This window comes from Aliiroseovarius marinus (assembly GCF_050881025.1).
GTDB lineage: Bacteria > Pseudomonadota > Alphaproteobacteria > Rhodobacterales > Rhodobacteraceae > Aliiroseovarius > Aliiroseovarius marinus_A.
In genome coordinates this window covers 257448-485505 of record NZ_JBNNXQ010000003.1, presented here as the reverse complement: position 1 = coordinate 485505, position 228058 = coordinate 257448, and the positions used below count along the sequence as shown (strand labels likewise).

Genomic DNA, 228058 nt, shown 5'->3' with positions numbered 1-228058 from the left:
TCACGCACGCGGCGTCATCGAAGCGCCCTGCCCTTCAGTTCGCGTGCGCAGGATTACCGGCGCAGGCGATACATTTATGGCGGCCCATATTGCGGCCGAACGCGAAGATCAGTCGCCAGAGGCGGCCCTCACCACCGCCCAGGCCATCGCTGCGCGCTATGTTTCCGGAGAAGATACATGACCTTGCCCCTTCATTTTTCGCCCGAGGTGCAGGCGGCACGCGCGGCCGGAACACCGGTTGTCGCGCTTGAAAGCACGATCATCACCCACGGCATGCCGTGGCCGCAGAATGTCGAAACCGCGCGCGAGGTGGAAGCCGAGATCCGCGACAACGGTGCGGTGCCTGCCACGATTGCAGTGCTGGAGGGGCGATTGCATATCGGGCTGACCGGGGAAGAGCTGGACGCCTTGGGGCAAGCCAAAAACGTGTCAAAACTGTCTCGTGCGGATTTTGCAGCCTGTTTGGCCATGGGGGGCACCGGGGCGACCACGGTGGCGGCCACGATGATCGCGGCCGAACTTGCGGGGATCCGCGTGTTTGCAACGGGCGGCATTGGCGGGGTGCACCGGGGGGCAGAGGAAAGCTTTGATGTTTCTGCCGATCTACATGAGCTGTCGAAGACCGCTGTGACCGTCGTGGCGGCTGGGGCGAAAGCCATATTGGATATTCCAAAGACGCTGGAAGTTCTGGAAACTCTGGGGGTTCCTGTCATTGCTTATGGGCAAGACGATTTTCCAGCTTTCTGGTCGCGACAGTCAGACCAGAAAGCCCCGTTGCGTATGGATGATCCAAAACAGATCGCACGCGCGATGGACATGCGCAGGTCCATGGGGTTGGAAGGTGGTCAGCTGGTTGCCAACCCGATCCCGGTCGAGGCTGAAATCCCCAGACATGTGATCATGCCGGTTGTTGAAGATGCGTTGGTGGCGGCAAAAGACAAAGCTATTTCGGCCAAGGCGGTCACACCGTTCCTGTTGGATCGTATTTTCCACGCCACCGAAGGGGCGTCCCTGACAGCCAATATTGCTTTGGTGAAAAACAATGCGCGCCTTGCGGCGCGCATCGCTCGTGAATTATCTGCCTGAGGATGGAGTGGCCCCGGCAGGGCATTTAAGCCGTGATCACGCGCCCATGGCAATCTGGGCGTCCAGCTCGGCGGGTTCCGGATCCCGAAGGACATAGCCCCTGCCCCACACGGTCTCGATGTAGTTTTCACCATCGGTCGCCGTGGTCAGTTTCTTGCGAAGTTTGCAGATGAAGACATCGATGATCTTCAGTTCCGGCTCATCCATGCCGCCATATAGGTGGTTCAGGAACATCTCTTTGGTCAGGGTTGTGCCCTTGCGCAGCGACAGAAGTTCCAGCATCTGGTATTCTTTGCCCGTCAGGTGAACCGTGCGGCCATCCACATCGACGGTTTTCGCGTCAAGGTTGACTGAGATGCGGCCCGTTTTGATGACGGATTGCGAATGCCCCTTCGAGCGGCGGATGATCGCATGAATACGCGCAATCAGTTCTTCGCGGTGGAAAGGTTTGGTCATGTAGTCATCAGCACCGAACCCAAAGCCCTTGATCTTGTTTTCGGTGTCATCAGCACCGGACAGGATCAGGATCGGCGTGTCGATCCGTGCCATGCGCAACTGGCGCAACACCTCATGCCCATTCATATCGGGCAGGTTCAGGTCCAGAAGGATCAGGTCATAGTCATAGAGCTTGGCCAGATCGATGCCTTCTTCGCCAAGGTCAGTGGCATAGACGTTCAGGTTCGCATGGGTCAGCATCAGTTCAATGCTGCGGGATGTGGTCGGGTCGTCTTCCACCAGGAGGATACGCATAGTCGGGTTCTCCGCTCTTCAATTTCATCGTTGCAAGCAGCATTACGTGAAATGGTTAATCACCGGTTACCCTCAGAGAACTTTTAGCGAAAACACGTTAAGGTTGTCTATACCTTTGTAGAGTTGTGGCTTTTAAAGCGGCCTCGCCATGCTCTTTTACGGCCCGCATCCACTCTTCCAGCTCATCTTCCGACAGCGCATACATCTCGCGCGCTTCTTTTTCCGTGACCAAACCGGACCGCACCGCCTTTACAACAGCGGCCTTGCGACTCGCGACCCAGCGGCGCGTATCTTTCGGTGGCAAATCTGCGCGCGTCATAATCGACCCGTCCGGCAGCGTGACGGCGCGTGGCCCCTCGACTTTTTTCAGGTACATTCTCTGCCCTCTTTCAAAATGATGCGCCAAGATTGATCGGTCGAGCTTAAAGGAAGGTGAAGCCGCCCCTTGTTGTTCATTCGAATTTTCCTATATTCCGTAACTCTTTTGTAGGATTCTGCCCGATGACCACCGTCCCCACAGATGCGCCTGTCCTAAACTCGCTGGGCTTTGCCAAATCGCCCGCGGAGACCCGCGTGGTCGTCGCCATGTCCGGCGGCGTCGACAGCTCTGTCGTGGCGGCGAAACTGGCAGACGAGGGCTATGACGTGATTGGGGTCACGCTGCAGCTCTATGATCATGGGGCTGCTTTGGCCAAGAAAGGCGCCTGCTGCGCGGGGATCGACATTCACGACGCACGCCGGGTGGCTGAAGACATGGGCTTTCCGCATTATGTGCTGGACTATGAAAACATCTTTCAGGATGCGGTCATTGAAGAGTTTGCCGACAGCTATCTGGGCGGCGCCACACCCGTGCCCTGCATTCGCTGCAACGAACGTGTGAAGTTCAAAGACCTGCTGGCCACGGCGCGTGACCTGGGTGCAGATTGCATGGCGACGGGGCACTATATTCAACGCGCGATGGGGGAGCATGGTGCCGAGTTGCACCGGGCGGCGGACCCTGTGCGGGACCAGAGCTATTTTCTGTTTTCCACAACGCCTGAGCAGCTGGACTATCTGCGCTTCCCGCTTGGTCACTTGAAGACAAAGGCGGAAACTCGTGAACTTGCAAGGAAATATGGGCTTGAGGTGGCGGATAAGCCAGACAGTCAAGACATCTGTTTCGTGCCCGATGGCAACTATGCCGGCGTGATTGAAAAACTGCGCCCCGGCGCCGCGGAGCCCGGCGATATCGTGCATGCGGATGGCCGGGTGCTGGGGCAGCACGAGGGCGTGATACACTACACGATCGGCCAGCGGCGTGGGCTTGGTATCGGCGGATTGTCCGAGCCGCTTTACGTGGTCAAGCTGGATGTGGATGCCAAACAGGTTGTGGTCGGCCCGAAAGAGCTTCTGGCCACGCGCACGGTGCCCATTCGCGAGATCAACTGGCTGGGAGACGCCCCGTTCACCTCGCGCAAGGAATGGCATATGGGCGTGAAAATCCGCTCTACCCGCCCGCCGCGCGAGGCGATCATTCGCCCGATTTCAGAAACCGAGGCGGAAGTTGAATTGCTGACCGCCGAGGAAGGCGTCAGCCCGGGTCAGGCCTGCGTCTTTTACGACTTGAATGGCCCGCGCATTTTCGGCGGTGGCTGGATTTGGCGCGGCTAAAGCGTTTCCTGTTTTTGTGTGGATCACAGCTATCACTGAAAACGCGCATGATCCTGAAACGCATTGGTCGCTATTGCGTTGACCCGGCTGGGAAAATGCTCATGCTTGCGCCAGACCTAGACCCACACCCTTGGCGGAGTGCCCATGCGCGTTTTCTCATTTCCTGCCCTTCTGTTGGCCTTTTCTGCGTTCGCGGCCCCCTTCGCCACGGCGCAGACGCATGAGGACAAGCTGGCGATTGCCCGCATGCATCTGTCGCAAAGCTTTCATCACCTCGCCATCGAGGCTGACAGCATCACCACTGCAGAGCTGATTGTTGATGACCTGATTGCCAAAGGGCATGATATCACCGACGAACAACGCAACCAGATTGTCGATTTGTTTCGCATGGTGATGGCCGAAGAGACCCGCAAGATGCTCTTGTCCTTTGACCAGATTCTGGCCGACTATTTCACCTATGATGAACTGGTTGCCCTGCGGAACTATGAAATCAGCCCCACCGGTGATCGCGCCCGTCAACGTCTGTCCATCGTGATGTCTCAGGCCAGTGCGCAGGTTCTGTCGTCCGCCACGCGCAATTTTCCAGACCTGGAACCGCAATTGGCGGAAATTCTGGGGGCAGAAGCTGCGCGGAAACTTGCTCCCGAGCTGTCTGGAGACGCGCCTGAACAAGAACCGGCCGACTAGGCCAACAGCGGCCATCGTCGCGATACAGAGGTAATTCTCACCCCTTCCGGCCCCAAAGGGTCACTTACTTCAAAGGATATTCTGAATGTTTGCTTCTTTTACCCGTTCCGCTGGCGCCGCCTTTGCCCTTACTGCGCTTTTGATGTCATCCCCCGCCTTGGCTGACAGCGAGGCGGAGCGTCAGGCGGCGGCAAAAACCTATATCGAGGCCACGCTTGAGGATCTTGATATGGCAAGCGTCGTTGAAAACATGTGGAAACCCGTGGTCGACCAGTTCCGCGCGCAGGGCACCGAGGTGACCGAGGCCAAGATCGAGGCTTTGCGCACGCTATATGCCGATCGCTTCACGGAACCGATGTACGAGGTGATGCGTGCTCAGGCGAGCGTTATGGCAGACGTCTATACGCTCGATGAAATCAACGCGCTGGCGGCGTTTTACCAAACCGAACACGGCAAAGCGGCCATCACCAAGATGCCCAAGCTGATGGAACGCCAGATGCCGCAAATCCTCTCCATGGTGCAGCGCGAGATGCCCGAAGTTTTGCCGGAAGTGATGAAAATCATGCAAGGCGAATAGCCAGCGCGGGTGCGCCTTTTGAAGGTGCTTGGGTGACACGTCCAAACGGCCTCAGTTCTGGGGCCGTTTTTTGTTTCGCCTTGTTGCTTTGCCGCTAAAATCAGTCAAAACGCATGGGTTTCAGCGCTGGCTACGCGCGCTCACCACATTCATGACCGCTTGGGCCGCCCGCAGGCCCGGCGCATCGCCGCCCTGCCCCAGCCGCTCCATGGTCAGGCGCATGGCGTCTTTCTGGGCGTCGGGGTTTGCAAGCGTATCCAGCACCGCAGGCGCGATCCGGTCCGGCGTGCAGTCTTCGCCCAGAAATTCCGGAACAACACGGCTTTCAGAAACCAGATTGACCAAGGTGACCGTGTCGATCTTCAACAGGCGTTTGATCAGCCTGCGGCTGATCCAATTCATGTCATAGGCAATCACCATCGGTGTGCCAGAAGCCGCCAGCTCCAATGACACGGTGCCCGAGGCCGCCAGCGCGACATCCGCCGCGCCAAAGGCAGCGCGTTTGGCCGCTATATCTGTGGCGGGGATCAGGATGGGCTTGATGGGCCAGTTGGTCACCTGCGCCTGCACCAGATCCTGCACCCCTTGCGCCACGGGCACCACCACTTGCAGACCCTTGTGGGTTTGCGCCACGCGGCCAATCGTGTCACCGAAGCGTTCTGCCAATCGTGTCACTTCACCCCGGCGCGATCCGGGCAGCGCAAGCAAAAGCGGGGCGTCATGAAGGTCATGCGTGTCGCGAAAGGCTTTGACCTCATTGTCGCTGGCCAGTTCTTCGGCCACCACCGGGTGCCCAACGAAGTCACAGCCCATGCCGGCTGCTTCCATATAGGGCGGCTCGAAGGGCAAAAGCGCCAGCACATGATCCACCCATTCGGCCATCTTGCTTGCGCGTTTGGGGCGCCAGGCCCAGACCGAGGGTGCCACATAATGCACCACAGGAATGTCATGGCCAAAGGTTTGGCCTTCGACCTCGTCTTCCTTCACGATACGCGCCACACGCAGGCAGAAATCCGGGCTGTCGATGGTGATCAGAACATCCGGGTCCGCGAGGGTCACAGCTTTGGCAGTTTCGCGAATGCGACGTTTCAGGTGGAAATATTTGGGCGCGACCTCGGCGATGCCCATGATGGACAGTTCCGACATGGGAAAAAGAGATGTCAGCCCCTCGGCCTGCATCGCGGTGCCGCCAACGCCCTGAAACTCAACCTGCGGTGCAAGCGATTTCAGACCGGCCATCAAGGCGGCGCCCAGACGGTCCCCCGAAGGTTCGCCTGCGATCACGAAGACCTTCATGCCCGGTCCCCCCGCACGTCCAGAAACAGGTCATGCGTGGCCAGAAGCGCCTCGACCTTGTCGCGCTCAAGCACAATGACACCTTCCTGCAGAACGATGCCGCCCAACCCCGCATCGGCCACCGCACGCACCGTGTCCGGGCCAATGGTGGGAATATCCATGCGCCCATCCTGTCCCCGCTTGGGGCGTTTTACGAAAACCCCGCGCGCGCCCTGTTTCAGATGCTCGGGCGTGTCGCCCACAAACTTCAACAGCGCATCCGTGCCCTGAATGCTTTCAATGCCAAGACATTGCCCGCCGGCGAATACCACGGCCTGCGCCACATCTTCACCCGCCAAAACCTCTAGCAGAGACCAGCCGCGATCTGCGTCTGCGCGATCCTGCGCGCTGGTCGCGCGACCGGCGTGACTGGCCTCGATGGCCAGTGCGGCGGTCACCTCTGTGGCGCCCACCACGGTAAAGCCCTGCTCTTCGAACACCTCGGCCACCAGCCGCAAGAGCGCGTCATCCCCCTTGCCCAGAACGGCTTTCACACGGGGAAACAAGCCCATGGTCACCCGGTCCATACGCAAAGGGTTCAGTTTTGGACGGTCGACTTTGCCCGCAAAGACAACGCGTGAGACGCCTTCGCTGCGCATCGCCTTGAAAAGAGCGCCCAGCTTCTCATAGCTGGCCTCAACCGGGGTCACACCCGCGGGCGCGGCCACCTCGACGCCTTTGATGGTCACAAACAGCGCATCCGGATTGGCCGCCGCAATTTCCTGCGGCAAGCTGCCCGTTCCGGCGATGATGGCAAGGCGACCTGTCATGGCAGTCCCTTATTTCGGCGTCAGAAAGCCGCGATCGCTGTCGCCGGTGATGAACCGCACCATTTCGCGCACATATGCGCTGTCCGTGTCATCTGTCAGGCGCGCGGCGCGTTCCTGGAATGATCCTTCCCCCTGTTTCAGCATCAAGAAGGCAGCTCTCAGCGCGGTGATATCCGCCCGGTCCACGCCGCGCCGCTTCAGGCCCACAAGGTTCAGCCCGTCCAGCTCTCCGCGCGGGCCTTGCACCAGCGCATGGGGCAGAACATCCGCCGTGACCATGGACAAAGCGCCGATAATGGCGCCGCGCCCGATGCGCACCCATTGGTGCAGACCCGACAGGCCGCCGACGATCACGTCATCCTCGATCACCACGTGACCAGCGACGGCCACGTTGTTCACCAAGATCACATTGTTGCCGATCTGCGCGTCATGGGCCACGTGACAGCCCGCCATGAAGAGCCCGTCATCGCCCACGCGCGTGACAAAGCCCCCGCCCGCCGTGCCGGTGTTCATCGTGACATGTTCACGAATGCGGTTGCGCTTGCCGATCACCAGCTTGGTGTCTTCGCCCGCAAATTTCAGATCCTGTGGGATCTCGCCGATGACCGAGAAGGGAAAGATCACGGTCTCATCCCCGATCTCGGTATCCCCCGTGACGACCACATGGGATTTCAGTTCGACGCCCGCGCCCAGCTTGACCGCGGCGCCAATGGTGCAAAACGGGCCAACCACGCAGCCCGGTCCGATCACCGCGCCGTCTTCAACGATGGCGCTGGCGTGAACCTGTGCAGAGGGGTCAATGCCCATCGCTTAGCCCTTTCCGCCCGTGACGTCGATCATCGCCATGAAGGTCGCCTGACAGGCCACCTCGTCGCCGACCTTGGCCACGCCGTCAAATTTCCAGACTTTGGCCCCGCCGCGCACGGTGGTCACATCCAGCGTCAGCACATCACCCGGCACCACCTTGCGGCGGAATTTGGCGCTGTCGATGCCCATGAAATAGACCACGGCCCCTGATCCCACCAGATCCAGAGACAAAGACACCATCACCGCCGATGTCTGTGCCATGGCCTCGATGATCGTCACGCCGGGCATGATGGGCAGGCCGGGGAAATGGCCCTGAAAATGCGGCTCGTTCATGGTGACCATCTTGATGCCGCGGGCAAATTCGCCTTTGCGGATATCCTCGACCCGATCGACCAGCAAAAACGGATAGCGATGCGGGATGCATTCCTGAATAAGCTGGATATCTGCGGTGCTGGGCACATCTGCCATGTCTGTCATCCTTCTGTTTCTCAACCGGTTCTGATGCCGGTGTCGACTGTCTTGGGCGCCCCTTAGACGCCGCTTTCTATCTGAGTAAAGCCTTTCGGCGCCAACGTGAAGAACTAAAGCGTTTCCAGTTGTTGCCCGATCACAGCAATAGCCGGAAACGCATTGGTTTGCCGCTGTCGTGACGGCGCTTTGCATCTCGGGATGTCGAAATAGGAAAATCAGGCACGTTGACGCAGTTCCATCCGGCGCGAATGAGGTCGCGATCAGTTTTCAGGCGCGCTCGGTTCAGATGGGGCCGGCAGATCATCGGGGTCGATTTCCAGCGCATCAGGCGTGGTGTCCCCCTGTTCTGGCGGTGCAGACGGATCGAGCTGCGTTCCATCCCCAAGCGCCTCGTCAATGCGCGCCACCGCGCGTGCGGTGATGTCGACATTCTGCGTGGTCAGCAAAATGGCGCGCCGATCAAGGATGACAACGGCCCCGATCTCGCGCAGAAGCTGGCCCAGAATTGGGCCGATGCGGTCGAAAAAAGCGGCCTGTTCGCTTTCCAGAATGCGCACGAATTCCTGTTCCCGCGTTGCGCCTTCGGCCCGAAGCGCGCGAACTCTTTCGTCAAATTCGGTGGCAAGAGCGCGAAAAGCCTGTGGGGTCATAGTTTCGCGCTGCTTGGTCAGGTCGCGTTCTTCCTGTAGCAGCTGAGCCTCGACACGGCGGGTTTCTTCGGCCAGCCGTTTGCGCTCTGCTTCAACCGACGCCACAACGCGCCGCCCGTAGGCGGTGCCAGAGAAAAGCTGCTGCCGGTCGATGGTCACGATCTGACTGACGGCCCGCCCAAGGTCCTGCGCTGCCGCCTGCCCGGTCCCCAGCCATAGGGACACGGGCAAAGCCAGACCAAAACAGCTTACCGCCACCAGAGTGGCCTGCACGGTTTTGACTGCAGACCGTGATAGGGTCATCGGCCGATCAGAACTCAGCCGAGATCGTAAGCTCGAAATTGTTCTCTTCGTCATAATCTTCCTTGGCCAGAACCTTCGAATAGTTAAACCGAAGTGGCCCCACAGGTGTTTTCCAGAAGATCGACGCCCCGATCGAAGAGCGCAGATGCGCGCTGTCATCAATCACGCCGCCCAGCGTGTCATCCAGCCCCCACAACGAACCCGCATCGGCAAAAACTCCGCCGGTGATGCCGTATTCCTCGGGCAGACCCAGCGGGAATTGTGCCTCGAGCCGAGCCACGGCGAAGTAGTTACCGCCAACCGTATCTTGGTTGCCCGCGGTCAAATCACGCGGGCCGATCCCATTGGTCGAGAAGCCGCGAAGCTTGGCCGGGCCAAGGCGGAAACGGTCGGTCACACGTGATGTGCCGCCGTTGAGTGCCGCCAGCACACCGCCTTCGACCGTGGCTGACAGGGTGACCTGATCATTCCAGACCTTGGTTTGCGCCTGTGCCGTCGCCGTTGCGCGCACATATTGATAATCCGCGCCAATGCCACCAATGTCGCCGTTGAATGTCAGCAACACGCCGCGGTCCAGATCCAACCCGGTGCGCCGCGTATCATAGCTCAGCGTAAAGCCAACGCCGCCACCGATCTGACGCCCGCGCTTGGCTTCATTTTTCAGCAGTTGCGAGCTTTTGGCGTCCACATTGCTTATCTCGGCGCCATCGGCAAAGACGCGCAGACCCAGACGGGTATATTCATTGATCGGGAACGCAATTGACGGGCGCAGAGCGATGGATCTGCTGTCATAATTTGCCGAGGAATGCGTCGCTTCCTGATAATAGGCTTCGAAGCCGAATTCCAGATCGCGATCCAGGAAGTTGGGTTCAGCGAACTTGAGCGAGAAACTGGTATCGTCATTGCCGTTTTGGAAGCTGGCGCTGAAGTACTGACCACGTCCCAGGAAGTTGCGTTCGGTGAAGGCCAGGTTCAGACCGAACCCTTTTTCAAGGCTGTAGATACCGCCAAGGCTGAGCGATCCAGTGGGGGCTTCCTCCACATCCACGTCAATCACCACACGATCGGCCGCAGAGCCTTCGCGGGCTTCAACCTGCGCGTCAGAGAAGAACCCCAGCGCGCGCACGCGTTCCGACGCTTCGCGGATTTCACGCGGGTTGAAGGGGTCACCTTCAACCACGCGGAACTGGTTGCGCACCACGCGGTCCAGCGTTGTCGCGTTGCCTTCAATGTCAATGCGTTCGACGATGATGCGCGGCCCGCGCACCAGAACCAGATCGATATCCAGCCGGCGGTTGCGGTCATCACGGGTGATGCGCGGTTCAACCCGCAGGAAATCCAGCCCCTTGCGGATCGCCAGACGTTCCAAACGGGCAATCGCGTTTTGCACCAGCGCCGGGTTGTAAACAACGCCAGAACGCAGCTTGTGTACCGCGTCAAACTCGCGCGCGTCTACCCCTTCGATTTCAGATGTTGTTGTGATCTGACCAAAGCTGAACTGCTGACCTTCCTGCACCTTGAAGGTGATGAAGAACGCGTCACGCTCGCGCGAAAACTCGCTGGTGACCCCGGTTGTTTTGAAATCGACATAGCCGCGGGTGCGATAGAAGTCCTGCAGCACCTGCTTATCAAACTCGATCCGGTCAGGCGTATAGGTGTCGGCCTGAATGATGGCGCGCAAAAGCCCGGCCTGCTTGGTGCCCAGCACCCGGCGCAGACGTGCATCGGAAAACTTGCGGTTGCCGACAAAAGACAGGCGCTCAACTTCGGTGTTTTTGCCTTCGGCAACTTCAAACACCAGATCGACACGGTTGTTCGAGCGGCGAATGATCTTGGGCGTGACACGTGCGGCAAGGCGGCCCTGCTGCTGATACATCTCGGTGATGGTCTGCACGTCCAATTCAGCATTGGTGGGGCTGAACACGTGACGCGGCTGAGATTTCAAAAGCGGCGTGAAGACCTCGTCTTTGATCTTTCGGTTGCCTTCAACCGAAACCACGTTGATCGTCGGATATTCACGCACTTTCACCACCAGCACGTTGCCGCGCGGCAGAAGTTTCACATCTTCGAACAAACCAGACCCGACAAGGCGCTGATAGCCGTCGTTCAGCGCTGCGGCGCTGATGGTTTCGCCACGGGCGATTCCCAGATAGGAGAGGATCGTCGCAGCTTCGATGCGCTGCGTGCCTTCAATCTCGACCTTGTTAAATGCGTAGGCCTGTGCGCTCGCCATCTGAGGCGTTGCAGTGTAAATACTTGTCGTGGCAAGGAAAATTGCCAAACCCGAACTGGTCGCCAGTGCTTTTGCCTGACGCCCGAACCCGGTGAAACGGTTGCTGCTCAACCCCTCGAACAATGCCATTTTTCATTCTTTCTTCAGACATCCCAGTGACCTTGTGATTAAGGGGTCAAACAGGTCTTGTCAAAGCGCGATCCTACTTGTCGATGGGCTTTGCGAAAAAGCGCTTTGGACACAGGGGGCTAAACTGATCGGAACGGGATGACCCAAAGGCTTTGAAACAGCGCACCCGCTGGCCTGCTTTTGCCCAGCGGGTGTGCTGTATTATCTGTCTGAAATGCATTTGCCCCGCGCCTGAACGGTCACGCGTGGGGGCATGCTTTAGGCTTAATGGGCGACCGTGCTGAGGGCCACGCTTGCGCCAAGGGCAGCGGCGATGGCGCCGGCAAAAAAGAAACGGTCCCAGTTCAGGTCCAGAAGAAGGGACAATCCGCGGGTATTTTTGGCGATGGTATCCATGTGATCTACGACCCGGTAAGGGCCGCCTCCTGCAACGTTCCCCAGTTTTATGACAAGGGAATGCGGCAGCAGCATTTCGGAAATGTGGCAAGATTGGGGCAATTTCCCCACCTGACCGCGTGGCAGGCCGCCCTGCCCCGCCCGTTATGGGCAAAACAGGTCGTTCGTCACACCAAAGATCATCAGCGACAGGACCAGCACAAGGCCCGCATAAAGCAGCACATTCATCGCCTTGTCCGACGGCGGCTTGCCGGTGACCGCCTCATAGGCGTGAAACACCAGATGCCCGCCGTCCAGCACAGGGATCGGGAAAAGGTTCAGCAATCCGATGGCGGTGGACAGCATGGCGATGAAGCCGATGAAGCTCATCGCGCCTTGCGACGCCGCCTGCCCTGACACTTGCGCGATGCCGATGGGGCCAGACAGGTTGCAGCTGGAAATCGCGCCGGTGATCATATGTTTCAGGCCCGACAGGCTGGCTTGGATGATATAGACCACCCTGTCGGCCCCGGCGACGGTCGCATCCCAAAGACCGGGCGTGCGGGTGGCCGGTTCAAAAACCATGCCCGAGGTGATGCCAATGAGCCAGCGCGTTTCAAACCCGCCCTCTGCGGTCGGAATGTCCTGCCGTTTCGGCGATAGCGTGACCTCGACCGGAGCCCCATCACGCAGAATGCCAAGGGTCATGGGTGCGCCATCACCGGCCGCCACAATCTCGCGCAAAGCGCCGAAGGTTGCGATGGGTGCCCCATCGACGGTCGCAATGAAATCATCAACCTGCAGACCCGCCGCCATGGCCGCCGACTGCGGGCTGACCGAGCCGACCAGAGCGGGGTATGGGTGAGTGCCCGTGACGGTGATCTCGGCCCCTTTGCGGTTCACGCGGTAATCCACAAGTGCGGTGTCCGGCAGCTTGTCGAACACGGTGCTGAACTCTGCCAAAGGGGGTGTTTCAATGCCCGCGATGGCCAGAATCTCATCCCCGGATTGCAATCCGTTTTCCATGCCCGGCACGTCCAGAACCCGCGCCGCGGTCAGCGGATCACGCGCCACGCCATTTGCCATCATCAGGCCCGCGAAAATGATCGTGGACAGGATGAAGTTGAAGACAGGCCCTGCCGCAACGGTCGAAGCGCGCGCCCACAAAGGGGCGCCATGCATGGTGTGGCGACGCTCTTCTGCCGTTAGCTCGGCCATGACCTCTTCATCCGCCCCGCCAGAGGCCGCATTCGCATCCCCGCGAAATTTCACATATCCGCCAATGGGAAAGGCCGCGACCTGCCATTGTGTGCCGTGTTTGTCCGTGCGCGCCCAAAGCACCGGCCCCATACCGATCGAAAACACATCCGCTTTGATCCCGGACCAGCGCCCGACGATATAGTGGCCATATTCATGCACCGCCACGATCACCGTCAGTGCTGCGATGAACGCCAGAATGGTGAAGGCGAAATTGCCGAATTGCGGCAAATAGCTAAGAAGGTCCATGAACACCGTGTCCTTGTTTCGTCTCGCCGCGTGGCGGTGGTTTTACTGGCGCGCCAGGATCAGTTTCCTGGCGCTATCCCGTCCCATTTGGTCCGCGGCCTGCACGTTATCAAGGGTCATTGCGGCATGAGTAAGGCTGACATCCCCGTCAAGCTGGGTCAGCGTGTCTTCGACGATGCCCGCCATATCCATGAAACCCAACTGCCCCGCGATGAACCCGTCCAATGCCACCTCTTTGGCAGCGTTGAAAATCGCCCCGGTCAGCCCGCCCGCCGCCATCACCTCGCGCGCAAGGCGCAGGGCAGGATAGCGTGTCTCGTCAGGCGCGCGAAATTCCAGCGTGGCGACACGGGCCAGATCCAGCCGGTCGACAGGCAGATTGCGCCGGTCGGGCCAGTTGAGCGCATAGCCAATGGCATGGCGCATATCCGGCGCACCCAGATGCGCCATCAGGGCGCCGTCGTTGAACCCGACCAAGGCATGCACCAGGGATTGAGGATGCACGAGCACCTCGATCTTTTCTGGTTCAACCTCGAAAAACTCTTTAGTTTCGATGACTTCCAGCGCCTTGTTAAACATGGATGCGCTGTCGATGGTGATCCGCTGCCCCATGTCCCAATTGGGATGCGCCGAGGCCTGTGCCAGTGTCGCGCCCGCCAGTTTTTCCAACGGCCAGTCGCGAAACGCGCCGCCCGAGGCGGTGATGATGATGCGTTCAACCGCCTCCATATCTTCGCCCACCAAGCCCTGAAACACGGCGGAATGTTCGCTGTCCACCGGCAGAATGCGCGCGTGATGCGCATGGGCCGTGGCCATGATCAAAGGGCCTGCGGTGACAAGGCTTTCCTTATTGGCCAGCGCCAGCGTCGCGCGGGCCTCAAGGGCGCGCAGGCCAGGGAGCAGCCCGGCAGCCCCCACAATGGCGGACATGACCCAATCGGCGGGCCGCGTGGCGGCTTCCTCGATGGCAGATGTGCCAGCTGCGGCTTCGACGCCGCTGCCCGACAAGGCGTCGCGCAGCGCGGGTAATTTGCTTTCATGGGCGGTGACGGCCACATCAGCCTTCAGGCGGATCGCATCATGGGCCAGTTGGTCGATATTCTGCCCGCCGGTCAGCGCCAAAACGTCATAGGCGTCCGGGTCGCGCGCGATCAGATCAATCGTGGATTGCCCGATGGAGCCGGTCGCCCCGAAAATCGAGACGCGCCGTGGAGATGCTGAAGAAGATCTGCTCATCCCTGCCCCTTACCCGGCAAGGACAAGCGTGCCGATGGCGCTGATCAGCACAACTGCTGCCGAGGCGCCAATCATCGCATCAAATCGGTCCAACACGCCGCCATGTCCCGGAATAAGGTTCGAGCTGTCCTTCACCCCAACCTTCCGTTTGATCGCACTTTGCGCGATGTCGCCCATCTGGCCCGCAAAGGCGACCAGGGGGGCGAAAATGGCCATGAACGGGGTGAAATAGCCCATCCACACACCGATGAGCCCCAGCACGCCCGCGCCGATCCAGCCCGCAATCGTTCCCGACCATGTTTTCTTGGGGCTGATGCGGGGCCAGAATTTCGGGCCTCCCAGCATGCGACCCGCGAAATAGCCTGCGACATCGGACATGACGATGATCAGCACAAACCAGATCAACAGCGCCCCCGGCCCGATGGCGACAAATCCCAATCCCGCTAGCATGATCACGCTGCTATAGGTGAAAAAGAGCAGCCGACGGTCTTCGATCAGCAACATGCCAAGCACGGGCGCCAGAAACAATGCCGCGATTTTTGGCGTGAAAATCACCCCCGGTGCGGTGCTGATACCCAGACCCGAAATCATGATTCCCACCAAGGCAGCCGCCCCAAGGAATACCGGCACATGTGCCACATCCGGGCGCAGAAGCCGGGCAAATTCCCACATGCAAAGCCCGATCACCAGCGCAACGAAGGCCATATAGGTCAACCCGCCGATCCAGATCGCGCCTGCGGCAATGGCGGCCATGACAAAAGCGGACAAGACGCGCGGCGCGAGGTCAGCCCATTTGGAAGAAGATCGAGATGCGTTCATGCGCGCCTTATGGCATTGTGGCGCGTGACCCTCAAGCGGTTGCGCAAACGGGGTGTTCTTATTCCGCAGCTGTGTCCACCGCGCCAAAGCGCCGGTCACGTCCGCCGAAGCGTGCCAGTACCTCGGCGAAAATCGCGGGCGTAAAGTCGGGCCAAAGCGTGTCTATGAACTCATATTCGGCATAGGCCGACTGCCACAGCAGGAAGTTTGAGATGCGCGCCTCGCCAGACGTGCGGATCACAAGGTCCGGGTCGGGCAGGAATCGCGTGTCCAGATAGCCTGTCAGGGTCTGTTCATTCACGCTTTCCGGGTCAAGCTTGCCTGTGGCCACATCCCGCGCCATGCGCTTGGTGGCGCGCGCAACCTCGTCGCGCCCGCCATAGTTCAGGGCAATGGTCAGGTTCACCCCGTCGTTGTCCTTGGTGTAGTTCTCAAGCTCGTCCATCAGGCCGACAAGCTTCGCGTCCAGCGCCATGCGGTCGCCAATAAAGCGCACCTGCACGTTGCGGTCATGCAGCGCCTGCATTTCCTTGCGGATATAGCGGCGAAACAGGCTCATCAGCCCGGCAACCTCGGTCTGGGTGCGTTTCCAGTTCTCGGTCGAGAAGGCGAAGATGGTGATATATTTCACATCAAGGTCACGGCAGCTGTCGACCACTTCGTGCACCCGCTTGGCGCCCGCATGGTGGCCAAACAGGCGCGGTTTGCCCCGCTGCTGTGCCCAACGTCCATTGCCATCCATGATGATGGCGACATGCTGCGGCCCACCGGTGTCGCCGGGGGTCTTGTCCGCTTTGCTTTTACGCGCCATCACCATCTTAATCACCTGATTGTCACGCGGGTCCGGTTAGACCTGCATGATCTCTTCCTGCTTTGTTTCCAAAGCTTTATCGACAACTGAAACGTATTTGTCGGTCAGTTCCTGCACCTCGTCGGACCACATTTTCGCGTCGTCCTCGGACATGTTGTCCTTGCCCTTTTTAATCTGCTGCATACCGTCCTGGCGCACGTTGCGCACGGCCACGCGGGCGTGTTCGGCATATTGCGCGGCCACGCGGGTCAATTCGCGGCGGCGTTCCTCGTTCAACTCGGGGATCGGCAGCATGATGATGGTGCCATTGAGCTGCGGGTTGATGCCCAACCCGCTTTCGCGGATGGCTTTCTCGGCTGCGCCCACCATGCTTTTGTCCCAGATGTTCACCGTGACCATGCGCGGTTCGGGCACGTTCACCGTACCAATCTGATTGAGCGGCGTGCGCTGGCCATAGGCCTCGACCGTGATCGGGTCCAGCATCGAGGCCGAGGCCCGTCCAGTGCGCAGCGATGCAAATTCGGATTTCAGCGCGCCCAAGGCGCCTTCCATGCGGCGTTCCAGATCGTCCAGATCCAGTTCAAACTCTTCGTCAGCCATCCCTTGGCATTCCTTCTTTTCAAGCTCTTGTTTCCGAGCACGTTTCGCCCGGTATAACGCCACCTGCCACTGGTTGTATAGGTCAGGTTCCCCTTAGGGCAGTGCGGCGCTCAGGTCTGGGCGGAAATCCGCCCCGCCATAAAGGCGCGATCACGGGTCGCTGTGAGGCTACCCACCAACCCGCGTATAGGTGCCCTGCCCGTCCAGAATACCCCGGAAACCGCCCGGTTCATCCAGCGAAAAGACAATGATCGGCAGGTTGTTGTCCCGCGCAAGCGCAATCGCCGAGGCATCCATCACGCCCAGCCGTTTGGCCAGCACGTCATCATAAGACACATTGTCATAGCGTGTCGCGTCGTCAAATTTCACCGGGTCCTTGTCATAGACGCCATCAACCTTGGTGCCCTTGAAGATCGCCTCGCAGGCCATTTCATTGGCCCGCAGCGTGGCGGCTGTATCGGTGGTGAAATAAGGGTTGCCGGTGCCTGCTGCAAAGATGCAAACGCGTTTCTTTTCCAAGTGACGCACGGCGCGGCGGCGGATGTAAGGCTCGCAGACCTGATCCATCGGAATGGCCGAGATGACGCGGGTGAACACCCCCAGCCCTTCCAGCGCCGATTGCATCGCCAGCGCGTTCATCACGGTCGCCAACATGCCCATGTAATCGGCCGTTGTGCGTTCCATCCCCTGCGCCGAGCCCTGAAGACCGCGGAAGATGTTGCCGCCGCCGATCACCATGCAAATCTCGACGCCCATATCATGCACGGATTTCACTTCGCGCGCGATGCGCTCGACCGTGGGCGGGTTCAGGCCAAAGCCTTGATCGCCCATCAGCGCTTCGCCGGAAATTTTCAGCATGACACGTTTATAGGTCGGCTGCGGGGTCTCACCCTCTGCCGTCGTCTGGGCCTGATCACTCATCGGTTGCCACTCTCATGTTGTCGTGATTGTCTTGGCGCGCAATGTGACCGATTGGAGCGCGACATTCAATGCGCGATGCGGTGAATGCGCGCAAAAAAGAGGCAGGCACGGGTTTGACGAACGGTGAAACACTTCTGAAAGCAGCCGCGGCGACGGTTGGTGCGGATCAGCCGGTGCTGATTGCGGGGGCCACGGCCTCGGGGAAATCGGCGCTCGCTTTGGCCATTGCCGAGGCTTCGGGCGGGGTGATCGTGAATGCCGACGCGCTGCAGGTCTTTGCCAACTGGCGTGTGTTGACCGCGCGCCCCTCGGCCGAGGATGAGGCCCGCGCGCCCCATGCGCTTTATGGCCATATTCCCGGTGATCAGGATTATTCCGTTGGCCATTGGCTGCGCGACGTGGCCCCTTTGCTGGCGGGCGATCAACGCGTGATCATCGTAGGCGGGACCGGGTTGAACCTGACCGCCCTGACCGAAGGGCTGGCCGAGATTCCCCTGACACCGCCCGCCATTCGCGCCGATGGCGAGGCCCGGCTGGCCGAAGGTGGCCTGCCCGCGCTTTTGGCCGATCTTGATCCCGACACGCTGGCCCGGATCGACACGCAAAACCCGGCCCGCGTTGCCCGCGCATGGGAGGTTCAGCACACCACCGGGCGCGGTCTGGCCAGCTGGCAGGACGATACGCCGCCCCCGCTTCTACCCCTTTACAAAGCGCGCGCCTTTCATCTGGACGCGGACCGCGACTGGCTGCGCGCCCGGATCGAGCGGCGCTTTGACATCATGCTGGATCAAGGCGCGCTTGACGAAGCCCGCGAAAACCTGCCCCGTTGGTCTCCGAAAGACCCCAGCGCCAAAGCCATCGGCGCGCCTGAATTGATCGCGCATCTGAAAGGTGAAATCTCGTTGGACGAGGCCCGCACCCGCGCCATCATCGCCAGCCAGCAATATGCCAAACGCCAGCGCACCTGGTTTCGCAAACGCATGCGTGACTGGGAAGTGATTCCCCTGCCCTAGGCCCGGTTTCAGCGAATTTACGCGCGGCCAATCGCGTGATCTGGCACCAATCCGCGCAGTTACCCCCAATTGTTGACCAAACTCTGTGGACGGGTCTGTGGATAACTTAATTATCACTAAAAACCTTGCGACAAAGGCCCCAACCTGCGCTACGCCTAGGGCATTGGGGAAAACCACAGACAGATAGCCAATCGACAGAATGACCACTGATCCACGCTTTGCTTCGCCCTTCCGTGTTCTGCCGCTTGCCCGGCTGGGCAATGGTGGCCGTTGGCGCACCGAGGCGATGCGGTCTTATGGGGCGCCTGTGTTGATCTGGTTCACCCGTGGACAAGGCCGGATCACGGTGAACGGTGTCACGGCCGGATATGGCCCGCATAATTGCATCTTCCTGCCCGCAGGCACCATGCACGGCTTTGAAATGAACACCCAGACGGCGGGCACAATCGTGGTGTTCCCGCAGGGCTGCGAGGGCGAGCTGTCCTTGCCCGAAGACCCTCTGCATCTGCGCCTGCGAGAGGCGGATCAGCATATCGAGCTGAACAATCTGGTCGACGATCTTCAGCGTGAAATGGAGAAAAACACCGGACGCGCCCAGCGGGCCATGATGTGTCACGCAGGCTTGTTGTCCGTCTGGCTGGACCGCCAGTTGGACCGTTCGGAAACCAACGCGGTGACATCAAGCGCCCCGGCCCGTTTGGTCAACGCCTATACTGCCCTGGTGGAACAGGAATTTCACTCCGCCAAAACCGTCCGCGACTATGCTGCGCATCTGGGTGTCACCCCCACGCATCTGAGTCGCGTATGCAACCGAACCTGCGGGCGCCCGGCCTCGGCTATTTTGCAAGACCGCGTGCATTACGAGGCGCGCCGGCTGCTGACGGAGACCCATCTTCCGATCAAGGATATTGCCCGGTCGCTTGGGTTCAGTTCAGCCGCCTATTTTACCCGGGCTTTCTTGAAGCAAACCGGCAAAACCCCCTCCTCTTTCCGCAAATCATCTTAAGTCGCTTCTGGCCGCAAATCGGCCTCGCGTGATCGTAGCTCAACACGCGCCCCTCAATTTCGTTGCATTTGCAACGACTATAGGGTAAGACGCCGGGAAAGAGGAGAAACCGCATGAAAATTGAACAGATTCACCACGTCGCCTATCGCTGCAAAGACGCCAAAGAAACGGTTGAGTGGTATGGCAAGATGCTCAACATGGATTTCATCCTGGCCATCGCGGAAAATCACGTGCCGTCGACCCATGAGCCTGATCCCTATATGCATGTCTTTCTGGATGCCGGAAACAGCAACGTTCTGGCCTTCTTCGAACTGCCGACCAAGCCGGAAATGGGCCGTGACCCCAACACGCCGATCTGGGTGCAGCATATTGCATTCAAAGTGAAAGATCGTGCGGAACTGATTGAATTCAAAGAACATCTGGAAGAAAACGGTGTCGAGGTTCTGGGCGTCACGGACCATTCGATCTTCCACTCGATCTATTTCTTCGACCCCAATGGCCACCGTGTTGAACTGGCCTGCCCCGACCCCGAGGAAGAGGCGATGCTGAAACGCATGGACGAAGTGAAATGGGACATGCTGAACGAATGGTCCGAAACCAAACGCGCGCCCAAACATGCCGAATGGCTGCATAAGAAAGAGCTGAAAGACGTCGAGTGACGCGTCGGCAAAACTGATCTATGACTGGGCGTATCTGTGAAAGGATGCGCCCATTGTCATATGACCCCTCCCGTTTCGCCCCCCTGCCCGACCCGCCTTATTATGCGGTGATCTTTGCCAATCAACTGGCAGATCCCGCGCCGGGCTACGAAGCCATGGCCGACAAGATTTTCGAACTTGCCCAGACACAGCCCGGCTATCTGGGCGCGGAAAGCACGCGCGATGCTGGCGGATTGGGGATCACGGTCAGCTATTGGGCGGACGAGGCCTCGATCCGCGCGTGGAAGGCCAAGGCTGACCATCTGGGCGCGCAGAAGCTGGGGCAGCAGCGCTGGTATCAGCACTACACGCTGCGCGTGGCCCGCGTGGAGCGGTCCTATGATGGACCCGAAGGGCGCAGCCTGTAACACAGCTGCCCGCGCGGCGCGCGGGCCATCCCCAACCGACGGCGATCCGCAGGATCAACAAAGGGCGGGAGTGGGTTGTTTTAGCAGAACAAAATTCGAAGTTTGGTCGCCTAGCTTCCCAAAATGGCCCGCACATATCCGCGGGTTTCCTTGTAAGGCGGCACACCATTATATTTCGCGACGGCTTCCGGCCCGGCATTATAGGCCGCAAGCGCCAGACGCCAGGACCGGAACCGGTCATATTGCGTACGCAGGTAACGCGCCCCGCCTTCCAGGTTTTGGGTCGGATTCCAAGGGTCCACACCCAACGCGCGTGCGGTGAACGGCATCAGCTGCGCCAGACCAATCGCACCGGCATGGCTTTTTGCACGCGGATTCCAGCCGCTTTCTTGCTGCACAAGGCGCAAAAACAGATCTTCGGGAATGCCGTGGCGCCGCGCCATTTGTTTGGCGATAGGCAGGTATTGCCCTTTATAGCGGCCGCGGAAGGATGGGATGCTGGCTTCGGGCACCACGCCTTTATTGGGGGTCAGGCGCACCGAATTTGCGTATTGCGAGGCCGCACGCGTGTCCAGAACCCGTGTCTGAGCCGCGAAACTGGCCCGGCCGCCTGAGCTTGAAAAAAGCGTATCGGCCATTGCCATTTGGGCCATCGGTGCAAAGCTCACCCCGCCGGCCACAAGCCCGACCATAGCACCGCGAATGGCGGTAAAATTCCTGCGTGACATAACTGCCCCCAAAAGTGTTGACCGCAATATAGGTGCAAAACATGATTTCGAAAAGAGGCTGTGTGATCCGCACCCCCTGCCCGCGCGGGTTTGCGCATATAGGCGGTCGGAACGGAACAGAAACCCCGTTTCTCTCGCCCCCAGATGGTGTAACGATACGGCCCAACCACAGAATCGAAAGGACGCAGGATGGCGGGTTCGCTTAACAAGGTCATGCTTATCGGGAATCTGGGGCGTGACCCCGAAGTGCGCACGTTCCAGAACGGTGGGAAAGTGTGCAACCTGCGCATTGCCACCTCGGAAAATTGGAAAGACCGCAACACGGGCGAGCGGCGCGAGCGCACGGAATGGCATTCGGTTGCCATCTTCTCGGAAGGTCTTGTGCGCGTGTGTGAGCAATATCTGCGCAAAGGCTCGAAAGTCTATGTCGAAGGCCAGTTGCAGACCCGCAAATGGCAAGACCAGTCAGGCAATGACCGCTATTCGACCGAAGTTGTCCTGCAGGGCTTTGGCGGCACATTGACCATGTTGGACGGTCGCGACGGTGGCGGCGGCGGTGGTGGCCAGGGCGGTGGCTATGGCGGCGGCGGTGGTTACGGGGGTGATCAGGGCGGCTATGGCGGCGGCGATCCCGGCCCCGGCGGTCAAAGCGGCCCCGGTGGTCAGCAAGGTGGCCCGGCTGGCGGTGGTTTCGACGACGAAATCCCGTTCTGATCCGAAACGCCCACGATATTGATATCTCTTACCGCGTTTCGGATTTCCCCTGCCTCAGGCTAAAACCGAAACGCTTTGATATCTGGACATAAAAGCGCCTGCCGGATGGTTGGGCGCTTTTTCTTTGGGGGCTGTGGTTTGGCGCAGGAGTGGATGCGAGGCTTTGCCTCGCGCTCCGAGGTATTTTTGACAAGAAAATAAAGCGTGTCCGGTTATTGCTGTGATCGGGCGATACCTGCAAATGCTTCGAGGCCGTCAGGACAGCGCGTCGCTTAACACGTCGCGCACGGTGGACATATCCACGTCATCGGCCACAAAGGCCTCTCCAATGGCGCGGGCAAGGATAAAGCGCAGCTTGCCCTGCACCACCTTTTTATCCTGCCCCATCAATGCCATAAGCCCATCAGCATCCGGCAGATCGCCGGGGATGTCTGAAATGTCTTTCATCATGCCCATGGCCGCCAGATGCGCACGCAGACGCGAGGGGCATTCCTGGCTCATCAACCCCAGCCGGGCCGATGTTTCAAACGCCAGTGCGCAGCCGATGGCCACGCCTTCGCCATGCAGCAGACGATCAGAATAGCCGGTTGCGGCCTCGAGCGCGTGCCCGAAGGTGTGACCCAGGTTCAAAAGCGCGCGGTCGCCCTGTTCGGTTTCATCGCGCACCACGATATCGGCCTTCATCTGCACAGAATGGCGCACCGCCTCTTGTCTGAGCGCCATGTCACCCGCGGCCAAGGCCGGGCCGTTTTCTTCCAGCCAGTCAAAGAAGCGCGCGTCACCCAGCCCGCCGTATTTCACGACCTCGCCATAGCCCGCCAGAAAGTCGCGCGCAGTCAGCGTGCCCAACACGTCGATATCGGCCAGCACAAGCGTGGGCTGGTGAAAGGCGCCAATCAGATTCTTGCCCTGCGGTGCATTGATCCCGGTTTTGCCCCCGACCGAGCTGTCCACCTGCGCCAGAAGTGATGTGGGCAGCTGGATGAAACGCACACCGCGACGCAGAATGGACGCGGCAAACCCCACAAGGTCCCCGATCACGCCGCCGCCAAAGGCCAGCACAACGTCGTTGCGTTCAACCTTCTGGTCCAGAAGCCATTCGACGGTTTGCATCAGAAAGGGCCAGCTTTTGGTGCTTTCCCCGGGGGGCAGGATCAGCGCCTCAGCCTCGATCCCCTCAGCCGCCAGCCCGGCTTTCAGTGTTTCCAGATGCAGCCCGGCCACGGTTTCCTCGGTCACAATCCAGACCTTCAGGCGGGTCAGAAACGGCATGACCTCTGCCCCGGCGCGTGTCAGCAACCCCTGCCCGATCCGCACATCATAGGCCCGCGTGCCCAGTGGCACATGAACGGTCGTCACTTCTGTCATGTCACACCTCTTCCAGCACATCGGGGCGCGTCAAAAGCGCAGTCACAACGGCCTCACACATGTCTTCGATCGAATAATCCGGGTCTGCGTCAACAGACAGGTCCGCCTTGGCATAGGTTGGGACCCGTGCATCATAAATCTCGCGCAAGGTGGCCTTGGGGTCCGGCGTGCGCAAAAGCGGGCGGGTGTCTTTGTGCCTGACGCGGTTCCACAAAAGCTCAAGATCCGCCTTCAGCCACACGGACACGCCGCGTTCAGAAATCATCACCCTGTTGCGGTCGGACATGAACGCCCCGCCCCCGGTGGAGAGCACCGCACGTTGCGTGTCCAGAAGCCGGCCGATCACCTCGGTTTCGCGGTCACGAAAGAAGGCCTCTCCGTCGCGTTCGAAAATCTCGGCGATGGACATGTTGGCAGCGCGCACAATCTCTTCATCGCTGTCCATGAACGCCACGCCCAGGCGGGCAGCCAGCGCCTGCCCGACGGCGGATTTCCCCGCGCCCATCATGCCCACCATGACGATGGATTTTTTCACATTGAAGGCCAAAGCGGCGTCCACTTGCTCAAATTCGGATTTCTTTCCTGAATGGCGTGATCTTGCGGAAAATGCCATATATAAAATGAGGCAAAACCACAGAGAACCGCATTGAGGCAGAAAAATGGGTGAACCGACATGCTGATCAGGCTGATCAAGCTTTTGTTTTTTCTGGGGCTGCTGGCTGGGATCGGCCTGACGGGCTATGCTTATCTAGGGGATATGTCCCCGCGCGTGGCCCCGCAAAGCACGACCGTGACGTTGAATGGTGGGTAGGCCTGCCCGCTTTCCCCCAAGGCGCGCCCCTGCGCTGGTGGTTTTGGTTTGCGCGATGGTTGCCTCGTTTGTCCCGGCGGCAACGGCGCAAAATGCCGAGGCACCTGCAGGCGCACCGATTTCAGCCATCGACTGGCTGTCTGACAGCGTTGCCCTGCCCCCGCCCGCGACCACCAATGCGATCCTGCCGCCTGATCCTAACGAGGCCGCAACCAGCACCGGCGCGTCCGTTGCCGAGGTGACGATGTCGCTGCTTGAGGCCCCCCAGCTTGATTCGCTGGGATTGCTTCCCAGCGCCGCCACCGGCCTGCCGCCTGCCCTTTGGGGCGCATCGCGCCCGGATGATCTGGCCCGGCGCATCGCCGCATTGGATCACGATCTGTTGCCCGCCATGCAGGAGCTGTTGCAAACGCTTCTATTGGCAGAGCTGAACCCGCCCAAGGGCGCGCGGGCGGGCGATGACCGCCTGTTTCTGGCCCGTGTCGACCGCCTGCTGGCCACCGGGGCGCTGGATCAGGCCGAGGCCCTGCTTGAGCGCGCCGGAAATGCCAATGCCCGCGTGTTTCAGCGCCGCTTTGATACGGCGCTGTTGTTGGGGCATGAGGATCGCCAATGTGCCACCTTGCGCAACAGCCCTGATCTGAGCCCAACCTTCACCGCGCGCGTGTTCTGCTTGGCGCGTGTGGGGGACTGGGATGCGGCGGTGCTGACCTTGGAAACGGGCCGCGCGCTTGGCTATATCTCACCCAGCGAGGACGCATTGCTCGCCCGGTTTCTGGACCCTGATCTGTTCGAAGGCGCGCCCCCGTTGCCGCAACCTGACCACCCCACCCCCCTGACCTTTCGCATGCATGAAGCGATTGGCGAGCATATTTCGACGGGCGCATTGCCGCTGGCCTTCGCGCAGGCGGATTTGCGTTCCAATATCGGCTGGAAAGCCCGCGCCGAAGCGGGGGAACGGCTGGCGCGTGTGGGGGCTGTCACGCCCAACCAGCTGCTTGGCCTGTATTCCGAACGCAAACCGGCCGCCTCGGGGGGCATCTGGGACCGCATGGTGGCCCTGCGCGCGGTCGAAGGCGCCTTGGCCGGATATGACGTGAACGCGCTGGCGCAGGCGGTGATGGAGCTATGGCCGCATCTTGAGGAAACCGGGCTGGAAGTGCCCGCGGCAGAGCTTTTTGGTCCGGCTCTTGCCGCCCGACCATTGCCCGGCGAAGCCCGTCTGATGGCTTTGAAACTGGGCCTTCTGTCCAGCAAATCCGAAGAGGTTGCGCAGGGCTGGGCTGAGCGTGAAACCGATCCGGAGGAGGCGTTTTTGCTGGGCGTGGCGCGGGGAGACCTTGAGGCGTTCGCCCCTTATGATGCGCGCGCCAAGGTGGTGAAAGACGGGTTTCAGGCCAGCGCCCTGCCCGTGCGTTTTCGCGCTCTTGTCGATGACGGACGTCAGGGCGAGGCAATTTTGCGGGCCATTCAGCTTTTCACCGAAGCGGCCCAGGGTGATATGCACAAGATGACCGACGCGCTTGCTTTTTTCCGGCAGGTTGGCTTGGAACGCATTGCCCGCCGGGCGGCGCTGGAGTTTCTGATTTTGGAACGGCGCGGATGAGCGGGGATCGCACAACTCAGGGCGCGGCGGATCATGCGCGCTGGATCTCCGGGTTTCTCGAAGCGCAGGCGGCTGAACTGGACGCCTCTGAAAACACGCGGCTGGCCTATGGTCGCGACCTAATGGCGTTTTCCGAATATCTGCGCGCGCGTGGGTTCGAAGCTGTCACCCGTGAAGATATCGAGGGATTTTTGGTCGACTGTGACACGCAAGGTCTGGCGCAATCGACCCGCGCCCGGCGGTTGTCGGCGATCAAGCAGCTCTACCGTTTTGCCTATGAAGAAGGCTGGCGGGCGGACAATCCAGCCTTGAAAATCAAGGGGCCGGGCCGGGTGAAATCCCTGCCCAAGACGCTCAGCGAGGCGGAAGTTGACGCGCTGTTGAGCGCATCGCGCAGTCTGGGGCGCACAGATCACGACCGGCTGCGCAACACCTGCCTGATGGAACTGCTTTACGCGACCGGCATGCGGGTCAGCGAGCTGGTCACCCTGCCCGTGGCCGCCACACGGGGTGACCCACGCGTTCTGTTGGTGCGCGGCAAAGGCGGCAAGGAACGTATGGTGCCACTGTCCCCACCGGCGCGCGATGCGCTTTGTGCTTGGTTGTCGGCGCGTGACGCCGGTGAAGAGGCCGCCCGGCTGGACCATGGCGCCAAGCCTTCACCGTTCCTGTTTCCGTCAACCGGCAAGGCAGGCCACCTGACCCGGCACAGGTTTTATGGGCTGATCAAGGAAATCGCCGTGGCCGCTGGTGTGTCGCCCGCGAAAGTCACCCCACACCGGTTGCGCCACGCCTTTGCCACCCATCTTTTGGCAAATGGCGCGGATTTGCGCGCGATCCAGACCCTGCTGGGACATGCCGATCTGGCCACGACCGAGATATATACACATGTTCTGGAAGAACGGCTGCGCGATCTGGTCCTGACCCATCATCCCTTGTCTGACACGCAAAGTCGCCCTGACGAATAAACGCTATACATTTGCAGACGCACGGGCTATGCCCGCCCGATCCTGCCCCGATCTGACCGATGGGCACGGGCAGTGTGCCCGTTCCCCGCGCCTTACCTGAAAGACCGCCCGTGAAACAGCTTATCTCCGACGCGCTTGCCGAGCGCGGCTATGACACCCTGACCCCCGTACAGACTGCCGTTTCTGACCCAGAGCTGACCGGGCGTGACATGCTGGTGTCTGCCCAGACCGGATCGGGCAAAACCGTGGGCTTTGGCCTGGCGATTGCGCCGGTGCTTCTGGGCGAAGAAGACGCGTTTCCCGCCGCCGCCGCACCGCTTGGGCTGGTCATCGCCCCGACTCGCGAGCTTGCGCTTCAGGTGAAACGCGAACTGGCGTGGCTCTTTGGCAAAGCCGGCGTGGTCATGGCCTCTTGCGTGGGTGGCATGGATATGCGCGACGAACGCCGCGCGCTGGCCCGTGGCGCGCATATCGTCGTGGCGACCCCCGGCCGTCTGCGCGACCACATCATGCGCGGGTCGATCGACCTGACGGCGCTGCGCTCGGTGGTGCTGGATGAAGCCGACGAGATGCTGGACCTTGGCTTTCGCGAAGACCTTGAGTTCATTTTGGACGAAACCCCTGAAGACCGCCAGACGCTTTTGTTCTCTGCCACTGTGCCGAAGATGATCGCCACGCTGGCCGGGCGCTATCAATCCGACGCCCACCGCGTCACCACCGTGGCCGAGAAAAGCCAACACGCTGACATTGAATACCACGCCCACCCGGTGGCCGCCCGCGACGTGGAAAACGCCATCATCAACGTGTTGCGCTTTCACGAAGCGCCCAATGCAATCATCTTTTGCAACACGCGGGCCATGGTCACCCGCCTGACCACGCGCCTGTCCAATCGCGGTTTTGCGGTTGTGGCGCTGTCTGGCGAACTGACGCAATCGGAACGCTCAAACGCGCTGCAGGCGATGCGCGATGGGCGCGCGCGCATCTGTGTGGCCACCGATGTGGCCGCGCGTGGCATTGACCTGCCGAAACTGGATCTGGTGATCCATGCGGACCTGCCCACCGGCTCGGAAACACTTCTGCACCGGTCTGGCCGCACGGGCCGCGCCGGGCGCAAGGGAACCTCTGCACTGATCGTGCCGCCCGCGGCCCGCAAAAAGGCCGAACGTCTTCTTCGCTGGGCCAAGCTGACCGCACGCTGGACCCCTGCCCCGCAAGCCGCAGACGTGCGCGCGGCCGATCACGCCCGCATTCTGTCGGACGAGGTCTGGACGCAGGAAGCGACCGAGGACGAGGTGCAAATGGCCGCCGAACTGGCGCAAGCCTTTGACGCCAACCAGCTGGCGCAGGCTTATCTGAAGCTCTATCACCGCGCCCATGCCGCCCCTGAGGAACTGTCAGCGGTGGATGCCAAAGAACCGAAAAAGCGCGAAGATTTTGGCCCCAGCACGTGGTTTACGCTGGCCAAAGGGCGCAATGACAATGCCGATCCGCGCCATCTGCTGCCGATGATCTGTGGCGCTGGCGGGCTGACCAAGACCGATATCGGCGCGATCCGCATTTTTGACGACAAGACCTATATCGAGATCAAAGAGGCCCAGACCGATGCCTTCCTGAAGACCATCGGCCCCGAAATGGCCATCGAGGGCTTTGCCCTGACCCGGCTGGACAAAGCCCCCGACCTGCCCCGCCAACAGCGCCCGGATCGCAAGGGTGGCGGGTTCAAACGTGGGCCGAAACGGGATTTCGATGGGCCAAAGCCGCATCGCAAAGGGCCGCGCCCGGATCGTGACACGCGTGGGGAACGCCCCCGCGGTGACAATGACGATCGCCCGCGCAAAACCTATAAGCCGAAGAAATCTCATGATCCCGAGGTGGTGAAACCTCTGGGGGCTTCTGCGGGCAAAAAGCCGAAATCTGCCAGCGCAGAGGGCGATGCCCCGCGCAAACCGCGCCACAAGCCCGCAGCAGGCGCGCCCACCGGCGCAAAGGGCAAACCCGCAACAGCTGGCAAAAAAGGACCACCCCCACCCAAGGGCAAGGCGAACAGCAAGAAAAACAAGGCGCGTGCTGCCGCGGCCAAGGCAGAGGCCAAAGCCGCCGCCAAGGCCCGTCGCAAGGGCAAAACTGCAGTCAAAGGCGGCGATGCAGCGCCCAAGCGCAGCTGACCCGGTGATTACACAGACGGGCCGTAAAGTTCTGCGGCCCGTTTTTCAAAAGCGGCCACGATCCGGTGCATGGCTTCGTTGAACACAAGCCCGATGACCTTTTGCAAAACCGCGCTTTTGAATTCGAAATCCACGAAGAACTCGACCTCGCACCCCTCCGCGTGATCTGCAAAAATCCAGTGTGATTTCAGGTATTTGAACGGGCCGTCCAGATATTCCGTATCAATACGGCGCAGCTCTTCATCCAACATCACCCGGCTGGTGAACCGCTCGCGGAACACCTTGAAGCTGATCACCAGATCGGCCTCCATCAGTTTGCGCCCATCAGGTTGATCCACCACCCGGCGCACCCGCGCGGCTGAATTCCACGGCAGAAACTCCGGGTAACGGCCCACATCCGCCACCAGCGCATACATCTGGTCCGCACTATGCGGCAGCACACGTTTTTCGCCATGGGTCGGCATTTGTGGTGTTTTCCCTTCTTTATTCGTTGCGTATGTCTTAGGAATACGAGCGGAAATCAAGGGGGAAGCCATGGCCCAGCGACCATATGTCATTGACACGATGATCTCGGCGAAACAGATCGCGGCGCGGGTCGAGGAATTGTCACGCGAAATCCACGACGAGTTTGACGGCACGGACAAGCTGATCGTGGTTGGGCTGTTGCGCGGCTCTTTCGTGTTTATTGCAGATGTGGTGCGCGAATTGGACCTGCCGGTCGAGGTCGATTTCCTCGAGGCGTCATCCTACGGAAACTCCACCGAAAGTAGCCGGGAAGTGCGTATTCTCAAGGACTTACGTGGCGAAATTTCCGGGCGGGACGTCTTGGTGGTGGAAGATATCGTCGACACCGGGTTCACACTGAAACATGTGGTTGGGCTGCTCAAAGCCAAGGGACCGCGCAAGCTCAGAACCATTGCGCTTTTGGATAAACCTTCGCGCCGCGAGGTGGATGTGAAAGCCGATTGGACCGGTTTTGAAATTCCCGATGAATTTGTCGTCGGCTATGGCATCGACTATGCGCAACGAAATCGCAACCTGCCCTATATTGGCAAGGTGCGTTTCCTATCTGATGGGCGCGAGGCGTAAGCCATGAACCTGCGCTGGCTCATGCGCATGTCCAAATGGGCGCGCAATCCGCCGTCCGAGAAGCAGGTGAAACTGTTTTTACTGGTGGTCGCGATCTGCTTTTCGCTTTTTGCCTACGAGTATTTCATCGGCGCACCCGAGTGGATGAAGCTCGAGCGCGTCAATAGGCGGTTCTGGTAATCCGAATAAAGCGTTTCGAGATTGACTTGAGACACAAGTTGATTTCGAAACGCCCACAACGTGGGTAGGTTCCGCGCGTTTCGTCTCATTTCTGCGCCTCGACAATAGGTCGAAACTCTTTAATGATCAGCTTCTTGCGAGCTTTTCTTCACGTGCTGCACGCAGCCGCTCAAAGTCATCGCCCGCGTGGTAAGAGGAGCGCGTCAGCGGTGTCGAGGACACCATGTGGAAGCCCTTGCCATAGGCGGCGGTCTCGTAATCCTTGAACTCATCGGGGTGCACAAACCGTTCGACCGCATGGTGTTTGGGCGTGGGCTGCAGATATTGCCCGATGGTCAGGAAGTCGATGTCCGCGGCGCGCATGTCATCCATGACCTGCAAAACGCCCTGCCGATCTTCGCCAAGCCCCACCATGATGCCCGATTTGGTGAACATCGAGGGGTCCATTTCCTTCACCCGCTGCAACAGGCGCAGCGAATGGAAATAGCGCGCGCCGGGGCGCACTTGCGGGTAAAGGCCGGGCACGGTTTCCAGATTGTGGTTGAACACGTCAGGGCGTGCTTCCACAACAATTTCAAGCACTTCTGGTTTGCATTTCAGGAAGTCCGGGGTCAGGATTTCAATGGTTGTCTTGGGCGACTGGTGGCGAATGGCGCGAATGGTCTGGGCGAAGTGATCCGCCCCGCCATCTTCCAGATCATCACGGTCCACCGAAGTGATCACCACGTGATTGAGCCCCAGTTTCTTCACCGCATTGGCCACCCGGCCCGGTTCAAACGCATCCAGCGTGTCGGGCTTGCCGGTGGCGACATTGCAAAAGGTGCAGCCGCGGGTACAGATCTCGCCCATGATCATCATGGTGGCGTGGCCCTGGCTCCAGCATTCGCCCGCGTTGGGACAGGCCGCTTCTTCGCAAACCGTCGCCAGATTGTTTTCCCGCATGATCTTGTGGGTTTCGGCATAAGCCTTGCCACCGGGCGCTTTCACCCTGATCCAGCTGGGTTTCTTGGGCTGTGCATTGTCTGGCCGATGCGCCTTTTCAGGGTGGCGGCTTTCGGGCAATTTCAGATCACGCATGGCTGTCCTCCGGGGCCAAAAGATGGGCTATATATATAGGCCTCGCGCCGCCAAGTCACCTTGAAAGCCACAAGCCCGCCATGTGTTTACAGCATAGCTACAGGCATTTTGACGCGTGCAGTGGAATCCCCGTTGAGTGGAATTTGGAAACGTTCTAATTCTCATCCCGACGCGCGCAGCCGATTCCCAGCCACGCGCCAAACTTAACAAGGATTTTTGACATGCAAGCAGGCGTAAACGTCCCCAACATCACCTTCCACACCCGCGTTCGTGATGAGAGCATCGGTGGCGACAACCCGTTCCGTTGGCAGGACATGACCTCGGACGATTACTTCAAAGGCAAGCGCGTTGTGCTCTTCTCGCTGCCCGGCGCGTTTACCCCGACCTGTTCGACCTACCAACTGCCCGGCTATGAGAACGGCGCTGCTGACTTTGCGGCCGAAGGCATCGACGAGATTTACTGCATGTCGGTCAACGACAGCTTCGTCATGAACGCCTGGGCCCGCAACCAGGAGCTGGAAAACGTGAAAGTCATCCCCGATGGCGCTGGCGAATTTACCCGCCTGATGGGCATGCTGGTCGACAAATCCAACATCGGCTTCGGCCCGCGTTCGTGGCGCTATGCTGCCGTGATCAATGACGGTGTTGTCGAAGCCTGGTTCGAAGAGCCCGGCCGCGAAGACAACCACGGCGAAGACCCTTACGGCGAAAGCGCGCCCGAGACTGTTCTGGCATGGCTGAAAGAAGCCAAGGAAGCTGTTGCGTAAGCGACTCACAACGTGACCAATGAAGGGCCGCTGATTTCAGCGGCTCTTTTCATTTTTGATTATGACTTAACCAAGGATGTATTGTCTGCTATGCGGACTTTATTGTTATGCAGAAAAACGTATGTCCTTGAGCTACATCTGTTAAATCTGAGTGGTTACCTTGACGAATGAAGACAGCAGAATATCCAAAAGGGTCACTGTTCTGATCGTGCTATGGCCCGCAGTCCTTTGGACGATCGGGTTTCTAGTTGCTCAATTGGCAAGACTTAAGGGGTGTACAATTTGGGCTAGAGGCCCTGAAAAGTGCGTTGTTTTCGGAGCGGACATTGGTGAGTTCATTTACCCTTTGTGGTCGCTCGGATTTTTTCTTCCATTTGTCGTCTTGTGGGTCCCATTTGGGTTGATAATTTTGGGAGTGGTCAGGTTCCTCAAAAGAAACTCTTTTTGAGGAATAAGTATTGTGTGGTCTGCAACATACTAGTTCGCATCTATCTGCCGACCGCCTTCAACCCCTTCAAAAACCGCGCCGCATTCGCCTGATAGCCAAGCGCCGAGGCCTCAAGCCCCTTGATCGCCGCTGCGTCCAGCTCGCGCACCACTTTGCCCGGTGCGCCCAGAACCATCGACCCGTCGGGGATCACCTTGCCTTCGGTCACCAGCGCCCCTGCCCCGATCAGGCAGTTTTTGCCAATGACAGCGCCGTTCATCACGGTGGCATTCATGCCAATGAGGCTGCCATCGCCTATGGTGCAGCCATGCAGCAGCACTTTGTGACCCACGGTCACATTCGTGCCGATGGTCAGGGGAAAGCCCATATCGGTGTGGAAGACGCAGTTTTCCTGCACATTCGAGCCTGCGCCCACATGGATCAACTCGTTATCGCCGCGCAAAGTCGAGCCGAACCAAACCGAGGCCTTGGCATCAATCTGCACTTTGCCAATGAGGTTGGCGTCCGACGCTACAAAAGCGTCGCCTGCAATCTCGGGCGCAATCCCGTCCAACTCGTAGATCATGTGCTTCCCTCTTCAAATTCGGTTTGTAGCTTGCGCACATGATCCAGCAGACGCGGCTGCTGGTTGCGGCGCTGGCGTGTGGCCTCGACAATGGTGATGAGCCGTTGCGCTGTGGCCTCCAGATCATCATTCACCAGCACGTAATCATAGCTGCCCCAATGGCTGATCTCGTCCCAGCTTTTCTGCATGCGTTTCTGGATCACATCGTCACTGTCCTGACCCCGGCCAATCAGCCGCGCGCGCAGCTCTTTGATCGAAGGCGGCAGGATGAAGATCGACAGGGAATGCGACGCCATGGAGGAATTGCGGATCTGCACCTCGCCCTGCCAGTCCACGTCAAAGAGCACATCTTTGCCCCCTTCGATGGCCTGTCGCACAGGCTCGGCGGGTGAACCATAGAAGTTGCCAAAGACATGGGCATGTTCCAGCATCTCGCCCTTGATCACCATATCCTTGAACTTCGGCTCATCGACGAAATGGTAATGCTGCCCGTCCACTTCGCCTTCGCGGGGGGCGCGCGTGGTGGCCGAGACCGAGAAGCTCAATGTCGGGTCCCATTCCATGAGCCGCTTGGCCAGCGTGGATTTCCCCGCGCCAGAGGGCGAGGACAGGATGATCAGAAGGCCGCGCCGTTCGTTTAACTGCTCGCTCATGTCGTTACTCCACGTTCTGCACTTGCTCGCGCATCTGATCGATCACATGTTTCAGGTCAAGCCCAATGGCCGTCAGCGCGTTGAATTGCGCCTTGGAACACAATGTGTTGGCCTCGCGGTTGAATTCCTGCATCAGGAAATCAAACTTGCGCCCGATGGCGCCTTCCGCGGCCAGCAGACTGCGCGCCGCCGCAATATGCGCGGCCAGCCGGTCCAGCTCTTCGCGCACATCCGTTTTCACCGCGATCACCGCAAGCTCCTGTGCCACGCGGTCAGGGTCGGCGCCATCCGTGTTGTCCATTACGCGGGCCAACGCCTCGCGCAGGGCCGTGGCTTGGGCCGTGTCACGATCGGACAGAAGCGCCTCGGCCTCGGCGACCAGCCGTTCGACCTCGTCCACCTGCCCTGACAACACGCGTCCCATGGCCGCCCCTTCCTCAGCCCGGGCGTCGCAGAAGGCGCTGACCAGTTCGGGCAATTGGGCGATCAGGGCGCGGGCGAGCGGGGCGTGATCGACCTCGGCTGCGCTGTCCACATCAATGACACCGCGCATCTGCGCAATGTCAGCAGGCGAGATCGGGGCCACCGGCAGGCCCTGCGCCTTGGCCTCGGCGGCAACAGAGGACAGTTGCGCCAGGGCACGCGCCAGCGCATCGGGGTTCAGGCTGGGCATGCCCGTTACATCGGCGCGGGTCAGTTTCAGCGAAAGCGACACGTTCCCGCGGGCGACCTTTGCCTTCAGGGCTTTGCGCGTGGCATCTTCCAGCCCCTCGATCCAGTCGGGCAGTCTGAGCCGCAGATCCAACCCGCGCGCATTGACCGCACGCAGGTCCCAGGTCCAGCTGAACCCTTCCAGCGCGCCAGTGGCGCTGGCATATCCTGTCATCGAGTTGGGCATGTGAAGTTAACCATTTGCTACGTTTTTCCACCAAATTCGATACGAACATGGCATATTAAGACATCAGTAAGGATTATCCGTCTATTCGTTAACAAACGGTCACCAGCTGGACAAGGCCAGCGTCGATCAGGAGATACGGACAGGCGGACGCGGCGGTTTTTACAGGCCGCGAAACGGAGCAAGGAACGCGCCATGAAAATCGAGTATCTCAAAAGCGGCAAGGTCGTGGACCTGTCATCGGCCCGTCGAGATCGCAAGTTCAAAGCCATCGCGCAGATCGAAACCTATTGGGATGCGCTGCGCAATGGGCGTTTGATGCCTGCACGCAGCGAAGTTGACCCGCGCGGTTTTGCCGACAGCCTGGCTTATGCCTTTGTTCTGGAACGTATTGCGCCGGGACTGGCACGCATTCGACTGGCAGGTCAGCACCTGAACGAGATTTTGGGAATGGAAGTGCGCGGCATGCCCATTTCAGCCTTTTTCCTGCCCGAGGCGCGGGCGGAAATTCATGAAGCGCTGGAAAACGTGTTTGAAAGCCCCGCGCGTGTCAATCTGACCCTGCGCACCAAGCCGGGCATGTTTGTGGCTGCCAGCGAGGCGCAGATCGTGCTGTTGCCGTTGCGAGACGAGACCGGCGCGGTAACCCGTGTTCTGGGGGCGTTGCAGGTCGAAGGCAAGCTGGGCCGTGCGCCCACCCGGTTTGAAGTGCGCGGCATGGAGGCCTCGCCTTTGCTGAGTGACACGAGCTTTCCGCAGCGCCTGTCCGATCAACTTGACGCAAATGTTCCCGATGCGGAACCGGCCGACGCGCCGAACACTGCGCGCCCGACACGCAGCTGGGAATTCAAACGCCCCTTGCACGAGGTATTTGATGTAGAGCGCGTGGATCTGAGCCCTGATGCCTCGGATGGCCCGACAGAGGGGCGCAAAACAGGCACAGATGGCTCTGCCAGCGCCGCGGACAAACGCGGGGCGCATATTCCGGGCTTTGCCGAACATGCTGAAGGGTTTGAAAAACGCCCCAAAGCCCCGACAAAACCGGGTCAGCATCTGACGCTGATCAAGAACGACTAGACATCAACCCGTTCTTGCCAGTCTGACAGGGATGATCCAAGCGGGCATGATGATACGCAGGGACGGAACGCAAAACACCCGGTCGCGAAGACCGGGTGTTTTCAGTTCTCATCGCCCGCACAGGTGGCATTAAGACATTTTCATCAGCTGGCTTTGGCGGCCAGTTGCCCCATGCGCAGATCGGACAGTTCTTCAGCGACCAAGAAGGCCAGTTCCAGCGACTGGCTGGCGTTCAGGCGCGGGTCGCAGGCGGTGTGGTACCGGTCTGACAGGTCTTCGTCGGTCACCGCGCGCACGCCACCGGTGCATTCGGTCACGTCCGATCCGGTCATTTCAAAATGAACCCCACCCGGCACCGAGCCTTCGGCTTTGTGCACGGCAAAGAACTCCTGAACCTCTTTCAGAACACTGTCAAAGGGCCGGGTTTTATAGCCCGAAGCCGATTTGATCGTGTTGCCATGCATCGGGTCACAGGACCAGACAACATTGGCGCCCTCTTCCTGAACGGTTTTGATCAGGCGCGGCAGGTGTTCGGTCACGTTTCCGGCACCGAACCGCGCGATCAGCGTCAGACGGCCTGCCTCGTTTTCCGGGTTCAGCTTTTCCAGAAGGATTTTCAGGTCTTCAGCGGTGGTGGTCGGGCCACATTTCAGCCCGATCGGGTTGATCACCCCACGCAGGAATTCCACATGGGCGCCATCGGGCTGGCGGGTGCGGTCGCCAATCCACAGCATATGCCCCGAACCAGCCACAGTTTTGCCGGTGGTCGCGTCCAGACGGGTCAGCGCCTCTTCATACTCGAGCAGCAGGCTTTCATGCGAGGTGTAGAAATCCACCGTCTGCAAGCTGTGCATGCGATCCGCGGTCACGCCTGCTGATTTCATGAAATCAAGGCTGTCCTGAATGCGTTCGGACATGGCGCGGTATTTCTCGGCCTCGCCGGATGCGGTGAAGTCGAGCGTCCACTGATGCACCTGATGCACATCGGCCAGACCACCCGTCGAGAAAGCGCGCAACAGGTTCAGCGTCGCTGCCGATTGCGTATAGGCCTGCAGCATTTTCTGCGGGTCCGGGATGCGGGCGTCCGAGGTGAAGTCCAGCTCGTTGATAATATCGCCGCGGTAGCTGGGCAGTTCCACACCATCCACCGTTTCCGTGGGCGCCGAGCGCGGCTTGGCAAATTGACCGGCCATGCGACCCACTTTGACCACCGGCACTTTGGCGCCAAAGGTCAGAACCATCGCCATCTGCAGCATCACTTTGAACGTGTCGCGAATGCCATCGGCCGAGAAATCCGCGAAGCTCTCGGCGCAATCTCCGCCCTGCAACAGGAAGGCTTCGCCGCGTGATGCACGTCCCAGCTCTTCGCGCAGACGCATGGCTTCGCCTGCAAAAACCAACGGTGGATATTTGGCAAGCTGTGCCTCAACATCGGCCAATGCGGCCGCGTTGGTATAGTCTGGCATCTGAACCCTTGGCTTGCTGCGCCAGGTCGACTTGTCCCAATCCGTCATGTCTTTGCTCCGTAAATCATCTTGTAAACCCGATCACCGGGCCGATCACCGTTCTACCTTGTCCCTGCGCTGCGTGCAAATAAGAGTTATGAGACAAGGGTGTGACGGGATATAGTGATGATGTGACGCTTTTGAAACCTGGGGTGCAACATGGTGCAAAATGCGTCTTGATGACGTGGCGCAAACCTGATGAAGTCCCCGCTACGCCAAGCCAAACCCACTGCAAAGAAGGTGAGTCGCATGAACAAACAGCCCCCCGCAACTGGACAGGCGCCGCGCCGGTTCGTCTTTGTGCTGGTGGAAGGGTTCACGCTGCTGAGTTTTGCAGGCGCGGTTGATGCATTGCGCATCGCCAACCGGGCCGCCGGGCGCGATATCTATGAATGGGTGATCATGACCGAAGGCGGCGCGGAAATCGCCTCTTCTGCAGGCCCGAGCTTTTATGCGGGCAGTGATCTGGAAGAGCTGAAACGCGACGATACCGTATTGGTCTGTTCGGGCGTGGACGTGCAAAAACACTGCTCTCCGAAGCTTTTGAACTGGATCCGGCGCGAAGCCCGGCGTGGCGTGCGTATTGCCGGGCTGTGCACGGCGGCCCATGTGCTGGCCAAGGCCGGGCTTTTGAACGACAAACGCGCCACCATTCACTGGGAAAACCATGACAGTTTCGCCGAAGAGTTTGACGAGGTTGAGCTGACCAAACGGGTCTTTGTCATCGACGGCAACGTGATGACCACGGCGGGCGGCACGGCCTCGATTGATCTTCTGTTGAAACTGATCGCCGAAGATCAGGGTGAAGATCTGGCCAATAACGTGGCCGATCAGCAGATTTATACCACCATTCGCACCGATCGCGACACACAGCGCCTGTCTGTGCCCACCCGGATCGGCGTGCGCCATCCAAAGCTGTCCGAGGTGATCCGAAAGATGGAGGCCAATATCGAAGAGCCGATCTCTCCATCCGTTCTGGCCGCAGAAGTCAGCATGTCCACCCGCCAGCTGGAACGCCTGTTTCGCCGCTATCTGAACCGCTCACCGAAACGCTATTATATGGAGCTGCGCCTGCAAAAGGCGCGCAACCTGTTGATGCAGACCGATATGAGCGTGATCAACGTGGCCCTGTCTTGCGGGTTCTCCAGCCCCTCGCATTTCTCGAAATGCTACCGGTCACATTACGACACGACCCCCTATCGTGAACGGGGTAGTCATGGTGCCAAACCGGTCTGAGGACAGATGGGATGATCACAACAGACCGTCTTTTGCTGCGCGCGCCCCGGCCTGATGATCTGCTGGCGCTGCACGCGGTGTTTTCGGACCCGCGCGCCATGGTTTACTGGAGCCACGCCGCCCATGACACCCCTGCCCGCACGCAAGACACCCTTGATGGGATGATCCGATCTTATCAAGAGACCGGTCTGGAATACGTGATCGAACATGACGGCGCGGTGATCGGCAAGGCCGGGCTGTGGCGCTTGGGGGAAATCGGCTATATCCTGCATCCCGATCACTGGGGCAAAGGTCTGGCCAGCGAGGCCCTGGCGGCAATCCTGCCTGCCGCGTGGGCGCGCCATGAAGAGCTTGCAGAAATCACCGCCGAGATTGATCCGGAAAACACGGCATCCGCGCGCCTCTTGACGCGTTTTGGCTTTCGGCTGACGCATTCGGCCCGGTCCACAATTCAGATCAATGGGAAATGGTGCGACAGCGCCTATTTCGCGTTGAAGCGTCCCGCGGCCCACAGCCCGTAACCCCGGTGTTTTTTGGGCAAATCCGCCGGTTCGGTCTTTTCTTTTCCGGATCGCTTGCCTAGGCTCACCGCCAGAATTTCCAATTGGGAGAGGAAAATGAAAAAACTACTTATGGCAACCGCTGCAACCGCTCTGGTCGGTGGCGCGGCACACGCCGATGGCCACGCCATCAAGCTTGGCACGATCCTTGGCTATACCGGCCCGATCGAAAGCCTGACCCCGCATATGGCGGGCGGCGCCGAGCTGGCAATGGAAGAAGTTTCGGCCTCGGGTCTGCTTCTGGGTGGCAAGACCGTCGAAAGCGTGCGCGCAGATTCGACCTGTGTGGACAGCGCCGCCGCCACGGCTGCTGCTGAAAAGCTGATCACCTCGGATGGCGTCAAAGGCCTGATGGGCCCGGATTGTTCCGGCGTGACCGGCGCGGTTCTGGCCAATGTGGCCCTGCCCAACGGCATCGTGATGATCTCGCCCTCGGCGACCTCGCCGGGCCTGTCGGATGCAGAAGACAACGGCTTGTTCTTCCGCACCGCCCCTTCGGATGCGCGCCAGTCTGACGTGATGGCGTCGATCCTGAAAGAAAACGGTGTTGGCTCGGTCGCTGTGACCTATACCAACAACGACTACGGCAAGGGCATGGCGGACGCGTTCAAAGCCGCCTTTGAAGCGGCCGGTGGTGAAGTGACCATCGTGACCGCGCATGAAGACGGCAAAGCCGACTACACCGCAGAAGTTGGCGCGCTGGCATCGGCTGGTGGCGACGTGCTGGTTGTGGCCGGTTACATCGACCAGGGCGGCGCAGGCATTGTGCGCGGTGCCATCGACACCGGCGCTTTTGACACGTTCCACTTCCCCGATGGCATGATCGGGTCGAACCTCGAAGCCAACTTCGGCAGCGATATCGACGGCTCAACCGGCCAGGTGCCGGGCACCGATAGCCCCGGTGCAGCCACCTTCGCTGAAATGGTCGGTGACAAGTTCGACGTGACCTCGCCCTATACCGGTGAAAGCTACGACGCGGCTGCGCTGATCATGCTGGCCATGCAGGCTGCCGGATCGGCAGAACCGGGTGACTATGCTTCGAAAGTGGAAATGGTTGCCAACGCACCGGGCGAAAAAATCTATCCGGGCGAACTGGCCAAAGGCCTTCAGATCCTGGCCGATGGCGGCGATATCGACTATGTCGGCGCCACCGCGGTTGAGCTGGTAAATGGCGGCGAAGCAGCCGGTTCTTACCGCGAGATCAAGATCGAAGGCGGCAAGATGCAGACGGTTCAGTACCGCTGATCTTTCGCAGTCAAAGCTAGAGGCAGCCCGGATTTTTCCGGGCTGTTTCAATATGATACGCAGCTAACTTAAAGTTGCGAGAGGGGAAGAACATGATCGTCATTGAAGACGTTCACAAGCATTTTGGCGGCTTTCACGCCGTCGATGGCGCCAGCCTGACCATTCAGGATCGCTCGATCACGGGGCTGATTGGCCCCAACGGCGCGGGCAAGACCACGCTGTTTAACGTGATCGCAGGCGTGCTGAAACCGACCTCGGGTCGGGTGACCATGGCGGGCGAGGATATCACCGGTCTGCCGCCGCATGAACTGTTTCACAAAGGTCTGCTGCGCACGTTTCAGATCGCTCATGAATTTGGCTCGATGACCTGCCGCGAAAACCTGATGATGGTGCCCGGCGCGCAATCAGGCGAGCAGCTTTGGAACACCTGGTTTGGCCGCAAACGGATCGCGGATGAAGAACGCGCGCTTCGGGCCAAGGCCGACGAGGTGCTTGAATTTCTGACCATTTCCCACATTTCTGATCTGCGCGCGGGCGAGATTTCCGGCGGTCAGAAAAAGCTGTTGGAGCTGGGCCGCACCATGATGGTCGACGCGCGCATCGTCTTTCTGGACGAGGTCGGCGCAGGCGTGAACCGCACGCTTCTTTACACCATCGCTGATGCCATCAAACGCCTGAACGAAGAGCGCGGTTACACGTTCGTCGTTATCGAGCACGACATGGATTTCATCGAAAAAATCTGTGACCCGGTCATCTGTATGGCCGAGGGCAAGGTTCTGGCCGAGGGCACATTGGCTGAAATCAAGGCCAACGAGCAGGTGATCGAAGCCTATCTGGGCACGGGCCTGAAAAACAAAAAGGAAGAGGCGTGATGCGCCTGCCCCTCCCCTTGTTTCCGGCCCTGTTTCTGGCCGCGCTCACCGGATTGTCGGCGCCTGCAATGGCAGCGGCCGAGAGCTGTACCAAGGACATTGACGGCATCCGCCTGTGCGCGCCCTTCAAAATCGGCACAGGCCTTCAAATGGGACAGATGACAAAGATTGTCCTGCGGGACGGCGCCAAGGATCAGCGTAACGTGTTGACCTATGTGGACAACACCTCGGACTTTGATCACCTTGCCACCCCATCTGACAAACTGACCGCCCTTCACACGGTACAGAAACGGGTCTGGACCAACACGTTCAAGAACCACCGTCTGGATGATCAGGGCCAACAGCCCATTCCCGGCGGTCACGCGATTGTCACGCAGCTGACCTCGAAGACCTGGCTGGGCAAGCAAAAAGGCGCGACCTGGACCTTTGGCACGGCGATCCTGTGCGACCGGGCGGTGCTGTTCGAGCTGTCTCAAAAGGACGGTGAAACTGACGCGGACCTGTGGGCGCTGGCCGGCGATCTGATCTCGTATCTACGCCACACAAACTATGACACAGAAAATGGATGCCAATGACATGAGCGAACCATTCCTCATCGGCGACAGGATGACCGGCGGCTACGGTAAAGGGCCAAACATTCTGCATGACTGCACCATCGCCGTCGACAAGGGCGAGATTGCCGTGATCGTCGGCCCCAATGGCGCGGGCAAATCCACCGGCATGAAGGCCGTGTTCGGCATGTTGAACCTGCGCGAAGGCGCGGTGCGGCTGGGGGGCGAGGATATCACCAAACTGTCCCCACAGGCGCGCGTGCGCAAGGGCATGGGCTTTGTGCCGCAGACCCACAACATCTTCACCTCGATGTCGGTGGAAGAGAACCTGGAAATGGGTGGGTTCATTCGCACCGACGACATTCAGGAGACGATCGAACAAGTCTACGAGCTGTTCCCGATCCTCGCCGAAAAGCGCCATCAGGCGGCGGGCGAATTGTCGGGCGGGCAGCGTCAGCAGGTGGCCGTGGGCCGCGCGCTGATGACCAAGCCGACCGTCTTGATGCTGGACGAACCGACCGCAGGCGTCAGCCCCATCGTGATGGACGAGCTGTTTGACCGGATCATCGAGGTGGCCCGCACCGGCATTTCAATCCTGATGGTGGAACAGAACGCCCGCCAAGCGCTTGAAATTGCGGATAAAGGCTATGTTCTGGTGCAGGGCGCCAATGCCCATACCGGAACCGGCAAGGATCTTCTGGCCGACCCCGAGGTCCGCCAGTCGTTCCTGGGGGGATAAGATGCGCACCCTCCTGCCCTTTCTCATCATCTCAGCTTTGCCTGCCGCGGCGCAGGATTGCAGCTTTGACACCGAATGTTTCGAAGCCGAAGCCTGTCAGCCCACCAGTTTTGCACTGTCGGTGGATCTGGCGGGTGAGAAACTCGTGACGGATTTCGGGGATCTGCAAATCGTTGCGGCCAAGACCACGCCGCCGCTGACCACACTCTTCGCGACCGGCGACGGCGCGGAATATCTTCTGTCCAGATCGGGCGACACCGCCCGGTTCACCGCACATGCCAATGAAGGCCCGGCGGTGATTTCCTATCTGGGCACCTGCAAGGGAGAGTTCTGATGGACTTTCTGAACGCCATCGTGGCGCTTTCAAACTTCGTTCTGATCCCCGCCATGGCTTATGGCAGCCAGCTGGCACTGGGGGCGCTGGGGGTCACGCTGATCTATGGCATCCTCAGGTTCTCGAACTTCGCCCATGGCGACAGCATGGCCTTTGGTGCCATGGCGACGATCCTGTTCACATGGTGGTTCCAGTCCATGGGCCTGTCCATCGCACCGCTGCCCACGGCGCTGATCGCCCTGCCCTTCGGGATCGCGGCGACGGCGCTTTTGCTGTTGATCACCGACCGCACGGTCTATCGCTTTTATCGCCGCGTGAAGGCCAAACCGATTGTCTTCGTGATGGCCTCGATGGGGGTGATGTTCATCATGAACGGCGTTGTGCGTTTCATCATCGGACCGGGCGAGCAGCGTTTCTCTGACGGCGCGCGGTTCATCATCAAAGCCCGTGATTTCAAAGAGATGACAGGCCTGCGCGAGGGTCTGGCCTTCAAGACCAGCCAAGGCATCACCATCATCACCGCGGTGATCGTGGTGGCTGCGCTTTTCTGGTTCCTCAATCGCACACGCACGGGCAAATCCATGCGCGCCTTTTCCGACAACGAGGATCTGGCGCTTCTGTCGGGCATCAACCCCGAGCGTGTGGTGATGATCACTTGGATCATCGTGGCGGCCCTGATCACCATCGCGGGCACGCTTTACGGGCTTGATAAAAGCTTCAAGCCTTTCACCTATTTCCAACTGCTCTTGCCGATCTTTGCCTCGGCCATCGTGGGCGGTCTGGGCAACCCGCTGGGTGCCATCGCGGGTGGTTTCGTCATCGCCTTTTCCGAGGTCACCGTGACCTATGCCTGGAAGAAAGTGGCCACCTATCTGCTGCCCGAAAGCCTGGAGCCCTCCAGCCTCGTGCAGCTGATGTCCACCGACTATAAATTCGCCGTCAGCTTCGTGATCCTGATCGTGGTGCTGCTGTTCAAACCCACCGGTCTATTCAAGGGGCAATCGGTATGAGCCGCTCCATGCGCACACCGCTTCTTTTCGGGGTCGTTGCGGCCCTGTTCATCCTGCAAGGGTCAACCGATTGGTGGATTTTTGCAGGTAGTTGGAACGCCTCGCTGACCATTCTGAACATGGCCCTTGTGTCGGCGATCATGGCCCTTGGGGTGAACCTGCAATGGGGGTACGCCGGGCTTTTCAACGTCGGGATCATGGGTTTTGTGGCCCTTGGCGGGTTGGCAACCGTGCTGATTTCGATGCCCGGCACGCCGGGGACCTGGACGGCTGGCGGGAACAACATCATTGCTGGGCTTCTCTTGGGCGCGGCGACCGTTGTGCTGGCTGTTTTGATGCATAAGCAGATGAACCCGGGCCGCAAACGCACGCTTGCGATGCTGGGCACCTTGGTCTTGGGCTTCGTCGTCTACCGCATGGTGTTTGACGCAGGCGTGGCCGGTGTCGAGGCTGTAAACCCCGCGCAAACCGGGTATCTGGGCGGGCTTAATCCCGGCGGACCTGAGAACTACAAGGCGCATGGCTACATGACCGTTCTGGCCTGGCCCGTTGGCGGATTGTTGGCGGCGGGTGCGGCGTGGGTCGTAGGCAAAACCGCTCTGGGCCTGCGGTCAGATTATCTGGCCATCGCCACGCTGGGCATTTCCGAGATCGTCATCGCGATCATCAAAAACGAAGACTGGATGGCCCGCGGCGTGAAAAACGTGATCGGCCTGCCGCGCCCGGTCCCTTACGAGATCGACCTGCAGCAAAGCGCCGAGTTTGCAGCCCGCGCCGAAAGCATGGGTGTCAGCGTCACAACCGCCTCGACCATTGCGGTGAAGCTCAGCTATTCGCTGCTCTTCACCGCTGTGTTGCTTGTCTTGATTGTGCTGGCGCAGCTGTCGTTGAAGTCTCCATGGGGGCGTATGATGCGCGCCATTCGCGACAACGAGGTTGCCGCGCAGGCCATGGGCAAGGACGTGACCAAGCGGCACCTGCAGATTTTTGTGCTTGGCTCTGCCCTGTGTGGCTTGGCCGGTGCGATGATGACCACGCTGGACGGACAGTTTACGCCCGGCACTTATAATCCGCTGCGGTTTACCTTCCTCATTTGGGTGATGGTGATTGTCGGCGGGTCGGGCAACAACCTCGGGTCGGTTCTTGGCGCCTTCGTCATTTGGTTCTTCTGGATTCAGGTGGAACCGATTGGCAATTGGCTGATGTCGGTGGTGACCGCCGGAATGGAGGACGGGTCGGATTTGAAAACCCACCTGATCAACTCCGCCGCACATATGCGCCTCTTCTCGATGGGGATTATCCTTTTGCTGGTGCTCAGGTTCAGCCCGCGCGGGTTGATCCCGGAACGCTGATAAATGGCCCCGGCCATGCCCCATATTCTGCTGTTGGCCGCCGGTCGGTCATCGCGGATGGGCAAGGCCGGGGACAAGCTTTTGCAATCCCTGCCGTCAGGTGATGTGTTGATCGAGGATCGGCTTCAGACCTGTGTAAAGACCGGGCTGCCCGTCTGGATCACTCTGCCGCGTGAAGCACTGGAAAAACGCGCGTTCTCAGATCACTACAAGGTCAGTATTGTCACCACACCGCGCCAAAGTGGGATGGCTGACAGCATTGCCCGCGGCGTCGCGGCGCTGCCGGATACCTGTGACGCTGTGGTCATTGTTCCTGCGGATATGCCCGGCATTACGGACATGGATATTCGCAATATGCTGGCCGCCTACCCCGGCGATCACATCCTGCGCGCCTGTGACGAGACCGGTCGCATGGGACATCCTGTTGTGTTTCCGCGCCGCCTGTTTGAAGAGCTTGGCAAGCTTTCAGGGGATGATGGCGCGCGAGGTCTTTTGGCAGATGAAAAGGTGCAAAGCTACCCCCTGCCAGGTGACCACGCGACGCTGGATTTGGACACGCCAGATGACTGGCGCCTTTGGCGCAAGCGGTTCAGCTGAAAAGGGCCAGGGCCTCGCGTTGATCAATGATCGGACGCTCCTGCACGTAAGAGGCCATGCCCTGAACGCTGGCAAGCCGCGGCAAGACCTGTGCAATCTCGGCCGCCATGTCGGGAGCGCCCAGACGCAAACGCGGCACATCTGGCTGAAGGCTTTCCACCCAATCGCCATTGCAGGAAATCAACTCGTGAAAATCAAACAGCAAATGAACATAGGTCGGAACGGCCTCGGGTTCGCGAATGTAGTGGCCAATTTCGGCCAGCGTTCCGGCGGCGCAAAGCACCTCTTCAACGCCGAAGTAAAGCAGGGCTTTGGGATGGCGCAGCAATACAAGATGCTGTTCTGACATCAATGTTCCAATCGGGCTGCGCACCGGCATGGCGTCTTGTTTGGCGCGGCGTGTCAGGCCAACCCAGCGCAAACACTGGAACCCATGATCGCGGGTTTTCACCATATCCCCGGCCCGCAAGTCGCGCGCATTGACCGGCCCGCGCATGGTTTCGACCAAAGAATTTGCCGCCAGTCCGGATTGGATTACGGCCACATCTTCGCGCCGCATGGATTGGACATCTGCAATAATGTCCAGATCGGGGGTTGGGGGGGCGTAGACCGGCCCCATACTTTCAAAATTTAACTCACGGAAACTCAACGCTCATAACCTCATTACCCGCCGCACTTTGGCGACTTACCGGATCAGGTTAGAAAATCATGATGCGTAAACTGTGAACAAACTGGGGAAATTTAAGGCTTTGTCCTTTCGCAATACGGGAAAATATCGGCGAATTGCCTCAAATTTGCCGCGATTGCACGCGCAAAACGCGAAAACCCGCCCCTTGCAACCAAGGGGCGGGTCTTAAAGCGTTTCGGAGCGAACGGGTTACTTTTTAAGCATTTCCGCTTCGTGCTTTTTCAGCGTGCGGCGGGCCGAGCCGTAGCCCTCCATGCCCGATGCGGTCTCAAGCTCGGGGAAGAGTTCAAAGATCTCTTCGCGGCTTTCCTGACCCACGCCTTTCAGCGCGTAGTCACCCGGCTGGAAGCTTTCGGTCCAAGCGCCATCCGACAGAACGACCTCGTGGTGGTCGAACATGAAGTGCAGATAGGTTGTGCCCATCGCATCCACCTGGTGAATGCCGTCTTTGCCAACCAGATGCTTGGCTGCGACCAGAACTTCACGCTCTTCGAAGAACAGCTGCGCCTTGTCCGAGGCCACCAGCACGCGGTGGTTCGGGGACAAGAGCATATCGCGTTCCGGCAGACCATTGCCCAGCGAGCCCGCCTGGATCAGCACCGGTTTCAGGTGCTGGTCACGCTCGAGCTCCTGCCAGGTCATCGGCTTGGCGCCAACCCAGCGGATTTCCTGCATGCCGTTGTCGCGGGTGATCACACGATCGCCGACGCGCAGGTCTTCGACACGTTTCTCACCACGCGGGGTGGCAATCAGGGTGCCCGGCGTGAAGCAGGGGATGACGTTCTCGATATTGAAGAACTCCATCGTGCCGGTCGACGCGCCATTCTCGTCGAAGAACTCGACAGTGCCGTTTTCGGGGTTGGAACCCGAATAGGTCACCTGCAGCGAGCCATTGGTCGGCGCAGAACCGGTCAGGTCCAGCGTATCGTAGTCGTTGCCGCCTTCGTTGCCGTCCACGACGTCGCCTGCACCTACATTGACGAAGGTGTCGCGATCATCGCCACCGGACATGGTGTCCGCGCCGTCTCCACCGTCGATCAGGTCATCGCCCTGACCGCCAAGGATCGTATCGTTGCCGGTGCCGCCGAAGATGGTGTCTTCGTCGATGCCGCCGTCGATATAATCGTCGCCCGCGTCGCCATGCAGGATGTCGTCGTCATCTTCACCATAGATGATGTCGTTGCCGTCACCACCGTGGATGGTGTCGATGCCATTCTCTGGATGCGTATCAAACGCGTCGATGACATCGGGGTACACACCGTTGGAGCCACCATAGATCGTGTCGTGACCTGCACCACCGTCAACCGTATCCGAGCCGTGGCCCGCGACAATGAAGTCGTCGCCGTCACCACCGTCGATGGTGTCATCATCAATACCCGCATCAATGGTATCGTTGCCAGTGCCACCCAGAATGGTGTCTGCATCATCGCCGGTTTGGATGATGTCATCACCCGCGCCACCGTCAACAAAGTCGATGCCATCCGTGGTGTTCTGGTCGCTTGCAAACGGGTAGCTGGCATTCGGCAAGGCCGGATTGTCATCGTAATCCGAGATCGTGTCGAAACCTACGATGATTGTATCGTTTCCGTCACCGCCGTAGACAGTGTCTGCGCCTTGAACGTCCTCGATATAATCGTCGCCTGCACCACCATAGACAGTATCGTCGTCGATACCGGCATAGATGGTGTCGTTGCCCTCGCCACCTTCGATATAGTCCGCATCGTCGCCGGTGATGATTGTATCATTGCCGGTGCCGCCGATCACGGTATCGATATCGTCGGTTGGGTTGGCGTCAACCGGGATCACTTCCGAGTACGGCGAGTAGTCGAGGTCGGCCAGATCGTTCGGATCACTCAGAGCCAGCAACTCAGCGATGGTGTCGGGGCTGTCGCCACCGGCCACGTCAATCACGTCGTCGCCTGCACCGCCATCAACGGTGTCCGAGCCAGAGGCATCGACAATCTCGTCATTGCCGTCTTCACCATAGATGGTGTCGTCGCCCGCGCCGCCGTCGATCTCGTCATCGCCTTCACCGGCATAGACGGTGTCGTCGCCGTCAAAGGCCAGGATGATGTCATCGTTGGGGCCTTCGCCCGGCAGGATTTCATCATTGTTGTCGACCATGTCGCCATGGGGGTCACCGGTATAGTTGACGTCGATCAGATCGTCGCCAGTCGTGCCCTGAACGATGCCGTCCAGCGGGTTTTCACCAACGGTAACAGTGACTTCACCCACATCGGTGCCACCATTGCCATCCGACACCGTATAGGTGATCGTGGCCGGCCCTTCGAAATCTTCGTTGGGCGTGAAGGTGATGGTGCCATCGGGGTTGATGTCCACGGTGCCATCGGGCGAAGTGGCCGAGATCACTTCAAGAGGATCGTCTTCCTCGTCTGTGTCATTGGCCAGAACGTCGATGGTGACCGGCGTTTCAAACGGCGTGTCTGCCACGTCGTCATTCGCCACCGGGCCGTCATTCACCGCGCCGACCGAGACGACGGCCTGGCCGTCATCCGAACCGCCGTTGCCGTCAACCACGGTGTAGTCGATGGTCACCGGACCGTTGTAGTTCGGTGCGGGCGTGAAGGTCACGGTGCCGTCGCCATTGTCCACAACCGTGCCAAGCGCCGGGTCGACCGAGACCGAACCGATCGACAGGTCGTCGCCGTCCACATCGGTGTCATTGCCCAGAAGGTCGATGACAACCGGGGTGTCCTCGTCGGTGGTTTCGATGTCATCCACAGCCACCGGATCGTCGTTGACCGGGTTCACGGTCACAGCCACCTCGGCGGTGTCGGTGCCACCTTCGGTGTCCTCGATCGAGTAGGTGATGGTCACATCGCCGTTGAAGTTCTCGGCCGGTGTGAAGACCAGCTGGTTGCCAACAATTTCCACGGTGCCCTGATCGGCCGGAACCGAGGCGCCGGTGATGGTCAGTGCCTGACCTTCCGGGTCCACATCATTGGCCAGAACGTCGATGGTCACCGGGGTGTCCTCGTCGGTTTCGGCCACATCATCGACCGCGTTGGGATCATCCACGACCGAGCTGACCGATACGGTCGCCTCGGCGCTGTCCGAGCCACCCTGCCCGTCTTCGACGGTATAGCTGATGGTCGCAGTGCCGTTGAAGTTCGGTGCAGGTGTGAAGGTCACAGTGCCGTCGCCATTGTCCACGACGCTGCCCTGATCGGCCGGAACCGAAACCGACGCGATGGTCAGCGTATCGCCGTCCACATCGGTGTCATTGCCCAGAAGGTCGATGGTTACCGGGGTGTCCTCTTCCGTGCCAGCCACATCGTCATTGGCGACCGGGTCGTCATTGACCGGGGTCACGTTCACGGTGACGGTTGCGGTGTCAGTGCCACCATTGCCGTCGGTGATCGAGTAGCTGATGGTCGCCGGGCCATTGAAGTTCTCGGCCGGCGTGAAGACCAGCTCGTTGCCCACGATTTCAACCGTGCCAACATCAGACGGCACAGAGGCGCCGGTGATGGTCAGCGCATCGCCATCCGGGTCAGTATCATTGGCCAGCGCGTCGATGGTGATCGGCGTGTCTTCGTCGGTGGTGACCTCGTCATTCACCGCATCAGGACCGTCATTCACCGGGTTCACCGTGACAGTGACCTCACCCGTGTCGGTGCCGCCATTGCCGTCATCAACCGTGTAGGTGATCGTGTCGGTGCCGTTGAAATCGGGATCGGGTTCATAGGTGATCGTGCCATCGGGGTTGATGGTCACGGTGCCATTGTCAGCCGTCGCACCGGTCACGGTCAGCGGGTCGCCATCCACATCGGTGTCGTTGTCGAGAACCGGAATATCGACCGAACCGTCTTCGTCCACTTCAGCAGTGTCGTCACCGGCAACCGGACCGTCATTCACCGGGTTCACCGTGACAGTGACTTCACCCGTGTCGGTGCCGCCATTGCCGTCATCAACCGTGTAGGTGATCGTGTCGGTGCCGTTGAAATCGGGATCGGGCTCATAGGTGATCGTGCCATCGGGGTTGATGGTCACGGTGCCATTGTCAGCCGTCGCACCGGTTACGGTCAGCGGGTCGCCATCCGGGTCGGTGTCGTTGCTCAGCACATCGATATCAACGCTGCCATCCTCGTCCACTTCAGCGGTATCGTCGCCAGCAGTCGGGCCGGAGTTCGGCGGCAGGATGACATTCTCGATGTTCACGAAATCCATCGTGCCGGTCGGGTCACCATTGTTGTCCAGGAAGGTCACGGTGCCGTTTTCCGGGTTGCCCGCGTCATAGTCTACGCGCAGCGGGCCCGAGCCAGACAGGTCCAGCGTGTCATAGTCGTCGCCGCCTTCGCCGCCATCGACGAAGTCACCGGCATTGGCTCCAAGGAAGGTATCGCGGTCATCGCCACCGGACATGGTGTCCAGACCGGCGCCACCGGTGATGGTATCGTCACCGCCTTCGCCATAGATCTCGTCATCACCTTCACCACCAAGGATGGTGTCATTGCCACCCTCGCTGCCGCCAGTGCCAGTATCGGTGATATCGAAATCGCCGATATTGCTGGACGGGAAGTTGAAGCCCGAGTTGGTTGCGCCCGAGGTCAGGGTGAAGGTCAGGCTGTCCTGGCCTTCAAACGTGATCGCAAAGCGGTCATCGGGATCATAGGGGTTGGTGTCGGTGGGATCGGTACCTGTCGCGGTGACGGTGTTGCCGTCATTGTCCACGACCATATTGGTGCCGCTTGTGGTGCCGTATCCGGTGATCTCGTTCAGATCAACCTCGACACTTTCGCCCATGTCACGGCCATCGACATCCCCAAAGATGAGCGAAGAATTGATGCTGACAGGTTGACCGGTCGACGGGTCAAAGAATTCAAGTTCAAAGGTGGCGCTGTCGCCATCCGAACCTGCATTGTTGTCGCCGTTCAGGATGATCGGATAATCCGCGTTGCCGGTGAAATCGACAGCCAGATTCGAGTCGCTCTTATCTGTCAGCACCAGACGTGCCGACACCAAAGTGCCATCTGCCAGAACCGCAACATTATTGTAAACAACGCTGTTCGAGGTTTCAGAACCCGGTTCGATATTGTTGAAGTTCAGCGTGACTTGCGACGCATCTTCACCAGTGCCCGTGCTGTTTCCATTGTCACCATAGATGACATCATCGCCGGCGCCGCCTTCGATATAGTCATCACCAGCAACGGCCGAGCTTCCCTGAACCGGCGCATCATAGTAGACATCGGTCACATTGATGCCGCTGTCATTGCTGCCGTTTTGGGCGTGAATGATTTCGATCTTCGCAACGGGACCCGGTACGTCGACCAGCATCGAATATTCTGCGCTGGTGTCTGAATCGTAGCCACCCTGACTGTCTGCGGTGTCAGCGCCAGCCACACCATCGGTGTCCAGCATGGTCAGTTTCGAGCCGCCCGACAGGTTCACGGTCATGGCATTGCCATCGGCATCATAGGCCTTGATGGTCACCAGCCCGTCGCCGTCAATGTCGTTCACCCGGAACGAGACATTCTTAACTTCGTCAGAGAAATCAAGCGCATAGGTCGCTTCACCATTGGAGTAGTCAGCAATAGACGTAAGCGAAGACCGCCCATCGACCGAAGCGCCATCATCAACGATATCCGACACGTTTTGCGAGTTGGTGGCAAATTCAGTGTCGATATCGCTGGTCGCGGCGGCGATCGAGAAGGCAACGTTTACATTGCCGGTGTCTTGCGAGAAGTTCGAAGCGTTGTTGCCACTGCCGTAGCCGGGCGCCTTGTCCCATTCAAAGCTCTCACGCTCATAGCTGGTGCCCGGGCCGTCACCGTAGATCAGGTCATCGCCAGCCTCGCCATAGAGACTGTCATCGCCGCCCTGGCCGTAAACGTCATCATTTCCCTCGCCAGCATAAACGGTGTCATTTCCGTCGCCGGCCAGAATAATGTCGTCATTCGGCGCTTCACCGGGCAGGATCGCATCGCCCGCGTCGACGCAATCGCCATCCGGGTCGCCGGTATAGTTCACGTCGATGAGATCATCACCTGAGGTGCCCTCGACGATGCCGTCAAGCTGCGGGTCGGGCGCCACAAGGGAGGTCCCGGTCACGCTTTGATTGGTGTACCAGCCAGAGTAGGTCGATCCGGTGATCCCGGCAATCTCGATGTTGGAGATCTGCAGGTTGTCCAGCGTGCCGTTGTTAAACAGATCCGACACAAACAGGTCGCCATTCTGCATCTGCATCATGACCGCTTCGACCTCGATCACCGATCCGTCAGCAAGCGTCACGTTCAGCTTGGCCTGCATCGACCCATCGGTCTTCTGGCTTACTTCGCCGCCACCCAGATTATAATGGATGTGATCCCCATAGGGATTGCACTCATCATCTTCCATGACGCCGTCGTGATCGCTGTCATCGCTTTTCACCGTGACGAGCTGCATTTCATCATGGGCGCGCGACACACCCACAAGGTTGCCAGCGTGTTCGGACGTGTAGTCGCCTTCGTAACTGTCGGTCGAGGCGAAGTTGCCGAGATAGATCAGCGTCGGATAAGTTACAGCAGTCATATCAGTTAATCCCCTTGCTCAGGTCCGCTTCTGCTGCGCCTTTTTCGGCGTCATCGCTCATGCGGTCAGTCTTGTACGCGCCAGCTTCAATCCGCTGGAACTTGTTATGCTCATATGTATTTGGACGAAGAGGCAGGACATGAAGCGGGCTTGCACCCATCCCACTGCCTTCCAGCTTTGTTTCAAACGAAACCATCATGTCGTTGTCCTTCTCTCCAAACGCTACCTGCCTTCACCAGAAGCAGGGCGACGTCAGGCCGGGCGACCCGCACTCGCACACACTTTGCCTATCCAGGAGAGAATGGGTCCAAAGAGGACCAGCGGATTGGATGACGAACGCACAGGTTCATCACCGGAAATCCGGTTGCCGCTACCACACCAGCAGTCACGGCACACACTCTCCACCACGGCAAATCGTGGCTTATCGTGCGGCCGCCCCCATGGCCTTTTCAGACATCGCCCCCCAGTTGGGCAGGATTGAATATAGAGCAAAAACAGGGCGATCCAAAGAGACAAACTGACCTAAGAGGCAGGATGAAACGGGCAGCTGACTCTTTTGAGCCTTTGTTAACCTAAGTTACCCCTTGGTAAATTGTTTCTCGGTTTGAGCGAATGTTTTCATCCAAAAACATACCCAAAAGGCGCGGTTTTGGTGATTTGCACTGGATTTGCGCGAAATTCGTGGAAATCCCCAAGTTGCCCTTTCAGCGCGCATTCCCGTCAGACGGGAAGAAAACCCATTCAGTGTTTCCACCGCATGAACAATGAACATTTGCAATTTGGGGAAAAATTGAGGCAATTTCCCCGAAAACACCGTGACATTTTTTTTGAATTCCCCCCACAAATTGGCGCTTCAGGGCCGAAATGTGGCAAAAAATTGATCAGAAAAACACATTCCGGAAGGCATATGAACCGAATCAACTCCTGTCTTCCCTGCCGCGATCAGGCGCGATTTAACCAGGTTTTCGGAAACATTTTTGGCCCGTCTGAAACTGCAAAAACGGCTGAAATCTGGGCCGTTGATCGGCGCAAATCGCGCCGATATTCCGCCCTTTTCAGCGCTGGATACGATCCAGTGACGCCAATATCTCGGCTGCAAGAACCTGCTTCGGTTCACAGCCCACAGACAGGCGCACGAAGCCGTCAGCGACCTCATCCCCCCATCTTTTGCGCCGTTCAGCAGAGCTGTGTACGCCCCCAAATGAGGTCGCAGGGCGCAACAGCGGGCAGCCCTCAATAAACCTCTCTGCGGTTTCTTTATCCGCCAGTGTCAGCCCAATCAGGAACCCCATATGAGACATCTGCTGACGGGCCAGATCATATGATGGGTCTTTGGGCAGGCCGGGATAGCGCAGGGACATCACGGCAGGATGTGCCGCAAGGCGCGGAGCCAGCCAGCCAGCGCTGTCACACATGCGCGTAAACCGAAGCTCCAGTGTTTCCAGCCCGCGATGCAAAGCCCAGGCCGCATGCGGGGACACGATGGCGCCTGACATTTTCCGCCAGTCGCGCATGCGTGCCAGCAGTTTTTCATCGCGCGTGGCCACATGGCCCATCAGAAGGTCAGAATGGCCTCCGGGGGCTTTGGTGTCCGAAGCCACCACGATATCCGCCCCCAGATCCAGCGGGCGCTGACCGAAGGGGGTCATGGTCGTGTTGTCCACAATCGTCACGCCGCCGCCCGCGCGCACCGATTTGCTGATCCTAGCGATATCACACAGGTCCAACCCGGGGTTTGACGGGCTTTCCAGCAACACGACATCGAAACTGTGCAAGTCAGCTTCGGCCATTTCGGTGGTTGGGCGTTCGGTGATCTCGACCCCCAATCCGGCCAGAAACTCCGCCCCCAAGGCCCGCGTGACATAGTAGCCATCTGACGGGATCAAAAGCCGGTCGCCGGTTTTCAGCGTGGCAAACAGCGCGGCAGAGATTGCCGCCATGCCAGAGGGAAAAGCCACGCATTCCGCGTCTTCCAACAGCGCCAGCGCATGCTCCAAAGCTTCCCATGTCGGGTTGTCCACGCGGCCATATCCCGGCGCGCCATCCGGGTCGCCCGGCAAGTGAAACATCGAGGATGTGGTGATCGGCAGGGCCATAGGATCGCCCTTGGCCAACCCCTGCCCGCGCAGGTGCAAAAGCCCGGCGGCCCGCTGGTGCATTTCATCTGGTGTGTTCTGGTCGCTCATCTGATCCTCGCAAGCGTCATGTTGACCCGAGTATGATCAACCGGCACCCGCGATACAATTGAGTTTTAAGGTGCAAAGGAGGTCGGAGGGTGGTCCGCATTCGGAAACTGTAATTCAGATATCCAGCGAAACTGCGGTGGTGCCCAAGGTGAGACTCGAACTCACACGATGTTGCCATCGGGGGATTTTGAATCCCCTGCGTCTACCATTCCGCCACTTGGGCACTGGGTTGGAATTACCCAAGGCGCGGGGCAAGGTCAACGGGCATTCCGCCCCTGCCCCACGCATATTTTCATCTCGTCAGAAAAGCACGCCCACAAGCCAGAGCGTGATGCCCGGAAAGGCCACCAAAACCACCACGCGAATGAGGTCAGACAGCACAAAGGGGGCGACGCCGCGATAGGTGGCGCTCATCGGGATGTCACGGGCCATCGAGTTGATGATGAAGAGGTTCATGCCCACAGGTGGTGTGATCAGCCCGACCTCGACCACGATCAGGGCCAGAATGCCGAACCAGATGCCGGCTTCTTCCGGGGTCAGGCCGAAATCCAGCACTTCGACGATCGGATAGAAAATCGGGATGGTCAGAAGGATCATCGACAGGCTGTCCATGACGCAGCCGAAGATCAGGTAGGCCACAAGCATCATCGCAAGCACCATCAGCGGCGCATAACCCTGGCTGGACACCCACTCGGCCAGCAATTGCGGGGCCTGGGTGAAGGCAAGGAACGAGTTGAAGATGCTTGCACCCAGCACGATGAAGAAGATCATGGCGGTGGATTGCGCCGTCGCCAGCACGCTTTGCAGAAAGCCTTTCCAGGTCAGCCCGCCGGTCATCACCCCGTAAAGCCCGGTGGCCACTGCGCCGACAGCGGCGCCTTCGGTCGGGGTGAACAGCGCCTGAACGCCCACTTTGGACCAGTTCCAGTCGCCCGCGATGCCCCCCATGACAAGGCCGAAGATGACCACAACGGGCCAGATCGACAGGAGCGTTTTGAAGCGCTGCAGATAGGGCACGCGATCGGCAGTGGTGGCGCTGTCGGGATTGATGCGCACCATCACGGCCACGGTCAGCATATAGCCAAGGGCTGCAAGAATGCCGGGCACGAGGGCCGCGATGAACATCTTCACGATGTTCTGTTCGGTCAGGATCGCATAGATCACCAGAATAACGGACGGCGGGATCAGAATGCCCAGCGTGCCGCCAGCAGCCAGAACGCCCGTGGACAGCGCATCGGAATAGCCACGTTTGCGCATTTCCGGCAGGGCCACCTGCCCCATGGTCGACGCGGTTGCCAGCGACGAGCCACAGACCGCACCGAAGCCCGCACAGGCGCCGACGGCCGCCATCGCAACCCCGCCTTTGCGGTGCCCCAGCCAATCCGAGGCCGCGTTAAAGAGCGCCCCGGACATGCCGGATTTCGTCGCGAACTGCCCCATCAGAAGAAACAGCGGCACAATGGACAGCGAATAGCTGGAGAACGTGTCATAAGAGAGTGTCTTGAGCTGGCTCAGCGTGACCGCGGGCCGGCCCATCATATACCAGATGCCGAAAAAGCCGGTCAGGCCCATGGCCAGACCAATCGGCAGGCGCAGGAAGATCGCCAGAAGCATCAGCACAAAGGCGACAATTGCAAGTTCGATGCCGGTCATACGTGTTGCTCCTTGCCGTCAAGCACCCAGTTGAAGGACCGCCACATGGTATAGGTGGCGACCAGAAGGAAGAATGCTGCGCCGATCAGGCACAGGCCGAAGGGGATCCACAGGGGCACTTCAAGCTCGTAGGTGCTTTCGGCAAAGAAGGGTTTCGACCCCAGCCCCAGCGCGCCACGCAGCGCGTCCGAGCCGAAGGGAAATTTCTCGCCAAAGCCCAGGTAAAGCCGCCACAGGATAATGAAGGCCGCGCCGGTCAGGAACATGTCACCGATGAAGCCAAGCAGTGCCTGGATACGATCCGGCAGACGCGTGATGAAGATGTCCACGGTCACATGGCCCCGTTTCAGCTGACACCAGGGCATGAAGGCAAAGACGGCCACCGCACAGCCCATCTCGACGATCTCGAAGTCGCCTTTGACGGGGCTCAGACCATAGCCCGACAGGGCCCGCCCGATGATCGACACGACGGTGGTCATGGCGATGCCCACCAACACGGCGCCACCAGAATAAGCCATCCAGCGGCTTAGGAATTCCATGATACGCCCGACCCGAAGCTCGGCATTTTTAGCAATGGCCACGGTGTCCCCCTTTCCCTTTTCATCCCAGCGCGCCTTTATGGGGCGCGAAAGAAAACTCCGGGCAACCACAGGGGCCACCCGGAGCGTTCAGTTTCACCAGATCACTGGGCAGCGTGCTTGGCAACAAGCTCTTTTGCGTAGGCAACCATGCCTTCGCCGTCCAGACCTTTCGAGGTCATGTCAGCGGCCCAGGCTTCCACCTGTTTGTCACCAATGGCTTTGATCTCGGCCACCAGAGCCGGGTCCAGCTCGTGGATCTTGTTGTCGCTACCTGCCACAATCTCGCGGCCGATCACGTCACCCTTGTCGAACGAGGCACCCGCCCAGGCCGAAGCTTCCAGACCCGAGTTCGCGTCAATCACGGCTTTCAGGTCGTCAGGCAGGCCCGCATAGGTGTCCTTGTTCATCGCCCAGATGAAGAAGGTGTTGTAAAGCGAGCGGTCACCGGGGATTTCGGTGTGGCTGTCGGCCAGTTCATGCACTTTCAGCGGCGGTACGATTTCCCACGGGATCACGCCCCCTTCAACAACACCTTTCGACAGGCTTTCGGGGAAGGTCGGCAGCGGCATGCCCACGGGCGTGGCGCCAAGCGTTTCAAACAGCGCGTTGGCCTGACGGGACGGGCCGCGCAGTTTCAGACCTTCGAAATCGGCCAGAGCCATGACTGGCTCGCCTTTTTTGTGGATGACACCGGGGCCATGCACGTGGGTGGCCAGAAGTTTGACGTCGCCCATACGCTCCATCAGGTATTTTTCCGAGAACTCCCACGCCGCTTTCGACGACGCCGCGGCGTTGCGGGCGGTCATGAAGGGCAGTTCAAAAGCTTCGGCTTCCGGGAAACGGCCCGGCGTATAAGCGGGCAGCGCCCAGCCGCAATCGATCACGCCATCGCGGATCTGGTCATAAAGCGCCTGCGGTTTGCCGCCCAGCTGCATCGCCGGGTAAAGTTCAACCTTGATGCGGCCGCCTGAATCTTTTTCAATTTTTTCAGCCCAGGGCGCCATGAAATAAAGCGGCGTCGAGCCTTTCGGTGGCAGGAAGTGCTGACAACGCAGGGTCACTTCCTGTGCAAAGCTGGCGGTGGCGCTGAGACCCAGTGCGAAGGCTCCGGCCAAAGTGGCTTTCATGGTGAAATTCATATCGTTTCCTCCCAAAACGCGTGTATTCCGTGCATTGCCCCGGATATCGGGGTGCTTTGTCAATAAGAGCAGGGTCCGGTGACTCGTGCAAGTTTTTTCGACCGCACGGTCAGCTTTGTTGATCCTGTCGCTGAAATTTTTGTAGCCAGAAGTCGTTGCAAGCGCAACAACATTTCAAGACCCACCTATTTTCAGTCACTTAACACGTGTACCTTCAGGTTTTTGGGAACAATTGCCCGGCAAAACGGTTCATATTGTGAACCGAAAGGAATCACAGGCGATCGGCGGAGAATGTATCGCAAGCACGCATGTCACCGGTTTCAAACCCCCGCTCGAACCAACGCGCGCGTTGTTCGGAGGTGCCATGGGTGAAGGTATGCGGCATGGGCACGCGGCCCGCACTCTTTTGCAACGTGTCATCCCCGATCTTGCGCGCGGCATTCATCGCCTCGGCGATGTCACCGCGTTCCAATGTGCCAAAACGGGCCTGCACCTCGCGGGCCCAGATGCCCGCATAGCAGTCGGCTTGCAGTTCGACACGCACCGAAATGGCGTTGCTTTCGCCTTGGCTGACCTGTTGGCGGATGCGGTTGGCCTGACCGAGGATGCCCAGCACATTTTGCACATGATGCGCGATCTCATGCGCGACCACATAGGCAGCAGCGAAATCCCCTTTCGCCCCCAACTGGCGTGACAAAGTGGTGAAGAAGGCCGTGTCCAGATAGGCTTTTTGATCCGCGGGGCAGTAAAATGGCCCGGTCGCCCCCGATGCGCCACCGCAAGGGCTTTGCGTCACGCCCTTATACAGCACCAAAACGGCGGGCTTGTAATCCTTGCCCACCTGCGTGCGAAACAGATCGGCCCAGACCTCTTCCGTATCGGCCAGTGTGACGGACACAAACTCGCCAGCCTGCCGGTCGGCCTCGGTGATTTCGGTGCTGCCGCCAGACGTTACGCCACCGCCCTGCAACAAGGGGGTCACGTCGACGCCCATGAAATAGCCGATGGCCAGAATGGCCAAAAGCCCCAGGCCACCCACCTGCGCCTTGCCACCCCCGGCCCTGCGCCGGTCTTCGATATTGCGGCTGCCGCGCCGTCCTTGCCATTTCATGTGCTTTCTCCCACCAAATACGCCCACAGTCACAAGCAGTTTACCGGCACGCCCGGCGCAATCAAGCGACAGTCTCTTGACGTCGCGGCCCACGCATGGTTCGTCAGGAACAAGAACAAAGACAGTGGATTTCAACCCAATGATCAGGCGACTTTACGATTGGACGATGAGTTTGGCGGACACGCGCCATGCGCTTTGGGCGCTGGCTGTGGTGGCCTTTCTGGAAAGCTCGGTCTTTCCGATCCCGCCCGATGTGTTGATGATCCCGATGATCATTGCCCGCCCAAGCCGCGCCTTCGTGATCGCGGGTGTGGCGCTGGCGGCGTCAGTCGTTGGGGGGATGTTTGGCTATTTCATCGGCTGGGGGATGTTTGAAAGCGTCGGGCGCCCGGTGTTGGAGTTTTACGGCAAAGACGCCTATTTCGACGATTTCTCCACGCGCTACAACGAATGGGGCGCATGGGCGGTGCTGATCGCGGGCGTGACCCCCTTCCCTTACAAGGTGATCACCATCCTGTCAGGCGCCACCGGGCTGAACTTTACCGTCTTCATGATCGCCAGCGTGATCGCGCGGGGCTTGCGCTTTTTCATCGTGGCGGGGCTTTTGTGGAAGTTTGGCGCGCCGATCCGCGACTTCATCGAGCGCCGCCTGGGCCTGATGTTCACCCTGTTTTGCGTGCTGCTTCTGGGCGGCTTTTATCTGGTGAAATTCCTATGAGCTTTCTTGATCGTTTCACAGCCAAAGGGCTGATTGTCCTTGCCGCGGCCACATCCGCCGCCATCCTTGGCGGGGCGTTCATCTTTCAGGCGCTGGGCTATGCGCCTTGCAAAATGTGCCTTTGGCAGCGTTGGCCCCATGCGATTGCCGTGGTGCTGGGCGGTGCTGCGCTGGCCACACAACGGCGCCTGCTCAGCTGGTTGGGCGCGCTGAACATGACCGTTTCTGCCGGGCTTGGCATCTTTCATTCCGGTGTCGAGCGCAAATGGTGGGATGGACCGGCCTCGTGTTCAGGCGGCGGCGTGGGCGATCTGTCGGTCGAGGACCTGCTGGCACAGATCAATCAAGCCCCCTTGGTGCGCTGCGACGAGATTCCATGGCGCATGTCGGACATGATCCCGCTGGAGTTTCTGGACCTGACCATGGCCAATTTCAACGCGATCATCTCGCTTGGGCTGATTGTCCTGTGGGTATGTGCAGCGCGTAAAACAGGCTGAACACAGGCTGAGCCACCGCTCCACCGCTTCCTATCCCTCCCGCGGTCAATAGCACGGGGGGCGTCGCGTTGTTGTCCGTTATGCAGAGGGCGCGGTCATGTAATGAACGTCACATCTGCTCCGGTCAGGCCGGCCCCTCCAGCCACGCGGATGGCGAGCTCTCCATTTATCAGCACATTTGCCCCCTGCCCATCAGCCCAGTCTTCGAATATAAAGACCATTTCCGGCGCGAATTCTCCACTGATATACTGAATCTCCAGATGATCTTCGGCAGGGTCAAAGTCCTGTATGGTGCTGATTTCATGCGCTTGACCATCAAGCGGTTCAGCAATGTAGTAAAACGTGTCCGATCCGTTGCCACCGATGGCGTCCGCGCCTTCTTCAAACACCACCTCATCATCACCGGCACCACCATCGGCCAAAGCATTCGTGCCCACGGCGCGCACCACGTCATTGCCCGCGCCCTTGATGCTGTCAGAAACGGCGCGCCGGTATCTTCAATTTTGGACGTATCCGCGCGTTCAAACACGCGCACGATGTCATTGCCATTTCCACCATGGGCCGCGCCTTACCCATATTCCAGTTTCACGAAATCATCGCCTTCACCTCCGTCGATGGAACCCGTACCGCCAATAAGGATCAAACGATCATTGCCGTCGTCGCCTTGAAATACATTTCCGGCGCCCCCAAAGAGAAAAAATAAAATCATCTCCGGCTCCACCAGTGACAAGATCGCCGCCCGTACCGGTTGCAATGAGGTCCAAGCTGCTACCGCCCTGTCAGGTCCGGTCAAAGTACCAAATTAGTCGTCTAAAATATCTCAAAACTTGTCGGATCAATATCCACCGGCGCAATGCCTTCCAGCCGCACGCACAGAACGCCATCCAGCCGCACAATGGTGCCATTGCCCTCTGGCCAGTCTTCCAGCGTGAACCCGGCCGAGGGATCAAGCCCATCAGCCGCGGTAATTTCAATACGCAGTGTATCCTCGGCCGGGTTGAAATCGGTGATCGTTGCCCCGCCCGCGCGCGTTGTCGAGTTTTCATCCTCGACAATGAACTGGTCACTGCCCTCACCGCCGGTCAAGCGGTCATTGCCATACCCATACAATGTGTCGTCGCCGTCGCCGCCATCCAGAACACTGCCAAGCGTTGGATCATCGCTTCCCTCATCCAGCACTGTATACCCATGAGTATCCACATCGATATTTTCGGTTGTACGGCCCAGAATATCGTTCCCGGCACCGCCTTCCATGATATTGGAACCTGTACCGCCATTCAGAATGTCATTGCCGACACCTCCACGCAGCAGATCATCACCGGACCCGCCATAGAGCGTGTCATTTCCTTCATTGCCGTCCACTTGGTCGTCGCCCTCGCCGCCGCTGACGATGTCATCCCCTGCCGCGCCAACGACAATGTCGTTCATCCCACCGCCTGACATTCTGTCATTTCCAGCCCCACCATTCAGGATGTCCTGACCATCGCCACCGTGTAAAAGGTCACCCCCGTCACCGCCGTCAAGTTCGTCCTGGCCGGCCCCGGCATGCAGCCAGTCACCACCGTCTCCGCCCGACAGGATATTGTTGCCGTACCTGTCACTAATACGGTCATGGCCGTCACCTCCCCGCAGCAGATCATCACCGGACCCGCCATAGAGCAGGTCATTTCCTGCGTTGCCGTCAATTTGGTTGTTGCCTGCACGGCCATCTAGAAAGTCATTACCATCTCCGCCCGACAGGGTATCATTGCCGGTGCCACCCCAAATCCGGTCATTGTCAGCACCGCCCTGAAGAAAGTCATCGCCATCGCCGCCGCCGATGTCATCCTGACCATTCCCACCAAAGATACGGTCCTGACCGGCGTCACCGTTAAGCTGATCTGCACCATCTGCCCCGAAAATCTCATCTGCACCGTCGGACCCCCAAATCCGGTCATCCCCAGACCCGCCGTCAATTTCGTCATCTCCCAGACCGCCATGCAGCTTGTCGAGCCCGGCGCCACCGGCGAGCACATCATTTCCGGCACCGCCATGGATGAAATCATTGCCTTCGGCGCCATAAATCAGATCATCATCACGGCTGCCTTCCAGACGGTCATCATCCGCCCCACCGCGCATGATATTTTCAAGCGGCGTACCTTTTTGTGATGGTGTATTTTGAGTTGGCGTATTCTGTGCGTCGGATGAATTCCCGGCGTCTTTGCCGTCATCATCGTCGTCGCCACCCAATTCCACGACCGCACCGATGCCAAGCAACGAAAAAAACAAAAGAATCAGTTCCACAATGAACCCCCACACCCCTTAGAAAATCGATGTTAAATTAGCTCAAATCTGAACTTTTGAATAGGTGGGTTTTCGTCGCATCGCCGGGGGAATTCGGACTTTGCGCGACAAGGCGACACTGCCCGAAAATCATGTTGATTGCTCACAGATCCCGACGTCCAAACCGCTCGAAGGCTCCCGAAATGGCCGTTCCTCGCGACCTTAACAGGCCGCGCGCCGCCTATCAGCGGTCCCGCAGCAACTGACGCAGGATACCGTGAAACATCTGCACATCCAGGCGGCTCAGCCCCAGCCGTGACCACATGTTGCGCTGGGTCATCTTCATGGTTTCAGCCTTGGTTTCGGGGAAGAAATACCCGGCCTCGTCCAGCCGAGCCTCGTAGTGTTCAGCCAGTTTCTCCACCTCGATGGCGCTGGCACGGTCGCTGCCGGCCCATTCCATCAGCTCGGGCGTCACCTCAAAGCTGGCACGGCGGTATTCATAGGCGGTCAAAAGCACACATTGCGCCAGATTGAGCGAGGCAAATTCCGGGTTCACCGGCACCGAAATCAGCGCGTTGGCCCGTGCGACCTCGTCATTTTCAAGCCCCGTGCGTTCCGGGCCAAACAGCACCGCAACCTTCTTGCCCGCCAGACGCATGGCGCGGGCCTCGGCCATGGCTTGTTCGGGGCTTAGGATCGGCTTGGCCAGGTCCCGCGAGCGGGCCGTGGTCGCATAGATGTAGTCGCAATCGCCGATCCCATCGGCCAGCGTGTCAAAGACACCCGCCCCATCCAGCACCCGTCCGGCACCCGACGCCAGCGCCACAGCAGACGGGTTGGGCCAGCCGTCACGCGGGGCAATGACTCGCATCCGCTCCAGCCCGAAATTCAGCATCGCACGCGCCGCCGCTCCGATGTTTTCGCCCATCTGCGGGCGCACCAGCACGATCTCGGGTTGCGGTCCCATTTCGGGCGTCTCGGGCGTGGACATGACGTATCTTCCTTTTGGCTGGCCGCGTGATACGCTTCCACGCAGGACAGAGCAAGTCAGTGAGGGCAAGATGGCCATTGATCAGGGAATTTACGAAGTGCTCAAGGACGATATCGGCGCGCTTGAAGGGCTTTCGGAAAAGAAGATGTTTGGCGGGATCGCCTTCATGCTCAGGGGCAATATGCTGTGCGGCGTGCATAAAGATGGGGCGATGTATCGGGTGGGCAAGGACAATGAAGAGGCCGCCCTTGCCCTGCCCGGCGCGCGCAAGATGACCTTTACCGGGCGGCCCATGGGAGGCTTCATTGATGCCACGGACGACGCGATGGCCGATGATGCCACCCGCGCCGAGCTTTTGCGTCTGTCGGTTGATTTCGTGGGCGCCCTGCCTGCCAAATAGCCCAAATTGTGAAAGCCCCGCCGGGCAAGCCCTTGCATTGGCGCAAAACACGGCTATGAAACGCGCAAGCAAGTCACAGGAAGGATTGCGCCATGTCCGCCGAGATCGAGTTTCCCCAGCTGTATCTGGTGACCCCGCCCGAGATTGAATTGATGGGCTTTCCCGAACTGCTTGCGCAGGTGCTGGACACTTATGACACGGCCTGCCTTCGCCTGACGCTGTCTACCAGTGACGAAGACCGGATCATGCGCGCCGCTGACGCCTGTCGCGAAGTGGCGCATGCGCGCGACGTGCCGATCGTGATTTCGGAACATGCGCTGCTTGTGGAACGTCTTGGACTGGATGGCGTGCATCTGGGCGACGGCGCGCGGCGCGTGCGCGCCACCCGTGACGATCTGGGCGGTGATGCGATTGTCGGCTCTTACTGCGCTGCCTCGCGCCATGACGGCATGACCGCGGGCGAAGTGGGGGCTGACTACGTCAGTTTTGGTCCGGCCGGGGCCACGGCGCTGGGCGATGGCAGCCGCGCAGAGCCTGAGCTTTTTTCATGGTGGAGCCAGATGATCGAAGTGCCGATTGTGGCCGAAGGTGCCTTGGATGAAGACACCATTCGCGCCCTGACCCCGGTCACGGATTTCTTCGCCATCGGGGAAGAGATTTGGCGCAGCGATGATCCGGTCGCGACGCTGGGCCGTTTGCTGTCGGCCATGCGCGGTTAACCCGCCGGGCCATCCCGTTCAACATTCAGCTCTGCCAGGCCCGCGCGCACGGCGGCCTCGCAATGGGCCGCAAGCGCTTTTCTGTTGGCAAAATCCGAGACTTTGACCGGCTTATGATAGACCAGCTCCACCCGTCCCTGACGTGGCGCGGCCAAGGTTTGCAGCAGATGCGGCGCAAACTCCATATCGCCCCACCAGCCATAAAATCGCGGATCCGTGCCGCTTGGGGCGACATAGCGCAAGGTGACCGGCTGCACCCACATGAAATCCCGCAATTCCGGCGTGAAGAACGCGGCGAAAAGCGTTGATTTAAAAGGCAATACCCGGCGACTGTCCGAGGACGTCCCTTCGGGAAAGAACAACAGTTTGTGCCCGGCAGACAGGCGGCTGCGAAACAGCTCGATCTGCTGGGTGGCCTCGCGCCGATCCCGGTTGATGAAGACCGTGCCCGTGGCCCGCGCCAGCCAGCCGATGCCCGGCCAGCGGGCCACTTCGGCTTTTGAAACGAAATACACCCGTTTGCGGGCGTTCAGCGAAAAAATGTCCAGCCAGCCCGCGTGATTGGCCACCACCGCGCCCTTCTCCCGCATCGGGCGGCCGGTGGTGGAAAAAGGAATGCCCATGATCACAAAGGCCGTGCGACAGACAAACTGCGTGATATGCGGCGTGAGCGGGCGTTTGACGCCAAAGATGGGACGTTCGACCAGCCGAACCAACAACAACAGCAAAAGCCCCCCAAACACCAACAGGCCAAGCGGCACCCCGCGCGCGACAATGCGCAAATAATCGGCCCCACCGGGGGTAAAGCTGTGCGGTTCTGCCTGGGCCTGCCAACTATCCGTCATATCCGCCGTCCTGAACTGTAGATGGATTTATGGGTCTTGCTGATCTGCGTGACATCCATGATCAGGCAGATATCGGTGGTGTTGAATGCGTGATCCACAAATGCGCCCTCGCCCACAAAGCCGCCAAGGCGCAGATAGGCCTTGATCAGGGACGGCACCGCGCGCATTGCGGCAGGCCGGTTGATCTGGTCCTCGGGCACAAGGTTCATTGGCTGAAAGGCCGCGTCTCGGGCGCGCACGCGCAACTCAGGCGGAGCCAGATGGCGATGATGAAGCAGCGACAGGGCCTCGCGGATGGGCGCAACTTCCGTTCCGTGAAACGAGGCGACACCGAACAGAATTTCGATCCCATGCGCTTCGACATAGTCTGACAAGCCGCCCCACAGATGCATCATCGCCATACCGCCGCGATAGTCTTTGTGTAGGCAAGACCGCCCGAGTTCCAACAGGTTGCGCCCCGACGCCTCAAGTGGTGACAGGTCATATTCCGCGGCGGAATAGAAGCTGTCCGGCCCATCAGGCTGACCCACGCGATCCCCGCGCAAAAGACGATAAACGCCGACACAGGGACGGCCATCCCGAGCGGCATCAAACAGCAAAAGGTGATCGTAAAACGGGTCATAGGCATCCCGTTCCAGCCCCGCCGCGTGATCCACCAGCGCCCCGTCGCTGCCCAATTCGCGCACGAACACATCATAGCGCAGCTTCTGAGCGGCAATCAGGTCAGCGTCGTCCCGTGCCAGGCGCATTTCAAATTGGGGCTGCGTCATCTTGAACCGGCTTGGTTAACCATTTGTTAAACGTCTCTGGCTTCTATGACTGAAACGCGACAATTGCAACGCAACCCGCCTAGCGGTAGGGTTGTTTTGCAGCAATTACATCCCGTCAAGGTTGCGGGCCATCAAAGACAGGCAAAAGATCCACATGCTCAATCAGGATGACACGTTTCCCGGCATGTTCGAAATTCACGGTAATCTTGCCGCCAATATTGGACTGCACCTGACCCAGCCCCCAATCGGGCTTGTCGGGGTGGCGCACCAGCATGCCCGGCTCAAGAACGGCTCCCAATCCCATATCACTTTCCCCTTTTAAGGCCTAATCCATGACTGAACACGACCGCGATCTGACCGCCCTGATCGGCTCCCGTATCTGCCACGACCTTATCAGCCCTTTGGGCGCCATCGGCAATGGGGTAGAGCTTTTGCAAATGGCGGGCATGACGGACAGTCCGGAAATGGCGTTGATTTCGGAAAGCGTGACCAATGCCAACCTGCGTATCCGCTATTTTCGCATCTCTTTTGGGTCTGCCGCCGGTGATCAGCGGGTCAGTGAAAACGAGATTCGCAGCGTCTTGGCCCCCGGCGTTGACGGCCGCAAGATCGAGGTCGACTGGCAGCCCACGGGCGACCAGCCGCGCGGCGGTGTCAAACTGGCCTTTCTTGCGCTTCAATGCTTTGAGACCGCAATGCCTTGGGGCGGACATATCCGCGTGTCCTGCGACGATGGACATTGGCAGGTTTTGGGGGAAGCGGACAAGCTGAAGATAGATCATGACCTATGGTCGTTGATTTCCACCCCCGATGGGTCCACAGATGTGCCGCCGGCGCAGGTGCATTTTGCGCTGATGGCACCGGAACTTGCCCGTCAGGGGCGCATCGCCGGGGTGACATTGGCAGATCACTCAATCAACGTTGAATTCTGAGCCAATATGCTAACTAAAAAAAGCCGCCCAATCAGGCGGCTTTTTCGTCGGTCATATCAGGCTCCAGGCCGATGGCATGCTCAGGCGCGGATCGTGCCGTCGCCTTCGACAATATATTTGAACGAGGTCAGCTGAACCGCGCCCACTGGCCCGCGTGCATGCATCTTGCCGGTGGCAATTCCGATTTCCGCCCCCATGCCAAACTCGCCACCATCGGCAAATTGGGTCGAGGCATTGCGCATCAGGATCGCACTGTCGATTTCCGTGAAGAAACGGTCTGCGGTGGCGTCATCTTCGGTCATGATGGCATCGGTATGAGACGAGGAATGGCTGTTGATATGCGCGATCGCGCCCGCAACCCCATCCACCACACGCGCCGCGATGATGCTGTCCAGATACTCTTTGCCCCAGTCCTCATCCGTCGCCGCAACCGAGCCCTTCAGACCCTCGCCCGCGCGCACTTCGACCCCAGCGCTCATCAGCGCATCAAGGACGCTCTGACCCAGTTCCAGCGCGGCGCGGTCAATCAACAGGCATTCCGCGGCCCCGCAGATGCCCGTGCGCCGCGTCTTTGCGTTCAGCACCACATCGAGCGTTTTCTGCGCATCAGCCGCCTTGTCGATATAGATGTGCACGATGCCCTCCAGATGGGCAAAAACCGGCACGCGGGCCTCGCGTTGCACAAGCCCGACCAGCCCTTTGCCGCCCCGCGGCACGATCACATCCACATGTTCGGTCATGGTCAAAAGCTCTTTCACAGCCGCGCGGTCGCGCGTCGGGATCAGCTGGATGGCGTCTTCAGGCAGGCCTGCGGCGCGCAGCCCCTCGACCAGGCAATCCCGGATCAGCGAGGCGGAGTGAAAGCTTTCAGACCCGCCGCGCAGAATGACGGCATTGCCCGATTTCAAGCAAAGCGCGCCGGCATCCGCCGTCACGTTGGGGCGGCTTTCATAAATCACACCGATCACGCCCAAAGGCGTGCGCACCCGTTTGATATGAAGGCCCGAGGGACGATCCCATTCCTCCATCACGGCACCCACCGGATCATCCTGCGCGGCCACGGCCCGCAGCCCGTCGCACATGCCCTTGATGCGGTCCTCGTCCAGCATCAAACGGTCCATCATCGCATCTGACAGACCTTTTTCGCGCCCAAACACCATGTCTTTTTCATTGGCGGCAATGATCTCGGCGCGCCGCGCCCAACAGGCATCGGCAGCCGCCATCAGCGCTTTTTCTTTGGCTTGGGCTGGGGCAAAAGCGAGCTTTCGGGCGGCCGCACGGGCGCGCGTTCCAATGTCGGTCATCATCGATTTGATGTCGTCGCTCATCTTTCTTTTCCCTTTAAGTTTGCCGTATTGCCAATTGTTATTAAAGAGACATGTCGTCTCTATGCACCAAGGCTGATCGTCCTGGATAGCCCAGGATCGCATCAATCTGATCGGACCTTTTACCCTTGATCGCACGGGCCTCGGCAGCGGTATAGCGCGTAAGGCCCGCCCCCAGATGCGTGTCATCAGGCCCATAAATATCAACCGGGTCCCCGCGCAGAAACGCGCCTTCGACCCCTGTCACGCCGGCTGGCAACAGCGATTTGCCGGACATCAGCGCGCGCGCGGCGCCCGCGTCCAAAACCAGCCGACCTTGTGGTTTCATCGAAGCGATCCAGATCTTGCGGGCAGCTTTCGGGTCTGTGCGCGCGGTGAACACGGTCGCAGGCGCACCCTCTTCCAGCGCCACCAGCGGGTTCATACGCGACCCTTCGGTGATGGTCATGGCACAGCCCGCCCCAACGGCGGTTTTCGCAGCCATCACCTTGGTTTTCATGCCGCCCTTCGACAGGCCGGTGCCCGCGTCCCCTGCCATGGCCTCGATTTCCGGTGTGATGTTGTCCACCACGTCATAGCGGGTGGCGCTGGGGTCATCTTTCGGATTGGCCGAATAGAAACCATCCACATCCGACAAGAGCACAAGGTGATCCGCGCCAATGGTCACCGCGACCTGCGCGGCCAGCCGATCGTTGTCGCCAAAGCGAATTTCATCGGTGGCGACGGTGTCATTTTCATTCACGATGGGCACAACGCCCATGGACAAAAGCGTCTCGAGCGTCGCGCGCGAGTTTAGGTAGCGGCGGCGGTCAGCGCTGTCTTCCAGAGTGACCAGAACCTGCGCGGTGACCGCACCAAGCGGCCCCAGCGCCTCTTCATAGGCGCGTGCCAGCCGGATTTGCCCCACGGCGGCGGCGGCCTGTGATTGTTCCAGCGGCAAGGTGCCTTGCGGCAAGCCCAGAACCCCGCGCCCCAGCGCGATGGAGCCCGAGGACACCAATACAACATCCGCCCCGCGCGCCTTCAATCGCGCCACATCCGCGCAAAGTGACGCAAGCCAGTTGGCTTTCAGAGCGCCCGTACCGGCATCGACCAGAAGCGCCGAACCGATTTTGACAACAATGCGTTTTGCTGACTTCAGGGCTGCCACTTTTCTTCGTCCTCGACGGGCTTTTGACGGACGCGATCATCCGAGATTTCCTTGCGCAAGCTGCGCAGCACATCCGTGGTGCCCTGTTTGGCCACCCCAGACATCAGCATCACAGGACCGGCGACGGCCTCAAGTGCTGCCTGTTTTTCAGCCCGTTCCTCGTCATCCAGCGCATCAACCTTGTTCAGAACCGTCACGCGCGGCTTGCCGCCAAGGATGTCGCCGTAGTTTTCGATCTCGGTGATGATGGTCTGGTAATCCGCGACCACATCCTCTGCCGTGCCATCCACCAGATGCAGCAACACGGCGCAGCGTTCCACGTGACCCAGGAACAGATCGCCCAGCCCACGCCCCTCGGAGGCGCCTTCGATCAGGCCCGGAATGTCGGCCACGACAAATTCGGCCCCATCCACGCCCACAACGCCCAGATTGGGGTGCAGCGTGGTGAACGGGTAATCCGCAATCTTGGGCCGCGCGTTCGAGGTCGCCGCCAGAAAGGTCGATTTCCCTGCATTGGGCAGGCCCAAAAGCCCCACATCCGCGATCAGTTTCAAACGCAGCCAGATGGTGCGCTCAATGCCCGGCTGACCGGGATTGGCCCGGCGCGGGGCGCGGTTGGTGGACGAGGTGAAATGCAGGTTGCCAAAGCCACCATTGCCGCCCTTGGCGATCACGAAGCGCTGCCCGACCTCGGTCATATCGGCCAGAACGGTCTCTTCGTCCTCATCAAGCACCTCGGTGCCCACGGGCACGCGCAGGACAATGTCATCGCCATCCGCGCCGGTGCGTTGCTGCCCCATGCCGGGGCGGCCGTTTCCGGCAAAGAAATGCTGCTGATAGCGGAAATCAATCAGCGTGTTCAGCCCGTCGACCACCTCGACAATGACCGATCCACCGCGGCCACCATCGCCGCCATCGGGACCGCCATATTCAATGTATTTCTCGCGCCGAAATGACACGCAACCGCCGCCGCCAGAGCCTGAACGGATATAGACCTTTGCGAGATCGAGGAATTTCATGTCACGCGCCTTTCTGCTTTGTCACAGGCGATAGAGGGAATTTGGGCAAGTCTCAAGAGGAGAGCCATGGCCCGCAGGGCTTTTGATCAGCCCTGTGGTCGCAAAAGCCGGAAATTGCGCAACGGCGCCGTCGCGTCGCGCGCCACGCTATGGCCGGTTGTGGCGGCCAGCTCTTCAAAGCCCAGCTTTTCCAACACGCGCGCCGACGCGGGGTTGTCGGCAAATACATCTGCACGGATCAAGGGCCAGTCGTAGCGCGCCCAACAATGATCGATCAGCGCGCACCCCATTTCAGTGGCATACCCCTGCCCCCAATGTTTGGCGGCGAACATATACCCCAGTTGCGGCGCCTCATCCGGCTTCGCCGCCAACCCCATCGAGCCAATCACAACACCCGCCTTGCAGACCACCCCAACCATGCCCAGCTCAGGGTCAAACGGCACACAGCGCGTGCGTGTCAGGTCGGGATCAGCCGGATGCGGCCATGTGGCGGTGTTGCGCACCACGTCGAGATCTGAGACCAATTCCAGCATCGCCTCGAAATCCGACGACTGACAGCGGCGCATCATCAACCGGTCCGTGACAAGCCGCGTCATCATTGCGCCGCCTCCCACTCATCGCGGGTCAGGCGCAATTTCATCAGCTTTTCCGGGCAGTTGCGTGATTGGCAAAACGTGTCTTCGATCACGCCTGTATCCTGAAACCCAAGCCCGGTCAGCACCGCGCGCGAGCCATGGTTGCCCGAAAAATGGCCCGAGCTGATCTGATCCAGATCTGTCGTGCAAAACACATGATCAACAAGGGCTTTGGCCGCTTGTCGCATCACCCCGCGCCCCTGATACCTACGCCCCAGCCAATAGCCCAGCGTCGGATCAATCCCGATCACGCCCAGAACCTCGGCCCCGTCGGTGATGGCCAGCCCACCAATGGGTGAAGCCTTGGCAAGGTGGCTCAGAAACCCATCAAAATCCGCGCGTGTATACGGGTGCGGCACAACTGTCAGCCATCGGGAAACCTCGATGTCATCAAGCAGCGCCACCACCTGATCGCCATGCTCCGCGCTTAGGGGGCGCAGTGTGTAGCGCCCCGCCTTGATCCTGAGTTCCTTAGCCATGGCAATGGGTTACCCCATCTTCCTGATGTAGGTCCATGTAGGCACATTGGCCCCACGTGCCACCGAATGGCTTTCCGCATCGCCGATATACTCAAAACCTGCATGGGTCAGCACACGGGCCGAGGCCGCGTTGTCCTGAAACACTTCCGCGAATATCGACTTGTTCTCAAGCGGGTTCGCACCGACCAGTGCCATGACCGCTTCCGACGCCAGCCCAGCGTTCCAAAATCCCGGCGCGACCCAATAGCCCAACTGGCTTTGAGCGCGATCCAAATGCGACAAGCTGATCACGCCCAAGACCTCGCGCTGGCCTTTTGCCGCGCCATCCATGACCCAGACATCTTCTGTCCGGTCTTCAGCCAAGGCGCGATCAATAAACGCCTCAACGGTGCCCGGCGGCAACGGATGCGGGATCGACCGCGTGCCCATGGCCACGCGCTCATCGCCTGTATAAAGCGCCATCATACCCGCATCGGACCGGCGCACAGGGCGCAGGGTGAACCGCTCGGCTTCAATCGACGGCTGGTTAATTATCTCGACATGCTTCATGGCTTTCCCTCCTCGAAAAGCGCCGAATGCACAGACCTCTTCAGGTTTGGGGCGATCCGCGGACCCTACCCTTTGTCCCTCAAGAACTGGTTAATCGCATCTATGGTCTTCAAACAAAAAGAAAAGGGGCCGGCTATCACAGCCGGCCCCTGGTTTTTCACAACCTTGTCAGGTTCGGCTTACTCAGCGGCCTCCGCCACCGGGAGAACCGAAATAAAGGTGCGGCCTTTCAGGCCCTTGTGGAATTTGACGGCGCCTTCGGCGGTGGCAAAGATGGTGTGATCTTTGCCCATGCCAACATTTGCGCCCGGCCACATCTTGGTGCCGCGCTGACGCACGATGATGTTGCCCGGGATCACGGCTTCGCCGCCGTATTTCTTAACACCAAGGCGACGACCGGCTGAGTCGCGGCCGTTACGGGATGAACCGCCTGCTTTTTTATGTGCCATGCTATCTCTCCTTAGCTCAGATTAGGCCAGCGATTTGGCCTGCTCAACCCACTCGGGCTTAACTTTAACAGCGTCAAAGCTGTCAACGTCAACGGCCGCAAGCTGGGCGAAGGTGGTGATGCCGGCTTCGGCCAGCTTCTTGGCGGCGGCGGGGCCGACACCGGTGATGGCGGTCAGGTCGTCCGAACCAGCGGCAGCGGCGGGTGCCTCTGCTTTCGCGGCTTTCTTCGGAGCGGCTTTCTTGGCCGGGGCCGCAGCAGCAGCGCCCGAAACCGAACCTGCACCAATCGCAGCTTTCACGCCCGATTTGTCGGCACCCTTTTCCAGGATGTCGGTCACGCGCAGGAGCGTCAGTTGCTGACGGTGACCCTTGGTGCGCTTCGAGCTGTGCTTACGACGGCGTTTCACAAAGTTGATAACCTTGTCGCCTTTGATCTGGTCGATGACTTCAGCCTGAACGCCTGCACCATCCACAGTGGGGGTGCCGACGGTCGCGCCGACCATCAGAATCTCGTTGAACTGGACTTTTTCGCCAGCATCGGCCGCCAGCTTTTCAACGCGCAAAACGTCGCCAGCCTGGACCTTATACTGCTTGCCGCCGGTTTTCAGAACCGCAAACATTTGATCTTCCTTCATATTCCGCGTCCTATGGCCCCGGGTGATCCGGTGTTTGACGAAGGGACGATCCCCTCACTTGCCTCGAACTGCGCGTGTGCTTCACCATGAAGCGCACAAAGTTAAACACACCCGCACGGGAAAATCCCGGCAGGAGTGGCGGCTTATCGGGTGGATCGCCCATGAAGTCAAGGAAAAACATGGCAGATAACCGGGTCATGCACGCCCTGCCCTTGCGATGGGCCCCGCATCCTATTAGCCATGGGGGAAATGTCCACCCACAGGTGCAGGAACGCCCAATGTTGCCACTGAATTCCAATCAGATCCCGGCCCTGTTTCAAAAAGCGATGGGGCTGGCGCGCGCGGGCAAGCCGGTCGACGCGCTTGCCGTCTTCAAGCAGCTTCAGGCGCTTGCACCGAAACGGGCGGAAGTGCCGTTTCAGATGGCACAGCTGCACGCGCGCATGGGTGAGCATGACAAAGCCCTGAAGGCCTTTGACAAAGCCGCAAAGCTGGCCCCCGGCGAGGCCACCGTCTGGACCGCCTATGCGGCCCATCTGTCTCAGCACGGCACGAAGCCACTTCGCAAAACGGCCCTGATCACGTTGAAATCGGCCAAGTTGCCCGCCAAAGAGGTCAAACGCATCGGCGATCTGATCCGGGGCAAGGCCACGGGCACGCAGCGCGATGCCGGCAATGCCACAAAGGCCGAAATCGACGGGCTTTTGGCGCTGGTCAATGCGGGCAAAGCCCAAGAGGCCGAAACACAGGCGCGCGCGCTTTTGAGCGCACGTGGTCCTAATGAGATCATCCTGACCATTCAGGGGGCGGCACTGGCCGCGCTGGGGCGCGTGCAGGATGCCGAAACGGCCTTTCGCGCGGCCCTGTCACGCGATCCGGATTACGCCGAAGCTTTGGCGCAGCTGGGCCAGCTGTTGCTGACACAAACCCGCCGTGACGAAGCACGCGGGGTGCTGGAAAAGGCCCGGACGCTGATCCCAGACAATCCGATCGTGCTGGGCAATCTGGGCAAGCTCTATAATGACACCAACGCGCCTGACAAAGCGCTGGACTGTCTTGACCGTTTGCTGGCGCAGGCGCCGGGCAACGCATTGGCCCTTTATACGCGGGCGCAGGCGCGGCTGACGCTGGAGGATGGCGCAGGCACTCTGGAAGATCTGGACGCGCTGGAGGTCTCGACCCCGCGCAATGGCGACACGGGCGCGCTGCGTGCGATGGCGCTGAAACTCACCGGGGATCTGGACGGCGCCGAGGCCACGATCAATGCAGCCCTCAAGGCCGATCCCAACAGTCTGCGCGTGGTCACGCTGGCGGCCAATCTGAAACAGCAGACCGGCAAGTTTGACGAAGCAGAAACTCTGCTGCGCGCCGCTCTTGATCGCGGGGTGAAATCCGGCACGATTTACCGGATGATCGCACAGGGGCGCAAACTGGCTGCAGATGACCCGCTGGTGGCGGAGATGAAGGCGCTTTGGGCGCGCGATGATCTGCCTTTTGAAAGCCGCGTGGACCTTGGCTACGGGCTGACCAAGCTGATGGAAGAGCAAGGCGATCACGCGGCCGCCTGGACCTATCTGGAAGGGGCCAACGCGATCATGCGCGACACGCAGCCCTACGACCGGGCCAAGGCGCAAGGGGATTTCGACCGTTTCACCGCCTTTGCCAAAAGCCTTGACCCCGCGCGGCTTGGCACAGTTGGGCATCAGGACAATCAAACGATTTTCATCACCGGCCTGCCCCGCTCTGGCACCACGCTGGTCGAACAAATCCTTGCCAGCCACTCCGAGGTGACCGGCGGCGACGAGCTGGGCATCTTTCACCCGCTGGGCTTTGCACAAGTCGCCCAGACCGATGCGGCGGGGGGCACGATCCGCGATATGACCCCGGATCAGCTGGCCGCATTGGGGCGCGCATATGAAGCCGCCGCCGCGAAACGGGTGAGAAGCTCTACGCCCCGGATCACCGACAAGACCATTTCGACCTATCAGATTGCGCCCTTGGTGTGGCTGGCCCTGCCACGCGCCAAGATTGTTGCCCTGCGCCGAGACCCGCGCGATAACCTGTGGTCAATCCTGAAAAACCGCTTTCTGACCGGGCTGCATCTTTACAGCTATTCGCAGGAAGATCTGGTCGAGACCTATCGGCTCTACACCGAATATCTGGACCAGTGGCGACAGATGAACCCCGAAGGTCTTCACGAGATCAGCTATGAAACGCTGGTCGAGGACCCGGAAAGCGAAATCCGCAAGCTTTTGGCGTTTTGCGAGCTGGAATGGGAAGAGGCCTGTCTCGATTTCCACAAGACCAAGCGGGATGTGAAAACCCTGTCTGTCGCGCAGGTGCGCCAGCCGCTATACAAAAGCTCGGTCGGCAAATGGGAACCCTATGCCAAAGAGCTTGCCCCCCTACTGGACGGTCTTGCGGCTTTGACAACAGACAAGGCATAGGCGCGCATATATCAGCCCGCGATCCGTCCGCGCGCCTACAGCTCCTGTTCGGCGCCCATCTGGCCCACAGCAGCCCCCAATTCCCGGCTCAGGCGCAAATACATGCTGTCAAAGGCCTGGAAAATTGCGCTGTTCAAGGCCCTGCCCGCCGGGCTTTCGGAAAAACGCACATAATCCTCAAGCACCTCGGCCGAGAGCGGGCTATAGGCCGTGCCCAGATAGGCCAGCAGCCATTCTGACGTGTCGCGCCTGATTTCGACCTCCTGAGACCACACCTCGCTCAGGATCTCGCGATCCGTCATCATGGCGGCGGTGTCGGGGCTGGCATCATAAAGCGCGCGCAGGAACGCATAGTTGGAGTTGAGCGCACCCATCACGTTGCGCTCCACCAGATCATTGATGTCGATAAAGCGAAAAATCGCGTCTTCATGGGCCGCAACGGCCTGCCCTGACAACCAGTTGGCCCGGGCGCGGGCCTCGATCTCGGGGTCCATGAAGGCGCGGCGCGCAGAAAGCTCCAGCGCCACAACCTGTTGAATATCGGCGCGTTCGTAAAACGCGCAGAGCGGCGCAAGATGGGCGCTGTCCAGCGCGCCAACAAAGCTGTCTTCGATCACGCGGTGCAGCCGGTCTGTGGTATAGATCGCCGCGACCCGATCACGCCACCCCTGGCCGCCTTCGCGGCCCAAAAGCTCTTTGTCGCTGTCCAGCGCCATCTGCGTGCCTTCGGATTGCATGATGTCGATCAGTTCGTCGATCTTCAAAAGCGCCCATAGGGCCTCGCGGCTCACCTCGCCCTTAACCTCTGTGACAAGCGTGGCCCGTTCTGAATGCACCGGCGTGACTTGGGCAACGGGCGCGGCATGTGCGACAAAACTGCCCGCTGCAAGCGCCACAGAAGTCGCTGCGGCCAACATGGGCATGCGGATGGTCGGTTTCAGGCTCACAACTCCTGCTCCGGGGCCAGATCGGATAACCGGGTGGCAAGCTGTTCATATCGGTCGCCCATAATCTCGTATTGCACCCCGTTCAGGATTTCATAGACCTGCCCCATTTTCGGGTCCTGAAGGGCCGAAAGATAGTCGATCAGCTCGTCATCCGTGAGATCACGATAGGCGTAAGCGTTCAGGATCAGGCTGTTGGCATCCATCGCGCGGCGCATTTCGTCCGCGCCGCTCATCAGCATCAGGCGCAGGTCTTCTTCGCTGACATCAAGGTCACTGGCCCCCGCGGCCATAGCGGCCAGAAGATAGCGCAGCTGGATTTCCACAAAAGACCGGATCGCGGTTTCGGTGGACCCGATCGCCTCGCCCATCGCGCGAAACAGCTGCAGACGGATGCTGTTTTCATCAAGCATCGCGGTGACCAGCGCCTCTCCTTCACGGAATTTCACCTCGTCATCGGTGACATGACTTTCATTTTCGACGGCCACAATGCGTTGGCCAAGGGGGCTTGCGTAAAACCCCACGCCATGCGCCAAAAGCGGGTCCGGCAGGACCGCGCCCAGCATGTCGACCGCGTCCTCCAGCATCTCGTCGGGGTCAAACACCTGTTCGGCCAGCCGGGTCCATTGGCGGCCAAACCGGTCGGGATCTTCCCCCGTCAGCCCCGGCCCCGCCATCGCGCCTTGCTGAAGCGAGGTGATCGCCACATCAAACCCGGTCACTTTCAGAAACTCCACAATTTCCGATTTACTGGCCGCGCGCGCCGGAAGGTTTTGAATGAAAAGAGAAATCACCAGCACAAAGGCCCATGAAACAGCCCGGATCGCCGGGCGCAACTTGTCTGCAAAGGGACTTGATCTCATGGTCTTGACTGCCTTTTCGTCTTGCCTGTCGGGCTTAGAGTAACGGCGCGGCCCCATAAGGCCAAGCCCATGGGTTTCACCTTCGCGTCAATTCGCCGGTGATGTCCTGAGCTTGTGTGTTTTTTTCGCAAAAAAGAGGTTGCACATGGCGGCCAGTCGAACTATTCCCCCCGAGACCCCCGCGGAGAGGTGCCGGAGTGGTCGAACGGGGCGGTCTCGAAAACCGTTGTGGGTGCAAGCCCACCCAGGGTTCGAATCCCTGTCTCTCCGCCACAAGTCTTCCCCAAGCGGCAAGACTGGCAGCAATCAAACCGACAGCGTTTACATGGAAAGCGGGCCGGCAGGCTTCCTTTTCGTTGGCTTCACCCAGCCGGAATGCGTCCAGTCCAGCCAGGTCAGAAACCACAGCCCCCGGACCAAACTGACAGGCCGAAGGTAGATGGCCAGGGCCGCGACCGGCTTTGCGCGTTTGTGGCAGCGCGCGTGTTCGAAACCGCCCTGCCCGATGACGACTCGACAGCAGCAGATTGGATTGATTAACATTCTCACTATCGTCGCCGACCTTGGTCAACCTGTTTTGCCCCCTTGGTCGTCGATGCTTTGTGTCGGCATTGGCAAAACCGGACGTGTGCGATGATTGATGTTCGCCCGAACCATGAAAACGGATACCTGTACCTGCTGGTTTCAGAACCATTTTCGCTGGACGAGCTTTACCAGCTGCTCTTGAACAGCCCAAACGCCTTTGTCGGCTGGCCCGCCGTGCTTGATCTGAGACAGGTGCGGCTAGACAGGATCACTGAAACCGATATCCGCCGCCATCTGATGAAGAAAAGCTCGCTAGGTGGGGCGAAAACCAGCGTGCCCTGTGCCTATGTCGTCGAAGGGGTCAAGGCGCAGGCGGTCGTGCGCATGGCGACCGTGATGTCCGAGCTGGCCAGCATATCGAAGGACGAGGACATGCTGGTTACCGAAGACCTGGAAGAAGCAACGCGCTGGGTCACGGCCTCGGGTGCAGCGGTTGACGCAAAACGGCGTTACTCTCGGGGGTGAACGCCCCGGATCCGGCGGGAATCAATGGCTTTGCACATAAGAAATGACCCGCAAATCCCTGCGGGCCATTGATCGTCTTCTCTAAAAAGACCTTAGCGCGGTGCCATGCGCACGGCACCGTCCAGCCGGATCACTTCGCCGTTCAGGAATGAGTTCTCGACGATGTGGCGCACCATACCGGCATATTCCGCCGGGTCGCCAAGGCGTGATGGGAACGGCACTTGCGCCCCAAGGCTGTCCTGCACCTCTTGCGGCAGTCCGGCCACCATCGGCGTTTTGAAAATACCCGGCGCAATCGCCATCACGCGAATGCCGTCGCGCATCAGGTCACGCGCCATTGGCAGGGTCATGCCCACGACACCACCCTTGGAAGACGCATAGGCCAGCTGGCCGATCTGCCCGTCCATCGCCGCAATCGAGGCCGTGTTAATGATCACGCCACGCTCGCCGTCATCCGTCACAGGGTCAGCCATCGCCATGCCCGCCGCCGACTGGCTGGCGCAGTTGAACGTGCCAATCAGGTTCACGCCGATCACCTTGGCATAAAGGCCCGCATCATGGGCCACGCCCTTGGACTGGGTTTTGGCCGCAGGCGCAATGCCCGCGCAATTCACCATCACGCGTTCTTGCCCCAAAGCCGCGCGCAGGGTTTTGAACCCCTCGGCCACCGATGCCGCATCTGACACGTCCACCTTGGCGAAGGCCCCGCCCAGTTTTTCCGCCATCGCCTGCCCGGCCTCTTCATTCAGGTCAAAAATGCCAACTTTGGCACCCTTGGCGGCCAGAGCTTCGGCGACCGCGCCGCCAAGGCCGGATGCGCCGCCAGAGATGGTGACAGTGGTGTTTTCGGTGATTTGCATGGGCGAGCCTCCCTTAAAAGATGGCCCGCCCTAGCAAGAATTGCACAAGCGTTCAATAAATCTGGACAGGCCCGGCCAAGTTACGCAGCGTCCCCCTGCCCCTCGCACGTCGGCAACGCGCCATCCACCGGTCCCAGCGCCTGCATGGCGGCAAATTGGGTCAGATAGACGTCGCCCGACAAATGTTCGACGAATGTCGTGCGCATCAGGCGGTCCATGACCGGGCCTTTCACCTCGCTCAGGCTCAGCGTGATGCCCGCATCCATCAACTGCCGGTCAAGCTCCTCAAGTGTTTCCAACGCCGAGAGGTCAATCTCGTTCACCGCCGAACACATCAGAACCACATGTTTCAACCCGCCGCAGGAGATGCGTTCAAGCAGGTAGTCCTCGATATAGCGCGCATTGGCGAAATAGAGGTTTTCATCGAGCCGCAGGGTCACCAGTTCGGGATGGGTCAGCACCTTGTGGCGGTTGATGTTGCGAAAATGCTGGGTGCCGGGGACCAGCCCGACCTCGGCGATATGGGGCCGCGAGGTTTTATAAAGATAGAGCACGATGGACAGGACAACGCCTGCCGAGACACCGATTTCCACGCCAAACCCAAGGGTCAGCAGGATGGTCGCCAAAACGGCGGTAAAATCCGCGCGGTGATAGCGCCAGGTTGCCTTGAGGATGTGAAAATCCACAAGGCTCAGCACCGCAACAATGATGGTTGCCGCCAATGTGGCCTTGGGCAGGAAGAACAAAAGCGGGGTCAGGAACATGGCGGCGGCAAGGATGCCGATGGCGGTGAAGGCTCCGGCGGCGGGGGTCTCGGCGCCTGCGTCAAAATTCACCACAGACCGGGCAAAGCCACCGGTGACCGGATAGCCCCCCGACAGGGCCGCGGCCACATTGGACGCCCCCAGCCCCACCAGCTCCTGATCCGGTACGATGCGTTGGCGTTTTTTGGCGGCCAGTGTCTGTGCCACCGAAATCGATTCAACAAACCCGATGACCGAGATCAGAAGCGCCGAGCCAAAGAGGCTGGTCCAGAGATCCGCGTCAAAACTGGGCAGAGTGAGCGGCGGCACCCCCTGCGGCACCTCGCCCACAATGGCGACGCCCATTGAATGAAGATCAAACCCCCAGCTCAGAAGCGTGGTGACCGCCACGGCGCCAACCGGTCCGGCCTTGGCCAGGATATCCGCCATACGCGGGCCAAGCCCCAGAGACAAAAGCAGAGGTTTCAACCCCTTACGCACCCAAAACAGGAACGCCACCGACCCCGCCCCGATCACCAGCGTGATCAGGTTGGTTTGGTTCAGATGCCCCAAGAGCGACCCCAGCAGCGAAACGAGGGAATGGCCATGCGCGTCGATGCCCAGAATATGCTTCAGCTGACTTGTCGCGATCAAAAGCCCGGATGCGGTGATGAAGCCGGCAATCACCGGGTGGCTCAGGAAATTGGCCAGAAACCCAAGGCGAAAGACGCCCATGACCAGTAAGATCACGCCCGAGATGAAGGCCAGCGTGATCGCCGCCGCCGCGTATTCAGACGGTCCGGCCAGATCCAGATTGCCCACGGCCGCCGCCGTCATCAGGCTGACCACAGCCACCGGCCCCACCGCCAAGGCGCGTGACGTGCCAAAGATCGCGTAGGCCACCAAAGGCAGGATCGAGGCATAGAGCCCCATCTCGGCAGGAAGACCCGCCAAAAGCGCATAGGCCAGCGACTGGGGGATCAGCATGATCGTGACGATCACCGCCGCCACCAAATCCGAGGTCAGCTGGCCATTGTCATAGCGCGCCCCCCAGTCAAGCACGGGCACATAGCGTTTGAAGGCAGCGGCGCGCGCTGCCGTGATCTGATCACGAGACATGGTGATTTTCCTAAATATTTACAGCGCCATGCGCCGCGTTTTTCATGCAGATTGCTGCGCGGTCATCCACAGGATTTCGCAGCGCGTGCCGGTGCGGCAATAGGCAAAGACCGGTCCCGGCGCTTCAGCCACAACGCGGCGAAACGCGTCGCGCACGGCCAAAGCATCTTCGCGGGTCGACATGGGCAGGAACGAGGTCGCCAAACCGGCCGCCTCGGCCGCCTGCGCGATCTCGGACCAGCTTGGCTGTCCCGGCTCTTCCCCATCGGGGCGGTTGCACATCACCACGGTGAACCCGGCGGCCTTGATCGCGGGGATGTCGTCGACCGTGATTTGCGGGGCAACCGTCACGTGGTCATCTAGCTGTTTCATCTGCATATTTTTGCCTCTTAAAGCGTGTTTACCGGCACTTTCAGGAAGGTTTTGCCATCCTCGTCTGCGGGCGGCATATCGCCTGCGCGCATGTTCACCTGCAAAGATGGGATGATCAGGCGCGGCATGTCCAGCTGGGCATCCCGTTCGGTGCGGAACTTCACGAACTCCTCACGCGTTTTGCCTGCGCCCACGTGGATATTGTGCGCCTTTTCGTCGGCCACGGTGGTCTCCCACTGAATGTCACGACCATTGGGGCCGTAATCGTGGCACATGAATAGACGGGTTTCATCGGGCAGCGCCAGCACCTTCTGGATCGAATCGTAAAGCACACCCGCATCCCCGCCCGGGAAATCAGCACGCGCGGACCCGCCATCGGGCATGAAGAGCGTGTCGCCAACAAATGCGGCATTGCCCATCACATGCACCATACAAGCGGGCGTGTGACCCGGCGTGTGAATGGCGACGGCTTCCATATTGCCGATCTTATAAGTATCGCCGTCCTCGAACAGCGCATCAAACTGGCTTCCGTCGCGCTGGAACTCGGTGCCTTCGTTGAAGACTTTGCCAAAGACATCCTGCACCACGGTGATCTGGCTGCCGATGCCAATCTTGCCGCCCAGCTCGCGCTGGATATAGGGCGCGGCCGACAGGTGGTCGGCGTGCACATGGGTCTCGATCAACCATTCCAGCGTCAGGCCTTTGGCCTTGATATGCGCGATGATCTCGTCGGCATGCTCATAGGAAATCCGGCCCGCCGCATAGTCGATGTCCATGACGCTGTCGATCACGGCGCAAGCCTCTGACGACGGGTCCTTCACCACATAAGAGATCGTGTTGGAATCCGGCTCGAAAAAGGCCGTCACCTCGGGGATAAGGTCGGTGTTCATGGGATAGTCGGTCATGACATGTCCTTTCTTGGATGCCCGGGCAACGGCCGGACAGGGTTAGCTGGTCTGAGCGGCATCGCGCAGGCGCGCGCTCCGCTGGATCATGAAACGGGCGATGAAAATGCCCACAATAAGAGCGACGGTGAAAATCAACACGTCAGGATTGCCGGTTGAAATGACCGGAAGCGAGGCGCCGGGGCAGAAGCCTGCCAGCCCCCAGCCAAGGCCAAAGACGAAGGATCCGCCCACCAGACGACGGTCGATGAGCTTGGTTCCCGGCAGGGTGAACGCGTTGCCGAAGACAGGTTTTGGACCTTTCAGAACCAGGAAATACCCCGGTGCGGTGACCAGGATGGCGGCGCCCATCACGAAGATCAGGCTGGGGTCCCACGTGCCTGCAAAATCGAAGAAGTTCAGAACCTTCGCGGGGTTTGCCATGCCCGAGATGGAGATGCCGAGGCCAAAGATCAGGCCGATTGCGTAGATGACAACGAGATGCATAACCGTTCCCCCTTACAGGCCAAGAATGTGGCGGGTGACAAAGACCATCAGCGTGATCCCGGCCATGAAACTGATCGTGGCCACGAAGCTGCGTGGCGAAAAGCGCGACATGCCACAGACCCCGTGGCCCGAGGTGCAGCCCGACCCGTAGGTCACGCCGATCCCGACCACAACGCCGCCGATGATCATCGACAGTTTGCTGACGGGCACTTCAATCGCGGGGAAGTGGCCTGTGATAAACAGGAAGACAAAGGGGCCGGTCAGCATGCCCGCCAGAATGGCCGCGCGCCAGGCCCAGTCGGCCGAGCTGTTGGGCTGCATGAAACCGGCCAGAATGCCCGTGGCCCCCAGCACATTTCCGCGCACCCACATCAAGAGCACCGAGGCCAACCCGATCAGGGCGCCTCCGAGCGTTGCTGCGAGCGGTGTGAACTCCGTTTCCATCCTGTTTTCCTCACTGGTTTCTGTTCGCGTGTTAAACTTAGGGCGCTTCCCCCGGCAGGACAAGATATACATTCATCTTTTTGAATGTTTTTTCGCATGACCTGACGGAACACAAAAATCCCCGCGCGTCATAGCGACACGCGGGGCGATGTTTTTCAAGCCTTTAGGCCGTTACTCTGCAACCGCTTCCTGCACGATCCCATCCAAAAGTGCCTGCACTTTCTGCATCGCACCCTCGGGATAGTTGCGATAGCCGACGCGGACCTCGCCGCCCTGATCGGTCACGAAGATATTGTAGGGGCAGAACGCGATATTCGCGGCGTCCGCTTCCATCACCTCACGGCTCACCTTGGCCGAGCAGAACAGAAAGATATCCGCCGCGTCAAAGATCGTGACATCTGAGCCGACATCGCCCTTGGTGCGTTCCAGCATCTCGCCGGTGTGGCTGACATAATCGATCACCAGCCCCTGCCCCACAATGGCGCTTTCAACGGCGAAGGTCGCATCGTCAAAGCTGCCATCAAAAGCATAGGTGATGGCCGTATCGCTCATCTGTTTTCCGTGGTCGTCAGCAAATGCCGGGGCCGTGATTGTGGCGGTGGCCATCATCGCGGCGATACATGTCTTGCGCATGGTCTTTCCTTTTGGAATGCGGGCCGTTCGCGCAAAGCCCCGTGAAACTGCGGCCCGAACAGCCGGGCCGCAGCGTGATCATAGTCGGATGGATCAGCCAAACATGTCGGACGTGATGCCCGCATACCAGCCAACGCTTTCCTCATAGGTGGCCTGACGCAGCTCGGCATCCTCGCCCACCTGGCTGATGAAGCCGTCGACCTTGGCGATCTTCTCGTCCGTGGCCTCGTAGCTGGCGCCCACTTTCACGCCGTCACCATCGTTGATCAAGGACCAGCAGGTGTTGGTGAACTTGGCTGGGAAGAGCTTCGACCCGGTCAGCGCCGAGCGCACGGCCATGGCCGCCACTTTCGCCTGAGAGTTCGCCGCAAAGCCCGATTTCGGCATGTCACCCTGCTGGCTGGCATCGCCCAGCACGTGGATGTTTTCATCAACGCGGCTCTGCATCGTATGCGGGTTCACCGGTGCCCAGTTGCCTTCGGTGATGCCCGCCATGTCACAGATCTTGCCTGCTTTCATCGCCGGGATCACGTTACAGACATCCACCTTGGTTTCTTCGCCATCGATGGTCACCGTCATGTCATGCGGGTTCACAGACACATTGCCGCCACCGAAATCCGGGCCGACCCATTCGATCATGCCGTCATAGTGACGCGACCAGCCATCCTGGAACAGCGCCATTTTCGAGAATTTCGGCTTGGGGTCCGCGATGATGATTTTCGCCGTCGGGTTCTTCTTTTTCAGAATGTTGGCGATCATCGAGATGCGTTCATACGGCCCAGGAGGGCAGCGGAACGGGTTGGGCGGCGCGACCATGGCGAAGGTGCCGCCTTCGGGCATGGCTTCGACCTGCGCTTTCAGAAGCTCGGATTGCGAGCCGGCCTTATAGGCATGCGGCATGGCGTTCTGATGGCTGATGTCCCAGCCTTCAACCGCGCCGTCGACAAAATCGATGCCCGGCGACAGGATCAGACGGTCATAGTTCAGCGTGGCCCCACCTGCCAGCGACACGGTGCGCGCCTCGCGGTCGATGCCGATGGCCCAGTCATGCACCACGTTGATGCCGTAATCCGCTGCCAGCTTGCCATAGCTATGTGCGATCGAGCCCAGCTCGCGGAAGCCTGCCATATAGAGGTTCGAGAAGAAGCAGGTGTAATAGCTGCGGGTGGGTTCGACCAAGGTGACCTCGATCTCGCCTTTCGAATCCTTGGCGATATAGCGCGCGGCTGTCGCCCCGCCCGCGCCGCCGCCGATCACAACGACCTTGGGCTTGCCGTGTCCGGCCGCATGCACCATCGGCGCAGACAGCGTGGTCGCAGCCGCCCCGGCGGCCACACCGCCCATGAACAAACGTCTGTTGAGTTTCATAGATACCTCCCTGTCGGCCGCGGAGAAACGCGCGCGACCCTCGCGATCAGGCGGACCCGTCCCGGCCCGCCCTTGAATTTCACTCGGCCACTTCGAAATAAGCGGCCAAAGCGGCAATCTCGTCGTTGGACAAGCGCCCGGCCATCATCTGCATCACCGGATGCGGGCGGAACTTGTCTTTATAAGCGTGCATGGCGACCACGAAGTCCTCGGCGGGCCAGCCAATAATGCCCGGAATGCCATCATTGTCACCAGACAGCTGATGGCAGGATGTGCATTCAGACGATAGGTATTCGCCGTATTCCGGGTCGCCCTGAATGGCCAGAATGGCCGGATCAACCGCGTGGTCCGTGCCGGCAGCCGTCGGCGCAGCCTCGGGAATATCGCCCGGATTATCCGAATAGCGGCGCAGGAAGGCCAAGAGATCCGCGCGTTTCTGTTCGTCTTTCAACCCTTTGTAAGACATGCGCGTGTCAGAGGCGAAGGCCTTGGGGTTTTCAATATAGCGGTCCAGCAGGTCAAATTCCCAAATCAGCCCATCTTTGCCCATCCGGGTCAGGCCTTTGGAGTATTTGAACCCTTCCTCGGCGCCAGCGCGGCGCCCGAAAATTCCGTTGAGATGTGGCCCAACGCGGTTCTTGGCATCTTTGCCGACAGAGTGGCATGACTTGCACTCTTTCCACAGCTTTTCGCCGTCTTCAGCATTGCCGATTTCGTTTGAAAATGAGGGCGTTGCGGCACATATTGCCACCACAGCGCCTATCGCAGCGTTTCGAATCCGTCCCATGGGCAGAGCTTAACCTGTGCACCTCACCCACTCAATAATTTTCATATACATATGCATGCATTTGTTGCATGAAAATTGCGCACCAAATGAAACGGGCGCTGCATCGCTGCAACGCCCGCCTGTTTCACCTGTCACCGGCCGGTTACTGGCTGTGTGATTTCAGGAATTCAAGGATCGCAGCGATATCCTTGTCCTTCTTCAGACCCGCAAAGGACATCTTGGTGCCCTTCATGTATTTCTTCGGGCTGGCCAGATAGGCTGACAGTTCGGTTTCGTCCCAAACCAGACCGCCTTCAGCGGCGGCTTTCATCGGTTTTGAGTATTTGAACCCTTCAACCGCACCGGCTGCGCGACCAAAGACACCGTTCAGCATCGGACCGGTGCCGTTCTTGGCTTTGTCGCCGATTTTGTGGCAGGCCTTACATTTCTTGAAGACCTTTTCACCTTTGGCGACCAGTTCCGCATCCAATGCAGCCGCCGGTGCGGCGGCCTCTTGGGCCGGCGCCTCTTCTGCAGGCGCTTCTTCAACAGGTGCTTCCGTTGCCGGAGCCGCCGCTTCCGTTGCGGCGCCCGCCGCCCCCATCACAGCCTGGCTGATTGGTGTGGCATCGGTGCCCGAGTTCGGGTCGCCGGGGAAGACAACCGTTGTGGTGACCTCGACCGCGCCCGGTTTGCAATCGCTCATGCAGCGATTGGTGAAGCTGCCATATTCGGTCTCTGTACGGTCATCCACGATGAAACCTTCGGCATTGGGCAGCACCACATCCTTGAACGTATCCTTGGACAGGGTGAAATCATCATCCACCAGATCGTTGGAATAAAGGATATAGGCCACGATGGCGTAGACATCGTCATTCGACAGCGTGCCTGCCGCGCCAAAGGGCATCGAGCGGCGCACATAGTCAAAGGTGGTCGACAGATAGGGCCAGTAAGAACCCACGGTTTTCAGCGGGTCTTCGTGATCCAGCGTGTCCATGCCACCGGCCAGTTTCGGCCAGTTGCCCGCGCCTTCGGCAAATTCGCCGTGACAGACCGCACAAGCGTCAGCAAAGACCTCTTCGCCGGTCCACACGTCACCCGAGCCGTCAGGTAGGTTCGAACCATCCGGAAACACATCCAGATCCCAAGCGGCCACTTCGGCGTCGGTCGCCGCGCGGCCCAAGCCCAGTTTTTCGGCCATGGCAGGCGCGGCAGTCAAAGCGGCAACGGACGCTGCCATCAGGAATTTAGGAAACTTCGACATTGTTCGCCTCCCCTTTCGCATTGACGTGCCACGTCTGGATGCAGTTGTTGTGATAGATCGAGTTCAAACCGCGCACTTCGCGCAGCTGCGCCTTGGTGGGCTGAACATATCCGGTTTCGTCCATCGCGCGGGATTGCAGGAACATTTCCGATCCATCCCAGTTGATGTCCAGATAGAAGCGGGTCAGCGCCATCTTCTTGCCGGGTTCGGCCAGACGCGCCTCTTGCCAGGTCACGCCGCCATCCAGCGACACGTCAACGGCGGTGATCGCACCATTGCCCGACCAGGCCAGACCGGTGATGACCAGCGGGCCTTTGCCGTGCTTGATCGGCATCTGCGGGCTGGGGCTGGTCACGACGGATTTCGCATCCATCGCCCATGTCCACTTGCGCGACGTGCCGTCCTCCAGCGTGTCGGTGTATTTCGAGGTCTCTTCGCGGCTTTCAACCGGCTTGTCCATTACCTCGATGCGACGCAGCCATTTGACCCACATGTTGCCTTCCCAACCGGGAACAACCAGACGCACCGGATAGCCATGCTCCATACGCAGGGCTTCGCCATTGGCTTTGAAGGCCACCATGCAGTCATCCAGCGCCTTTTCCATCGGGATCGAGCGGCCGTTTGACGAGGCATCTGCGCCTTCGACATAAACCCACTTGTCCTTGAAATCGCCAGCCGCATCCAGCCCAGCCTCTTCCAGAAGCGTGCGCAGGGAAACGCCGGTATATTCCATATTGTGGATCATGCCGTGGGTGTATTGCGCACCATTGAGCTGCGAACCTGCCCATTCCATGCCGGTGTTGGCGGCGCATTCCAAAAAGAAGGTCTGCTGAACACGCGGGAAACGCTCGAGGTCTTCATAGGTGAAGACCAGCGGCGTATCGACCAGACCGTTGATCATCAGACGGTAGTCTTCTTTCTTCAGCGTGATCGCGCCCGAGTGGTGGCGTTCAAATGCGCAACCCTGCGGGGTGATCGTGCCGTCCAGCGCGTGGATCGGCGTGAAGTTGATCGACGAGATTGTGTCGGCGGTCAGCCATTCCACATTGCGACGGATCACGTCGCCCTCAAATTCGATCGGCATGCCGTAGGGCGTAGCGTCAACACCCTCGCCCAGACCGGATGCCCATTCCTGCACTTCGGTGATCAGCGGATCACCTTCGGCGCGTGCGGCCCCTGCGGCCCCAACGGCAGCCCCTGCGGCAGCGGCCCCTTTCAGGAACCCGCGGCGCGAGGTGCCTGCCTCTTTCGTTTCATTCGACATATGTCAAACCCCCTAATTCTGGCTGTTTGGCTTAAGTATCAAGCACCTACAACTTGAACCGAGTTGTTCGGATCCAGTTTGATGGTGCCTTGTTTCTTGATGTGGCTTTCGACAACATCCCAGATCTGCGGACCTTCGGTGCCTTCGTTCACGCTGGCCCAGCCCGCGACCACATAGGTCTTGGCCGGATCAATCGCTTCGCCGGTTTTCAAAAGCGTCATCTCGGTGATGCGTTCACCCTGCGGTTTGTTGATGTCGATGCGGTAGCCCATGCCACCGATGCGCACCATGTCACCGCCCTGTTGATAGTAGGGATCGGGGTTAAAGAGGTTGTCGCCCACGTCTTCCAAAATGGTGTGGATGAACTCGCCCGTCATTTCCGTGCGATAGGCTTCACCGTAGGACATGGAGGTCACGTTCCAGATGTCCTCGCGGGTGATATCTTGTCCCGGTAGGATCGACGGCCCCCAACGCACACCGGGCGACATGGCAATATCCGCCTCGCGTTCGGAAATCAGCGCGTCACAGATCAGGTCATCCCACGATCCGTTGAAGTTGCCGCGACGATAAAGAAGCGTGTCGGTGGTGCCGATCACCTCTTCCAGCTGGTCCTTGTAGGGCGCGCGCTGCTCATCAATCAGCGTGGTGATCGTCGCATCCGGCGTGATGACGTCCGCAAAAATGGGGATCAGCTTGTGGCGGATGCCCATCATCTTGCCGTCGCGCACGTCCAGATCGACGCGGCTGACAAATTTCGAGTTCGAGCCGGAGGCGATGATGAAGGTCTGTTCGACCTGCACAGGTTCCGGCAGCGCATCATGGGTGTGACCCGACAGGATCACGTCGATGCCTTTCACGCGGCTCGCCATTTTCTTGTCCACGTCAAAGCCATTGTGGCTGAGGACAACCACCAGCTCGGCGCCCGCGGCACGCACTTCATCGACCATGGCCTGCATGTTCTCGTCGCGAATACCAAACGAGTACTCCGGGAACATCCAGCGCGGGTTGGCGATGGGCATATAGGGGAAGGCCTGACCGATCACGGCCACCTTCACGCCGCCGCGTTCGAAGAACTTGTAGGGCTTGAACAGCTCGGCCGGCTCGTCCCATTCAGCATCAAAGATGTTCTGTCCAAGAGCGGCAAAGGGCAGCCCCTCGACGATCTCGTTCACGCGGTCCGAGCCCAGAGTGAATTCCCAGTGGAAGGTCATCGCATCGGGCTTCAGCGCGTTCATGACATTAACCACATCCTGCCCTTCGGTGTGGTGACAGGTATACGAGCCATGCCATGTGTCGCCACCATCCAAGAGCAGCGCATCGGGACGATCCGCGCGGATCGCGTTCACAACGGTCGCCACACGGTCCATGCCGCCCACTTTGCCATAAGCCTGCGCCAGAGACGAAAAATCGTTGTAGGTCAAAGCGTAAGCATTGGGAGAGCCGTCTTCGATCCCATATGCCTTGCGGAAATCCGCGCCAGTCACATGCGGCATCTGGCCGTTTGCCGCCCCAACACCAAGGTTGATCTCGGGCTCGCGGAAATAGATCGGTTTCAGCTGGGCGTGAATGTCCGTGATATGGATCAGGCTGACATTGCCAAACGTGTCGAACTTCAGAAGATCATCCTGTGTCAGCGCCTGCTGAGCGGCCAGCTTGGCCCAGTTGCCAAAGCCCGACGCACCGTAAAGCGCAGAGGCTGCCATCGAGACCTGAAGAAAGTCGCGGCGAGAAATCATGAGCGGTTTTCCTTGGTTATCAGCCCCTTGCACGCCTCACCCATGCTTGGGATTGAATATGTTCAATTACAGAAAACCCCGCCCAGGACCTGCCCGGACGGGGTCTTTGATTTAGTTGCGGACCGACGGACCTTCGACCGACAGACCATTGCCGCGCGAGGCGACATAAAGCTCAAGAGCAACGAACTCGTCCGAACCCGGGCTGTAGGTATGCGCCCGCGTGTCACGAACGCAGCCTTTGAAGCGCGAATGCACCCCATTGAGCTTGGCATTCTTCAAACGATAGGTCGGGAAGCCGTTGATCTGACCCTGGCTGAGGTGGTCAGCGCGGATCATGTTGCCATAGTTGTCTTCATGACAATTGGCGCAGCTCAGCTCCAGCTGACCGGTGCGGGTGTAGTAAAGCTCTTTGCCCTGCTCCCACATGGCCTCGGCCGGACCGTCAATCGCCACGTTCACGGGCATGCCGCGCGACACCGAGGACAACAGCGCCTCGATGTTGATCGCCGGGGTCTTGTCATAGCCCCAAGGCTCGGCGCCCATGGCGTTTTCCCGGCAGTTGTTCACGGCCATCTGAAGGGTTTCCACCCGCTCGCGGTTGTCATTCCACTTCGGATAGACCGGCTTCACGCCTGCCATTTCCTCGGGTTCACCGTGACAATCGGCACAGGATTTACCCTTGGAGCCTTCCACGGTGTTCCAGATCTCGATGCCCTCTTCCACACCCAGCATGCCGGGGTTGTCGAAGTCGTCCATCTGCATTTCCTGCGTCTGGTCGGACCGGAAACGCCAGCCGGACAGAACCTCGTCCAGCACATCCGACAGATGCGCGGGCGCGGCTGTTTTGGTGACAATGTCAATCTCGCCGTTGACGGTGAGTTCAGCGCTTTCGTCGGCCGTGGCTGTGGCTGCCCCGAAGATGGTCGAGACAGCCAGAATAGCTGCGATGCCTTTTTTCATTATGTATTCCTCCCTGCGCTGGCCTCAGCCGATGGCGATCGACTTCGTCGTGTCGTAAACGGACCCGTCGTCGTCATACCAAGTGAATTTGAAATCACCGGCTTCATCGACCTTTGCGTCAAACTCGACATATGGGTTGGTCGAGATTGCGGGCTCCAGCGTCACGTCGATGACCGACTTGCCGTTGAACTCGCAGGTGAAGCGGTTGATGATCGAACGCGGGACAAGATTGCCCTCTTTGTCCTTACGCTGACCCGATTCCATCTTGTGGCTGATCAGGGTCTTGATGGTCACCACGTCGCCGGCAGCAGCCGTCTTGGGGACCTTTACGCGGGGTTTTGCACCTTTTGCCATATCTTAGATCTCCTAACTTAGCCGCCGCAGCCGCCGATGGTGACTTTCACGGTCGATTGCGCTTTCACGAAGCTGCCATCTGCCATTTTGGCAATTGCAACAACGTCTTGCGTACCGGCCAGACGGATACGGGTCGAAGCGGCCTGCGAACCGGCGGCTTCACCGAAGTTGAACTGGGCCACGCCCGGTGTCGGGTTGCCAGCGGCCAGCATCAGCACCGAAACGGCGCCGGGTGCGTCCACGGATACCGGCACGGTGTTGCCGTTCTCGGCAATCTCGGGCGCGGTCAGGGTGATCCCGCCTTCGCCCATGTCTGCACCACCGGTGAAGGCCGCGATGGCCTCGTCCGCAGCTGCCAGTGCGCGCATTGGCAACATGGCAACGGCGGTCGCGCCGAGCCCAAGTGCCAGAGCATCACGTCGAGTGAATTTCATCTCTAGTCTCCTGTGAGTGTATTTCTGTGCCCAGATCCGCTCAGTCTTTGAGCGTCATCAGATAGGCGACAACATCTTCGATCTGTTGAGCCGACAAAAGCGGTTCAACTTCGCCTTCATGGGCTTTGCCGGTATAGGCCTTGCCCAGGCGTGTGAAGCCTTCGGTCTTGTAGAAGGACGGCATGACCGATCCCTCAAATGTCATTTTGGCGTCCACCAGAATTCCGCGCAGCTCTGCCTCGCTCCAGCGATCGCCTGCCCCGTCAAGCATGGGGCCGACTTCACCGTGGAACGGCACGTCAGCAAGATCAGTGATCTCGTGACAGGCAATGCAGTTCCCTTGCGATTTTGCCGAAACAACTTTGGCACCTTCTGCTGGGTTCCCTGCAACGCCGGTCAGTGACTGCGCGACGCTCCCTTCTTCGAATGCGATGGCTGTTGGCGCCACCGCCTCGGCATGCGCGGCGACTGTTCCAGCCAGCACGGCGCAAAGCGTGATCGTTGTCCGCTTCATGTTTCCTCCCATAACCGTTGTGAGATTAAGCTACGCATGTGAAGCAACTTTCGCAACATCAAATTCGGTTTTTTGAATTAATATTAGCTGACCACGAAAGAAGATTGCGCTGCGGCGCAGATAAACCTGAAAAGCGCGCGGCGTATGCCCTTGTATACACGCCATTTTCTTAATTCATGCGGCGCCACACGCGCCAAAAGCAGATCTCCCCAGCCGGTCCAACCGAGGCTCGGCCGTCGACCACTGCAAGCCGTTTTTAGATGTGATTTTCCGGTATGAGCACGAATCCGATCCGGTCACCCGAAGGTGCCCAACCATGGAAATTGCTCCAACAGCCATTGCCCGATCACCGCCACTTTTCCAAAGGCGATCAGCACTGCAAACAGGATCAGCATCGCGCCCATGCCCCGCTCGACCCAAGGCAGGTATTTGCGGTTGCGCCCAATCCAACCCAGAAAGGGACGCGCAAAAAACGCGGCCAGAACGAACGGCAGCGTCATCGCCAAACCATAGACCGCCAGCAATGCCGCGCCATGGGCAAGGCTTCCCATACCGCTTGCGATCATCAGGATCGACACCAGCGCCGGACCGACACAGGGCGTCCAACCAAAGCCAAAGGCAAGCCCCATCACATAGGCACCCAGAACCGAACTGGGGTCACGGCGACTTTCCAGCCGCGCCTCGCGATACAGAAAGGGGATTCGCATGACGCCCAGGAAATGCAGGCCAAAGACAACCAACACCCCTGCCCCGATCAGGCTGAGTGTCTGTTGCTGGCGCGCAAATGCGGCGCCGATGGCCGTGGCGCCCATTCCCAAAGTCACAAAGATTGTGGTGACCCCAAGCGCAAAGGCGATGGCCGAGGTCACAAGCCGTTTCTGCGCGCCCTCTGACACGCCGCCTTCGTCGGTCAGCTCGGACATGGACAGGCCCGCCATATAGCACAGGTAAAACGGCACCATGGGCAGGATGCAGGGCGAGAAGAAGGACAGAAGCCCCGCGAGCGCGGCTCCGGCAAAGGAGATGTCCAACATGCGGGATTCCTTGAAATCTGAACATATTCAATTTATGTGGTGTATGAAACCAAGGTCAACCGCAATCGGGACCAGCCCCCTATGATCCGCAAAATCACTTTAGCTTTCTCCGTCACTGCTTTGTTCGCGATGGCTTTTCCTGCCTTCAGCGCCGAGGTCATCATGGTCGAGGAACCGGGCTGTGCGTGGTGTGCGAAATGGGAAGCCGAGCTGGGAGAGATCTATCCAAAGACCTCCGAGGGCAAATATGCGCCGCTCAGAAAAGTTGAGCTGAGCGATTTGCGCAAGACCGGCGGCCCACAGGCTCTGAACGTCTTTGCCAAGCGCCCGGTGACCTTCACGCCAACCTTTTTGCTGCTGGAAGACGGTCAGGAACTGACGCGTCTGGAGGGCTATCCGGGCGAGGATTTCTTCTGGGGTCTGCTCAAACAGATGTTGCTGGACCACACGGATTACGTCGCCCCGGACAGCGCCACGCTGACACAATAAACGCCTGCAAATGGCGCGGTCAGGGCAACGGCCCCTACCGTTCACCGCTTGGTGATACCCGATGCGCAAAGATTGCAAAAGCGGCGCACAGCGGATATGAGAACCGGATAGATGGCTATGAAAAAGGATCAGGACATGGCTTTGCCTGTCATTCGCGAAAACATGACGAGCGACGAGCTGGACAAGATGATGACCAGCGCCTGTGATGCCTCGACCCTTCTGAAAGCGATCAGCCACGAAGGGCGGTTGATGATCCTGTGCCACCTTGTGACAGGCGAGAAATCGGTGACCGAGCTGGAAAACCTGCTGCATGCCCGTCAGGCGGCCGTGTCCCAGCAGCTGGCGCGCCTGCGTCTGGAAGGTCTGGTCACCCCACGTCGTGACGGCAAAGCGATCTACTATTCCTTGACCGATGATCGCCCGCGCCGCATTCTCGAAGTGATATACGAGATGTTCTGTTCGGTCGGGGACGAGGTCGAAGAACGCAAGGCTGCGGAATAAGCCTGCACTGACGCCAGTCTGCCAATTTGGCATGCATCTTTCCCATTGCAAATGTTCTGTGGCCAGCCCGCTGGCCGCTGGCATGGTGCAAGCACGCAATATGTGAGGCCCAACATGTTGGACTGGATCAGTGATGCCAATCTTGCCGCCCTTGTCGGGCTGGTGGGCGGCGTGATGCTGGGGCTTGCGGCCCGTCTGGGGCGGTTTTGCACCCTGGGCGCGATCGAAGACGCGCTTTATGCCGGGTCCGGGCTGCGTCTGCGCATGTGGGGCATGGCCATTGGCGTGGCCATGATCGGCAGCCATGCGTTGATGGCCTCCGGACATCTTCCGGCAGCAGAAACCGTTTACCTGCGGCTGGGCTGGAACCCGCTGGCCTCGATCGTCGGGGGGCTTTTGTTCGGATATGGCATGGCGATTTCCGGCAATTGCGGCTTTGGCGCGCTGGCGCGGCTTGGTGGCGGGGATTTGCGCAGCTTTGTGATCGTGATGGTGATGGGGCTGTCGGCCTATGTGGCCATTTCTGGCCCATTGGCACGTCTGCGCGTGGCGATATTTCCTGAAAACCCCGCAGATCCCGAGGCCCTGCCCTCGGTGGCGCATGGGCTGGCCGGGCTGATGGGCGGCACCCCTGCCCTGGTTGGCATGGGGTTGGGTGGGCTTTTGGTTCTGGCGATGCTGGCAAACAAGGAATTGCGCGGCGCCCGGGTCGAGCTTTTCTGGTCCGTCATCGCCGGGCTGGCCGTGGTCATTGGCTGGGGCGGCACGGCGTTCATTCTGGAACATGGGTTTTCCGCCATCCCCGTTGAAAGCCACACCTATTCCGCACCACTGGGGGACATGATCATCTATCTGATGACCTCGTCCGGCAACAATCTGAACTTTGGCGTCGGCTCCGTGGTGGGTGTTCTGGCCGGGGCGTTCATCGGCAGCCTGTTCAAAGGGCATTTCCGCTGGGAAGCCTGCGAAGACCCGCGCGAGTTGAAGCGCCAGATTGGCGGCGCTGTGGTGATGGGCTTTGGCGCGGTAGTTGCCATTGGCTGCTCTATCGGTCAGGGGCTGTCGGCCTTTGCCGTGCTGTATTATGGCGCGCCAGTCACCTTTGTCGCCATCATCGCGGGCGCGGCTTTTGGCCTGCGCCAGTTGATCTCGGGGTTTGCCGTGGCTGAATAGGTACATGCCACGCTTTCGGCTTGCGAGCCCTGCCCGATTGGCTTTAAAGCGTTTCGGTTTTAACCTGAGACAGGGGAAAACCGAAACGCTGTAAGAGATATCAATGCCGTGGGCATTTCGGAATAAACATGTGCTTCAAGTTTCTTCCGAAACGCTTTAGGGTCCGCGCCGATACAGACCGATATATGGGCTGAAATACCGGGTAGCGACATGCCCCCTGCCCACGCGCGATAACAGGACTTCTTGTGGACCAGATGACCAGCTTCACCCCAAGCCCGGATCACGCGGGCGCGTATCGCGCGGCACTTGGGCAGTTTGCGACCGGCGTTGCGCTGATCACCACGCACACCCCACGTGGCCCTCTGGCGATGACAGCCAACAGCTTCACCTCTGTGTCTCTGGACCCGCCGCTAATCCTGTGGTGCCCGGCGCGCGTTTCTGCCCGCCATGACGCCTTTGTTTCTGCGGATCATTTCGCGGTGCATGTGTTGGCCGAAGACCAGCTGGAGCTTGCCCGCCATTTCGCCCGTCAGGGCGAGGCGTTTGACGGGTTGGATTGCAAGCTGGTCACCGGCGCTCATGACACGCCGCTGATCGAGCCATGTCTGGCGCGGTTCGAATGCAGGCGCCACACGATTGTGTCGGCTGGCGACCACACGATCATCATCGGCAAGGTCACCCGCGTCAGCACGCAATCAGGCGCGCCGCTGGGCTTTCAAAACGGCAAGTTTGGCAGCTTTACGCCCGCGCTATAAGCAGCGCCATACGGCAATTACTGAATCTGGACAGCGGCGCGCTCAAAGCTGACCATATCTTCGCCCCCGTCATCATAGACAATGCGCACATCCACCGAATTGATCGACTTCAGATCAAAACGAAGATAGGGCTCGATGGTGGTGGATTTGATCGCATTGGGCGGGTTTTCGCCTTCGTAGCATGGCTCGGCCTCGAACATCGCCTCGGCCCCGCCATTCACGCTGTAGTGGATCGCGGTCAGGCCGCAGCGCCAGGCCAGAAGATGGGTAAAATACAACAGGTCACGCCCATCATATTCACGCACCGCAATCCAGTTGCCCTTGGTGGCGTTCAGGATCGGGCGCACCTCGTCCGCCGTGGTGAAGTTTTGTGCCAATGCCGGCAAGCCGATTGCCGCCAGAACCGCACTCAAGATCAGTCTACGCATCACTACATTCCTTGTATGGCCCCTGCGAAAGGCATCCGCACCAATTCGCCCAAGCCCTCTTCCAGACTCGGCCCATTCCAGCCTATACTGCCCGAAACGAGCAGCGCAGGCAAAACAAGATGGCCAAAACCTCACGTAAGGCGCAAAAACGCACAGAGATTGCGACCCCACGTCCGTTCAATCTTGTCATGATTGGCCAGTCGGGGCGGCTGTCTTATGAAGCGCTTCTTTTGGTGGCGTCGCTGCGCCAGTCTGATCCGGGTTTCCCCGGTCGGGTGCTGGTTGCCGAGCCGCAGCCGGGCGACCGCTGGCCCAATGATCCGCGTATGAAAGACCATATCCACGCCGCGTTGGAGGATATGGGCGCCGAGATTATTCCCTTTGAGAACAAGCATTTCGGCCATGACTACCCTAATGGAAACAAGATCGAGGCACTGAGCGCCCTGCCCGAAGGGGAGCCATTTTTGTTTTTGGACACCGACACGGTGATTTGCGGCAAACTGTCTGACGTTCCCTTTGATTTTGACCGCCCCGCGGCCTCGATGAAGCGTGAAAACACATGGCCCAAGCAAGAGCTTTACGGGCCGGGCTTTGGTGAGACGTGGAAATCGCTTTATGACAAGTTTGGTCTGGATTTCGACGCCTCGCTGGACCTGTCGCAGCCCGATGAGCATTGGGAACGCTACATGTATTTCAACGCAGGCTGGTTCTTTGGCGCCTGCCCGCGCGAATTTGGCCGCCGCTATCTTGAGCATGCGCTGGCCATTCGTGATGACCGGCCTGACGCGCTGGTCTGTCAGGAGCTTTTCCCTTGGCTTGACCAGATCGCCCTGCCCCTTGTGATCGCCAGCTTTGGCGGTGGGCGGCCCGGGCCGGAACTGGACGGTCTAGACGGCGATGTGACTTGTCACTGGCGCGTGTTGCCGCTGGCCTATGCCCGCGAAGCCGATCAGGTGATTGCGACAATCGAAACCGCCTCGGCCCCCAATAAGCTCAAGAAAATTCTGAAGGAATATGATCCGATGAAACGGATGATCTTTCAGGGTCGCGGCCAGAAGGTGCGCGCGATGTTTGACCGTGACAACCTGCCCCGGCGCGAACGCGTCATTCGCAACACGATCAAGCGCGAAGGGTTTTGGATGCGGTGAGGGGCACCCTTAGCCCGCAAACACCCCGTCCATATCCTTAAAGCCCTTCACCTCGATCGGATTGCCCGACGGATCGCGAAAGAACATGGTCCATTGTTCGCCGGGCTGTCCGATAAACCGCCCGGTGGGCGCGATGACCCAATCCGTACCCGCAGCCTCCAGCCGATCCGCCAGCGCGCGCCAGTCGTCATAGGCCAGCACCACGCCGAAATGCGGCATCGCCACCATGTGATCGCCAACCTTGCCGGTATTCGAGGTCTCGAACGGGTGGCCCAGATGCAGGCTTAACTGGTGACCGAAAAAGCTGAAATCGACCCAGCTTTCTGTGGACCTGCCCTCTTTGCAGCCCAGAATATCGCCATAAAAGGCGCGGGCTGCGTCCAGATCGGTCACATGAATGGCAAGGTGGAACGGGGTCAGCATCGCGGTCTCCGGAATGATTTCCCGCCACTATGCGAGATTGCAGAACAAAGGACCAGAGGCCGCGACATCTACGACCCCGGTTCTAAATTCTTGTCGCAGGCAAATTCCACCGCCCTGACCGTTGAAGCCTGCCCCCCTTTCCCCTAGCCTTTCGGGCGACCAAACCCGAGGGAGACATCCATGTCCGACGACAACAGCCAAGGCTTTGACACGCTACAAATCCACGCAGGCACTGCCCCTGATCCCGCCACCGGTGCGCGTCAGGTGCCCATCTATCAAACCACCGCTTACGTGTTTCAGGATGCCGATCACGCCGCGCGGCTCTTCAACCTTGAAGAGGTTGGCTATATCTATTCGCGCCTCACCAACCCGACCGTTGGCGCGCTGGCAGATCGCATCGTGGCGCTGGAAGGTGGTGCGGGCGGGTTCTGCTGTTCGTCAGGCCATGCCGCGCAGATCATGGCGCTGTTCCCGCTGATGGGGCCGGGGCTGAACATCGTGGCGTCAAACCGCCTTTATGGCGGCACTGTCACCCAGTTCACCCAGACTTTCAAACGCTTCGGCTGGGAAGCCAAGCTGGTTGATTTCGACGATCCCGCAGCCGTGGCTGCCGCGATTGACGACAACACCCGCGCGGTCTTCTGTGAAAGCATCGCCAACCCGGCTGGCGTGCCCACGGATATCCCGGCAATCGCTGCCGTGGCCGACAAGGCGGGCGTTCCGCTGATCGTCGACAACACCTCGGCCACGCCTTACCTGGTGCGCCCGATTGAACAGGGGGCCACCATCGTTGTGCATTCGACCACCAAATATCTGACCGGCAACGGCACAGTGACCGGCGGCTGCGTGGTGGATTCGGGCAAGTTTGACTGGATGGCGTCCGACAAGTTCCCATCGCTGAGCCAGCCGGAACCGGCCTATCACGGGCTGACCTTCGGTGCGGCTTTGGGGCCGATGGCCTATACGTTCCACGGCATTGCCATTGGGCTTCGCGACCTTGGCATGACGATGAACCCGCAAGGCGCGCATTACACGCTGATGGGGATTGAGACCCTGTCTTTGCGCATGCAAAAACACGTCGAGAACGCGCAAGCGCTGGCCGAATGGCTGGAAAAAGACGACCGGATCGAAAGCGTGAGCTACGCGGGCCTGCCGTCCTCGCCCTATCATGACCGCGCCAAAGCCGTGGCCCCGAAAGGCCCCGGTGCTTTGTTCACCGTGGGCGTGAAAGGTGGCTATGAGGCCTGCGTGAAGCTGGTCAACAGCCTGAAGCTGTTCAGCCATGTGGCCAATCTGGGCGACACGCGCTCGCTGATCATCCACTCGGCCTCGACCACCCACCGTCAGCTGTCCGAGGAACAACAAGTCGCCGCGGGCGCTGCCCCCAACGTGGTGCGCCTGTCCATCGGGACCGAAGACATCGCCGACATCATCGCCGATTTCGATCAGGCGCTGGCCGCGGCAACGGCTTGATCAGATAGCCCAAACAAACGAAAAGCCCCGCAAGTTGCGGGGCTTTTTTTATTTAAAGGCAGTATCTTAAAGCCTATTCTTCAACCAATTCAATCACCATAGTGACCGCGGCGGAAATCTCCAGCTCGCCCGCCGCGATGGGCATATCAGCCGAGGCGCTCTCCATCGCCATCCGGGCAAATTGAGGCTGCGGCCCCGACCCGCCCCCTTCGCGCATCAACACCACACGGCCCGGTTTAAGCCCAGCTGCGCCGGCCAGCACCTCGGCCCGCGACAGCGCATCTTTGACCGCAAGGCGGCGCGCATCATCCATCGCAGCAGACCGATCCTGAACATCAAAGTTCAACCCATGGATTTCATTGGCCCCCGAGCCGGCAGCCGCGGTCATCAACGCACCCAGCCCGGACAGGTCCCGCAAGGTGATGCTGACGGTCGAGCGCGCAACGAACCCGATGATCTGATCGCGATCATTTTTGTAGTCATGGCGCGGCGACAGGTTCACTTGCGAGCTTTGCATGTCGCGCGGTGCCACACCGGCGGCCTTGATCTGTTCAAATATCCCCGTCATCCGGGTGCTGACCGCCTCAAGCGCGGCGGCGGGGTCTTTCGCCTCTTCCGTGACACCAAGGGTCAGCCGGGCCATGTCCGGCACCACCTCGACCCGTCCCATCCCGGTTACCGTCAATTGCGGTGTCGGTGCCTCGTCGGCACGGGCGGGCAGAACCGCCATCAGACAAACCGCGACAATCGCTACAAAATTTCGCATATCAACCTCCGTTTTCCTGTAGGTTGCGCTATCTTTCGCCGGGCGCAAGAGGCGACATCGCGCCCCCTTCCCTTGGGCGATTTCCTGCTGTAGTTTCAAGGCTGTGACTGCGGCTCGTGGGACAGCAGCAGAGTGACGGTGACACGAAAGGGGCTTCGAGGCGCATCTGCGCTTTGAAACTTGGTAAGGGCGGCATGAAACCAAATTTCGCGCTTGATCTCAGCCATGACGGCATCGGCCTTGTCCATCGCGGCAAGGGCGGCTGGGTGTTGGTTGACGAGATTGCGCTCTCCGATCCCGATCTGATGACCCATATCGATGTGATGCGCCGCACCGCCGCGGATCTGGAAAGCGGTGGGATAACCTCGAAGCTGATCATTCCCGGGTCGGAGATTCTGTTCACCTCGATGACCGCCCCCGGACCGGATGACATCAGCCGAACCCATCAAATCCGTGAGGGGCTGGAAGGTCTGACCCCCTATGCGGTGGATGATCTGGTGTTTGACTGGCATGCCGATACAGACGAGCCCGGCATGGTTCACGTGGCCGTTGTGGCACGCGAAACGCTGGACGAGGCCGAAGGGTTTGCCAAGGATACGGGCATGAACCCGGTGTCTTTCGTGGCGCGCCCCAAAGGCGGCTTCACGGGCGAGGCGCATTTCGGCCCAACCGCAGGTGCTGGCGATATTCTGAAGCCCGGCGTCGGGTTGGAGCGTGACAACGCCCCGGTGCCCCGCCTGCTGGGAAAAGCCGCACCGAAACCAGGTGCCACGGCTGTTGCGACAGCTCCGGATGAGCCCGGCACGCCCGCCACAGAAGAAACGCCACCCACGCCTCGGGCCGAGGGTGACAATGGCGGGTCAGATAGCGCGCCCTCCGCCCCGGCCCTGCCCGAGCTGGCCCCGTTCCCGCCCACGCCGGACGAACCGGCAGAGATAGGCCAACAGGCGGCAACGCCCGCCACCCCGGTGCCGCCCAGCCCGGCATCACTGGATCAGGTCCCCGCGTCCGCTTCCACTGCTCCGGCAAAGCCCAAACCCAAACCGCCTGCCGCAAAGAAAAAAGCACCGTCGACGCCGAAGACTGACAGTGCCCCCGCGCCCAATCCTGATCGGGTTGAAGGGACCGCGGCGAAACCCGTTCAGCCAGCCGCTACGCCGCCCGTCACAGAACCAAATGCGGCCGAACCGAGCACGCCCGCGTCCCATGCGGACACTGAACCCGCAGCGGTCGCCTTTTCGACCCGTCGCAGCGCTTCGACCGCCGAGGAAGGCGCTGGCGCAAAACCCGTGCCGCCTGCCTCTGCCGCGCAGACAGCCGCATCGGGTCCGGCGCAGGATGTCCCATCCCGTTTGTCCTTCGGCGTCACGCGCGACGCCTCTGATACGCAGGCTCCTGCCCCGACCTCGGCCCCGGCGTCTGAGGCTGCCGACGCGGTACCAGCCAAAGACACCCCAAAGCCTGCCCCGTCGGTCACGGCCCCCATTGCCTTTGAGGATGACCCCGATCTTGCCCCGTTGGGACCCCTGTCCTCGGCGCAGGAGCCGAAGGCCGCGCGGCGCTCCTCTGATGCCGGGCGAAAGCTCGCGGATGCCGCGCGCAAAGGGGCCGCCGGTCTGAGCGCCGCTGCCGGTGCGGCCAGCGCCTTGGGCCGCGAGGCCGCATCCCGCCTGCCTGCCCGCAAAACACCAACTGAGGCTGACACCCCCCCGGCCCCGCAAACGCCGGCACCACAGCCTGCCACCGCGCCCCCCCCCGCAAAACAGGGGCGTCTTGGCGCGTTGTCGCGCAAACGCAAGGCGCCCAGCCCCTCGGCCGCTGCGGCCCCCCTGACAGCCGCCCCGCCCCCGCAAAACGCGCGCGCCAAAGAGGCGGAGGCGCTGACCATTTTCGGGGCGCGGCAAGATCAAGCTGTTGGTGGGAAACCCAAATATCTGGGCCTGATGATGGTCGCCGGGCTTTTGCTTCTCATGGCATTGGTTGCGATCTGGTCGCTGTTCTTTTTGACCGATGAGAACGCAAGGCTGTTCCCGGAACCGCAAGACCAGTTTGAAACCGCCATCACGACGCAACCTGTCGACCCCGTGGCCCCCTCACTCACAGAAGACACCGATCCAGCGCTAATCGAAGAGGAACCGCCTCTGGTCGATCCGCTGACAGCCGAGGCCGCGCAGGCACGCTATGCCGCCACCGGCATCTGGCAACGAGCGCCCGACCCGCTGGCAGCGCCTGAGACGGGACAGGTTGATGACCTCTATGTGGCCTCGATCGATCCCGGCGCGGGGGGGCAGGATGCCGTCGCCCTGCCCGCTCCGACGCTGCCTGCCTCGTTTGACATGACATTCAACACGGCCCCGCCGGTGCCCGCCAACACGGTCTTTGATCTGGACGAACGTGGGCTTGTCAGGGCCACGCCGCAAGGGGTGCTGACACCTGATGGGGTCTTTGTCATCGCCGGGCGCCCCCCGCTTGTGCCGTCGCCCCGTCCGGGTGATCAGGCACCGGTTGAAGAGGTGACCCCGGAAGCACTCGCGCAGGCACCCAGTCTGCGCCCCCGCGCGCGGCCCGATGGGCTGATCGAGGGCAATGAGCGACTGCTTTTGGGCGGACGCACCAGAAACGAGCTGGCACGTTTGCGCCCACGCGCGCGGCCCAGTTCTCCTCAGGCCATCGCACAGGCCGAAGCCATTGCCGCCGCTTTGGAAGGCGCCGAGGCTGCCGATCAGGCGGCGCAGGCTGCCGCGGCTGCAGCGATTGCGCCAACCAAGCTGGCCATCGCCAGATCCCCCGAACCCAAAAGCCGCCCACGCAATTTTGGCCGGATCGTCTCAAAGGCGCGCGAAAACGGCAACGCGTCAGATGGCTCCGTTGTCGTGGCCGCTGCATCGCCGCGTCAGACCGTCACGCCAAAAATCCCCACCCGCGCCTCCGTGGCCAAACAGGCAACGGTCAAGAACGCGATCAATCTGCGCAAGGTCAGCTTGATAGGCATCTATGGCCCGTCATCATCGCGCCGCGCCTTGGTGCGCCTGCCCTCGGGTCGGTATGTGAAAGTGGGGGTTGGCAATCGCCTGGATGGCGGCAAGGTGCTGTCGATCACAGCCAGCCAGCTGACCTATCGCAAAGGGTCGCGCAACGTGACGTTGAAAATCCTGCCCTTTGGCTGAACGGCTCTTCGTGCACCATTTCTTCGCCCTTTGAGAAATTCCCGCGTGATTTTTCCACCCAGCGCGACTATCCTGCGCATATGCCGCAAATCGACCAAACCGACCGCCGCCTGCTGAAACTGCTTCAGCGCAATGCTCAATTGACATCCCAAGAGCTGGGCGAGGCGTTGAACCTGTCTGCCAGCCAAGCTGGCCGCCGCCGTCAAAGGCTTGAGGAAACCGGCATGATCACCCGCTATGCGGCGCAGATTGATCCACGTAAACTGGGGCTGGATGTACAAGCGTTTATGCAGGTGGAGCTGGCCAGTCAGGCACCCCAAGCCGCTCAGGCCTTTCAGCAACTGGTGGAAAGCTGCGCAGATATCACCTCTGTCTGGACGCTTACGGGGGAAAGCGATTTCCTGATGCGCGTCTATTGCGCCAATCTGGCGGCGCTAAACGATCTGATCCACCGGGTGCTGCTGCCGCACCCCGCTGTTGCCCGGGTCCACAGCCAGATCGTTCTGGACCAGACAAAGCGCGACGCCCCCCTGCCCTTGCCTTGAAAAGAAGGCCGTTTTCCTGCGCGCTTTAACCTTTGTGGAAGGGTTTTGATCTAGTCAGAGTAAGAGACCAGACCGATAGCTTTCACAGGATTTTCGCACCGTGACCTATGTCGAAAAACGTCAGGAATTTCGCCCTGCAAGCGGCGAAGCCCCTTTTGATTTGAACGAGGTTTTTTACTCCCGTACCGACACCCGCGGCATCATCACGTCGGGAAATTACGTATTTCGGCGTGTGTCCAACTATGATTGGGACGAGTTGATCGGCAAGCCCCACAAGATCATCCGTCACCCAGACATGCCCAGCGGCGTGTTTTCGCTCTTCTGGGACCAGTTAAAAAAGGGGCGCATTGTCGGCGCCTATGTCAAGAACCGTGCCAAGGATGGGCTGCACTACTGGGTGTATGCCATCGCCTTTCCCTTTGCGGATGGCTTCATGTCCGCGCGTTTCAAACCTTCGACCGCTATGCTGGAACAAGCCAAGGGTCTTTACAAAGACCTGCGCCGCAAAGAACTGGCTGGGGACTATACCCCGGTCCAAAGCCAGGCAGCCTTGATCAAAGGATTGCAGGCACTGGGATATGATGACTACGACCACTTCGCGACACAGGCGTTGGTGACAGAGTTGTTAAGCCGCAACGATGCGTTGCGCCTGGCAGAGCTTGGCGACCTGAAGCGCATGCAGAAAGTCCATGATACGGCGCGTGATCTGTCGGATGAAACCACATCGCTTGTGCGAGATTTCCAAGGCATGCAAACGATCCCGCACAACTTGCGTGTAATCGCCTCGCGGCTGGAACCCACGGGCGGCCCAATTTCCACCCTGTCACAGAATTACGGCACCATGTCGCGTGAAATCTCAACTTGGTTTGAGGACAATGTGATCGGGGCGGAAAGCAACTTTTCCAGCATCAAGAAATCTGTGCGCCACAGCTTCTTTATTTCTGGCATGGTGCATATCTTGCATGAATGCGAAGTTCACATGAAAGCGGAACGGCGCAAACTCGGTAAAAGTGACGCGGTGATGGAACATGATTACCTCGCCAACGTGGTTGAAGATAACACCAGCCTTTCGGTCGACCTGCTTCGCAAAGTGCGCGAAGAAACCGAACGTATCTTAATGGCCTGTGATGTGATGAACCGGCATGTGTTGGGCCTCAGTTCAACGCGGATTATGTGCAAGATCGAAAGCGCGCGTGTGCCGGAAGGGGGCGACAGCCTGACCGACATCATTCACCAATTGAAGCTTTATCAGGAACGAATCTCGACGCGCCTGACGAAAATCCAGTCGCTCGCCCAAACGATCGCGGAAACCCGTTTGTGACCCGACAAGGCCATGCAGGCGTGATCTGTGGTCATGCGCGCCGCGCGAAACGGCGCATCAAGCCACGGCAGCAAGCGGTCTGCGTGGTCTATTCCCCGTCCGCCACACCGGCTTCGGCAAAGGTTGCCATGCCGGAATGACAGGCCAAAGCGCCCTGCAAGACGCCAATCGCCAAAGCAGCCCCCGAGCCTTCGCCCAAGCGCATATCCAGTGACAGCAAGGGCGTTTTGCCCAGCTGATCCAGAAGCATCCCATGCGCGTGCTCTGCAGACACATGAGACGCAACCACATGATCCAGCGCCCCCGGTACGGCGGCGGCAAGGCAGCTCAGGGCTGCGGTGCAGATAAACCCGTCCATCAGCACCGGGATCGCCTCATGCCGCGCACGCGCCACTGCGCCGACCATGCCGGCCAGTTCACGGCCCCCCAGACATCTAAGGGCTTCCAGCCCATTTTCTTTGGCGGCGGGGTTGGCTGCGATCCCCTGCTCGATCACGCGTGCCTTGAGTGTCAGCCCAGCATCATCTACGCCGGTGCCGCGCCCAACCCAGTCGGAGGCCTCTCCGCCATAAAGCGCCAGAGCGATGGCGGCAGCCGAGGTGGTGTTTCCGATGCCCATTTCGCCCGTTACCAAAAGATCTGCAGCCGGGTCCACCGCCTGCCAGCCAGCCTGCAATGCCGCAACAAGTTCGGCTTCCGACATGGCCGGGCCTTGGGTGAAATCCGCGGTGGGCTTGTCCAGATCCAGCGCGATCACCTCTAGTTTTGCGCCAAAGCAGTTGGACAATTGGTTGATCGCCGCCCCGCCATGTTGGAAATTCAGGACCATCTGTTCGGTCACCTCTGGCGGAAAGGCGGACACGCCCTGCGCGGTGACCCCGTGGTTTCCGGCAAAAACAATCACTTGCGGAGATTTCATTTCAGGGCGCCCGGTCCCGGCCCAGCCCGCATACCAGATCGCCAGCTCTTCCAACCGCCCCAATGCGCCGGGCGGTTTTGTCAACTGACCGTTGCGCGCTTCGGCCTCGGCACGTGCCGCAAGGTCCGCAGCGGGCGCCTGATCAAGCAAAGCTGCAAACTCGGCCAGACTGGCAAAAGCTTCTGTGGACATGGTGGCACTCCCCGATTGATTCCGCTCCCCTCACTCTTTACCCATGGGCCGGACACACAACCAGCCTCAAGAGACCCTTTTCGCCCATGAACGACAGTTCCCAACGTCAAATGCAGGCTCTGGCCCGCATCTCGGACATTCCGGCGGCCATCGGATTGCTGACCCGCCTGCCGATCCGCGTGGACACGACAAAAGCGATCGCGCGTGGAGCGCAAGCGGCCTGGGCCTGGCCTTTGGTCGGCGCAATCCCGGCACTGGCGCTTTGGGGCGTCGCCAGCCTCGCGTTAAACGCCGGGCTTCCCGCGCTTTGGGCCGCAACATTGGGGCTTTTGGTGCAGGTGGTGCTGACGGGCGCCATGCACGAAGACGGTCTAAGCGACAGCGCCGACGGGTTGTGGGGCGGGTTCGAGCGTACCCGGCGCCTTGAGATCATGAAAGACAGCCGGATCGGCGCCTATGGGGTGATCGCGCTGATCCTGTCTTTGCTTTTGCGCGCGACCGCACTTGCGGTGATCCTGCCCCTACCCGGCGCAATCTGGGCGCTGGTCGTGATCGGGCTGGTCAGCCGCTTGCCCATGGTCCTTCTGATGGGCAGCCTGCCCAATGCGCGCGATGACGGCTTGGCGCATCATGTCGGGCGTCCGGGCGCGGCGACGATGGGGCTGGCATCGAGCCTTGTGGCTGTGGTGACGCTTGTGCTTTGCCCATGGGCCATCGCGCCGCTTCTGGTGATCTGTTCGGCCGGCACCATCGCGGTGGCCGCGCTGGCCAAAGGCAAGATCGGCGGGCAGACCGGCGACATCCTTGGCGCGTCCCAACAGGTCACTGAAGTCCTTGCCCTGGCGGTTTTTGCGGCCCTCATGGCGTGAGACATAAGAAAACCACCCGCCATGGACGGGTGGTTATGTCTTTCAACGCTTTGATTGTTGATCAGGCCGCCGCGGCGCGCGACATCAACACATCCGAGACCTTCTTCTGTGCCGCCAGTTCATCACCGCCGCCCACAGCCGCCACTTCGCGGGTCAGACGCTCCAACGCGGCTTCATAAAGCTGACGCTCGGAATAGCTCTGCTCGCGCTGATCATCGGTGCGGTGCAGGTCACGCACCACCTCAGCGATGGCAATCAAGTCACCCGAGTTGATTTTCTGTTCATATTCCTGCGCCCGGCGCGACCACATGGCCCGTTTCACGCGCGCCTTGCCTTTCAGCGTGGTCATCGCCTTCGAGACCTCGTCCGGGCTGGCCAAGCTGCGCATGCCCACTTCGGTCGCCTTGTTGGTCGGAACGCGCAGGGTCATCTTGTCCTTTTCGAACGAGATCACGAAAAGCTCCAGCTCGATGCCGGCGACTTCCTGCTCTTCGATCGAGACGATCTTGCCGACACCATGGGCCGGGTAGACAACATACTCATTCGGGCGGAAATCCAGCTTTTTCTTGCTCATACGGGCATATCCTTCATGTCAGTGTTACCTTGCTTGGTCATCTAGGGCCCAGAGTTTGGCGACAAAAAATCCGCAGGGTATGGTCATACCCTCCGGCGTGTCGTTCATGTTCTGAAACGCGCCGTTCCCGTGGTGGGATGAACGGCGACAACCCCGACTAAACAATTTCACGCCCATAATAACACAAAAATCGAACGGGCAAAAGCGCCGCAGCGCAGAAGCGGCGGTTCACCCCTTATTTTCATAGGGTTACAGGTCGTTATTCAGCCCAAGAGGGCCAGGTTTCAACGCGCAAGTTGCCGCAGTGCGAATCACTGCTCTGCGGGCGCTTCCGAGAAGTGGCTCTGAAGCTTGCCTTCCTTGCCATCCATCTCTTCCGCGTCCGGCAAGGGGTCTTTGCGTTCCACGATGACCGGCCACAACTCGGAATATTTGCGGTTGAACTCAACCCATTCCTCGGTGCCCGGCTCGGTATCGGCGCGGATCGCATCTGCGGGGCATTCCGGCTCGCAAACACCGCAGTCGATGCATTCATCCGGGTGGATCACCAGCATGTTTTCGCCTTCGTAGAAACAATCCACGGGGCAAACCTCGACACAGTCGGTGTATTTGCAGGCGATGCAGTTGTCTTGGACGACATAGGTCATGTTGGCACCTCAGTTTGGCTTGGCACCCCCAATATGACAGGGCGCGGGATCAATCAAGCGGGGACCTGCGGGAAAGGTCAAAGATGCGACGATCTTTCTTACTGGGCCGCCCTTTGCCGTCAAATTTTGGCGCGGGTGCGGCTTCCTTGGGAACTTCTTCTGCGCGGGATGTCGGGGGATCAAGGTCTTCATAGAGCATCTGCGCCTCAGACGCGGGTCCGCGCCGCGTCGACAGCGCCAGAACGCGGATCACGCGCACATGGCGGGCCTGCGGGAAGGTCAGCACATCCCCTGCCCCGATCGCATGAGACGGCTTTGCGACCTTGCTGGAATTGACCCGCAGGTGACCGGCAGAAATGAGTTTCGTAGCCAGCCCGCGCGTTTTGAAAAACCGCGCGTGCCAGAGCCATTTGTCGGCCCGCATCTTGGGGCCGTGAGGATCGGGCGCAATCGCGTCCGATCCCGGTGTTTCGCGGGCAGAGGTCAGCCCTTTTCCTTCAGCCCCATCAGGGCGGCAGCAAAGGGGTTGTCCGGGTCGATGGCTTTTTCTTTGCGCGGGCCGGACTGGAAGGTCTTGGGCTTGTTGTCGCGCGGACCTTTCTGGGGGCCTTTGCCACGTTTGGGCTTGCCGCCTGCGCGGTCGCCTTTGCGCCCACCCGGCTTGCCGCCAGTGCGTTCACCGCGCGGCTTGCCACCACCACGGTTGCGATTGAAGCCGCCCCAGGTGAAGGTAAAGAAGGTTTCCATTTCAGGGGTTTGCGCGTCAGCCGGCGCTTCTTCCCCGGTAGGAGCCGCTTCTTCGGGGGCCACATCCGTAGCCGCCTCATCAGCGGCGGGGGTCTCGGCGACAGGCGCCTCGGACCCTTCAGCGGCACCCGCCTCCGGCGCGGCTTTCACCTTCGCACGTTCGCCTTTCTCGGCTTTATAGCCCAGCCCCTGCATCAGGTCGGCAAACTGTTCCAGCGTCATACCGGTGATCGACAGCATGTCAGCTTTCGCCTCGAACCCGCCGCGGCTGTCTTCCACGCGCAGCTGATCGGCCAGACGCTCCAGCATGTCGATGCGAATCGCGCGCGTGCCCGCGGCGCGATAGCCCGAGAGCATATAGGCGTCTTTGTCGACGCCCTCGATGACCGGAATGGTCACAAGGCCGGGCGGCGGGCTTTCCGGAAATTCCGACAGGTCCTTCCACAGGCTGTCCAGCACCAGACGCAGGCGCGTGGGTGCGGGTTTCAGCATGAGCGGCATGAAGATGGTGAACTGACCAAAGCGCACGCCATGCTTGCGCAGCGCGCCACGGGCGTCCTGGTCCAGATCCTTCACCTCGGCGGCGACCTGGTCGCGCGGGATGATCCCCAGCGCCTCGATCAGGCGAAAGCCAAAGCCCCGCGCCATGCCCGTCAGGGCCTCGTCTTTTTCAATGGTCGAGAGCGGCTCAAACAGCGCCTGCACCTTGCGGTCGATAAAGTGCTGAAGGCGGCGTGTGACCTTTTCAGCCACGTCTTCGCCCGCTTCTTCGTCAACGAAAGCCTGCACGCGCGGCTTGGTCAGCGCGTCACCTTTGACCAGCTTGCCCACCGCATGTTCGCCCCACATCAGGCCGCCCTGTTCGGTGTAATCCAGTTCAGTATCCGGCGCGTTATAGAACCGGTCTGCCCGCAGGTGAAACTCCGGCGCCAGAGCCTTCAGGCTGGCGGCACGCAGGGTCTTGGCCTCTTCCGGGCTTTGGGTCGCATCCTGACTGAAGCGAAACGCCTCGAGCTTGCCCACCAGCTGACCTTCTACGGTCACTTCACCATTTTCGTTCACGTCAGCCACAAGGCTCTCCTTCTGCTTCAACCGCCGCAGCAAAACGCTGGTGCGCCGGTCAACAAATCTTTGGGTCAGGCGTTCATGCAACGCATCTGACAAGCGGTCTTCTACAGCACGCGCTTCGCCGCGCCAATGGGCAACATCGTCCAACCAGTTGCGGCGCTGCGCCACATAGGTCCATGTGCGGATGAACGCCAGTCGTTTGGACAGCGTATCAATGTCGCCATCCACACGGTCAATGCGCTTTACCTGCCGCGCGAACCAGTCGGCGCGCACCCGCCCATGTTCATGGATGTCATTGAAAAGCTGCGTGACCAGACCGGCATGTTCGCCATGGCTGATGCCGCGAAAATCCGGCAGTTGGCAGATGTCCCACAACAGGCCAACCGACCGCCCATCGGTGGCGCGCGCCGTGACCTCGGCATCTTTGGACAGCATTTTCAGCGCAATCAGGTCATCAGCATCCCGCCCACGGGTGAGCCACGGATTGGTGGTGGGCAATTCCAGCGACCGGATCAACGCGTCAACCGTGCCAAAGGCCAGATCGCGGTTGCGCCAATGCAGCTTGCGAAGCGGGGCAAAGCGATGCTCGCAGATCGCCTCGGCCACGGGTTCTGGCAACAGGGGCGCCTCGCCGGTGACACCGAAAGAGCCATGCCGCATATGGCGCCCTGCCCGGCCGGCGATTTGCGCCAGTTCGTTGGGCGCAAGATCGCGCATCCGGCGGCCATCGAACTTTGACACGGCCGAAAAGGCCACATGGTCGATATCAAGGTTCAAACCCATGCCGATCGCATCCGTGGCGACCAGATAGTCCACATCCCCGTTTTGATACAGCTCGACCTGCGCGTTGCGCGTGCGCGGGCTGAGCGCGCCCATGACCACCGCCACGCCGCCCTTCTGGCGGCGCATGAGTTCTGCGATGGCATAGAGGTTGTCGACCGAGAAGCCGACAATGGCCGAGCGCCCCGGCATCCGGCTGAGTTTCTTGGAGCCTGAGTGGATCAGTTCAGAAAACCGTTCGCGGGTCAGAAACTGCACATCCGGGATCAGTCCGGCGATGGCCGGGCGCATCGTATCCGAGCCAAGGAACAAAGTCTCCTGCGTGCCGCGCATACTCAAAAGCCGGTCGGTGAACACATGGCCGCGTTCCGGGTCAGCGCAGAGCTGAATTTCATCAATGGCGACAAATTCCGCGCCCAGCCCCATGGGCATTGCCTCGACCGTGGCGACCCAGTATTGCGCACGATCCGGCACGATACGTTCTTCACCAGTAACCAATGCCACCGCATTGGGGCCGCGCAGAGCGACAAGCTTGTCATAGACTTCACGCGCCAAAAGTCTGAGCGGCAACCCGATGACACCGGTGCGATAGCCCAGCATCCGCTCGAGCGCGTAATGGGTCTTGCCGGTATTGGTGGGGCCAAGCACCGCCGTGATCCGCGGCCCTGACCGCGCGCTGTCCGAGACCATGATCGCCCCTCGCCCTTCATGCCGCCCCTGGCGGTCAGATATCCTGCGCGCCCGCGTTTTCCAGCCGGGCCACAGCCTCTTTTATGTCGGGATTCTGAGGATGTATAGCAAGGGCATGACGATAGGCTTCCAGCGCGCGGGTCGGATCACCCAGATCCTCGAAAATGATCGCCAAGCCGGAAATGGCGGCAAAATGGCGCGGTTCCAAGGCCAAAGCGCGGGCGATGTCGGCCAAGGCCAACCCGTGTTCCCCAAGGTGATAATAGGCGGTGGCGCGAGCATTCCAGCTTTCGGCAAAATCCGGCGCATGGTCGGTCAGCGCAGAGAAATGCTCCAATGCCGCTTCGATATCATCATCCTGAAGCGCCTTGCGGCCACGCTCTAGCAAAAGGTCCATCGCGGCAGAGCCAGAAGAGGACCAGAGCGCCCAAATCTCTTCCTCCAGCGCTTCCCAATTGCTGTCACCTGCCTGTTTTAACTGCAAGAAAAGATCATCCAGTCGATCCGCCTGCGCCATGGCCGGGCGTGGTACGACGGCCAGCGTCAGAACCAGTATCAGGGCCAAAAGCGGCGCCAGAAGAAATCCAGAAAGCAGATTGCGCATGCCCAATCCTACACCGCCAGACGGCTTGCGAACAGGGCCAATCCCCATCACCCGCATGTCCGACCCGTTGGTTTCGCGAAAAAAATGTGACGCTGCGGCCTTCCCACGCGTCACCCGGCGAAATCCGCGCAAATGGGCGTTTACGTTTACGGAAACTATGCGTTAGCATCCCGGTGCTAGAGTTTCGAACCACCCCGATAGCGCGGGGTCACTGATGGAGGATTGCACGTGAGCGACGTGATCACAGCGGCCGTGGCCGCATTGAACGAAAAGATGGGCGGCGGGTTTGACGCGGGGACTGCGAAATTCGTCATCGAAGGCGAAGGCGCAATCATCGTGGATGGTGACGGCGTGCGCGCAGGCGATGACGAGGCCGACGTGACGCTCACCGCGGATGCGGATGTGTTCGAAGACATGCTTTCAGGCAATCTGAACCCGACCACGGCGTTCATGACCGGCAAACTGTCGGTGGATGGCAACATGGGTCTGGCGATGCAGCTGGGTTCGGCACTGGCCTGACCGGCCACTGACACCTGTCACAGAGAGGGAGACGCAGATGACCTTTTCCCCTGCCCCCCTGTTTGAAAATATTGCGCAAGGGCCTGCCGGTGGGCGGGCCTTTTGGGCGCAAACCGCAGATGGCGTGCGCATCCGGCTTGGCCATTGGCCACGCGCGGAGGTTTCCACGCAGAGCGGCACCGTGCTGCTTTTCCCCGGCCGCACGGAATACATTGAAAAATACGGTCTTATTGCCAGTGAACTGGCCGAGCGAGGCTTTGACACGCTGACCATTGACTGGCGCGGTCAGGGTTTGGCAGATCGGCCTGATCAGGACCGTGTTCTGGGTCATGTGGGCGATTTTTCGGAATATGCGCTGGATATCGACGCCATGGTGGCACTGGCCGAGGCAGAGGACCTGCCCCGCCCCTATGTGCTCGTCGGCCATTCCATGGGCGGCTGTATCGGGCTGCGCGCACTGCACAATGGGCTGGATGTTGTCGGCGCTGTGTTCACCGCGCCAATGTGGGGCATCACCATGGCCTCGGCGCTGCGGCCTGTGGCATGGTCGCTGTCCTGGGCGCTGCATCAAAGCCCGTGGCGGCTGATGCGCTCGCCCGGCACCACGCGTGAAACTTATGTGTCGATACAACCCTTTGAAGACAATATGCTGACCACGGATCGGGATATGTATGCGCTGATGCAGGCGCAGGCAAAGGCGCACCCGGAACTGACATTGGGGGGGCCAACGGCGGGTTGGCTATATGCCGCCCTGTGCGAGACACGCGATCTTATGCGGAAACCCGCCCCCGATCTGCCGTGCGTGACCTTTCTGGGCACGCATGAGCGCATCGTCGAAGCCCCACCCATTCACGCGCTCATGGCTCGCTGGCCCAAGGGACGTCTGGAAATTGCCGACGGATGCGAACATGAGGTGCTGATGGAAAACATCACAGAACGCACACGTGTCTACGAGGCACTTAAGACCCTAGCCGCCGGGAAATCACTTTAAGCTCACCCCTCAATAGCCTGTTCTAAAAGGTTATTCCGGCTTCGCCCTAGACAGCTCGGCCACCAATGCTTGCGTTGATCCATCAAGCTTGTCAGCCTTCGCAGCTCCCGACACGACCGGCTCCAGTGCCAGCGCAAGCTCTTTGCCCAGTTCAACACCCCATTGGTCAAACGAGTTGATGCCAAGGATCACGCCTTCCACAAAAACACGGTGCTCGTAGAGCGCAACAATGGCCCCCAGCACATGAGGTGTGAGCTTGGGATAAAGCAGCGTGGTCGAGGGGCGATTGCCCTCAAACACCCGATGCGCGGCCTGCCGTTCCAACGCGTCTCCTGTCAGCCCTTTTTCTTTCATCAGGGCGCGCGCCGTGACCATATCGCGCCCCTGCATCAGCGCCTGTGACTGGGCCAGGCAATTGGCGATCAAAAGCCGGTGCTGGTGGGCCAGATCCGGTTCATGCCCGTCCGCGCCGATCATGAACTCGCACGGGATCACATCGGTGCCCTGATGGATCAGCTGGTAAAAAGCGTGTTGCCCATTGGTGCCCGGCTCGCCCCAGACCACGGGACCAGATGGATAATCCAGCGCGCGTCCATCCAGCGCCACACGCTTGCCATTGCTTTCCATCTCTAGCTGCTGAAGATAGGCAGGAAGACGCGCAAGCCTTTGTTCATAAGGCAAAATCGCGCGGGTCTCATAGCCGCAAACCTGACGATGCCAAACCCCGGCTAACGCCAGCATCAAGGGCATATTGTCCCTGCCTTCGGCGGTCAGGAAATGATCATCCATCGCCTTTGCACCGGCCAAAAATTGCTCAAACCTGTCTGCACCGATGGCGATCATCAGGGCCAACCCGATAGGCCCCCACATCGAATAGCGTCCGCCGACCCAATCTTCGAACCCGAAAACCCGTTCCGGCGCAATGCCCCATTCGGCGGTTTTCTCATCATTGGAAGACAAGGCGATGAAATGCAGCGCGGCCGCTTCGGCCCCCATATTTCGGGTCAGCCACTCGCGCGCGGTTTCCGCATTGGTCATGGTCTCGATTGTGGTGAAGGTTTTTGACGCCACGATCACCAGAGTTTCAGCCGGGTTCAGCCCGGCCAACACATCCGAGATTTGCGCCCCATCCACATTCGACACAAAATGAACCCGCGGCCCGTCATGATAGGGTGACAGCGCCTGCACCGCCATGGCCGGTCCAAGGTCGGACCCGCCGATGCCGATATTCACCACATCGCGAAACCGTCCCCCTGCCGGAGGTCTGATCTGGCCAGCCCGCAGGCGTTTGGCAAAATCGCGCATGCGCGACAGGGTGTCACGAACACCCGGCATGACATCTTCGCCATCCACCATGACGCGCGCATCGGCGCCTGCGCGCAAAGCCGTGTGCAACACAGCCCGCTCTTCGGTTTCGTTGATCTTTTCACCCGATACCATGGCCGCGCGCCGTTCCAAAACACCGCGCTTTTTCACCAGCGCAAACAAAAGCTCGACGGCTTTGTCATCCAGCATGGTCTTGGACCAGTCGAAATAAAGCCCTGCCGCTTTTGTTGAAAACCGCGCGGCGCGCGTTTCATCGCCTGCGAATAAATCCGTAATGCGGCCCTTGCCCTGCGCTTTGCGATGCGCCTTTAGATCATCAAAAATCACTTTTATCTCCAGGGGTTACAAGACGGGTTCATTCAGCCCAATGAACCTGCATATCGGACAAAACCGCCTTGACCGGTGCATCCAGAACATCATCGGCTTCGAGCGCATCCGCCAACGCTTGCCGCTTGGCAGCCCCGATAATGAGGAGGTGTTTGGACAGCGCGCCATTCAACATCGGTGCGGTCAGGGTGATGCGCGGCTCGTCCGCCCCCGGTGCGCGCATCGGCATAAGCGGCGGCGCGTGGCGCGACATGGCCTCTGCCAGACGGTCGGCACCGGGAAAGAGGCTCGCCGTGTGCATATCCTCCCCCATGCCCAGCAAGATAACCGAGATCGGCGCAAGGGCGGCCACAGTTTCCGACAGGTCCGCAAGACTGTCCTCGGGTTGCGCGGTGCCGCCATAAAGCGGCACCAGACGTGCCTTGGCCGCGTGGCCAACCAGAAGTCGGGATTTCAGCAAAGCCGTGTTCGAACGCGGGCTGGTTTCGGGCACCCAGCGTTCATCCGTCAACAGCACATCCACCCGCGCCCAGTCCAGATCGACCGCCGACAAGGCATCAAAAACCGGGCCCGGCGTCGTACCGCCCGGCACCGCCAGCGACACACGATCTTCGTGGTCCAACATGGAACTGAGCTCGGATGCCAGCTTGTCTGCCAGATCCAGCATCATCATATCGCGGTCAGCATATTCGATCAGGTTCATTCGCGGATCTCCCTCCAGCGGCGACCATCTTTGTGCAGCAGCATAAGCGCCTCTTCCGGCCCGGTCGAGAACGGTTCATAGGACGCCGGGGCGTCGCGCCGTTCCTGCCAGGCTTCGATGATGGGATCGGTCCAGGCCCAGGCGGCCTCGACCTCGTCCCCGCGCATGAAGAGCGTTTGGTTGCCACGGATCACATCCATGATCAGCCGCTCATACGCATCAGGCGCATCCGCGGCCTCTTCGCCAAGCGCCTCGGCGAACGTCATGTCCAGCGGCACATCAATCAAACGCATGCCCCCCGGCCCCGGCTCTTTGATCGTGACCTTCAGGTCCATGCCTTCGTTGGGTTGCAGACGAATGGAGAGCTCGTTGGCGGATTGCCCGGTATCCTCTTCGAAAATCGAATGAGGCGGTTCTTTGAACCGCACCACAATCTCGGACATGCGCGCCTTCAGGCGCTTGCCCGTGCGCAGGTAAAACGGGGTGCCATTCCAACGCCAATTCGAGATATGCAGCTTCATCGCCACAAAGCTCTCCGTATCGCTTTTGTCCGTTTCCGCATCCTGCAAATAGCTTTCGGTCTCTGCGTCCCCCGCATATTGCCCGCGCACCAGATCCTCGGGCGCCACGGGGTCCAAGGCACGGATGATCTTGAGCTTTTCATCGCGCACCGCATCGGGGTCGAATTTCGAGGGCGGCTCCATCGCGGTCAAACACAACAACTGCATCAGGTGGTTTTGCACCATATCCCGCATCGCACCCGACCGGTCATAGTAACCACCGCGCCCCGCAACACCCACGGTTTCGGCCACCGTGATCTGGATATGGTCGACATATTGCGCATTCCACAGCGGCTCGAACAGCATATTGCCAAAGCGCAGCGCCATCAGGTTCTGCACGGTTTCCTTACCCAGATAGTGGTCAATGCGGTAAATCTGGCTTTCGTCAAAATGCGCAGCCAGCGTGGCGTTCAGCGCACGCGCCGTTTCCAGATCGTGCCCAAAGGGTTTTTCCACCACGATCCGCGCCTGAGGCCCGGCAATGCCCTTTGTGTGCAGACGTTCAGCAATCGGGCCAAACAGACGCGGCCCGACCGAGAAATAAAACGCCTGCACTCGATCGCCGGACATGGCCGCTTTCAGATCGGCCCAGCCATCATCTCCAAGCGCATCAACCGTCACAAAATCCAGTGTTTCGCGAAAAGCCTTCAGCGTGTTCGGGTCGCATTTGCGTTTCGATACGAACTCGCGCACCGCCGCTTCGACAAAATCCCGATAGGCCTCGCTGTCCATATCCGTGCGGGCGGCCCCGATGATCCGGGCACCATCAGGCATCTGCCCGTCACGAAATCGACGATAAAGACCGGGCAGGATTTTACGGCGCGCCAGGTCTCCTGTGCCGCCAAAGATCACCAGGTCGAACGGATCGACGGGAATTACGCGTGAGACCATGGGTTTCTCCGGTTTCTTGTTAGCGCTAACGGTTTCTAAGACCGGCTTCTACAACTCTGCTCGCCGCGAGTCTAGCATTGATCGCACAGGTCACAAGACCATGACGCTGCCACCCGCTTGATTTATGCTGTTTTGGCCATCACGCAGAGCAGTTCGAACATGATCGACGCCCCCAGATAGGCCGTCCCGCCCGAAGCATCAAACGGCGGAGAGACCTCGACCAGATCCGCACCAATGATGTTCACCCCGTCGAGCGCGCGCACCACTTCAAGCGCCTGAAACGAGTTCGGGCCGCCCAGCTCGGGCGTGCCCGTGCCCGGCGCAAAAGCGGGGTCTACGAAATCAATATCATAGCTGACATAGGTTGCGCCCTGCCCGGCGATGTCGCGTGCCTCGGCCATGACATCATCAACACCGCGGGCGTGAAATTCCTCGATTGGAATCACGCGAATGCCAACAGCATCGGCGAAATCCCGGTCCTCGCTGTCATAGGCCGTGCCACGAATGCCAATCATCACCACGCGTTTGGGGTCCAAAAGCCCCTCTTCAACGGCGCGCCGGAAGGGGGTGCCATGGGTGTACATCGTGCCATCGAAATAGGAGTGAAACAGGTCTGTGTGACTGTCGAAATGCACCATGCCAACAGGCGCGTCCTTGGCCAGAGCGCGCAGAATAGGCAGGGTGCACAGGTGATCGCCGCCGCCTGTCAGGGGGCGGATACCCGCCTTATGCACACGGGTATAGAAGGCCTCCATCCGCGTCAGGCTGTCCATCACATCCGCCGGATTTGGGGCGACATCGCCCAGATCGGCGCAGTTCATCGCCTCGAAAGGTCGCACGCCCGTTGCGCCGTTCTGCGCGCGGATCATGGTGGACATGTCGCGCAACTGGCGCGGCCCATGGCGCGGGCCGGGTCGGTTGGTGGTGCCCCCATCCCAGGGCGCGCCGATCAGGCCCAGTTGGACATCGCCAAAGCGCGGGTGATCAAAATCCACATGCGGCAGACGCATGAAAGTGGGCACGCCGGCGAAGCGCGGCAGATCAAAGCCCGAGACGGGCGTGAAGAACGGATCAGACATGGGACCTCTCTTTTGAATGACGCTAGCGCCAAAGCCCCGTCACGTCATGCCAAAACCGACAGATCACTCATCCAGTTCGGTGTCCCAATATAAAAAGTCCAGCCAGCTGTCGTGCAAATGGCCGGGCGGGAATTTGCGGCCCACATTGCGCAGCTCTTCTGCGGTGGGCTGGCGGGCGGGTTTGCGCAAGGACAGGCCCGAGCGGCGCAAGGGTTTTGACCCTTTCTTCAGGTTACAGCGCTGGCAGGCTGCCACCACGTTTTCCCAGCTGGTCACCCCTCCGCTTGCCCGCGGCACCACGTGATCGAAGGTCAGATCCCCGCGCGCGCCGCAATACTGGCAGCAAAACTCATCCCTCAGAAATAAATTAAAGCGCGTGAAGGCCACGCGCTTTTGAGGTTTTACATAGTCTTTCAGAACAACGACCGAGGGGATTTTGATTTCCAGCGACGGGCTTCGGACCACTTCGTCATATTCGGCCAATATATTGACCCGGTCCAAAACTGCCGCCTTCACCGCCTCTTGCCAGGGCCAAAGTGACAGCGGGTAATACGACAAAGGTCTGAAGTCAGCGTTCAGCACCAGCGCCGAATGGTTTTTGACCCCGCCGCCTTCACGTACAAACTCTGTCCTGAAGTCTCCATCCATCATGCACACATCCTCGCCCGATCGCCTGTCCGGCCTCTGGGACCGGTTGTCGGGACGGGACACCCGCCCCATGCTGATAGGTTGACTATATATAGATAGGGCAACCTGACAACCCCAACATATGGGGTCACCAATGGGCTAGCACGCGATTGTCTCAGGGATGTGACAGGGTTATTTGCCCTGCTCAGGCTGAGCCAGTCCCAGTTTGTCCAGCATGAAGCTCAGCGCCACGGACAATCCATCCATGGCAATCCCATGCCCCGTGCCCTTCATGATGAAGCCATAGGTTTCAAAGCCCGCGCCCTGCAAAACCTCGCCGCTTTCAGAGAAATGCGCGGGCGGCACCATGTCGTCCTGATCGCCATGCACCAAGAGCACCGGCAGCTTGGATACGACGTGTTCTGCAAAGTCATCGGGCTCCAGCATACGGCCCGAAAACGCCACCAGCCCGGCGATCGGCTCGTCACGGCGCGGCAGGACCCGCAGCGACATCATCGTGCCTTGCGAAAACCCAAAAACAATGAGTTCCGAGGGGCTTATGCCTTCATCTTCAAGCACCTGATCGAGGAAAGCGTTGATGTCATCCGTGGCCATCTCGACCCCGCGCATGCTGTCCTCTTCCGACGATCCGTCCAGCCAGGGGATCGGGAACCACTGATAACCCATAGGGTTGCCCAGACATTTCTCGGGCGCATCGGGCGCGATGAAGGTTGTGTCGGGCATATGCTCAGACAAGGGATCGGCCAGCCCCAGAAGGTCGGCCCCGTCCGCGCCATAGCCATGCAGAAACACCACAACGGATTTGGTGTCGCCCGAGGCGGCTTCGCGGCGTTTCATGTCCAGAATACGTGTCATCAAGCAATCCCTTCACGGTGTTTTACAATGCGGTAATAGGCCCAGAGAAGCCGCGCTGCAACGCCTCTCCACGGGGACCAATTTTCGGCCATCTGACGCAGGTCTTTTTCCTTGGGGCGTTCGGGCAGATCAAACAGTACACGCGCAGCCTCTTGCAGGGCCAGATCACCCGCCGGAAAAATGTCCGCCCGCCCCAAGGCAAACAGCGCATAAATCTCGGCGGTCCATAGTCCAATACCGGGCACGGCGGTCAACGTTGTGATCACATCTGCGCTGGAGGCCGCGCGCAGGGTTGCATAATCCAGTCCCGCCCCGGCCAACGCATGCGCATAGCGGATCTTGGGGCGCGACAGGCCAAGGGCGGCCAGATCTTCGGCACTGGCGGCGGTCACCGCTTCTGGTGTGACCATGCCGGCCGCCTCGACCCGCGCCCAGATTGCGGCCGCAGAGGCGGTTGAGACCTGTTGGCCCACGATGGCAAACATCAAGGCCGCGAACCCATCCGGGCGCAAGCGCAGGGGAATTTCCTCTATTTCATCCATAACTTGCGTGAAACGCGGATCGTGATCACAAAGCCAGCGCGCGCCTTCCTGCAAACAGGCCTGCCCCGTGATCACAGGCTCTGTCTGGCCAGCCATTCAAGCGCCTCCTCAGGGGTTTCGACGTGATCACAAGCCTGTGGCTCGGGGCGCGACAGCATCGCCACGGGCAGGCCCAAGGCGCGCGCCGCCAGAAGCTTTGCATCCGCCACACCGCCTGCGTTTTTTGTCACGATCCAGTCAATCTGGCGCTCGGCCAATAAGGCGCGTTCCTCTTCGAACGAAAACGGAGGCCGCCCGACAATCCAGTCGCCATCGTAAGGAAATCCCTCAGCTGTCTCGTCCACGCGGCGACAAAAGAGAATTCTCCCCGCGGCAAGCTCTGCCCAGTCCCCAACCGACTTTGCCCCTGTGGCCAAAAGCACCCGCGCCCCTGTCGGGATGATCTTTGCCGCCTGAGACGGCGTTGCAATATCACGCCAATCATCGCCGTCGCCCGCCTGCCACGCCGGACGCATGAGGCGCAGATAGGGCAGACCAAGCTCTGTGCAAATCTGATAAGTGCGGGACGATATTTGCTGGGCAAACGGATGCGTGGCGTCGATCACGGCGGTGATGGCCGTATCGATCATGAAGCGCGCTTGCGCCTTCGCACCGCCAAACCCGCCGCTGCGCAGGGGCAGCGGATAGGACAAGGGCGCCTGCGTGACACCGGCGAGGGATGCGATGGTGTCTACCCCCTGCGCTGCAAGGTGCCGCGCCAGTGCGCGCGCCTCGGCGGTGCCCGCCATCAACAAAAGCGTCATGTGGCCCGCGCGATCACCGCGCCCTGCCGGTCAATCACCACCACATCAAGCGCGACAGGCCTGTCCCGCAGGATCGAGCGCGCCTCGTGGCGGGCCATGCAGGCGATCTGCATCGCGAAATCTTCTCCAAGTTTTTCAAAGACTTCCAGTGCAGTGTTCATCTGCGCCACCTCGGGCACCTCGGTCCATTTTGCAAGCGCTGCGAAATCCACCTGACTGCGGCCCGAATGCAAATCCCGCGCCCCTTGCGCGAGCTTGGTCAGCTTGCCGATCCCGCCGCCGATGGTGACCCGCTCGACCGGATTTTTATAGAGGTATTTCAGCATGCCGCCCACGAAATCCCCCATGTCGATCATCGCGCTTTCCGGCAGGCCGTGAAGCCCGCGCACGGTGGCCTCCGAGGTGGCCCCGGTGCAGCCGGCCACATGGGTCAGCCCCTCGGCCCGCGCCACATCGATACCGCGGTGGATCGAGGCAATCCATGCCGCACAAGAAAACGGCCGCACGATGCCGGTGGTGCCCAGAATGGACAGCCCGCCCTTGATGCCAAGGCGCGGGTTCCATGTCTTTTCCGCCAAGGCCGCGCCGTCACGCACGGATATGGTGATGTCCACATCCGACGGGCGCCCATAGGCGGCGGCGCATTCATGCACCACGCCTTTCATCATCAGGCGCGGCACCGGATTGATGGCAGGTTCGCCGGGGGGAATGGGCAGGCCCGGTTTGGTCACGATGCCCACGCCCTCGCCCGCATGAAAGCGAATGCCCTGCCCCGGCACGCCTTGCGCCACGCGCGCCCGGATCAGCGCGCCATGGGTGACATCCGGGTCATCGCCCGCATCCTTGATCACGCCTGCCTCGGCCCAGTTGGCCCCCGACTGTGCATTTTCCAGGGAAAAACTCGGCGTTTCCCCTTTGGGCAACGTGATGGTGACCTCATCTGGCACGCCCGGCCCCCACAACCCATCAAGCGCCGCCTTAAGGGCAGCGGTGGCACAGGCTCCGGTGGTCCAGCCCCGGCGCAATTGAGATGCAGGCGCGTTTGTCATGGCGCCGACTATAGGGGTGGTTTCGCGCGCCGCCAATCCGTTGCAAGAGGTCGCGTGAGCACTTTTCGCCGCGCCACATCGGGTGCATAAGGGGCGCATGAGTGAATCAGACGCATATCTTCCGCCCCGCCTGCCCGGCGCGCACTGGCCTGAACTGCAACCGGGTTGGGTGTGGCTCTGTGGGGCTGGACCCGGTGACCCCGGTCTTTTGACGGTGCATGCGCTGAATGCGCTGATGCAGGCTGACGTGATTGTGCATGACGCTCTGGTCTCGCGCGAGATTCTGAGCTGGGCCAACCCGTCCGCCGAAATCATTTATGCGGGCAAACGTGGCGGCAAGCCATCGGCCAAGCAGCGCGATATTTCGCTGCAACTGGTCGAGCTGGCGCAGGCGGGCAAACGGGTGTTGCGCCTGAAGGGCGGAGACCCCTTTGTCTTTGGTCGCGGCGGCGAAGAGGGCCAGACACTGGTGCAGCATGGCGTGCCGATCCGCATCATTCCCGGCATTTCGGCGGGCATTGGCGGGCTGGCCTATGCGGGCATTCCGGTCACCCATCGTGATGTGAACCAATCCGTGACCTTTGTCACCGGGCATGATCAATCGGGCGAAACGCCCGGCTCGCTTGACTGGGAGGCGATCTCGCGCGGGTCGCAGGTCATTGTCATCTATATGGGCATGAAACATCTGGACCGCATTCGCTCAGCGCTGATCGCGGCGGGACGGTCCGGCGACGAACCGGTTGCGATCACCTGCGATGCAACCACGCCCAAGCAGCGCGTGCTGGAAACCACGCTTGCCACCTGCGTCGAGGACGCGGCCGCTGGCGGTTATGGCGCGCCCGCCATCATTTGCGTGGGGCGTGCGGTTTTGATGCGACAGGCGCTGGACTGGCAGGCACTTGCCGCCGGTGACGCGCTGCGCAACACCGACCCGTTGGGGCGTGGCCGCCCGGCCGAGGACCGCTGATGTCCGCGCGGGCCACGATGGGCCTGATCCTGTCTGCGCCGTCATCGGGCAGTGGGAAAACCACGCTCACGCTTGGCCTTCTGCGCGCGCTCACCCGGCGCGGCGTCTCGGTCAGTGGCGCAAAATCCGGCCCCGATTATATCGATCCACGCTTTCACGCGGCCGCCTGCGGGCGCGACTGCCCCAACCTTGATGCCTGGGCGATGGCACCTGCCCGCTTGCATGATCTGGCGCGCGCGGGCGCGGATTTGTTGCTGGTGGAAGGCGCCATGGGCCTGTTTGACGGTGCCCCGCCCGAGGGGCGCGGGGCCACTGCCGATCTGTCCCGCCATCTGGGCCTGCCTGTTGTCTTGGTGGTCGATTGCGCGCGTCTGGCCCATTCTGTCGCACCGCTGGTCAACGGGTTTGCCCAGCATGACCCGGATGTCAGGGTCGCGGGCGTGATCCTGAACCATGTGGGCAGCCCGCGCCACGAAGCCATGTTGCGTGCCAGCCTGCAAGACAGCCTGATCCCGGTGCTGGGCGCGGTTTACCGGCAAGATGGGGTCGAACATCCCTCGCGCCATCTGGGGCTTGTGCAGGCGGGGGAACACCCTGATTTGCAAGCCTATCTGGACCGGGTGGCCGATGCGGTGGAAGCTGCCATTGATCTGGATGCGCTGGTGGCCTTGGCCGGACCAATTGCCCCCGCAGCTGGCCCTGCCGCGCGGCTGAGCGCGCCGGGGCAACGGATTGCCGTGGCCTCGGATCAGGCCTTTGCCTTTGCCTATCCGCATATTCTGGCCGACTGGCGCGCCGCCGGGGCCGAGGTTCTGCCCTTCTCTCCCTTGGCGGATGAGGCGCCTGATGCCTCTGCCGATTTCATCTTCCTGCCCGGTGGATACCCGGAATTGCACGCAGGCAAACTGGCCGCGGCCGAACGGTTCAAAGCAGGCATGCAGGCCGCCAGCTGCCAGATCTATGGCGAGTGCGGCGGCTATATGACCCTTGGCCGGGCGATCACCGACAAAGACGGGCAGCGCCATGAGATGCTAGGGCTTTTGGGGCTGGAAACCAGCTTTGCCAAGCGCAAGCTGCATCTGGGATACCGCGCCCTGACCGCCGCAGAAGGCCCGTTCAAGGGGCCGTGGAATGCCCACGAATTCCACTATGCCACCACGCTGCTGGCCGAGGGGACACCCCTGTTCGAAGCCACGGACGCCGAGGGGCGCGCATTGGCCCCGATGGGTCTGATCAACGGGGCGGTCTCGGGCAGTTTCGCACATCTGATCGACCGCGCGTAGCAGCGGCTGACTGCGACAACATCGCCTTTGAAGGGGTACAATTTCGCTCTGGCCAAACGCTATATGCATGGATACGCATATGGCCATGACCGACGCGACCCTCACCCCCGCTGATGATGCACGTGCCAAGCGCAATGTGACGATACTTGTGCTGGCGCAGGCCATTCTTGGCGCGCAGATGCCAATGATTTTCACCATGGCGGGGCTGGCGGGACAATCGCTGGCGTCCAATCTGTGCTGGGCGACCCTGCCCATTTCGCTGATGGTTGGCGGCTCGATGATTTTTGCCAACCCGGTCAGCTGGGTCATGCAGACCTATGGGCGGCGCATCGGGTTTTGGCTGGGCACATTGGGTGGTTCTGCCGGGGCCGCAATCAGCGCCTATGGGCTGATGCAGGCTGATTTCACCATTTTCCTGATCGGCTCTTTTCTGATGGGGCTTTATCAATCGGCGCAAGGGTTTTACCGGTTTGCAGCGGCGGATACAGCCTCTGCCTCCTTCCGCCCCAAGGCGATTTCTTACGTGATGGCGGGGGGCTTGGCCTCGGCCATCATCGGGCCGCAACTGTTCAATGCGACCAATGACATGATGGTGGTGCCCTTTCTGGGCGCCTATGTGGCAATCATCGCGATCAACCTCATTGGGTCTTTGCTGTTTTTGGGGCTGGACATTCCCAAGCCGGAAAAACCGCATGAAGATGCGCCCAAGGGACGGTCGCGCCGGGAGCTTTTGCGCGACCCGGTGATTGCCGTGGCAATCATCTGTGGCATGGTGTCTTACGCTTTGATGAACCTTGTGATGACCTCGACCCCGCTGGCGGTTGTGGGCTGCGGGTTTGAAACCGATATGGCGGGCAATATCGTCACCGCCCACGTGCTGGCCATGTTTGTGCCCAGCTTTTTCACCGGTCACCTGATTGCCCGTTTCGGCACCCGCGTGATCATCGCCACGGGGCTTGGCATTCTGGGGCTGGCAGGGGTTGTTGCCTTGCAGGGGGTGGAGCTTGAGAACTTCTTCATCGCGCTCATTCTTCTGGGCGTGGGCTGGAACTTTGGCTTTGTCGGCGCGACCACCATGCTGGCCGGCGCCCATGCGCCCGAGGAACGCGGCCGGGTTCAGGGCATGAACGACATGATCGTTTTCGGCTGTGTGACCGTGGCGTCGCTGGCCTCTGGCGGGTTGATGAATTGCTCGGGCGGCACGGCTGTCGAAGGCTGGAGCGCGGTGAACATCGCCATGGTGCCTTTCCTTGCACTGGCCGGTGCATCGCTGATCTGGCTGATGATGCGTCCACAGGATGACCTCGCGTAGTCCAGATCACAGTTTTGCGTGACCCCCTTCGGGAAACCCGCTAGAGAGCGGAAAACCAAGATGGAGGGACGGGATGTCACGCGAGATCACGCAGACAGACTATAAATTCGGTGCCGGACAGGCACTGGTGGGCGCACAGATGCTGTTTGTCGCCTTCGGGGCGCTGGTTCTGGTGCCGCTTCTGACCGGGCTGGACCCCAGCGTGGCTTTGTTCACGGCGGGCGTCGGCACATTGATTTTCCAGATTGTCACGCGCGGTAAGGTGCCGGTCTTTCTGGCTTCATCCTTCGCGTTTATCGCGCCGATCATCTATGGCGTGCAGACATGGGGGCTGCCCGCCACGCTGGGCGGTCTGGCCGCAGCAGGCCTGTTTTACGTGGTGATCAGCTTTGCCATTCGCATCTGGGGCTCGGACTGGTTGCACCGCTATTTGCCCCCCGTCGTGGTAGGTCCTGTGATCATGGTGATCGGCCTGGCGCTGGCCCCGGTGGCCATCAATATGGCAACAGGTCTGGCGGGCGATACACAGATCATGCCCAAGGGTTATGCGCTGATCCTGGCTGCCGTGTCGCTGGGCACCACGATGCTGATCGCCATTCGGGGCCGTGGCATGATCAAGGTTGTGCCAATCATTTTCGGCGTGATCGCGGGCTATGTGGCCGCGCTGATCCTTGGCGCGATCACCGGCCAGAGCCTGGTCAGCTTCCAAAGCTTCTCGGATGCCGCCTGGATTGCCGTGCCGGGCTTTGTCGCGCCTGAGTTCAATCTGGCTGCGATCCTCTTTATCCTGCCTGTAGCCATTGCCCCCGCCATCGAGCATTTCGGCGATGTGATGGCCATCAGCTCGGTCACCAAGAAAGACTATCTGAAGGAACCGGGCATCCAGAACACCATGCTGGGTGACGGCCTTGCCACTGTCTTTGCGGGCCTTGTGGGCGGGCCACCCAACACCACCTATTCCGAGGTGACGGGCGCTGTGACGCTCACCCGCGCCTTCAACCCGGCCGTGATGACATGGGCCGCGATCTTCGCCATTGCCCTGGCATTCGTGGGCAAAGTCTCGGGCGCGCTTGGCACCATCCCCATGCCGGTCATGGGCGGCATCATGATCCTGATGTTCGGCATGGTGACCGTGGTGGGCCTGACGGTGCTGGCGCGGATCGGTGCAGAGGCGCTGACCAACAGCCGCAACATGGTGATCGTCTCGACCATCCTTGTGATCGGTATCGGCGGGTTGTCCATTCCCTTTGGCGGTGGCTTCACACTGGCAGGCATCGGGCTGGCCGGTGTTGCAGGGGTGATCCTGAACCTGATCCTGCCCAAGGAAGTCGAACATATCGACCTGTGACGCGCGCATGGCCCTGCCATGCAAGCCAATAAAAACAAAGCGACCCGCCCAGTTGGGCGGGTCTCCTTTTTGAAACAGTTCGCTGAAGCGCCTCAGCCTTCGGACACCCGGCCACGCCGACCGCCGCGCCGTTTGGGTGCTGCTGCCTCGTCCAGCGCTGCCCGCAACACAGTGGTCATCGGGTGATCGGGATGATCCGCGCCGAAGTGCGTCAACAGGGTTTGAATGCGCTCGGATTGGGACATCGGGTGATCTTCAAACAGCGCCCAGTCCAGAAAAATAGACCGGCATTCTTCAACCCGGATGCCCTCGATCACATAGCTGTCGCGGATCAGGCCGCGCTTGTCGATTTCCTGGATCACTTCCGTCATCTTGTTCCTCCCACCGGCGCTCACCCCGGAGGGTTGGCCAGCACCTCGTCAATGGCCTGGGCGGCGGCCCGTGCCTTGTTTTCCAAGTCCTGAACCAGCGCGTCTTTATTGTCCGCCCCGGTTTCGCGCAGCAAAAGCCCCTGCCCGCCCTGTCCAAGCGCCTCCAGATCCAATGCCTCGTCAGTCAGCAGTTTGGACGCGGCCTGCAAGCGCCACATTAGGTCATGCGAGGCCGCCATGGCCTGCCCCTGACCGTCAGAAAACCAGCCAATGGCGACACCTTCGGCAATCTGCCGGTCCGGTTCTGCCGGCGTGTTGGCCGATAAAAGCGCCGCCGCCTGAGCGACCAGCTCCACATCCTGCAGGTGCCCCTCGCCCAGTTTGGCGTCCAGCGCGCCGCGTGACTGTTTGGCCTCGGCGATGCGCGCGCGCATGTCGATCACATCGCCCACCACTTTCGCCGGATCGCGCTCAAAACCCAGCACCTCGGCGCGCGCAGCCTCATAGGCGCTCTGCAGCCCATCAGGCCCCGCCACCACCCGTGCGCGGGTCAGGGCCAGATGTTCCCAAGTCCAGGCCTCGTCGCGTTGATAGGCCTTGAAGCTTTCGATCGAGGTCGCCACCGCCCCCTGCCGCCCCGATGGTCTGAGCCGCATGTCCACCTCGTAAAGCCGCCCTTCCGCCATCGGGGCGGACAGCGCGGTCAGGAAGGCCTGCGTCAGGCGCGCGTAATAGGCGCGCGTGGCCAGCGGGCGACGGCCATCGGACATATCGACCCCTTCCGGGTCATAGATAATGATCAGGTCCAGATCCGACGTGGCCGTCAGCGCGCGCGCGCCCAAAGACCCCATGCCGATGATCGCGGCCCCTGCCCCCGGCGGCGTGCCATGTTTCAGCGCGAAATTCTCGACCACCACGGGCCACAGCCCGCGAATGACCGCGTCCGCAAGATCGGTATATTGCGTGCCCGCCTCGCGCGCCGGGATCAGCCCGCGCAGGAAATGCACGCCAATACGGAAATGCCATTCCTTCATCCAACGCCGCGTGGTGTCGAGCTTGGCTTCATAGTCGGGTGCCTTCGTCAAGCGCGCCACCAGCTCTGCCTCAAGCGCCGCGCCACCGGGCCAAGGCTCGAAGAACCCGCCCCCGATCACCGCGTCCAGCACCCCGGCGTTATGGCCCAGATAAGCGGCCAGCGCGGGCGCGGTTGCGGCGATGTCCACGATCAGGTCCACCAGCGTCGGGTTGGCCTCGAAAAGTGAGAAAAGCTGCACCCCGGCAGGCAGGCGTTTCAGGAAACCATCAAACTGGATCAGCGCATCCTGAGGGCGCGGCGCATCACCCAGCCGGGCCAGAAGATCGGGTTTCAACCGGTTGAAAATCTCCACCGCGCGCGAGGACCGCAGGCAGGGATAGGTTTCCCAGCGCCCGACGATTTCAGCCTCGGTTTCAGACAGCTCGCGACTGTCCGCCGCCGATCCATCCGGGGCAAAGAAGCTTTCGGTCACCTCGTGCACCTCGGCCAGCGCGTCATGGATGCGGGTTTTCAGCGCTGCGGTGTCGCCCTCGCCCATCATGCGGGCCATGCGGTCAAACTCGCCTTCCGTCTTGGGCAGCAGATGGGTCTGCGCGTCGCGCATCATCTGCACGCGATGTTCAACGGTGCGGTGGAAGCGATAATGGCGGGTCAGGATCTCGGCCACCTCGGAAGGGATCCAGTCCTTCTCGGCCAGCGCGGCCAGCCCCGGCACGGTTTCGCGCATCCTGAGCCCCTCGTCGCGGCCACCGGCGATGATCTGGCGGGTCTGGGTGAAAAACTCGATCTCGCGGATGCCGCCGCGCCCCAGTTTCATGTCGTGACCGGGCAAGGTGATGTCACCATGCAGGCCTTTATGCTCACGAATGCGCAGGCGCATGTCATGGGCGTCCTGAATGGCGGCGAAATCCAGATGTTTGCGCCAGATAAAGGGGCGCAGGCGGGTCAGATAGGCCGCGCCCGCCGCAATGTCGCCCCCACAGGGGCGCGCTTTGATGTGGGCGGCACGTTCCCATGTGCGGCCAAGGCTTTCATAGTAGCGTTCGGCGGCTTCCATCGACACGCAGACCGGCGTGACCGAGGGGTCCGGGCGCAGGCGCAGATCGGTGCGAAAGACATAGCCGTCTTCGGTGAGTTCCGAGAGCATGGCGCTCATCTTGCGGGTGGCGCGGATATGGCTGGCGCGGGCCTCGTGGAAATCGGCGCCCTCAAAGCGGCTGTCATCAAACAGCATGATCAGATCGATATCCGAGCTGTAGTTCAGCTCGTGCGCGCCCATCTTACCCATGGCCAGCGCCACCATGCCGCCCGCCGTTTCAACGTCATCCTCGCCCATGCCGGGTAGCTTTTTGCGCCGGATTTCCTGCCCCACCTGAAAGGTCATCGCGGTATGCGTGGCAAAATCCGCCAGATCGGTCAGCGCGCCGGTGACTTGCTCCAGCGCGTAGACGCCTGCCAGGTCCGCAAGCCCGGTCAAAAGCGCGATACGTTGCTTGGCCACACGCAGGGATTTGCGCAACGCGCTGTCACTGTCGCGGTCCATCTGGGTCATGGCCTGAGCGATGGCGTCTTCGGGCGCCATGGTCAGCGCTTCACGCAACCAGTCCGCCTGCTTTTCCATCAGCGTTTTCAGATAGGGTGCGCAGCCCGCCGTACCGGACAGAACATCGCGAAGATCAGGTGTCAGGTCGGAAAACTGATCGGCTATTTCGCGGGCTGGTTCTGCCTCGAAAGCGATGGGGGTTCGGGTGACACGGGCGGCGAAGGTATTTTGGCTCATAGGCTCAAATTGCGCGGCTCTTGCGGGCGGGTCAACAGGGGATGCGGCGCTGCGACAAAGATACATGGCGGGGGCCGCGCTGGTCTTGCCTTGGGCGCCATCATCGCTACTGTCGCGACACCAATGGGAGGTCCCGATGTCCAAAAGCTTGAAACGCGTGAAGGCTGCGCTGATTGATGCGGGTCTGAACACCGAAGTTCGCGAAATGGCCGACGGCACGCGCACCGCCGCGGATGCCGCGCGCGCCTGTGGCTGCGAGATTGACCAGATCGCCAAATCCATCATCTTTCGCGGCGATCGCAGCGGCCATGTGGTCCTGTTTCTCACCGCAGGCGGCAATCAGGTGGATGCGACAAAGGCGTCGGCACTTGCAGGCGAGCCGCTTGGCAAAGCGGATGCGACGCTGATCCGCGCAGAGACGGGTTTCGCCATTGGAGGTGTATCCCCGGTTGGCTTGATCAGCCCGGTGAAAGCGTTCTACGACGCGCGCCTGACGGATTTCGACGTGGTATGGGCGGCCGCAGGCACCCCACGCCATGTCTTTCCCGCAGCACCTGCTGATTTAATTGCGGCCTGTGGTGCTCAGCCCGGCAGCTTTGTCTGACCATCCGGGGCCATCAGCGCCCTCAATATCCGGGTCAGATCGGCACGCTCTGCTTCTGGCAACGGGGCCAGGAAGGTCTCGTTCACCGCTTTGACGGTTGCAAACAGGCTGGGCATCAATTGGGTGCCAGCCTCGGTCAGAAAGACGCGGTGGGACCGGCGGGATGTGGCGTCTGGCCGGCGTTCGACCAGCCCCTCGCCTTCCAGATGGTCCAAGGCACGGGTGATCGCGTAATTGGGCATGGAAATGCCGTCGCCCAATTCGGTTTGGGTGACGTCCTCACGCTCTGACAAGGTCATGAGAACGACGAAGTGATCAATTTTCAGGCCGAACGCCGCCAACCTGTCCGTCATTTGCCGGTCTAGTGTTCTCGCGAGCCGCTGGAACATCCAGCCGACGCTGGTCTGTCGCGTGGTTGTTGCACGGTCTGAAAGGGAATTGTTTTTGTTCATAAGCAAGACCATAGGTTGCCAATATTGCAATTGCAAATGTTTTATCTTGCTATTGTTGCAGCTGCAAATATTATGACGTCGAGTCTTTTAAAGATTGGAGAACACAATGAAACGCTATCATCCCCTTTTGGTCACCCTGCATTGGGTTCTGGCCGCAATGATCGTCGGAGGTCTGATCATGGGTGGCCAGGTTCTGGCTGCACTGCCCAATGACAGCCCGGACAAGCTGTTTAGCCTGCGCATGCATATGAGCGTCGGCATGATCATCGGCGTTCTGATGATTATTCGCCTGATCACACGGCTGCGCACGCAACACCCGCCGAAAGCGGACACCGGGAACGCCCTTTTGAACATGGGTGGGCAAGCGGCGCATTGGGCGCTTTACGCATTTGTCCTCCTGATGGTGGCCAGTGGTATCGGCATTTCACTGGGCGCGGGCCTGCCCGATATCGTGTTTGGCGGATCTGGCGCGCCTTTGCCGGAAACCTTCAATGACCTGCCCCCGCGCGCGGCTCATGGCATCCTGTCCAAGCTCCTTGCCCTGACCATCCTCGCCCATATCGCGGGCTGGGCCTATCACCAATTCCTGCTGAAGGACGGGTTGTTCAGCCGCATGTGGTTCGGAAAGCGGACTGACTGATGCGCAAGGTTTTAGACTTCATAAACGAGATCGCCGGCATTCTTTATGTCGGCGGTATCCTTTCACACATCGTGATCGGCGCGGTCATCGGCGCGCCCGATGGGGCAACGGCGGTGACCGTCTATAGCTATAAGCTGACCAGCGCCTATATTCTGATCCTGCCCGGGCTGGCCTTGAAGCTTGCCTGTGATCTGGCCCTGTTCTTCATCTGGAAAGAGCGTGCGCGCTGGCTGATCGTGAAGCTTGCCTGTCAGGCGTTTCTGGCGGTGAATGCCTTTGTCTTTCTTGTGCCGATGATGCCCGACCTGCTGGCGCTGGCTGAAGCCGGGGACCCGGCCGCGCCCGTCAGCGACGCCTTCCACGCGCTGGAAGCCCGCGAAGCCCTTGTGGGCATGTCCAATGTGCTGCCGCTGGTGACAGAGCTGATCATGGGCGCCTTCAAGCCTCGATTGGGCCAAAAGGCTTCTTCCGGCGCAGTTCCAGCCTAAACATCCCCCATAAAATACCAGAAAGAGCGGTAAATCAACACCGCTCTTTTTTCATTTTAATGTTCTAAATCAGCACCCTATACGATTTATGTAAAAAACATTCACATTGCCCCTTGATGCCACGGGGAAAATCCCCACATCCTAGTCATGTGAAAGACATTCACATTCAAACGACACAAAATGGAGACCATCATGAACACCGCCGCCCATACGACTGACTACACCGCCGCCCCCCGCGGATGGTTCTCGCGGACCGAGGCGTGGCTGGACGAACGCGGCAAAGGCGCCTGGATCGCCGCCATGGTCGTCAGCTTCATCCTCTTCTGGCCCGTTGGCTTGGCCCTTCTTGCCTATATGATCTGGAGCAAACGCATGTTCTCAAAATCCTGTGCCCACCGCAGCGCCCGTACCCCGCAAGCCTGGCAGGACCGTCATATGTCGCACCGCCACGGGTTCTCGACCTCGGGCAACACCGCCTTTGACGCCTATAAAGCAGAAACCCTGCGCCGGTTGATGAGCGAACAGGAAGCTTTCGAGGCCTTCCTTGAACGCCTGCGCGCCGCCAAGGACAAGTCGGAATTTGACCAGTTCATGGACGAACGCGCCGAAGCGGCCCAAACCGCACGCGACGAAGCCTATGACATCGAAGACGAGAGCGACGAAATCGACGATGTCGAGGTTCTGGACGAACCCAAACGCGCGAAAAAGAAGTAAGGCGCAAGCCTTCAGGGCTGGCCCTTCCCCCGGGGCCGGCCATTTTGCTATGTCACCCGCATACCCCCACGACTTTCCCCTTCAGAGGACCCCAATGACCTATCACGATGCCCATGCAACCCCGTCCCGCTGGGGCCTGCCCGACCCGGACAGCCAGCCCGAGTTTTATCAGGACGTGACGATGAAGCGCCTGACGGCCTGGGTTCTGGATGTCATCGTGATTGTCGCCATCACCTTTGCGATCAGCCTGTTGACCCTGGGCATCGGCTTTTTCCTGTGGGGGCTGATCTATCTGGCGGTTGGCTTCACCTATCGCACGCTGACCCTGACGGGCCGCTCGGCCACTCTGGGCATGCGCCTGTTTGCCATCGAGCTGCGCCGCCATGACGGCCACCGTTTTGACCGCCAGACCGCGGCACTGCACACGCTGGGCTTCTATCTGTCGATGACGACCTTTGTGATTCAACTGATCTCGATCGTGATGATGTTCACCACGGCGCGTGGTCAGGGCCTTGTTGATATGGTTCTGGGCACGGCGGCGATCAACCGGGCGGCTGACCAGCATTGATCTGCGGTCACGCGCCCTGCCCGTTTCCAACCTTGAAGACACGTTATTTACCTTAAGGCGGCGCGGGGCTTGCCCGCCCGCCCTTCACCGCGTTAGGCTGTGTGTCGAGGTAACGATAATCGAGATCAACGAGGTTCCATGCGCCATACCCTGCCGCTCGCGCCACAATTCTACGTGACCGCTCCGCAGGAGTGCCCCTATCTGGATGGGCGGATGGAACGTAAATTGTTCACCGCCCTGCAGGGGGAACACGCCCCGACACTGAATGACAGCCTGTCGAAACAGGGGTTTCGCCGGTCTCAAAACGTGCTCTACCGCCCGTCCTGCGCCGATTGCTCCGCCTGCCTGTCTGCCCGCATCCGGGTCGCGGATTTCAAACCGTCGAAAACCCAGCGTCGCGTGGTGAAACGCAATGCAGATCTGGAACGGCGCGCGCGCACACCCTGGGCCAGCGAAGACCAATACGAGCTGTTTCGCCGCTATCTTGACCACCGCCACGCAGATGGGGGCATGGCGGATATGGACGTGTTCGAATTTGCCGCGATGATCGAAGAAACCCCGATCAAAAGCCGCGTGATAGAGTATTCAGAACGCGGATCAGATCAGGCACCGGGCGATGAGCCAACTGGACCTTTACGCGCGGTCTGCCTGACCGATGTGCTCGATGACGGGTTGTCGATGGTTTATTCCTTCTTTGAACCCGATCGGCAGTCCAGTTCGCTGGGCACATTCATGATCCTTGATCATATCCAGATCGCCCGCGAAGCCGGCCTGCCCTATATCTATCTGGGCTATTGGGTGCCGGGCAGCCCGAAGATGGATTACAAGGCCAAGTTCTCTGGTCTTGAAGTCTATCGCGCAGGCCAATGGCAGAGCTTTGAGGCGGATGCGAATTATGACAGCGAGCTGAACCCGCTGTCCATTGACCCGATTGCCGAACAGGTCGCCGGGATCACGCTGCCCGATACGGCAACGTAAAACTCGCCCGGCAACCCACTCATATAACTGCAAAATAATAAGGCGCACCCGTATGGGCACGCCTTTCAAGCTTATGTGGCCGGGCGGGGTCATGGGCAGACCACCGCCTCAGCAGATCAGCCAATTTGCTTACCGTCTTCGCGCCAGAAGGCCACGATGGACGAACGCGGGTGACCGGCGCCATCAGGCCAGCTGCCACCGGGGTGCTGCACGCCAACAAAGCCAACCTTCTTGTCTTTCGACCAGCACAGTCCGGTCACCTCGGCGCGGTTGGGCACGGTCATGAAGCGCACGATCTCGCCGGTTTCGGGGTGACCCACCAGCATCTGGTTGTTGCCCATACCTTCGAAATCGCCTTCGTTTTTATAGTTCCCATCCGTCTGGATCCACAAAAGACCGTCCGAAGAAAACTGCATCCCGTCGGGCGAGTTGAACATATTGCCCTCGTTGATGTTGTCCGACCCGGCGTATTCATTGCCATAGACCTTCGGATTGCCCGCCATCACGTAGAGATCCCAGGTGAAATCATCCGCCGCGTGGTTGTCGCCTGCGGGCGTCCAGCGCACGATCTGGCCGTAATGGTTGGTTTCACGCGGGTTCACCGCATTGACCGAGGTGTCATCACCGCCCGCATTGGGTTTCACACCACGGTTCTTGTTGTTGGTCAGCGCGCAATAGGCTTCGGCCTTCAGCGGATTCGCGGCCACCCATTCCGGGCGGTCCATGGTGGTGGCGCCGACCTTCGAGGCCGCCATGCGCGAGAAACACAGGATGTCTTCGATGCTCATCGAGGTGGTTTCCGGCGTCAGCGGCACCCATTCACCGGTCTGATCATCGTTGAAGCGCGCCACGTAAAGCGTGCCGTCATTCAAAAGATCACCCCCGCCCTGCCCTTCGGCCCAGGTGCCGTTCGAGACGTAGCGATACAGATACTCGCCGCGCTCATCATCGCCCATATAGACCACGACCCGGCCATCGCTGGCCTGCACCATTTCGGCATTTTCATGTTTGAAGCGCCCAAGAGCGGTGCGTTTCACCGGGGTCGATTTGGGATCGGCGGGGTCAATCTCGGTGATGAACCCGTGGCGATGCGGCTCGTTAGGCTCGTTCGAGATGTCATAGCGCGGATCAAACTTTTCATAGGCATAGCGGCCTTCGCCACCGATGCCATAGCGCGTATAGCCTTCGCCCGCGGGCATCTCGCCCGTGGCGCCAAAGTAGCCGTTGAAGTTCTCTTCGCAGGTCAGATAGGTGCCCCAAAGCGTCTTGCCCGAGCCGCAATTGTTCATCGTGCCTTTCACGGTTGTGCCAAACGGGTCGGCCTTGGTGCGCAGCAGCTTGTGACCGGCCAAGGGCCCTGCAATCAGCATCTCTGTCTCATGGGTGATGCGACGGTTATAGGGGCTGTCTTTCACCACCGCGTAACCTGCACCTGTGTTGGCAATCTCCATCACTGTCACGCCCTGCAGGTTTTTCAGCAAGCTGACCTCAGCGGCCGAGCGCGGGGTGCCTTCGGCCTCGGCGGGCAAGTTGATCTTCGGGTTCACATATTCCGAGTTCACCGCGATCAGCTCGCGGCCATCCACCTCGAAATGCTCCATGCCGTCGGTGTTTTCGCCAAACACCTTGTCGGACATGTCCACCGAAACACCGGTCTCGCCGTCATAGGCGCCATCGGCCTCGGACCAGAGCGCATCGCCCCAACGCACCAAAACCTGCGAGCGATAGCCTTCGGGCACGTGAATCTCGTGATCCGTGGCAATGCCAATGGGATCAAACCCAAACCCGTGGCCGTGGGCCTTGGCGGCAACCGGCGTCAGCATCGAGGTGCCAAATACCGCAGCCCCCGATCCAAAGGCCAGCGCGCCACCCAGAAAGCCGCGCCGCGAAATAGCGCGATCCACAACGGCGTCAAACCCGTTGGTGTCAGGGCGCGGGTCGCGCATCTCGTCGAAATCATCCCAGGACAGATCTGTCGGATCGGTGATGTCTGTGGGTTTCATAATGTCCTCGTTTGGCTGTCTGACCGGACGCTCCGGTGGTTAAGATGGCACGGGGCGCGCGTATGTCGGGCACCCTGCTGGTGGCGCAGGCATGCCTGCCCAAGATGACAGGGACATGATGAAATCGTAACAGAAGGGTTACAGCTGCCGTGAATGCTGCAGTGCGGCCCACCCCTGCCACCCACCCGCCAAAAATCGCCGTTATTTCGGAAACCCGCCCAGCCGCGCAACAATATTACAAAAATTGCCCGACAAATCGCCCATTTCATACATTTTTCCCTGTTGACGCCCCCATTCAAGAAACATAATGTCCCCGCAGCCAAAGGAGAGTGAGAGATGCAGCGTCTCGTACTTGTCATCGTAGGAACCAAGCGCATGGGCCGGTAACGGTAGACCAGTTTCGATCCCATGCGCCCCCGAAAATCGGGGGTTTTTTTATATCAAGGCGCTGCAAAACGCCTTGGATGACGACAAGAACAGACAGGCTGGCTGCTCTCTTTTGGGACAGTGAAAGACGCGTGGAACGGAGAATAAGATGACACGTCAGATGACCGGAGCAAAAATGGTGGTTCAAGCCCTGAAGGATCAGGGTGTGGACACAGTCTTTGGCTATCCGGGGGGCGCTGTCCTACCGATTTATGACGAGATTTTTCAGCAAAACGACATCCGCCACATCCTTGTGCGCCACGAACAAGGCGCAGTGCACGCCGCTGAAGGCTATGCGCGTTCGACCGGCAAGCCGGGTGTTGTGCTGGTCACCTCTGGCCCCGGCGCCACCAACGCGGTGACCGGGCTGACCGATGCGCTTTTGGATTCGATCCCGCTGGTGGTTCTGACCGGCCAGGTGCCGACCTTCATGATCGGCACGGATGGGTTTCAGGAAGCCGACACTGTTGGCATCACCCGCCCCTGCACCAAGCACAACTGGCTGGTGAAAGAGACCGACAAGCTGGCGGACACGATCCACCAGGCCTTCCACGTGGCGACCTCGGGCCGTCCGGGGCCGACGCTGATCGACATTCCGAAAGACGTTCAGTTCGCGACCGGGAAATACACGCCGCCCGCCAAGGCCGAAACCAGCCATTATGCGCCCGCGATGCGCGGCGACAAGGATGCGATCACCGAACTGGCCGAGATGATGGAGGCTGCCGAGCGTCCGATCTTCTATACCGGCGGCGGTGTGATCAACTCTGGTCAGGCGGCCTGTCAGCTTCTGCGCGAGCTGGTGGATGCGACCGGGTTTCCGATCACCTCGACTCTGATGGGTCTGGGCGCCTACCCCGCCTCGGGCAAGCATTGGCTGGGCATGCTGGGCATGCACGGGCTCTATGAAGCCAATATGGCGATGCATGATTGTGACCTGATGATCTGCGTGGGCGCGCGGTTTGACGACCGGATCACCGGGCGCGTGGACGCGTTCAGCCCCGGGTCGAAAAAGGCTCATATCGACATTGACCCCAGCTCGATCAACAAGGTGATCCACGTGGACCTGCCGATCATTGGCGATGTGGGCCATGTGCTTGAAGACCTTCTGAAAATCTGGAAGGCCCGCGGGCGCAAGGTGAACAAGGACGGGCTGTCGGCCTGGACAGGCCAGATTGCGGATTGGAAAGAACGCCGCTGCCTGAGCTACACCAACACGGACGACATCATCCAGCCGCAATACGCGCTGGAACGGCTTGAGGCGCTGACCAAGGACAAGGACCGCTATGTGGCGACCGAAGTGGGCCAGCACCAGATGTGGGCTGCGCAATTCCTTGGGTTCGAAGATCCGAACCGCTGGCTGACCTCGGGTGGCCTTGGCACGATGGGCTATGGCCTGCCCGCGTCTCTGGGCGCGCAGATCGCGCACCCTGATGCTTGCGTGATCAACGTGGCGGGTGACGCGTCGTGGCTGATGAACATGCAGGAAATGGGCACCGCCGTTCAGTTCCGTGCCCCGATCAAACAGTTCATCCTGAACAATGAACGTCTGGGCATGGTGCGCCAGTGGCAGGAGCTGCTGCACGGCGAACGTTACAGCCACAGCTGGTCGGAAAGCCTGCCGGACTTCGTGAAGCTGGCCGAGGCCTTTGGCTGCAAGGGCCGTCAGGTGTCTGACCCGGCCGAGCTGGATGACGCCATTCAGGAAATGCTCGATTATGACGGGCCGTTCATTCTGGACGTGCTGGTCGAAAAACACGCCAATTGCTTCCCGATGATCCCATCGGGCGCACCCCATAACGACATGCTCATGGGCGAAGCCGAGACGCAGGGCGTCATCGGGGCCGCTGGCGCAACTTTGGTTTAAGGAGGGTCTCTAAATGTCTGCACTCAAGATCAAAAAAGGCTCTTCACGCAAATCAGCCTATGACCTGCGTGACCCCAATTCGGACGTGATCGAAAGCCACACGCTGGCCTGTGTCGTGGACAACGAAGCGGGCGTTCTGGCGCGTGTTATCGGGCTTTTTGCCGGGCGTGGTTACAACATCGAAAGCCTCACCGTGGCAGAGGTAGATCACGAAGGTCACCTGTCGCGCATCACCATCGTGACCACCGGCACCCCTGCCGTGATTGAACAGATCAAGGCGCAGCTGGGCCGCATCGTGCCCGTGCACGAGGTGCATGATCTGACGGTCGAGGGGCGTTCTGTCGAGCGTGAACTGGCGCTGTTCAAGGTCGAAGGCACCGGCGACAAGCGGGTCGAGGCCCTGCGTCTGGCGGACATCTTCCGCGCCAATGTGGTTGACAGCACGCTGGACAGTTTCGTTTTCGAGATCACCGGCACCACCGAAAAAATCGACGCTTTTGCCGATCTGATGCGCCCCTTGGGCCTGTCAGAGGTCGCGCGCACCGGCGTGGCGGCGCTGTCACGCGGGGCTTGAGGCGTTTCGATCTCGTTTCAAACGCGTATAGGAACGCCGTTGTGCCAGAGGGACAACGGCGTTCTTGTTTCTTGAGGGCCAGCGTGGATTGACGGCCCAGAATACATGCTCAACCGCGGACCCCGCCCCCACGCCAGGATTTGATACCAGAACGCGCCACAGGGCGCCCGGAACTGTTGCACCGGGCTACAGCTGTCTTCTCAGGCCACAATGCTGAGATACGCGGGCGATTTCCCGGCTTGCTGCTGATCAAATCCCGTCAGAATGTCCTGAGGGTCCAGATCACTGCGCGGAATATCTGTTTCAACAAGATGGCGCACGGTTCGAAAACCATCGCTCTCGTCATACTGCACGCTCACCTGCGCGCCGCGCTCCAAATCGCCCGATATTTGCACACTCGGCCCGATATAGGCCAAGGGGCCCTGATCCTCACACCACACCAACCCGATACGCTTTTTCGCACTATACCAAAGAACAATCCCAATCATTGGCATCTCCACTTCAGATTGAGACCAGTTTAAAGGCTAACCAGCTGTGGGCTAGGTAGAAAAACGGCAATTATTCGACACTTAATGGCATCATAACCCCAATGGGGTGACGCGAAACTGCATCTTACATACCCTTATAGGTAGGTTTCCAACAGGAGTGCTCACCGCGCCTGAAGGGGGATCGGGACGTCGGGGAATCAGTCTTACCTGCTGCAAAACCGCAAAAAAATGAGGCGCCCGAAGGCGCCCCAGTTTCGCTGATAGGGCTCGTAATTCGTACTGCCCGTGTTTTATGCCTGCGGCCCTATCCGCGTCAGGGGCGAGCGCACCCGCCCCGTGTCAGAGTGGGGGGCAAAATTCCGCCCACCCTAACCCTGCCATGGCACCCCCTTGGGACGTGAGGTGCCATGACGAAACTTGTCAGCTACAGCCTGTGGTCGACCCGCAGGTGTTGCATTTCATGCAGGTGCCGTTGCGCACCAGCGTGTAGTTGCCGCATTCGCCACAGGGATCCCCTTCGTAGCCCTGCATCTTGGCCTTGGTGCGCGCATCCATCGAGGTCGACACCGTGCCGCTGCTGATCGCGGTTTCCACCACGGTGGTCTCGGCGATCGTGGCGCTGGCGGTTTCCGGCACCAAAGTGTTCAGCGCGCCGACAGGATCGGTGCCGGTGAGCGCCGTGGCGCCCATCTCGGCCCCACCCTGCAGCACCACCAGCTCTTGCGGCAGACGCTTGCGCAGATAGCCGGTCGAGCTGATTTGCTTCAGCACTTCCAGCGACTTGGTGGCAGCGGTCTCGGACGGCTCCTGCACGTTCGAGACCCCCTCTTCCTCGCCGCGACCCAGATCGTCGAAGCTTGCGCCTTCGGGTTTCACATGGGCCAGGTCGGTGCGGTCCAGATAGGACACGGCCAGTTCGCGGAAGATGTAGTCGAGGATCGATGTCGCGTTCTTGATCGAGTCGTTGCCCTGAACCATGCCCGCCGGTTCGAACTTGGTGAAGGTGAAGGCGTCCACGAACTCCTCCAGCGGCACGCCGTATTGCAGGCCCACCGACACGGCGATGGCGAAGTTGTTCATCATCGCACGGAAGCCAGCGCCTTCCTTGTGCATGTCGATGAAGATCTCGCCCAGATTGCCGTCTTCATATTCGCCGGTGCGCAAGTAAACCTTGTGGCCGCCCACGATGGCTTTTTGGGTGTAGCCCTTGCGACGCTCGGGCAGCTTCTCACGGCCGCGCGCCACTTCCTTGATGACCACTTTCTCGATGATCTTCTCGGCCAGTGTCACGGCTTTCTCGTGGGTCGAGCCCGAGGCCAGAATTTCTTCTGCTTCCTCGTCATCCTCGACCAGAGCCGCGGCCAAAGGCTGGCTCAGTTTCGATCCATCGCGATAGAGCGCGTTGGCCTTGATACCCAGGCTCCAGGACAGCTCGTAAGCCTTCTGGCAGTCTTCAATGGTGGCGTCATTCGGCATGTTGATCGTTTTCGAGATCGCGCCCGAAATGAACGACTGTGCCGCCGCCATCATGTGGATATGGCTGTCAACACTCAGGAAACGCTTGCCTTTTTTGCCACACGGGTTGGCGCAGTCAAAGACGTTCAGGTGCTCTTCCTTCAGGTGCGGTGCCCCTTCCAGGGTCATCGTGCCGCAAACGTGGTCATTGGCCGCGTCAATGTCCTGACGGGTGAAGCCAAGATGGCTCAGCAGGCTGAAGTCCGGGTCCGTCAGCTTTTCAGCCGGGATGCCCAGCACGTTGGTGCAGAACTCCTCGCCCAGCGTCCACTGGTTGAAGACAAAGCGGATGTCAAAGGCCGAGGGCAGCGCCGCTTCGATCTTGTCGATCTCGTTCTGGCCAAAGCCGTGGCCGATCAGTGTGGTGTGGTTGATGCCCGGCGCATTGCCGATGGTGCCGTGACCCACAGCGTAGCTGATGATCTCTTCGATTTCCGACGAAGCATAGCCCAGCTTTTCAAGGGCGGCCGGGACCGAGCGGTTGATGATCTTGAAGTAACCGCCACCAGCAAGCTTCTTGAACTTCACCAGCGCGAAGTCCGGCTCGATGCCTGTGGTGTCGCAATCCATCACCAGACCGATGGTGCCGGTGGGCGCAATCACCGAGACCTGCGCGTTGCGGTAGCCGTGCTTTTCACCCAAGGCCAGCGCCTCGTCCCAAGCGCCCATGGCCAGATCGACCAGCTTGGCATCGGGGCAGTTCTTCAGGTCCAGCGGCACCGGCTTGATGGCCAGATCTTCGTAGCCTTCCGTCGCGCCGTAGGCAGCCGTGCGGTGGTTGCGGATGACGCGCAGCATGTGGTCCTTGTTGCGCGCATAACCTTCAAAGGCCCCCAGCTCGCCCGCCATTTCCGCCGAAGTGGCGTAGGAAACGCCCGACATGATCGCGGTCAGAGCGCCTGCAAGCGCGCGGCCCTCGTCGCTGTCATAGCCAAGGCCCATATTCATGAGCAGGCCGCCGATATTGGCGTAACCGAGCCCCAAGGTGCGGAAAACATAGCTGAGTTCGGCGATTTCCTTCGACGGGAACTGCGCCATCATCACCGAGATTTCCAGCGTGATGGTCCACAGGCGCGTGGCGTGCATGTAGTCCTCGGCCTGGAACACGCCGTCCTTCAGGAAGGTCAGCAGGTTCATCGAGGCCAAGTTACAGGCGGTGTCGTCCAGGAACATATATTCCGAACACGGGTTGGAGCCACGAATTTCGCCGTCTTCCGGGCAGGTGTGCCAGGCGTTGACCGTGTCGTGATACTGGATGCCGGGATCGGCACAGGCCCAGGCGGCGTGGCCGATCTGATCCCACAGATCGCGCGCCTTGATGGTCTTGGCAACCGAGCCATCGGTGCGGCGAATGAGCTCCCAATCGGCATCTTCCTCGACGGCTTTCAGATAGGCGTCGGTCACGCGCACCGAGTTGTTCGAGTTCTGGCCCGAAACGGTCGCGTAGGCTTCGCTGTCCCAGTCCGTGTCATAGGTCGGAAACTCGATCGAGCCATAGCCCTGCTTTGCATAATCCAACACGCGCTTGACGTAAACTTCGGGAATTGCCACTTTTTTGGCCGCCCGAATTGCACTTTTCAAACCTTCGTTGGCTTTCGGGTCAAACGCGTCCTCTTCCTTGCCATCCCATGATTTGATCGCGGCAAAGATGTGGTTCAGATGCTCTTCGTGCATCTTCGAGCCAGCAACCAGCGAGGCCACTTTCTGCTCTTCCTTGACCTTCCAGTTGATGTATTCCTCGATATCCGGGTGATCGCTATCGACGATGACCATCTTGGCCGCACGACGCGTGGTGCCGCCCGATTTGATCGCGCCGGCCGCGCGGTCACCGATTTTCAGAAAGCCCATCAGGCCCGAAGATTTGCCGCCGCCGGACAGCGGCTCATTCGCCGCGCGCAGTGACGAGAAGTTGGTGCCGGTGCCGGAGCCGTATTTGAACAAGCGCGCTTCGCGCACCCAGAGGTCCATGATGCCGCCATCGCCCACCAGATCGTCGCCGATGGACTGAATGAAACAGGCGTGCGGCTGCGGGTGCTCATAGGCCGAGGCCGATTTTGTCAGCTCGCGGGTTTTGTGATCGACATAGTAATGCCCTTGGCTGGGACCATCGATCCCGTAAGCCCAATGCAAGCCGGTGTTGAACCACTGCGGCGAGTTCGGCGCGGCGCGCTGGCTGGCCAGCATGTGGCGCATTTCGTCGAAATAGGCCTGCGCGTCGTCTTCCGTGGTGAAATAGCCACCCTTCCAGCCCCAATAGGCCCAGGCGCCGGCCAGACGGTCAAACACCTGCTTGGCCGAGGTTTCGCCACCGAAACGCGCGTCTTCGGGCAGTTTTTCAAGGGCTTTTTCATCGGGAACAGACCGCCACAGGAACTCGGGCACATCTTTTTCTTTGACCTTCTTCAGAACGGCGGGCACGCCGGCCTTGCGGAAATATTTCTGCGCGATGACATCCGAGGCCACCTGGCTCCAACCTGAAGGGATTTCGCAATCATCCAGTTTGAACACGATCGTTCCATCCGGGTTGCGGATTTCGGACGATGTTGTGGTGAAATCCAGCTCTGCGTAAGCGTCCTGCCCGGATGTGGTGAATTTGCGATCAATCTTCATTGGATCCCCGTCTGTCCCATTACCTGTCTGAAGCGTTGCCCGGTCTTGGTTCGTCCCGGCCCGGCTTGGCCCCTGTCTACAATTCGTGCTGGTCACGAGGCATTGAAACACGCACAAAAGATCCCGCCCGATGAAACGCCACGCGCATATCGGCACACCCTTCAAAATCAGGTGGAAAGTTCAATTCGTGTCCCGCTAAACCTGCCGCCACTATATGTTGTGGCTTGATGACCAGCGCCCACAAAGTGGCGTGAAGACCCATATCAGGTCAACGGTAAAATCTGAGATATCCCCAACTCTTTTCCGTTGACCTTTGATTAACCATACGCCGCTCACCAGACCAAGAATGATTCCCGCCACAGCACAACCCTTGCGTGTATGCGGAAAACCTTTGGTTTCCGGCAGGTTTATCCTCAAAAGCCGAAGTTTTGCGTGAAGCTTGTATGCAGCATGTTGCATTGCAGCAGAGAATCGTATGCTGCAGGGCGGCAGAGCCTGCAAAACACACAAGATATAGAGGAAAACCTTACCCAGACACCATATAGAGCCGGAGTTGCCACAAAATTGGGCACATCGGCTCAGTTTGCTGGTCGGAAATGTCGGTCACAGAAGAATCACTAACGCGTGAAATCCTGAGCGCCACTTGCGGGCGTGATCGCCAAATCAAAGCAAGACGCGTCGCCCGGCTGATTGATCCGCCACGACAGGCGCGTTGCGACACCGGTCGGCGCCTGCGGCCAAAACCGGAACAGCATCCCGCGCCCGCCCGCGTCACACTATATATAGTGGTCGCATATCGCATGGCGCCGGTGAGGGCGTATGTGTCATGGCAACGAAGAGAAATGGTCGGGACGGCAAGATTCGAACTTGCGACCTACGGTACCCAAAACCGTCGCGCTACCAGGCTGCGCTACGCCCCGACTGCGCCCCTCTTAACGGCGTGCGGAAGCGTTGAAAAGAGCAAAATATGTCTAAAGCGTTTTCAGATTACGTTGAATGAAGGTGATGGGGAAACGCCGCGCAACAGGTAAGGATGGTGGGCGTTTCGGGATAAACATGGGCTCAACCCTATCCCGAAACATTTTAGGTTCAAACTGATACCGAGAAACGCCCCCGGACATGGGCGGCGCTTACTGCGACGCGCCGGCACAGGGCCAAGCGGCGCGGCTTTGATCCAGTGCCGGATGACGCAACTGGCTGCCCGCTGAGATGCCAAGACGGCGGGCGGTGCCCCCGTTCAGTTCCAGAACCGATTGAATGCCCCTGCCCCCATGAATCGGAGTCAGATCGCCGGGGATGGCGTTCTCGTGAATGCGGGCGACGCGGCCGTCGGCGGTCAGGAAGAGCATATCCAGCGGGATGAGCGTGTTTTTCATCCAAAATGACACGCGTTGTGGTCGCTTGAAGACAAACAACATGCCCGACATCGCCGGCAGGCTTTCGCGATGCATCAGACCCTGTGCCCGTGTGCGGGGCGTGTTTGCCAGTTCGATGCGAAAACGCGCTTGCCCCCAAAGACCGCGCAGATCGACATGGGTGGACGCGCAGGCCTCCGCCGCACGTTCAGACATGGAGGTTGTGGGAAGCCAGAGCAGGCAACACAGCAAGGCAAGATACAGGATCTGCCGCAAAAGGCGGGGCGAATGGGTCATATCTGACCGTCCCGCCCCGCGCGTGAATTGTCAATCTTCGTCGGTGACAATCGCATCCCAGGCGGACACGACAACAGCCATGCAGCCGCGTTTGCCCTGTGCGGTGCGAATGCTGACCGCTTCACCCGGTTGCAAATCCGCAAGACCTGACCGGCGCAACACTTCGACATGGATGAACACATCTTCGTTGCTGCCAAACACATTGGCAAATCCGAACCCTTTGGCCTTGTCGAACCACTTCACCCGTGCCGGCTCTGCCGGGCCGGCTTCGGACAGGTCCACAAATCCGTCGGTGATCTCTTCCAGATCCGGTGCAAGCCCCGTTTCGGGCGGTTCGATCGCCAATACCGAAACGGCCTGACGTCCACGCGAGGTCGATTGCACGGCCACTTCGATCAGCGACCCGTCTGCAACCGAACTTTGCCCGAAGTTTCGCAGGACATTCGCATGCAGCAAAATGTCGGTGCCACCTTCATCTGCAACCACAAACCCGAAACCCTTTGACGGGTCGAACCATTTCACCTGGCCGCGCAGGACAACAGGATCCTGCGCATCGCTCAATTGCGCCATCATTATCCTCTAGATTTTCGCATCCCCAAGGACACTATTGAGGACTTTCGAAAGGTGACGCAAGTGGAAAACACCTATACTTTTCGGCAGGTAACCATTCATGTGACGCGAATTTTAAGGGCTCAAACGCGTGATTTCCCACGCATCCTGCGCGCTGTCCCGGCACCAACGAAATCTGTCATGCAGGCGAAACGCCCCATCGGCCCAGAACTCAATTTCCAAAGGTTGGATACGATATCCACCCCAAAAATCAGGCCTTTTGGGCGATGGGCCATGCGTTGCCGTGACCCGCGCCACCTCGGCCATCAGCGCCTTGCGCGAGGCCAGCGGCTGGCTTTGACGTGACGCCCAGGCACCCAGACGGCTTTTCAGGGAACGTGTTGCAAAATAGGCATCTGCTTTTTCACCGGATTCGCGAATAACAGTGCCGCGCACGCGAATCTGCCGACGCAAGGATTTCCAATGCATCACGAATGCGGCTTTCCCGGCCCCGTCGACCTCGGCCGCTTTTGCCGATCCGTAATTGGTGTAGAAGACGAAGGCGTCATCCTCGATCTCTTTCAATAGCACCATGCGCACATTTGGCATGCCCTGCCCGTCTACCGTGGACAGCGCAATCGCGTTCGGGTCGTTGATCTCGCTCTCTTCCGCCTCGGCCAACCAGCGGCGCGCGATCTCAAAAGGATCGTCGCCTGCGAAAATTCCGTCACGTTCAGCCATCATCCCGTCCTTTTCACTGTCAGCCCCACCCAAACGGGCACAGCCAGTTGTCCAGTCCCTGCGCCTCGTGATCGAATGCGCGAAAAAACGCTTCCCCGTTGCCGTTCCCGCCTCGCGCAATCAGCGCACAGGCTTGAAGAAGCACAGGCAATCGCATAAACGGGCATAACGCAGTATCTCGGGACGGGGAACCATAATGTCTACCGAATTGATGAAGGGCAAACGCGGCCTGATTATGGGGCTTGCCAATGACAAGTCCATCGCGTGGGGGATCGCAAAGGCTTGCGCCGATGCCGGGGCCGAGCTGGCATTTTCCTATCAGGGGGACGCTCTGAAGAAACGTGTTGCTCCTTTGGCCGAGCAGTTGGGGTCGGATATTGTCGTGCCCTGTGACGTGTCAGATGCCGCATCGGTTGACGCGCTGTTTGCAACGCTGGAAGAGAAATGGGGCAAGCTTGACTTTGTCGTACATGCCATTGGTTTCTCTGACAAAAACGAGCTTCGGGGTCGCTATGTCGACACCAGCCCGGAAAACTTCCGCATGACCATGGACATTTCGGTCTTCAGCTTCACCGCCGTGTCCAAACGTGCCGCCGCGATGATGACGGATGGCGGGTCGCTTCTGACGCTGACCTATTATGGCGCCGAACAGGTCATGCCGCATTATAATGTGATGGGTGTGGCCAAGGCAGCGCTCGAGGCCTCGGTGCGCTATCTGGCCGAGGATCTGGGCAAAGACGGCATCCGCGTGAACTCGATTTCCGCCGGGCCGATCAAGACGCTCGCCGCCTCTGGCATTGGGGATTTCCGCTATATTCTGAAATGGAACGAACTGAACTCGCCCCTGCGGCGCAACGTGACCATTCAGGATGTCGGCAATTCCGCGCTGTACCTGCTGTCCGATCTGGGATCCGGCGTCACCGGCGAAACCCACCATGTGGACAGCGGTTATCACGTTGTTGGCATGAAAGCTGTGGATGCGCCGGATATCGACGTGACCACGGGCCGCAAATAAGGAGCTTAAGCCATGAGCGTTCGCCTGCCCCACGAAAAAGGCTTCCACATCAGTTGGGATCAGATCCATCGCGACAGCCGGGCGCTGGCCTGGCGGCTGGACGGGCAAGGCCCGGATGATGGGGCCTGGCGCGCCGTTGTGGCGATCACCCGTGGCGGCATGGCCCCCGCGATGATCGTCAGCCGCGAGCTAGACATCCGCACGGTCGACACGATCAGCGTGAAATCCTATCACGCCGGGGGCGGTAAGGCTGACCAGCAGCGCGATGCGGAAGTGTTGAAAAGCCCCGATGCCGCGCTGATGGGCGACGGCACCGGCATTCTGATCATCGACGATCTGGTGGACAGCGGCAAGACGCTCGAACTTGTGCGCGAGCTCTATCCCAACGCGCATTTCGCCACCGTTTATGCCAAGCCCAAAGGGCGCCCGCAGGTGGATACGTTCATCACCGAGGTCAGCCAGGATACGTGGATCTTCTTCCCCTGGGATATGGCCCTGCAATATGTCGAACCCTATCGCGGCAATGATTGACCCGCATCAGGGTCGCTCCTCAAGCATCTGATACAAAAGAAAAAGCCCCGGCTCATCCGGGGCTTTTTCTTTGACTTAAGGCGTTCCCGGCTTTTGTTGGATAACGACCAGAACCGGAAATGCATTTTCTTGGCGCGAGGGCTTACTCAGCCGCCTCTTCCGGCGATCCACCCGTGTTGGGCTGACCCTGATCAGGCGCCGCCTCAGCAGATTTGGCAGGCTTGCGCGGTTTGCGCGCGCGCGGCTTCTTGGGCTTCATCTCGGGCGTTTCCACAAGACCGCTATCCTCAGACTTGCCAGAGTCATCTGTTACGGGGGCGGCCTCGACCACATCCGGTTGATCACCCTCGCCGGCAGCCGCGGCCTCGGCCTTGCGTTCGGCACGGGCTTCGCGTTCGGCCCGCTCACGTTGCTGGCGTTCGCGGTTTTGCTGATCGGCCTGCTCGCGGCGTGCATCCACCTCACGCTGCGCTTCGCTCAGAAGGCGCGTGTAATGCTCTGCGTGCTGCTGAAAGTTTTCGCCAGCCACCCGGTCATTGGACAGAAAAGCGTCGCGGGTCAGCTGAGTATATTTGTCAATAATCTGCTGCGGCGTGCCACGCACTTTGCCCTCGGGCCCCGAGCTGTCAAAGACGCGGTTGATGATGTTGCCCGGATTGTTCCGGTTGCGGTTCGGCTTGTTGCGCGAACGGGATTTCGATGATCTCATCGGCTCTCTGTTCCAGTTTCGGCACGGTCACGAAAAAGTGGCAGCGACGCTGTGGTTCGGACGATCCCGCAGTGCGGTGCCATGTCCGAATTGTAGGGCTTGCAGGCGGCGGCGTCGTTTCGACATCCGCGCGGCCTGTGTTCTGATAACCATGCGCACAGCCTGAAAACAAGCCCTAATGGCGTTAATTGCTTTCAAACAGGGGTTTTTTGCCGTTCTGTGCTGAAATTGCCTGCCTATTAAAGCGTTTCGACATATTGTTGAGGCACGACACTATGTCGAAACGCGCGGAACCTACCCTCGTTATGGGCGTTTCGAAATCAAGTTATGATCGGGCTTAATCTCGAAACGCTTTCACGGCCTAGCTTGTCATGACGCCGGTTGCGCAGCGCGCCCGACCACAACCCGGTCATGGCCATTGAGGTCTTTCAGCACCTCAACCCCATTCAGCCCGGCCGCCAGAAACAGCGCCGACACGGCCGCCCCCTGATCTTTGCCAATCTCGACCACAAGCCGCCCGCGTTCAGACAGATGCGCCAAGGCCTGTGCGGTGATTTCGCGATAGGCGTCCAGCCCGTCGCCTCCGGGGCTCAGCGCCATATGCGGCTCCCAGTTGACCACCTCAGGGTCCAACTGCGCCATTTCATCTTGCGAGATATAGGGCGGGTTTGACACGATCAGGTCAAACCGGTTCAACCCGTCATCCTGATCAAGCGCATCATACCAGCTGCCATGGCGCAATACGGCCGGACCATCCAGGTCCAGATGGGCGCGATTGGTGCGCGCCACGTCCAGAGCTTCGTGGGACAGATCCGTGCCGACCCCCCAGGTGCCTTCGGTTTCTTTCAACAAGGTCAACAGGATACATCCCGACCCGGTGCCCAGATCAAGGACGTGATCAAAAGGCGCAGCAAGGGCGGCTTCGATCAAAAGCTCGGTATCGGGGCGCGGGTCCAGCACGTCGCCGGTCACAATGAAATCGCGCCCGTAAAACGCGCGGTGCCCGATGATTTGCGCGACGGGCTGGCGGGCGGCGCGGGCCTCGATGGCCCGTCCGTAGACCTCTGCCTGTTCGGGCAACACCTCATCTGGCAAGATCAGCGTCAGGCGGCTGCGATCTACCCCAAGGGCAAAGGCCAGCAAAATCCGCGCATCACCCGACGGGTTTTCGACCCCAACCGACTTCAGGCGCAGCGTGGCCGCGACCAGAAGCTCTGTGCCGGTGGTGCTGCCTGTTGCCTGCGGGCTCATGTCTCCATCTCGGCCAGTTGGGCCGCCTGATCCTCGGCGGTCAGCGCGTCGACGATTTCATCAAGGTCACCGCCAATGATCTGATCAAGCTTGTAGAGCGTCAGGTTGATCCGGTGATCGGTCATACGCCCTTGCGGGAAATTATAGGTGCGGATGCGCTCTGATCGGTCCCCCGACCCCACCTGCGCCTTGCGATCGGCGGCGCGTTCGCTGTCCACCCGCTGGCGTTCCAAATCATAAAGCCGCGTTTTCAGCACTTGCATGGCGATCTCGCGGTTGCGGTGTTGGGATTTCTCGGAACTGACCACCATGATCCCCGTGGGCAGGTGGGTGATGCGCACGGCTGAATCCGTCGTGTTCACGTGTTGCCCGCCGGAGCCTGACGCGCGCATCGTGTCAATGCGCAGATCACCGGGATCAATCTGGATGTCCACATCCTCGGCCTCTGGCAGCACCGCCACCGTGGCCGCCGAGGTATGAATGCGCCCGCCGCTTTCGGTTTCCGGCACCCGCTGCACCCGGTGCACGCCGCTTTCGTATTTCAGCCGGGCAAAGACGCCGTCGCCCTTAACATGGGCGGTGACCTCTTTCACGCCGCCCAGTTCGGACAGGCTTTGTTCGATGATCTCGAACCCCCAACCGCGCGCTTCGGCATAGCGCTGATACATGCGCAAAAGGTCGCCTGCGAAAAGCGCCGCCTCGTCGCCGCCGGTGCCGGGGCGAATCTCGATCATCGCGGGGCGCGCGTCTGCTGCGTCCTTGGGCAAAAGCGCCAGACGCATCGCCTGTTCCATCTCGGGCAGGCGTGCGCGCAGCTCTGGCAGCTCTTCTTCCGCCAGTTCACGCATGTCGGGATCATCCAACATCGCCTCGGCCTCGGCCAGATCGTCCAGCAACTGGCGATAGCTCGCAATCTCTTCGACCACAGGGCGTAGAGCAGCATATTCACGGCCAAGCTGCGCGATTTCATCCCCCGACAGCCCTTCGGCCATTCGGGCTTCCAGATATTCGAACCGCTCGGTGATCGCGTTGAGTTTTTCCAAAGGAACCATGGGGTTCGGTGTCCCTTATCCAAGCCGTTTGGTCAAGTCCCGCATCCGTGCTAAACTTGACGCATGACACGCCTTTTCTGTCTTCTTGCGGTGTTTGTCACCGCCAGCTTTGCCCCCGCTTTTGCTGATGTGATCGGCCCGGGTGGCAAGGTGATCGATTGCTATTGCACCGATAGCGGCGGTGGACGGGTCGAGCTGGGACAGAAAATCTGCCTGTTCGTGGATGGGCGTGCCTTCATGGCGCTGTGTGACATGAGCCTGAACGTGCCGATCTGGCGCGACACGGGCGAAGGCTGCGTGTCCGCGATGCAAGACCTGCCCCGTTCGCAGCCCGACGCCCCGATTTCTCTGATTTCACAGGGGTCACTGAATTCAGCGAGTTAGCGCCGCCAGCCAGCTTTCCACACGTTTCGCATTCACGCCCATGTCGCTTTTGCCGACCACCAGATGCGCGTGGATATGAAGCGCATCCGGCGTTGTCCAAACACGCGTGACATCGGGAAACCCCCATAAGGCCGAACGGGTGACATAGGTTCCCTCGGCCAGTTTGCGGGTGCGCGGCGTGGAGATTGCGATCTGATCGAGCTGCGCCTGCACGTCGTCAGGCAAATCCGCCAGGGGTAAAACCCATTTCCCCCCACCTGCCAGCTGGTGCACCCCCGGTGCATCGGGACCGGGCATGCCCTGCAACCGGGTTTGCGGCAATGGGGCCAAGCGCACCCAAAGCTGGGCAGCCAACACAAGTGCCAAAACTGGCAAGACTATCCACATGACAGGTTTCTTCACTTTAACTACGACGCGTAAATGCCCATAGGTTAAGGATTTCCATGGCCACATGCGCGCCAGCAATCGCGGTCGCGCCCGTGGTGTCAAAGGGCGGAGACACCTCGACCACATCGCCGCCAATCACATTTATCCCGGCCAGATCACGCAGGATGATGGACGCCTGCGCCGATGTCAGACCACCCCATACGGGCGTGCCCGTGCCGGGCGCAAAGGCCGGGTCCAGCGCGTCAATGTCGAAGGTCAGATAGGTTTTGCGATCACCCAGAATCGATTTGATCTTGGCAACCACCGCGGCGGGCCCGCTTTCATGCACTTCGCGCGCGTCGATGATGTTCACACCCAGCGTATCTTCGTTGGTGGTGCGAATGCCCACCTGAACCGAGCGCGCCGGATCGATCAGCCCCTCTTTCACCGCCTTGTAAAACATCGTGCCATGATCCACGCGGGTCATATCATCATCAGCCCATGTGTCGGTATGAGCGTCAAACTGCAAAAGGCTCAATGGCCCGTGTTTCTTCACATGCGCACGCAGGATCGGGAAGGTGATATAGTGATCGCCCCCCAGCGTCAGACAGGCCGCATCCTGGTCTAAGATCGAGGTGATATGGGCCTCAAGCGTGGCTGGAAACTGGTCGATGTGGGCGTAGTCAAAGGCCAGATCGCCGTAATCTGCGATGGCGAATTCGCTGAGCACATCAAAGCCCCAGCCATAGGCGGGATCGGGCGATTGAAGGCTTGATGCCTCGCGGATCGCACGGGGGCCAAGCCGGGTGCCCGGGCGGTTGGTGACCGCCTGATCAAAGGGCACCCCCGTCACCGCGATATCGACGCCGCTCAGGTCCTTGGCATAGGTCCGGCGCAGGAAAGACGGCACACCCCCAAAGGTGTTTTCATATGACAGGCCCTTGAACCCATCGCGCGTGATTGCCGTATCAACTTGCTTGCTTGCGTCTTCCAATGCCATGACGGCCCTCCCTTTTTTACGGTCCTAACACAGTGTCTGATGCGCCGCCAGTGAATTTGATCAAATTAGCAGGGGCACGCTACCCAACAGGGTTCGACCGTTCAACCAGACGCGCGAAGAAACTGGCGCCGACGGGGGCGACGTCATCGTTGAAATCATATTTCGGGTGGTGCACGCCCGGCCCATCGCCCTGCCCCACAAACAGATAGGCGCCGGGGCGCTCTTCCAGCATATAGGCGAAATCCTCGGCACCCATTTCACGGCCCGCATCATCACTCACCTTGTCGGACCCCGACACGTCACGCGCGGCGGCGGCGGCTTTGGCAACCTCGGCTTCAGCGTTTACCGTCGGGGGATATCCCAGATCATAGGCAACCTCAGCCGTGACGCCGAAACTGGCCGCCTGCCCCGCGATGATCTCGCGAATGCGCCGTTCAACCATCTCACGCACCTCGGGAGTGAAACTGCGGATCGTGGCGCCAAACCAGCCGCTTTCGGCAATGACATTATCCGCCGTGCCCACATGGATTTCCGTGACCGACACAACCAAGTCATCCATCGGACAGAGATTGCGGCTGACAATGGTCTGCAGCGCCTGCACCATCGACACAATGGCCGGGACGGGATCAACACATTCGTGCGGATAGGCCCCGTGCCCCCCCAGCCCCGTCACCGTCACCTTCAGCGTGTCAACCGCGGCCATGATCGGCCCCGGCGTGGTCTCAAACACCCCAAAGGGCACGCCGGGCATGTTGTGCAGCGCATAAACCTCGGAAATGTCGAAACGGTCCATCATGCCGTCATCGCACATATGTTTGGCCCCGCCGAAATTCTCTTCGGCCGGTTGGAAAATCAACGCCACGCGGCCTTCAAAGTTTCGGGTTTCCGCCAGATAACGCGCGGCCCCTAGCAGCATCGTGGTGTGCCCATCATGGCCACAGGCATGCATCATCCCCGGCACGGTCGAGGCATGATCAAGCCCGGTTTCTTCCTGCATCGGCAGCGCATCCATATCCGCGCGCAGGCCAATTGTCGGGCCATCCCCCTGCCCTTCGATGATCGCGACCACACCGGACACGCCAATTCGTTCGTGGATCTCGTCCACCCCAAATGCGCGCAGCTTTTCAACCACGAAAGCCGCTGTTTCATGGCACTCCAGTCCCAGTTCGGGATGGGCATGCAGATGCCGCCGCCAGGTTTTCATGTCGTCGGAAAATGCAGCTATGCGGTTGATGACTGGCATGATTTGCTCCTATCACTATGTCCAGACACAATCCCAAAAGGGTCAAAGATGCAATGAGCAAACCATTGGACAAATCCGCCTCGGACGCGCTGGTGAACGCCCCCCACGGCGGCATGGATCGCCTGCGGGAAATCATGCGGCGGTTGCGTGACCCGGATCATGGCTGCCCGTGGGATATCGAACAGGATTTCGCAACCATCGCGCCCTACACGATCGAAGAAGCCTATGAGGTGGCGGATGCGATCGAGCGGCGCGACTGGAATGAACTGAAGGGTGAATTGGGTGATCTGCTGTTCCAATCGGTGTTTCACGCCCAGATGGCCGAGGAAAAAGGACTGTTCAGCTTTGATCAGGTCGCCGACACCATGTCCGACAAAATGGTCGCGCGCCATCCGCATGTTTTTGGTGACGAGACACGGGATAAGTCCGCCGAACAGCAGACCCGCGACTGGGAAACCATCAAGGCCGCAGAACGGGCCGGAAAATCGCAAAAAGGCGTGCTGGATGGCGTTGCCATCGGGTTGCCTGCCCTGCTGCGCGCCGTGAAGCTGCAAAAGCGAGCGGCGCGGGTGGGATTTGACTGGCCCGAGATTGGCATGGTGCTGGACAAGATCACCGAAGAAGCCCGCGAGGTCGCTGAGGCACGCGATCACCTTGGGCCAGAAGAGCTTCGCGAAGAAGTTGGGGATCTTCTGTTCGTCGTTGCAAACCTTGCGCGCCATCTTGATGTCGAACCAGAAGAGGCCCTGCGACACGCCAACGCCAAATTTGAACGCCGTTTCAAAGGCATAGAACGCAGACTGACCGAGATTGGCAAGACCCCGGAGCAGTCAACGCTTGAAGAAATGGATGACTTCTGGGAGGCGGAAAAAGCGGCGGAGCGTGCCAGCAAATAGTCTGCATTGTGACCTGCGACAAAATCTCCGATTAATTTAATCAGGTATTGACCCGATCAAAAGAGTCGGGTTTAAGCGCCTCAACGAACACCAAGGAGACACGCGTTATGAAAACCGTTCGCACCGTTGCCGCTGCCATGGCCGCAGCCACCGCCCTGACCCCGGCCTTTGCCAGCGCCGATGAAGTCAATGTCTATTCCTACCGCCAGCCCGAGCTGATCCAGCCTCTGATGGATGCCTTCAGCAAGGAAACAGGCATTACCGTGAACGTGGCTTTCCTGAAGAAAGGTGTCGTGGAGCGTCTGGAAGCCGAGGGGAAACGAAGCCCTGCCGACCTGATCATGACCGTCGACATCTCGCGTCTGGCGGGTGTGGTTGATGCTGGCCTGACCCAGCCTGTTCAATCGGACGCGCTGGAAGCCAACATTCCCGCAGCCTACCGTGATCCCGCAGACCAATGGTTCGGCCTGACCAGCCGCGCCCGTATCGTCTACGCCTCGAAAGAGCGCGTGGCAGAGGGTGACGTGACCACCTACGAAGATCTGGCTGATCCGAAATGGAAGGGCCGTATCTGCACCCGTTCGGGCACCCATGCCTATACGCTGGCGCTGGTCTCGGCCCATCTGGCCCACCACGGCGCAGAGGAAACCAAGACCTGGCTGGAAGGTGTGAAAGCCAACCTTGCGCGCAAACCGCAGGGCAATGACCGCGCACAGGTCAAGGCTATTTGGGCTGGCGAATGCGACATCTCGGTCGGCAACACATACTACATGGGAAAAATGCTGGCCGATGAAGAGCAGAAAGCCTGGGCCGACAGTGTAAATGTCGTCTTCCCGGTCTTCGAAGGCGCGGGCACCCATGTGAACGTATCCGGCATGGCGCTGGCCAAGAATGCGCCGAACAAGGAAAACGCCGTCAAGCTGATGGAATACCTTGCCTCGCCGGCCGCTCAGGAAATCTACGCCTCGCAGAACTACGAATATCCGATCGCACCGGGCACTGAAGCTGACCCGCTGGTCAAAGGCTGGGGTGAGTTCACCGCGGACGGGTTGAACCTGATGGAGGTTGCCGGTCACCGTGCCGACGCACTGAAACTGGTGCAGGAAGTTGATTTCGACGGCTAAGCTGATCCTTCGTGAAAGCAACAAAGGCCGGGGAATTCCCCGGCCTTTTCTTTTACTTACAGCATATCTTTCAGGTAATGCCCGGTGTGACTTTCGGCCACTTTCGCCACCTGTTCAGGCGTGCCCTTGGCCACCACCGTGCCGCCGCCATCACCGCCTTCCGGGCCGATATCAATGATGTGGTCGGCGGTCTTCACCACGTCCAGATTGTGTTCGATCACAACCACCGTGTTGCCCTGATCCACCAGCTCGTGCAGCACTTCGAGCAGCTTGCGCACATCTTCGAAATGCAGCCCCGTGGTGGGTTCATCGAGGATATAGAGCGTGCGCCCCGTCGAACGTTTCGACAGCTCTTTGGAAAGTTTCACCCGCTGCGCCTCGCCCCCTGACAAGGTCGTCGCCTGCTGGCCCACCTTGATATAGCCCAGCCCAACGCGCATCAGCGCATCCATCTTGTCGCGGATCGAGGGCACGGCCTGAAAAAACTCCTGCGCGTCTTCAACGGTCATATCCAACACGTCCGCGATGGATTTGCCCTTGAAGGTCACCTCCAGCGTTTCGCGATTGTACCGCGCGCCCTTGCAGGTTTCGCATTGCACATAGACGTCGGGCAGGAAGTGCATTTCGATCTTGATAACACCGTCGCCCTGACAGGCCTCGCAACGCCCACCTTTCACGTTGAAGCTGAAGCGGCCCGGCTTGTAGCCGCGTGTTTTCGCCTCGGGCAGCCCCGCAAACCACTCGCGGATGGGCGTGAAGGCGCCCGTATAAGTCGCGGGGTTCGAACGCGGCGTGCGCCCGATGGGGCGCTGGTCGATGTCGATCACCTTGTCCAGATGTTCCAGCCCCTTGATCGTCTCGCAGGGTGCTGGCGTCTGACGCGCGCCGTTTAGCCGCATCGAGGCCGTCTTGAACAAAGTCTCGATCGTCAGCGTGGACTTGCCCCCGCCCGACACGCCCGTCACACAGACAAATTTGCCCAGCGGGAAGTCGGCGGTCACGTTCTGCAGGTTGTTGCCCGTGGCTTTCTTCACGGTGACTTTCTTGCCGTTGCCCTTGCGCCGCTTTGCCGGCACGGAAATCTCACGCACACCGGTAAGATATTGACCCGTAATAGAGTTTTCATTCTCGGCAATATCCTTTGGTGTGCCGCGCGCGATGATTTCGCCGCCATGCACCCCTGCGCCGGGGCCGATGTCCAAGACGTAATCCGCCTCGCGGATGGCTTCTTCGTCATGTTCAACAACAATCACCGTATTGCCCTGATCGCGCAGGTTCTTCAGCGTGGTCAAAAGCCGGTCATTGTCGCGCTGATGCAACCCGATGGACGGTTCATCAAGCACGTAAAGAACCCCCGTCAGCCCCGATCCGATCTGGCTGGCCAGTCGGATGCGTTGGCTTTCGCCCCCCGACAAGGTGCCGGAATTGCGGCTCAGCGTCAGATACTCGAGACCCACATTGTTCAGGAACCCAAGCCGCTCACGGATTTCCTTCAGGATGGCGCGCGCGATTTCATTTTTCTGGGTGCTCAGATGGTTGGGCGCGTCTTCGACCCAAGCCAAAGCCTCGCGGATCGACATTTCGACCACCTGCCCCACATGAAGCAGCTGATCGCCCGAGCCGATCTTCACCGCCAGCGCCTCGTCGCGCAGGCGATACCCGTCGCAGGCACCACAGGGGCGGTTGTTCTGGTAGCGTTCAAATTCCTCGCGAATCCAGTTCGAATCTGTTTCGCGATAGCGGCGCTCCATATTGGGGATCACCCCTTCGAAGGGGCGGGTCACCTCGTAGACACGCCCGCCTTCGTCAAAGCGGAACTTGATCTCGTCCTCGCCAGAGCCATAGAGGAACACCTGCTGCACATGTGCGGGCAGATCCTTCCACGGTGTGTTCTTGTCAAACTCGTAATGTTTGGCAATGCTTTCAATCGTTTGCAGGAAATAAGGGGACTTGCCCTTTCGCCAGGGTGCCAGCGCCCCGTCATAAACCTTCAGCGTCGCGTCGGGCACCACAAGGCGTTCGTCAAAGAAAAGCTCCTTGCCCAAGCCGTCACAGTCCGGGCACGCCCCGAAAGGCGCGTTGAAGGAAAACAGACGCGGTTCAATCTCGGGGATGGTGAAGCCACTTTCCGGGCAGGCGAAGTTTTCTGAGAAGGTATGGATCTCGGGCTCGCCCTCTTTCGGGGCGGTTTCAAAAAGCGCTATGCCGTCGGCCAGGTCCAGCGCAGTGCGGAAGCTGTCGGCAAGGCGCTGTTCCATCCCTTCGCGCACCACCACGCGGTCCACCACCACGTCGATATTGTGGCGAAACTTCTTGTCCAGCGTGGGGGGCTGATCCAGCTCGTACATCTCGCCATTCACTTTGACGCGCTGGAAACCCTTCTTCTGAAGCTCTTGAAATTCCTTGCGATATTCGCCCTTCCGGTCACGCACGATGGGGGCCAGAAGATAGGCGCGGGTGCCGTCTTCCATCGCCATCACGCGGTCCACCATATCCTGCACCTGCTGGGCCTCGATGGGCAGGCCAGTGGCGGGGGAATAGGGCGTGCCCGCGCGGGCAAAAAGCAAACGCAGATAGTCGTAAATCTCGGTCACGGTACCGACGGTTGAGCGTGGGTTCTTGGATGTGGTTTTCTGCTCGATCGAGATCGCAGGTGACAGGCCCGCGATGTGATCGACGTCAGGTTTTTCCATCATATCAAGGAATTGGCGGGCATAGGCCGACAGGCTTTCCACGTAACGCCGCTGCCCTTCGGCATAGATCGTATCAAAAGCCAGCGATGACTTCCCCGACCCCGACAGACCCGTGATCACCACCAGCTTGTCACGCGGGATATCCACGTCGACGGACTTCAGATTGTGTTCGCGTGCGCCGCGAACTTGAATTTCTTTCAGCTCGGCCATTTTGACCCCCAATACTCACGTGCTTAACCGTTAGGGCAAAGAAAAACGGGTGACAATGGAAAAGTTAGAACAATGCAGGAACATGCCGCCAGCAGCTGACAGGCGCGCCATTGCATTCACTATGTTGAATATTTATGGATTTAGAGGGTTGAACCCGATATGCTGAAGCCTAAATTCCCTCTCAAACGCATATGCGTAAAGGAGCAAGAGATGTTTGGTTTCATGACTGGCGGGGCAAAAATGGACCCGCGCGTGGCGGTCGCTAAGGTCGATGCAGGCGAGATCAATCTGATTGACGTGCGCGATCACGGTGAAGTTCAGATTACGGGCAAGGCAAAAGGTGCAGTGGTGGTTCCCCTGTCCGTGATGCCGTTTCAATGCGACCCGAAGGGGCCGGACTTCAATGCAGAGATCGACACCTCAAAGCCCGTGGCACTTTACTGCGCATCCGGCGCGCGCTCTGCGCAGGGCGCGCAGGTCTTGAAACGGCTCGGGTTTGAGGAAGTCTACAACATTGGCGGGCTGGGGCATTGGCATCAGGCGGGAGGCGAAATCACCCGCTAAACACCCCACTTCTGTAGTTGGAAACCGCGTCGGGACTGCCCTACGCGGTTTTTCTTTGCTCAGATCATCATTCACCCAAAAGGTTGACTGAACCAAATCATCGTGTTATTCACCCATATGGTTGAACGACAAGATACCGACCGCCTCGCCGCGGTTCTAAAAGCTGCAGCTGATCCAACACGGCGGGCCATTCTGACACTGCTCGCGCAGGAAGGGCCGCTCAGGATCACGGATATCGCTGCACGTTTTGACATCAGCCTGAACTCGGTTTCAAAGCACATCAAAGTGCTGGAAACCTCTGGGCTGGTGACGCGACGCACGGAATGGCGAGAGCACCTGATAGAGGTTCAGATGGACCCTCTTTCTCTTGTTGATCAATGGTTTAATGAACTCCGGTCGATCTGGGCCATACGCCTGGACGCCCTCGAAGCTGCCTTGAAGGAGGACGACAATGACTGAACTATCGCTTGAAATTACACGCCACATCCCCCACCCGCCGGAACGCGTGTTTGATGCCTGGTTGGACCCGAAAATGCTGGCGAAGTTTATGGTGCCTGGCCCCGGCGTGACCATCCCGGAGGCTAAGGTTGACGCGAAAGTCGGAGGACAGTTTCTGATCATGATGCGTGTACCCGAGGCAGGCGATCTGCCCCATTCTGGCGAATACCGTGTGATCGACCGCGCCAATCAATTGGCCTTCACATGGGTATCGCATAACAGCGCAGAGGAGTCGGTGGTCACGCTTAATTTCGCACCCAAAGACGGCGGCACCGATCTGACACTTCAACACGTGCGCTTTCCGTCAGAACAGAGCCGCGATGACCACACTGGCGGCTGGACCCGTATTCTGGATGCACTTGCCGGGCTTGAAGTCTCTGCCTGAGCACCCTCAGACAGCAAAAGGCCGGGCGACAGACCCGGCCTTTTCTTTTTATTTCACAGCATCTTACATATGGATGACGCGGTCATAGGCGTCCAGCACAGCCTCGTGCATGCTTTCCGAAATCGTCGGGTGCGGGAAGACGGTATGCATCAGTTCTTCCTCGGTGGTTTCCAGCGTCTTGCCGACCACATAGCCCTGGATCATCTCGGTCACTTCCGGGCCGACCATATGGGCACCGAGCAACTCGCCGGTTTTGGCGTCAAAGATGGTCTTGATCATGCCCTCGGGGTCACCCATCGCGATGGCTTTGCCATTGCCGATGAAGGGGAAGCGGCCAACTTTGATGTCATAGCCCTGCTCTTTCGCCTTCGCTTCCGACAGACCGACCGAGGCCACCTGCGGGTGGCAATAGGTACAGCCGGGGATGCTTTCGGGCTTCACGGGATGGGCGTGCAGCCCGGCGATCAGTTCGGCCACCATCACACCTTCATGGCTGGCTTTGTGGGCAAGCCACGGGGCGCCGGCGATGTCGCCAATCGCATAGAGACCCTCTACGCCCGTGCGGCAATGGGCGTCGGTGACCACGTGGGTCCGGTCGATCTTCACGCCGAGCGCTTCCAGACCCAGACCTTCCACATTGCCCACGATGCCAACGGCAGAAATCACCGTGTCGAAGTCGTGCTTTTCAACCTTACCGCCCACCTCGATATGGGCGGTGACCTTGCCTTTGGCGCGGTCGAGCTGCTTGACCATGGCTTTTTCCATGATCTTCATGCCTTGCTTCACGAAGGACTTCTTGGCGAAAGCGGAAATCTCGGCGTCTTCAACGGGAAGCACGCGGTCCATCACCTCGACAACGGTCGTATCGGCACCCAAGGTGTTGAAGAAGCTGGCAAATTCAATGCCGATTGCGCCGGAACCGATGACGAGGAGTTTCTTCGGCATACGTGGTGGATTCAGCGCGTGTTTGTAGGTCCAGACCAGATCACCATCGGCTTCCAAACCCGGAAGCTCGCGGGCACGCGCGCCTGTGGCCAGCACGATGTTCTTGGCGGTCAGCTCTTCCGTACCCTTGTCGGTCTTGACCGACACCTTGCCTTTGGCAGGGATCGTGGCGTCGCCCATTACCACGTCGACTTTGTTCTTTTTCATCAGGTGGCCAATGCCACCGGACAGTTGCGCGGCCACACCACGCGAGCGTTTCACGATGGAGGGCAGATCATAGTCGATCTTGCCAGCTGACAGGCCAAATTCCTTGGCGCGGTGCATCAGGTGGAACACCTCGGCCGAACGCAGAAGCGCCTTGGTCGGGATACAGCCCCAGTTCAGGCAGATACCGCCCAGATGCTCGCGTTCGACGATTGCCACCTTCTGGCCCAGCTGCGCCGCCCGGATAGCCGCCACATAGCCGCCCGGCCCTGCGCCGATCACGATGGTATCATATGCCTTGCCCGCCATGGGGGATCCTCCTCATCCAAAAAGTAGTTTGCCATTAAACTATTTTGTTCAACGGATCAATTACCTCAGCGAAACCCTGCTAGTCACCTAGCGAAACCCAGCAAGTTCACGGTCAGACATCGCCTTTTTGCATCGCGTCACGAATGCTGGCATATCCGCCATCCTTGATAAAGGCGGTCTCGGCCGAGCTGCTGTCACGCCCCAGCGCATCATTGCGATATGGAAACCGGCCAAACATGCGGATGATTTCGCGGTGTACGCGCGCGTGTAACGTATCCCCTGCCCCGCGCGGGTCCGACATGCGGTCCTGCATCAGCGCGATGCATCGATCCTGATCGGAAAGCCGCTCGCTGTGCATGAAGGGCATATAGAAAAACTGTCGCGTGGGCAGGTCGATCTGCAAATCCAGACCGGCGCGGATGGCCGCATCTGCACAGGTCAGAGCCGCCTCATCCGTCGCAAAAGAGCGCGCGTCACCGCGAAACATATTGCGTGGGAACTGATCGGTCAGGATCAGAAATGCCAGCGTGCCCTTGGCGCTGACCTGCCAATCGGTCAGCTGACCGGCCTGTGCGGCCTGCCAGTCCTCTAAAAAGCGCGATCTGATCGTGCTGTCCAACGCATCAGAGCCGTTATACCAGCCCTCGGGCCCGGTTTCGTCGACCCAAAACCGGATGATCTCTGTGGGTGTTGCCATGTGGTCCTCCCTGCCCTCAGCCTAGCGTTGTGGCTGAAAGCTGCAAGCCCAATGGCACAGGCAGCGGCTCGGGTCAGCTCTCCTCTTCTGCGGCTTCGGCCTCATCCGCCCAAAACTCATGCGCCATATCGACAGCCACGGGCGAGGCAGCGGGCGCCATGGTGACAAACGCACTGGTTTCATCCGGCGCAGGTGCTGCGCGCTGGGTGGTGCGCCACAAGCCATAGGCCAAAAGCACCACAAGCAGCACCGACATATAGAACCAGAAGCCTGCAGGCCCCATCACCCCCATGACCCAACCCGACACGATCGGGCCGGCAATCGCACCGATGCCGTTGATGAAGATCAGACCAGCCGAGGCGGCAGGCATGTCATCAGGGTCCAGAAAGTCATTCACGTAGGCCAGCAAAAGCGCGTAAAGCGGGTTCGTCATGCCCCCCATCAGGAAGGCCGCCACCAAAAGCAGCGCATAATGCGTGCCCAGCACCACCGGCAAAAGCCCCGCACAGGCCGCCACAACGGTCACGATCAGAATAAGCACCCGGCGGTCCATACGATCCGAAATCCAGCCAATCGGGTATTGCAGCACCAAGCCGCCAATATAGAAGGTCGACACGAAGCCAGAGATCTGCGCCACCGACAGCCCCGCCTGCTGTCCAAAGACCGAGGCCATGCCGAACTGCGCGGCAAAGACGCCGCCAAGGATCAAAAACCCAACGCAGCCAAGGGGCGAGATGACAAAAAGCTCGCGCAGGCTCAGACCTTTGGTCGTCTCATAGGCCGGGGTCGGGTTGATCGACAGAAGGATCGGCGCAAAGGCGATCGACACCAGCACCGAGGGGATGATGAACAGGATGAAGTCCTGCGGGTCGCCCACCACCAAAAGCCCTTGTGCCGCGATGATCCCGACCATCTGCACAAACATGTAAAGCGACAGCGCCTTGCCGCGGTTTTCATTGTCAGCGGCGTTGTTCAGCCAGCTTTCGGCGGTGACATAGACGCCCGAAAAACAGAAACCCACAATCACCCGAAGCGCACTCCACGCCCAGGGGTCATTCATCGCCGGGTACAGGATCAGCACCGCCGAGATGAAAGAGCCAAGGGCGGCAAAGACCCGCACATGCCCCACACGGCGGATCATGATGGGCGCCATACGCGATCCAAACAGGAAGCCCGCGAAATAGCCGGACATGACGACGGACAGCTCGAAGGTCGAAAAGCCTTCAAGCCCGCCCCGGATGCCCAGAAGCGTGCCCTGCACCCCGTTGCCAACCATAAGCAGCATCATCCCGAGCAAAAGCGCCCATGAGCTTGTGAGAACCTGAAGCATGTCGTCCCTGACTGATCTAAAGCGCTTCGAGACTAAGCTGCGCGACAACTTGATCTCGAAACGACCACACAATTGATAGGTTTCGCGCCCTTCGACGGCCTATGCGCCTCAACAAGAGGTTGAAACGCATGAGTTTAAAACCTGTAAGGGACAGACTAGCGCGGGCGGATGACGGTCTCTTGACAATTCGCGACCCCTTGGCGTCGCGTTCCGGCTTTTCAGGGCAGAAGCAGCGAGCTGTCCCCATAAGAAAAGAACCGGTAGCGGCTCTGGATCGCATGGTCATAGACCTGCCGGATGCGGTCTGTGCCCATCAGCGCGGACACCAGCATCATCAGGGTCGATTTCGGCAGGTGAAAATTGGTCATCAACCCATCAGCGACCTGAAACTTGAAGCCCGGCGTGATGAAAATATCGGTCGCGCCCACCCATGGGGTCATCGCTCCCGTCGCCTGCGCCGCAGTTTCAATCAGCCTGAGCGCCGTGGTGCCCACCGGGATCACCCGCCCGCCCGCGGCTTTTGTGGCGTTGATCTGATCGGCGGCCTCTTTGGTCACTTCACCCCATTCCGCGTGCATCTTGTGGTCGGCAATGTCGTCCACTTTCACAGGAAGGAACGTGCCAGCCCCCACATGCAGCGTGACACGGGTCAGACCCACGCCCATCGCCTCGATCTTTGCCAGTAGTTCCGCGTCGAAATGCAGCGACGCGGTGGGCGCGGCCACAGCGCCTGTGCGCTCGGCAAAGACAGTCTGATAGTCCTCGTTGTCCTGTGCGTCAGCCGCACGTTTGGCCGCGATATAGGGCGGCAGCGGCATCTTCCCCGCCGCCTCGATCGCCGCGTCAAACGCATCACCTTCACAGTTGAAACGCAGAATGGCCTGATCGTCATCCCGCCCTTCAAAGCGCGCAGACAGCGCATCGGAAAAGACGATCTGGTCCCCTTCCTTCAACTTGCGCAGGGGTTTGGCCATCGCATGCCACAGCCCGGCCCCATCGGGGGACAACAGCGTGACCTCAATCTGTGCAACACCTTCGCCCGGCGCCTGTCCCGGCCGGGTGCGCGTGCCAAAAAGGCGGCCCGGAATGACTTTGGTGTCGTTCAGCACAAGCCGGTCGCCGGGACGCAGCCAGCCGGGCAAATCCCCCACATGGGCATCCGTCATCTGATCGGGCTGGACCACCAGCAGACGGCTCGCCGTGCGCGGGCGCGCGGGGCGCGTCGCGATCAGTTCTTCTGGCAGGTCGAAATCAAAATCACTCAGTTTCATGGCCGCGCGTGTAGGCCGGTGCGGGGCAAAGGTCAATCATCGCGCGTCATTCTGGCCTTGGCGGAGGGTCGCGCCGGAAAATGTCGCGAAAGAACCCCGGAGTGAACAGCGACAGGGGATTGACCGACACCTGCGGTGCGGCCGGAGTGCCTGACAGCCCATAATTGAACCCCACGAGCCCCTCGCCACGGCGCGCAAAGATACGGCCCGCAGAATTCACCGCGTAGAAGGGTGAAATCACCCCCTGCATCTTCATCTGCCCTGATCCAAGGAAGTAATAGCCATCCATCGAGATGCCCATGGAATGCCCCGATGCCGCGCTTTCATAGATCGTGACCTTTTCAGGATCGAGCCGGAAGCGCGCGTCCACATCGGTAAAGGAAATCCCCTTGCCGCCCAGCTGCTGCAACAGGCCAATGACCGATATGGCGGACAAAAGCTCGGCCAGCGCGGGGGCATTGTGAATGTCGATATTATCCTCGATCTTCAGGTTGCCTTCATAGACGCCCTTGCCGCCGCCCGGTGCCAGGATCAGCTCCAGCTTGCCTTCGCGCGCATTCTTGAACACGCCCGCCGCTTTCAGCACAGCCCCCGCATCCGTGGCCGAGATGCGAAAGGCGGTGCCTTTGGGCTGGGGGGCCGCGCTGCCGCGAATTTCCGGCCCACCGCCGACGCGCCCGCGGAACCTGCCTGAAAGCCCTGTGCTGCCAGAGGTGAAATCCCCCTCAAACCGTGTCAGCGTGATGCCTTCGGAAATGGTCAACTGATCAAGAATGATCGAAATGGGCATATCGCCGCCTGCCCCGCCGCTGCCCTTGCCTGACCCAAGTGTGGCACGCCGCATATCAACACGCCCGCCGGTCACATTCACCGCCACCGGCTTGCCCGCACCACGCCCCGTCAGGGTCACCGGGGCGTCAAGCCAGCCGCCCAGCTTGACCCGGTCGAACTTGGCGGCATCAAGCCCGCCGCCATCCGCAACGCGAATGCTGCCGGCTGCAGACAATCCGGGCGCGCTGAGGGCGATTTGGTCAATATAGGGCGTCGGGCCAAGCGTGCCGGTCAGCGACACTTGCCCCTCGCTGCCTTTCGCCTTGGACCACCCCAAGGGGGCGATGGACAGCCCCAACCCTTTCAGCCCGGCCTCCAGCGACATCCGGGGGGCTTTGCCCTTCTCAAGCGTAATCTTGTAGCGCCCCTTGGCAGCCCCGGACACAGAGCCCTTAGGCAAGCCGATCTTAAACGCATCCAGAAAGGCGGCGTTTAGGGTCAGCGCGCCGCTGACCGTTGATTGCGGCGCCGCTTTGCCCTTCGACATCGCCTGTTCCCAGCGCCCGGACACGGGCACGCCCGACAGGCTGCCTTGCGCGGAAATTTGCAACATCTCGTCGGTCATCTTCAGATCCGCGCGCGGCAGTTCCAGTTTGTGCCCGGCCACGATGCGACTGCTTTCGACCCCGCTCAGCCGCCCGGTCAGATCATAGGAGATCGCATCAGGCGGGATTTTGGGCTGCATCATCAGATTGATCTTGCCCCCGACACGGGCCTGCCCGCTGGCCATATCCGGCCCGATGCCGTTTTCGCCCTGCGCCTTGTCTTTGAAAACCCGGAACGGCGCGCCATCCAATAGGTAGAGCATCGCACGCACCGGCCCATCCACGGACAGGCGAACCTCGGCCGGCACCGGCACGGGCGCCGCGTCAGGGTCCTTGGGCGGGCGGGCCATTTGCGGCACGATGAAACTGGTGCCACTTGCATTCAGCACACCCGCCACTTTGCCATTCCCCGCAAGCGGGCGCAGGATGCCCTGATCCGCCGACACCACAAGGCGCCGATCATCAATGGTGAACCGGCCCGAGGCGTTCTCGATCGGCACCATGCCCTTCACGGCCCGCACCGTCACCCCGGTGAACCCCGCGCTAAGGTATGTGCTTGCCGGCGCATCAGGCTGTTTGCGCCAGGCCACGTTCACATTGTTGAAATGCCCCTTGGTGATGTTGTCGCGCACCCAGGTGCGGGTGCGTTTGCCACGGTTCACCGGCCAAAGGGCTGTCACGTGATCCGGGTCCACGCGATCTGCCTGCATGTTCATGGCAAGGGTCCAGCCCTGTGAACCGGCTTTGGCCGACCCGGACCCGCGCACCAGACTGCCATCATGGGTCATGGTGAACTGCCCCAGCTCGATCTGGAACGGATCAAGCGACAGCCGGAAATCGGCAGCCCCCGCGCCCAGCTCTACCGGCGCTTCCAGCACATCCGGCGGGCTGAACCGTGCGCCTGCCAGCTCCAGTTGTCCGATCAACTCGCTGGGCCAGCCACCGGACCAGCCGCGCAAATAGGCATGGCCCGAGGCCTGCGCCTCGCCCCAATCAGACTTCAGCGACATCTGCGCAAACTGCATGCGTTCGCGTTCAGGATCATAGTCCAGATAAACCTTGCCCCCGGTGAAGGACACGGGCTGCACACCGGGGTCCGGCGACAAGGTGCCCGCGCCAAATTCCAGCGTGCCTGCCAGATCCGCAATGGCCCCGGTTTCATCAATCGCTGTGCGCAAGGCGCCGGAAATGGGCGCATCGAGTACGCCCAGAAAGGTCAAAAGCGGCGATTGTGCCGCGATATCGCGCGACAGGGCGTTTTTGAATGTCGCGGTCAGCTGTGCCTCGGAGGACCCTTTGACAGACCGGAACCCCAGCACGGTTTCCGCCAGTGTTTCGGTTTGATTAAACACATCAAACGCCAGCGTCATATCCACCGCGTCGTCGCTTTGGCTGACATCAAGCCGCCCATCGGTGACCTGCCACAACCGGCCCGAACGCGCGTCTTCCAGCGTGATGGTCAGCGCATCCGCCGAAATCCCCACGGTCTGCGCCAACACCCCCTTGGCAAACAATTCGTCCACACGATCAAGCATGGTCGCCAGATCGCCACTGGCCCCAACACCCTGCCCAAAGCTCAGATCAAATGCGCCATCCGCGTTGCGCCGCACGGTGATCTGCGCGCCTGACAGAGCCAGCGAGGCAGGTTCGGCACGTCCGGCAAAGACCGGCCCCATCAGCAAAGCACCCTCGAGCGCATTGATGCGCCCAAGTTCCAGCCCAGTGCCGTCGCGCACGCCAAGATCAACCAGGCGCACCCGCGCGCGTCCCTTGGGGCTGACCCCCAATTCAACCCGCGACAGGCTGATGCTGACCGGGGCCGCCTGTTTGTTGATCGCTGTCTCGACCTGCCGCACCAATGCCTCTGGCAGCGTCACCACCCGCCCGGTAAGCGACATCGAAAACAGCCCCAGAAACAGCACCGCCAGCACAAGGAAAAGCACCGACCAGATGCTGAAATGCCAACGCCGGCGGCGGCGCAGATACCGGTGACGATCCGGCGGCAACATCGCGTCAATCTTGGCCTTGCGCCGCGCGCGCCGGGATGGCCCTTTTCCGGGTTTCTGGGCCCCCGGTGGTACGGCGACAATCGCAGGAGTGTCCACGCCCGGATCATCTGCGTCTGGTGCGTCAGGGTCAGCGTCTGCAACAGCGGAAGGCACCGGTTCGGGCTCTTCCTCCGGCTCTTGTTCGGGTTCTGCGCGCAGCGTGACGTCTGCCTCTGACGCTGCCTGCAACTCTGGCGCGGGACCCTCTGGCGCGTCTTGCAGCCCCGTGTCCTGTGCCGTGTTCTGTTCAGTGTCTGGCTCGGTTTCGACCTCTGCACCCGCCCCCGTGTCGGGCGCGGTGCCTGCCATTTCCGCGTTGTCTCCAGAAACCTTATTCTCATCATTGCGCGCATCCGATGAGGTGATCACCTGCCCCGCTTTGCGCAACACCTGTCCAAAAACACCGCGCCGGGTGTTGGTTTCGCCTGCGGCACTCAGAACAGCGACCTCTGCCGCCTCGAACTTGTCCGATGCCTCCTGAGGCGAATCCCCGGACTTTTCAGCAGACACATCCGGGCGATCGGCGGGCACGTCGCCCTCCGTGCGCCCCTTGGGCGTCGTCTTATCAGCGTCCTGATCCGCGTCCTGCATGATCTCTGCCTGCCTGCCCGTTGAAAGGCGCCACAACCTGACGGGTGATCTTCCATCCCGCTGAAAACAGGCGTAGAACAAAACCCTGACCAAGCCTAGAGACAAGCCGCGGGGAATTCCAAGACAATGACCGAAAAAATGCTTTCAGCAGGCGATATTGCGCCGGATTTCACCCTTCCGCAGGATGGCGGCGACCCGGTCACCCTGTCCGCCCTCGCCCCGGCGCCCGTCGTGCTTTATTTTTATCCCAAGGACTCGACCCCCGGCTGCACCACCGAAGCGCTCGATTTTTCGGCGCTCAAAGAACAGTTTGACGCGCTGGGTGTGCAAGTTTTCGGCCTGTCAAAGGACAGCCTGAAACGGCACGAGAATTTTCGGGCCAAACAGGGCTTCTCGGTCCCGCTTTTGTCTGATGCCGATAATGATGTTTGTGAACGCTACGGCACATGGGGTGAGAAAAAGAACTATGGCCGCACCTATATGGGCATCACCCGCACCACCTTCCTGATCGGCCCGGATGGCAAGATCGCGCAAGCCTGGCACAAGGTGAAGGTGAAAGGCCATGCAGACGAGGTGCTGGCCGCGGCGCGCGCACTGGTCGGCGCATGACCGCGCTGCCCTTGCCTTTGGCCCAAATGGCCGACGCGGTGCTGCGGACCGCCGATGGCCGCGAGAAAACCGCGCTGGCACGGCGTTATGCGGCCGCGTGGTTCGAGGCGCGCAATAGCGGTGCGATTGTTGCGCCCCTGGATGATCGCGCCACGCTGATCGGCCAAGCCACCCCGCCCGACTTTCCCGCACGCCCCGATGCGCCCGAATTGAAAGACCCGCGTGATGTGCCCCGCCGCCGCCCCGGATCGCGCCCCGGCCAGATCGCGCTTTTGCACGCCGTGGCCCATATTGAACTGAACGCGGTCGACCTGCACTGGGACATCATCGCGCGCTTCACCGACACACCCATGCCGCTTGGGTTTTACGATGACTGGGTGAAGGCCGCTGACGAAGAAGCCAAGCATTTCAACCTTGTATGCGACTGCCTTGAAGCGCTGGACAGCCACTATGGCGCGCTGGCCGCCCATGCGGGCATGTGGCGCGCGGCCGAAGATACGGCGGATGACCTGCTGGGCCGGCTGGCCGTGGTGCCGATGGTGCTTGAGGCGCGCGGGCTGGATGTCACGCCGGGCATGATCGAGGTCTTCCGCAAGGCAGGGCTGACCGACACTGTCGCAGCGCTTGAAGTGATCTATGCCGAGGAAGTGGGCCATGTGGCCTATGGGTCGAAATGGTTCCACTTTCTGTGTGGGCGCCATGAACTGGACCCGAAAGAGACCTTCCACGATCTTGTTCGGCGCTATTTCCACGGCGCCCTCAAACCGCCGTTCAACGAAGAAAAACGGGCCGAGGCCGGGTTGCCGCCGGATTTCTATTGGCCATTGGCCGAAGAAACCGCCGCCCGCAACCGTGGCACGCCCGGATAAGGCAGGCGCACGCGGGGCAACTGCGCAGGCGGCATGGCGGCAAACCGGGACAGGAACACGGATGACGCTTTATCGCGTCGGCAAAATCCCGCCCGCCACAGGCTCCAAACCAATGAAAACCCCAAATTTTCTTGCGTGGGCGGGACGGGCACGGTAAGCACCACGGGTCTGCAGATCGTGCCGGTAAGAGCACGCACCCATCGCAGGCAGGGGACAAGGGATAAAAAGCGGGATTTGGGACTTGCATAACCGTTTGATCAATAAGGTAAATCACCTGCTGGAACGGACGTTCCCGGAGCAGCGGTTGTTTCTCAGATCCGAAGATGGCACGCGGTTTATCCGCCTGTCGCCTTTGACTCAGGCGCTTGGCTGGACCGGATCGGCCGCCTTTATCGCCTGGTCGATCATCGCCACAGCCGTGCTATTGATGGATTCCATCGGCACCGGAAACCTGCGCGATCAGGCAAAGCGCGAAAAGCAGCTTTATGAAAACCGCCTTCAGACCTTGTCTGATGAACGCGACACCCGCGCGTCAGAAGCGGCGGCAGCGCAGGAACGTTTCAACCTGGCCCTGGCGCAAATCTCGGAAATGCAAAGCGAGCTTTTGTCGTCGGAAGAACGCCGCAAAGAGCTTGAGACCGGGATCGGAGTGATCCAGTCCACTTTGCGCCGCACCATGGGCGAACGTGACACCGCCATCGACAGCGTCGAAGCCATGCTGGCCGCAGCCCGTGAAGAGGGCACGAATGGGGCCGCCGCCCTGCCCGCTCAGGCCTCGGCCACGCTGACCTTCATGACCGAGGCGCTGGAACGCACCGCAGCAGAGCGCGACCAGATCGCCATCGAGGCCCAAAACGCCGAAAACTTCGCCCGTGACATGATGTACGAGGCGCGTCTGCGCGAAGAGCGCAACGACCAGATTTTCCGCCAGCTTGAAGATGCCGTGACCATCTCGCTGGAGCCATTGGACAAGATGTTTGCCAAATCCGGCATGTCCGTCGACCACATCCTGAACCAGGTACGCCGTGGCTATTCCGGTCAGGGCGGCCCGCTGACGCCGATGATCCTGTCCACCCGTGGCGAAGGGCCCGACCCCGACGCGGAACGTGCCAATCGCATTCTGGGAGAGCTGGACCGGATGAACCTTTACCGGATCGCCGCGCAGAAAATGCCCTTTGGCATGCCGGTGAAATCCGGGTTTCGTTTCACCTCTGGCTTCGGTCGTCGCTGGGGGCGCATGCATAACGGCACGGATTTCGCAGCCCCCATTGGCACCCCGATCTATGCACCGGCTGATGGTGTGGTCGTAAGCGCGTCTTGGTCCTCGGGCTATGGGCGCCTGATCAAGATTCAGCACGAATTTGGTGTCGAAACCCGTTACGCCCATTTGTCGCGCATGCGCGTGTCCAAAGGACAAAGGGTATCGCGCGGCGAGCGAATCGGTGATATTGGAAATTCAGGGCGCTCAACCGGCCCGCATCTTCACTATGAAGTGCGCGTTGGCGGACGGCCCATCAACCCCATGATCTATATCAAGGCAGGACGAGATGTTTTCTAAAAGCAGGATCAATGAGCCGGGCCCGAAAGCTGGCGAAACCGAAAAGAAGCCCGCGGCACCTGCCGCCGAAAAGCCGGCAATGCCCGCCCCTTCGGCCCCGCCTGCGCCGTCCAGCACGCCGAAAGCCAAGCCGCCTGCATCCACCTTGTCGTCGGACATCGTCATCAAGGGGGATGTCAAATCCACCGGAGACATCATTGTCGAAGGCACCGTCGAAGGTGACATTCGCGCCCACCAGCTGACCGTTGGCGAAGGCGCCACCGTCAAAGGTGAGGTCGTTGGTGACGACGTGGTGATCAATGGCCGCATCATTGGCCGTCTGCGTGGCCTGAAGGTGCGTCTGACCTCGACCGCACGGGTCGAAGGCGACATCATCCACAAGACCATCGCCATCGAAAGCGGCGCGCATTTCGAAGGTTCGGTGCAGCGTCAGGACGACCCCCTGACCAAGGCAAAAGCGGCCGCGGCCAAGACAGGCGAATAAGCCCGCACGCCGTTCCAAACATCTAAAACCAAAAGGCCGCTCACTTGAGCGGCCTTTTTTGTTGTCTGGCGCAGGGGGTCAGCTCTCGAAGCTCATCACCCGGCGGTAAAGATGCCATGTGGCATGGCCCAGCAGGGGCAGGATCACAAAGAGCCCTAGGAAGAACGGCACCATGCCCACGATCAGCAATGCCGAAATAATGATGCCCCAGGCCAGCATGGGCACAAGGTTTTGCAACACGGCCTGAAAGGAATGGATCATGGCCGAGATGAAATCCATTTCGCGGTCCAGAAGCATCGGCAGGCTGCACACGGTCAGCGCGAAGGCGACAAAGGCCATCACCGCCCCAATGGCGCTGCCCACGGCCAGCATCGTGATGCCGCTGCGGTTCAGCAGAGCATCCTGCCAGTTCGAGGTGATATTTGTCATCGGCTGCAGCCCCATGAACAGCATGAACACGATATGGGCCACGAAGATCCAGAACAGGAACCCCATGATCAGAACCATGGCGATCGACGGGAATTGCCGGTCTTTCTGGTTCACAACAACACCAAGGATCTGCGCCCAGTCCAGCTTCTCTCCGGTTTCGATCCGGCGACTGACATCATAAAGCCCAACCGCCAGAAACGGGGCAAGAAACGGGAAACCAAAGGCCACCGGGATGATCCAGTAGCTCTGTCCCATAACGCCCAATTCCAAGAACAGCGCAATGCCGCCAATCACAAAAAACAGCGCAAAGAAAAAGCCAAAAGCCGGGGCTTTGCGAAAATCGGCCCACCCTGCCCTGAGCGCGGCGAATATATCGGCCATGCCGATCTGATTGATCTTGGGCGGTGGCGAGGCCTCCAGATGGGTTGCGTCCGTCATAATCTCTCCCTGCACGTTTTTATGGTTTTTCGCGCGTGAAGAGAGTGTTGCGGTTGAAACCGCATCCGTCAAGTTTGTGAATGTGTTAATATGTTGCCCTGCGCCATGGCCCGCGCTTGGGCTTGCCATTTCAGCCAGATATGAGACAGTTTCTTCGATTTAGAACGAGGGATCCGTTTACATGAAACTTATCAGGACACTTGCCGCGACCGGCTTCATATTGGCATTGGGAACACATGGCGCGCTGGCTGCGAAATGCGGCAACACCTCAAGCGGGTTTGAAAGCTGGAAAGCCGGGTTTGCCAAAACCGCAAAAGCGGCGGGTGTGAAAACCCCCGGGCTGAAGGCACTGGCGCAGGCGCAATATTCAACCGCCACGATCCGCGCGGACCGCAATCAGAAGTCATTTAAGTATTCCCTGTCGAAATTCATGCAGGTGCGTGGGTCAAACACGATCATTGCGCAGGGGCGCAAGCGTAAGGCTGGCAACCCCGGCTTCTATGCAGCTCTTGAGAAACGCTATGGCGTGCCGGCGGGTGTGCTCTTGGCCATTCACGGCATGGAAACAGCCTTTGGCGGGTTCATGGGCGACACCAAGGTCGTGTCCGCCATCACCACCCTGACCTATGATTGCCGCCGTTCGAAGTTTTTCGAACCCCACGCGATTGGCGCCCTGAAACTGGTGGATCGCGGGTCGATCACCGGCAACACCCGCGGGGCAAAGCATGGCGAGCTGGGTCACACGCAGTTTTTGCCCGGCAATGCGCTGAAATACGGGGTGGATGCTTCGGGTGACGGGCGTGTGGACCTTTATAACAAGGCCGATGCGCTGGCCTCGACCGCGCATTTCCTGCGCAAGAAGGGATGGAAACCGGGCAAAGGCTATCAGGAAGGCCAACCCAATTTCCGCGTGATCAAGGAATGGAACGCGGCAACGGTTTACCAGCAGGCGATTGCCATCATGGGCGCCAAGATCGACGGGTGATCCACGCAAAGCCAGCCAAAGCAAAGATGGGGCCGCGTGGCCCCATTTTCTTGTCCCAAATACCTTCGCCGAAGGCATGAAATCCGCCGAGCGAAGCGAGGCCCCCCAAGCTGCAAATCGGCCCGGCAGGCCACGCCGTTTGGCATCAGTCTTCCGCGTTCGCCTCGGCCCTCGATTTTCCGGCCACATCCTGCGCAAGCACAGAAGCCATGAACGCATCCAGATCGCCGTCCAGCACACCTTTCGTGTCCGAGGTTTCATGCCCCGAACGCAAGTCTTTCACCATCTGATAGGGCTGCAGAACATAGGAACGGATCTGGTTGCCCCAACCCGCATCGCCCTTGTTTTCATGGGCTTCGTTGATGGCTGCGTTGCGACGGTCCAGCTCCATCTGATAAAGGCGCGACTTCAGAGCCTTCATCGCGATGTCGCGGTTCTGGTGCTGCGATTTCACCGAGCTGGTGGTGACGATGCCCGTTGGGATGTGCGTGATCCGCACAGCCGAATCCGTAGTGTTCACGTGCTGCCCACCCGCGCCGGACGACCGGTAGGTGTCGATGCGGATATCTGACGGGTTCACTTCAATCTCGATATTGTCGTCGACCACCGGATAGACCCAAACCGAGCTGAAAGACGTGTGGCGCTTGGCGGCACTGTCATAGGGTGAAATGCGCACAAGCCGGTGCACGCCGCTTTCCGATTTCAGCCAGCCATAAGCGTTGTGGCCCGAGATTTTATAGGCTGCAGATTTGATGCCCGCCTCTTCGCCCGCGCTTTCAGACTGCAGTTCAACCTTGTAGCCATGCGCCTCGGCCCAGCGGACATACATGCGCGCCAACATCGAGGCCCAGTCGCAGCTTTCCGTGCCGCCCGCGCCCGAGTTGATCTCGAGAAATGTATCGTTGCTGTCTGCTTCGCCGTCCAGAAGCGCTTCAAGCTCGGCGGCGGCGGCCTTTTCGACCAGCGCCTTCAGGCTAGCCTCGGCCTCGGCCACAACCTCGTCGTCTTCTTCCATTTCGCCCAGTTCGATCAGGTCAATATTGTCCTGCATGTCCTGCGCCATAGATTTGTACGCATTCACGGAATCCAGCAACGACTGACGTTCGCGCATCAGCTTCTGTGCCCGCTCGGGATCGTTCCAAAGGTCCGGATCTTCGGTCATCGCGTTGAACTCTTCCAGCCGATGTTCCGCGGTCTCCCAGCCAATCCGCTGGCGCAAAAGAGCCAGGGATTTCTCGATTGCATCGACGTTGTTCTGAGCCTCTGCGCGCATGGGATCGCCCTTCGTGAAAATCGTTGTCCCCCGCCATATCAACGTGGGCGCGGATGGGCAAGATGTGGGCGAGAGAGAGAGGTTCACGACCCGCCTTCGGCACGTCTGCCCCTGCGGGGAGCGGGGGTGGGGGGGGGGGGGGGGGTGGGGCGGGCGGCCCCCGCCGCCCCCGCGCTGCCACGGGGTTTTCCGTGAGTGCGGAAAAACCTGTTGGGTCAGGTCCGAAGCGACAGCCCATCTGCGAAAAGCTGAAGCTTTGTCGGCGCGGCGCGCAGGCGCACGGTCTGGCCTTTCAGCTCTTCGTGTATGCCGGGCAGCTTGGCGATCAGATGGGTTTGATTGGCGCTGTCCGCGCCCTCACCCACCGACAGTTCGGCCGGGATATACAAAAGCGAAACCTCGCCCAGGGCTTCGACGATCTCGACCGCACCTTCGAAAATCGCCTCGCCATCTCCGGCCAGCACGAAATCCTCGGGCCGCACGCCCAGATTGACCGCCCGGCCCTGCATCGCGTCATCCGTCGGGATCGGCACCGTGACCACAGCGCCTGCGGCCAGCGTCACCTGTGTTTCGGCCCCGGTCGCCGTCACCGTGCCGGGCAACAGGTTCATCGCGGGCGAGCCGATAAACTGCGCGACAAACTCGGTGCGCGGGCGTTCGTAAAGTTCAAGCGGGCTGCCCACCTGCGCGATCCCTTTGCCGGCCAGAACCACGATACGGTCGGCCAAGGTCATCGCCTCGACCTGATCATGGGTCACGTAGATCATCGTGCTGTCGGGCATGGCTTCTTTCAGCTGCGAAATCTCGATCCGCGTGGCCACACGCAGGGCGGCATCAAGGTTCGAGAGCGGTTCGTCAAACAGATAGACCTTGGGGTCGCGCACGATGGACCGCCCGATGGCCACACGTTGGCGCTGCCCCCCTGAAAGCGCCTTGGGCAGGCGGTCCAGATAAGGCTCCAACTGCAAGGCAGACGCGGCCCGCGCGATGGCGGCATCAATCTCTTCTTTCGATTTCTTCGCGATTTTCAAGGCAAAGGCCATGTTTTCGCGCACGGTCATATGCGGGTAGAGCGCATAGCTCTGGAACACCATGGCAATGCCGCGCTGGCTGGGCGGTACGTCATTTACCACTTGCCCGTCGATTTTCAGCACGCCATCCGTGATGCTTTCCAGCCCGGCAATCATGCGCAGAAGCGTGGACTTGCCGCAGCCCGACGGCCCGACAAACACAATCAGCTCGCCCGTGTCGATATCCAAATTGATGTCGTTCAAGACGTTCACATCGCCATAGGATTTCACCACATCGGTGAGGTTCAGCGTGGCCATCAGAGATCTCCTTCGTGGATCGCAATCATCGCGCCCCAGCCCGCAAGCTGGTCCGACTGCGAGCCGTGGATCACCCGCCAGGCACCGCCTTCAGGCAGCGTCGCGGGCACGGGGTCACCAGACAGGTTGAACGCACAATAAAGCCGCTCACTCTCCGTCAGGCGCTCAAAACTCAGGCAGCTGTCCTTGACCGTCACAGCCTGCATGGCGCCACGCGACAGCGCGGGATGAGCGCGCCGCAGGGCAATCACGGCGCGGTAGTGGTGGATCAACGCGTCGGGAGTGTCTCCGGCCCGATCCACTGCCTGCGCAAGATGATCTGTTGCCACGGGCAGCCATGTCTGGCGCGCGTCAGAGAACCCGCCATTGGGCGCGTCAGCCTGCCAGACCATCGGGGTGCGGCAGCCGTCGCGGCCTTTGAACTCCGGCCAGAACTCGATGCCATAGGGGTCTTGCAGGTCTTCAAAGGCGACCTCGGCCTCGGCAAGACCCAGCTCTTCGCCTTGATAGATGCAGGCAGAGCCGCGCAGGCACATCATCAGCGTGGCCATCATCTTCAGCCCGTCAGCCCCGATGTTCCAGCGCGTGGCGTGACGTGGCACGTCATGGTTGGAAAAGGCCCAGCACGGCCAGCCATCCGCGGCAACCGCCTGCACGCGTGCCATCACCTGCGCGATTTCTGCGGCTGTTGGCCGATCATTGGCAAGAAATTCAAAGGCATAGCACATCTGCATCAGGTCATCGCCCGCCGTATACTCCCCCAGAATTTCCAGCCCACGTTGCGCATCACCAACCTCGCCCACCGCCGCTGCACCATAGGTGTCCATCACCGCGCGCAGGCGACGCAGGAAATCGAGGTTCTCCGGCTGGTTCTTGTCGTAGAGATGTTCCTGGTGGTTATAGGGGTTCACCTGCGGCGCAATGGTGGCGTTGCGCTGATCATCGGGCAAAGGCGGGTTGGACCGCAGCGCCTTGTCATGCACATAGAAGTTGATCGTATCGAGCCGGAACCCGTCCACGCCGCGATCAAGCCAGAACCGCGCCACATCCAGAAGCGCCTCCTGCACCGCGTCGCAATGGAAGTTCAGGTCCGGTTGCGAGGCGAGGAAATTGTGCAGGTAATATTGCTGCCGCTGCCCGTCCCACTGCCACGCGGGTCCGCCGAAAATGGACAGCCAGTTATTGGGCGGCGTGCCATCCGGCTGAGGGTCCGCCCAGACATACCAGTCGGATTTTTCGCCGTCGCGTGCGGCCCGGCTTTCGCCAAACCACGCGTGCTGATCCGAGGTATGGCTGAGCACAAGGTCGATCAACACCCGCAGCCCCTGCCCATGCGCGGCCTCGATCAGCGCGTCGAAATCGGCCAGCGTGCCGAACATCGGGTCGACGTCACAGTAGTCAGAGACGTCATATCCGAAATCTTTCATCGGAGAGGTGAAGAAGGGCGAGATCCAGACCGCATCGACACCCAGTGACGCGATATGCGGCAGCCGCCGGGTGATCCCGCGCAGGTCCCCGACCCCGTCGCCATTGTCATCCTGAAAGCTGCGCGGATAGACCTGATAGATCACCGCCCCGCGCCACCAGCTGGTGTCACCCCCCAGCTGTTTTCCCTTTGAAACAGAGGCTTGCATATTCATGTCGTCTCCTTATCGCGGGCCGCTCATGACCCGCGCGTCTTATTTCACGGACCCGGCCAGCAGGCCGCGTACCAGATATTTCTGCATGGCGAAGAACACGGCCAAAGGCACCGCGATTGACACGAACGCCGCCGTGGCAAGGATTTCCCAATTGCCGCCCCGCGTGCCCAAAAGCTCGACGATCTGGTTGGTCATGACCGTGGTCTGGCCGGTGGCGTCAATCAAAAACACTTTGGCCACCAGAAGGTCATTCCATGTCCAGAGGAACTGGAAGATGGCAAAACTGGCCAGCGCCGGGAAAGACAGGGGCAGGATGATCTTGGTGAAAATCTGAAATTCGGTGGCCCCATCCACCCGCGCGTTTTCGATCACGTCCTTGGGCAGCCCGACCATGTAATTGCGCAAAAGATAGATCGCCAGCGGCAGCCCAAAGCCCGTATGCGCGAGCCAAACGCCCATATAGCCTTTGCCAATGCCGATGGCGAGGTGAAGCTTCAAAAGCGGGATCAGCGCCAGTTGCAGCGGCACAACCAAAAGGCCAACCACAAAGGCGATCAACAGCGCGCGACCCGGAAAATCCATCCATGCCAAGGCGTAAGCGGCAAAAGCTGCAATCAAAAGAGGGATCACGGTGGCCGGAATGGTCACGGTGAGCGTGTTGAAAAACGCTTTCGCCATACCCTCGGCATTGCTGTCGTCAAAGAGCATCAGCTGGTAATTGTCCAAGGTGAACTCGGGCGGCGCGCTGGCGGTGGTGAAAACCCGCGGCAGGCGCTTGCCCTCTTGGCTTTCCTGCGCTTCGAAACGGAAACCCCCATCCGCCTCGACCGTAAGGGTGCGATCCTTTTTCAGTTCGGCCGTGTCACCGGGCAGATAAGCTTCGGGCGCGCGTGACGAGGTGCCCCAGCGCGTGACCTCTGCGCCCGCGTTTTCAAAAAGCTGGCCGGTGATCACAAAGACACCCCCCTCTTCGCGTTCTTCCCCGGACAGGCGGATGGCGGGGTTCATCTGCGTTTGCGTGGTCAGCGCCTTCCACCAGCCGCTCGCCGCGATCTGGTCGCCGGTGCGAAACGAAGACACAAACAGCCCCACGGTTGGCAAAAGCCACAACACCACCAGAATGAGGACCGAGAGATGAACAGCCCAGCCAAGGGCGGATTTGCGACCTGCGATATTTTCCATCAGCCCCTCCTCACCGCATTTCCTTGCGGGCGTTGTGTACGTTCCAGACAAGGATCGGTGTGACCATCAGCATGATGATCATCGCGGCCGCCGAGGCCATGCCCCAGTCCAACCCGCGCAGCATCTTGTCATACATGTAATTGGCCAGCACTTGGGTTTCCCACTGGCCGTTTGTCATCGCGAACACGATGTCGAACACCTTCAGCGTGGCGATGGTGATCGTGGTCCAGACCACGACGATGGTGCCCATGATCTGGGGCACTTTGATACGAAAGAAAATGCGGAAGGGACCGGCGCCGTCCAAAATGGCGGCCTCGATGGTTTCTTCGGGAATGCCGCGCAGAGCGGCGGACAGGATCACCATGGCGAACCCGGTCTGAATCCAGATCAGCACGATCATCAGGAAAAAATTGTTCCAAAAGGGCAAAGTCAGCCAGGTTTGCGCGCCATCGCCGCCAAACCAGATATAGATCGCGTTCAGAATACCGATCTGCTCGGACCCATCCGGGCGCGCGTCATAGATCAGTTTCCAGATCACCGAGGCACCCACGAAAGAGATCGCCATCGGCATGAATATCAGCGATTTGGCGATGCCGCCCCATTTGATCCGGTCCGTCAGCTGCGCCACCAAAAGCCCAAACCCGGTCGAGGCCGCCGGCACCACCAACAGCCACAGGACATTGTTGCGCATGGCCTCGCGAAACTTCGGCTCTGCAAACATGTCTGAATAGTTCTTCAACCCGATGAACCCGCCATCACCCCGCCCGTCCGTCATTGACAGGCGCAGCGTCTCGATGACCGGATAAGCCAGGTAAAGAGACAAGGCCGCGAGGGCGGGCAGAAGAAACAACCACGGCCGCACCATGTTGGCCCGGTTGATGTTGCGCCCGGCATTGGGGCCTCGCGCCGGGAAGATGACCTTATCAAGCAGTTGATTTGAAAAATAGAAATAGGCAAGACAGGCACCGACACCGACGGCGATGGTCACAAGGCCCAATATGGCTGGATGCATGATGTCCCCTCCTGTTCCTGTCCGCCTGCCTCAGATGGCGCGGTCAGGATAGCGTCCCGCAGAGCGTGCCCTGCGAAACGCCTTTTGTCATCTCAGGCTTACTTCAGCGCGTCCCAAGAGGCCTGAATATCCGCGGCCACAGCCGTTGCATCCTTGCCGCCGGTGTAGTCCACCATGCCAGTCCAGAAGCTGCCTGCCCCCACGCCGCCGGGCATCAAATCAGAGCCGTCAAAGCGGAAGGTGGTCGCGCCCAGAAGGATTTCCCCCAATCCGCGCAGGGTGTCGTCCTTATAGGCGTCAAGCGACACGCCTTTGTGCGGCGTCAGGAACCCGGTTTGTGCCATCATCACCTCATGCGCGATGGGCTGCTTGAGGAACTCCATAAAGGCCATGGTTGCGTCCGAAGCCTTTGTCACCGCCATCAGGGTGCCGCCGCCCAGAACCGGGTTGCCCAGATCCTTGTCGGCATAAGACGGCATGTAGAAGAAATCGGTGTCCACGCCGAACTCGGTGCCCTCGGGGAAGAAAGCAGGCACGAACGAGGCCTGACGGTGCATGTAGCACTGCGGCGGCGAGGTAAACATGCCTTTCGGACTGTCGCGGAAATCGGTCGAGGCCACGGCACCAGCCCCGCCCGACACTTTCGCGTCATCACGGGCAAACCATCCGAACTCTTCGATCGCATTGATTACGCGGGGGTCGTCGAACGGGATCTCGTTTTTGGTCCACTGGTCATAAACGTCGGGCGATACGGTGCGCAGCATCATATCCTCGACCCAGTCAGTGGCCGGCCAGCCCGTGGCCGCGCCTGACCCCAGACCGATGCACCATGGCACCTCGCCATCTGCCACGATCTGCTCGGTCAATGCCTTCAGCTCTTCCATCGAGCCGGGCACTTCATAGCCCGCATCTTCGAAGTTTTCAGGCGAATACCAGACCAGCGACTTCACATTCACATTGTAAAACAGGCCATACATCTGATCGGCGCCATCTTTGTCGGCGAAGGTGCCCAGGTCGACCCAGGACGGCCCGGCGGCATAGTTCTGCGCCACCCAATCCGCCATGCCTGCCCCAAGCGGCGCCAATTGCCCCTTGGCAGCCATCGCAGCAGCCAGACCCGGCTGCGGGAACACCGCGACATTGGGGGCTGATCCGGCTTCGGCATCGATCACGATCTGCTGTTCGAAACTGTCTGACCCGGTATAGATCACATCCGCGCCGGTCGCCGCTTCGAAATACGCCAGCATATTGTTGAAAAACCCGTCCTCCGGGTTCAGCCACGGGCCATAGACCGTCACCGTCTGGCCTTTCAGATCCGGCGCAGTTTCCGCCCAGGCCGCATATCCGTCCCAATCAAACGGACCCTCACCCGGCGTGAAGGCCAGGTGATCATCTGCCTGCGCCCCTCCGGCCAGAAGCGCCAGAGCTGCCGCGCCTGCTAAATATCGTTTCTTCATGTCATCCTCCCAGAACAGACGTGATCCGCGCCCAGACAGCCATAAACGACACCGCCCCGGATGCCTGCGCAGGATCACAACGCCGCCTTGCTTGCCTCGCAATCCTGTCACGACATGGATCACGAATCTTAGCCAAAGCGCTTTGACAATCTACCGTCGCTTGATTTTCCTCGCATGTCAATGAGCCTGTTAGCGCCAACATTTTATTGGCATAAAGGCTTTACATTGTTAACTATTCACATCTATCTTCTAACAAAGTCGCGCCAAATGAGGCCATTCAAACCGCTTTGGGGAACCAATGACACTCAAGGAGTTTTCAAATCTATTAGGCCTGTCTCAGACCACCGTCAGCCGCGCGCTGAACGGCTATCCCGAAGTGTCCGAAGCCACGCGGGAAAAGGTGCTGTCTGCGGCAAAAACGCATGGCTATGCGCCCAACACACGGGCCCGCGCGCTGGCCACGGGGCGCGCCATGGCAATTGGGCATGTCATCCCGATCAGCGCCAAACACGAGATGGTAAACCCCATTTTCGCCGATTTCACCGCCGGCGCTGGCGAAGTTTATTCCAGCAACGGCTATGACATGCTGATTTCCGTGGTGTCCGATGACAGCGAAGAAGAGGCCTATCGCAGCTTCGTCACCAAGCGCAACGTCGACGGGATCATTCTGCACGCGCCGCAGCTGGATGACCCGCGCATACCCCTGTTGAACGCGCTTGGGCTGCCCTTTGTGGTGCACGGGCGCAGCTCGCAGACAGGCGCGCCCTACTCCTGGGTTGATGTGAACAACACGCGCGCCTTTCAACGGGCGACCGAGCTGCTTTTGGACCTTGGCCACAAGCGTATCGCGCTTCTGAACGGGTTGGAGCATATGGATTTCGCAATACGGCGCCGGATGGGCTACGAAGCCGCTTTGCACGCCCGCTCTATCACGCCGGACCCGGCTTTGATGCATACGGGCGAGATGACCGAGGCACAGGGGCACGATCTGACCCGCGCGCTGCTCAGCGCGCCCAATCCGCCCACGGCCATTCTGGTCAGCTCCATCATCACGGCGACCGGCGTGCGGCGCGGGATCGAAGAGCTGGGCCTGATCATGGGACGCGACGTGTCGCTGATCACCCATGATGACGAGCTGAGCTATTTTCGCAACGGCGCTGACGTGCCCGTATACACGGCCACCCGGTCCTCGGTTCGGGCCGCAGGGCGCATCGCGGCGCAGATGCTTTTGGACATTATCGCGGGCGATCCCGGCCCCCATGAACATCTGCTTGAAGCGGAGTTGACGCTGGGCCTGTCGACCGGCCCAGCCCCCCGACCAACACCACATCATCCGCCCGACGGATAATCAAAAAGGACATGAGGATGCTGCCACATCGCTCTGATTTCCCAAGCGATTTCCTTTTTGGCGTCGCGACATCAGCTTACCAGATCGAAGGCCACGCCCAGGGGGGCGCTGGCCCCACTCACTGGGATGATTTTGCCCGCACGCCTGGCAATGTCACAGGCGCGCAACACGGGGCCATTGCCTGTGATCACCTGACCCGCTGGCCAGAGGATCTTGACCTTGTGCAGCAGGCTGGCTTTGACGTGTATCGGTTCTCGACGTCCTGGGCGCGGGTCTTGCCAGAGGGGCGCGGCACGCCAAATCAGGACGGGTTGGATTTCTATGATCGGCTGGTGGATGGCATGCTGGCGCGTGGGATCAAACCTGCCGCAACACTCTATCACTGGGAGCTTCCTTCGGCGCTGGCAGATCTGGGCGGTTGGCGCAATCGCGATATTGCCAACTGGTTCGCCGACTACACCGAGGTGATCATGAAACGGATCGGGGATCGCCTGTGGTCAGCCGCCCCGATCAACGAACCGTGGTGCGTCACATGGCTGTCCCATTTCGAAGGTCACCACGCCCCGGGTCTGCGCGACATTCGCGCCACGGCCCGCGCCATGCATCACGTGCTCTTGGCCCATGGGCGCGCCATTCAGGTGATGCGAGAGCTTGGCCTGTCCAACCTTGGCGCCGTTTGCAATATGGAGGTCGCCGCCCCCGCCAACGACACCGCGTCCGCCCGCACGGCCGCAACCCGTCATGATGCGATCTATAACCAGTTTTTCATCTCGGGCATGATGAAGGGGCGCTACCCCGATGCGGCGTTGGAGGGGCTGGAGCCTTATCTGCCACGGGGGTGGCAGGATGATTTCCCGACCATAGTGCAAAAGCTGGACTGGATGGGGCTGAACTACTATGCGCGCAAGCATTACGACATGGCCCCGCCCCGCGACGGGCAACAACCGCCGTGGCCCGGCACCTGTGAAACGGCGCCAACGCGGCCGTGCACCGGGTTGGGGTGGGAGATCTACCCCGAAGGCCTGTCGCATTTCCTGCAAATGATGGCGCGCGACTATACCGGTGATCTGCCGCTCTATGTGACGGAAAACGGCATGGCAGAGCATCCCGGCGCGGACCCGCTAAGCGATCAGGACCGGATCACCTATCTGTCTCAACATATGAACGAGCTGCAGAAGTGCTGCGCCGAAGGGGTCCCGGTGAAGGGCTATTTCACATGGTCACTTCTGGACAATTACGAATGGGCACATGGCTATGGCCCGCGCTTTGGCCTTGTTCATGTGGATTACGACACCCTCACACGAACGCCGAAACACTCTTATCAGGCCCTGCGCAACGCCCTGTCACGCTAGAAGCTTCGACCTGACACCGGCCCTGCGCGCGCGCAGATCACGGGAGCGCGCACCCATCAAACACCCAGTTCTCGCGCGCCAAGACAGGAAATTGCGGAAAATCACGGCCCGCGTAAGCCATTTTTAACGCTCCCTGCCCTACACCTTTCTAAACGGACGGAAGAAAGGGCAACATGTGAAGATTGAAACCGCATATGTTCAGGGGATGGCGACATGAGCACCTCCTGCCTGACACTCGCCCCACGCCTTGACTACGGAACAGTCTCTGACCTGCACACACGCTTGTTGGAACATGTCGGGGCGGATCTGGAACTTGATGCCAGTCAGGTCACGCATTTTGGCGCCCTGGGCGTGCAAACCATCCGCGCCGCCGCCCGAAGCTGGGCCGAAGCCGGGCATAGCCTGACCATGACTGGCACCTCCAACGATATTGCCGATCAACTGCACCTGCTTGGCTTTACCCCTGCAACTCTTACCGGATGGGAGCTTTCTACATGACGCTTCAGGTTCTAGCCGTTGATGACAGCCGCACAATGCGAGACATGGTCCGACTGACGCTGACCAATGCCGGGATCGACGCCCATCTGGCAGAAGACGGCCTACATGGTCTGGAAGTGTTGGAAGATATGCCGCGCCCAGATGCCATCATCACAGATATCAACATGCCGCGCATGGATGGGTTCGGGTTTATTGATGCCGTGCGCGCCATGCCCACCCACCGCGCGACCCCCATTCTGGTCCTGACCACGGAAAGCGCGGACACGATGAAGCATCGCGCGCGCGATGCCGGGGCGACCGGCTGGATCGTGAAACCTTTTGACCCGGCCAAACTGGTCAAAGTCGTCAAGATGGTAGCGGGGTAAGCCGATGTCCGATCCGATGGCAGAAATCAAAGCCTCGTTCTTTATCGAATGCGAAGAGCTTCTGGAAGGCCTGCAAGACGGGTTGCAAATGGTGGATGACGGAGAGTCCGATGACGAAACCATCAATGTCATATTTCGGGCGGTTCACTCGATCAAAGGTGGCGCCGGGGCCTTTGGTCTTGACCAGTTGGTCGAGTTTGCACACCGGTTTGAAACCGTGCTGGACGACGTGCGTTCCAACACGCTGGCCATTGATGGCGACGTTCTGAAACTGTTTTTCACCTGCGGCGACATTCTGGCCGATCTGGTGCGCGAATGCCGGGACGACATTCCACATGACATCGATGCCATCCGTCCCGTGATCGATAGGCTGGGCGCGCTGATCGGGGCCGAAGACACCGCCGATGAAGAAGAAGAGATTGAGTTTCAGCCGATGACGGTTGCGCTCGATCTGCCGGATTTGGGGGGCGACCTTCCAGATTTGGAGGGGTTTGGCGCAGATGATTTCGCAGGCGACGCGTCTTTCAATGGCTTTCAGGTTAAGTTTGAGCCCCATCAGCCCGTGTATGAAAATGGCAGCGAGCCATTGTTCATGTTTAGGGCACTGCGCGATGTCGGGGATGTGACATCGGTCTGTGATGACAGTTCCGTGCCCCCCCTTGCAGAGCTCTCTCCTGAACAGGGCTGCCTGTCATGGACCCTGACGATCGAAACGACAGAGCCGGAGGATGCGGTCAAGGAAGCCTTCGAATTTGCAGACGGCATCTCGACCCTCGAAATCTCTGCGCTTACGACAGACGCACCCCTAGTTCCTGATCTGACCGATTTGCCGGAACCCGACCTTCCGCCGCTAGACTTAGAACCCGCGAAGGTAGACCTGCCGCCCGTTGAGGCCGCCGATGACGCACCCACCCTACCCGCGACCGACATCCCGGACAGTGTGAACAGCCCAACACCAGAACCCGAAACGACACAGACCGCTGCCCCTGACACTGCGAAAAAACCTGCTACAAAATCCCCTGCTGCCCCTCGTGCCACCGTGCGCGTCGACCTTGAACGGATCGACCGGCTGGTCAACCTGGTCGGAGAATTGGTGATCAATCAGGCCATGATTTCACAAAGCGTGGATGAAACAGCGCTGGCAGGCAATTCCAACATTCGGGCCGGGCTGGAAGAGTTTCTGCAACTGACCCGCGATATTCAGGACAGCGTGATGATGATCCGCGCCCAGCCTGTAAAATCCCTGTTCCAACGCATGGGGCGCATCGTGCGCGAAGCCTCGTCCGCCATTGACAAAGACGTGCGCCTGCGCACCGAAGGGGAAAACACCGAAGTTGACAAAACGGTGATCGAGCGTCTCGCCGATCCATTGACCCATATGATCCGCAACGCGGTCGATCATGGCCTGGAAAACAATGACACTCGCGTAGAGACAGGCAAAAGCCCTGAGGGCAATATCTACCTCACAGCAGCCCACCGATCCGGGCGTGTTGTGATTGAAGTGGCCGATGACGGCGCGGGCATCAACCGTGAAAAAGTCAAACAAAAGGCCATCGACAAAGGCCTGATCGCCCCTGATCTTCAGCTGACGGACAGCGAAATTGACAATCTTCTGTTCCTTCCCGGCTTTTCCACCGCGGATGAAGTGTCAAATCTGTCCGGTCGCGGCGTGGGAATGGATGTGGTGCGCAGCGCAATTCAGGCGCTTGGTGGCCGCATTACCATTTCCTCACAGCGCAATGTCGGCACGACCTTCTCGATCTCGTTGCCACTTACGCTTGCAGTGCTGGATGGCATGGTGGTGAAAGTCGCGGACGAAACCCTCGTGGTCCCGCTCAACTCTATCCTCGAAACACTCACCCTGACCTCCGAAGAAATTCGGGAATTTGGCCCCGAGACAAGCGTCATCAACATCCGCGACAGCTTTGTGCCCCTTCTCGACCTTGGTGCAGAGCTTGGCTATCGCGACCCGAAAGACAATTACGAAGGCTCGGTTGTCTTGTTGATCGCCCATGAAGACGGGTCACGTGCCGCCGTGATTACAGACCGGATCGAAGATCAACGGCAGGTGGTCATCAAAGGGCTTCAAGACAGCTATGGCCGTGTGCCCGGCATTGCCGCGGCCACCATCCTTGGCGATGGACAGATTGCGTTGATCCTGGACCCGGTGGACCTGATCACCCATTCGACCGGTCGCACGCGTCCGGCAGCTCCCCCCATTCAAATCGCAGGTTAGACCATGACAGAACAGACCAAAAACACAGAGAAACTCACGGACGAAACCGAACGCGAATTGCTGTCCTTTCTCGTCGGCGGGCAAGACTACTCTGTTGATATCATGAGCGTGCGCGAGATCAGAGGCGCTGCCAAAGCCACCCCCCTTCCCCGCTCGCCTGACTTTGTGCTGGGCGTGATCAACCTGCGCGGCACCGTGTTGCCCGTTATGGATCTGTCTCGCCGTCTGGGCATGGACCGTCAGGCAGAACTGGACCGAAATGTGATCATTGTGGTCGCCGTTGGTGACCAGACGGTTGGGCTTTTGGTCGATGCGGTCTCTGACATCCTGTCGATTGCCGAGGAAGACATGCAACCCCCTCCAGAACTGCGCGCCGATGCCGACCGGAGCTTCGTCTCTGCGCTGACAATTGATGACGATGGGCGCATGATCCGTGTCCTTGATTTGAATGCAGTCCTTCCCGAAGCAGGAGAGGAGGCCGCGTGACATTTGAAAGAGGCATAAATCCAGCGCGCGTCCAGCCGCAAACCCTTGACGACAAAACGTTCCAGAAGATCGCGGACATCGCCAAACGCGAAGCGGGATTGGAAATCTCGATGGGAAAAAAGTCGATGGTGCTGACGCGCCTCGCCCCATTGCTGCGCGCAAAGTCTCTTCGGACGTTCCAAGACTATATTTCGCTTGTGACCGCGCCAGATGGTGCGTCGGAGCTGAAACAAATGATCTCGGCCCTGACCACAAATGTTTCGCATTTTTTCCGAGAAGAACATCATTTTGATCACCTCGCCAAAGCCGTCGGCCCCAGGCTCAAACAACGCGCTGCACAGGGTGATCCTATTCGCATCTGGTCGGCTGGCTGCTCAAACGGCCAGGAACCATTGTCCATCGCCATCACCCTTGCCGAGATCGGGCTGACGGCGGACAACTCCGACACCAAAATTCTGGCAACGGACATCGACCAGAAGGTCATCCAATTTGCACGTCGGGCCACCTATCCCGCACAAATGACCAACGGTCTGGATGACACACGTCGAAACCGTTTCTTTGACGTAACCGAACAAGGCCTTCTGGCCTCAGCTGAATTGCGAAACATGATCTCCTACCGAGAGCTCAATCTGCTGCATACCTGGCCGATGAAAGCCCAGTTTGATGTCGTGTTTTGCAGAAATGTCGTGATCTATTTTGACGCCACAACCCAAAACACACTCTGGGGCAAGTTCGCAGGTGTCTTAAGAACCGGCGCAACCATGTACCTTGGGCATTCCGAACGACTTTCCGCTGACTATGCACACAAGTTTTCCACCTGTGGAACAACGAGTTACGAACGCGCGGCCGACGAGCATTCCCTGACATGTCAGGGTGAAAAGAGGTAAATAATGGCACTAAGAGATCAACTTCGAACCATCGTTGTGGACGACATGTCCACAAGCCGCGGCCTGATTACCCAAGCGCTCGAAGGGTACGGAATCCGCCAGATCGAAACCGCAGCTGACGGACAATCTGCCCTGCAAAAAATTGCACAATGGCCGGTACATCTTGTCATTTCTGACATGAACATGCCGGGGATGAATGGGCTACAACTTCTGCATGCATTGCGCAGCGCGCCTAAAACAAAGGGGGTTGGGTTTCTTCTGATCACGGGCAAAGCTGATCGCGAGATCATCGAATACGGCAAAAAACTTGGCATGAACAACTTCATCAAGAAACCGTTTGAGAAAGATGATTTACGCAAAGCGATTGAAGCTATTGTTGGCAGATTGTGAGGCCGTCGTGAAAAATGCGGCCACCGCACAACAAGTTGCGATTTCCGCAACTGACATCGCCACGCCGATCGCAAATGAACTAACTGAGCTTTCCATGTGCTGCTCTGAAATTCAGGAAACCCTGTCACGGGTTCTGGATCTGGTTCACCATCCTGAAGTCGAACGTGAATTCCATATCTTGCAAGACATTGACCGGATTCAACAAACTCTGACAGACCTCTCAGGCCTTATGATAGCACTGGCACCACATCTGTCAGACACGATTTGCGACCGCGAGCAGTTTATCGATCAAGTGAAGCTTCAAAGCCTCGCAAAAAAGCTATTTCCAAAGGCAACCGATGCGAATTGCGAGGCGCAGCCGCAAGCGAGTTCAAGTGAAAGCAGCCAAATAACTCTATTCTAGCACTCATGGTCATCTGCGTTGAACCTATGCAAGTATGAGATCTGACCGGAAATGGATGGTTTCAGAACGGTGAGTGACCAACAGAATTGTTCTCAAATCAATTGGGAGATTGCGACGTTGCTTCATGAACCGTGTGTGCAGCGCGAAAAAATGCGACCCCAATAGTGATCATCAAACTCGCAAAACTTCCGCCGTTGGATAGCGCCCGCCTGTTCCTCTTGGTCAAAAACACAACCAGTCGTGCCACTCATGGCGAATTCGCACCTGTCTTCCACGAGACATAGAACTCATCACCAGGACTGAAAAGACTGTCGCACGCGGTGAAATATGATATCGCAAAATGACGCAGGTGACGGCTGCGATGACGGCAAAAGGCGACGGATGATCGTGAAGAAAACTTGCAACCTCTGGCAGCAGACCTGTGCTGAGCAGGTGTCATTCTCTGCTCTGGAGCAGGATCTAGACGTGGAGCTGCTGGTGATCGGCGGCGGCTATACCGGGCTTTCAGCGGCGCTTCATGCGGCGCAATCGGGCGCGCGCGTGGCTTTGATAGAAGCAAAAACCATTGGCCATGGCGGGTCCGGGCGCAATGTCGGTCTGGTCAATGCCGGTCTGTGGTTGCCGCCCGAAGACATCACGGCAAAACTTGGGGCAGAAGCCGGGGCGCGGCTGTCTGCGCAACTCGCCTCGGCCCCGGATCTGGTCTTTGACCTGATCGCGGCACATGACATCTCGTGCGAGGCGACGCGCAGTGGCACGCTGCATTGTGCCCATTCCAAAAGAGGCATGCAGGCGCTGGAAAACCGGTTTCGTCAGGCCCGTGACATCGGCGCGCCGGTGGCGTTGTTGGACGCTGAAACTGCGCGCATACGCACCGGAACCACTGCCGTTCATGGGGCATTGTTTGACCCGCGCGCCGGTACAATTCAGCCCCTGGCATATGCAAAAGGGTTGGCGCGCGCCGCCGCTGCCGTGGGTGCCTTGCTATTTGAAAACAGCCCGGCGGTGGCGCTGGATGCGCAGGCTGACGGGTGGACCGTCACCACGCCCCAAGGGCGCATCCATGCAGGCAAACTGATTGTTGCGACCAACGCTTACGGCTTGCCGATCAAGGGGTTACACCCAGCTGACACCGTGCCGGTACATTTCTTTCAGGCCGCCACACCGCCCCTCCCACCGGAACTGGCGGGTCAGATTTTGCCCGGCGGTGAAGGATGCTGGGACACGGCGATGGTCATGTCTTCCTGGCGCAAAGATGCAGCCGGGCGGCTGGTGATCGGTGCCATGGGGCAACTGGACCACATGGCCAGCACCATTCATCGAGGCTGGCTTTCGCGCAAGTTGGCATCGCTGTTCCCTGCGCTGGCGGATCAGCCGCTGTCAGCGGGCTGGCACGGCCGCATTGCCATGACCGAAGAATACCTGCCCAAAACGCTGATGCTTGGTCCAAATGGCATGATGATGTTTGGCTATTCCGGGCGCGGAATCGGACCGGGCACGGCCTTTGGGCGCGGGATGGCAGAGGCACTTTTGTCAGGTAATTATGCGCTCATGCCGCGTTTGCCGGTGGATCACCATAAAATCCAACACGCAGGGCTGCGCGCCGCCTATTACGAGACCGGCGCGACCCTGACACATCTGGTAAAAGACCGCATTTAACGCAGCCGTGATGCCTGTGCCGCAGCGACCGGCTTGAATTCCGCCGCGCCGCGCCGCATGGTCCCCCAAGCAGATTCAGAAGGATGAGTTCACAATGGCTGACAGCTACACCCCGCCGAAAGTCTGGACTTGGGATGCCGAGAATGGCGGCGAATGGTCCAAGATCAACCGCCCGATCGCCGGCCCGACCCATGACGAAGATCTTCCCGTTGGACATCATCCGCTTCAGCTCTACTCCATGGGCACGCCCAACGGTCAGAAAGTGACCATTCTGCTGGAAGAACTGCTGGCCAAGGGCGTGCGCGATGCGGAATACAACGCGCATCTCATCCGTATTGGCGACGGCGAGCAATTCTCTTCGGGGTTTGTGGATGTGAACCCGAACTCGAAAATCCCTGCCCTGTTTGACAAAACCACTTGCGCGCGGGTTTTTGAAAGCGGCGCCATCCTGCTCTATCTTGCTGAGAAGTTTGGACATTTCCTGCCGAGTGACATCAACCATCGGACCGAGGTGATGAATTGGCTGTTCTGGCTGCAAGGATCTGCGCCCTATCTGGGCGGCGGTTTTGGCCATTTCTACGCCTATGCGCCCGAGAAATTCGAATATCCCATTGATCGCTTCACCATGGAGGTGAAACGCCAGCTGGACGTGTTGGATCGCGAGCTTGAGGAAACCGAATATCTGGGCGGCGAAGACTATACGATTGCTGATATCGTCACTTGGCCGTGGTATGGCAATCTTGTCTTGAATAATGCCTATGAAGCGGCAGAGTTCCTTGACGTGGAAAGCTATGAAAACGTGACCCGCTGGGCGCGCCAGATCGCGGAACGCCCCGCCGTGAAACGCGGCCGGATTGTGAACCGGACATGGGGCCCGCTGGAAGAACAGCTTCACGAACGGCACGACGCGTCAGATTTTGATCTGCGCACGCAAGACAAGCTGGAAAAAGCCTGAGGCACGACCCGTTTGTGTCCGGGGGCGAGAAACAGCTGGTGCAATACCCCTGTGACTCCCCCGACACATCCAACAGGCAATCGGCACCAAATGGCCCTTTTTCCTGCATCAATTTGGCAAAAGCTGTTGTTAACCTGTGAATATCGCAAGGCCCTGGGGTGGGAAGTCGAACACGTGCAATGACATGTACGGGCTTGAGTGCAGGAGCAGGGACATGGCAGATAAAGCCAATGAAAACAAAGTGAAAGCGAGCGAGCGGGACCGCCGCTACGTGCGCCGGGAAACACCGCCCAAACAGGATCGAACCCGTCGGGATGAAGAGGAAACACCGCGTGTGATCTTCACCGACTGGGCCTCTATCTGACTTTTCAGGCAGCATCTGGGCGCGTAAGATCGGGACATGACTGATCCCGTTTCGTCCATTCGCAACCTTGGCCCGGCCTCTGACAAGGCCTTCGCCAAAGCGGGCGTGCATACCGCTGATGCGTTGCGCGCGCTTGGCCCGGACGAAGCCTATCGCAGGTTGCTGGCCACGGGGGCGCGGCCACATTTCATCGGCTATTATGTGTTGGTCATGGGGTTGCAAGGGCGGCCATGGAATGACTGCAAAGGCGATGAGAAAAAGGCGCTTCGGGTGAAATTCGACGCATTGAAGGCCGAAGCGATGGCCAGCACGCCCCCCAAGGACCGGATCGAAGCGATTTTGGACGAGATCGGCATTCGCGAACGCTCCTAGCTCTCAGGCCGCGCCCGGCCTCCTCACGGTATTTCACAAGCAACACATGCATAAAAAAAACCGCCCGGAATGACCCGGACGGCTTTGATCATTGGCTTGGAAGCTGGGTTTAGCCAACCAGTTCCAGACCCGAGAAGAAGAATGCAATTTCTTCTGCTGCGGTTTCCGGTGCGTCCGAACCGTGCACCGAGTTTTCGCCGATCGACAGGGCGAACTCTTTACGGATGGTGCCTTCGGCAGCTTCGGCCGGGTTGGTGGCGCCCATGACTTCACGGTTTTTCGCGATGGCGTCTTCACCTTCCAGAACCTGAACAACGATCGGCTCGGAGATCATGAATTCACACAGTTCGCCAAAGAAGGGGCGTTCAGCGTGTACGCCATAGAACTGCTGGGCTTGTGCCAGAGTCAGTTGGATGCGCTTGGACGCCACGATGCGCAGACCAGCTTCTTCGAACTTGGCGGTGATCTGGCCGGTCAGGTTGCGTTTGGTGGCATCGGGTTTGATGATCGAGAAAGTGCGTTGAATGGCCATGATGGTCCCTTTTGCGTTTGTGGCATCAAGGCCCCTGCCCGGATGCGCGTGTGATTTGCCGCCCCCGTAGCATGAGCGGATCATTTTGAAAAGCCGCGATTGACGCCCCTGCAATGCTCAGGCACATGGGGTCATGCTTAAAATCTCTGACATCACTTATTCCATCTCTGGCCGCACCTTGGTCGAAAACGCCTCCGTGACCATTCCGACGGGCCACAAGGTGGGGCTTGTGGGGCGCAACGGCTCGGGCAAGACCACATTGTTCAAGGTCATTCGCGGTGAAATGGTGCTGGATACAGGCAGTGTTTCCCTGCCTAAGGGCTGGAAAATCGGTGGTGTCAGCCAGGAAGTGCCGGGCAACGAAGTGTCCCTGATCGACACGGTTCTGCGCGCGGATACCGAACGCGACGCGCTGATGAAAGAGGCGGAAACGGCCACCGACCCCACCCGCATCGCCGAGGTTCAGACCCGCCTGTCAGATATTGACGCGTGGTCGGCCGAGGCGCGGGCGGCCTCGATCCTGAAGGGTCTTGGCTTCACCCATGACGAACAGCAAATGCCGTGTTCCGCCTTTTCCGGCGGCTGGCGGATGCGTGTGGCGTTGGCGGCTGTGTTGTTTTCCGAGCCTGATCTTCTGCTGCTTGATGAGCCGACCAACTATCTGGATCTTGAGGGCGCGCTGTGGCTTGAGGCGTATTTGGTTAAGTATCCCCACACCGTGCTGATCGTTTCGCACGACCGCGAGCTTTTGAACCGCTCGGTCGGGGGCATTCTGCACCTCGAAGACAAGGGGTTGATTTACTACACGGGCACCTATGACATGTTCGCCAAACAACGCGCCCAGAAACGGGCTCTGTTGGCGTCAGCGGCCAAGAAACAAGATGCGCAGCGCGCGCATTTGCAGGCCTTTGTGGACCGTTTCAAGGCCAAGGCCTCCAAGGCGAAACAGGCGCAATCGCGCGTTAAAGCGCTGGAGCGTATGGAAACCATCCGCGCGCCCGAAGATGCAGCGCGCACCGTTTTCACCTTCCCGGCACCCGAAGAGCTGTCGCCACCCATCATCGCCACCGAAAAGGCGGCAGTGGGCTATGGCGAGACGATCATTCTGCGCAATCTGAACCTGCGCATCGACCAAGACGACCGCATCGCGCTGCTTGGGCGCAATGGCGAAGGGAAATCCACCCTGTCCAAACTCCTGTCAGGTCGTCTGGACCTGATGGAGGGCAATATGGTCTCGTCCTCGAAGCTGCGCATCGGCTTCTTTGCCCAGCATCAGGTGGACGAGCTCTACGTGGATGAAACGCCCCTGCAGCACCTGATGCGGGAACGCGCGTCCGAAGGGCAAGCCAAGCTGCGCGCGCGGCTCGCCAGTTTCGGGCTGGGGCCCGATCAGGCAGACACGGAGGTTGGGCGTCTGTCGGGCGGACAAAAGGCGCGCCTGTCGCTGCTTTTGGCTACTCTGCCTGCCCCGCATCTGCTGATCCTTGACGAACCGACCAACCATTTGGACATTGAAAGCCGCGAAGCGCTGGTGGATGCGCTGACTGCCTATAGCGGCGCGGTGATTTTGGTGAGCCACGATATGCATTTGCTGTCCATGGTGGCGGACCGTCTGTGGCTGGTGAAAAACGGGCATGTCGCACCTTATGAAGAAGACCTGCAAGCCTATCGCAAGATGCTTCTGTCCTCGGACGAAGATAAGAAACCAGCAAAGGTGAAGCCTGCCAAGCCCAAACCCAAACGGGCCGATCGCGATACGATCCTGGCGCTCAGGGCCGAGCTTCGCAAGGCTGAGGCGCGGGTTACAAAGCTGGAAGAAATGCGTGATAAGCTCGACGCCAAGTTGGCTGATCCCGAGCTTTACGAGCCTGAGCGCAAGGACGAGGTTGTGGTTTGGCAAAAGAAACATGCCGAAGTTCACGAAGCGCTCGATCGCGCCGAAGAACTCTGGCTGCGCGCCCAAGATAAACTTGAAAAGGCAGAGGGTTAGACGTGGAACTTGATCTGTTTATTCCGGCGTTCGTCACGCTGTTTGTGGTGATGGACCCGATCGGAATTTCGCCTTTGTTCATGGCGCTGACACAAGGCATGAGCAAGGCCAAACGACGTGGGGTGGCGATCCGCGCCTGTGCCATCGCAGGCGTGTTGCTGACGCTTTTTGCTTTCCTTGGCGAAGGCGTGTTGAACTTCCTTGGCATCTCCATGCCCGCCTTCCGCATTGCTGGCGGCATTCTGCTGTTGCTGACCGCGCTGGATATGCTGTTTGAACGGCGCACCCAGAGGCGCAAAGACCAGTCGGAAGAGGCCGAGAATGACGACGACCCGTCGGTCTTTCCGCTGGCCATGCCGCTGATTGCCGGGCCGGGGTCAATTGCCACGGTGATCCTGTTGGCCGGTCAGGGCGAAGGGCTGGAAGGGGTCGGCCTGGCCCTTGTCGTGATGGCGCTGGTTCTGTTGATCGCCTTTGTTCTGTTCAACGCAGCCTCGCTTTTGGAACGGCTTTTGCGTGAAACCGGCATCAAGGTTGTCACGCGGCTTTTGGGCATGTTGCTGGCCGCATTGGCGGTTCAATTTGTGCTGGAAGGCCTGCGCGATTTCGGCCTGATGGGCGGATAACCCTGTTTCTTTTCAGGTAAGCACCGGGCGCGGCGCCCTGCCCCGGTGACATTGGCCCGCGCAGTTCCTATATGAGTGCCATGACCGGAGATGATATTGCCCGCATTGGATATCTGGCCCTGCTTTTGGTGGCGGTGGGCGGATATTTTGTGACCGAAAGCCGCGCGAACCTTGGCCAGAACCTGCGAAACGCCTTGATCTGGTGTCTGATTTTTGTGGGCGTTCTGGCGGGTCTTGGATTGTGGAACGACATTCGTGATGACGTGATGCCGCGCCAAAGCCTGGTTCAGGACACCGGTGAAATCGTATTACCGCGATCTTATGACGGGCATTTCTATGCCACGCTGCGCCTGAACGGTGAACCGGTGGAGTTTATCGTGGACACGGGCGCCTCGAACATCGTGCTGACGAAAGAAGACGCAGCGCGGGCGGGCGTGGAGATGGAGGCCCTGCGCTTCTTCGGTCGCGCCATGAGCGCCAATGGGACCGTACGCACCGCCCCGGCGACTTTGGCGCGGGTCGAGCTGCTTGGCGTGATGGATTACGGCGTCGAGGTCTGGGTGAATGAAGGCGAAATGCCGCGCTCACTTTTGGGCAATGACTACCTGCAGCGCTTTGAAAAGATTGAAATTCGCCGCGATCAGCTTGTCTTGACCCGGTAAGTCTGAACCATAGCATCCCCAATTGGGATGTAAGGGGCAAACCATCCAAACAATCATGCGCGCGCGCGCCGCAGGCGCGAATGATCCCCCGATCATTCTTCTTTGTCAGAGGCTTCTGCGCTGGCTTTCATTTCCCAGGGGCCATTTTCCTGGCTCCAGTATTTGGCGGTCACTCCGGCCGCGACCACCTCTTTCCATTGCACGCGGGCTGCGGCCACGGCATCGGGGTCGTTGCCATCAAATACCACGCTGACGCGGGTCAGTTGGCGCATTTCCTCAGGTGTTACCTCTGCCCCGCCGATGGCAATCAGCGCATTTGCGTCATTGGGCATTTCCGCCCCCGTGGTCAACAACACAGGTTGGCGCGCATCATGCTCTCCGCCCGCCTGACCATGCGGCAAAAACCCATCCTCGGGGCGAAGCCACAGCTGTTCATCCAGCCATTCCAGCTGACGCGCATCCCGCCCGCGCAGACAGATCCGCCACCCCTGCGCAAGGCTGCGATCCAGCAGCATTGGCAGGGTCGCCTCCAGAGGCGCGCGGGTGAGGTGATAGAAAAACACCTCGCCCTGCGGGCCTGACTGATTGGGGCCGGTTGCGGTGGGGCCAGTCAAGCCAGTCACGCGATCAGGCCTCGAACATATCCGAAACCATGCGGTTCAACGCCAAAACGCCCCAACCCGTCGCGCCTTTCGGCGCCAGCGGGCTGTCAGAGGCCAATTGTGCAGTACCGGCGATATCCAGATGAATCCACGGCTGGCCCTCGTTCACGAAACGGCCAAGAAACTGTGCCGCGGTGATCGACCCGGCAGCACGCCCCCCAACATTCTTGATGTCGGCCTTATGCGACTTGATCAGCTTGTCATAGCCCGGCCCCATCGGCATGCGCCACGCGCCTTCACCCTCGGCTTGGGCGGCTTTCAGGAACCCGTTGCACAGCGTGTCGTCATTCGAGAACACGCCCGCATTGTCATGACCCAGCCCAATGATGATCGCGCCGGTCAGCGTGGCCAGATCAATCATGCCCGCGGGTTTGTATTCCTCTTGCGCGTACCACATGACGTCACAGAGCACCAAGCGGCCCTCGGCGTCTGTGTTGATCACCTCGATCGTGTCGCCTTTCATCGAGGTCACGATGTCGCCGGGACGCTGCGCACGGCCGTCCGGCATGTTTTCAACAAGCCCCACAAGGCCCACAACATTGGCCTTGGCGCCACGCAGCGCGATGGTTTTCATGGCGCCGGCCACGGTGCCTGCGCCGCCCATATCCATAGTCATGTCTTCCATGCCAAGGCCCGGCTTCAGGCTGATCCCGCCGGTGTCAAAGACCACGCCTTTGCCCACAAGCGCCAAGGGGGCCGCATCGGCTTCGCCCTTCATCCACTCCATCACCACCACTTTCGAGGGGGCCTCGGACCCTTGCCCCACGCCCAGAAGCGCGCGCATGCCCAGCTTTTCCAGCTCGGGTTCATCAAGCACTTTGACCGTCACGCCCAGCTTTTCCAAATCCACAAGGCGGTCGGCAAACTCGCTGGTGGTCAGCACATTGGCGGGCTCGTTGACCAGATCACGGGTGAAAAACACCCCCTCGACCAAGGCTTTGATGCTGGCGGTTGCGTCTTCGAACAATTCGGGTTTTGACACCATCAGCGCAAGGCTGCCGCCCTTTGGCGCGTCATCATTCGTCTGGTGATCATCGAAGGCATAGGCGCGCAGGCTGGCGCCAAGGGCCAGTTCTTCTGCACGTTTCAGCGTGCCCGCCAGAACCAAAACATCTTTTCCCAACAAGGATTTGCCAATCACGCCACCAGCCATGCGCACCTTCGGCGCCTGTGCGCGGGGCGACAGGCGCACCACCTGCACGGCCTCTGCCGCCATGCCGGTCGGGAAGGCCAGCTCATGTGCCTCGCCCTCTTTCATCTTCTCAAAAGTCTCGCTGTCGGCAAAGCGCGCCAACGCGCCGCGCATCAGTTTGTTCACCCGGCGCGCGCCCGGATGCAGCTTGCCCGGCTCAGACAGGATCACCACAACGCGCCCCTCATGTGTGCCAATGGCATCCAGATCGACGGCGGTGAAAACGGGAAGTATCGGGGTGGTCATGATCCATCCTTTCGGAGAAATTTCAGGCAGGTTTCTGCCATTCGTAACCCCGCCCGGCACCTTTGACCAGATAGCAGTTTTCCCCGCCCCTAGGATGCATTAGAAACGACGCAACAAGATATGGGGTTACAAGAGGGTAGTTTGGCCAGATTCGACCGCTATATGCTGTCTCAGCTTGTGCTGCTTTTCGGCTTCTACGGGCTGGTGCTGGTTTTGCTCTTTTGGGTGAACCGGGCGGTCAGGCTGTTTGACCAGCTGATTGCCAATGGCCAGACTGCGCTTGTCTTCCTGGAGTTCTCGGCGATGATCCTGCCCGGTGTGATCGTGTTCATCGTGCCCATCGCCTCTTTTGCGGCGGCGGTATCAGTGACCAACCGGCTAAACTCGGAAAGCGAACTTGTGGTCGCGCAGGCTGCCGGATTTGGCCCCTTCCGTCTGGCCCGCCCGGTTTTGGTGTTTGGGCTTCTGACCGCGCTTTTCATGCTGATTCTCACCCATATCCTTGTGCCAATGAGCCAGCTTAGATTTGCAGAACGTCAGGCTGAAATCGCCGAAAACATCACCGCGCGCTTTCTGACCGAGGGCAGTTTCGTACACCCCGCCGAGGGCATATCGCTCTATATTCGCAAGATCAGCCCGCAGGGTGAGCTTTTCGATATTTTCATTTCAGATGAAAGAGATAGCGATCAAAGCTACACCTATACCGCGCGCCGCGCCCTGATTGTGAAAACCGAACAAGGCCCGCGTCTGGTCATGTTTGACGGGCTGGCGCAGGTGATCGACAAGGACACCGCCCGCCTGTCGACCACGGGGTTCGAGGACTTCACCTACGACATTTCCGCCCTGATCAAGGGCGCCGGCGCCGGTGCGCGTGACGTCAACCAGATCTACACAGCAGAGCTTTTGTCCCCGACCAAACAGACAATGGAAGAAACCGGCCTCTCCGCCGCCGCCCTGCGCGCCGAGGGTCATTTCAGAAACGCTCAGGCGCTCTATTCCGTCGTGACCGCGATGACCGGGTTTTCCATGCTGATCGTGGCAGGCTTCAGCCGGTTTGGGTTGTGGCGGCAGGTTGTGATTGCCCTGGGCGCGGTTGCGCTTTTGCAAAGCTTTGACAACACGATGCTGGATATGGCGCGGCGCAGCCCGTCGGCGCTTTGGCTGGTATATCTGGCCACCATGGTCGGCGCCGGGCTGAATATCGCGGTGCTGTACAGGTCCTCGAAACCGGGCATACGCGACATGCTCAGGCGGCAACGCACGCTGCGTGAACAGGCGCGCGCGCTGGCGGAGGCACAGGCATGAAGCTGCACCTCTATATCGCACGCCGGTTTTTGCGCACCTTCCTGATGATGCTGATCGTGCTCGCGGTGATCTTCGTGCTTCTGGACATGGTCGAAAGCATGCGCCGCTTTGACACGGCATCGGTCGGGTTCACCAATGTGCTGGGCCTGACGCTTCTGAACGCGCCGGTCTGGATGTATCGCATCCTGCCGCTGATCGTCATTCTTGCCACGCTGGGATTGTTTCTTGGGCTGGCAAGATCGTCCGAGATGGTGGTCACGCGGGCCGCAGGGCGATCCGCTTTGGTGACCCTTGCGGCCCCCACCCTAACGGTTTTCCTGTTTGGCTTGCTGGCTGTCGCCGTGGGCAACCCGATTGCGGCAGCCACCTCGAAGAAATACGAGCGCATTTCGCAGGCCTATCAAGGTGAAGGCAGCTCGGTCCTGTCAATCTCGACCGAAGGGGTCTGGCTCAGACAGGGCAATGAGGACGGCCAGACGGTGATCCGTGCGGCCCAATCAAACCTTGAAGGCACCGAACTTTACGACGTCACTTTCTTTGCTTTCGCCCCCGATGGCCCGCCCACGATGCGGATCAAAGCGGCTTCGGCCCGGCTGGAACCGGGGCGTTGGGTGCTTTTGGCGGCCAAGGTCTGGGATCTGGCGCATTCCGACAATCCCGAGACCTCCTCGATTGAATATCCGATGTTCTGGCTTGCCTCGAACCTGACGCAGGATCAGATACGCGACAGTTTTGGCAAGCCCAGCTCGATCTCGATCTGGGATTTGCCGGGCTTTATTCGCCAACTGGAGGCCGCCGGGTTTTCAGCCCGCGCCCATCGCGTTTGGTTCCATATGGAGCTTGCCATGCCGGTCTTTCTGGTCGCAATGGTGCTGATCGGCGCCGGGTTCACCATGCGCCACACACGGTTTGGGCGCACGGGCATCATGGTGCTGTTTGCCCTGTTGATGGGGTTTGGCATCTATTTCATTCGAAACTTCGCACAGATTCTGGGTGAAAACGGACAAATACCCGTGCTATTGGCCGCCTGGGCGCCGCCCATAGCCGCGATCCTGATGCCGATTGGCATCTTACTACATCTGGAGGATGGCTGATGGGCCTGTCCCGCCATATCCGCGCCGCCGCGCTGACACTTGCCGGGATTTTGTCCGGCAGCGCCCTGCCCGCCTTTGCCGGGCAAGCCAGCCTTGTGGCCGATCAGGTGCGCGTTGTGGGCAATGGAGGGTTGGAGGCCACCGGCAATGTGGTCGTGCATTATGACGGCACACGCCTGACTGCAGGCGGTGTGCGCTATGACAAGGCCAGTGACAGTCTGAGCCTGACCGGTCCAATCACCATCACACGGCCCGATGGCACGGTGCTTGTGGCCCAGGCGGCAGAGCTGTCGTCAGACCTGCGCAACGGCATCCTGAAATCCGCCCGGTTTGTTCTGGATGAACAGCTGCAAATCGCCGCCGCACAGATCAATCGCGTGAATGACCGCTACACGCAGATGTCGCGGGTGGTCGCGTCGTCTTGTCAGGTGTGTAAGAAAAGCCCTGTGCCGCTGTGGCAGATCCGCGCCGATCGCGTGGTGCATGACCAAGAAGAACGGCAACTTTATTTTCACGGGGCGCAATTGCGCGTGGCCGATGTGCCGGTCTTCTACCTGCCCCGCCTGCGCATTCCCGACCCCAGTCTGACCCGGGCAACCGGGTTTCTGGCGCCGAAAATCCGCACCAGCACCACATTGGGCATCGGCATTCTCAGCCCGTTCTTTCTGAGGCTTGGGGATCACGCCGACCTGACGATCTCGCCGTTTCTGGCGGCCAATAGCACCACATTGGAGCTGCGCTATCGGCAGGCCTTCCGCACAGGCCGGATCGAGTTCAACGGTGCTTTGAGCCGCGACAATATCATCGCGGATACAACGCGGTTTTACGTGTTTGGCGAAGGCGAATTTGACCTGCCACGCGGGTTCAAACTGAGCTTCGGCCTGCAAGAAACCTCGGATCCGGGCTATTTGCTTGATTATGGCTATTCTGAACAGGACAGGCTGCGCAATGCGATCGAGGTGATGCGGGCGCGGCGTGACGAGTTCATCTTTGCCGGGATCACACGCTATGACACGCTGCGCGCGTCAGAAATTCCGATTTCTGATCAATTGCCATTTGCCCAGATCGACGCCTTCTATGAACGGCGCTTTTTCCCGAATTGGGGCTTGGGCGGAGAGATACGGGCGAATTTGAACTGGCAGGCGCATTTCCGCGAAAGTGATCAGGACATTCTGGGGCGCGACATGGCCCGTCTTGGCGCTGGCCTATCGTGGCGGCGTGACTGGATGGGACCGGCGGGCATTCTGATCGAGGCCAAGGCGGCGCTGGATGCCAACGTTTATGCGATTGAACAAGACAGCCGCTATCAAAGCGAGCAGAGCTTCGCCACACCTTCGGCCGGTGTCACCCTGCGCTGGCCGCTGACACGGGTTGCCAGAAACGGGGCCATTGATGTGTTGGAGCCTGTGGCGCAGATCGCCTGGTCTGAACAGGTCGGCGCGGATATTCCCAATGAAGACAGTGTCTTTGTCGAGTTTGACGAGGCCAACCTCTTGGATCTCAGCCGCTTTCCCGGCGCAGACCGGCAAGAAGACGGATGGCGCGCAGCGCTTGGTCTGGGATGGACCCGGCACACGCCATCGGGTTGGGCCATCAGCTTGGCAGCCGGCCGGGTGTTTCGTGAACAGGATTTTGGGCAATTCAGCACAGCCTCTGGCCTGTCTGGCACCGCATCCGACTGGCTTGTCGGCGCACATGTGAACCTTGGGGGGCGCTTTGCCATGCAGGGGCGCGCTTTGTTCAACGACGATTTCGACATGACCAAATCCGAAACCCGCGCCGCCTATTTGAGCGACCAGATCGAGCTGGGTGCGGCACATGTCTGGGTGATCGAAGATCTGGGCGAAGGCCGCCCCGACCCCACGCATGAGCTGCGTCTGGATGGCGCCTATCAGATCAGTGATTTCTGGCGCGTTTCGATGGATGGCAGCTTTGATCTGGAAGCCAACGCCGCCACGCGCGCCGGATTGGGCATCAGATATCAAAATGAATGTGTCTCGGTTGATCTTTCCCTCTCGCGTCGTTTCACATCCTCCATTAATGTGACCCCGACAACGGATTTCGGCTTCAGGGTCGAGCTTCCGGGCTTTGGCGGCGCCAGGGGTAAAACGGCCCATAGATGTGGCGGGTAAATATGGCGCGCAAAGGCACGGGACAGATGATGAAGACAGGTAGCGACAGGCGGGAACAGACGGGCCTACAAACCGTTCCGACCGCAGATAATTTCACAGGCGAAGGCGCAAAACTCATGACGATCTTCAAACGTATCAACGGCGCATCCAAACGCGGGTTCACCGCGATGGCTTTGGCCCTGACCCTTTCAGCCGGCCTTGTTGGCACCATGGCGACACCCGCCGCCGCGCAGGATTTGTTTGCCCCGGTGGTCCGGATCAATGACCGCGTCATCACCGCCTACGAGCTGTCTCAGCGCATGGCGTTCCTGACGCTTTTGAAGGCGCCGGGCAATCTGCGCGAACTGGCCGAAGAACAGCTGACCAACGAAGCCCTGCAACGCCACGCCGCGCAGCTTGCCGGGGTGGAACCCACGGCCGAGGAAGTGCTCGCTGGCATGGAAGAGTTCACCGCGCGCTTCGATCTTGATGTCGAGACTTTCAACAAGATCATCGCGCAGGGCGGCATCGCCCCCGAAACCTTCCGGGATTTCGTGTCAGGCGGCATTGCGTGGCGCACCGTTGTGCGCGAACGCTGGAAAGGGCGCATCCAGATCAGCGAGGCCGAACTTGATCGCGCCATTGCACAGCTTGGCGTGAAAGCCGGCATTCGTGTTTTGCTGTCGGAAATCGTGTTGCCCGCACAGACACCCGCGCAGCTTCAGGCGTCGAACGCGCGCGCATCTGAACTGTCAGACATGACCACCCTGCCCGCTTTCGCCTCTGCCGCGCGGCGCATGTCCGTGGCCCCGTCCAGAGGCCGCTCGGGCCGGTTGAACTGGATGGACCTGTCCAACCTTCCCCCGATTGTTCAGCAACAGATCGTGGCGCTTGAACCCGGCCACGTGACCGATCCCGTGCCGGTGAAAAACGGTGTCGCGGTGTTCCAACTGCGTGCCCTTGAAGAGCTGGACACACCGGAACCGAAAGACGTGCAGGTGGACTACGCCACGCTTTTGCTGCCCGGCGGACGCTCGGCGGAAACCCTGTCACAAGCCGCCGTGATCAAAGCGAAGTCAGACACTTGCGAGGACCTATATGGCGTGGCAGGCGATCTGCCGCCGTCGCAGCTCAAACGCGAAACACTGGCACTTGGCAACATTCCGACCGGCACCGCGATCGAGCTGGCCAAGCTGGACGAAGGTGAAGTCTCGACCGCGCTGACCAGTGCATCCGGCGACAGCCTTGTGTTCCTGATGCTATGCGAACGCACCCGCGAATTGCCCGAAGAGGTGAGCCGCGAAGACGTGTTCCGCAACCTGCAAAACCAGCGCCTTCAGGCCCATTCGGTGGCCTATCTGGACGAATTGAAAGCCGCAGCACATATCGTGCGACTTGACGGACAATGACACGGGCGCGCAACGCGACCGTCTTGCCCGTTGCCTTGACGATCGGCGAACCTGCGGGGATCGGGCCGGACCTGTGCGGCCCGGCCTTTGACGCACTGCGTGGCACGGTGCCGTTTTTCGTCATCGGTGACCCGCACCACCTGCCCAAAGGCACCGCATACACGGAAATCACCTGCCCATCTGAGGTGGCAGAGGCCCCGTCCCTGCCCGTGCTGCCCCATGATTTCACCACGCCCCGCGTGGCGGGCACGGCCCAGCCGGAACATGCAGCCCACGTGATCGCGGTGATCGAACGCGCCGTGGCGCTGACGCAAGAAGGCGCGGCTTTGGCGGTGTGCACAAACCCCATTCACAAAAAGGCGCTGAAGGACGGCGCTGGCTTTGCCTTTCCCGGACATACGGAATTTCTGGCCCATCTGGCAGGCGGGGCCGATGTGGTGATGATGCTGGCCTGCGACGCGCTGCGCGTGGTGCCAGCCACGATCCATATCGCGCTGTCCGACGTGGCCCCCACCCTGACCCGCGCGAAACTGGAACAGGTGATCCGCACCACCCATGCGGCGCTGATCCAGGATTTCGGCCTGACTGCCCCGCGCATCGCTGTGGCCGGGCTGAACCCCCATGCGGGTGAAGGGGGCGCGATGGGCGGTGAAGAGATTGCGATGATCGCGCCGCTTTTGGAGGATCTACGCGCCCAAGGTCTGGCGCTGTCCGGGCCGCATTCGGCGGACACGATGTTTCACGCCCGCGCGCGCGCAGGCTATGACGCAGCGGTCTGCATGTATCACGATCAGGCACTCATTCCGATCAAGACCATAGACTTTGACGGCGGGGTGAATGTGACGCTGGGACTGCCCTTTGTACGCACCTCGCCCGATCATGGCACCGCTTTTGATATCGCGGGCAGTGGGGCCGCCAACCCCTCGTCCCTGATCGGCGCGCTGCGCATGGCACATAGCATGGGCCTTGCCCGACAGGAGGCACGATCATGAGCCAGATCGACGGGCTGCCGCCCCTGCGCGAGGTGATCAACACCCACGGGCTGGTGGCAAAGAAATCGCTGGGGCAGAACTTTCTGCTGGACCTGAACCTGACGGCGAAAATCGCCCGACAAGCGGGCGATTTGTCGGGCTGTGACGTGTTAGAGGTCGGCCCCGGCCCCGGCGGGCTGACCCGCGGGCTGTTGGTGGAAGGCGCGCGCAAGGTTCTGGCGGTGGAAAAAGACAGCCGGGCCATGGCACCGCTGGCCGAAATTCAAGCCGCTTATCCCGGCAGGCTTGAGGTGGTGAATGCCGATGCGCTGGAGCTGGACCCTCTGGCCCATCTGACCCCGCCCATCCGCATCGTGGCCAACCTGCCCTACAATGTGGGCACAGAATTGCTGGTGCGCTGGCTGACGCCCAAAAGCTGGCCGCCCAGCTGGTCGAGCCTGACGTTGATGTTCCAAAAGGAAGTGGCCGAGCGCATCGTGGCGCAGCCGGGGTCGAAGAAATACGGACGTCTGGCGGTCTTGGCACAATGGCGCACCACCCCGCGCGTGGTGATGGAGCTGCCGCCCGAGGCCTTCACCCCGCCGCCCAAAATCCATTCCGCCGTGGTGCATCTGGAGGCCCTGCCCGCCCCGCGCTGGGAGGCAGATGCAGGCAAGCTGCAAGCGCTGGTGGCTAAGGCCTTTGGACAGAGACGCAAGATGCTGCGCGCCTCGCTCAAAGGGCTACATCCCGAGATCGAGGACGTGTTGACCTCGGTCGGGATCAAGCCCACGGCGCGGGCCGAAGAGATCGAAATCGAAGCCTTTTGCGCTTTGTCGCGGGCCTTGGCATAGGGGGCGCTGCCCCTGAGTGAAACCCCTCTTGGGTTTCACTCTACCCCGAGGTATTTTGGACAAGAAAATATGTGGGCGCTTTAAGCGTTTCGAGATTAAGCCCGATCACAACTTGATCTCGAAACGCCCACATCATCAATAGCGTCCGCGGGTTTCGACATATTGTCGTGCCTCAACAATAAGTCGAAACGCTTTAAGAATGCTCTTCAGCCGCCGTTTCTGACAGTGCCTTGTTGAAAGCCTTCAACGCATCCACGTGGAAAATCGCGCCCCAAAGCTCGGGCGGGTCGCCCTCACCGCCCAGGGTCACCACGGGGATAAAGGCCTCTCCCGTGGCCTCGAAAATCGGCATGGCCGCGTCAAGCGTGGTGTTGCCGTCCACATAGGTGCCACGTTCGATCAGCTCCCAGCAGTGTTCTTCATCCGCGGCGCGGGCGTGCTCGCGATCTCGCATCACCTTGGCCACGCGCACGGTGGACAAGAGATACGCCTGCGGACCCGCCGCCAGATGAATATTGCGCCGTTCCAACTGGGTCAGGAAGAAGCTGCGATCGACAAGCCGGCTGGCAAGGGCCGTGGACAGAGACACGGCGGCCATCACGGCGATCCCGGTCTGCCAGTCCCCCGTCAGTTCAAAGACGATAAGCGTGGTAGAGATGGGGGCACCCAGCACGGCGGCAGCGACCGCACCCATGCCGGCAAGCGCATAAAGCGTTTCCGAACCAGAGACATCCGGGAAGATGGCGGTGGCGATGATGCCAAAGGCCAGACCGGTCAGCGCGCCCACCATCAGCGCCGGGGAAAACACACCGCCGCCCATGCGGCCCGCCATGGTGATCGCCACGGCGGCCACTTTGACAACGGCATAAAGGATGGCCACGTGCAAGGGCAGGATGCCGGTCAGCGCGGCCGACGTGGTTTCATAGCCGACGCCGATGATATGCGGGAAGGCAATGGCGATGGCCCCCAGCATCAACCCGGCCAGAGCGGGGCGCAGCACTTTCGGCAGATGCATCTTTTGCTGCAGGGCGGTGCCCAGATCATCGCTCCAGAAAATTGCGCGCATCAGGACCACGGCCACAAACCCGCACAAAAGACCAAGGATCAGGAAGGCGGGCAATTCCACATAGAAGGCCAGCGAGCCTTCGGCGGGCAGGACAAATTCGGTCACGCCGCCATATTCGATCCGGTTGATCACCGTGCCCGCGACCGAGGCAATGGCGATGGGGGCAAAGGCGTGCACCGCAAAGTGGCGCAGCACGACCTCCAACGCGAAAAGCGCGCCTGCGATGGGGGCGTTGAAGCTGGCCGAGACGGCAGCGGCAACGGCACAGCCCAAGAGGTCGCGCCCGGTGATGCCATTGGCCCCGATCCGGACCGATACCCAGCTGGAAATCACCGCGGCCAAATGCACCACCGGCCCTTCGCGCCCTGACGATCCGCCGGTGGACAAGGTGATCAGAGACGCCAACGCCGAGCCAAGCCCGGCGCGGCGTTCCACCCGGCCTTCCCACAGCGCCGCGCCCTCGATCACATCCGCGACGGACCGCACGCGCCCGTCATGGGTGAACCAGTTCAGCACCACGCCAACCACAAGCCCGCCCACGGCCGGAAGAAGCAATATCCAATACCATGGCAGCGTTTGAGCAAAGCTGTGCAGATGCGCCAGATCATCTGTTCCGTAAAGCGAGGCCTGCAGCGTCTCGATGCCTTTTCGAAACAGCAGTGCTGCGAATCCCGAGGCCACGCCGATCACCAATGCAAGGCACCAGAACTGCAACTGGCTGGAGGCATTTTCACGCCATAGTTTCCAGCCATTGGACAGTGTTGCACGCCCGAAGCTTCGTAAACGCAATGCAAACAATTTTACTTGTTTTATCATGGCCCCCCGCGCGCACAGCCTTTTCTTGCTGGTCTGTTTACCATAAGTTGATCCGGCTGTTCTGGGGAGAATGGGATGTCCATCAACACCGTATTAACCGAGCTTTCGTCATTTCTAGGCGATCGCCTGAGCCGCTCCAAGTCCGAACTGGAACAGCATGGCGGTTCCGAGACGCATTTCGCCCCTGCCCCGCCCGATGCGGTGGTCTGGCCCGAAACAACGCAAGAGGTGTCGCGCATCCTGTCGCTGTGCAACAGCCACGCCATCCCGGTGATCGGATTTGGCGCGGGCACATCGCTTGAAGGCCATACCAGCGCGCCTCACGGAGGCATCTGCATCGACACGCGGCGCATGAACGCGCTGAAATCCGCAGATCCCGGCGATATGATCGCGGTGGTGGGGCCGGGCCTGACACGTGAAGAGCTGAACCGCGAATTGCGCCATCTGGGCCTGTTCTTTCCGGTGGACCCCGGTGCCAATGCCTCGCTTGGGGGTATGGCGGCCACGCGCGCCTCGGGCACCACAACGGTGCGCTATGGGTCGATGCGCGACAATGTTCTGGGGCTGAGCGTGGTGCTGGCCGACGGGCGCGTCATCAAGACCGGGTCACGGGCGGCAAAATCCGCCTCGGGCTATGACCTGACGGCGCTGTTTCTTGGCTCCGAGGGCACGCTGGGCATCATCACCGAACTGACCCTGCGTCTGCATGGCATTCCCGAGGTGACAAGCGCGGGCATCTGCCCCTTCCCCGATATGACCGCCGCGGTCACCGCGGTCCAGCTGGTGATCCAGATGGGCATTCCGGTGGCGCGCATCGAATTTGTCGATGCCGATACGGCGCGCGCCTTCAACGCCTATGCGGGCACGGATATGCCAGAAAAACCCCATCTGCTGGTCGAGTTTCAGGGCTCTCCTGCGGCCGTTGCCGAAGCCAGCCAGGCTTTCGGCGAGATCGTGCAGGATTTCGGTGCTGGCCCGTTCCAGCACGCCACCAAGACCGAGGACCGCAACGCGTTGTGGAAAATCCGCCACCATGCGTTTTACGCGATCTGTGCCTTGCGCCCCAATGCGCGCGCCATGGTCACCGATATCTGCGTGCCGATTTCTCAACTGGCCCACGCTGTTGAAGAAACCCGCGCCGAGATTGCCGGATCAGGGCTGTTGGGGCCGATCCTGGGCCATGTTGGCGACGGAAACTTCCACGCCATTCTGTTGATTGATCCCGCCGCACCGGAGGAAATGACCCGCGCCAAATCTTTGGCCCGCTCGATGAGCGAACGCGCCCTGTCACTGGGCGGCACGATCACCGGCGAGCACGGGATTGGCATGGGCAAACTGGGGCTGATGCATGCGGAACACGGGCAAGCCTGGCCGCTTATGGGCGACATCAAAACCGCGCTGGACCCCAAGGGCATCCTGAACCCAGGGAAACTGGTGCCGCAAGAATAGAGGCTCAGCCGCGCAAGAGCGCCTCGGCAGCCGCGCGGGCCGCATCGGTGATCGTGTCACCAGATACCATGCGCGCAATCTCGTCCACGCGTTCAGATTGGGCCAAAGGCACGACGCTGGACAGGGTGATCCCGTCGGTCACGGTTTTGCTCACCCGCCAGTGATGCCCGCCAAGTGCGGCGACCTGCGGGCTGTGCGTGACCACAAGCACCTGCCCCCCTTGGGCCAGCCCCGCCAGCCGGCGCCCGACCGCATCGGCGGTCGCGCCGCCAACACCCCGGTCGATCTCGTCGAAGATCATGGTCAATCCGCCCGCGTCTTTGGTCAGACAAACCTTCAGGGCCAAAAGAAACCGGCTAAGTTCCCCGCCCGAGGCAATCTTGTTTAGTGGCCCGGCAGGCGCGCCCGGATTGGTGGCGACGGTGAAGGTCACCGCATCCTGCCCGTCTGGCCCGGCATCAGACGGGGTCACGGCAGTTTCAAAAACAGCGCGCTCCATCTTGAGCGGCGCAAGCTCGTCGCCCATCGCCTTGTCCAGACGTTTGGCCGCTTTTTGCCGTTCCGTGCTCAGGCGATCTGCGGCGTTCTGATAGTCGGCATCAGCGCTTCGCACGGCCTCTTCCAGCGCGCCAATCGCCCCGGCCCCCTGATCCAGAGCAGACAGCTTGACCCGCAGACCATCGGCAAATTCGCCCAGATCATCCGGCGCCACCTGATGCTTGCGCGCCATGGCGCGGATCGCAAACAGCCGCTCTTCGGCCTGTTCCAGTTCATGCGGATTGAACGAAAGCTGATCCAGCGCCACTTCCACCCCAGACGCCGCTTCGGCCAGCTCGTTCATCGCGCGGCCCAACGCTTCGATCGGAGCGTTCAAAACGTCGCCCGCCTGCTCTGATGCGCCCTCAAGCCAGCGCAGGGCGTCGCCCATGCGCGCCTCGGCCCCTTCGCCTGATCCCAAGGCCTGATGCGCCTTGGTGATATCCTCGCCAATGCGTTCGGCCGCCTGCATCAAGCGGCGGCGCGCATCCAGTTCGGCATCTTCGCCCGGCTCTGGCGCCAGCGCGTCCAACTCGCCCACGGCGTGGCGCAGAAACTCTTCTTCCGCGCGCGCCGCATCCAAAGCCGCTTGCGCCTCTGACAGGGCTTTTCGGCTGGCAGACAAAGCGCGCCACGCAGCCTTTACCTCGGCAATATGCGGGTCCAGCTGGCCAAAACTGTCCAAAAGCCTGCGATGCATGCGCGGGTTTAAAAGACCGCGATCATCCTGTTGCCCATGCAATTCCACAAGCGTGTCAGACAGCGCGCGCAAAACCTCGCCCGAGGCGCGGCGGTCATTCACCCAAGCCGTTTTGCGCCCGTCCGCCCGGTTCACCCTGCGCAGAACCAGCTCATCCTCGGCGGGGATGCCCGCATCCTCCAGAACCGTACGGGCCGGGTGGTCACCCGGCAAATCAAACACCGCCTCGACCTCGCCCTGATCGGCACCGGCACGCACCAGATCAGCACGCCCGCGCCATCCCAGCACAAAGCCCAGACTGTCCAGCAAGATGGATTTGCCCGCCCCGGTTTCACCGGTCAGCACATTCAGGCCCGGCTGAAACTCCAGCGCCAGCCGATCAATGATCAACAGATCGCGGATATCAAGTGATCGCAGCATCGCGTCCCCACTCGCGCCCCAAATTCACACGAGCCAACGCACGCGCGCGGCCCTGCCCGTCAGCGCTCAGAGCCACTCGCCCTTGATCAACTGACGGTGCACCTTGCGCAGCCAGCTGTCGCCTTTGGCTTCCGGCTTCAACCCGCGTTTGGTCAGCAGGCGATAACTGTCCTGATACCAATCGGTCGACTGGAAGTTGTGACCCAGAATGGCGCCTGCGGTCTGTGCCTCGTTCGTCAGGCCAAGCGACAGGTAGCTTTCCACCAGACGGTGCAGCGCTTCGGCCACATGGGTGGTGGTCTGGAACTGCTCTACCACCACGCGGAAGCGATTGATCGCTGCCGAGTAATGCTTGCGCTTCAGATAGTAGCGCCCAATTTCCATTTCCTTGGCCGCCAGATGGTCAAAGGCCAGATCAAATTTCAGGATCGCAGATTTCGCATATTCCGTATCCGGGTAGCGTTCGATCACCACACGCAGGGCTTGCAACGCCTGATAGGTCAGGCCCTGATCGCGACCGATCTCGTCAATCTGATCGTAATAGCTGAGCGCCAGAAGATACTGGGCATAGCCTGCATCTTCTTCGGCAGGGTAAAAGTCGATATAGCGCTGCGCGGTGGCGCGCGATTGTTCGAAATCGGCCTCTTTGTGATAGGCAAAGGCCTGCATGATCAACGCGCGCTTGGCCCATTCGGAATAGGGGTACAGGCGTTCCACCTCGCCAAACCATTTGGCCGCTTCTTCGTAGTCCCCGTTTTCAAGATCGTATTCACCGCGCTTGAAAATCTCTTCCGCGCTCCATTCTTCAATGGGCTTGCGTTCGACCGGGTCCGCGAACCAGCCGCCGCCCCCGCCGGAGCCGCCGAATCCAAGACTTCCCGAGCTGCCGCCAGAGCTGCCACCAAGGCTGCCGAAACCCAAGCTGCCCGAGCCTCCGCCACAAGAGGTGAGCCCCAGTGCCGAGACCAATGCGATGCCAATGGCTTTGCCGAAATTCGCGCGGATCATGATCCGTGTCACCCCAATCAATGCTGCTCAGAGCGCGCTGCAAACCCGCGCGCGCCGCATGTTCCCGCTTGTCGTAGCACACATTTTTTCAAGGCAAAATGGTTTGCGACGCAATTTTCACCACGAGTTGCAAGATGAGGTGAGAAAAGGGCACAAAATACCCGCCCAGAAGCAAGAAAGCCGCGCCCAGAGGACACGGCAAGCTTTTGATTATCGGCGACAATCTGCCCAGTCAATCTGCGCGGACACTCTACCCAGACAGGCTGCGTCAGACCGGCAGGCGCATTACGCGCTCATCGGCAGGTCAGAGCGCCGCACCCCAACACCCGGAAGGCGGCGGGCTGCTTGCGCGTCACAGGTTACCACGCGCCAGGCGCCCGGCGTGTCAAACAGCTTGCGCAGCAGTTCATTGGTGATCGCATGGCCCGCACGGTGGCCCACATAGCGTGCTTTCAAAGGCGCGCCGGCCAAGGCAAGGTCACCCAAGGCGTCCAGCATCTTGTGACGCACCGCTTCATCCGCACGGCGCAGGCCGCCGGGGGACAAGACTTTGTCATCATCAACCACAACGGCGTTTTCATACGTGCCGCCCAAAGCCAAACCGGCTTTGTGCATGGCTTCGACATCGGCCTGACGACAGAAGGTGCGGCAATCCGACAATTCGCGCACGAAATTGCCGTTGGACATATCCAGACGCATCTCTTGTGTGCCGATGGCTTTGTCCGGGAAGGAAATGTGGAAATCAATTTCGAACCCGTCCGAAGGCTCCAGACGTGCCCAGGCGGCCTCGTCCCCTTCGCCGCGACAAAATTCGACCGGCTCAAGAATCTCGATCACGCGCACGGGTGCTGCCAATTCGCGCACGCCAGCTTTGATCAGCCCGTCGACAAACCGCGCCGCACTGCCATCCATGATCGGCACTTCCGGCCCATCAAGCTCGATCAGCGCATTGTGAATGCCACAGCCCACGATGGCGGCCATGATATGTTCGATGGTCTTGACCTCGACGCCCGCCTCGTTGCGGATCACCGTGCACAAGGGCGATGGCACGCCCGAGGCCCAATGCACCGGCACAAGGTTATCGCGCCCGTCGTCAATATCGGTGCGTTTGAACCAAATACCGTATTCCGCCGAAGCCGGTTTGACGCGCAGCCGCGCCGGGCGCCCCGAATGGAGCCCGGTTCCGGTGAAACTAGCAGTGCTGGCAATCGTGGTTTGCACGTGAGCCTCTTTGGTTGCCTCGATATCTGCCCACCGATGACAGGGACATATCCCCGCGGTGAACCGTCTTTCCTTGCGCCTGCGGCCCGGCCCCATTCAGGGAGCCTGCCGCCTGACCGTCTGACCAGCGCCCCCCGTATGGAGTGGTCGGGGAGGCCTGATCATAGGTCATCTGCCTTTGGCAGAGTGTCTTTTGGCAGTGTCTCGGACTGGCAGGATCGCTGCCCGATCCCTGCGCCCATTCCGATGCCAATTATAGCGCACACCGGGGTTTTGCCCGGTAGGTCATGGGTAATTGCCGCGAAGGTTAATCTCAATTCAAACCTCTGTAATGGTTTGTAACATGCGATTTCGGGATGGCAGCTTTTCGCCGACACCCCCAATTTCACCCCACAAACACCTGTAAATAATCAGTTTTTCACGAGCTACCGCAACAGGCTGTTCATTGGCTTAACGCCGCGAACGCCCAGCGGAAACATGCCAGCTGCGTTGTTAACCAAAGCGTTTCGGTTTTAACCTGAGACAGGAGAAAACCGAAACGCGGCAAAAGCTATCTATGTCCTAAGCGTTTCGAGATAAACATGAGCCTCAAGTTTATCCCGAAACGCTTCAAAGTGAAAAAACCGCCGCGCGATGCGGATCGCGCGGCGGGCGTGGTGTTTTGTCTTGTGTCGGCCCGCCCGGATCAGTTGGGCGGGTATGACACTCAGTTGGCCTGACGGCGCAGGAAGGCGGGGATTTCCACCTTTTCCTGGTCAGCATCCTGCGCTTGCGGCGCCTGATGGGCAACGGGCTGCTCCTCTGGTGCGGCAGGGGTGACAGGCGGTTGCTGACGGGCGGCGGCGGCGGCGTTATCCGATGCCCCTGCCCCGGTCATCCGGTTGATCAGCGAGTTGATGCCAAAGCGCGGCTTGTCCTGCCCGGACGCATCGCCAGCAGTGGGTGCAGCGGGTTGCGCAGGTGCTGCGCCTTGTGCGCGGGGCTGGTTGTGCACAGCAGCCTGAAGGCGTGCCATCGCTTCGGGCGACGGCGTGCCCGGCGCGGGAGCTTTGGGGGCTACGAACTGCGCAACACCCGGCTCGTTGCCGAACTGTGACTGCCCTGCGGGAGCGGGCGCCTGAGCGACCTCTTCGCGCGGCTGATAGGCGGGCGGCGGAAGATCACCACCAGCACTTTCTGCCGGGAACACGTTTTCCAGCTGCTCTTCTTCAGCTGCAGCGGTGGCGTCCATGTCACCAAAGAGGCTCGGCTCGGTTGCAGGCGCGGGTGTTTCAACCTGCGCGGCTGAGGGCGCGGGGGCTGCATCAATTGCGGCGGCCGCATCAATCGCTGCGGGCGCTTCTGCTTCCAGCTTCTGTTCGACTTCGATCGGCGACTGCAGCGGTTCGGCCAGCGAACGGCGCGGCACGGGGATGTCCATCTGCACCTCAGAGGCGTCGATACCGGTGGCAACCACAGACACGCGCATACCGCCTTCCATGGTTTCGTCCAGCGTCGAGCCGACGATGATGTTGGCGTCCGGGTCCACCTCTTCACGAATGCGGTTGGCCGCTTCGTCCAGTTCAAACAGCGTCAGGTCGTAGCCGCCGGTGATGTTGATCAACACGCCCTTCGCGCCACGCAGGCTGATTTCGTCCAGAAGCGGGTTGGCGATGGCTTTCTCGGCGGCCTGAACGGCGCGATCTTCGCCCGCGCTTTCGCCGGTGCCCATCATGGCCTTGCCCATCTCGTCCATCACGGCGCGCACATCGGCAAAGTCGAGGTTGATCAGACCGGGGCGGACCATCAGGTCCGTCACGCCCTTAACACCTTGATACAGAACGTCATCTGCCATCGAAAACGCCTCGGTGAAGGTGGTTTTCTCGTTGGCCAGACGGAACAGGTTCTGGTTGGGGATGATGATCAGCGTGTCGACCATTTTCTGCAGGGCTTCGACACCGTCTTCCGCCTGGCGCATACGTTTGGCGCCTTCGAACTGGAAGGGCTTGGTGACAACACCTACGGTCAGAACGCCCAACTCGCGGGCGGCCTGTGCGATGATCGGGGCCGCGCCCGTGCCGGTGCCGCCGCCCATGCCAGCGGTGATGAAGCACATATGTGCGCCTGCCAGATGTTCGACAATCTGTTCAATGCTTTCTTCGGCTGCCGCCGCGCCAACCGAGGCCCGCGCACCAGCGCCCAGCCCTTCGGTCACTTTCACACCCATCTGGATGCGGTCCTTGGCATTGGAATGCTGCAGCGCCTGCGCATCCGTGTTTGCCACGACAAATTCTACGCCCTCGAGTTCTTTCTCGATCATGTTGTTGACCGCGTTGCCACCGGCACCGCCGACACCAAACACGGTGATACGAGGTTTCAACTCTTCCTGACCGGGCATGGTGAGGTTCAAAGTCATGATGTGTCCGCCTGTTTATGTCCGCGTCGCACCGATGTCCCCCGGTCACGACATATATGTTTTTTGACCGACTGAATCGCCGGGAACTGCCTCGTTTTGTCTATGTTAACCGGAAAACAAGGGGCGCGTCACGCCCTAAAGGCCGTAAAACCCGCAAAATATTGGGGTTATCAGGCGAAATTCAGCAGGATTTCGCCGAAACCCCCGGATATGGGGGCGAAAGGTCGGAATTGGGATATGTCAGCGCAGAGTGGGTCTTACCAATTGTCCTTGAACCACTTGAAGGCCCGGCGCAGGCTGCGTGCCGGGTAGGTTTCTGCCGGGATCTCGAAATCCCACCATTCATCCTGCGGATGGGCAGCAAACAGGCACAGACCCACAGCAGACGAGAACCCCGCCCCCGTGGCCGCCTGCGGCAAGCCCTGCACGCGCAAGGGACGTCCGATGCGCACTTGCTGGCCAAGGATCTTCGGCGCCAGCCCGTCCAGACCCGGGATCTGACTGCCCCCGCCCGTCAGCACGATGGACTGGCTGGGCAGGTGATCAAACCCGGCCGCATCCAGCCTCATGCGCACGTCTTCTAGGATTTCTTCCACGCGCGGGCGCATGATGCCGATCAGCTCGGCGCGGCTGACGGTGCGACGGTCATGTTCCCAATCGCCCGTGTCACCGCCGATCTCGATCATCTCGCGATCATCCATCCCGGTTGCAACAACGCCGCCATAGAAGGTTTTGATCCGCTCGGCCGTGGCCAAAGGCACCTGCAGCCCCTTGGAGATATCCGAGGTCACATGATCCCCACCCAGCCGCACGCTGTCGGCGTAAATCATGTGCTTTTTCATGAAGATGGACAGGCCAGTTGATCCACCGCCAAGGTCGATACAGGCCGCGCCAAGTTCCTGCTCATCCTCGACCAGCGAGGAAATCCCCGACACATAGGCCGAGCTGGCCAGCCCTGCGACCTCAAGGTCACAGCGCTTGATGCAGTAAAGCAGGTTCTGGATGACAGCTGAATCAACCGTCAGCACATGCATGTCGACGGCCAGCCGGTTGCCGATCTGGCCGCGCGGATCTCCAAGGCCTGAGCGGTGATCCAGCGCGAAATTAACGGGCTGGGCGTGCAGAACTTCGCGGCCCTCGCCGATCTCGGGCATATCGCAAGACGCCAGCACACGCGCCACGTCATCTTCCGAGACCGCGCGCCCATCAATATCAACCGCACCATCCAACCCGTAGGACCGCGGATTGGCGCCCGAGAAACAGGCAATCACGTGATCAACCCGCAGATTGGCCATTTTTTGCGCCGCCTGCACCGCAGTACGAATGGCGCGTTCGGTTTCCTGCATCGCGTCAATCTCACCAAACCGCACCCCGCGCGAGCGGGTGGTGGCCGCACCGATGACCCGAAAGGCGCTTTGCCCCGCCATCGCGCCAACCCCATCGCTTTCGCGAAACTGATCCGGCCCGTCAAAGCGCAGGATCAGGCAGCCGATCTTGGCACTGCCCACATCCAGTATGGCAATCACGCCACGTTGCATGGCGGCTTCGCGCATGGCGCGCATGGCGCGTTGTTGGCTATAGAGATCGGTCATTGCGAAGGCTCTCCAACTGCGATCCCCTTGATCCGGCGCAACTCTTCCACGGCCGGGTCGCCCAGACGAAGCGTCGGGCGTTCAGGGGTTCTCATATCTACGGTTTTCAAATCACGGGTCAGCAGGTCTTGCGCCTGATCCAGCGCAATCACCTGCTGCAAGGCGGATACCGGGTGATCGGCGGGCAGCATGATGCGTGGCCCGGTTTCCAGGACCAGATCCCAGCGGCGTTGACCCACACGCACAAGGCCACGCAGGCCCGTGCCAAGTGGTGCCGCGGTGGCGATCAGCGCGCGCGCTTCCTGCACGGCCTCTTCGGCCCCTGCCCCGGCAATCAGCGGCAGGTCAGCGCGGGCGGCACGCGAGGTCAGGCTGGCCACGCGGAAGCCATCTGCATCCAGCATGTCAATGATGCCATCATGTTTCCACAGGATGACCGGGTCGCGTTCGGTGATCTCGACCTCCAGCACGCCGCCGGGGCGGATGCGCAGTTCGGCATCTTTGATCACGTCCAGCTTCATGATCTCGCCGCGCATCGTGTCGAGGTTCAGATCAAAACTGGAAATCGGGAAGTCGATGGGCAGCATCTGGCGCACGGCCTCATCCACAATCGGCGTCGCTCCTTCGACCGCCATCAGCTTGACCATAAACTCCGGGCGCTCTTGCACCGAACGCTTCATGCTGGTCAGCTTTTCGCCAATCGCATAGCGGTTGGTGGGGTTCGAGAAATACCAACCCGTGGCCAAAAGCACGGCAAAGACTGGCAGGCCCACGCGCAGGAAGGCGCGGAAAAACGGGGTCAGCCAAAGCCGATGCGCCTTATAGGCCAGACGCGAGGGCGCTGGGTCACGGCGCTGCTTGTCAGCCTGTGCGCCAGTTTGTGGGGCGGATTGAGGGGCCCCGCCCGCCCGCGGAGCGGCGACGGAATGATAGACCTGCGGCTGGCCGGGTGGCGGGGTCATCGGTTGCATGACGCCTCCTCGACCATCCATTTGCAGAAGGCCCCGAAGTTCATGCCGGCGTGTGCGCCCTGTTCAGGGGCCAGCGATGTGGGGGTCATGCCCGGCTGGGTGTTGGTTTCCAAAAGGATCAACCCGTCCAGCCCGCGCGCCTCATCCCAGCGGAAATCGGTGCGGCTGACGCCCCGGCAGCCAAGCGCATTATGGGCGCGCAAGGCGTAGTCCAGACAGGCGGCTTCAATGTCCGCCGGGATGTCGGCGGGGATCACGTGGCGCGACCCACCTTCAACGTATTTCGCGTCGTAGTCATACCAGCCATCGGTCAGGATATCGGTTACGCCGAGCGCCCGGTCGCCCATCACGGCGGTGGTCAACTCGCGCCCCGGCGCATAGGTTTCGACCATCACGGTCTCGGGCATGGTGGCGGCCAGTTTGGGCGGCGTATTGGCGCCCTCGGCCACGATGTAGATGCCGACAGACGAGCCTTCGTTATTGGGTTTCACCACGTAAGGTGGCGCCATCACATGGGCGGCTTCCACCTCGGATTTTGAGGCCAGAAGACTGTCCACGACCGGCAAGCCTGCCGCCCGGAATACGCCCTTGGCGCGTTCTTTGTCCATCGCCAGAGACGAGGCCAGAACGCCCGAATGGGTATAGGGGATTTGCAGCCATTCCAGCACGCCCTGCACGCAGCCATCTTCGCCCCAGCGGCCATGCAGCGCGTTGAACACCACGTCGGGGGCTTCGGCGCGCAGACGTTCAGCCAGATCCGGGCCCGCGTCGATTTCCACGACATCAAAGCCTTCATCACGCAGCGCCTTGGCGCATTCATCACCCGACACAAGCGAAACCTCGCGCTCCGCCGAGGGACCACCCAATAGAACAACAACCTTGCTGACGGAATGCTCCGACATGCCTGTAATGCCTCGTACCAGGTCGCCAAGCGACCGACTGCCCTGCCGTTTCCGGCCTTTTCCCCGCGTCATCGCGGTTTATAGTTGAGGCTGTACCGCCCCTGAGACGAAATCTGCGCGGCTTTGCGCCACGTCGTTTCTTTCGCATCTTCAGGGCCTGCCCGACCTCTCGTTCGCGCCCGTCGGTTCTGTGCCTTGGGTCGCTTTGTCTTGCCCGTGGGTGCCTGCCTATTTCGCGGCCGGTTCACCTACGCGCTTGATTTCCCATTGTAGCTGCAAGCCACTCGTTTCGTAAACCTTTTTTCTGACCTCTTCCCCAAGGCCTTCAAGGTCTTCGGCCGTGGCCCCGCCGGTGTTGGTCAGGAAGTTTGAATGCATCACATTCATCTGTGCGCCGCCGCGTGTGGCCCCGCGCATGCCCGCGTCTTCGATCACCTTCCAGGCCTTCAGCTCGTGGCTGTCATCGGCGCGACCGGTCGAGCTGAAGCCTGCGGGATTTCTGAACGTGGAGCCCGCCGTGCGGTCCTTGGTGGGCTGGGTTTCATCACGCTTTTTCAGCTGCGCTTCCATGCGGGCATGCAGGTTAGCAGGGTCGTCCGATGGCGCACGGAAGGTGGCTTGGGTCAGCACCCAGCCCTCAGGCAATTCGGTCTGGCGATATTGGAACTGCAGGTCTTGGGCGGTCAAAGTGACCCGTTCGCCCGCGCGCGTGACGGCCTCGGCTTTCTCAAAAACATCAGCGATATAAGAGCCATAGCAGCCCGCGTTCATGCGAACGGCCCCACCAATGGCACCGGGAATGGTGCGCAAAAAGGTCAGGTCCAGCCCCGCATCGGCGGCTTTCTTCGCCACCTGGGCGTCCAGCGCCGCGACGCCCGCCGTGACTGTATCTTTCTCGATCTCGACCCCATTAAACCCGCGCCCCATGCGGATCACCACGCCGCGAATGCCGCCATCGCGCACGATCAGGTTCGACCCGACGCCCATGGGGAAAACCGGGATATCGGCGTCGAGCTGGGACAGGAAAGCAGCCAGATCATCAACATCTGCAGGCATGAACAGCCAATCCGCAGGTCCCCCCACGCGCAGCCATGTCAGCCCGGCCAGCTCTTTGTCGGCCATCAGGCTGCCGCGGATCTCAATCTGGTCAGGACGCGCCATCGCTTACCTCTTCTTCAGCCAACGGGTCAGGTAGATCACCGGCCAACGCAGGATCGACATCGCGCCCGCCAAAACCAAAAGCCCCACCCACGGGCCATTTTCATAAAACACGAAGACCAATAGCGGAATGCCCAGTGCGATCAAGACATAAGCGGCCCGCCAATGATGATCGCGCGTGGGGGTGAGCGCGATGAAGCCGGCGGTCACGAACCAAAGACAAGCAAGGATGAGCGAGGGGGGCATTGAGATCGTCTTTCAGATGACAAAGCAAATTATCACCTACCAGAGAGCAGCTTGCTGAGAGCAGCACTGATAGAGGGATCCACACCACCGTCATCTTTCACGATACCATCGGAGCTGGGACGGAAAAGTGCCGCATAGACCAAAGCCCTTTGGTCTATTGCCTCATCATGCGCGCCATCTCCTTGAGCAAGCAAGCTAAGGTAGCTTTGCGCAAAGGCGCATCTCTCACGCGCGTCCAGCGCCAAGTGACGCTCTGCGAGAAACTGCTTCATCTGAATGCGTGTGAACCACAAGCCAAGAGTCAGTAAAGTCAGGGCACAGCCTGCGACGACCATACCCCGAAAACTAAATCCATTACAAAGCTCGGGGTTTAAAGTCCGATCACAACCCGCCGGCGTAAACAACGTATCAAAGGCTTCAATAGAAGAGCTGAGCAAGTACACCATCCCGATCGAAAGCCCAGCTACCCCCAACAATCCCAAAAGGAACAACCAATACGCTAGTTTCTTTCGTTGCTCGTGCTCTTCTTTCTTATCCGCCCAAAGATCTGCAGGTGCCCTGAGAGCTTGATTTGCTTTATAGGTGGCGAGCGCTTCGTCAAACTTCTTCTGATAGGCTGATTCAAGCTCTGTATACTGACTAGTGAAGTTGCTAACCGCATCGTTTACGCGCGCAGCAGCTTCGTCCACGTCTTTTTTGATGACCTTCTGATGGTCACCTACGGTTTGAAATTCCTCATAAATGGTGTTTAAGGCTCTGCTTAAACCATTGGCGCTCGTGATCAGCCCAGCCTGCCTTTCTTCTAGCCGCGAAATATCTCTTTTCAACCTGCGGACAATCAGAAGATCAGCGTTGCTGACTCCACGGTGCTTGGTTTCAATCCGTTCAATTTCCGAAGCAATGGATTCGGCCCCTTGCAACCATGTCTCATCGCGAATTTGAACGATGTTCTTCAGCATTTCATCTGGAAACACCGGATTTTCATCTGGATTAAGGAGACTATCATACCAGCGGCGCCAGAATTCATAGGGTGTATCTGGGGAAAGCTCTGTTTTCGATTGCCGCTCCCAGATCTCCTGAAAAGGGTTTTCCTTGTGCCAAAGCGGAAACTTCAGACCTTCTCCGGCTCGCTCCAGAATACGCGCATCTTGCCGAACTTGCTGCCACATTCCTTCGCCGGCAAAGGCACGATCAGCAAACACAACGGCTTCGGCAGTTTTTGTGCTTTCATTTGCTGCGTAGGCCGCTGTATTTGCGGCATCCGAGGCCGCGCTTTGCTGGTCATAGGCCTTCTCAGCGGCATCACGTGCGCCCTGCGATGCTGCATTCAGAGCAGCAGATATACTGTCGTCTATCGACGTTGCGGCGACGGATGATGTGAGCAACGCGCGCAAAATCAAAAGCGGTGAGGTGGCGACATTGCCTGATTTATTTTCAGAACAATACTTCACCCAAATTGGAAACACACGTGCCGCTGCACGGCTGGCGATCCAGGCGCAATCCTCGCGTGAGCGTTCTTTTAGCCAGACCTCAAGGCTTTCACGATCAACAATATCTACAATATCCATGTCTTACAGATAGGCCGCGTTCGCCCAGCTGTAAACCGCGCCTTATCCCAACCGGGCAGGCAACCCATTCGCCCAGGCACTAATCGTACCGGCGCCCAAGCACACGACCATGTCGCCCGGTTCGGCGTGGGTTTTCACCAATTGGGTCAGCGCGTCTTCGTCGTCGATGGCTGTGGCGTGGCGGTGGCCGTGGCGCACAAGCCCGGCGACAAGGTCATCGCGCGAGGCGCCCTCGATGGGGTCTTCGCCGGCGGCAAAGACCTCGGCGATGCCCACCACGTCGGCCTCGTTGAAACAGGCGCAGAAATCGTCAAACAGGCTGTGCAGGCGCGAGAAGCGGTGAGGTTGGTGCACGGCGATCACCTTGCCGTCGCAGGCCTGGCGCGCGGCTTTCAACACGGCTGCGATTTCGACCGGGTGGTGGCCGTAGTCGTCGATGATGGTGACGCCGTTCACTTCGCCAACTTTGGTGAAGCGGCGATTCACGCCGCCAAAGCTGGCCAGAGCTGCGCGGATTTCATCCAGTTTCATGCCCAGATGGCGCGCCACGGCCACGGCAGAGAGCGCGTTGGAGACGTTGTGGTCGCCGGGCATCGGCAGGGTGCAGCCTTCGATGCGAGCGTCTTCATTATGCAGTTCGATATCGAAATGCGCCACGCCCGCCTTGTAGGTCAGGTTGACGGCGCGCACGTCTGCTTGCGCGTTGAAGCCATAGGTCACCACGCGGCGGTCGGTGACTTTGCCCACCAGCGCCTGCACCTCGGGGTGATCGGTGCAGCAGACAGCGAGCCCGTAGAAGGGGATGTTCGAGACGAAATCCAGAAACCCCTGACGCAGCGTGTCAAAGTCGCCCCAATGCTCCATATGCTCGGGGTCGATATTGGTCACGATGGCGATGGTGGCAGGCAGGCGATTGAAGGTGCCGTCGCTTTCGTCGGCCTCGACCACCATCCATTCGCCCTGCCCCATGCGCGCGTTCGATCCATAGGCGTGGATGATGCCGCCATTGATCACGGTGGGGTCAATGCCGCCTTTGACCAGCAGTTCGGCAACCATGGTCGTCGTGGTCGTCTTGCCGTGGGTGCCTGCCACCGCGATGTTGGATTTAAGGCGCATCAGCTCGGCCAGCATCTCGGCCCGGCGCACAACAGGCAGGCCGCGCGCGCGCGCCGTGTCCAGTTCCGGGTTGCCCGGTTTGATCGCGGATGAGATCACCACGACCTCGGCGTTTTCCAGGTTCTCGGCGCGCTGGCCAATGAAAATCTCGGCGCCCAGATCAGCCAGACGCGCGGTGATTTTCGAGGGTTTCAGGTCCGACCCCTGCACCCGGTAGCCATGATTGAGCAGCACCTCGGCGATGCCCGACATGCCAATCCCGCCAATGCCCACAAAGTGGATCAGGCCCATTTCGGTGGGAAGCTTGGTGGCGGCTGCGTTCATCGTTTCGGACCTTTCAATAACTTTGCGGGGCACCGGCCCCTGCCCCTGCGTTTACGCCCGCTGGGCGAGTTGTTCAACCAGTGTGACCAGCGCGTCGGTGGCATCTGGCCTGCCTGCGCTCAGGGCGGCGCGCGACATCTGTTCGGCGCCTTCGGGGTTGTCCAGAACCAGCGCGATTTGCTGGGTCAGCATCGCCGGGTCCAGCTGGCTTTCGGGGATCAGAATGGCGGCCCCCGCCTCGACCAGACCACGGGCGTTTGCCGTCTGATGGTCATCGGTGGCGAAGGGGTATGGCACCAGAATGGACGGGCGGCCAATGACTGAGATATCCGCCACAGACGAGGCCCCGGCCCGGCTGATCACCAGCT

224 protein-coding genes and 3 tRNA genes (2 of these 227 only partly in view) are annotated in these 228058 nt (G+C 60.0%); 97 read left to right on the top strand and 130 right to left on the bottom strand.

The window, feature by feature from the left end; all coding sequences use genetic code 11:
- On the top strand, window positions 1-181 hold the 3' portion of the coding sequence (locus ACRY08_RS11630) for a PfkB family carbohydrate kinase (RefSeq protein ID WP_432450091.1). It extends 707 nt beyond the left edge of the window; 181 of the gene's 888 nt are visible here — the last part of the coding sequence; the start codon falls outside the window, past its left edge; its stop codon occupies window positions 179-181.
- Window positions 178-1086 (top strand): pseudouridine-5'-phosphate glycosidase, encoded by a 909-nt coding sequence (locus tag ACRY08_RS11625; RefSeq protein WP_432450090.1) that lies wholly within the window; start codon window positions 178-180, stop codon window positions 1084-1086. The genes ACRY08_RS11630 and ACRY08_RS11625 overlap by 4 nt, the downstream gene beginning before the upstream one ends.
- Before the next feature lie 36 nt (window positions 1087-1122).
- Here the strand turns inward: ACRY08_RS11625 and ctrA are convergent, their stop codons facing one another.
- Together ctrA and ACRY08_RS11615 are read right to left on the bottom strand one after the other, a co-directional pair.
- Window positions 1123-1836 (bottom strand): response regulator transcription factor CtrA, encoded by a 714-nt coding sequence (gene ctrA / locus ACRY08_RS11620; RefSeq protein ID WP_432450089.1) that lies wholly within the window; start codon window positions 1834-1836, stop codon window positions 1123-1125.
- 97 nt (window positions 1837-1933) lie between these two features.
- A complete protein-coding gene (locus ACRY08_RS11615) occupies window positions 1934-2212 on the bottom strand; it encodes a DUF1153 domain-containing protein (RefSeq protein ID WP_432450088.1) in 279 nt (92 codons plus the stop codon).
- Window positions 2213-2337: 125 nt separating this feature from the next.
- On the opposite strand from ACRY08_RS11615, the gene mnmA reads away from it, so the two are divergent.
- From mnmA to ACRY08_RS11600, 3 genes are all read left to right on the top strand, one after another.
- Window positions 2338-3486 (top strand): tRNA 2-thiouridine(34) synthase MnmA, encoded by a 1149-nt coding sequence (gene mnmA / locus ACRY08_RS11610; protein WP_432450087.1) that lies wholly within the window; start codon window positions 2338-2340, stop codon window positions 3484-3486.
- A gap of 144 nt (window positions 3487-3630) precedes the next feature.
- A complete protein-coding gene (locus tag ACRY08_RS11605; protein WP_432450086.1) occupies window positions 3631-4173 on the top strand; it encodes a hypothetical protein in 543 nt (180 codons plus the stop codon).
- Between the two features lie 85 nt (window positions 4174-4258).
- Window positions 4259-4750, top strand: a complete 492-nt coding sequence (locus ACRY08_RS11600) for a DUF2059 domain-containing protein (RefSeq protein WP_432450085.1) — start codon at window positions 4259-4261, stop codon at window positions 4748-4750.
- A gap of 120 nt (window positions 4751-4870) precedes the next feature.
- On the opposite strand, the gene lpxB is transcribed toward ACRY08_RS11600, so the two are convergent.
- The 13 genes from lpxB to pyrH form a co-directional block, all read right to left on the bottom strand.
- The gene (lpxB, locus tag ACRY08_RS11595; protein ID WP_432450084.1) at window positions 4871-6046 is read right to left on the bottom strand and encodes a lipid-A-disaccharide synthase; all 1176 of its coding nucleotides are present in this window, start codon (window positions 6044-6046) and stop codon (window positions 4871-4873) included.
- Window positions 6043-6855: an LpxI family protein gene (locus ACRY08_RS11590; RefSeq protein WP_432450083.1), complete on the bottom strand. Its 813-nt coding sequence runs from the start codon at window positions 6853-6855 to the stop codon at window positions 6043-6045. Before ACRY08_RS11590 ends, lpxB begins: the two co-directional genes overlap by 4 nt.
- Window positions 6856-6864: 9 nt before the next feature.
- Window positions 6865-7662 carry an acyl-ACP--UDP-N-acetylglucosamine O-acyltransferase gene (gene lpxA / locus ACRY08_RS11585; protein WP_432450082.1) on the bottom strand — a complete coding sequence of 266 codons (798 nt, stop codon included), beginning with the start codon at window positions 7660-7662 and terminating at the stop codon, window positions 6865-6867.
- Window positions 7663-7665: 3 nt separating this feature from the next.
- Window positions 7666-8139 carry a 3-hydroxyacyl-ACP dehydratase FabZ gene (gene fabZ / locus ACRY08_RS11580; protein ID WP_432450081.1) on the bottom strand — a complete coding sequence of 158 codons (474 nt, stop codon included), beginning with the start codon at window positions 8137-8139 and terminating at the stop codon, window positions 7666-7668.
- 254 nt (window positions 8140-8393) lie between these two features.
- Window positions 8394-9086, bottom strand: coding sequence for an OmpH family outer membrane protein (locus ACRY08_RS11575; RefSeq protein WP_432450080.1), 693 nt, complete (start codon window positions 9084-9086; stop codon window positions 8394-8396).
- Window positions 9087-9093: 7 nt separating this feature from the next.
- Window positions 9094-11448 carry an outer membrane protein assembly factor BamA gene (gene bamA, locus ACRY08_RS11570; RefSeq protein ID WP_432450079.1) on the bottom strand — a complete coding sequence of 785 codons (2355 nt, stop codon included), beginning with the start codon at window positions 11446-11448 and terminating at the stop codon, window positions 9094-9096.
- Window positions 11449-11712: 264 nt separating this feature from the next.
- Complete coding sequence (locus tag ACRY08_RS11565; protein ID WP_432450078.1) at window positions 11713-11844, bottom strand: hypothetical protein; 132 nt, start codon at window positions 11842-11844, stop codon at window positions 11713-11715.
- A 144-nt stretch (window positions 11845-11988) separates the two neighbouring features.
- Window positions 11989-13329 (bottom strand): RIP metalloprotease RseP, encoded by a 1341-nt coding sequence (gene rseP, locus ACRY08_RS11560; protein WP_432450077.1) that lies wholly within the window; start codon window positions 13327-13329, stop codon window positions 11989-11991.
- A 42-nt stretch (window positions 13330-13371) separates the two neighbouring features.
- Window positions 13372-14565, bottom strand: coding sequence for a 1-deoxy-D-xylulose-5-phosphate reductoisomerase (gene dxr / locus ACRY08_RS11555; protein ID WP_432450076.1), 1194 nt, complete (start codon window positions 14563-14565; stop codon window positions 13372-13374).
- A gap of 9 nt (window positions 14566-14574) precedes the next feature.
- Entirely contained in the window at window positions 14575-15384 is an 810-nt protein-coding gene (locus tag ACRY08_RS11550; protein WP_432450075.1) for a phosphatidate cytidylyltransferase, read from the bottom strand.
- A 58-nt stretch (window positions 15385-15442) separates the two neighbouring features.
- The gene (locus ACRY08_RS11545) at window positions 15443-16195 is read right to left on the bottom strand and encodes an isoprenyl transferase (protein WP_432450074.1); all 753 of its coding nucleotides are present in this window, start codon (window positions 16193-16195) and stop codon (window positions 15443-15445) included.
- A gap of 36 nt (window positions 16196-16231) precedes the next feature.
- Window positions 16232-16795 (bottom strand): ribosome recycling factor, encoded by a 564-nt coding sequence (gene frr / locus ACRY08_RS11540; protein ID WP_432450073.1) that lies wholly within the window; start codon window positions 16793-16795, stop codon window positions 16232-16234.
- Between the two features lie 168 nt (window positions 16796-16963).
- The gene (gene pyrH, locus ACRY08_RS11535) at window positions 16964-17716 is read right to left on the bottom strand and encodes a UMP kinase (RefSeq protein WP_432450072.1); all 753 of its coding nucleotides are present in this window, start codon (window positions 17714-17716) and stop codon (window positions 16964-16966) included.
- 68 nt (window positions 17717-17784) lie between these two features.
- On the opposite strand from pyrH, the gene miaA reads away from it, so the two are divergent.
- The 4 genes from miaA to ACRY08_RS11515 all read left to right on the top strand — a co-directional run bounded on the left by miaA (window position 17785) and on the right by ACRY08_RS11515 (window position 20801).
- Complete coding sequence (gene miaA / locus ACRY08_RS11530) at window positions 17785-18729, top strand: tRNA (adenosine(37)-N6)-dimethylallyltransferase MiaA (protein WP_432450071.1); 945 nt, start codon at window positions 17785-17787, stop codon at window positions 18727-18729.
- 199 nt (window positions 18730-18928) lie between these two features.
- Window positions 18929-19735, top strand: coding sequence for a helix-turn-helix domain-containing protein (locus ACRY08_RS11525; protein WP_432450070.1), 807 nt, complete (start codon window positions 18929-18931; stop codon window positions 19733-19735).
- 113 nt (window positions 19736-19848) lie between these two features.
- Window positions 19849-20394: a VOC family protein gene (locus ACRY08_RS11520; protein ID WP_432450069.1), complete on the top strand. Its 546-nt coding sequence runs from the start codon at window positions 19849-19851 to the stop codon at window positions 20392-20394.
- 53 nt (window positions 20395-20447) lie between these two features.
- Complete coding sequence (locus ACRY08_RS11515) at window positions 20448-20801, top strand: antibiotic biosynthesis monooxygenase family protein (protein ID WP_432450068.1); 354 nt, start codon at window positions 20448-20450, stop codon at window positions 20799-20801.
- 110 nt (window positions 20802-20911) lie between these two features.
- On the opposite strand, the gene ACRY08_RS11510 is transcribed toward ACRY08_RS11515, so the two are convergent.
- Window positions 20912-21529, bottom strand: a complete 618-nt coding sequence (locus tag ACRY08_RS11510) for a lytic transglycosylase domain-containing protein (RefSeq protein ID WP_432450067.1) — start codon at window positions 21527-21529, stop codon at window positions 20912-20914.
- Between the two features lie 189 nt (window positions 21530-21718).
- Between ACRY08_RS11510 and ssb the strand changes: the two genes are divergently transcribed.
- Window positions 21719-22243 carry a single-stranded DNA-binding protein gene (gene ssb, locus ACRY08_RS11505; protein ID WP_432450066.1) on the top strand — a complete coding sequence of 175 codons (525 nt, stop codon included), beginning with the start codon at window positions 21719-21721 and terminating at the stop codon, window positions 22241-22243.
- A gap of 255 nt (window positions 22244-22498) precedes the next feature.
- Here the strand turns inward: ssb and aroB are convergent, their stop codons facing one another.
- The gene (aroB, locus tag ACRY08_RS11500) at window positions 22499-23611 is read right to left on the bottom strand and encodes a 3-dehydroquinate synthase (RefSeq protein WP_432450065.1); all 1113 of its coding nucleotides are present in this window, start codon (window positions 23609-23611) and stop codon (window positions 22499-22501) included.
- 1 nt (window position 23612) lies between these two features.
- Entirely contained in the window at window positions 23613-24224 is a 612-nt protein-coding gene (locus tag ACRY08_RS11495) for a shikimate kinase (protein ID WP_432450064.1), read from the bottom strand.
- A 60-nt stretch (window positions 24225-24284) separates the two neighbouring features.
- Here ACRY08_RS11495 and ACRY08_RS11490 point away from each other — a divergent pair, with 60 nt between their 5' ends.
- From ACRY08_RS11490 to ACRY08_RS11475, 4 genes are all read left to right on the top strand, one after another.
- A complete protein-coding gene (locus tag ACRY08_RS11490) occupies window positions 24285-24422 on the top strand; it encodes a hypothetical protein (RefSeq protein ID WP_432450063.1) in 138 nt (45 codons plus the stop codon).
- A gap of 55 nt (window positions 24423-24477) precedes the next feature.
- Window positions 24478-26028, top strand: a complete 1551-nt coding sequence (locus ACRY08_RS11485; RefSeq protein WP_432450062.1) for a hypothetical protein — start codon at window positions 24478-24480, stop codon at window positions 26026-26028.
- The gene (locus tag ACRY08_RS11480) at window positions 26025-26996 is read left to right on the top strand and encodes a site-specific tyrosine recombinase XerD (RefSeq protein ID WP_432450061.1); all 972 of its coding nucleotides are present in this window, start codon (window positions 26025-26027) and stop codon (window positions 26994-26996) included. The genes ACRY08_RS11485 and ACRY08_RS11480 overlap by 4 nt, the downstream gene beginning before the upstream one ends.
- 110 nt (window positions 26997-27106) lie before the next feature.
- Window positions 27107-29161, top strand: a complete 2055-nt coding sequence (locus ACRY08_RS11475; protein ID WP_432450060.1) for a DEAD/DEAH box helicase — start codon at window positions 27107-27109, stop codon at window positions 29159-29161.
- Window positions 29162-29169: 8 nt separating this feature from the next.
- Here the strand turns inward: ACRY08_RS11475 and ACRY08_RS11470 are convergent, their stop codons facing one another.
- Window positions 29170-29625 (bottom strand): type II toxin-antitoxin system RatA family toxin, encoded by a 456-nt coding sequence (locus tag ACRY08_RS11470; protein WP_432450059.1) that lies wholly within the window; start codon window positions 29623-29625, stop codon window positions 29170-29172.
- 70 nt (window positions 29626-29695) lie between these two features.
- Between ACRY08_RS11470 and hpt the strand changes: the two genes are divergently transcribed.
- Window positions 29696-30250, top strand: coding sequence for a hypoxanthine phosphoribosyltransferase (gene hpt / locus ACRY08_RS11465; RefSeq protein ID WP_432450058.1), 555 nt, complete (start codon window positions 29696-29698; stop codon window positions 30248-30250).
- Between the two features lie 3 nt (window positions 30251-30253).
- On the top strand, window positions 30254-30430 hold the full coding sequence (locus ACRY08_RS11460; RefSeq protein WP_432450057.1) for a hypothetical protein: 177 nt from the start codon (window positions 30254-30256) through the stop codon (window positions 30428-30430).
- Between the two features lie 126 nt (window positions 30431-30556).
- Here ACRY08_RS11460 and lipA read toward each other — a convergent pair whose 3' ends face one another.
- Window positions 30557-31507, bottom strand: coding sequence for a lipoyl synthase (lipA, locus tag ACRY08_RS11455; RefSeq protein WP_432450056.1), 951 nt, complete (start codon window positions 31505-31507; stop codon window positions 30557-30559).
- 221 nt (window positions 31508-31728) lie between these two features.
- On the opposite strand from lipA, the gene ACRY08_RS11450 reads away from it, so the two are divergent.
- Complete coding sequence (locus tag ACRY08_RS11450) at window positions 31729-32274, top strand: peroxiredoxin (protein WP_432450055.1); 546 nt, start codon at window positions 31729-31731, stop codon at window positions 32272-32274.
- Between the two features lie 488 nt (window positions 32275-32762).
- On the opposite strand, the gene ACRY08_RS11445 is transcribed toward ACRY08_RS11450, so the two are convergent.
- The 3 genes from ACRY08_RS11445 to ACRY08_RS11435 are packed head-to-tail and all read right to left on the bottom strand — an operon-like array spanning window position 32763 to window position 34838.
- Entirely contained in the window at window positions 32763-33287 is a 525-nt protein-coding gene (locus ACRY08_RS11445; protein ID WP_432450054.1) for a gamma carbonic anhydrase family protein, read from the bottom strand.
- The gene (gmk, locus tag ACRY08_RS11440; RefSeq protein ID WP_432450053.1) at window positions 33284-33940 is read right to left on the bottom strand and encodes a guanylate kinase; all 657 of its coding nucleotides are present in this window, start codon (window positions 33938-33940) and stop codon (window positions 33284-33286) included. Before gmk ends, ACRY08_RS11445 begins: the two co-directional genes overlap by 4 nt.
- A 4-nt stretch (window positions 33941-33944) precedes the next feature.
- Complete coding sequence (locus tag ACRY08_RS11435; protein WP_432450052.1) at window positions 33945-34838, bottom strand: YicC/YloC family endoribonuclease; 894 nt, start codon at window positions 34836-34838, stop codon at window positions 33945-33947.
- 192 nt (window positions 34839-35030) lie between these two features.
- Between ACRY08_RS11435 and ACRY08_RS11430 the strand changes: the two genes are divergently transcribed.
- Window positions 35031-35912, top strand: coding sequence for a PAS domain-containing protein (locus ACRY08_RS11430; RefSeq protein WP_432450051.1), 882 nt, complete (start codon window positions 35031-35033; stop codon window positions 35910-35912).
- A 143-nt stretch (window positions 35913-36055) separates the two neighbouring features.
- Here ACRY08_RS11430 and ACRY08_RS11425 read toward each other — a convergent pair whose 3' ends face one another.
- Window positions 36056-37426 carry a class II 3-deoxy-7-phosphoheptulonate synthase gene (locus tag ACRY08_RS11425; protein WP_432450050.1) on the bottom strand — a complete coding sequence of 457 codons (1371 nt, stop codon included), beginning with the start codon at window positions 37424-37426 and terminating at the stop codon, window positions 36056-36058.
- A gap of 240 nt (window positions 37427-37666) precedes the next feature.
- Between ACRY08_RS11425 and ACRY08_RS11420 the strand changes: the two genes are divergently transcribed.
- The 10 genes from ACRY08_RS11420 to ACRY08_RS11375 all read left to right on the top strand — a co-directional run bounded on the left by ACRY08_RS11420 (window position 37667) and on the right by ACRY08_RS11375 (window position 45913).
- Window positions 37667-38653: a GlxA family transcriptional regulator gene (locus ACRY08_RS11420; protein WP_432450049.1), complete on the top strand. Its 987-nt coding sequence runs from the start codon at window positions 37667-37669 to the stop codon at window positions 38651-38653.
- A gap of 11 nt (window positions 38654-38664) precedes the next feature.
- A complete protein-coding gene (locus tag ACRY08_RS11415) occupies window positions 38665-39174 on the top strand; it encodes a GNAT family N-acetyltransferase (protein ID WP_432450048.1) in 510 nt (169 codons plus the stop codon).
- Window positions 39175-39270: 96 nt separating this feature from the next.
- Window positions 39271-40458 carry an ABC transporter substrate-binding protein gene (locus ACRY08_RS11410; RefSeq protein WP_432450047.1) on the top strand — a complete coding sequence of 396 codons (1188 nt, stop codon included), beginning with the start codon at window positions 39271-39273 and terminating at the stop codon, window positions 40456-40458.
- A 92-nt stretch (window positions 40459-40550) separates the two neighbouring features.
- Window positions 40551-41330, top strand: a complete 780-nt coding sequence (locus ACRY08_RS11405; protein ID WP_432450046.1) for an ABC transporter ATP-binding protein — start codon at window positions 40551-40553, stop codon at window positions 41328-41330.
- Window positions 41330-41905 carry a hypothetical protein gene (locus ACRY08_RS11400; RefSeq protein ID WP_432450045.1) on the top strand — a complete coding sequence of 192 codons (576 nt, stop codon included), beginning with the start codon at window positions 41330-41332 and terminating at the stop codon, window positions 41903-41905. Before ACRY08_RS11405 ends, ACRY08_RS11400 begins: the two co-directional genes overlap by 1 nt.
- A gap of 1 nt (window position 41906) precedes the next feature.
- Window positions 41907-42620 (top strand): ABC transporter ATP-binding protein, encoded by a 714-nt coding sequence (locus tag ACRY08_RS11395; protein ID WP_432450044.1) that lies wholly within the window; start codon window positions 41907-41909, stop codon window positions 42618-42620.
- A 1-nt stretch (window position 42621) separates the two neighbouring features.
- Entirely contained in the window at window positions 42622-42954 is a 333-nt protein-coding gene (locus tag ACRY08_RS11390) for a hypothetical protein (protein ID WP_432450043.1), read from the top strand.
- Entirely contained in the window at window positions 42954-43964 is a 1011-nt protein-coding gene (locus ACRY08_RS11385) for a branched-chain amino acid ABC transporter permease (RefSeq protein WP_432450042.1), read from the top strand. Before ACRY08_RS11390 ends, ACRY08_RS11385 begins: the two co-directional genes overlap by 1 nt.
- On the top strand, window positions 43961-45316 hold the full coding sequence (locus ACRY08_RS11380) for a branched-chain amino acid ABC transporter permease (RefSeq protein ID WP_432450041.1): 1356 nt from the start codon (window positions 43961-43963) through the stop codon (window positions 45314-45316). Before ACRY08_RS11385 ends, ACRY08_RS11380 begins: the two co-directional genes overlap by 4 nt.
- Window positions 45317-45331: 15 nt before the next feature.
- Complete coding sequence (locus ACRY08_RS11375) at window positions 45332-45913, top strand: nucleotidyltransferase family protein (RefSeq protein ID WP_432450040.1); 582 nt, start codon at window positions 45332-45334, stop codon at window positions 45911-45913.
- Here the strand turns inward: ACRY08_RS11375 and ACRY08_RS11370 are convergent.
- The 9 genes from ACRY08_RS11370 to ypfJ all read right to left on the bottom strand — a co-directional run bounded on the left by ACRY08_RS11370 (window position 45906) and on the right by ypfJ (window position 59802).
- Entirely contained in the window at window positions 45906-46532 is a 627-nt protein-coding gene (locus ACRY08_RS11370; protein ID WP_432450039.1) for a Hint domain-containing protein, read from the bottom strand. The genes ACRY08_RS11375 and ACRY08_RS11370 overlap by 8 nt on opposite strands.
- Before the next feature lie 258 nt (window positions 46533-46790).
- Window positions 46791-53132, bottom strand: a complete 6342-nt coding sequence (locus ACRY08_RS11365; protein WP_432450038.1) for a cadherin-like domain-containing protein — start codon at window positions 53130-53132, stop codon at window positions 46791-46793.
- 1 nt (window position 53133) lies between these two features.
- Window positions 53134-53331 (bottom strand): hypothetical protein, encoded by a 198-nt coding sequence (locus ACRY08_RS11360; protein ID WP_432450037.1) that lies wholly within the window; start codon window positions 53329-53331, stop codon window positions 53134-53136.
- Between the two features lie 856 nt (window positions 53332-54187).
- Entirely contained in the window at window positions 54188-55318 is a 1131-nt protein-coding gene (locus ACRY08_RS11355) for a cystathionine gamma-lyase (protein ID WP_432450036.1), read from the bottom strand.
- Between the two features lie 137 nt (window positions 55319-55455).
- A tRNA-Leu gene (locus ACRY08_RS11350) sits at window positions 55456-55541 on the bottom strand.
- A 77-nt stretch (window positions 55542-55618) separates the two neighbouring features.
- Entirely contained in the window at window positions 55619-56971 is a 1353-nt protein-coding gene (locus tag ACRY08_RS11345) for a TRAP transporter large permease (RefSeq protein ID WP_432450035.1), read from the bottom strand.
- The gene (locus tag ACRY08_RS11340; protein WP_432450034.1) at window positions 56968-57552 is read right to left on the bottom strand and encodes a TRAP transporter small permease; all 585 of its coding nucleotides are present in this window, start codon (window positions 57550-57552) and stop codon (window positions 56968-56970) included. Before ACRY08_RS11340 ends, ACRY08_RS11345 begins: the two co-directional genes overlap by 4 nt.
- Window positions 57553-57653: 101 nt before the next feature.
- Window positions 57654-58691: a TRAP transporter substrate-binding protein gene (locus ACRY08_RS11335; RefSeq protein ID WP_432450033.1), complete on the bottom strand. Its 1038-nt coding sequence runs from the start codon at window positions 58689-58691 to the stop codon at window positions 57654-57656.
- 271 nt (window positions 58692-58962) lie between these two features.
- Window positions 58963-59802, bottom strand: a complete 840-nt coding sequence (ypfJ, locus tag ACRY08_RS11330) for a KPN_02809 family neutral zinc metallopeptidase (protein ID WP_432450032.1) — start codon at window positions 59800-59802, stop codon at window positions 58963-58965.
- A gap of 139 nt (window positions 59803-59941) precedes the next feature.
- Here ypfJ and ACRY08_RS11325 point away from each other — a divergent pair, with 139 nt between their 5' ends.
- Window positions 59942-60520, top strand: coding sequence for a YqaA family protein (locus tag ACRY08_RS11325; RefSeq protein ID WP_432450031.1), 579 nt, complete (start codon window positions 59942-59944; stop codon window positions 60518-60520).
- Complete coding sequence (locus ACRY08_RS11320; protein WP_432450030.1) at window positions 60517-61017, top strand: disulfide bond formation protein B; 501 nt, start codon at window positions 60517-60519, stop codon at window positions 61015-61017. Before ACRY08_RS11325 ends, ACRY08_RS11320 begins: the two co-directional genes overlap by 4 nt.
- Window positions 61018-61112: 95 nt before the next feature.
- On the opposite strand, the gene ACRY08_RS11315 is transcribed toward ACRY08_RS11320, so the two are convergent.
- The 4 genes from ACRY08_RS11315 to ACRY08_RS11300 all read right to left on the bottom strand — a co-directional run bounded on the left by ACRY08_RS11315 (window position 61113) and on the right by ACRY08_RS11300 (window position 64273).
- Window positions 61113-61463 carry a M10 family metallopeptidase C-terminal domain-containing protein gene (locus ACRY08_RS11315; protein WP_432450029.1) on the bottom strand — a complete coding sequence of 117 codons (351 nt, stop codon included), beginning with the start codon at window positions 61461-61463 and terminating at the stop codon, window positions 61113-61115.
- Between the two features lie 122 nt (window positions 61464-61585).
- Window positions 61586-61810 (bottom strand): hypothetical protein, encoded by a 225-nt coding sequence (locus ACRY08_RS11310; RefSeq protein ID WP_432450028.1) that lies wholly within the window; start codon window positions 61808-61810, stop codon window positions 61586-61588.
- A 17-nt stretch (window positions 61811-61827) separates the two neighbouring features.
- Window positions 61828-63300 (bottom strand): calcium-binding protein, encoded by a 1473-nt coding sequence (locus ACRY08_RS11305; protein ID WP_432450027.1) that lies wholly within the window; start codon window positions 63298-63300, stop codon window positions 61828-61830.
- Window positions 63301-63523: 223 nt separating this feature from the next.
- Window positions 63524-64273: an RNA methyltransferase gene (locus ACRY08_RS11300; RefSeq protein WP_432450026.1), complete on the bottom strand. Its 750-nt coding sequence runs from the start codon at window positions 64271-64273 to the stop codon at window positions 63524-63526.
- Between ACRY08_RS11300 and ACRY08_RS11295 the strand changes: the two genes are divergently transcribed.
- Both ACRY08_RS11295 and ACRY08_RS11290 read left to right on the top strand, forming a co-directional pair.
- On the top strand, window positions 64272-64673 hold the full coding sequence (locus ACRY08_RS11295; RefSeq protein WP_432450025.1) for a TfoX/Sxy family protein: 402 nt from the start codon (window positions 64272-64274) through the stop codon (window positions 64671-64673). The genes ACRY08_RS11300 and ACRY08_RS11295 overlap by 2 nt on opposite strands.
- Window positions 64674-64765: 92 nt before the next feature.
- Window positions 64766-65392 carry a thiamine phosphate synthase gene (locus ACRY08_RS11290; RefSeq protein WP_432450024.1) on the top strand — a complete coding sequence of 209 codons (627 nt, stop codon included), beginning with the start codon at window positions 64766-64768 and terminating at the stop codon, window positions 65390-65392.
- Here the strand turns inward: ACRY08_RS11290 and ACRY08_RS11285 are convergent.
- From ACRY08_RS11285 to ACRY08_RS11275, 3 genes are all read right to left on the bottom strand, one after another.
- Complete coding sequence (locus ACRY08_RS11285) at window positions 65389-66237, bottom strand: lysophospholipid acyltransferase family protein (RefSeq protein WP_432450023.1); 849 nt, start codon at window positions 66235-66237, stop codon at window positions 65389-65391. The two genes, ACRY08_RS11290 and ACRY08_RS11285, sit on opposite strands and share 4 nt — an antisense overlap.
- Window positions 66234-67007 (bottom strand): GNAT family N-acetyltransferase, encoded by a 774-nt coding sequence (locus ACRY08_RS11280; protein ID WP_432450022.1) that lies wholly within the window; start codon window positions 67005-67007, stop codon window positions 66234-66236. Before ACRY08_RS11280 ends, ACRY08_RS11285 begins: the two co-directional genes overlap by 4 nt.
- 115 nt (window positions 67008-67122) lie before the next feature.
- Window positions 67123-67311 (bottom strand): DUF3553 domain-containing protein, encoded by a 189-nt coding sequence (locus ACRY08_RS11275; protein WP_432450021.1) that lies wholly within the window; start codon window positions 67309-67311, stop codon window positions 67123-67125.
- Between the two features lie 28 nt (window positions 67312-67339).
- Between ACRY08_RS11275 and ACRY08_RS11270 the strand changes: the two genes are divergently transcribed.
- A complete protein-coding gene (locus ACRY08_RS11270; protein WP_432450020.1) occupies window positions 67340-67939 on the top strand; it encodes a histidine phosphotransferase family protein in 600 nt (199 codons plus the stop codon).
- An 80-nt stretch (window positions 67940-68019) separates the two neighbouring features.
- Here ACRY08_RS11270 and ACRY08_RS11265 read toward each other — a convergent pair whose 3' ends face one another.
- The 8 genes from ACRY08_RS11265 to ACRY08_RS11230 all read right to left on the bottom strand — a co-directional run bounded on the left by ACRY08_RS11265 (window position 68020) and on the right by ACRY08_RS11230 (window position 74166).
- Window positions 68020-69267 carry a glutamate-5-semialdehyde dehydrogenase gene (locus ACRY08_RS11265; protein ID WP_432450019.1) on the bottom strand — a complete coding sequence of 416 codons (1248 nt, stop codon included), beginning with the start codon at window positions 69265-69267 and terminating at the stop codon, window positions 68020-68022.
- A 40-nt stretch (window positions 69268-69307) separates the two neighbouring features.
- On the bottom strand, window positions 69308-70414 hold the full coding sequence (gene proB / locus ACRY08_RS11260; RefSeq protein WP_432450018.1) for a glutamate 5-kinase: 1107 nt from the start codon (window positions 70412-70414) through the stop codon (window positions 69308-69310).
- A complete protein-coding gene (gene obgE, locus ACRY08_RS11255) occupies window positions 70402-71433 on the bottom strand; it encodes a GTPase ObgE (protein WP_432450017.1) in 1032 nt (343 codons plus the stop codon). Before obgE ends, proB begins: the two co-directional genes overlap by 13 nt.
- A gap of 86 nt (window positions 71434-71519) precedes the next feature.
- On the bottom strand, window positions 71520-72032 hold the full coding sequence (locus ACRY08_RS11250) for a GNAT family N-acetyltransferase (RefSeq protein ID WP_432450016.1): 513 nt from the start codon (window positions 72030-72032) through the stop codon (window positions 71520-71522).
- Window positions 72029-72547: a GNAT family N-acetyltransferase gene (locus ACRY08_RS11245; protein ID WP_432450015.1), complete on the bottom strand. Its 519-nt coding sequence runs from the start codon at window positions 72545-72547 to the stop codon at window positions 72029-72031. Before ACRY08_RS11245 ends, ACRY08_RS11250 begins: the two co-directional genes overlap by 4 nt.
- 9 nt (window positions 72548-72556) lie before the next feature.
- Window positions 72557-73096, bottom strand: a complete 540-nt coding sequence (locus ACRY08_RS11240; RefSeq protein ID WP_432450014.1) for a GNAT family N-acetyltransferase — start codon at window positions 73094-73096, stop codon at window positions 72557-72559.
- A gap of 179 nt (window positions 73097-73275) precedes the next feature.
- Window positions 73276-73545 carry a 50S ribosomal protein L27 gene (gene rpmA, locus ACRY08_RS11235; protein WP_432450013.1) on the bottom strand — a complete coding sequence of 90 codons (270 nt, stop codon included), beginning with the start codon at window positions 73543-73545 and terminating at the stop codon, window positions 73276-73278.
- Window positions 73546-73566: 21 nt separating this feature from the next.
- Window positions 73567-74166, bottom strand: coding sequence for a 50S ribosomal protein L21 (locus ACRY08_RS11230; protein WP_432450282.1), 600 nt, complete (start codon window positions 74164-74166; stop codon window positions 73567-73569).
- A gap of 293 nt (window positions 74167-74459) precedes the next feature.
- Here ACRY08_RS11230 and ACRY08_RS11225 point away from each other — a divergent pair, with 293 nt between their 5' ends.
- Window positions 74460-76628: a tetratricopeptide repeat-containing sulfotransferase family protein gene (locus ACRY08_RS11225; protein ID WP_432450012.1), complete on the top strand. Its 2169-nt coding sequence runs from the start codon at window positions 74460-74462 to the stop codon at window positions 76626-76628.
- Window positions 76629-76663: 35 nt separating this feature from the next.
- On the opposite strand, the gene ACRY08_RS11220 is transcribed toward ACRY08_RS11225, so the two are convergent.
- Window positions 76664-77575, bottom strand: coding sequence for a DUF2059 domain-containing protein (locus tag ACRY08_RS11220; RefSeq protein ID WP_432450011.1), 912 nt, complete (start codon window positions 77573-77575; stop codon window positions 76664-76666).
- Window positions 77572-78435 carry a DUF2059 domain-containing protein gene (locus ACRY08_RS11215; RefSeq protein ID WP_432450010.1) on the bottom strand — a complete coding sequence of 288 codons (864 nt, stop codon included), beginning with the start codon at window positions 78433-78435 and terminating at the stop codon, window positions 77572-77574. The genes ACRY08_RS11220 and ACRY08_RS11215 overlap by 4 nt, the downstream gene beginning before the upstream one ends.
- 183 nt (window positions 78436-78618) lie before the next feature.
- Here ACRY08_RS11215 and ACRY08_RS11210 point away from each other — a divergent pair.
- Together ACRY08_RS11210 and ACRY08_RS11205 are read left to right on the top strand one after the other, a co-directional pair.
- A tRNA-Ser gene (locus ACRY08_RS11210) sits at window positions 78619-78708 on the top strand.
- Window positions 78709-79068: 360 nt separating this feature from the next.
- Window positions 79069-79485 (top strand): hypothetical protein, encoded by a 417-nt coding sequence (locus ACRY08_RS11205; protein ID WP_432450009.1) that lies wholly within the window; start codon window positions 79069-79071, stop codon window positions 79483-79485.
- 92 nt (window positions 79486-79577) lie between these two features.
- Here ACRY08_RS11205 and ACRY08_RS11200 read toward each other — a convergent pair whose 3' ends face one another.
- The 17 genes from ACRY08_RS11200 to ACRY08_RS11120 form a co-directional block, all read right to left on the bottom strand.
- Window positions 79578-80345: an SDR family NAD(P)-dependent oxidoreductase gene (locus ACRY08_RS11200; RefSeq protein ID WP_432450008.1), complete on the bottom strand. Its 768-nt coding sequence runs from the start codon at window positions 80343-80345 to the stop codon at window positions 79578-79580.
- A gap of 80 nt (window positions 80346-80425) precedes the next feature.
- Window positions 80426-82207 (bottom strand): SulP family inorganic anion transporter, encoded by a 1782-nt coding sequence (locus tag ACRY08_RS11195; protein ID WP_432450007.1) that lies wholly within the window; start codon window positions 82205-82207, stop codon window positions 80426-80428.
- 42 nt (window positions 82208-82249) lie between these two features.
- Window positions 82250-82585 carry a TIGR01244 family sulfur transferase gene (locus ACRY08_RS11190; protein ID WP_432450006.1) on the bottom strand — a complete coding sequence of 112 codons (336 nt, stop codon included), beginning with the start codon at window positions 82583-82585 and terminating at the stop codon, window positions 82250-82252.
- Between the two features lie 11 nt (window positions 82586-82596).
- Window positions 82597-83484 carry an MBL fold metallo-hydrolase gene (locus ACRY08_RS11185; RefSeq protein ID WP_432450005.1) on the bottom strand — a complete coding sequence of 296 codons (888 nt, stop codon included), beginning with the start codon at window positions 83482-83484 and terminating at the stop codon, window positions 82597-82599.
- A gap of 42 nt (window positions 83485-83526) precedes the next feature.
- Window positions 83527-83970 (bottom strand): DUF6691 family protein, encoded by a 444-nt coding sequence (locus ACRY08_RS11180; RefSeq protein WP_432450004.1) that lies wholly within the window; start codon window positions 83968-83970, stop codon window positions 83527-83529.
- 12 nt (window positions 83971-83982) lie between these two features.
- A complete protein-coding gene (locus ACRY08_RS11175) occupies window positions 83983-84414 on the bottom strand; it encodes a YeeE/YedE family protein (protein WP_432450003.1) in 432 nt (143 codons plus the stop codon).
- A gap of 171 nt (window positions 84415-84585) precedes the next feature.
- Window positions 84586-85047 carry a DUF302 domain-containing protein gene (locus ACRY08_RS11170; RefSeq protein WP_432450002.1) on the bottom strand — a complete coding sequence of 154 codons (462 nt, stop codon included), beginning with the start codon at window positions 85045-85047 and terminating at the stop codon, window positions 84586-84588.
- A 93-nt stretch (window positions 85048-85140) separates the two neighbouring features.
- Complete coding sequence (locus tag ACRY08_RS11165) at window positions 85141-86415, bottom strand: FCSD flavin-binding domain-containing protein (RefSeq protein WP_432450001.1); 1275 nt, start codon at window positions 86413-86415, stop codon at window positions 85141-85143.
- A 79-nt stretch (window positions 86416-86494) separates the two neighbouring features.
- Window positions 86495-87202 carry a c-type cytochrome gene (locus ACRY08_RS11160; RefSeq protein ID WP_432450000.1) on the bottom strand — a complete coding sequence of 236 codons (708 nt, stop codon included), beginning with the start codon at window positions 87200-87202 and terminating at the stop codon, window positions 86495-86497.
- 142 nt (window positions 87203-87344) lie between these two features.
- A complete protein-coding gene (locus ACRY08_RS11155; protein WP_432449999.1) occupies window positions 87345-88445 on the bottom strand; it encodes a c-type cytochrome in 1101 nt (366 codons plus the stop codon).
- Window positions 88429-89709, bottom strand: coding sequence for a sulfite dehydrogenase (gene soxC, locus ACRY08_RS11150; RefSeq protein WP_432449998.1), 1281 nt, complete (start codon window positions 89707-89709; stop codon window positions 88429-88431). The genes ACRY08_RS11155 and soxC overlap by 17 nt, the downstream gene beginning before the upstream one ends.
- 38 nt (window positions 89710-89747) lie before the next feature.
- Window positions 89748-91445 (bottom strand): thiosulfohydrolase SoxB, encoded by a 1698-nt coding sequence (gene soxB, locus ACRY08_RS11145; RefSeq protein WP_432449997.1) that lies wholly within the window; start codon window positions 91443-91445, stop codon window positions 89748-89750.
- A 111-nt stretch (window positions 91446-91556) separates the two neighbouring features.
- The gene (gene soxA, locus ACRY08_RS11140) at window positions 91557-92405 is read right to left on the bottom strand and encodes a sulfur oxidation c-type cytochrome SoxA (protein ID WP_432449996.1); all 849 of its coding nucleotides are present in this window, start codon (window positions 92403-92405) and stop codon (window positions 91557-91559) included.
- 24 nt (window positions 92406-92429) lie between these two features.
- Window positions 92430-92759, bottom strand: coding sequence for a thiosulfate oxidation carrier complex protein SoxZ (soxZ, locus tag ACRY08_RS11135; protein WP_432449995.1), 330 nt, complete (start codon window positions 92757-92759; stop codon window positions 92430-92432).
- Between the two features lie 17 nt (window positions 92760-92776).
- On the bottom strand, window positions 92777-93193 hold the full coding sequence (soxY, locus tag ACRY08_RS11130; RefSeq protein WP_432449994.1) for a thiosulfate oxidation carrier protein SoxY: 417 nt from the start codon (window positions 93191-93193) through the stop codon (window positions 92777-92779).
- 40 nt (window positions 93194-93233) lie between these two features.
- Window positions 93234-93707: a sulfur oxidation c-type cytochrome SoxX gene (soxX, locus tag ACRY08_RS11125; RefSeq protein ID WP_432449993.1), complete on the bottom strand. Its 474-nt coding sequence runs from the start codon at window positions 93705-93707 to the stop codon at window positions 93234-93236.
- Between the two features lie 296 nt (window positions 93708-94003).
- Complete coding sequence (locus ACRY08_RS11120; RefSeq protein WP_432449992.1) at window positions 94004-94741, bottom strand: cytochrome c biogenesis CcdA family protein; 738 nt, start codon at window positions 94739-94741, stop codon at window positions 94004-94006.
- 129 nt (window positions 94742-94870) lie between these two features.
- Here ACRY08_RS11120 and ACRY08_RS11115 point away from each other — a divergent pair, with 129 nt between their 5' ends.
- The 4 genes from ACRY08_RS11115 to ACRY08_RS11100 all read left to right on the top strand — a co-directional run bounded on the left by ACRY08_RS11115 (window position 94871) and on the right by ACRY08_RS11100 (window position 97659).
- Entirely contained in the window at window positions 94871-95230 is a 360-nt protein-coding gene (locus ACRY08_RS11115) for a hypothetical protein (RefSeq protein ID WP_432449991.1), read from the top strand.
- Between the two features lie 135 nt (window positions 95231-95365).
- Window positions 95366-95731 (top strand): ArsR/SmtB family transcription factor, encoded by a 366-nt coding sequence (locus ACRY08_RS11110; protein WP_432449990.1) that lies wholly within the window; start codon window positions 95366-95368, stop codon window positions 95729-95731.
- Window positions 95732-95845: 114 nt separating this feature from the next.
- Complete coding sequence (locus tag ACRY08_RS11105; RefSeq protein WP_432449989.1) at window positions 95846-96904, top strand: YeeE/YedE family protein; 1059 nt, start codon at window positions 95846-95848, stop codon at window positions 96902-96904.
- A gap of 254 nt (window positions 96905-97158) precedes the next feature.
- Window positions 97159-97659, top strand: coding sequence for a flavin reductase family protein (locus ACRY08_RS11100; RefSeq protein ID WP_432450281.1), 501 nt, complete (start codon window positions 97159-97161; stop codon window positions 97657-97659).
- Between the two features lie 17 nt (window positions 97660-97676).
- Here ACRY08_RS11100 and ACRY08_RS11095 read toward each other — a convergent pair whose 3' ends face one another.
- Window positions 97677-98087 carry a hypothetical protein gene (locus ACRY08_RS11095; RefSeq protein ID WP_432449988.1) on the bottom strand — a complete coding sequence of 137 codons (411 nt, stop codon included), beginning with the start codon at window positions 98085-98087 and terminating at the stop codon, window positions 97677-97679.
- Window positions 98088-98206: 119 nt separating this feature from the next.
- Here ACRY08_RS11095 and ACRY08_RS11090 point away from each other — a divergent pair, with 119 nt between their 5' ends.
- Complete coding sequence (locus tag ACRY08_RS11090; RefSeq protein WP_432449987.1) at window positions 98207-99235, top strand: hypothetical protein; 1029 nt, start codon at window positions 98207-98209, stop codon at window positions 99233-99235.
- Window positions 99236-99244: 9 nt separating this feature from the next.
- Here the strand turns inward: ACRY08_RS11090 and ACRY08_RS11085 are convergent, their stop codons facing one another.
- Complete coding sequence (locus ACRY08_RS11085) at window positions 99245-99658, bottom strand: VOC family protein (RefSeq protein WP_432449986.1); 414 nt, start codon at window positions 99656-99658, stop codon at window positions 99245-99247.
- A gap of 180 nt (window positions 99659-99838) precedes the next feature.
- Here ACRY08_RS11085 and ACRY08_RS11080 point away from each other — a divergent pair, with 180 nt between their 5' ends.
- Window positions 99839-101131, top strand: coding sequence for an O-acetylhomoserine aminocarboxypropyltransferase/cysteine synthase family protein (locus tag ACRY08_RS11080; protein WP_432449985.1), 1293 nt, complete (start codon window positions 99839-99841; stop codon window positions 101129-101131).
- Between the two features lie 73 nt (window positions 101132-101204).
- Here the strand turns inward: ACRY08_RS11080 and ACRY08_RS11075 are convergent, their stop codons facing one another.
- Window positions 101205-101897, bottom strand: a complete 693-nt coding sequence (locus ACRY08_RS11075) for an SIMPL domain-containing protein (RefSeq protein ID WP_432449984.1) — start codon at window positions 101895-101897, stop codon at window positions 101205-101207.
- Window positions 101898-102091: 194 nt separating this feature from the next.
- Between ACRY08_RS11075 and ACRY08_RS11070 the strand changes: the two genes are divergently transcribed.
- The 3 genes from ACRY08_RS11070 to ACRY08_RS11060 all read left to right on the top strand — a co-directional run bounded on the left by ACRY08_RS11070 (window position 102092) and on the right by ACRY08_RS11060 (window position 106930).
- Window positions 102092-105064, top strand: coding sequence for a hypothetical protein (locus ACRY08_RS11070; RefSeq protein WP_432449983.1), 2973 nt, complete (start codon window positions 102092-102094; stop codon window positions 105062-105064).
- Window positions 105065-105144: 80 nt separating this feature from the next.
- The gene (locus ACRY08_RS11065) at window positions 105145-105609 is read left to right on the top strand and encodes an Lrp/AsnC family transcriptional regulator (protein WP_432449982.1); all 465 of its coding nucleotides are present in this window, start codon (window positions 105145-105147) and stop codon (window positions 105607-105609) included.
- Between the two features lie 100 nt (window positions 105610-105709).
- Window positions 105710-106930 carry a PAS domain-containing protein gene (locus ACRY08_RS11060; protein ID WP_432449981.1) on the top strand — a complete coding sequence of 407 codons (1221 nt, stop codon included), beginning with the start codon at window positions 105710-105712 and terminating at the stop codon, window positions 106928-106930.
- Window positions 106931-107018: 88 nt separating this feature from the next.
- Here the strand turns inward: ACRY08_RS11060 and cobT are convergent, their stop codons facing one another.
- On the bottom strand, window positions 107019-108041 hold the full coding sequence (cobT, locus tag ACRY08_RS11055; RefSeq protein ID WP_432449980.1) for a nicotinate-nucleotide--dimethylbenzimidazole phosphoribosyltransferase: 1023 nt from the start codon (window positions 108039-108041) through the stop codon (window positions 107019-107021).
- An 86-nt stretch (window positions 108042-108127) separates the two neighbouring features.
- Between cobT and cobS the strand changes: the two genes are divergently transcribed.
- Entirely contained in the window at window positions 108128-108910 is a 783-nt protein-coding gene (cobS, locus tag ACRY08_RS11050) for an adenosylcobinamide-GDP ribazoletransferase (protein ID WP_432449979.1), read from the top strand.
- 61 nt (window positions 108911-108971) lie between these two features.
- On the opposite strand, the gene ACRY08_RS11045 is transcribed toward cobS, so the two are convergent.
- The 5 genes from ACRY08_RS11045 to ACRY08_RS11025 all read right to left on the bottom strand — a co-directional run bounded on the left by ACRY08_RS11045 (window position 108972) and on the right by ACRY08_RS11025 (window position 114020).
- Window positions 108972-109484 (bottom strand): CarD family transcriptional regulator, encoded by a 513-nt coding sequence (locus tag ACRY08_RS11045; protein WP_432449978.1) that lies wholly within the window; start codon window positions 109482-109484, stop codon window positions 108972-108974.
- A gap of 311 nt (window positions 109485-109795) precedes the next feature.
- Window positions 109796-110131, bottom strand: a complete 336-nt coding sequence (gene fdxA / locus ACRY08_RS11040; protein WP_432449977.1) for a ferredoxin FdxA — start codon at window positions 110129-110131, stop codon at window positions 109796-109798.
- A gap of 49 nt (window positions 110132-110180) precedes the next feature.
- Window positions 110181-110555, bottom strand: a complete 375-nt coding sequence (locus tag ACRY08_RS11035; protein WP_432449976.1) for an RNA-binding S4 domain-containing protein — start codon at window positions 110553-110555, stop codon at window positions 110181-110183.
- Window positions 110556-110614: 59 nt separating this feature from the next.
- Window positions 110615-113416 carry a helicase-related protein gene (locus ACRY08_RS11030; protein WP_432449975.1) on the bottom strand — a complete coding sequence of 934 codons (2802 nt, stop codon included), beginning with the start codon at window positions 113414-113416 and terminating at the stop codon, window positions 110615-110617.
- Between the two features lie 34 nt (window positions 113417-113450).
- The gene (locus tag ACRY08_RS11025) at window positions 113451-114020 is read right to left on the bottom strand and encodes a tetratricopeptide repeat protein (RefSeq protein WP_432449974.1); all 570 of its coding nucleotides are present in this window, start codon (window positions 114018-114020) and stop codon (window positions 113451-113453) included.
- Between the two features lie 228 nt (window positions 114021-114248).
- Here ACRY08_RS11025 and ACRY08_RS11020 point away from each other — a divergent pair, with 228 nt between their 5' ends.
- A complete protein-coding gene (locus tag ACRY08_RS11020; RefSeq protein ID WP_432449973.1) occupies window positions 114249-114539 on the top strand; it encodes an SCP2 sterol-binding domain-containing protein in 291 nt (96 codons plus the stop codon).
- A 37-nt stretch (window positions 114540-114576) separates the two neighbouring features.
- Window positions 114577-115530: an alpha/beta fold hydrolase gene (locus ACRY08_RS11015; RefSeq protein WP_432449972.1), complete on the top strand. Its 954-nt coding sequence runs from the start codon at window positions 114577-114579 to the stop codon at window positions 115528-115530.
- 30 nt (window positions 115531-115560) lie between these two features.
- On the opposite strand, the gene pgi is transcribed toward ACRY08_RS11015, so the two are convergent.
- The 9 genes from pgi to ACRY08_RS10970 form a co-directional block, all read right to left on the bottom strand.
- The gene (gene pgi, locus ACRY08_RS11010) at window positions 115561-117189 is read right to left on the bottom strand and encodes a glucose-6-phosphate isomerase (RefSeq protein WP_432450280.1); all 1629 of its coding nucleotides are present in this window, start codon (window positions 117187-117189) and stop codon (window positions 115561-115563) included.
- A 22-nt stretch (window positions 117190-117211) separates the two neighbouring features.
- Window positions 117212-117886, bottom strand: a complete 675-nt coding sequence (gene pgl, locus ACRY08_RS11005; protein WP_432449971.1) for a 6-phosphogluconolactonase — start codon at window positions 117884-117886, stop codon at window positions 117212-117214.
- Window positions 117883-119337 carry a glucose-6-phosphate dehydrogenase gene (gene zwf / locus ACRY08_RS11000; protein WP_432449970.1) on the bottom strand — a complete coding sequence of 485 codons (1455 nt, stop codon included), beginning with the start codon at window positions 119335-119337 and terminating at the stop codon, window positions 117883-117885. Before zwf ends, pgl begins: the two co-directional genes overlap by 4 nt.
- 122 nt (window positions 119338-119459) lie before the next feature.
- Complete coding sequence (locus tag ACRY08_RS10995; RefSeq protein ID WP_432449969.1) at window positions 119460-120416, bottom strand: agmatinase; 957 nt, start codon at window positions 120414-120416, stop codon at window positions 119460-119462.
- A gap of 63 nt (window positions 120417-120479) precedes the next feature.
- Entirely contained in the window at window positions 120480-121064 is a 585-nt protein-coding gene (locus ACRY08_RS10990) for an HNH endonuclease (protein ID WP_432450279.1), read from the bottom strand.
- Window positions 121065-121235: 171 nt separating this feature from the next.
- A complete protein-coding gene (locus tag ACRY08_RS10985; RefSeq protein ID WP_432449968.1) occupies window positions 121236-121919 on the bottom strand; it encodes an alpha/beta hydrolase in 684 nt (227 codons plus the stop codon).
- Entirely contained in the window at window positions 121919-122557 is a 639-nt protein-coding gene (locus ACRY08_RS10980; RefSeq protein WP_432449967.1) for a DNA-3-methyladenine glycosylase family protein, read from the bottom strand. Before ACRY08_RS10980 ends, ACRY08_RS10985 begins: the two co-directional genes overlap by 1 nt.
- Complete coding sequence (locus tag ACRY08_RS10975; protein WP_432449966.1) at window positions 122533-123264, bottom strand: cobalt-precorrin-6A reductase; 732 nt, start codon at window positions 123262-123264, stop codon at window positions 122533-122535. Before ACRY08_RS10975 ends, ACRY08_RS10980 begins: the two co-directional genes overlap by 25 nt.
- Window positions 123261-124313 carry a cobalt-precorrin-5B (C(1))-methyltransferase gene (locus ACRY08_RS10970; RefSeq protein ID WP_432449965.1) on the bottom strand — a complete coding sequence of 351 codons (1053 nt, stop codon included), beginning with the start codon at window positions 124311-124313 and terminating at the stop codon, window positions 123261-123263. Before ACRY08_RS10970 ends, ACRY08_RS10975 begins: the two co-directional genes overlap by 4 nt.
- A 97-nt stretch (window positions 124314-124410) precedes the next feature.
- Here ACRY08_RS10970 and cobA point away from each other — a divergent pair, with 97 nt between their 5' ends.
- The 4 genes from cobA to ACRY08_RS10950 all read left to right on the top strand — a co-directional run bounded on the left by cobA (window position 124411) and on the right by ACRY08_RS10950 (window position 129223).
- Window positions 124411-125280 carry a uroporphyrinogen-III C-methyltransferase gene (gene cobA, locus ACRY08_RS10965; protein WP_432449964.1) on the top strand — a complete coding sequence of 290 codons (870 nt, stop codon included), beginning with the start codon at window positions 124411-124413 and terminating at the stop codon, window positions 125278-125280.
- On the top strand, window positions 125280-126563 hold the full coding sequence (locus ACRY08_RS10960) for a cobyrinate a,c-diamide synthase (RefSeq protein ID WP_432449963.1): 1284 nt from the start codon (window positions 125280-125282) through the stop codon (window positions 126561-126563). Before cobA ends, ACRY08_RS10960 begins: the two co-directional genes overlap by 1 nt.
- An 85-nt stretch (window positions 126564-126648) precedes the next feature.
- The gene (locus ACRY08_RS10955; RefSeq protein WP_432449962.1) at window positions 126649-127875 is read left to right on the top strand and encodes an MFS transporter; all 1227 of its coding nucleotides are present in this window, start codon (window positions 126649-126651) and stop codon (window positions 127873-127875) included.
- Window positions 127876-127948: 73 nt separating this feature from the next.
- Complete coding sequence (locus tag ACRY08_RS10950) at window positions 127949-129223, top strand: uracil-xanthine permease family protein (protein ID WP_432449961.1); 1275 nt, start codon at window positions 127949-127951, stop codon at window positions 129221-129223.
- A gap of 92 nt (window positions 129224-129315) precedes the next feature.
- Here the strand turns inward: ACRY08_RS10950 and ACRY08_RS10945 are convergent, their stop codons facing one another.
- Window positions 129316-129594 carry a hypothetical protein gene (locus ACRY08_RS10945; RefSeq protein WP_432449960.1) on the bottom strand — a complete coding sequence of 93 codons (279 nt, stop codon included), beginning with the start codon at window positions 129592-129594 and terminating at the stop codon, window positions 129316-129318.
- Window positions 129595-129614: 20 nt separating this feature from the next.
- A complete protein-coding gene (locus tag ACRY08_RS10940) occupies window positions 129615-132410 on the bottom strand; it encodes a glutamine-synthetase adenylyltransferase (RefSeq protein ID WP_432449959.1) in 2796 nt (931 codons plus the stop codon).
- A 136-nt stretch (window positions 132411-132546) separates the two neighbouring features.
- Here ACRY08_RS10940 and ACRY08_RS10935 point away from each other — a divergent pair, with 136 nt between their 5' ends.
- On the top strand, window positions 132547-133014 hold the full coding sequence (locus ACRY08_RS10935; protein ID WP_432449958.1) for a YbaK/EbsC family protein: 468 nt from the start codon (window positions 132547-132549) through the stop codon (window positions 133012-133014).
- Here the strand turns inward: ACRY08_RS10935 and ACRY08_RS10930 are convergent.
- Window positions 132993-133367 (bottom strand): MarR family winged helix-turn-helix transcriptional regulator, encoded by a 375-nt coding sequence (locus ACRY08_RS10930; RefSeq protein ID WP_432449957.1) that lies wholly within the window; start codon window positions 133365-133367, stop codon window positions 132993-132995. The genes ACRY08_RS10935 and ACRY08_RS10930 overlap by 22 nt on opposite strands.
- Before the next feature lie 205 nt (window positions 133368-133572).
- Here ACRY08_RS10930 and ACRY08_RS10925 point away from each other — a divergent pair, with 205 nt between their 5' ends.
- The 5 genes from ACRY08_RS10925 (at window position 133573) to ACRY08_RS10905 (ending at window position 136854) form a co-directional block, all read left to right on the top strand.
- Window positions 133573-134106, top strand: a complete 534-nt coding sequence (locus ACRY08_RS10925) for a cytochrome b (protein ID WP_432449956.1) — start codon at window positions 133573-133575, stop codon at window positions 134104-134106.
- The gene (locus ACRY08_RS10920; protein WP_432449955.1) at window positions 134106-134594 is read left to right on the top strand and encodes an enoyl-CoA hydratase; all 489 of its coding nucleotides are present in this window, start codon (window positions 134106-134108) and stop codon (window positions 134592-134594) included. Before ACRY08_RS10925 ends, ACRY08_RS10920 begins: the two co-directional genes overlap by 1 nt.
- A 192-nt stretch (window positions 134595-134786) precedes the next feature.
- Complete coding sequence (locus tag ACRY08_RS10915) at window positions 134787-135308, top strand: DUF2852 domain-containing protein (RefSeq protein ID WP_432449954.1); 522 nt, start codon at window positions 134787-134789, stop codon at window positions 135306-135308.
- Window positions 135309-135402: 94 nt separating this feature from the next.
- Window positions 135403-135876: an RDD family protein gene (locus ACRY08_RS10910; RefSeq protein ID WP_432449953.1), complete on the top strand. Its 474-nt coding sequence runs from the start codon at window positions 135403-135405 to the stop codon at window positions 135874-135876.
- A gap of 138 nt (window positions 135877-136014) precedes the next feature.
- Window positions 136015-136854, top strand: a complete 840-nt coding sequence (locus ACRY08_RS10905) for an arginyltransferase (protein WP_432449952.1) — start codon at window positions 136015-136017, stop codon at window positions 136852-136854.
- A 116-nt stretch (window positions 136855-136970) separates the two neighbouring features.
- Here ACRY08_RS10905 and ACRY08_RS10900 read toward each other — a convergent pair whose 3' ends face one another.
- A complete protein-coding gene (locus ACRY08_RS10900) occupies window positions 136971-138857 on the bottom strand; it encodes a PhoX family protein (RefSeq protein ID WP_432449951.1) in 1887 nt (628 codons plus the stop codon).
- Between the two features lie 535 nt (window positions 138858-139392).
- On the opposite strand from ACRY08_RS10900, the gene ACRY08_RS10895 reads away from it, so the two are divergent.
- Complete coding sequence (locus tag ACRY08_RS10895; RefSeq protein ID WP_432449950.1) at window positions 139393-141147, top strand: acetolactate synthase 3 large subunit; 1755 nt, start codon at window positions 139393-139395, stop codon at window positions 141145-141147.
- Window positions 141148-141160: 13 nt separating this feature from the next.
- Window positions 141161-141721, top strand: coding sequence for an acetolactate synthase small subunit (ilvN, locus tag ACRY08_RS10890; RefSeq protein ID WP_432449949.1), 561 nt, complete (start codon window positions 141161-141163; stop codon window positions 141719-141721).
- A 200-nt stretch (window positions 141722-141921) separates the two neighbouring features.
- Here the strand turns inward: ilvN and ACRY08_RS10885 are convergent, their stop codons facing one another.
- From ACRY08_RS10885 to pdxH, 6 genes are all read right to left on the bottom strand, one after another.
- Window positions 141922-142209 (bottom strand): hypothetical protein, encoded by a 288-nt coding sequence (locus ACRY08_RS10885; RefSeq protein ID WP_432449948.1) that lies wholly within the window; start codon window positions 142207-142209, stop codon window positions 141922-141924.
- Between the two features lie 420 nt (window positions 142210-142629).
- Window positions 142630-146334, bottom strand: a complete 3705-nt coding sequence (locus ACRY08_RS10880) for a vitamin B12-dependent ribonucleotide reductase (RefSeq protein WP_432449947.1) — start codon at window positions 146332-146334, stop codon at window positions 142630-142632.
- A gap of 843 nt (window positions 146335-147177) precedes the next feature.
- A tRNA-Pro gene (locus ACRY08_RS10875) sits at window positions 147178-147254 on the bottom strand.
- Between the two features lie 210 nt (window positions 147255-147464).
- Window positions 147465-147905 (bottom strand): DUF192 domain-containing protein, encoded by a 441-nt coding sequence (locus ACRY08_RS10870; RefSeq protein WP_432449946.1) that lies wholly within the window; start codon window positions 147903-147905, stop codon window positions 147465-147467.
- 111 nt (window positions 147906-148016) lie between these two features.
- Complete coding sequence (locus ACRY08_RS10865) at window positions 148017-148559, bottom strand: cold-shock protein (protein ID WP_432449945.1); 543 nt, start codon at window positions 148557-148559, stop codon at window positions 148017-148019.
- Between the two features lie 111 nt (window positions 148560-148670).
- On the bottom strand, window positions 148671-149276 hold the full coding sequence (pdxH, locus tag ACRY08_RS10860) for a pyridoxamine 5'-phosphate oxidase (RefSeq protein ID WP_432449944.1): 606 nt from the start codon (window positions 149274-149276) through the stop codon (window positions 148671-148673).
- A 196-nt stretch (window positions 149277-149472) separates the two neighbouring features.
- Here pdxH and fabI point away from each other — a divergent pair, with 196 nt between their 5' ends.
- Both fabI and gpt read left to right on the top strand, forming a co-directional pair.
- Window positions 149473-150291, top strand: a complete 819-nt coding sequence (gene fabI, locus ACRY08_RS10855; RefSeq protein WP_432449943.1) for an enoyl-ACP reductase FabI — start codon at window positions 149473-149475, stop codon at window positions 150289-150291.
- A gap of 12 nt (window positions 150292-150303) precedes the next feature.
- A complete protein-coding gene (gene gpt, locus ACRY08_RS10850) occupies window positions 150304-150822 on the top strand; it encodes a xanthine phosphoribosyltransferase (protein WP_432449942.1) in 519 nt (172 codons plus the stop codon).
- 142 nt (window positions 150823-150964) lie between these two features.
- Here gpt and ACRY08_RS10845 read toward each other — a convergent pair whose 3' ends face one another.
- The 3 genes from ACRY08_RS10845 to prfA all read right to left on the bottom strand — a co-directional run bounded on the left by ACRY08_RS10845 (window position 150965) and on the right by prfA (window position 153834).
- A complete protein-coding gene (locus ACRY08_RS10845) occupies window positions 150965-151531 on the bottom strand; it encodes a DUF4167 domain-containing protein (protein WP_432449941.1) in 567 nt (188 codons plus the stop codon).
- Between the two features lie 369 nt (window positions 151532-151900).
- Window positions 151901-152782, bottom strand: a complete 882-nt coding sequence (prmC, locus tag ACRY08_RS10840) for a peptide chain release factor N(5)-glutamine methyltransferase (protein ID WP_432449940.1) — start codon at window positions 152780-152782, stop codon at window positions 151901-151903.
- Window positions 152779-153834, bottom strand: a complete 1056-nt coding sequence (gene prfA, locus ACRY08_RS10835; protein ID WP_432449939.1) for a peptide chain release factor 1 — start codon at window positions 153832-153834, stop codon at window positions 152779-152781. Before prfA ends, prmC begins: the two co-directional genes overlap by 4 nt.
- A 63-nt stretch (window positions 153835-153897) precedes the next feature.
- On the opposite strand from prfA, the gene ACRY08_RS10830 reads away from it, so the two are divergent.
- Window positions 153898-154218 carry a hypothetical protein gene (locus ACRY08_RS10830; protein ID WP_432449938.1) on the top strand — a complete coding sequence of 107 codons (321 nt, stop codon included), beginning with the start codon at window positions 153898-153900 and terminating at the stop codon, window positions 154216-154218.
- On the opposite strand, the gene ACRY08_RS10825 is transcribed toward ACRY08_RS10830, so the two are convergent.
- The 3 genes from ACRY08_RS10825 to ACRY08_RS10815 all read right to left on the bottom strand — a co-directional run bounded on the left by ACRY08_RS10825 (window position 154207) and on the right by ACRY08_RS10815 (window position 156827).
- A complete protein-coding gene (locus tag ACRY08_RS10825; RefSeq protein ID WP_432449937.1) occupies window positions 154207-154605 on the bottom strand; it encodes a DUF1499 domain-containing protein in 399 nt (132 codons plus the stop codon). The genes ACRY08_RS10830 and ACRY08_RS10825 overlap by 12 nt on opposite strands.
- Before the next feature lie 16 nt (window positions 154606-154621).
- A complete protein-coding gene (speB, locus tag ACRY08_RS10820; RefSeq protein ID WP_432449936.1) occupies window positions 154622-155584 on the bottom strand; it encodes an agmatinase in 963 nt (320 codons plus the stop codon).
- 79 nt (window positions 155585-155663) lie between these two features.
- On the bottom strand, window positions 155664-156827 hold the full coding sequence (locus tag ACRY08_RS10815; protein ID WP_432449935.1) for a M20 aminoacylase family protein: 1164 nt from the start codon (window positions 156825-156827) through the stop codon (window positions 155664-155666).
- Window positions 156828-156880: 53 nt separating this feature from the next.
- On the opposite strand from ACRY08_RS10815, the gene mazG reads away from it, so the two are divergent.
- Both mazG and ACRY08_RS10805 read left to right on the top strand, forming a co-directional pair.
- A complete protein-coding gene (gene mazG / locus ACRY08_RS10810) occupies window positions 156881-157723 on the top strand; it encodes a nucleoside triphosphate pyrophosphohydrolase (RefSeq protein WP_432449934.1) in 843 nt (280 codons plus the stop codon).
- A 107-nt stretch (window positions 157724-157830) separates the two neighbouring features.
- Window positions 157831-158847 (top strand): Fe(3+) ABC transporter substrate-binding protein, encoded by a 1017-nt coding sequence (locus tag ACRY08_RS10805; RefSeq protein ID WP_432449933.1) that lies wholly within the window; start codon window positions 157831-157833, stop codon window positions 158845-158847.
- A 56-nt stretch (window positions 158848-158903) separates the two neighbouring features.
- Here ACRY08_RS10805 and uvrA read toward each other — a convergent pair whose 3' ends face one another.
- Window positions 158904-161750, bottom strand: coding sequence for an excinuclease ABC subunit UvrA (gene uvrA / locus ACRY08_RS10800; RefSeq protein WP_432449932.1), 2847 nt, complete (start codon window positions 161748-161750; stop codon window positions 158904-158906).
- 210 nt (window positions 161751-161960) lie between these two features.
- Here uvrA and ACRY08_RS10795 point away from each other — a divergent pair, with 210 nt between their 5' ends.
- The 3 genes from ACRY08_RS10795 (at window position 161961) to ACRY08_RS10785 (ending at window position 163197) form a co-directional block, all read left to right on the top strand.
- Window positions 161961-162314, top strand: a complete 354-nt coding sequence (locus ACRY08_RS10795; protein ID WP_432449931.1) for a rhodanese-like domain-containing protein — start codon at window positions 161961-161963, stop codon at window positions 162312-162314.
- Between the two features lie 117 nt (window positions 162315-162431).
- Complete coding sequence (locus tag ACRY08_RS10790) at window positions 162432-162773, top strand: ArsR/SmtB family transcription factor (RefSeq protein WP_432449930.1); 342 nt, start codon at window positions 162432-162434, stop codon at window positions 162771-162773.
- Window positions 162766-163197 (top strand): SRPBCC family protein, encoded by a 432-nt coding sequence (locus tag ACRY08_RS10785; protein WP_432449929.1) that lies wholly within the window; start codon window positions 162766-162768, stop codon window positions 163195-163197. The genes ACRY08_RS10790 and ACRY08_RS10785 overlap by 8 nt, the downstream gene beginning before the upstream one ends.
- 63 nt (window positions 163198-163260) lie before the next feature.
- On the opposite strand, the gene lpdA is transcribed toward ACRY08_RS10785, so the two are convergent.
- The 5 genes from lpdA to ACRY08_RS10760 form a co-directional block, all read right to left on the bottom strand.
- Window positions 163261-164655, bottom strand: coding sequence for a dihydrolipoyl dehydrogenase (gene lpdA, locus ACRY08_RS10780; protein WP_432449928.1), 1395 nt, complete (start codon window positions 164653-164655; stop codon window positions 163261-163263).
- A 112-nt stretch (window positions 164656-164767) separates the two neighbouring features.
- The gene (locus ACRY08_RS10775; protein ID WP_432449927.1) at window positions 164768-165352 is read right to left on the bottom strand and encodes a DUF924 family protein; all 585 of its coding nucleotides are present in this window, start codon (window positions 165350-165352) and stop codon (window positions 164768-164770) included.
- Between the two features lie 73 nt (window positions 165353-165425).
- Window positions 165426-166682: an MFS transporter gene (locus tag ACRY08_RS10770; protein WP_432449926.1), complete on the bottom strand. Its 1257-nt coding sequence runs from the start codon at window positions 166680-166682 to the stop codon at window positions 165426-165428.
- 218 nt (window positions 166683-166900) lie between these two features.
- Window positions 166901-167953, bottom strand: coding sequence for a tRNA preQ1(34) S-adenosylmethionine ribosyltransferase-isomerase QueA (queA, locus tag ACRY08_RS10765; RefSeq protein ID WP_432449925.1), 1053 nt, complete (start codon window positions 167951-167953; stop codon window positions 166901-166903).
- Window positions 167954-167999: 46 nt separating this feature from the next.
- Window positions 168000-171968, bottom strand: coding sequence for a hypothetical protein (locus ACRY08_RS10760; RefSeq protein WP_432449924.1), 3969 nt, complete (start codon window positions 171966-171968; stop codon window positions 168000-168002).
- Between the two features lie 126 nt (window positions 171969-172094).
- Between ACRY08_RS10760 and bcp the strand changes: the two genes are divergently transcribed.
- The 4 genes from bcp to ACRY08_RS10740 all read left to right on the top strand — a co-directional run bounded on the left by bcp (window position 172095) and on the right by ACRY08_RS10740 (window position 175488).
- Window positions 172095-172577 carry a thioredoxin-dependent thiol peroxidase gene (gene bcp / locus ACRY08_RS10755; RefSeq protein WP_432449923.1) on the top strand — a complete coding sequence of 161 codons (483 nt, stop codon included), beginning with the start codon at window positions 172095-172097 and terminating at the stop codon, window positions 172575-172577.
- Window positions 172574-173446: a ferritin-like domain-containing protein gene (locus ACRY08_RS10750; RefSeq protein ID WP_432449922.1), complete on the top strand. Its 873-nt coding sequence runs from the start codon at window positions 172574-172576 to the stop codon at window positions 173444-173446. The genes bcp and ACRY08_RS10750 overlap by 4 nt, the downstream gene beginning before the upstream one ends.
- A 241-nt stretch (window positions 173447-173687) precedes the next feature.
- A complete protein-coding gene (locus tag ACRY08_RS10745) occupies window positions 173688-175004 on the top strand; it encodes a DUF5930 domain-containing protein (RefSeq protein WP_432449921.1) in 1317 nt (438 codons plus the stop codon).
- Window positions 174994-175488, top strand: coding sequence for a bactofilin family protein (locus ACRY08_RS10740; RefSeq protein WP_432449920.1), 495 nt, complete (start codon window positions 174994-174996; stop codon window positions 175486-175488). Before ACRY08_RS10745 ends, ACRY08_RS10740 begins: the two co-directional genes overlap by 11 nt.
- Window positions 175489-175566: 78 nt before the next feature.
- On the opposite strand, the gene ACRY08_RS10735 is transcribed toward ACRY08_RS10740, so the two are convergent.
- Window positions 175567-176355, bottom strand: coding sequence for a DUF2189 domain-containing protein (locus ACRY08_RS10735; protein WP_432449919.1), 789 nt, complete (start codon window positions 176353-176355; stop codon window positions 175567-175569).
- Window positions 176356-176536: 181 nt separating this feature from the next.
- Between ACRY08_RS10735 and ACRY08_RS10730 the strand changes: the two genes are divergently transcribed.
- On the top strand, window positions 176537-177340 hold the full coding sequence (locus ACRY08_RS10730; RefSeq protein WP_432449918.1) for a lytic murein transglycosylase: 804 nt from the start codon (window positions 176537-176539) through the stop codon (window positions 177338-177340).
- 145 nt (window positions 177341-177485) lie between these two features.
- Here the strand turns inward: ACRY08_RS10730 and prfB are convergent, their stop codons facing one another.
- The 6 genes from prfB to ACRY08_RS10700 all read right to left on the bottom strand — a co-directional run bounded on the left by prfB (window position 177486) and on the right by ACRY08_RS10700 (window position 185232).
- Window positions 177486-178613, bottom strand: coding sequence for a peptide chain release factor 2 (prfB, locus tag ACRY08_RS10725; protein ID WP_432449917.1), 1128 nt, complete (start codon window positions 178611-178613; stop codon window positions 177486-177488).
- A 215-nt stretch (window positions 178614-178828) separates the two neighbouring features.
- Entirely contained in the window at window positions 178829-179941 is a 1113-nt protein-coding gene (locus ACRY08_RS10720; RefSeq protein WP_432449916.1) for an ABC transporter ATP-binding protein, read from the bottom strand.
- Window positions 179941-181581: an alpha-amylase family glycosyl hydrolase gene (locus tag ACRY08_RS10715; RefSeq protein ID WP_432449915.1), complete on the bottom strand. Its 1641-nt coding sequence runs from the start codon at window positions 181579-181581 to the stop codon at window positions 179941-179943. The genes ACRY08_RS10720 and ACRY08_RS10715 overlap by 1 nt, the downstream gene beginning before the upstream one ends.
- Window positions 181582-181620: 39 nt before the next feature.
- Window positions 181621-182763 carry a carbohydrate ABC transporter permease gene (locus tag ACRY08_RS10710; RefSeq protein WP_432449914.1) on the bottom strand — a complete coding sequence of 381 codons (1143 nt, stop codon included), beginning with the start codon at window positions 182761-182763 and terminating at the stop codon, window positions 181621-181623.
- 10 nt (window positions 182764-182773) lie between these two features.
- Window positions 182774-183775, bottom strand: a complete 1002-nt coding sequence (locus ACRY08_RS10705; protein WP_432449913.1) for a carbohydrate ABC transporter permease — start codon at window positions 183773-183775, stop codon at window positions 182774-182776.
- 98 nt (window positions 183776-183873) lie between these two features.
- Window positions 183874-185232 carry an ABC transporter substrate-binding protein gene (locus tag ACRY08_RS10700; RefSeq protein WP_432449912.1) on the bottom strand — a complete coding sequence of 453 codons (1359 nt, stop codon included), beginning with the start codon at window positions 185230-185232 and terminating at the stop codon, window positions 183874-183876.
- 298 nt (window positions 185233-185530) lie between these two features.
- On the opposite strand from ACRY08_RS10700, the gene ACRY08_RS10695 reads away from it, so the two are divergent.
- The 13 genes from ACRY08_RS10695 to ACRY08_RS10635 all read left to right on the top strand — a co-directional run bounded on the left by ACRY08_RS10695 (window position 185531) and on the right by ACRY08_RS10635 (window position 196547).
- Window positions 185531-186580, top strand: a complete 1050-nt coding sequence (locus ACRY08_RS10695; protein ID WP_432449911.1) for a substrate-binding domain-containing protein — start codon at window positions 185531-185533, stop codon at window positions 186578-186580.
- Between the two features lie 17 nt (window positions 186581-186597).
- Complete coding sequence (locus ACRY08_RS10690) at window positions 186598-187932, top strand: GH1 family beta-glucosidase (protein WP_432449910.1); 1335 nt, start codon at window positions 186598-186600, stop codon at window positions 187930-187932.
- 213 nt (window positions 187933-188145) lie between these two features.
- On the top strand, window positions 188146-188430 hold the full coding sequence (locus tag ACRY08_RS10685) for an STAS domain-containing protein (protein ID WP_432449909.1): 285 nt from the start codon (window positions 188146-188148) through the stop codon (window positions 188428-188430).
- Window positions 188427-188795: a response regulator gene (locus ACRY08_RS10680; RefSeq protein ID WP_432449908.1), complete on the top strand. Its 369-nt coding sequence runs from the start codon at window positions 188427-188429 to the stop codon at window positions 188793-188795. Before ACRY08_RS10685 ends, ACRY08_RS10680 begins: the two co-directional genes overlap by 4 nt.
- A gap of 4 nt (window positions 188796-188799) precedes the next feature.
- Window positions 188800-191031, top strand: a complete 2232-nt coding sequence (locus ACRY08_RS10675) for a chemotaxis protein CheW (RefSeq protein WP_432449907.1) — start codon at window positions 188800-188802, stop codon at window positions 191029-191031.
- A gap of 3 nt (window positions 191032-191034) precedes the next feature.
- A complete protein-coding gene (locus ACRY08_RS10670; protein ID WP_432449906.1) occupies window positions 191035-191517 on the top strand; it encodes a chemotaxis protein CheW in 483 nt (160 codons plus the stop codon).
- Window positions 191514-192404: a CheR family methyltransferase gene (locus ACRY08_RS10665; protein WP_432449905.1), complete on the top strand. Its 891-nt coding sequence runs from the start codon at window positions 191514-191516 to the stop codon at window positions 192402-192404. Before ACRY08_RS10670 ends, ACRY08_RS10665 begins: the two co-directional genes overlap by 4 nt.
- Window positions 192405-192407: 3 nt before the next feature.
- A complete protein-coding gene (locus ACRY08_RS10660) occupies window positions 192408-192794 on the top strand; it encodes a response regulator (RefSeq protein ID WP_432449904.1) in 387 nt (128 codons plus the stop codon).
- Window positions 192751-193197 (top strand): hypothetical protein, encoded by a 447-nt coding sequence (locus tag ACRY08_RS10655; protein WP_432449903.1) that lies wholly within the window; start codon window positions 192751-192753, stop codon window positions 193195-193197. The genes ACRY08_RS10660 and ACRY08_RS10655 overlap by 44 nt, the downstream gene beginning before the upstream one ends.
- Window positions 193198-193578: 381 nt before the next feature.
- Window positions 193579-194856, top strand: a complete 1278-nt coding sequence (locus tag ACRY08_RS10650) for an NAD(P)/FAD-dependent oxidoreductase (RefSeq protein ID WP_432449902.1) — start codon at window positions 193579-193581, stop codon at window positions 194854-194856.
- A 94-nt stretch (window positions 194857-194950) separates the two neighbouring features.
- A complete protein-coding gene (yghU, locus tag ACRY08_RS10645) occupies window positions 194951-195811 on the top strand; it encodes a glutathione-dependent disulfide-bond oxidoreductase (protein WP_432449901.1) in 861 nt (286 codons plus the stop codon).
- A 214-nt stretch (window positions 195812-196025) separates the two neighbouring features.
- Window positions 196026-196175, top strand: a complete 150-nt coding sequence (locus ACRY08_RS10640) for a hypothetical protein (protein WP_432449900.1) — start codon at window positions 196026-196028, stop codon at window positions 196173-196175.
- Between the two features lie 36 nt (window positions 196176-196211).
- Window positions 196212-196547, top strand: a complete 336-nt coding sequence (locus tag ACRY08_RS10635; RefSeq protein WP_432449899.1) for a TfoX/Sxy family protein — start codon at window positions 196212-196214, stop codon at window positions 196545-196547.
- Between the two features lie 109 nt (window positions 196548-196656).
- Here the strand turns inward: ACRY08_RS10635 and ndk are convergent, their stop codons facing one another.
- Window positions 196657-197079 carry a nucleoside-diphosphate kinase gene (gene ndk, locus ACRY08_RS10630; protein ID WP_432449898.1) on the bottom strand — a complete coding sequence of 141 codons (423 nt, stop codon included), beginning with the start codon at window positions 197077-197079 and terminating at the stop codon, window positions 196657-196659.
- Window positions 197080-197212: 133 nt separating this feature from the next.
- Between ndk and ACRY08_RS10625 the strand changes: the two genes are divergently transcribed.
- From ACRY08_RS10625 to ACRY08_RS10615, 3 genes are all read left to right on the top strand, one after another.
- Window positions 197213-199069, top strand: coding sequence for an ABC-F family ATP-binding cassette domain-containing protein (locus tag ACRY08_RS10625; RefSeq protein ID WP_432449897.1), 1857 nt, complete (start codon window positions 197213-197215; stop codon window positions 199067-199069).
- A gap of 2 nt (window positions 199070-199071) precedes the next feature.
- Window positions 199072-199695, top strand: coding sequence for a MarC family protein (locus ACRY08_RS10620; RefSeq protein WP_432449896.1), 624 nt, complete (start codon window positions 199072-199074; stop codon window positions 199693-199695).
- A gap of 80 nt (window positions 199696-199775) precedes the next feature.
- On the top strand, window positions 199776-200357 hold the full coding sequence (locus tag ACRY08_RS10615) for a retropepsin-like aspartic protease family protein (protein ID WP_432449895.1): 582 nt from the start codon (window positions 199776-199778) through the stop codon (window positions 200355-200357).
- Window positions 200358-200449: 92 nt separating this feature from the next.
- On the opposite strand, the gene ACRY08_RS10610 is transcribed toward ACRY08_RS10615, so the two are convergent.
- Together ACRY08_RS10610 and ACRY08_RS10605 are read right to left on the bottom strand one after the other, a co-directional pair.
- A complete protein-coding gene (locus ACRY08_RS10610; protein ID WP_432449894.1) occupies window positions 200450-200980 on the bottom strand; it encodes a DNA polymerase III subunit chi in 531 nt (176 codons plus the stop codon).
- 4 nt (window positions 200981-200984) lie between these two features.
- The gene (locus ACRY08_RS10605; RefSeq protein WP_432449893.1) at window positions 200985-202457 is read right to left on the bottom strand and encodes a leucyl aminopeptidase; all 1473 of its coding nucleotides are present in this window, start codon (window positions 202455-202457) and stop codon (window positions 200985-200987) included.
- Between the two features lie 141 nt (window positions 202458-202598).
- On the opposite strand from ACRY08_RS10605, the gene lptF reads away from it, so the two are divergent.
- From lptF to rsmA, 6 genes are all read left to right on the top strand, one after another.
- Entirely contained in the window at window positions 202599-203762 is a 1164-nt protein-coding gene (lptF, locus tag ACRY08_RS10600) for an LPS export ABC transporter permease LptF (protein ID WP_432449892.1), read from the top strand.
- Window positions 203759-204856 carry an LPS export ABC transporter permease LptG gene (gene lptG, locus ACRY08_RS10595; protein ID WP_432449891.1) on the top strand — a complete coding sequence of 366 codons (1098 nt, stop codon included), beginning with the start codon at window positions 203759-203761 and terminating at the stop codon, window positions 204854-204856. Before lptF ends, lptG begins: the two co-directional genes overlap by 4 nt.
- Window positions 204856-206988, top strand: coding sequence for an LPS-assembly protein LptD (locus tag ACRY08_RS10590; RefSeq protein WP_432449890.1), 2133 nt, complete (start codon window positions 204856-204858; stop codon window positions 206986-206988). The genes lptG and ACRY08_RS10590 overlap by 1 nt, the downstream gene beginning before the upstream one ends.
- A gap of 116 nt (window positions 206989-207104) precedes the next feature.
- Entirely contained in the window at window positions 207105-208376 is a 1272-nt protein-coding gene (locus ACRY08_RS10585; protein ID WP_432449889.1) for a peptidylprolyl isomerase, read from the top strand.
- On the top strand, window positions 208373-209368 hold the full coding sequence (pdxA, locus tag ACRY08_RS10580) for a 4-hydroxythreonine-4-phosphate dehydrogenase PdxA (RefSeq protein WP_432449888.1): 996 nt from the start codon (window positions 208373-208375) through the stop codon (window positions 209366-209368). The genes ACRY08_RS10585 and pdxA overlap by 4 nt, the downstream gene beginning before the upstream one ends.
- Window positions 209365-210201: a 16S rRNA (adenine(1518)-N(6)/adenine(1519)-N(6))-dimethyltransferase RsmA gene (rsmA, locus tag ACRY08_RS10575; RefSeq protein WP_432449887.1), complete on the top strand. Its 837-nt coding sequence runs from the start codon at window positions 209365-209367 to the stop codon at window positions 210199-210201. The genes pdxA and rsmA overlap by 4 nt, the downstream gene beginning before the upstream one ends.
- 193 nt (window positions 210202-210394) lie before the next feature.
- On the opposite strand, the gene ACRY08_RS10570 is transcribed toward rsmA, so the two are convergent.
- Window positions 210395-212083 (bottom strand): chloride channel protein, encoded by a 1689-nt coding sequence (locus ACRY08_RS10570; RefSeq protein ID WP_432449886.1) that lies wholly within the window; start codon window positions 212081-212083, stop codon window positions 210395-210397.
- A 75-nt stretch (window positions 212084-212158) separates the two neighbouring features.
- Between ACRY08_RS10570 and ACRY08_RS10565 the strand changes: the two genes are divergently transcribed.
- Window positions 212159-213532 carry an FAD-binding oxidoreductase gene (locus ACRY08_RS10565; RefSeq protein WP_432449885.1) on the top strand — a complete coding sequence of 458 codons (1374 nt, stop codon included), beginning with the start codon at window positions 212159-212161 and terminating at the stop codon, window positions 213530-213532.
- 4 nt (window positions 213533-213536) lie between these two features.
- On the opposite strand, the gene recN is transcribed toward ACRY08_RS10565, so the two are convergent.
- From recN to lpxC, 3 genes are all read right to left on the bottom strand, one after another.
- Window positions 213537-215189: a DNA repair protein RecN gene (gene recN / locus ACRY08_RS10560; RefSeq protein ID WP_432449884.1), complete on the bottom strand. Its 1653-nt coding sequence runs from the start codon at window positions 215187-215189 to the stop codon at window positions 213537-213539.
- A gap of 66 nt (window positions 215190-215255) precedes the next feature.
- Window positions 215256-216209, bottom strand: a complete 954-nt coding sequence (locus ACRY08_RS10555; RefSeq protein WP_432449883.1) for an outer membrane protein assembly factor BamD — start codon at window positions 216207-216209, stop codon at window positions 215256-215258.
- 273 nt (window positions 216210-216482) lie between these two features.
- A complete protein-coding gene (gene lpxC / locus ACRY08_RS10550; RefSeq protein ID WP_432449882.1) occupies window positions 216483-217418 on the bottom strand; it encodes a UDP-3-O-acyl-N-acetylglucosamine deacetylase in 936 nt (311 codons plus the stop codon).
- Between the two features lie 581 nt (window positions 217419-217999).
- Here lpxC and ACRY08_RS10545 point away from each other — a divergent pair.
- Entirely contained in the window at window positions 218000-218137 is a 138-nt protein-coding gene (locus tag ACRY08_RS10545; RefSeq protein ID WP_432449881.1) for a hypothetical protein, read from the top strand.
- On the opposite strand, the gene ftsZ is transcribed toward ACRY08_RS10545, so the two are convergent.
- From ftsZ to murG, 9 genes are all read right to left on the bottom strand, one after another.
- Window positions 218125-219813, bottom strand: a complete 1689-nt coding sequence (gene ftsZ / locus ACRY08_RS10540; protein ID WP_432449880.1) for a cell division protein FtsZ — start codon at window positions 219811-219813, stop codon at window positions 218125-218127. The genes ACRY08_RS10545 and ftsZ overlap by 13 nt on opposite strands.
- A 257-nt stretch (window positions 219814-220070) precedes the next feature.
- Window positions 220071-221405, bottom strand: coding sequence for a cell division protein FtsA (gene ftsA / locus ACRY08_RS10535; protein ID WP_432449879.1), 1335 nt, complete (start codon window positions 221403-221405; stop codon window positions 220071-220073).
- Window positions 221402-222376, bottom strand: a complete 975-nt coding sequence (locus ACRY08_RS10530; RefSeq protein ID WP_432449878.1) for a cell division protein FtsQ/DivIB — start codon at window positions 222374-222376, stop codon at window positions 221402-221404. Before ACRY08_RS10530 ends, ftsA begins: the two co-directional genes overlap by 4 nt.
- Window positions 222364-223278 carry a D-alanine--D-alanine ligase gene (locus ACRY08_RS10525; protein WP_432449877.1) on the bottom strand — a complete coding sequence of 305 codons (915 nt, stop codon included), beginning with the start codon at window positions 223276-223278 and terminating at the stop codon, window positions 222364-222366. Before ACRY08_RS10525 ends, ACRY08_RS10530 begins: the two co-directional genes overlap by 13 nt.
- A 228-nt stretch (window positions 223279-223506) precedes the next feature.
- The gene (gene murB / locus ACRY08_RS10520) at window positions 223507-224439 is read right to left on the bottom strand and encodes a UDP-N-acetylmuramate dehydrogenase (protein ID WP_432449876.1); all 933 of its coding nucleotides are present in this window, start codon (window positions 224437-224439) and stop codon (window positions 223507-223509) included.
- Between the two features lie 3 nt (window positions 224440-224442).
- Window positions 224443-224682: a DUF2484 family protein gene (locus ACRY08_RS10515; RefSeq protein WP_432449875.1), complete on the bottom strand. Its 240-nt coding sequence runs from the start codon at window positions 224680-224682 to the stop codon at window positions 224443-224445.
- Window positions 224683-224714: 32 nt separating this feature from the next.
- Window positions 224715-226250: a DUF6161 domain-containing protein gene (locus ACRY08_RS10510; RefSeq protein ID WP_432449874.1), complete on the bottom strand. Its 1536-nt coding sequence runs from the start codon at window positions 226248-226250 to the stop codon at window positions 224715-224717.
- Window positions 226251-226292: 42 nt separating this feature from the next.
- Entirely contained in the window at window positions 226293-227690 is a 1398-nt protein-coding gene (murC, locus tag ACRY08_RS10505; RefSeq protein ID WP_432449873.1) for a UDP-N-acetylmuramate--L-alanine ligase, read from the bottom strand.
- A gap of 51 nt (window positions 227691-227741) precedes the next feature.
- Window positions 227742-228058 carry the final stretch of an undecaprenyldiphospho-muramoylpentapeptide beta-N-acetylglucosaminyltransferase gene (gene murG / locus ACRY08_RS10500; protein WP_432449872.1) on the bottom strand. Its footprint extends 781 nt past the window's final position, so only the last 317 of its 1098 coding nucleotides appear in the window; its start codon lies off the right edge, out of view; its stop codon occupies window positions 227742-227744.

Coding starts and splice junctions, on each gene's coding strand:
- ACRY08_RS10730 (WP_432449918.1), top strand. CDS start 176,537: ATGAAACTTATCAGGACACTTGCCGCGACCGGCTTCATATTGGCATTG.
- soxA (WP_432449996.1), bottom strand. CDS start 92,405: ATGAAAAAAGGCATCGCAGCTATTCTGGCTGTCTCGACCATCTTCGGG.
- ACRY08_RS11510 (WP_432450067.1), bottom strand. CDS start 21,529: ATGTCACGCAGGAATTTTACCGCCATTCGCGGTGCTATGGTCGGGCTT.
- ACRY08_RS11550 (WP_432450075.1), bottom strand. CDS start 15,384: ATGAACGCATCTCGATCTTCTTCCAAATGGGCTGACCTCGCGCCGCGC.
- ACRY08_RS11285 (WP_432450023.1), bottom strand. CDS start 66,237: ATGACGGATAGTTGGCAGGCCCAGGCAGAACCGCACAGCTTTACCCCC.
- ACRY08_RS11035 (WP_432449976.1), bottom strand. CDS start 110,555: ATGCGGGCCGACAAATGGCTCTGGCACGCGCGGTTTTTCAAAACGCGC.
- ACRY08_RS11320 (WP_432450030.1), top strand. CDS start 60,517: ATGAGCTTTCTTGATCGTTTCACAGCCAAAGGGCTGATTGTCCTTGCC.
- ftsZ (WP_432449880.1), bottom strand. CDS start 219,813: ATGACTTTGAACCTCACCATGCCCGGTCAGGAAGAGTTGAAACCTCGT.
- ACRY08_RS11245 (WP_432450015.1), bottom strand. CDS start 72,547: ATGGCTAAGGAACTCAGGATCAAGGCGGGGCGCTACACACTGCGCCCC.
- ACRY08_RS10690 (WP_432449910.1), top strand. CDS start 186,598: ATGCTGCCACATCGCTCTGATTTCCCAAGCGATTTCCTTTTTGGCGTC.
- ACRY08_RS11590 (WP_432450083.1), bottom strand. CDS start 6,855: ATGACAGGTCGCCTTGCCATCATCGCCGGAACGGGCAGCTTGCCGCAG.
- ACRY08_RS11360 (WP_432450037.1), bottom strand. CDS start 53,331: ATGATGGTTTCGTTTGAAACAAAGCTGGAAGGCAGTGGGATGGGTGCA.
- ACRY08_RS10695 (WP_432449911.1), top strand. CDS start 185,531: ATGACACTCAAGGAGTTTTCAAATCTATTAGGCCTGTCTCAGACCACC.
- ACRY08_RS11190 (WP_432450006.1), bottom strand. CDS start 82,585: ATGCAGATGAAACAGCTAGATGACCACGTGACGGTTGCCCCGCAAATC.
- ACRY08_RS11165 (WP_432450001.1), bottom strand. CDS start 86,415: ATGAAACTCAACAGACGTTTGTTCATGGGCGGTGTGGCCGCCGGGGCG.
- ftsA (WP_432449879.1), bottom strand. CDS start 221,405: ATGACCGATCTCTATAGCCAACAACGCGCCATGCGCGCCATGCGCGAA.
- ACRY08_RS10680 (WP_432449908.1), top strand. CDS start 188,427: ATGACGCTTCAGGTTCTAGCCGTTGATGACAGCCGCACAATGCGAGAC.
- miaA (WP_432450071.1), top strand. CDS start 17,785: ATGCGCGATGCGGTGAATGCGCGCAAAAAAGAGGCAGGCACGGGTTTG.
- ACRY08_RS11335 (WP_432450033.1), bottom strand. CDS start 58,691: ATGAATTTCACCATGAAAGCCACTTTGGCCGGAGCCTTCGCACTGGGT.
- soxY (WP_432449994.1), bottom strand. CDS start 93,193: ATGAAATTCACTCGACGTGATGCTCTGGCACTTGGGCTCGGCGCGACC.
- ACRY08_RS11485 (WP_432450062.1), top strand. CDS start 24,478: ATGGTTGCCTCGTTTGTCCCGGCGGCAACGGCGCAAAATGCCGAGGCA.
- ACRY08_RS11450 (WP_432450055.1), top strand. CDS start 31,729: ATGCAAGCAGGCGTAAACGTCCCCAACATCACCTTCCACACCCGCGTT.
- ACRY08_RS11490 (WP_432450063.1), top strand. CDS start 24,285: ATGCTGATCAGGCTGATCAAGCTTTTGTTTTTTCTGGGGCTGCTGGCT.
- ACRY08_RS11170 (WP_432450002.1), bottom strand. CDS start 85,047: ATGCGCAAGACATGTATCGCCGCGATGATGGCCACCGCCACAATCACG.
- ACRY08_RS11270 (WP_432450020.1), top strand. CDS start 67,340: ATGACTGAACACGACCGCGATCTGACCGCCCTGATCGGCTCCCGTATC.
- pyrH (WP_432450072.1), bottom strand. CDS start 17,716: ATGAGTGATCAGGCCCAGACGACGGCAGAGGGTGAGACCCCGCAGCCG.
- ACRY08_RS11445 (WP_432450054.1), bottom strand. CDS start 33,287: ATGATCTACGAGTTGGACGGGATTGCGCCCGAGATTGCAGGCGACGCT.
- ACRY08_RS10640 (WP_432449900.1), top strand. CDS start 196,026: ATGGCAGATAAAGCCAATGAAAACAAAGTGAAAGCGAGCGAGCGGGAC.
- ACRY08_RS11215 (WP_432450010.1), bottom strand. CDS start 78,435: ATGAGATCAAGTCCCTTTGCAGACAAGTTGCGCCCGGCGATCCGGGCT.
- ACRY08_RS10760 (WP_432449924.1), bottom strand. CDS start 171,968: ATGCAGGACGCGGATCAGGACGCTGATAAGACGACGCCCAAGGGGCGC.
- soxZ (WP_432449995.1), bottom strand. CDS start 92,759: ATGGCAAAAGGTGCAAAACCCCGCGTAAAGGTCCCCAAGACGGCTGCT.
- ACRY08_RS11250 (WP_432450016.1), bottom strand. CDS start 72,032: ATGATGACGCGGCTTGTCACGGACCGGTTGATGATGCGCCGCTGTCAG.
- ACRY08_RS10685 (WP_432449909.1), top strand. CDS start 188,146: ATGAGCACCTCCTGCCTGACACTCGCCCCACGCCTTGACTACGGAACA.
- zwf (WP_432449970.1), bottom strand. CDS start 119,337: ATGGTCTCACGCGTAATTCCCGTCGATCCGTTCGACCTGGTGATCTTT.
- lpxA (WP_432450082.1), bottom strand. CDS start 7,662: ATGGGCATTGACCCCTCTGCACAGGTTCACGCCAGCGCCATCGTTGAA.
- pdxA (WP_432449888.1), top strand. CDS start 208,373: ATGACACGGGCGCGCAACGCGACCGTCTTGCCCGTTGCCTTGACGATC.
- ACRY08_RS10590 (WP_432449890.1), top strand. CDS start 204,856: ATGGGCCTGTCCCGCCATATCCGCGCCGCCGCGCTGACACTTGCCGGG.
- ACRY08_RS11070 (WP_432449983.1), top strand. CDS start 102,092: ATGAAACCAAATTTCGCGCTTGATCTCAGCCATGACGGCATCGGCCTT.
- ACRY08_RS10920 (WP_432449955.1), top strand. CDS start 134,106: ATGCGCAAGGTTTTAGACTTCATAAACGAGATCGCCGGCATTCTTTAT.
- ACRY08_RS11030 (WP_432449975.1), bottom strand. CDS start 113,416: ATGGTCTCGGACAGCGCGCGGTCAGGGCCGCGGATCACGGCGGTGCTT.
- ACRY08_RS11160 (WP_432450000.1), bottom strand. CDS start 87,202: ATGGGACGGATTCGAAACGCTGCGATAGGCGCTGTGGTGGCAATATGT.
- ACRY08_RS11090 (WP_432449987.1), top strand. CDS start 98,207: ATGGCCAAAACCTCACGTAAGGCGCAAAAACGCACAGAGATTGCGACC.
- ACRY08_RS10675 (WP_432449907.1), top strand. CDS start 188,800: ATGTCCGATCCGATGGCAGAAATCAAAGCCTCGTTCTTTATCGAATGC.
- soxC (WP_432449998.1), bottom strand. CDS start 89,709: ATGTCGAATGAAACGAAAGAGGCAGGCACCTCGCGCCGCGGGTTCCTG.
- prmC (WP_432449940.1), bottom strand. CDS start 152,782: ATGAGCCCGCAGGCAACAGGCAGCACCACCGGCACAGAGCTTCTGGTC.
- ACRY08_RS11095 (WP_432449988.1), bottom strand. CDS start 98,087: ATGCGTAGACTGATCTTGAGTGCGGTTCTGGCGGCAATCGGCTTGCCG.
- ACRY08_RS10785 (WP_432449929.1), top strand. CDS start 162,766: ATGACTGAACTATCGCTTGAAATTACACGCCACATCCCCCACCCGCCG.
- ACRY08_RS11045 (WP_432449978.1), bottom strand. CDS start 109,484: ATGAGCAAGAAAAAGCTGGATTTCCGCCCGAATGAGTATGTTGTCTAC.
- ACRY08_RS10960 (WP_432449963.1), top strand. CDS start 125,280: ATGTCCGCGCGGGCCACGATGGGCCTGATCCTGTCTGCGCCGTCATCG.
- ACRY08_RS10990 (WP_432450279.1), bottom strand. CDS start 121,064: ATGGATGGAGACTTCAGGACAGAGTTTGTACGTGAAGGCGGCGGGGTC.
- ACRY08_RS10530 (WP_432449878.1), bottom strand. CDS start 222,376: ATGCAACCGATGACCCCGCCACCCGGCCAGCCGCAGGTCTATCATTCC.
- ACRY08_RS10795 (WP_432449931.1), top strand. CDS start 161,961: ATGTTTGGTTTCATGACTGGCGGGGCAAAAATGGACCCGCGCGTGGCG.
- ACRY08_RS11380 (WP_432450041.1), top strand. CDS start 43,961: ATGAGCCGCTCCATGCGCACACCGCTTCTTTTCGGGGTCGTTGCGGCC.
- ACRY08_RS10940 (WP_432449959.1), bottom strand. CDS start 132,410: ATGAGCCAAAATACCTTCGCCGCCCGTGTCACCCGAACCCCCATCGCT.
- ACRY08_RS10650 (WP_432449902.1), top strand. CDS start 193,579: ATGATCGTGAAGAAAACTTGCAACCTCTGGCAGCAGACCTGTGCTGAG.
- pdxH (WP_432449944.1), bottom strand. CDS start 149,276: ATGGCTGAACGTGACGGAATTTTCGCAGGCGACGATCCTTTTGAGATC.
- ACRY08_RS10955 (WP_432449962.1), top strand. CDS start 126,649: ATGACCGACGCGACCCTCACCCCCGCTGATGATGCACGTGCCAAGCGC.
- hpt (WP_432450058.1), top strand. CDS start 29,696: ATGGCCCAGCGACCATATGTCATTGACACGATGATCTCGGCGAAACAG.
- ACRY08_RS10615 (WP_432449895.1), top strand. CDS start 199,776: ATGACCGGAGATGATATTGCCCGCATTGGATATCTGGCCCTGCTTTTG.
- ACRY08_RS11425 (WP_432450050.1), bottom strand. CDS start 37,426: ATGACGGATTGGGACAAGTCGACCTGGCGCAGCAAGCCAAGGGTTCAG.
- ACRY08_RS10975 (WP_432449966.1), bottom strand. CDS start 123,264: ATGACGCTTTTGTTGATGGCGGGCACCGCCGAGGCGCGCGCACTGGCG.
- ACRY08_RS11395 (WP_432450044.1), top strand. CDS start 41,907: ATGAGCGAACCATTCCTCATCGGCGACAGGATGACCGGCGGCTACGGT.
- ACRY08_RS10895 (WP_432449950.1), top strand. CDS start 139,393: ATGACACGTCAGATGACCGGAGCAAAAATGGTGGTTCAAGCCCTGAAG.
- lipA (WP_432450056.1), bottom strand. CDS start 31,507: ATGCGTGATCTGAAATTGCCCGAAAGCCGCCACCCTGAAAAGGCGCAT.
- gpt (WP_432449942.1), top strand. CDS start 150,304: ATGAGCGTTCGCCTGCCCCACGAAAAAGGCTTCCACATCAGTTGGGAT.
- ACRY08_RS11075 (WP_432449984.1), bottom strand. CDS start 101,897: ATGCGAAATTTTGTAGCGATTGTCGCGGTTTGTCTGATGGCGGTTCTG.
- murC (WP_432449873.1), bottom strand. CDS start 227,690: ATGAACGCAGCCGCCACCAAGCTTCCCACCGAAATGGGCCTGATCCAC.
- ACRY08_RS11290 (WP_432450024.1), top strand. CDS start 64,766: ATGTCCGCCGAGATCGAGTTTCCCCAGCTGTATCTGGTGACCCCGCCC.
- ACRY08_RS10915 (WP_432449954.1), top strand. CDS start 134,787: ATGAACACCGCCGCCCATACGACTGACTACACCGCCGCCCCCCGCGGA.
- ACRY08_RS11375 (WP_432450040.1), top strand. CDS start 45,332: ATGCCCCATATTCTGCTGTTGGCCGCCGGTCGGTCATCGCGGATGGGC.
- ACRY08_RS11275 (WP_432450021.1), bottom strand. CDS start 67,311: ATGGGATTGGGAGCCGTTCTTGAGCCGGGCATGCTGGTGCGCCACCCC.
- ACRY08_RS10980 (WP_432449967.1), bottom strand. CDS start 122,557: ATGGCTGGCCAGACAGAGCCTGTGATCACGGGGCAGGCCTGTTTGCAG.
- ACRY08_RS10710 (WP_432449914.1), bottom strand. CDS start 182,763: ATGGAAAATATCGCAGGTCGCAAATCCGCCCTTGGCTGGGCTGTTCAT.
- ACRY08_RS10870 (WP_432449946.1), bottom strand. CDS start 147,905: ATGTCTGAACGTGCGGCGGAGGCCTGCGCGTCCACCCATGTCGATCTG.
- lptG (WP_432449891.1), top strand. CDS start 203,759: ATGAAGCTGCACCTCTATATCGCACGCCGGTTTTTGCGCACCTTCCTG.
- cobT (WP_432449980.1), bottom strand. CDS start 108,041: ATGTCCACAGAAGCTTTTGCCAGTCTGGCCGAGTTTGCAGCTTTGCTT.
- ACRY08_RS11390 (WP_432450043.1), top strand. CDS start 42,622: ATGCGCACCCTCCTGCCCTTTCTCATCATCTCAGCTTTGCCTGCCGCG.
- ACRY08_RS10605 (WP_432449893.1), bottom strand. CDS start 202,457: ATGACCACCCCGATACTTCCCGTTTTCACCGCCGTCGATCTGGATGCC.
- cobS (WP_432449979.1), top strand. CDS start 108,128: ATGAACGACAGTTCCCAACGTCAAATGCAGGCTCTGGCCCGCATCTCG.
- ACRY08_RS11365 (WP_432450038.1), bottom strand. CDS start 53,132: ATGACTGCTGTAACTTATCCGACGCTGATCTATCTCGGCAACTTCGCC.
- ACRY08_RS11355 (WP_432450036.1), bottom strand. CDS start 55,318: ATGAGCGACCAGAACACACCAGATGAAATGCACCAGCGGGCCGCCGGG.
- ACRY08_RS10775 (WP_432449927.1), bottom strand. CDS start 165,352: ATGGCAACACCCACAGAGATCATCCGGTTTTGGGTCGACGAAACCGGG.
- ACRY08_RS11180 (WP_432450004.1), bottom strand. CDS start 83,970: ATGCATCTCGTTGTCATCTACGCAATCGGCCTGATCTTTGGCCTCGGC.
- ACRY08_RS11195 (WP_432450007.1), bottom strand. CDS start 82,207: ATGTCTCGTGATCAGATCACGGCAGCGCGCGCCGCTGCCTTCAAACGC.
- ACRY08_RS10930 (WP_432449957.1), bottom strand. CDS start 133,367: ATGACGGACAGGTTGGCGGCGTTCGGCCTGAAAATTGATCACTTCGTC.
- prfA (WP_432449939.1), bottom strand. CDS start 153,834: ATGGTTCCTTTGGAAAAACTCAACGCGATCACCGAGCGGTTCGAATAT.
- ACRY08_RS10720 (WP_432449916.1), bottom strand. CDS start 179,941: ATGGCCACGCTGAACCTCACCGATGTGGTGAAATCCTATGGCGATGTG.
- mnmA (WP_432450087.1), top strand. CDS start 2,338: ATGACCACCGTCCCCACAGATGCGCCTGTCCTAAACTCGCTGGGCTTT.
- soxB (WP_432449997.1), bottom strand. CDS start 91,445: ATGATTTCTCGCCGCGACTTTCTTCAGGTCTCGATGGCAGCCTCTGCG.
- ssb (WP_432450066.1), top strand. CDS start 21,719: ATGGCGGGTTCGCTTAACAAGGTCATGCTTATCGGGAATCTGGGGCGT.
- ACRY08_RS11520 (WP_432450069.1), top strand. CDS start 19,849: ATGAAAATTGAACAGATTCACCACGTCGCCTATCGCTGCAAAGACGCC.
- ACRY08_RS10635 (WP_432449899.1), top strand. CDS start 196,212: ATGACTGATCCCGTTTCGTCCATTCGCAACCTTGGCCCGGCCTCTGAC.
- ACRY08_RS11025 (WP_432449974.1), bottom strand. CDS start 114,020: ATGCGCAATCTGCTTTCTGGATTTCTTCTGGCGCCGCTTTTGGCCCTG.
- ACRY08_RS10995 (WP_432449969.1), bottom strand. CDS start 120,416: ATGTCTGATCCGTTCTTCACGCCCGTCTCGGGCTTTGATCTGCCGCGC.
- ypfJ (WP_432450032.1), bottom strand. CDS start 59,802: ATGAAATGGCAAGGACGGCGCGGCAGCCGCAATATCGAAGACCGGCGC.
- fabZ (WP_432450081.1), bottom strand. CDS start 8,139: ATGACAGACATGGCAGATGTGCCCAGCACCGCAGATATCCAGCTTATT.
- ACRY08_RS11410 (WP_432450047.1), top strand. CDS start 39,271: ATGAAAAAACTACTTATGGCAACCGCTGCAACCGCTCTGGTCGGTGGC.
- ACRY08_RS11525 (WP_432450070.1), top strand. CDS start 18,929: ATGACCACTGATCCACGCTTTGCTTCGCCCTTCCGTGTTCTGCCGCTT.
- ACRY08_RS10735 (WP_432449919.1), bottom strand. CDS start 176,355: ATGACGGACGCAACCCATCTGGAGGCCTCGCCACCGCCCAAGATCAAT.
- ACRY08_RS11185 (WP_432450005.1), bottom strand. CDS start 83,484: ATGACCGACTATCCCATGAACACCGACCTTATCCCCGAGGTGACGGCC.
- ACRY08_RS11240 (WP_432450014.1), bottom strand. CDS start 73,096: ATGAAGCATGTCGAGATAATTAACCAGCCGTCGATTGAAGCCGAGCGG.
- dxr (WP_432450076.1), bottom strand. CDS start 14,565: ATGAGCAGATCTTCTTCAGCATCTCCACGGCGCGTCTCGATTTTCGGG.
- ACRY08_RS11100 (WP_432450281.1), top strand. CDS start 97,159: ATGACCAGCTTCACCCCAAGCCCGGATCACGCGGGCGCGTATCGCGCG.
- ACRY08_RS11225 (WP_432450012.1), top strand. CDS start 74,460: ATGTTGCCACTGAATTCCAATCAGATCCCGGCCCTGTTTCAAAAAGCG.
- ACRY08_RS10985 (WP_432449968.1), bottom strand. CDS start 121,919: ATGACACGTATTCTGGACATGAAACGCCGCGAAGCCGCCTCGGGCGAC.
- ACRY08_RS11565 (WP_432450078.1), bottom strand. CDS start 11,844: ATGGATACCATCGCCAAAAATACCCGCGGATTGTCCCTTCTTCTGGAC.
- ACRY08_RS10545 (WP_432449881.1), top strand. CDS start 218,000: ATGAGCCTCAAGTTTATCCCGAAACGCTTCAAAGTGAAAAAACCGCCG.
- ACRY08_RS11230 (WP_432450282.1), bottom strand. CDS start 74,166: ATGTTTGCGGTTCTGAAAACCGGCGGCAAGCAGTATAAGGTCCAGGCT.
- ACRY08_RS11625 (WP_432450090.1), top strand. CDS start 178: ATGACCTTGCCCCTTCATTTTTCGCCCGAGGTGCAGGCGGCACGCGCG.
- ACRY08_RS10790 (WP_432449930.1), top strand. CDS start 162,432: ATGGTTGAACGACAAGATACCGACCGCCTCGCCGCGGTTCTAAAAGCT.
- ACRY08_RS10970 (WP_432449965.1), bottom strand. CDS start 124,313: ATGACAAACGCGCCTGCATCTCAATTGCGCCGGGGCTGGACCACCGGA.
- ACRY08_RS11435 (WP_432450052.1), bottom strand. CDS start 34,838: ATGCCCAACTCGATGACAGGATATGCCAGCGCCACTGGCGCGCTGGAA.
- ACRY08_RS10570 (WP_432449886.1), bottom strand. CDS start 212,083: ATGATAAAACAAGTAAAATTGTTTGCATTGCGTTTACGAAGCTTCGGG.
- ACRY08_RS11295 (WP_432450025.1), top strand. CDS start 64,272: ATGACGTATCTTCCTTTTGGCTGGCCGCGTGATACGCTTCCACGCAGG.
- ACRY08_RS11175 (WP_432450003.1), bottom strand. CDS start 84,414: ATGGAAACGGAGTTCACACCGCTCGCAGCAACGCTCGGAGGCGCCCTG.
- ACRY08_RS10815 (WP_432449935.1), bottom strand. CDS start 156,827: ATGCCAGTCATCAACCGCATAGCTGCATTTTCCGACGACATGAAAACC.
- ACRY08_RS10510 (WP_432449874.1), bottom strand. CDS start 226,250: ATGGATATTGTAGATATTGTTGATCGTGAAAGCCTTGAGGTCTGGCTA.
- ACRY08_RS10945 (WP_432449960.1), bottom strand. CDS start 129,594: ATGACGGAAGTGATCCAGGAAATCGACAAGCGCGGCCTGATCCGCGAC.
- ACRY08_RS10935 (WP_432449958.1), top strand. CDS start 132,547: ATGTCCAAAAGCTTGAAACGCGTGAAGGCTGCGCTGATTGATGCGGGT.
- uvrA (WP_432449932.1), bottom strand. CDS start 161,750: ATGGCCGAGCTGAAAGAAATTCAAGTTCGCGGCGCACGCGAACACAAT.
- ACRY08_RS10910 (WP_432449953.1), top strand. CDS start 135,403: ATGACCTATCACGATGCCCATGCAACCCCGTCCCGCTGGGGCCTGCCC.
- pgl (WP_432449971.1), bottom strand. CDS start 117,886: ATGAACCTGATCGAATATGCTGACCGCGATATGATGATGCTGGATCTG.
- ACRY08_RS11085 (WP_432449986.1), bottom strand. CDS start 99,658: ATGCTGACCCCGTTCCACCTTGCCATTCATGTGACCGATCTGGACGCA.
- ACRY08_RS11325 (WP_432450031.1), top strand. CDS start 59,942: ATGATCAGGCGACTTTACGATTGGACGATGAGTTTGGCGGACACGCGC.
- ACRY08_RS10845 (WP_432449941.1), bottom strand. CDS start 151,531: ATGAGATCATCGAAATCCCGTTCGCGCAACAAGCCGAACCGCAACCGG.
- ACRY08_RS11545 (WP_432450074.1), bottom strand. CDS start 16,195: ATGGCGCGTAAAAGCAAAGCGGACAAGACCCCCGGCGACACCGGTGGG.
- ACRY08_RS10660 (WP_432449904.1), top strand. CDS start 192,408: ATGGCACTAAGAGATCAACTTCGAACCATCGTTGTGGACGACATGTCC.
- ACRY08_RS10885 (WP_432449948.1), bottom strand. CDS start 142,209: ATGATTGGGATTGTTCTTTGGTATAGTGCGAAAAAGCGTATCGGGTTG.
- aroB (WP_432450065.1), bottom strand. CDS start 23,611: ATGACAGAAGTGACGACCGTTCATGTGCCACTGGGCACGCGGGCCTAT.
- ACRY08_RS11065 (WP_432449982.1), top strand. CDS start 105,145: ATGCCGCAAATCGACCAAACCGACCGCCGCCTGCTGAAACTGCTTCAG.
- ACRY08_RS11460 (WP_432450057.1), top strand. CDS start 30,254: ATGAACCTGCGCTGGCTCATGCGCATGTCCAAATGGGCGCGCAATCCG.
- ACRY08_RS11105 (WP_432449989.1), top strand. CDS start 95,846: ATGTTGGACTGGATCAGTGATGCCAATCTTGCCGCCCTTGTCGGGCTG.
- ilvN (WP_432449949.1), top strand. CDS start 141,161: ATGTCTGCACTCAAGATCAAAAAAGGCTCTTCACGCAAATCAGCCTAT.
- ACRY08_RS11415 (WP_432450048.1), top strand. CDS start 38,665: ATGATCACAACAGACCGTCTTTTGCTGCGCGCGCCCCGGCCTGATGAT.
- ACRY08_RS11205 (WP_432450009.1), top strand. CDS start 79,069: ATGATTGATGTTCGCCCGAACCATGAAAACGGATACCTGTACCTGCTG.
- soxX (WP_432449993.1), bottom strand. CDS start 93,707: ATGAAGCGGACAACGATCACGCTTTGCGCCGTGCTGGCTGGAACAGTC.
- ACRY08_RS11470 (WP_432450059.1), bottom strand. CDS start 29,625: ATGCCGACCCATGGCGAAAAACGTGTGCTGCCGCATAGTGCGGACCAG.
- ACRY08_RS10925 (WP_432449956.1), top strand. CDS start 133,573: ATGAAACGCTATCATCCCCTTTTGGTCACCCTGCATTGGGTTCTGGCC.
- cobA (WP_432449964.1), top strand. CDS start 124,411: ATGAGTGAATCAGACGCATATCTTCCGCCCCGCCTGCCCGGCGCGCAC.
- ACRY08_RS11120 (WP_432449992.1), bottom strand. CDS start 94,741: ATGTTGGACATCTCCTTTGCCGGAGCCGCGCTCGCGGGGCTTCTGTCC.
- mazG (WP_432449934.1), top strand. CDS start 156,881: ATGAGCAAACCATTGGACAAATCCGCCTCGGACGCGCTGGTGAACGCC.
- rseP (WP_432450077.1), bottom strand. CDS start 13,329: ATGGACCTTCTTAGCTATTTGCCGCAATTCGGCAATTTCGCCTTCACC.
- ACRY08_RS11280 (WP_432450022.1), bottom strand. CDS start 67,007: ATGACGCAGCCCCAATTTGAAATGCGCCTGGCACGGGACGACGCTGAC.
- frr (WP_432450073.1), bottom strand. CDS start 16,795: ATGGCTGACGAAGAGTTTGAACTGGATCTGGACGATCTGGAACGCCGC.
- ACRY08_RS10585 (WP_432449889.1), top strand. CDS start 207,105: ATGACGATCTTCAAACGTATCAACGGCGCATCCAAACGCGGGTTCACC.
- ACRY08_RS11600 (WP_432450085.1), top strand. CDS start 4,259: ATGTTTGCTTCTTTTACCCGTTCCGCTGGCGCCGCCTTTGCCCTTACT.
- ACRY08_RS10700 (WP_432449912.1), bottom strand. CDS start 185,232: ATGAAGAAACGATATTTAGCAGGCGCGGCAGCTCTGGCGCTTCTGGCC.
- ACRY08_RS11385 (WP_432450042.1), top strand. CDS start 42,954: ATGGACTTTCTGAACGCCATCGTGGCGCTTTCAAACTTCGTTCTGATC.
- ACRY08_RS11495 (WP_432450064.1), bottom strand. CDS start 24,224: ATGGCATTTTCCGCAAGATCACGCCATTCAGGAAAGAAATCCGAATTT.
- ACRY08_RS10655 (WP_432449903.1), top strand. CDS start 192,751: ATGATTTACGCAAAGCGATTGAAGCTATTGTTGGCAGATTGTGAGGCC.
- ACRY08_RS11605 (WP_432450086.1), top strand. CDS start 3,631: ATGCGCGTTTTCTCATTTCCTGCCCTTCTGTTGGCCTTTTCTGCGTTC.
- ACRY08_RS11400 (WP_432450045.1), top strand. CDS start 41,330: ATGCGCCTGCCCCTCCCCTTGTTTCCGGCCCTGTTTCTGGCCGCGCTC.
- murB (WP_432449876.1), bottom strand. CDS start 224,439: ATGGCGCGTCCTGACCAGATTGAGATCCGCGGCAGCCTGATGGCCGAC.
- ACRY08_RS11430 (WP_432450051.1), top strand. CDS start 35,031: ATGAAAATCGAGTATCTCAAAAGCGGCAAGGTCGTGGACCTGTCATCG.
- prfB (WP_432449917.1), bottom strand. CDS start 178,613: ATGCGCGCAGAGGCTCAGAACAACGTCGATGCAATCGAGAAATCCCTG.
- ACRY08_RS11015 (WP_432449972.1), top strand. CDS start 114,577: ATGACCTTTTCCCCTGCCCCCCTGTTTGAAAATATTGCGCAAGGGCCT.
- ACRY08_RS10825 (WP_432449937.1), bottom strand. CDS start 154,605: ATGTGGATAGTCTTGCCAGTTTTGGCACTTGTGTTGGCTGCCCAGCTT.
- rpmA (WP_432450013.1), bottom strand. CDS start 73,545: ATGGCACATAAAAAAGCAGGCGGTTCATCCCGTAACGGCCGCGACTCA.
- recN (WP_432449884.1), bottom strand. CDS start 215,189: ATGCTGCGATCACTTGATATCCGCGATCTGTTGATCATTGATCGGCTG.
- ctrA (WP_432450089.1), bottom strand. CDS start 1,836: ATGCGTATCCTCCTGGTGGAAGACGACCCGACCACATCCCGCAGCATT.
- ACRY08_RS11300 (WP_432450026.1), bottom strand. CDS start 64,273: ATGTCCACGCCCGAGACGCCCGAAATGGGACCGCAACCCGAGATCGTG.
- ACRY08_RS11265 (WP_432450019.1), bottom strand. CDS start 69,267: ATGAGCGACGACATCAAATCGATGATGACCGACATTGGAACGCGCGCC.
- ACRY08_RS10740 (WP_432449920.1), top strand. CDS start 174,994: ATGTTTTCTAAAAGCAGGATCAATGAGCCGGGCCCGAAAGCTGGCGAA.
- ACRY08_RS10525 (WP_432449877.1), bottom strand. CDS start 223,278: ATGTCGGAGCATTCCGTCAGCAAGGTTGTTGTTCTATTGGGTGGTCCC.
- ACRY08_RS11345 (WP_432450035.1), bottom strand. CDS start 56,971: ATGACCGGCATCGAACTTGCAATTGTCGCCTTTGTGCTGATGCTTCTG.
- ACRY08_RS10705 (WP_432449913.1), bottom strand. CDS start 183,775: ATGCATCCAGCCATATTGGGCCTTGTGACCATCGCCGTCGGTGTCGGT.
- yghU (WP_432449901.1), top strand. CDS start 194,951: ATGGCTGACAGCTACACCCCGCCGAAAGTCTGGACTTGGGATGCCGAG.
- obgE (WP_432450017.1), bottom strand. CDS start 71,433: ATGAAATTCCTCGATCTCGCAAAGGTCTATATCCGTTCAGGCTCTGGC.
- ACRY08_RS11420 (WP_432450049.1), top strand. CDS start 37,667: ATGAACAAACAGCCCCCCGCAACTGGACAGGCGCCGCGCCGGTTCGTC.
- ACRY08_RS10950 (WP_432449961.1), top strand. CDS start 127,949: ATGTCACGCGAGATCACGCAGACAGACTATAAATTCGGTGCCGGACAG.
- ACRY08_RS10750 (WP_432449922.1), top strand. CDS start 172,574: ATGACCGCGCTGCCCTTGCCTTTGGCCCAAATGGCCGACGCGGTGCTG.
- queA (WP_432449925.1), bottom strand. CDS start 167,953: ATGAAACTGAGTGATTTTGATTTCGACCTGCCAGAAGAACTGATCGCG.
- rsmA (WP_432449887.1), top strand. CDS start 209,365: ATGAGCCAGATCGACGGGCTGCCGCCCCTGCGCGAGGTGATCAACACC.
- ACRY08_RS11200 (WP_432450008.1), bottom strand. CDS start 80,345: ATGCAAATCACCGAAAACACCACTGTCACCATCTCTGGCGGCGCATCC.
- ACRY08_RS10715 (WP_432449915.1), bottom strand. CDS start 181,581: ATGAATATGCAAGCCTCTGTTTCAAAGGGAAAACAGCTGGGGGGTGAC.
- lpxB (WP_432450084.1), bottom strand. CDS start 6,046: ATGAAGGTCTTCGTGATCGCAGGCGAACCTTCGGGGGACCGTCTGGGC.
- ACRY08_RS10565 (WP_432449885.1), top strand. CDS start 212,159: ATGTCCATCAACACCGTATTAACCGAGCTTTCGTCATTTCTAGGCGAT.
- ACRY08_RS10830 (WP_432449938.1), top strand. CDS start 153,898: ATGACACGCCTTTTCTGTCTTCTTGCGGTGTTTGTCACCGCCAGCTTT.
- ACRY08_RS10770 (WP_432449926.1), bottom strand. CDS start 166,682: ATGCTTCAGGTTCTCACAAGCTCATGGGCGCTTTTGCTCGGGATGATG.
- speB (WP_432449936.1), bottom strand. CDS start 155,584: ATGGCATTGGAAGACGCAAGCAAGCAAGTTGATACGGCAATCACGCGC.
- ACRY08_RS11110 (WP_432449990.1), top strand. CDS start 95,366: ATGGCTTTGCCTGTCATTCGCGAAAACATGACGAGCGACGAGCTGGAC.
- ACRY08_RS10805 (WP_432449933.1), top strand. CDS start 157,831: ATGAAAACCGTTCGCACCGTTGCCGCTGCCATGGCCGCAGCCACCGCC.
- ACRY08_RS10865 (WP_432449945.1), bottom strand. CDS start 148,559: ATGATGGCGCAATTGAGCGATGCGCAGGATCCTGTTGTCCTGCGCGGC.
- ACRY08_RS11575 (WP_432450080.1), bottom strand. CDS start 9,086: ATGACCCTATCACGGTCTGCAGTCAAAACCGTGCAGGCCACTCTGGTG.
- ndk (WP_432449898.1), bottom strand. CDS start 197,079: ATGGCCATTCAACGCACTTTCTCGATCATCAAACCCGATGCCACCAAA.
- bamA (WP_432450079.1), bottom strand. CDS start 11,448: ATGGCATTGTTCGAGGGGTTGAGCAGCAACCGTTTCACCGGGTTCGGG.
- ACRY08_RS10515 (WP_432449875.1), bottom strand. CDS start 224,682: ATGCCCCCCTCGCTCATCCTTGCTTGTCTTTGGTTCGTGACCGCCGGC.
- ACRY08_RS10905 (WP_432449952.1), top strand. CDS start 136,015: ATGCGCCATACCCTGCCGCTCGCGCCACAATTCTACGTGACCGCTCCG.
- ACRY08_RS11080 (WP_432449985.1), top strand. CDS start 99,839: ATGTCCGACGACAACAGCCAAGGCTTTGACACGCTACAAATCCACGCA.
- ACRY08_RS10900 (WP_432449951.1), bottom strand. CDS start 138,857: ATGAAACCCACAGACATCACCGATCCGACAGATCTGTCCTGGGATGAT.
- ACRY08_RS10670 (WP_432449906.1), top strand. CDS start 191,035: ATGACAGAACAGACCAAAAACACAGAGAAACTCACGGACGAAACCGAA.
- fabI (WP_432449943.1), top strand. CDS start 149,473: ATGTCTACCGAATTGATGAAGGGCAAACGCGGCCTGATTATGGGGCTT.
- gmk (WP_432450053.1), bottom strand. CDS start 33,940: ATGAGCGAGCAGTTAAACGAACGGCGCGGCCTTCTGATCATCCTGTCC.
- ACRY08_RS11370 (WP_432450039.1), bottom strand. CDS start 46,532: ATGGGGCCGGTCTACGCCCCCCCAACCCCCGATCTGGACATTATTGCA.
- ACRY08_RS11615 (WP_432450088.1), bottom strand. CDS start 2,212: ATGTACCTGAAAAAAGTCGAGGGGCCACGCGCCGTCACGCTGCCGGAC.
- ACRY08_RS10625 (WP_432449897.1), top strand. CDS start 197,213: ATGCTTAAAATCTCTGACATCACTTATTCCATCTCTGGCCGCACCTTG.
- fdxA (WP_432449977.1), bottom strand. CDS start 110,131: ATGACCTATGTCGTCCAAGACAACTGCATCGCCTGCAAATACACCGAC.
- ACRY08_RS11115 (WP_432449991.1), top strand. CDS start 94,871: ATGGCTTTTCCTGCCTTCAGCGCCGAGGTCATCATGGTCGAGGAACCG.
- lpdA (WP_432449928.1), bottom strand. CDS start 164,655: ATGGCGGGCAAGGCATATGATACCATCGTGATCGGCGCAGGGCCGGGC.
- ACRY08_RS11480 (WP_432450061.1), top strand. CDS start 26,025: ATGAGCGGGGATCGCACAACTCAGGGCGCGGCGGATCATGCGCGCTGG.
- bcp (WP_432449923.1), top strand. CDS start 172,095: ATGACCGAAAAAATGCTTTCAGCAGGCGATATTGCGCCGGATTTCACC.
- ACRY08_RS10880 (WP_432449947.1), bottom strand. CDS start 146,334: ATGAAGATTGATCGCAAATTCACCACATCCGGGCAGGACGCTTACGCA.
- ACRY08_RS11155 (WP_432449999.1), bottom strand. CDS start 88,445: ATGTCGAAGTTTCCTAAATTCCTGATGGCAGCGTCCGTTGCCGCTTTG.
- ACRY08_RS11405 (WP_432450046.1), top strand. CDS start 40,551: ATGATCGTCATTGAAGACGTTCACAAGCATTTTGGCGGCTTTCACGCC.